This is a genomic window from Actinoplanes regularis (assembly GCF_900188005.1).
In the GTDB taxonomy this organism is placed as follows: Bacteria; Actinomycetota; Actinomycetes; order Mycobacteriales; family Micromonosporaceae; genus Actinoplanes; species Actinoplanes regularis.
The window spans coordinates 226,188-452,020 of record NZ_FZNR01000004.1 but is presented as its reverse complement, the minus strand read 5'-3'; the positions used below and the strand labels follow the sequence as shown (position 1 = coordinate 452,020).

At 70.4% G+C, this 225,833-nt stretch carries 205 protein-coding genes and 1 pseudogene (2 of these 206 cut by a window edge); 96 read left to right on the top strand and 110 right to left on the bottom strand.

The annotated features are described in order from the left end of the window. Both CHC09_RS14475 and CHC09_RS14470 read right to left on the bottom strand, forming a co-directional pair. Positions 1 to 389, bottom strand: partial view of a class I SAM-dependent methyltransferase gene (locus CHC09_RS14475; RefSeq protein WP_089293578.1) — the beginning only. 775 nt of this gene lie to the left of the window's left edge; the window shows 389 of its 1,164 coding nt (coding positions 1-389); the start codon lies at positions 387 to 389; its stop codon lies off the left edge, out of view. A 53-nt stretch (positions 390 to 442) separates the two neighbouring features. Next, positions 443 to 1,684 carry a saccharopine dehydrogenase family protein gene (locus CHC09_RS14470; protein ID WP_089293577.1) on the bottom strand — a complete coding sequence of 414 codons (1,242 nt, stop codon included), beginning with the start codon at positions 1,682 to 1,684 and terminating at the stop codon, positions 443 to 445. Positions 1,685 to 1,799: 115 nt separating this feature from the next. Between CHC09_RS14470 and CHC09_RS14465 the strand changes: the two genes are divergently transcribed. Then, positions 1,800 to 2,534, top strand: a complete 735-nt coding sequence (locus CHC09_RS14465) for a TetR/AcrR family transcriptional regulator (protein WP_089293576.1) — start codon at positions 1,800 to 1,802, stop codon at positions 2,532 to 2,534. Here the strand turns inward: CHC09_RS14465 and CHC09_RS14460 are convergent. The 3 genes from CHC09_RS14460 to CHC09_RS14450 all read right to left on the bottom strand — a co-directional run bounded on the left by CHC09_RS14460 (position 2,511) and on the right by CHC09_RS14450 (position 4,618). After that, positions 2,511 to 3,452, bottom strand: a complete 942-nt coding sequence (locus tag CHC09_RS14460) for an inositol-3-phosphate synthase (protein ID WP_089293711.1) — start codon at positions 3,450 to 3,452, stop codon at positions 2,511 to 2,513. The genes CHC09_RS14465 and CHC09_RS14460 overlap by 24 nt on opposite strands. Positions 3,453 to 3,518: 66 nt before the next feature. After that, positions 3,519 to 4,109 carry a dihydrofolate reductase family protein gene (locus CHC09_RS14455; RefSeq protein ID WP_089293575.1) on the bottom strand — a complete coding sequence of 197 codons (591 nt, stop codon included), beginning with the start codon at positions 4,107 to 4,109 and terminating at the stop codon, positions 3,519 to 3,521. Between the two features lie 2 nt (positions 4,110 to 4,111). Next, positions 4,112 to 4,618, bottom strand: coding sequence for a winged helix-turn-helix transcriptional regulator (locus tag CHC09_RS14450; protein WP_089293574.1), 507 nt, complete (start codon positions 4,616 to 4,618; stop codon positions 4,112 to 4,114). 94 nt (positions 4,619 to 4,712) lie between these two features. Between CHC09_RS14450 and CHC09_RS14445 the strand changes: the two genes are divergently transcribed. The 4 genes from CHC09_RS14445 to CHC09_RS14430 all read left to right on the top strand — a co-directional run bounded on the left by CHC09_RS14445 (position 4,713) and on the right by CHC09_RS14430 (position 9,544). Next, positions 4,713 to 5,297, top strand: coding sequence for a dihydrofolate reductase family protein (locus CHC09_RS14445; protein WP_089293573.1), 585 nt, complete (start codon positions 4,713 to 4,715; stop codon positions 5,295 to 5,297). Positions 5,298 to 5,367: 70 nt separating this feature from the next. Further along, positions 5,368 to 7,272: an acyl-CoA dehydrogenase family protein gene (locus CHC09_RS14440; RefSeq protein WP_089293572.1), complete on the top strand. Its 1,905-nt coding sequence runs from the start codon at positions 5,368 to 5,370 to the stop codon at positions 7,270 to 7,272. Positions 7,273 to 7,379: 107 nt separating this feature from the next. Then, positions 7,380 to 8,234 carry a hypothetical protein gene (locus CHC09_RS14435; RefSeq protein WP_239138289.1) on the top strand — a complete coding sequence of 285 codons (855 nt, stop codon included), beginning with the start codon at positions 7,380 to 7,382 and terminating at the stop codon, positions 8,232 to 8,234. Between the two features lie 140 nt (positions 8,235 to 8,374). Further along, positions 8,375 to 9,544 carry a S8 family peptidase gene (locus CHC09_RS14430; protein WP_089293571.1) on the top strand — a complete coding sequence of 390 codons (1,170 nt, stop codon included), beginning with the start codon at positions 8,375 to 8,377 and terminating at the stop codon, positions 9,542 to 9,544. A gap of 55 nt (positions 9,545 to 9,599) precedes the next feature. On the opposite strand, the gene focA is transcribed toward CHC09_RS14430, so the two are convergent. Continuing rightward, positions 9,600 to 10,502, bottom strand: a complete 903-nt coding sequence (focA, locus tag CHC09_RS14425) for a formate transporter FocA (protein ID WP_203833125.1) — start codon at positions 10,500 to 10,502, stop codon at positions 9,600 to 9,602. Between the two features lie 50 nt (positions 10,503 to 10,552). Further along, positions 10,553 to 11,317, bottom strand: a complete 765-nt coding sequence (locus CHC09_RS14420; protein WP_143232325.1) for a hypothetical protein — start codon at positions 11,315 to 11,317, stop codon at positions 10,553 to 10,555. 99 nt (positions 11,318 to 11,416) lie between these two features. Between CHC09_RS14420 and CHC09_RS14415 the strand changes: the two genes are divergently transcribed. The 6 genes from CHC09_RS14415 to CHC09_RS14390 all read left to right on the top strand — a co-directional run bounded on the left by CHC09_RS14415 (position 11,417) and on the right by CHC09_RS14390 (position 16,450). Continuing rightward, entirely contained in the window at positions 11,417 to 11,992 is a 576-nt protein-coding gene (locus CHC09_RS14415; RefSeq protein WP_089293569.1) for a winged helix-turn-helix domain-containing protein, read from the top strand. Then, complete coding sequence (locus tag CHC09_RS14410; RefSeq protein WP_143232324.1) at positions 11,992 to 13,263, top strand: MFS transporter; 1,272 nt, start codon at positions 11,992 to 11,994, stop codon at positions 13,261 to 13,263. The genes CHC09_RS14415 and CHC09_RS14410 overlap by 1 nt, the downstream gene beginning before the upstream one ends. 230 nt (positions 13,264 to 13,493) lie before the next feature. Then, on the top strand, positions 13,494 to 14,333 hold the full coding sequence (locus tag CHC09_RS14405; protein ID WP_179277089.1) for a maleylpyruvate isomerase N-terminal domain-containing protein: 840 nt from the start codon (positions 13,494 to 13,496) through the stop codon (positions 14,331 to 14,333). Continuing rightward, positions 14,330 to 14,989 (top strand): ThuA domain-containing protein, encoded by a 660-nt coding sequence (locus CHC09_RS14400; RefSeq protein ID WP_089293566.1) that lies wholly within the window; start codon positions 14,330 to 14,332, stop codon positions 14,987 to 14,989. Before CHC09_RS14405 ends, CHC09_RS14400 begins: the two co-directional genes overlap by 4 nt. After that, positions 14,973 to 15,848 (top strand): ABC transporter ATP-binding protein, encoded by an 876-nt coding sequence (locus tag CHC09_RS14395; RefSeq protein WP_089293565.1) that lies wholly within the window; start codon positions 14,973 to 14,975, stop codon positions 15,846 to 15,848. The genes CHC09_RS14400 and CHC09_RS14395 overlap by 17 nt, the downstream gene beginning before the upstream one ends. Continuing rightward, positions 15,848 to 16,450 (top strand): hypothetical protein, encoded by a 603-nt coding sequence (locus tag CHC09_RS14390; protein WP_089293564.1) that lies wholly within the window; start codon positions 15,848 to 15,850, stop codon positions 16,448 to 16,450. Before CHC09_RS14395 ends, CHC09_RS14390 begins: the two co-directional genes overlap by 1 nt. 66 nt (positions 16,451 to 16,516) lie before the next feature. Here CHC09_RS14390 and CHC09_RS14385 read toward each other — a convergent pair whose 3' ends face one another. Further along, on the bottom strand, positions 16,517 to 17,956 hold the full coding sequence (locus CHC09_RS14385) for an FG-GAP repeat domain-containing protein (protein WP_089293563.1): 1,440 nt from the start codon (positions 17,954 to 17,956) through the stop codon (positions 16,517 to 16,519). 208 nt (positions 17,957 to 18,164) lie between these two features. On the opposite strand from CHC09_RS14385, the gene CHC09_RS45100 reads away from it, so the two are divergent. Further along, the gene (locus CHC09_RS45100; RefSeq protein WP_143232323.1) at positions 18,165 to 19,868 is read left to right on the top strand and encodes a polysaccharide deacetylase family protein; all 1,704 of its coding nucleotides are present in this window, start codon (positions 18,165 to 18,167) and stop codon (positions 19,866 to 19,868) included. Further along, on the top strand, positions 19,865 to 21,178 hold the full coding sequence (locus tag CHC09_RS14370; RefSeq protein ID WP_089293561.1) for a right-handed parallel beta-helix repeat-containing protein: 1,314 nt from the start codon (positions 19,865 to 19,867) through the stop codon (positions 21,176 to 21,178). Before CHC09_RS45100 ends, CHC09_RS14370 begins: the two co-directional genes overlap by 4 nt. Before the next feature lie 142 nt (positions 21,179 to 21,320). Here the strand turns inward: CHC09_RS14370 and CHC09_RS14365 are convergent, their stop codons facing one another. Together CHC09_RS14365 and CHC09_RS14360 are read right to left on the bottom strand one after the other, a co-directional pair. Beyond that, positions 21,321 to 22,190 (bottom strand): DUF1345 domain-containing protein, encoded by an 870-nt coding sequence (locus CHC09_RS14365; RefSeq protein WP_239138290.1) that lies wholly within the window; start codon positions 22,188 to 22,190, stop codon positions 21,321 to 21,323. A 47-nt stretch (positions 22,191 to 22,237) separates the two neighbouring features. Continuing rightward, a complete protein-coding gene (locus CHC09_RS14360) occupies positions 22,238 to 24,016 on the bottom strand; it encodes a HEAT repeat domain-containing protein (RefSeq protein WP_089293560.1) in 1,779 nt (592 codons plus the stop codon). A gap of 133 nt (positions 24,017 to 24,149) precedes the next feature. Here CHC09_RS14360 and CHC09_RS14355 point away from each other — a divergent pair, with 133 nt between their 5' ends. The 3 genes from CHC09_RS14355 to CHC09_RS14345 all read left to right on the top strand — a co-directional run bounded on the left by CHC09_RS14355 (position 24,150) and on the right by CHC09_RS14345 (position 25,870). Next, positions 24,150 to 24,344, top strand: a complete 195-nt coding sequence (locus tag CHC09_RS14355; protein WP_089293559.1) for a hypothetical protein — start codon at positions 24,150 to 24,152, stop codon at positions 24,342 to 24,344. Positions 24,345 to 24,395: 51 nt separating this feature from the next. Then, on the top strand, positions 24,396 to 25,127 hold the full coding sequence (locus tag CHC09_RS14350) for a phosphotransferase enzyme family protein (RefSeq protein ID WP_089293558.1): 732 nt from the start codon (positions 24,396 to 24,398) through the stop codon (positions 25,125 to 25,127). Positions 25,128 to 25,276: 149 nt separating this feature from the next. Beyond that, a complete protein-coding gene (locus CHC09_RS14345; RefSeq protein ID WP_143232322.1) occupies positions 25,277 to 25,870 on the top strand; it encodes a hypothetical protein in 594 nt (197 codons plus the stop codon). Between the two features lie 40 nt (positions 25,871 to 25,910). On the opposite strand, the gene CHC09_RS14340 is transcribed toward CHC09_RS14345, so the two are convergent. Continuing rightward, positions 25,911 to 26,471 carry a hypothetical protein gene (locus tag CHC09_RS14340; protein ID WP_143232321.1) on the bottom strand — a complete coding sequence of 187 codons (561 nt, stop codon included), beginning with the start codon at positions 26,469 to 26,471 and terminating at the stop codon, positions 25,911 to 25,913. Between the two features lie 94 nt (positions 26,472 to 26,565). After that, positions 26,566 to 26,949 carry a hypothetical protein gene (locus CHC09_RS14335; RefSeq protein WP_089293555.1) on the bottom strand — a complete coding sequence of 128 codons (384 nt, stop codon included), beginning with the start codon at positions 26,947 to 26,949 and terminating at the stop codon, positions 26,566 to 26,568. A 317-nt stretch (positions 26,950 to 27,266) separates the two neighbouring features. Here CHC09_RS14335 and CHC09_RS14330 point away from each other — a divergent pair, with 317 nt between their 5' ends. From CHC09_RS14330 to CHC09_RS14320, 3 genes are read left to right on the top strand one after another with little or no spacing between them, the layout of a single operon-like run. Continuing rightward, entirely contained in the window at positions 27,267 to 27,857 is a 591-nt protein-coding gene (locus CHC09_RS14330) for a TetR/AcrR family transcriptional regulator (RefSeq protein ID WP_089293554.1), read from the top strand. Between the two features lie 46 nt (positions 27,858 to 27,903). After that, a complete protein-coding gene (locus CHC09_RS14325) occupies positions 27,904 to 29,025 on the top strand; it encodes an alkane 1-monooxygenase (protein WP_373871897.1) in 1,122 nt (373 codons plus the stop codon). A gap of 25 nt (positions 29,026 to 29,050) precedes the next feature. After that, positions 29,051 to 29,692, top strand: coding sequence for a nucleotidyltransferase domain-containing protein (locus CHC09_RS14320; protein ID WP_089293552.1), 642 nt, complete (start codon positions 29,051 to 29,053; stop codon positions 29,690 to 29,692). A 15-nt stretch (positions 29,693 to 29,707) separates the two neighbouring features. On the opposite strand, the gene CHC09_RS14315 is transcribed toward CHC09_RS14320, so the two are convergent. Continuing rightward, positions 29,708 to 30,391: a GNAT family N-acetyltransferase gene (locus CHC09_RS14315; protein WP_239138291.1), complete on the bottom strand. Its 684-nt coding sequence runs from the start codon at positions 30,389 to 30,391 to the stop codon at positions 29,708 to 29,710. Between the two features lie 38 nt (positions 30,392 to 30,429). Between CHC09_RS14315 and CHC09_RS14310 the strand changes: the two genes are divergently transcribed. Both CHC09_RS14310 and CHC09_RS14305 read left to right on the top strand, forming a co-directional pair. After that, entirely contained in the window at positions 30,430 to 30,963 is a 534-nt protein-coding gene (locus CHC09_RS14310; RefSeq protein ID WP_143232320.1) for a hypothetical protein, read from the top strand. 289 nt (positions 30,964 to 31,252) lie between these two features. Beyond that, positions 31,253 to 32,047, top strand: coding sequence for an SCO6745 family protein (locus CHC09_RS14305; RefSeq protein WP_239138292.1), 795 nt, complete (start codon positions 31,253 to 31,255; stop codon positions 32,045 to 32,047). Between the two features lie 141 nt (positions 32,048 to 32,188). On the opposite strand, the gene CHC09_RS14300 is transcribed toward CHC09_RS14305, so the two are convergent. Continuing rightward, positions 32,189 to 32,845: a hypothetical protein gene (locus tag CHC09_RS14300; RefSeq protein WP_089293548.1), complete on the bottom strand. Its 657-nt coding sequence runs from the start codon at positions 32,843 to 32,845 to the stop codon at positions 32,189 to 32,191. A gap of 320 nt (positions 32,846 to 33,165) precedes the next feature. Here CHC09_RS14300 and CHC09_RS14295 point away from each other — a divergent pair, with 320 nt between their 5' ends. The 3 genes from CHC09_RS14295 (at position 33,166) to CHC09_RS14285 (ending at position 36,082) form a co-directional block, all read left to right on the top strand. Further along, positions 33,166 to 33,747 (top strand): hypothetical protein, encoded by a 582-nt coding sequence (locus CHC09_RS14295; RefSeq protein ID WP_089293547.1) that lies wholly within the window; start codon positions 33,166 to 33,168, stop codon positions 33,745 to 33,747. A gap of 213 nt (positions 33,748 to 33,960) precedes the next feature. Continuing rightward, positions 33,961 to 35,172, top strand: coding sequence for a pectate lyase (locus CHC09_RS14290; protein ID WP_089293546.1), 1,212 nt, complete (start codon positions 33,961 to 33,963; stop codon positions 35,170 to 35,172). 181 nt (positions 35,173 to 35,353) lie between these two features. Beyond that, entirely contained in the window at positions 35,354 to 36,082 is a 729-nt protein-coding gene (locus CHC09_RS14285; RefSeq protein WP_089293545.1) for a nucleotidyltransferase, read from the top strand. A 10-nt stretch (positions 36,083 to 36,092) separates the two neighbouring features. Here the strand turns inward: CHC09_RS14285 and CHC09_RS14280 are convergent, their stop codons facing one another. Next, a complete protein-coding gene (locus CHC09_RS14280; RefSeq protein ID WP_239138293.1) occupies positions 36,093 to 36,818 on the bottom strand; it encodes a TetR/AcrR family transcriptional regulator in 726 nt (241 codons plus the stop codon). A gap of 24 nt (positions 36,819 to 36,842) precedes the next feature. Between CHC09_RS14280 and CHC09_RS14275 the strand changes: the two genes are divergently transcribed. Further along, positions 36,843 to 37,973 carry an FAD-dependent oxidoreductase gene (locus CHC09_RS14275; RefSeq protein ID WP_239138294.1) on the top strand — a complete coding sequence of 377 codons (1,131 nt, stop codon included), beginning with the start codon at positions 36,843 to 36,845 and terminating at the stop codon, positions 37,971 to 37,973. A gap of 10 nt (positions 37,974 to 37,983) precedes the next feature. On the opposite strand, the gene CHC09_RS14270 is transcribed toward CHC09_RS14275, so the two are convergent. Next, entirely contained in the window at positions 37,984 to 39,084 is a 1,101-nt protein-coding gene (locus tag CHC09_RS14270; protein ID WP_089293543.1) for a sensor histidine kinase, read from the bottom strand. Position 39,085: 1 nt separating this feature from the next. Further along, entirely contained in the window at positions 39,086 to 39,739 is a 654-nt protein-coding gene (locus CHC09_RS14265) for a response regulator transcription factor (protein WP_089293542.1), read from the bottom strand. 82 nt (positions 39,740 to 39,821) lie between these two features. On the opposite strand from CHC09_RS14265, the gene CHC09_RS14260 reads away from it, so the two are divergent. The 3 genes from CHC09_RS14260 (at position 39,822) to nadE (ending at position 42,544) form a co-directional block, all read left to right on the top strand. Then, complete coding sequence (locus tag CHC09_RS14260; RefSeq protein WP_089293541.1) at positions 39,822 to 40,658, top strand: ABC transporter ATP-binding protein; 837 nt, start codon at positions 39,822 to 39,824, stop codon at positions 40,656 to 40,658. Continuing rightward, positions 40,655 to 41,644, top strand: a complete 990-nt coding sequence (locus CHC09_RS14255) for an ABC transporter permease subunit (protein WP_089293540.1) — start codon at positions 40,655 to 40,657, stop codon at positions 41,642 to 41,644. Before CHC09_RS14260 ends, CHC09_RS14255 begins: the two co-directional genes overlap by 4 nt. A 75-nt stretch (positions 41,645 to 41,719) precedes the next feature. Further along, positions 41,720 to 42,544, top strand: coding sequence for an ammonia-dependent NAD(+) synthetase (gene nadE, locus CHC09_RS14250; RefSeq protein WP_089293539.1), 825 nt, complete (start codon positions 41,720 to 41,722; stop codon positions 42,542 to 42,544). Between the two features lie 10 nt (positions 42,545 to 42,554). Here nadE and CHC09_RS14245 read toward each other — a convergent pair whose 3' ends face one another. After that, positions 42,555 to 43,349 (bottom strand): SAM-dependent methyltransferase, encoded by a 795-nt coding sequence (locus CHC09_RS14245; protein ID WP_089293538.1) that lies wholly within the window; start codon positions 43,347 to 43,349, stop codon positions 42,555 to 42,557. Between the two features lie 129 nt (positions 43,350 to 43,478). On the opposite strand from CHC09_RS14245, the gene CHC09_RS14240 reads away from it, so the two are divergent. Beyond that, a complete protein-coding gene (locus CHC09_RS14240; RefSeq protein ID WP_089293537.1) occupies positions 43,479 to 43,844 on the top strand; it encodes a hypothetical protein in 366 nt (121 codons plus the stop codon). 1 nt (position 43,845) lies between these two features. On the opposite strand, the gene CHC09_RS14235 is transcribed toward CHC09_RS14240, so the two are convergent. The 3 genes from CHC09_RS14235 to CHC09_RS14225 form a co-directional block, all read right to left on the bottom strand. Then, entirely contained in the window at positions 43,846 to 44,358 is a 513-nt protein-coding gene (locus CHC09_RS14235) for a hypothetical protein (protein ID WP_203833126.1), read from the bottom strand. 156 nt (positions 44,359 to 44,514) lie between these two features. After that, on the bottom strand, positions 44,515 to 45,141 hold the full coding sequence (locus tag CHC09_RS45095; protein WP_143232319.1) for a hypothetical protein: 627 nt from the start codon (positions 45,139 to 45,141) through the stop codon (positions 44,515 to 44,517). Between the two features lie 62 nt (positions 45,142 to 45,203). After that, a complete protein-coding gene (locus CHC09_RS14225) occupies positions 45,204 to 45,599 on the bottom strand; it encodes a tautomerase family protein (RefSeq protein ID WP_089293535.1) in 396 nt (131 codons plus the stop codon). A gap of 177 nt (positions 45,600 to 45,776) precedes the next feature. Between CHC09_RS14225 and CHC09_RS14220 the strand changes: the two genes are divergently transcribed. Next, the gene (locus tag CHC09_RS14220; protein ID WP_089293534.1) at positions 45,777 to 46,631 is read left to right on the top strand and encodes an oxidoreductase; all 855 of its coding nucleotides are present in this window, start codon (positions 45,777 to 45,779) and stop codon (positions 46,629 to 46,631) included. Between the two features lie 83 nt (positions 46,632 to 46,714). Beyond that, complete coding sequence (locus CHC09_RS14215; protein ID WP_089293533.1) at positions 46,715 to 47,497, top strand: hypothetical protein; 783 nt, start codon at positions 46,715 to 46,717, stop codon at positions 47,495 to 47,497. Positions 47,498 to 47,574: 77 nt separating this feature from the next. On the opposite strand, the gene CHC09_RS14210 is transcribed toward CHC09_RS14215, so the two are convergent. Further along, the gene (locus CHC09_RS14210; RefSeq protein ID WP_239138295.1) at positions 47,575 to 48,198 is read right to left on the bottom strand and encodes a TetR/AcrR family transcriptional regulator; all 624 of its coding nucleotides are present in this window, start codon (positions 48,196 to 48,198) and stop codon (positions 47,575 to 47,577) included. Positions 48,199 to 48,353: 155 nt separating this feature from the next. On the opposite strand from CHC09_RS14210, the gene CHC09_RS14205 reads away from it, so the two are divergent. Next, positions 48,354 to 49,769 (top strand): NAD(P)/FAD-dependent oxidoreductase, encoded by a 1,416-nt coding sequence (locus CHC09_RS14205; RefSeq protein WP_089293531.1) that lies wholly within the window; start codon positions 48,354 to 48,356, stop codon positions 49,767 to 49,769. A 246-nt stretch (positions 49,770 to 50,015) separates the two neighbouring features. Continuing rightward, positions 50,016 to 50,468, top strand: coding sequence for a nuclear transport factor 2 family protein (locus CHC09_RS14200; protein WP_089293530.1), 453 nt, complete (start codon positions 50,016 to 50,018; stop codon positions 50,466 to 50,468). A 75-nt stretch (positions 50,469 to 50,543) separates the two neighbouring features. Here the strand turns inward: CHC09_RS14200 and CHC09_RS14195 are convergent, their stop codons facing one another. Continuing rightward, complete coding sequence (locus CHC09_RS14195; RefSeq protein ID WP_089293529.1) at positions 50,544 to 51,995, bottom strand: MFS transporter; 1,452 nt, start codon at positions 51,993 to 51,995, stop codon at positions 50,544 to 50,546. Between the two features lie 99 nt (positions 51,996 to 52,094). Between CHC09_RS14195 and CHC09_RS14190 the strand changes: the two genes are divergently transcribed. Beyond that, entirely contained in the window at positions 52,095 to 52,781 is a 687-nt protein-coding gene (locus CHC09_RS14190; RefSeq protein ID WP_089293528.1) for a TetR/AcrR family transcriptional regulator, read from the top strand. A 124-nt stretch (positions 52,782 to 52,905) separates the two neighbouring features. Here the strand turns inward: CHC09_RS14190 and CHC09_RS14185 are convergent, their stop codons facing one another. Genes CHC09_RS14185 through CHC09_RS14170 form a run of 4 tightly spaced genes read right to left on the bottom strand, consistent with a single transcriptional unit; the run spans position 52,906 to position 57,197 of the window. Further along, on the bottom strand, positions 52,906 to 53,289 hold the full coding sequence (locus CHC09_RS14185) for a TIGR03668 family PPOX class F420-dependent oxidoreductase (protein ID WP_089293527.1): 384 nt from the start codon (positions 53,287 to 53,289) through the stop codon (positions 52,906 to 52,908). Further along, positions 53,286 to 54,116, bottom strand: a complete 831-nt coding sequence (locus tag CHC09_RS14180; protein ID WP_089293526.1) for an LLM class F420-dependent oxidoreductase — start codon at positions 54,114 to 54,116, stop codon at positions 53,286 to 53,288. Before CHC09_RS14180 ends, CHC09_RS14185 begins: the two co-directional genes overlap by 4 nt. A 10-nt stretch (positions 54,117 to 54,126) precedes the next feature. Continuing rightward, positions 54,127 to 55,167 carry an aldose epimerase family protein gene (locus CHC09_RS14175; RefSeq protein WP_089293525.1) on the bottom strand — a complete coding sequence of 347 codons (1,041 nt, stop codon included), beginning with the start codon at positions 55,165 to 55,167 and terminating at the stop codon, positions 54,127 to 54,129. Positions 55,168 to 55,193: 26 nt separating this feature from the next. Beyond that, positions 55,194 to 57,197, bottom strand: coding sequence for a HelD family protein (locus tag CHC09_RS14170; RefSeq protein ID WP_089293524.1), 2,004 nt, complete (start codon positions 57,195 to 57,197; stop codon positions 55,194 to 55,196). Between the two features lie 63 nt (positions 57,198 to 57,260). Here CHC09_RS14170 and CHC09_RS14165 point away from each other — a divergent pair, with 63 nt between their 5' ends. Next, positions 57,261 to 57,893, top strand: coding sequence for a TetR/AcrR family transcriptional regulator (locus CHC09_RS14165; protein ID WP_239138296.1), 633 nt, complete (start codon positions 57,261 to 57,263; stop codon positions 57,891 to 57,893). A 10-nt stretch (positions 57,894 to 57,903) separates the two neighbouring features. Here CHC09_RS14165 and CHC09_RS14160 read toward each other — a convergent pair whose 3' ends face one another. Continuing rightward, positions 57,904 to 59,100, bottom strand: a complete 1,197-nt coding sequence (locus CHC09_RS14160) for a cysteine desulfurase-like protein (protein WP_089293523.1) — start codon at positions 59,098 to 59,100, stop codon at positions 57,904 to 57,906. A 145-nt stretch (positions 59,101 to 59,245) separates the two neighbouring features. Here CHC09_RS14160 and CHC09_RS14155 point away from each other — a divergent pair, with 145 nt between their 5' ends. Further along, a complete protein-coding gene (locus CHC09_RS14155) occupies positions 59,246 to 60,346 on the top strand; it encodes a glycoside hydrolase family 19 protein (RefSeq protein WP_089293522.1) in 1,101 nt (366 codons plus the stop codon). Between the two features lie 54 nt (positions 60,347 to 60,400). Here CHC09_RS14155 and CHC09_RS14150 read toward each other — a convergent pair whose 3' ends face one another. Further along, the gene (locus CHC09_RS14150) at positions 60,401 to 62,008 is read right to left on the bottom strand and encodes a methyl-accepting chemotaxis protein (protein WP_239138297.1); all 1,608 of its coding nucleotides are present in this window, start codon (positions 62,006 to 62,008) and stop codon (positions 60,401 to 60,403) included. 307 nt (positions 62,009 to 62,315) lie between these two features. On the opposite strand from CHC09_RS14150, the gene CHC09_RS14145 reads away from it, so the two are divergent. After that, positions 62,316 to 62,810, top strand: coding sequence for a nitroreductase/quinone reductase family protein (locus CHC09_RS14145; RefSeq protein ID WP_143232318.1), 495 nt, complete (start codon positions 62,316 to 62,318; stop codon positions 62,808 to 62,810). 23 nt (positions 62,811 to 62,833) lie between these two features. Here CHC09_RS14145 and CHC09_RS14140 read toward each other — a convergent pair whose 3' ends face one another. From CHC09_RS14140 to CHC09_RS14115, 6 genes are read right to left on the bottom strand one after another with little or no spacing between them, the layout of a single operon-like run. Beyond that, entirely contained in the window at positions 62,834 to 64,150 is a 1,317-nt protein-coding gene (locus CHC09_RS14140; protein WP_089293520.1) for an alpha/beta fold hydrolase, read from the bottom strand. Further along, on the bottom strand, positions 64,147 to 65,076 hold the full coding sequence (locus tag CHC09_RS14135; RefSeq protein WP_089293519.1) for a branched-chain amino acid ABC transporter permease: 930 nt from the start codon (positions 65,074 to 65,076) through the stop codon (positions 64,147 to 64,149). The genes CHC09_RS14140 and CHC09_RS14135 overlap by 4 nt, the downstream gene beginning before the upstream one ends. After that, the gene (locus tag CHC09_RS14130; protein WP_089293518.1) at positions 65,073 to 65,915 is read right to left on the bottom strand and encodes a branched-chain amino acid ABC transporter permease; all 843 of its coding nucleotides are present in this window, start codon (positions 65,913 to 65,915) and stop codon (positions 65,073 to 65,075) included. The genes CHC09_RS14135 and CHC09_RS14130 overlap by 4 nt, the downstream gene beginning before the upstream one ends. Further along, positions 65,915 to 66,562: an ABC transporter ATP-binding protein gene (locus CHC09_RS14125; RefSeq protein ID WP_244911599.1), complete on the bottom strand. Its 648-nt coding sequence runs from the start codon at positions 66,560 to 66,562 to the stop codon at positions 65,915 to 65,917. The genes CHC09_RS14130 and CHC09_RS14125 overlap by 1 nt, the downstream gene beginning before the upstream one ends. 8 nt (positions 66,563 to 66,570) lie before the next feature. After that, positions 66,571 to 67,335, bottom strand: coding sequence for an ABC transporter ATP-binding protein (locus CHC09_RS14120; protein WP_089293516.1), 765 nt, complete (start codon positions 67,333 to 67,335; stop codon positions 66,571 to 66,573). Continuing rightward, positions 67,332 to 68,501: an ABC transporter substrate-binding protein gene (locus CHC09_RS14115; RefSeq protein WP_089293515.1), complete on the bottom strand. Its 1,170-nt coding sequence runs from the start codon at positions 68,499 to 68,501 to the stop codon at positions 67,332 to 67,334. Before CHC09_RS14115 ends, CHC09_RS14120 begins: the two co-directional genes overlap by 4 nt. Positions 68,502 to 68,613: 112 nt before the next feature. Here CHC09_RS14115 and CHC09_RS14110 point away from each other — a divergent pair, with 112 nt between their 5' ends. Further along, complete coding sequence (locus CHC09_RS14110) at positions 68,614 to 69,405, top strand: PaaX family transcriptional regulator (RefSeq protein ID WP_239138298.1); 792 nt, start codon at positions 68,614 to 68,616, stop codon at positions 69,403 to 69,405. Between the two features lie 57 nt (positions 69,406 to 69,462). Here the strand turns inward: CHC09_RS14110 and CHC09_RS14105 are convergent, their stop codons facing one another. Next, on the bottom strand, positions 69,463 to 71,493 hold the full coding sequence (locus CHC09_RS14105) for an amidohydrolase family protein (protein ID WP_239138299.1): 2,031 nt from the start codon (positions 71,491 to 71,493) through the stop codon (positions 69,463 to 69,465). A 149-nt stretch (positions 71,494 to 71,642) separates the two neighbouring features. On the opposite strand from CHC09_RS14105, the gene CHC09_RS14100 reads away from it, so the two are divergent. Then, entirely contained in the window at positions 71,643 to 72,335 is a 693-nt protein-coding gene (locus CHC09_RS14100) for a hypothetical protein (RefSeq protein ID WP_089293513.1), read from the top strand. Positions 72,336 to 72,343: 8 nt separating this feature from the next. Here CHC09_RS14100 and CHC09_RS14095 read toward each other — a convergent pair whose 3' ends face one another. The 4 genes from CHC09_RS14095 to CHC09_RS14080 all read right to left on the bottom strand — a co-directional run bounded on the left by CHC09_RS14095 (position 72,344) and on the right by CHC09_RS14080 (position 77,740). After that, positions 72,344 to 74,287, bottom strand: coding sequence for a hybrid sensor histidine kinase/response regulator (locus CHC09_RS14095; RefSeq protein ID WP_179277088.1), 1,944 nt, complete (start codon positions 74,285 to 74,287; stop codon positions 72,344 to 72,346). Positions 74,288 to 74,543: 256 nt separating this feature from the next. Beyond that, a complete protein-coding gene (locus CHC09_RS14090; RefSeq protein ID WP_089293511.1) occupies positions 74,544 to 75,782 on the bottom strand; it encodes a flavin monoamine oxidase family protein in 1,239 nt (412 codons plus the stop codon). An 85-nt stretch (positions 75,783 to 75,867) separates the two neighbouring features. Continuing rightward, positions 75,868 to 77,085: a hypothetical protein gene (locus CHC09_RS14085; protein WP_089293510.1), complete on the bottom strand. Its 1,218-nt coding sequence runs from the start codon at positions 77,083 to 77,085 to the stop codon at positions 75,868 to 75,870. A gap of 85 nt (positions 77,086 to 77,170) precedes the next feature. Further along, a complete protein-coding gene (locus CHC09_RS14080) occupies positions 77,171 to 77,740 on the bottom strand; it encodes a TetR/AcrR family transcriptional regulator (protein WP_089293509.1) in 570 nt (189 codons plus the stop codon). 130 nt (positions 77,741 to 77,870) lie between these two features. On the opposite strand from CHC09_RS14080, the gene CHC09_RS14075 reads away from it, so the two are divergent. Beyond that, complete coding sequence (locus CHC09_RS14075; protein WP_239138300.1) at positions 77,871 to 79,409, top strand: MDR family MFS transporter; 1,539 nt, start codon at positions 77,871 to 77,873, stop codon at positions 79,407 to 79,409. Between the two features lie 145 nt (positions 79,410 to 79,554). Here the strand turns inward: CHC09_RS14075 and CHC09_RS14070 are convergent, their stop codons facing one another. Next, positions 79,555 to 83,292, bottom strand: a complete 3,738-nt coding sequence (locus CHC09_RS14070; protein ID WP_089293508.1) for a tetratricopeptide repeat protein — start codon at positions 83,290 to 83,292, stop codon at positions 79,555 to 79,557. A 342-nt stretch (positions 83,293 to 83,634) separates the two neighbouring features. After that, positions 83,635 to 87,060 carry a discoidin domain-containing protein gene (locus CHC09_RS14060; RefSeq protein ID WP_089293700.1) on the bottom strand — a complete coding sequence of 1,142 codons (3,426 nt, stop codon included), beginning with the start codon at positions 87,058 to 87,060 and terminating at the stop codon, positions 83,635 to 83,637. Positions 87,061 to 87,247: 187 nt separating this feature from the next. On the opposite strand from CHC09_RS14060, the gene CHC09_RS14055 reads away from it, so the two are divergent. Continuing rightward, positions 87,248 to 87,811 (top strand): DUF305 domain-containing protein, encoded by a 564-nt coding sequence (locus tag CHC09_RS14055; protein WP_143232317.1) that lies wholly within the window; start codon positions 87,248 to 87,250, stop codon positions 87,809 to 87,811. A gap of 153 nt (positions 87,812 to 87,964) precedes the next feature. Here CHC09_RS14055 and CHC09_RS14050 read toward each other — a convergent pair whose 3' ends face one another. After that, the gene (locus CHC09_RS14050) at positions 87,965 to 89,365 is read right to left on the bottom strand and encodes a DUF1996 domain-containing protein (RefSeq protein ID WP_089293505.1); all 1,401 of its coding nucleotides are present in this window, start codon (positions 89,363 to 89,365) and stop codon (positions 87,965 to 87,967) included. 98 nt (positions 89,366 to 89,463) lie between these two features. Here CHC09_RS14050 and CHC09_RS14045 point away from each other — a divergent pair, with 98 nt between their 5' ends. From CHC09_RS14045 to CHC09_RS14030, 4 genes are all read left to right on the top strand, one after another. Further along, complete coding sequence (locus tag CHC09_RS14045; protein WP_307833933.1) at positions 89,464 to 90,570, top strand: LacI family DNA-binding transcriptional regulator; 1,107 nt, start codon at positions 89,464 to 89,466, stop codon at positions 90,568 to 90,570. Between the two features lie 68 nt (positions 90,571 to 90,638). Continuing rightward, on the top strand, positions 90,639 to 91,169 hold the full coding sequence (locus CHC09_RS14040; RefSeq protein ID WP_089293504.1) for a flavin reductase family protein: 531 nt from the start codon (positions 90,639 to 90,641) through the stop codon (positions 91,167 to 91,169). A 113-nt stretch (positions 91,170 to 91,282) separates the two neighbouring features. After that, entirely contained in the window at positions 91,283 to 91,759 is a 477-nt protein-coding gene (locus tag CHC09_RS14035) for an anthrone oxygenase family protein (RefSeq protein WP_089293503.1), read from the top strand. After that, a complete protein-coding gene (locus tag CHC09_RS14030) occupies positions 91,747 to 92,697 on the top strand; it encodes an AraC family transcriptional regulator (RefSeq protein ID WP_089293502.1) in 951 nt (316 codons plus the stop codon). The genes CHC09_RS14035 and CHC09_RS14030 overlap by 13 nt, the downstream gene beginning before the upstream one ends. A 156-nt stretch (positions 92,698 to 92,853) precedes the next feature. Here the strand turns inward: CHC09_RS14030 and CHC09_RS14025 are convergent, their stop codons facing one another. The 6 genes from CHC09_RS14025 to CHC09_RS14000 form a co-directional block, all read right to left on the bottom strand. Beyond that, complete coding sequence (locus tag CHC09_RS14025) at positions 92,854 to 94,119, bottom strand: RNA polymerase sigma factor (protein ID WP_089293501.1); 1,266 nt, start codon at positions 94,117 to 94,119, stop codon at positions 92,854 to 92,856. Beyond that, entirely contained in the window at positions 94,116 to 94,439 is a 324-nt protein-coding gene (locus CHC09_RS14020) for a YciI family protein (protein WP_089293500.1), read from the bottom strand. The genes CHC09_RS14025 and CHC09_RS14020 overlap by 4 nt, the downstream gene beginning before the upstream one ends. Before the next feature lie 140 nt (positions 94,440 to 94,579). Continuing rightward, the gene (locus CHC09_RS14015; RefSeq protein ID WP_089293499.1) at positions 94,580 to 95,152 is read right to left on the bottom strand and encodes a DUF305 domain-containing protein; all 573 of its coding nucleotides are present in this window, start codon (positions 95,150 to 95,152) and stop codon (positions 94,580 to 94,582) included. 64 nt (positions 95,153 to 95,216) lie between these two features. Beyond that, positions 95,217 to 96,506: a copper amine oxidase gene (locus tag CHC09_RS14010; protein ID WP_239138301.1), complete on the bottom strand. Its 1,290-nt coding sequence runs from the start codon at positions 96,504 to 96,506 to the stop codon at positions 95,217 to 95,219. Between the two features lie 17 nt (positions 96,507 to 96,523). Continuing rightward, positions 96,524 to 97,255, bottom strand: coding sequence for a hypothetical protein (locus CHC09_RS14005; protein WP_089293498.1), 732 nt, complete (start codon positions 97,253 to 97,255; stop codon positions 96,524 to 96,526). A 319-nt stretch (positions 97,256 to 97,574) separates the two neighbouring features. Beyond that, complete coding sequence (locus CHC09_RS14000; protein ID WP_089293497.1) at positions 97,575 to 98,510, bottom strand: M20/M25/M40 family metallo-hydrolase; 936 nt, start codon at positions 98,508 to 98,510, stop codon at positions 97,575 to 97,577. 353 nt (positions 98,511 to 98,863) lie between these two features. Between CHC09_RS14000 and CHC09_RS13995 the strand changes: the two genes are divergently transcribed. From CHC09_RS13995 to CHC09_RS13980, 4 genes are all read left to right on the top strand, one after another. Further along, positions 98,864 to 100,450, top strand: coding sequence for a peptide chain release factor 3 (locus tag CHC09_RS13995; RefSeq protein WP_089293496.1), 1,587 nt, complete (start codon positions 98,864 to 98,866; stop codon positions 100,448 to 100,450). Positions 100,451 to 100,782: 332 nt separating this feature from the next. Then, positions 100,783 to 102,249, top strand: a complete 1,467-nt coding sequence (locus CHC09_RS13990; protein WP_089293495.1) for a polysaccharide deacetylase family protein — start codon at positions 100,783 to 100,785, stop codon at positions 102,247 to 102,249. A gap of 170 nt (positions 102,250 to 102,419) precedes the next feature. Next, entirely contained in the window at positions 102,420 to 103,727 is a 1,308-nt protein-coding gene (locus CHC09_RS13985; protein WP_089293494.1) for a radical SAM protein, read from the top strand. Positions 103,728 to 103,969: 242 nt separating this feature from the next. Beyond that, complete coding sequence (locus tag CHC09_RS13980) at positions 103,970 to 105,376, top strand: cellulase family glycosylhydrolase (protein WP_239138302.1); 1,407 nt, start codon at positions 103,970 to 103,972, stop codon at positions 105,374 to 105,376. Here CHC09_RS13980 and CHC09_RS13975 read toward each other — a convergent pair. Beyond that, positions 105,349 to 106,620: a PQQ-dependent sugar dehydrogenase gene (locus CHC09_RS13975; protein ID WP_089293697.1), complete on the bottom strand. Its 1,272-nt coding sequence runs from the start codon at positions 106,618 to 106,620 to the stop codon at positions 105,349 to 105,351. The genes CHC09_RS13980 and CHC09_RS13975 overlap by 28 nt on opposite strands. A 46-nt stretch (positions 106,621 to 106,666) precedes the next feature. Next, positions 106,667 to 106,939 (bottom strand): hypothetical protein, encoded by a 273-nt coding sequence (locus CHC09_RS13970; RefSeq protein ID WP_239138303.1) that lies wholly within the window; start codon positions 106,937 to 106,939, stop codon positions 106,667 to 106,669. A 228-nt stretch (positions 106,940 to 107,167) separates the two neighbouring features. On the opposite strand from CHC09_RS13970, the gene CHC09_RS13965 reads away from it, so the two are divergent. Both CHC09_RS13965 and CHC09_RS13960 read left to right on the top strand, forming a co-directional pair. After that, positions 107,168 to 107,815, top strand: a complete 648-nt coding sequence (locus CHC09_RS13965; protein WP_089293492.1) for a lamin tail domain-containing protein — start codon at positions 107,168 to 107,170, stop codon at positions 107,813 to 107,815. Between the two features lie 257 nt (positions 107,816 to 108,072). Beyond that, on the top strand, positions 108,073 to 108,294 hold the full coding sequence (locus CHC09_RS13960) for a hypothetical protein (RefSeq protein ID WP_089293491.1): 222 nt from the start codon (positions 108,073 to 108,075) through the stop codon (positions 108,292 to 108,294). Positions 108,295 to 108,392: 98 nt separating this feature from the next. Here CHC09_RS13960 and CHC09_RS13955 read toward each other — a convergent pair whose 3' ends face one another. Both CHC09_RS13955 and CHC09_RS13950 read right to left on the bottom strand, forming a co-directional pair. Next, positions 108,393 to 108,998, bottom strand: a complete 606-nt coding sequence (locus CHC09_RS13955; RefSeq protein ID WP_143232316.1) for a hypothetical protein — start codon at positions 108,996 to 108,998, stop codon at positions 108,393 to 108,395. Between the two features lie 86 nt (positions 108,999 to 109,084). After that, a complete protein-coding gene (locus CHC09_RS13950; protein ID WP_179277087.1) occupies positions 109,085 to 109,984 on the bottom strand; it encodes a phosphotransferase family protein in 900 nt (299 codons plus the stop codon). An 81-nt stretch (positions 109,985 to 110,065) separates the two neighbouring features. Between CHC09_RS13950 and CHC09_RS13945 the strand changes: the two genes are divergently transcribed. Continuing rightward, positions 110,066 to 110,491, top strand: coding sequence for an integrase (locus tag CHC09_RS13945; protein ID WP_179277086.1), 426 nt, complete (start codon positions 110,066 to 110,068; stop codon positions 110,489 to 110,491). 40 nt (positions 110,492 to 110,531) lie between these two features. Here the strand turns inward: CHC09_RS13945 and CHC09_RS13940 are convergent, their stop codons facing one another. Further along, the gene (locus CHC09_RS13940) at positions 110,532 to 110,918 is read right to left on the bottom strand and encodes a DMP19 family protein (protein ID WP_089293487.1); all 387 of its coding nucleotides are present in this window, start codon (positions 110,916 to 110,918) and stop codon (positions 110,532 to 110,534) included. Positions 110,919 to 110,984: 66 nt separating this feature from the next. On the opposite strand from CHC09_RS13940, the gene CHC09_RS13935 reads away from it, so the two are divergent. The 3 genes from CHC09_RS13935 to CHC09_RS13925 all read left to right on the top strand — a co-directional run bounded on the left by CHC09_RS13935 (position 110,985) and on the right by CHC09_RS13925 (position 113,820). Further along, positions 110,985 to 111,989: an ABC transporter ATP-binding protein gene (locus CHC09_RS13935; RefSeq protein WP_089293486.1), complete on the top strand. Its 1,005-nt coding sequence runs from the start codon at positions 110,985 to 110,987 to the stop codon at positions 111,987 to 111,989. 228 nt (positions 111,990 to 112,217) lie between these two features. After that, a complete protein-coding gene (locus CHC09_RS13930; RefSeq protein ID WP_179277085.1) occupies positions 112,218 to 113,015 on the top strand; it encodes an ABC transporter permease in 798 nt (265 codons plus the stop codon). Next, the gene (locus tag CHC09_RS13925; protein WP_089293484.1) at positions 113,008 to 113,820 is read left to right on the top strand and encodes an ABC transporter permease; all 813 of its coding nucleotides are present in this window, start codon (positions 113,008 to 113,010) and stop codon (positions 113,818 to 113,820) included. The genes CHC09_RS13930 and CHC09_RS13925 overlap by 8 nt, the downstream gene beginning before the upstream one ends. Here the strand turns inward: CHC09_RS13925 and CHC09_RS13920 are convergent. Continuing rightward, positions 113,799 to 114,716, bottom strand: a complete 918-nt coding sequence (locus tag CHC09_RS13920; RefSeq protein ID WP_089293483.1) for a nucleoside hydrolase — start codon at positions 114,714 to 114,716, stop codon at positions 113,799 to 113,801. The genes CHC09_RS13925 and CHC09_RS13920 overlap by 22 nt on opposite strands. A 268-nt stretch (positions 114,717 to 114,984) precedes the next feature. Here CHC09_RS13920 and CHC09_RS13915 point away from each other — a divergent pair, with 268 nt between their 5' ends. Further along, positions 114,985 to 115,947, top strand: coding sequence for a pectate lyase family protein (locus CHC09_RS13915; protein WP_089293482.1), 963 nt, complete (start codon positions 114,985 to 114,987; stop codon positions 115,945 to 115,947). Positions 115,948 to 116,106: 159 nt separating this feature from the next. On the opposite strand, the gene CHC09_RS13910 is transcribed toward CHC09_RS13915, so the two are convergent. Both CHC09_RS13910 and CHC09_RS13905 read right to left on the bottom strand, forming a co-directional pair. Next, complete coding sequence (locus CHC09_RS13910; RefSeq protein ID WP_179277084.1) at positions 116,107 to 117,498, bottom strand: serine/threonine-protein kinase; 1,392 nt, start codon at positions 117,496 to 117,498, stop codon at positions 116,107 to 116,109. Between the two features lie 55 nt (positions 117,499 to 117,553). Further along, the gene (locus CHC09_RS13905; protein WP_089293480.1) at positions 117,554 to 118,939 is read right to left on the bottom strand and encodes an aminotransferase-like domain-containing protein; all 1,386 of its coding nucleotides are present in this window, start codon (positions 118,937 to 118,939) and stop codon (positions 117,554 to 117,556) included. On the opposite strand from CHC09_RS13905, the gene CHC09_RS13900 reads away from it, so the two are divergent. Next, a complete protein-coding gene (locus CHC09_RS13900) occupies positions 118,938 to 119,915 on the top strand; it encodes a DMT family transporter (RefSeq protein ID WP_089293479.1) in 978 nt (325 codons plus the stop codon). The two genes, CHC09_RS13905 and CHC09_RS13900, sit on opposite strands and share 2 nt — an antisense overlap. Here the strand turns inward: CHC09_RS13900 and CHC09_RS48395 are convergent. Further along, positions 119,828 to 121,555 carry a D-alanyl-D-alanine carboxypeptidase family protein gene (locus tag CHC09_RS48395; RefSeq protein ID WP_239138306.1) on the bottom strand — a complete coding sequence of 576 codons (1,728 nt, stop codon included), beginning with the start codon at positions 121,553 to 121,555 and terminating at the stop codon, positions 119,828 to 119,830. The two genes, CHC09_RS13900 and CHC09_RS48395, sit on opposite strands and share 88 nt — an antisense overlap. 311 nt (positions 121,556 to 121,866) lie before the next feature. Between CHC09_RS48395 and CHC09_RS13890 the strand changes: the two genes are divergently transcribed. Both CHC09_RS13890 and CHC09_RS13885 read left to right on the top strand, forming a co-directional pair. Beyond that, on the top strand, positions 121,867 to 123,102 hold the full coding sequence (locus tag CHC09_RS13890) for a beta-ketoacyl-[acyl-carrier-protein] synthase family protein (protein WP_089293478.1): 1,236 nt from the start codon (positions 121,867 to 121,869) through the stop codon (positions 123,100 to 123,102). A gap of 174 nt (positions 123,103 to 123,276) precedes the next feature. Further along, positions 123,277 to 124,623 (top strand): FAD/NAD(P)-binding protein, encoded by a 1,347-nt coding sequence (locus CHC09_RS13885; protein WP_089293477.1) that lies wholly within the window; start codon positions 123,277 to 123,279, stop codon positions 124,621 to 124,623. Positions 124,624 to 124,660: 37 nt separating this feature from the next. On the opposite strand, the gene murJ is transcribed toward CHC09_RS13885, so the two are convergent. Together murJ and CHC09_RS13875 are read right to left on the bottom strand one after the other, a co-directional pair. After that, positions 124,661 to 126,172 carry a murein biosynthesis integral membrane protein MurJ gene (gene murJ / locus CHC09_RS13880; protein ID WP_089293476.1) on the bottom strand — a complete coding sequence of 504 codons (1,512 nt, stop codon included), beginning with the start codon at positions 126,170 to 126,172 and terminating at the stop codon, positions 124,661 to 124,663. A 293-nt stretch (positions 126,173 to 126,465) separates the two neighbouring features. Further along, complete coding sequence (locus tag CHC09_RS13875) at positions 126,466 to 126,714, bottom strand: hypothetical protein (RefSeq protein WP_089293475.1); 249 nt, start codon at positions 126,712 to 126,714, stop codon at positions 126,466 to 126,468. Positions 126,715 to 127,325: 611 nt separating this feature from the next. Between CHC09_RS13875 and CHC09_RS13870 the strand changes: the two genes are divergently transcribed. The 4 genes from CHC09_RS13870 to CHC09_RS47535 all read left to right on the top strand — a co-directional run bounded on the left by CHC09_RS13870 (position 127,326) and on the right by CHC09_RS47535 (position 130,547). Next, complete coding sequence (locus CHC09_RS13870; RefSeq protein ID WP_089293474.1) at positions 127,326 to 127,844, top strand: isochorismatase family protein; 519 nt, start codon at positions 127,326 to 127,328, stop codon at positions 127,842 to 127,844. 62 nt (positions 127,845 to 127,906) lie between these two features. Next, entirely contained in the window at positions 127,907 to 128,320 is a 414-nt protein-coding gene (locus CHC09_RS13865) for a VOC family protein (protein WP_089293473.1), read from the top strand. Positions 128,321 to 128,543: 223 nt separating this feature from the next. Continuing rightward, positions 128,544 to 129,524, top strand: coding sequence for an intradiol ring-cleavage dioxygenase (locus CHC09_RS13860; protein ID WP_089293472.1), 981 nt, complete (start codon positions 128,544 to 128,546; stop codon positions 129,522 to 129,524). A 123-nt stretch (positions 129,525 to 129,647) separates the two neighbouring features. Next, complete coding sequence (locus CHC09_RS47535; protein ID WP_239138307.1) at positions 129,648 to 130,547, top strand: hypothetical protein; 900 nt, start codon at positions 129,648 to 129,650, stop codon at positions 130,545 to 130,547. Positions 130,548 to 130,650: 103 nt separating this feature from the next. Here the strand turns inward: CHC09_RS47535 and CHC09_RS13850 are convergent, their stop codons facing one another. Then, positions 130,651 to 130,908 (bottom strand): hypothetical protein, encoded by a 258-nt coding sequence (locus CHC09_RS13850; RefSeq protein WP_089293471.1) that lies wholly within the window; start codon positions 130,906 to 130,908, stop codon positions 130,651 to 130,653. A 167-nt stretch (positions 130,909 to 131,075) separates the two neighbouring features. Here CHC09_RS13850 and CHC09_RS13845 point away from each other — a divergent pair, with 167 nt between their 5' ends. Beyond that, positions 131,076 to 131,783 (top strand): HAD family hydrolase, encoded by a 708-nt coding sequence (locus CHC09_RS13845; protein WP_089293470.1) that lies wholly within the window; start codon positions 131,076 to 131,078, stop codon positions 131,781 to 131,783. Between the two features lie 176 nt (positions 131,784 to 131,959). After that, positions 131,960 to 132,304 carry a hypothetical protein gene (locus tag CHC09_RS13840; RefSeq protein WP_143232314.1) on the top strand — a complete coding sequence of 115 codons (345 nt, stop codon included), beginning with the start codon at positions 131,960 to 131,962 and terminating at the stop codon, positions 132,302 to 132,304. A 90-nt stretch (positions 132,305 to 132,394) separates the two neighbouring features. Here CHC09_RS13840 and CHC09_RS13835 read toward each other — a convergent pair whose 3' ends face one another. Genes CHC09_RS13835 through CHC09_RS13825 form a run of 3 tightly spaced genes read right to left on the bottom strand, consistent with a single transcriptional unit; the run spans position 132,395 to position 136,076 of the window. After that, complete coding sequence (locus CHC09_RS13835) at positions 132,395 to 133,642, bottom strand: vWA domain-containing protein (RefSeq protein ID WP_179277083.1); 1,248 nt, start codon at positions 133,640 to 133,642, stop codon at positions 132,395 to 132,397. Positions 133,643 to 133,683: 41 nt separating this feature from the next. Continuing rightward, positions 133,684 to 134,847: an AAA family ATPase gene (locus CHC09_RS13830; RefSeq protein WP_089293467.1), complete on the bottom strand. Its 1,164-nt coding sequence runs from the start codon at positions 134,845 to 134,847 to the stop codon at positions 133,684 to 133,686. Then, complete coding sequence (locus tag CHC09_RS13825; protein WP_089293694.1) at positions 134,844 to 136,076, bottom strand: hypothetical protein; 1,233 nt, start codon at positions 136,074 to 136,076, stop codon at positions 134,844 to 134,846. The genes CHC09_RS13830 and CHC09_RS13825 overlap by 4 nt, the downstream gene beginning before the upstream one ends. Positions 136,077 to 136,254: 178 nt before the next feature. Here CHC09_RS13825 and CHC09_RS13820 point away from each other — a divergent pair, with 178 nt between their 5' ends. Then, positions 136,255 to 136,464: a helix-turn-helix transcriptional regulator gene (locus tag CHC09_RS13820; RefSeq protein WP_373871898.1), complete on the top strand. Its 210-nt coding sequence runs from the start codon at positions 136,255 to 136,257 to the stop codon at positions 136,462 to 136,464. A gap of 75 nt (positions 136,465 to 136,539) precedes the next feature. On the opposite strand, the gene CHC09_RS13815 is transcribed toward CHC09_RS13820, so the two are convergent. Both CHC09_RS13815 and CHC09_RS13810 read right to left on the bottom strand, forming a co-directional pair. Then, a complete protein-coding gene (locus CHC09_RS13815) occupies positions 136,540 to 138,069 on the bottom strand; it encodes an RtcB family protein (protein WP_179277082.1) in 1,530 nt (509 codons plus the stop codon). A gap of 145 nt (positions 138,070 to 138,214) precedes the next feature. Beyond that, positions 138,215 to 138,460 (bottom strand): hypothetical protein, encoded by a 246-nt coding sequence (locus CHC09_RS13810; RefSeq protein WP_089293464.1) that lies wholly within the window; start codon positions 138,458 to 138,460, stop codon positions 138,215 to 138,217. Between CHC09_RS13810 and CHC09_RS13805 the strand changes: the two genes are divergently transcribed. Next, positions 138,459 to 138,830 carry a DUF2203 domain-containing protein gene (locus CHC09_RS13805; protein WP_089293463.1) on the top strand — a complete coding sequence of 124 codons (372 nt, stop codon included), beginning with the start codon at positions 138,459 to 138,461 and terminating at the stop codon, positions 138,828 to 138,830. The genes CHC09_RS13810 and CHC09_RS13805 overlap by 2 nt on opposite strands. Before the next feature lie 42 nt (positions 138,831 to 138,872). Here CHC09_RS13805 and CHC09_RS13800 read toward each other — a convergent pair whose 3' ends face one another. The 9 genes from CHC09_RS13800 to CHC09_RS13760 form a co-directional block, all read right to left on the bottom strand. Further along, the gene (locus CHC09_RS13800; protein ID WP_089293462.1) at positions 138,873 to 140,060 is read right to left on the bottom strand and encodes a sensor histidine kinase; all 1,188 of its coding nucleotides are present in this window, start codon (positions 140,058 to 140,060) and stop codon (positions 138,873 to 138,875) included. A 364-nt stretch (positions 140,061 to 140,424) separates the two neighbouring features. Continuing rightward, positions 140,425 to 142,338: a sensor domain-containing diguanylate cyclase gene (locus tag CHC09_RS13795; RefSeq protein ID WP_239138308.1), complete on the bottom strand. Its 1,914-nt coding sequence runs from the start codon at positions 142,336 to 142,338 to the stop codon at positions 140,425 to 140,427. Between the two features lie 118 nt (positions 142,339 to 142,456). Beyond that, the gene (locus tag CHC09_RS13790; RefSeq protein WP_089293460.1) at positions 142,457 to 145,228 is read right to left on the bottom strand and encodes a DUF5682 family protein; all 2,772 of its coding nucleotides are present in this window, start codon (positions 145,226 to 145,228) and stop codon (positions 142,457 to 142,459) included. Further along, positions 145,225 to 146,337, bottom strand: a complete 1,113-nt coding sequence (locus CHC09_RS13785; RefSeq protein WP_089293459.1) for an ATP-binding protein — start codon at positions 146,335 to 146,337, stop codon at positions 145,225 to 145,227. Before CHC09_RS13785 ends, CHC09_RS13790 begins: the two co-directional genes overlap by 4 nt. Positions 146,338 to 146,357: 20 nt before the next feature. Continuing rightward, positions 146,358 to 147,662, bottom strand: a complete 1,305-nt coding sequence (locus CHC09_RS13780) for a vWA domain-containing protein (protein ID WP_089293458.1) — start codon at positions 147,660 to 147,662, stop codon at positions 146,358 to 146,360. Continuing rightward, entirely contained in the window at positions 147,659 to 149,026 is a 1,368-nt protein-coding gene (locus CHC09_RS13775) for a hypothetical protein (protein WP_089293693.1), read from the bottom strand. The genes CHC09_RS13780 and CHC09_RS13775 overlap by 4 nt, the downstream gene beginning before the upstream one ends. Next, entirely contained in the window at positions 149,026 to 149,526 is a 501-nt protein-coding gene (locus tag CHC09_RS13770) for a hypothetical protein (protein WP_089293457.1), read from the bottom strand. The genes CHC09_RS13775 and CHC09_RS13770 overlap by 1 nt, the downstream gene beginning before the upstream one ends. A 107-nt stretch (positions 149,527 to 149,633) precedes the next feature. Then, positions 149,634 to 150,989, bottom strand: a complete 1,356-nt coding sequence (locus CHC09_RS13765) for a bifunctional 3-(3-hydroxy-phenyl)propionate/3-hydroxycinnamic acid hydroxylase (RefSeq protein ID WP_089293456.1) — start codon at positions 150,987 to 150,989, stop codon at positions 149,634 to 149,636. Then, complete coding sequence (locus CHC09_RS13760; RefSeq protein ID WP_089293455.1) at positions 150,989 to 151,714, bottom strand: hypothetical protein; 726 nt, start codon at positions 151,712 to 151,714, stop codon at positions 150,989 to 150,991. The genes CHC09_RS13765 and CHC09_RS13760 overlap by 1 nt, the downstream gene beginning before the upstream one ends. A 203-nt stretch (positions 151,715 to 151,917) precedes the next feature. On the opposite strand from CHC09_RS13760, the gene CHC09_RS13755 reads away from it, so the two are divergent. Beyond that, a complete protein-coding gene (locus tag CHC09_RS13755; RefSeq protein WP_089293454.1) occupies positions 151,918 to 152,847 on the top strand; it encodes a GNAT family N-acetyltransferase in 930 nt (309 codons plus the stop codon). 337 nt (positions 152,848 to 153,184) lie between these two features. Here the strand turns inward: CHC09_RS13755 and CHC09_RS13750 are convergent, their stop codons facing one another. The 4 genes from CHC09_RS13750 to CHC09_RS13735 form a co-directional block, all read right to left on the bottom strand. After that, positions 153,185 to 153,796 carry a DUF4937 domain-containing protein gene (locus tag CHC09_RS13750; protein ID WP_089293453.1) on the bottom strand — a complete coding sequence of 204 codons (612 nt, stop codon included), beginning with the start codon at positions 153,794 to 153,796 and terminating at the stop codon, positions 153,185 to 153,187. Between the two features lie 69 nt (positions 153,797 to 153,865). Further along, a complete protein-coding gene (locus CHC09_RS13745) occupies positions 153,866 to 155,878 on the bottom strand; it encodes a M6 family metalloprotease domain-containing protein (protein ID WP_089293452.1) in 2,013 nt (670 codons plus the stop codon). A 198-nt stretch (positions 155,879 to 156,076) separates the two neighbouring features. Beyond that, positions 156,077 to 157,681: a tetratricopeptide repeat-containing diguanylate cyclase gene (locus CHC09_RS13740; protein ID WP_089293451.1), complete on the bottom strand. Its 1,605-nt coding sequence runs from the start codon at positions 157,679 to 157,681 to the stop codon at positions 156,077 to 156,079. Positions 157,682 to 158,021: 340 nt separating this feature from the next. Then, complete coding sequence (locus CHC09_RS13735) at positions 158,022 to 158,291, bottom strand: hypothetical protein (RefSeq protein ID WP_089293450.1); 270 nt, start codon at positions 158,289 to 158,291, stop codon at positions 158,022 to 158,024. A gap of 172 nt (positions 158,292 to 158,463) precedes the next feature. On the opposite strand from CHC09_RS13735, the gene CHC09_RS13730 reads away from it, so the two are divergent. Beyond that, positions 158,464 to 159,387 carry a hypothetical protein gene (locus tag CHC09_RS13730; protein WP_089293449.1) on the top strand — a complete coding sequence of 308 codons (924 nt, stop codon included), beginning with the start codon at positions 158,464 to 158,466 and terminating at the stop codon, positions 159,385 to 159,387. A 24-nt stretch (positions 159,388 to 159,411) separates the two neighbouring features. Here the strand turns inward: CHC09_RS13730 and CHC09_RS13725 are convergent, their stop codons facing one another. Continuing rightward, the gene (locus CHC09_RS13725) at positions 159,412 to 160,260 is read right to left on the bottom strand and encodes a CPBP family intramembrane glutamic endopeptidase (protein ID WP_089293448.1); all 849 of its coding nucleotides are present in this window, start codon (positions 160,258 to 160,260) and stop codon (positions 159,412 to 159,414) included. A 116-nt stretch (positions 160,261 to 160,376) separates the two neighbouring features. Between CHC09_RS13725 and CHC09_RS13720 the strand changes: the two genes are divergently transcribed. Then, entirely contained in the window at positions 160,377 to 161,075 is a 699-nt protein-coding gene (locus CHC09_RS13720) for a GNAT family N-acetyltransferase (RefSeq protein ID WP_089293447.1), read from the top strand. 30 nt (positions 161,076 to 161,105) lie between these two features. Here CHC09_RS13720 and CHC09_RS13715 read toward each other — a convergent pair whose 3' ends face one another. Together CHC09_RS13715 and CHC09_RS13710 are read right to left on the bottom strand one after the other, a co-directional pair. Beyond that, positions 161,106 to 161,744, bottom strand: coding sequence for a hypothetical protein (locus CHC09_RS13715; RefSeq protein WP_089293446.1), 639 nt, complete (start codon positions 161,742 to 161,744; stop codon positions 161,106 to 161,108). A 42-nt stretch (positions 161,745 to 161,786) separates the two neighbouring features. Then, a complete protein-coding gene (locus tag CHC09_RS13710; RefSeq protein ID WP_089293445.1) occupies positions 161,787 to 162,536 on the bottom strand; it encodes an arylamine N-acetyltransferase family protein in 750 nt (249 codons plus the stop codon). A 144-nt stretch (positions 162,537 to 162,680) separates the two neighbouring features. On the opposite strand from CHC09_RS13710, the gene CHC09_RS13705 reads away from it, so the two are divergent. The 4 genes from CHC09_RS13705 to CHC09_RS13690 all read left to right on the top strand — a co-directional run bounded on the left by CHC09_RS13705 (position 162,681) and on the right by CHC09_RS13690 (position 166,978). Beyond that, positions 162,681 to 163,634 carry a DUF6282 family protein gene (locus tag CHC09_RS13705; RefSeq protein WP_089293444.1) on the top strand — a complete coding sequence of 318 codons (954 nt, stop codon included), beginning with the start codon at positions 162,681 to 162,683 and terminating at the stop codon, positions 163,632 to 163,634. Positions 163,635 to 163,724: 90 nt separating this feature from the next. Further along, a complete protein-coding gene (locus tag CHC09_RS13700; protein ID WP_179277081.1) occupies positions 163,725 to 164,024 on the top strand; it encodes a hypothetical protein in 300 nt (99 codons plus the stop codon). A gap of 68 nt (positions 164,025 to 164,092) precedes the next feature. Continuing rightward, a complete protein-coding gene (locus tag CHC09_RS13695) occupies positions 164,093 to 164,560 on the top strand; it encodes a hypothetical protein (protein ID WP_089293443.1) in 468 nt (155 codons plus the stop codon). A 114-nt stretch (positions 164,561 to 164,674) separates the two neighbouring features. Further along, positions 164,675 to 166,978, top strand: a complete 2,304-nt coding sequence (locus CHC09_RS13690; RefSeq protein ID WP_179277080.1) for a sensor histidine kinase — start codon at positions 164,675 to 164,677, stop codon at positions 166,976 to 166,978. Here CHC09_RS13690 and ileS read toward each other — a convergent pair. Continuing rightward, positions 166,975 to 170,073, bottom strand: a complete 3,099-nt coding sequence (ileS, locus tag CHC09_RS13685; protein WP_089293441.1) for an isoleucine--tRNA ligase — start codon at positions 170,071 to 170,073, stop codon at positions 166,975 to 166,977. The two genes, CHC09_RS13690 and ileS, sit on opposite strands and share 4 nt — an antisense overlap. A 76-nt stretch (positions 170,074 to 170,149) precedes the next feature. Further along, positions 170,150 to 170,506 (bottom strand): group I truncated hemoglobin, encoded by a 357-nt coding sequence (locus tag CHC09_RS13680; protein WP_089293440.1) that lies wholly within the window; start codon positions 170,504 to 170,506, stop codon positions 170,150 to 170,152. 104 nt (positions 170,507 to 170,610) lie between these two features. On the opposite strand from CHC09_RS13680, the gene CHC09_RS13675 reads away from it, so the two are divergent. The 5 genes from CHC09_RS13675 to CHC09_RS13655 all read left to right on the top strand — a co-directional run bounded on the left by CHC09_RS13675 (position 170,611) and on the right by CHC09_RS13655 (position 177,715). Continuing rightward, on the top strand, positions 170,611 to 173,295 hold the full coding sequence (locus tag CHC09_RS13675) for a hypothetical protein (protein ID WP_089293439.1): 2,685 nt from the start codon (positions 170,611 to 170,613) through the stop codon (positions 173,293 to 173,295). Between the two features lie 244 nt (positions 173,296 to 173,539). Further along, complete coding sequence (locus tag CHC09_RS13670) at positions 173,540 to 174,292, top strand: hypothetical protein (RefSeq protein ID WP_239138309.1); 753 nt, start codon at positions 173,540 to 173,542, stop codon at positions 174,290 to 174,292. Positions 174,293 to 174,393: 101 nt separating this feature from the next. After that, positions 174,394 to 175,176 (top strand): CbtA family protein, encoded by a 783-nt coding sequence (locus CHC09_RS13665; protein WP_143232312.1) that lies wholly within the window; start codon positions 174,394 to 174,396, stop codon positions 175,174 to 175,176. A 41-nt stretch (positions 175,177 to 175,217) separates the two neighbouring features. After that, a complete protein-coding gene (locus CHC09_RS13660; RefSeq protein ID WP_179277078.1) occupies positions 175,218 to 175,922 on the top strand; it encodes a response regulator transcription factor in 705 nt (234 codons plus the stop codon). Beyond that, the gene (locus tag CHC09_RS13655; protein ID WP_089293436.1) at positions 175,919 to 177,715 is read left to right on the top strand and encodes a sensor histidine kinase; all 1,797 of its coding nucleotides are present in this window, start codon (positions 175,919 to 175,921) and stop codon (positions 177,713 to 177,715) included. Before CHC09_RS13660 ends, CHC09_RS13655 begins: the two co-directional genes overlap by 4 nt. Here the strand turns inward: CHC09_RS13655 and CHC09_RS13650 are convergent, their stop codons facing one another. Continuing rightward, the gene (locus CHC09_RS13650; RefSeq protein WP_089293692.1) at positions 177,716 to 178,567 is read right to left on the bottom strand and encodes an aminoglycoside phosphotransferase family protein; all 852 of its coding nucleotides are present in this window, start codon (positions 178,565 to 178,567) and stop codon (positions 177,716 to 177,718) included. A gap of 88 nt (positions 178,568 to 178,655) precedes the next feature. On the opposite strand from CHC09_RS13650, the gene CHC09_RS13645 reads away from it, so the two are divergent. Beyond that, positions 178,656 to 179,195 (top strand): GtrA family protein, encoded by a 540-nt coding sequence (locus CHC09_RS13645; RefSeq protein WP_089293435.1) that lies wholly within the window; start codon positions 178,656 to 178,658, stop codon positions 179,193 to 179,195. A 254-nt stretch (positions 179,196 to 179,449) separates the two neighbouring features. Beyond that, positions 179,450 to 182,287, top strand: coding sequence for a tetratricopeptide repeat protein (locus tag CHC09_RS13640; protein WP_143232311.1), 2,838 nt, complete (start codon positions 179,450 to 179,452; stop codon positions 182,285 to 182,287). 18 nt (positions 182,288 to 182,305) lie between these two features. On the opposite strand, the gene CHC09_RS13635 is transcribed toward CHC09_RS13640, so the two are convergent. Beyond that, positions 182,306 to 184,069 carry a cellulase family glycosylhydrolase gene (locus tag CHC09_RS13635; RefSeq protein ID WP_089293433.1) on the bottom strand — a complete coding sequence of 588 codons (1,764 nt, stop codon included), beginning with the start codon at positions 184,067 to 184,069 and terminating at the stop codon, positions 182,306 to 182,308. 179 nt (positions 184,070 to 184,248) lie between these two features. Between CHC09_RS13635 and CHC09_RS13630 the strand changes: the two genes are divergently transcribed. Further along, complete coding sequence (locus CHC09_RS13630) at positions 184,249 to 184,668, top strand: SHOCT domain-containing protein (RefSeq protein WP_089293432.1); 420 nt, start codon at positions 184,249 to 184,251, stop codon at positions 184,666 to 184,668. 46 nt (positions 184,669 to 184,714) lie between these two features. Here CHC09_RS13630 and CHC09_RS47100 read toward each other — a convergent pair. Together CHC09_RS47100 and CHC09_RS13620 are read right to left on the bottom strand one after the other, a co-directional pair. Further along, a pseudogene (locus CHC09_RS47100) lies at positions 184,715 to 185,440 on the bottom strand (glycosyltransferase family A protein); the annotation flags it as partial. A 187-nt stretch (positions 185,441 to 185,627) separates the two neighbouring features. Then, complete coding sequence (locus CHC09_RS13620; RefSeq protein WP_143232310.1) at positions 185,628 to 186,815, bottom strand: magnesium transporter MgtE N-terminal domain-containing protein; 1,188 nt, start codon at positions 186,813 to 186,815, stop codon at positions 185,628 to 185,630. A gap of 476 nt (positions 186,816 to 187,291) precedes the next feature. Here CHC09_RS13620 and CHC09_RS46250 point away from each other — a divergent pair, with 476 nt between their 5' ends. The 4 genes from CHC09_RS46250 (at position 187,292) to CHC09_RS13605 (ending at position 191,413) form a co-directional block, all read left to right on the top strand. Then, complete coding sequence (locus CHC09_RS46250; protein WP_179277077.1) at positions 187,292 to 187,447, top strand: hypothetical protein; 156 nt, start codon at positions 187,292 to 187,294, stop codon at positions 187,445 to 187,447. A gap of 156 nt (positions 187,448 to 187,603) precedes the next feature. Continuing rightward, positions 187,604 to 189,505 carry an asparagine synthase (glutamine-hydrolyzing) gene (gene asnB, locus CHC09_RS13615; RefSeq protein ID WP_089293429.1) on the top strand — a complete coding sequence of 634 codons (1,902 nt, stop codon included), beginning with the start codon at positions 187,604 to 187,606 and terminating at the stop codon, positions 189,503 to 189,505. Between the two features lie 88 nt (positions 189,506 to 189,593). Further along, positions 189,594 to 190,187: an ArsR/SmtB family transcription factor gene (locus tag CHC09_RS13610; protein ID WP_179277076.1), complete on the top strand. Its 594-nt coding sequence runs from the start codon at positions 189,594 to 189,596 to the stop codon at positions 190,185 to 190,187. Continuing rightward, positions 190,184 to 191,413 carry an MFS transporter gene (locus CHC09_RS13605; RefSeq protein ID WP_089293427.1) on the top strand — a complete coding sequence of 410 codons (1,230 nt, stop codon included), beginning with the start codon at positions 190,184 to 190,186 and terminating at the stop codon, positions 191,411 to 191,413. The genes CHC09_RS13610 and CHC09_RS13605 overlap by 4 nt, the downstream gene beginning before the upstream one ends. On the opposite strand, the gene CHC09_RS13600 is transcribed toward CHC09_RS13605, so the two are convergent. From CHC09_RS13600 to CHC09_RS13550, 11 genes are all read right to left on the bottom strand, one after another. Continuing rightward, entirely contained in the window at positions 191,379 to 193,634 is a 2,256-nt protein-coding gene (locus CHC09_RS13600) for an ATP-binding cassette domain-containing protein (protein ID WP_239138310.1), read from the bottom strand. The two genes, CHC09_RS13605 and CHC09_RS13600, sit on opposite strands and share 35 nt — an antisense overlap. Further along, the gene (locus CHC09_RS13595; RefSeq protein ID WP_089293425.1) at positions 193,624 to 194,172 is read right to left on the bottom strand and encodes a MerR family transcriptional regulator; all 549 of its coding nucleotides are present in this window, start codon (positions 194,170 to 194,172) and stop codon (positions 193,624 to 193,626) included. Before CHC09_RS13595 ends, CHC09_RS13600 begins: the two co-directional genes overlap by 11 nt. Positions 194,173 to 194,337: 165 nt before the next feature. After that, a complete protein-coding gene (locus tag CHC09_RS13590) occupies positions 194,338 to 194,802 on the bottom strand; it encodes a bifunctional nuclease family protein (protein ID WP_014692029.1) in 465 nt (154 codons plus the stop codon). A 124-nt stretch (positions 194,803 to 194,926) separates the two neighbouring features. Next, positions 194,927 to 195,595: a transcriptional regulator FtsR gene (gene ftsR / locus CHC09_RS13585; protein WP_089293690.1), complete on the bottom strand. Its 669-nt coding sequence runs from the start codon at positions 195,593 to 195,595 to the stop codon at positions 194,927 to 194,929. A gap of 68 nt (positions 195,596 to 195,663) precedes the next feature. Beyond that, positions 195,664 to 196,116 carry an oxoglutarate dehydrogenase inhibitor Odhl gene (gene odhI / locus CHC09_RS13580; protein ID WP_089293424.1) on the bottom strand — a complete coding sequence of 151 codons (453 nt, stop codon included), beginning with the start codon at positions 196,114 to 196,116 and terminating at the stop codon, positions 195,664 to 195,666. Positions 196,117 to 196,339: 223 nt separating this feature from the next. Then, positions 196,340 to 196,723 carry a glycine cleavage system protein GcvH gene (gene gcvH / locus CHC09_RS13575; protein ID WP_089293689.1) on the bottom strand — a complete coding sequence of 128 codons (384 nt, stop codon included), beginning with the start codon at positions 196,721 to 196,723 and terminating at the stop codon, positions 196,340 to 196,342. A 14-nt stretch (positions 196,724 to 196,737) separates the two neighbouring features. Continuing rightward, positions 196,738 to 197,862: a DUF881 domain-containing protein gene (locus tag CHC09_RS13570; RefSeq protein ID WP_239138311.1), complete on the bottom strand. Its 1,125-nt coding sequence runs from the start codon at positions 197,860 to 197,862 to the stop codon at positions 196,738 to 196,740. Positions 197,863 to 197,906: 44 nt separating this feature from the next. Continuing rightward, the gene (locus CHC09_RS13565) at positions 197,907 to 198,239 is read right to left on the bottom strand and encodes a small basic family protein (RefSeq protein WP_089293423.1); all 333 of its coding nucleotides are present in this window, start codon (positions 198,237 to 198,239) and stop codon (positions 197,907 to 197,909) included. Further along, positions 198,236 to 199,234, bottom strand: coding sequence for a DUF881 domain-containing protein (locus tag CHC09_RS13560; RefSeq protein WP_239138312.1), 999 nt, complete (start codon positions 199,232 to 199,234; stop codon positions 198,236 to 198,238). The genes CHC09_RS13565 and CHC09_RS13560 overlap by 4 nt, the downstream gene beginning before the upstream one ends. Next, positions 199,231 to 199,854, bottom strand: a complete 624-nt coding sequence (gene clsA / locus CHC09_RS13555) for a cardiolipin synthase ClsA (RefSeq protein WP_089293421.1) — start codon at positions 199,852 to 199,854, stop codon at positions 199,231 to 199,233. The genes CHC09_RS13560 and clsA overlap by 4 nt, the downstream gene beginning before the upstream one ends. Before the next feature lie 181 nt (positions 199,855 to 200,035). After that, complete coding sequence (locus CHC09_RS13550; protein WP_089293420.1) at positions 200,036 to 201,001, bottom strand: RNA polymerase subunit sigma-70; 966 nt, start codon at positions 200,999 to 201,001, stop codon at positions 200,036 to 200,038. A gap of 217 nt (positions 201,002 to 201,218) precedes the next feature. On the opposite strand from CHC09_RS13550, the gene CHC09_RS13545 reads away from it, so the two are divergent. Together CHC09_RS13545 and CHC09_RS13540 are read left to right on the top strand one after the other, a co-directional pair. Further along, positions 201,219 to 201,839 carry a maleylpyruvate isomerase family mycothiol-dependent enzyme gene (locus CHC09_RS13545; RefSeq protein ID WP_089293419.1) on the top strand — a complete coding sequence of 207 codons (621 nt, stop codon included), beginning with the start codon at positions 201,219 to 201,221 and terminating at the stop codon, positions 201,837 to 201,839. Between the two features lie 106 nt (positions 201,840 to 201,945). Next, positions 201,946 to 202,911, top strand: coding sequence for an AraC family transcriptional regulator (locus CHC09_RS13540; RefSeq protein ID WP_239138313.1), 966 nt, complete (start codon positions 201,946 to 201,948; stop codon positions 202,909 to 202,911). 4 nt (positions 202,912 to 202,915) lie between these two features. Here the strand turns inward: CHC09_RS13540 and CHC09_RS13535 are convergent, their stop codons facing one another. Further along, complete coding sequence (locus CHC09_RS13535; protein WP_089293418.1) at positions 202,916 to 204,877, bottom strand: vWA domain-containing protein; 1,962 nt, start codon at positions 204,875 to 204,877, stop codon at positions 202,916 to 202,918. A gap of 2 nt (positions 204,878 to 204,879) precedes the next feature. Continuing rightward, the gene (locus tag CHC09_RS13530; protein WP_089293417.1) at positions 204,880 to 206,304 is read right to left on the bottom strand and encodes a sigma 54-interacting transcriptional regulator; all 1,425 of its coding nucleotides are present in this window, start codon (positions 206,302 to 206,304) and stop codon (positions 204,880 to 204,882) included. Between the two features lie 113 nt (positions 206,305 to 206,417). Between CHC09_RS13530 and CHC09_RS13525 the strand changes: the two genes are divergently transcribed. Continuing rightward, positions 206,418 to 207,227 (top strand): PhzF family phenazine biosynthesis protein, encoded by an 810-nt coding sequence (locus CHC09_RS13525; RefSeq protein WP_089293416.1) that lies wholly within the window; start codon positions 206,418 to 206,420, stop codon positions 207,225 to 207,227. Here the strand turns inward: CHC09_RS13525 and CHC09_RS13520 are convergent. The 3 genes from CHC09_RS13520 to CHC09_RS13510 all read right to left on the bottom strand — a co-directional run bounded on the left by CHC09_RS13520 (position 207,224) and on the right by CHC09_RS13510 (position 212,358). After that, positions 207,224 to 210,115 (bottom strand): caspase, EACC1-associated type, encoded by a 2,892-nt coding sequence (locus tag CHC09_RS13520; RefSeq protein ID WP_089293415.1) that lies wholly within the window; start codon positions 210,113 to 210,115, stop codon positions 207,224 to 207,226. The genes CHC09_RS13525 and CHC09_RS13520 overlap by 4 nt on opposite strands. Next, complete coding sequence (locus tag CHC09_RS13515) at positions 210,099 to 210,443, bottom strand: effector-associated constant component EACC1 (RefSeq protein ID WP_143232309.1); 345 nt, start codon at positions 210,441 to 210,443, stop codon at positions 210,099 to 210,101. The genes CHC09_RS13520 and CHC09_RS13515 overlap by 17 nt, the downstream gene beginning before the upstream one ends. A 241-nt stretch (positions 210,444 to 210,684) precedes the next feature. After that, entirely contained in the window at positions 210,685 to 212,358 is a 1,674-nt protein-coding gene (locus tag CHC09_RS13510; RefSeq protein WP_089293413.1) for an ABC transporter substrate-binding protein, read from the bottom strand. Between the two features lie 203 nt (positions 212,359 to 212,561). On the opposite strand from CHC09_RS13510, the gene CHC09_RS13505 reads away from it, so the two are divergent. Together CHC09_RS13505 and CHC09_RS13500 are read left to right on the top strand one after the other, a co-directional pair. Continuing rightward, the gene (locus CHC09_RS13505) at positions 212,562 to 214,193 is read left to right on the top strand and encodes an ABC-F family ATP-binding cassette domain-containing protein (RefSeq protein WP_089293412.1); all 1,632 of its coding nucleotides are present in this window, start codon (positions 212,562 to 212,564) and stop codon (positions 214,191 to 214,193) included. Between the two features lie 72 nt (positions 214,194 to 214,265). Beyond that, a complete protein-coding gene (locus CHC09_RS13500) occupies positions 214,266 to 214,655 on the top strand; it encodes a hypothetical protein (RefSeq protein ID WP_089293411.1) in 390 nt (129 codons plus the stop codon). Positions 214,656 to 214,724: 69 nt separating this feature from the next. Here CHC09_RS13500 and CHC09_RS13495 read toward each other — a convergent pair whose 3' ends face one another. The 3 genes from CHC09_RS13495 to glgA are packed head-to-tail and all read right to left on the bottom strand — an operon-like array spanning position 214,725 to position 218,617. After that, a complete protein-coding gene (locus CHC09_RS13495; RefSeq protein WP_089293410.1) occupies positions 214,725 to 215,756 on the bottom strand; it encodes a hypothetical protein in 1,032 nt (343 codons plus the stop codon). Positions 215,757 to 215,804: 48 nt separating this feature from the next. Further along, the gene (locus CHC09_RS13490) at positions 215,805 to 217,415 is read right to left on the bottom strand and encodes a glycoside hydrolase family 10-like protein (RefSeq protein WP_089293409.1); all 1,611 of its coding nucleotides are present in this window, start codon (positions 217,413 to 217,415) and stop codon (positions 215,805 to 215,807) included. Continuing rightward, complete coding sequence (gene glgA / locus CHC09_RS13485) at positions 217,412 to 218,617, bottom strand: glycogen synthase (RefSeq protein WP_089293686.1); 1,206 nt, start codon at positions 218,615 to 218,617, stop codon at positions 217,412 to 217,414. The genes CHC09_RS13490 and glgA overlap by 4 nt, the downstream gene beginning before the upstream one ends. A gap of 126 nt (positions 218,618 to 218,743) precedes the next feature. On the opposite strand from glgA, the gene glgC reads away from it, so the two are divergent. The 5 genes from glgC to CHC09_RS13460 all read left to right on the top strand — a co-directional run bounded on the left by glgC (position 218,744) and on the right by CHC09_RS13460 (position 223,920). Then, entirely contained in the window at positions 218,744 to 219,976 is a 1,233-nt protein-coding gene (gene glgC / locus CHC09_RS13480; RefSeq protein WP_089293408.1) for a glucose-1-phosphate adenylyltransferase, read from the top strand. 158 nt (positions 219,977 to 220,134) lie between these two features. Then, positions 220,135 to 221,850, top strand: a complete 1,716-nt coding sequence (locus CHC09_RS13475) for a hypothetical protein (RefSeq protein WP_089293407.1) — start codon at positions 220,135 to 220,137, stop codon at positions 221,848 to 221,850. After that, positions 221,847 to 222,737 carry a 5'-methylthioadenosine/S-adenosylhomocysteine nucleosidase family protein gene (locus CHC09_RS13470; RefSeq protein ID WP_089293406.1) on the top strand — a complete coding sequence of 297 codons (891 nt, stop codon included), beginning with the start codon at positions 221,847 to 221,849 and terminating at the stop codon, positions 222,735 to 222,737. Before CHC09_RS13475 ends, CHC09_RS13470 begins: the two co-directional genes overlap by 4 nt. A 16-nt stretch (positions 222,738 to 222,753) precedes the next feature. Further along, complete coding sequence (locus tag CHC09_RS13465; protein ID WP_089293405.1) at positions 222,754 to 223,440, top strand: NUDIX domain-containing protein; 687 nt, start codon at positions 222,754 to 222,756, stop codon at positions 223,438 to 223,440. 54 nt (positions 223,441 to 223,494) lie between these two features. Beyond that, positions 223,495 to 223,920 carry a YunG family protein gene (locus tag CHC09_RS13460; protein WP_089293685.1) on the top strand — a complete coding sequence of 142 codons (426 nt, stop codon included), beginning with the start codon at positions 223,495 to 223,497 and terminating at the stop codon, positions 223,918 to 223,920. Here CHC09_RS13460 and CHC09_RS13455 read toward each other — a convergent pair. The 3 genes from CHC09_RS13455 to CHC09_RS13445 form a co-directional block, all read right to left on the bottom strand. Further along, a complete protein-coding gene (locus CHC09_RS13455) occupies positions 223,866 to 224,855 on the bottom strand; it encodes an AraC family transcriptional regulator (protein ID WP_089293684.1) in 990 nt (329 codons plus the stop codon). The genes CHC09_RS13460 and CHC09_RS13455 overlap by 55 nt on opposite strands. Before the next feature lie 10 nt (positions 224,856 to 224,865). Then, positions 224,866 to 225,198: a phospholipase gene (locus CHC09_RS13450; RefSeq protein ID WP_239138314.1), complete on the bottom strand. Its 333-nt coding sequence runs from the start codon at positions 225,196 to 225,198 to the stop codon at positions 224,866 to 224,868. 106 nt (positions 225,199 to 225,304) lie between these two features. Continuing rightward, positions 225,305 to 225,833, bottom strand: partial view of a DUF4331 domain-containing protein gene (locus CHC09_RS13445; RefSeq protein WP_089293403.1) — the 3' portion only. The gene runs 866 nt beyond the window's last position; only the last 529 of its 1,395 coding nucleotides appear in the window; the start codon falls outside the window, past its right edge; the stop codon is at positions 225,305 to 225,307.

Genomic DNA, 225,833 nt, shown 5'->3' with positions numbered 1-225,833 from the left:
GAGTCCTCGTCGTAGTGCTGGGAGATGGTCCGCCGGTCGTGGCCGGTGCGGCCGTGCCACAACGACGGGGCCCAGCGGCCGAGGAAGGCGACCGGGTGGAGGTCGGAGAAGAACCTGCGCATGTTCAGCGCCGCGGCGAGATCACCCTCGACGTCGAGGTGACCTCGCAGGTACGCCATCGCGACCTGCAGCTGATCGAGAGAGATCAGTGCGTCGTGGCCCGCGTCGTCGCGGACCACGACGCGGAACCGGGATGGGGTGGACTCGCTGACACCGAACGACAGGGTGGCGCCGTCGCCGGTCAGGATCTCGAAGGGAATCGGGGTGCGGTCACGGAAGAACTCGTCGTAACGCCGGCTGATGACGTCGGCCAGTGTTCGCCGCCTCATGCCGTGATCCTCTCACCTGAATCGATGGGTATCCAGGTGCGAACCGGCACGCGTCAGAGGCTGACCGCCTCTTTGACACCGGTCTGCTCGCGCAGGCCCCACGGGGAGCCGTAGCCGGTGAGCAGGTCCAGGAACGGTTGCGCCGGGAACGCCTCGGGGCCGAGCACCCCGGCGCCGGTCCAGACGCCGGTGGCCAGCAGTTCCAGGGCCACGACCGGGTTGATCGCGGTCTGCCAGACGACGGCCTGACAGCCGTACTCCGCCATCGACCAGTCGTTGTCGACCACGTGGTAGAGGTACACCTCGCGGGGCGCGCCGTCCTTCGAGCCGCGGACCCAGGTGCCGGCGCAGGTCTTGCCGCGCATCCGGGCGCCCAGGGTGGCCGGGTCCGGCAGGCTGGCCGCGACGACGTCCCGCGGGGAGACGGTCACCGGGCCCGCCGGGCCGGGGACGATCACACCGTCGGTGCGGTCGAGACCGATCTGGTGCAGTGTCCGGAGCGTACGGATGAACTCCTCGCCGAGGCCGTACTTGAAGGTGACCCGGCGCGCGCCCACCCACCTCGGGATCAGCAGCACCTCCTCGTGCTCCACGTTGACGCACTGCACCGGCCCGATGCCCTCGGGAAAGTCGAACACCTCGGGCTCGCTGAACGGCGCGGTGGTGAACCAGCCGCGGCCGGCCTCCCACACCACCGGCGGGTTCAGGCACTCCTCGATGGTCGTCCAGATGTTGAACGAGGGCGCGAACTCGTACCCGTCGACGGTCAGGTTCGCGCCGTCGCGTACCCCGATCTCGTCGATCTCGTCGAACAGTTCGTCGGCCGCGTAGCGGGCGAACACGTCCGACAGGCCGGGCTCGACACCCATGCCGACCAGCGCCAGGGCCTGCCTGCCCAGCCACGCCTCGTGCCGCGCGAACTGGGCGTCACCGAGCTTCACCCCCGGCTTCTCGTACGGCGTGTCGGGGTGCGGCTCGGACAGTGACATCGCCATGTCCAGATAGGTCGCCCCGGCGTCGGCCGCCGCCTCGAAGAGCGGCATCACGAAGCGCGGGTCGGTGGCGTTGAGCAGCACGTCACAACCGGTGCGGCCGAGCAGCGCGACGACGGCCGCGGGGTCGGAGGCGTCCACCCGCTCGGCCCGGAACCTCCGATCGCCGACCGAGGCCACCGCGGCTTGCGCCCGTGCCAGGTCGTAGTCGGCCACCACCATCTCGTCGAAGAACGGCCGCCGCGCGGCGATCCGCGCGATCGCCGTGCCGACGCCGCCCGCACCCACCAGCAGGACACGCATGACCTGCTCCTCTCCATCGCCTTTCACGTCAGGTTTCAGGGGCCCCACTACTGATCAAACGTTCTCCCCTCGCGTAAGGTCAACTGTGTTGGCATAAGAGAGGATGGGGTGACCGATGCCGAAGCCAGTGGTCAGCGAGGAGAAACGCCGCCGCCGGCGGTTGACCCGCAGCGGCAAGGTGCTGTCCGAACAGCTCATCATCGATACCGCGATGCGCCTGCTGCGCGAGCACGGCAGCACCGGCCTGAGCGCCCGCCGGCTGGGTCTCGCGCTCGACTGCGACCCGAGCACGCTGTACCGGTACTTCCGGGGCATGGACGACCTCACGCTCGCCATCGGCGACACCCTGATCGGCCAGGCTCTGCACGGCTGGTCACCGACCGGGGCCTGGCGGGCGGACCTGCGCGGGCTCGGGGTCCGCATCCACGCGGCGTACGTCGCCCACCCGCAGGCGGCCGTGCTCACCACCAGCCGCGTCACCGGCCGCGCGAACGAACTGGCCGCCGACGAGGCGGTGCTCGGTGTCCTGCGCGGCGCGGGCCTCCCGGTCGCCGACGCGGTCCCCGTCTACCACGCGTTCATCGACCAGACGCTCGCGTTCGCCGCCCTCGACGCCGCGTCCCTGGCCCTGCCGAACGCGGCCCTGCGCGCCGAGGACGAGGTGTGGCGCTCCACCTACGCCCACCTGCCCGCCAGCAGTCATCCGCACATCGCGGCCGCCGCTCCCCTGCTGGCGACGGAGATGGTCAACAGCGCCTACCCGTCCGCACTGGACCTGCTGCTGGACGCCGTCGCGGCCCGCCTGAAGGCCGCCGCTCAGCAGGGCTCAGACGGCCGTACCCGGGGGTGATTTCAGCAGCGCCGCGGCCTCGGGCAGGTACCCGCCCCGGCCCGAGCGCAGCGCGGCGGCCGCCAGCCGGATCAGGTCGATGTTCACCCCGGCGGCGCCGCTCGGGTCGTGCACCTGGAGCCGGACGTCCAGACTCACCGCGGTCCCGGCCCAGCCCTGAGCCTCGATGTTCAGGTGGGCGATCTTCTGGGAGCCCAGGTGCGGCAGGTATCCCAGCGGCGCGATCTGCACCCGGTCCGAGCCGAGGGCGTTCACCTTGGACTGCTTCTTGGTGTTCGGATTCTCCACGAGATTGCGGAAATCCTCGGTGCCACCGAGATTGACCTGATAGGAGCTGGTCAGCGTCAGTCCGCGCGCTTCGAGGAGCCGCAGCAGGGTGTGGTGCAGCACCGAGGTGCCGAACTGACTGGCGAGGTCGTCACCGATGAGCGGCACGCCGCCCGCCTCGAACCGGCGCACCAGCGCCACATCCCGGGCGACCGGGTCCGAAGTGGTGTTGACGAACGCCGCGCCCGCCGCGAGGGCGGCTTCGGCGTACGCCAGCGCGATCTCGGGCCGCCCGCTGGGCGCCGAGTAGAGCACGACCTCGGCACCCTTCAGCGCCTCGGCCACCCGATCGATCTCGGTCGCGTCCACCAGGCCACGCTGCACCGTCACTCCGGCGGGCGGCAGCCCGGCCTCGATGCGCGGAAAGTTGTTCGGCGCCGCGAAGATCGCCTCGTGCAGGTCCCTGCCCACCTTGCCGTCGGAGCGCGCGAACGCCGCCACCACCCGGACGTCACCGACACCCAACCCGTCGATCCGCGGGCGGCTGACACCCACCGCGCTTCCGGTCGCCCGGTAGAACGAGAGTCCCTGGACCAGCGCCGACGTGTTGTTCCCGACGCCGATCACCGCGACGCGCACCTCATCGATCATGGCCGGCACGGTAACCACAGAGCGCCACCGCCCGGGCAGCGCATCACGGCCCCGAGGCAGGGCCGTCTACCGTGGCCGGTAGCGGTTCACCACGATGCCGCAGTCGTACGCCCGGGAATCGGCCAGGTCCAGCAGCAGGCCGCCGACAGCGCTGTCGAAGATGGTCTCCCCGGCGCCGACGGCGGCGGGGTTGACGTAGAGCTGAAGCTCGTCGACCAGCCGGTTCTCGATGAGAGCGGAGGCGAACCCCGTCCCGCCGAAGCAGAGGATGTCCCCGCCTTCCCGCTGTTTGAGCGCGGCGACCTCGTCGGCCAGCGGCCCGTCCGCGATCCGGGTCCGCGGCCAGCGGGACTCGGCGAGTTTCCCGGTCACCACCACCTTGTCGGCCTCGCCGATGCGGGAGGCGAACGCCCAGTCGGGCTCGTCGCGGTGCCGCTCGGCCGCGCTTGCCCAGTGGTCCAGATAGCCCTCCTCGGCCATCTTGCGGCTGAGCAGGATCGTGTCGGCCCGCTCGATGGTGGTGTTGAAGTCCTCGCGCAGCCGGGCGTCCCAGGGCCAGGCCGGTCCCCAGTCCCAGACCTGCCACTGCTTCTCGGTGCCGTGCCCGGACACGAAGCCGTCCACGGACATCTGCATCTGCAGGATCAGTCGGCGCATGCTCACTCCTCGATGGGTTCGTTGCGGAGGGCGGCCTCGTACGCCCCTCGGATCTCGTCGGCCGCCCGGGGCGCGCACGGGTCGGGGCGCGCGACGCCGAGATGCAGCTCGCGCAGCTCGTCCATGAACCGGCCGACGAGCTCGGGGCCGCCGTCGCGGAGCAGCTCGGCGCGGATCCGCAGCCGCTGGTCGCCGGCTCGGTGCGCCAGCCCCCACGAGCCCAGCGCCACCATGATCGGCAACACCTGGACGCCCGCCTCGGTCAGCGAATAGGCGGCCCGCTGACCGCGCCGGGCGTCCTCACGGGTGAGCAGACCGGTCTCGACGAGCCGTCGCAGGCGGGCGCTGAGGATGTTGCTGGCGATGCCTTCCGCGCTGCCCGTGAGCAGCTCGCGGAAGTGGCGCCGGTCGCCGAACATGATGTCGCGCAGCACGAGCATCGCCCACGGGTCACCGAGCACCTCGACCGCCTGGTTGATCGGGCAGTCCGAGCGCGGTGCGGCGTCCATCGACGACATCCTCCTCAGTGATTGCAAACCACAACCACTCTACCTAGTGTGTCGAGTGTAGGCAGTTGCAGGTTGCAATCACTAGGAGGGTGCAATGCCGGGTCGGTTCGTGTACTGGATGAACGTGTCCGCCGATCTCAGGATCGAGTTCGCCCCGGACGAGAACGGGGCCGAGAAGTGGCTGCGGATCGGGGACAACCTGCACCGGGAGTTCAACGCGCGGGCCCGCGCGTTCACCGGCCTGGTGCAGGGGCGCAGGATCTACGAGACGATGGAGGCGTTCTGGCCCGCCGCCCGCGACGACCAGGCCCTACCCGACTACATGCGGGAGTACGGCGAGATCTGGACGTCGATGCCCAAGGTCCTGGTGTCCCGTACGCGCACGAGCGCCGGGCACAACACCCGGATCGTCGGCGGCGACGGCGACGCGGTGGAGGCGCTCGCGAAGCTGCGCGCCCGGGCCGACGGCGACCTGGGGGTGGGCGGTGCCACGCTGGCCACGCAACTGCTGCGAGCCGGGCTGCTCGACGAGTTGATGCTCTTCACCCATCCGGTCATCCTCGGCGCCGGCCGGCCGCTGTTCGACGAACCCACCGACCTGATCGACCTGGAGCTGATCGAGCACAAGTCCTTCGAAGAGGGTGTCACGCTGCACCGATACACTGTCGATCATCACTGAGGGCTACCGTCCGGTAACAACCCGGCGTAGCCTGACGGCCAGGCACGTCCGACGTCGGAGGGGTGAACCGATGACCACGACGCACGGGAAACCGGCAGACGTCTCGGAGAAGCAGGCCCGGCAGGTCGCCGAGGACGCCCGGGAGACCGGGTGGCGCAAACCCAGCTTCGGGAAAGAGCTGTTCCTCGGCAAATTCCAGCTCGACCTGATCGACCCCTGGCCGACGGCCCCGGAGAATCCGGATGCGGACGAGTTCTTCGCCGCCCTGACGCGGTATGTGCGGGACGACCTCGACGGCGAGCAGATCGAGCGGGACGCCCGCATCCCCGACGAGGCGTTCCATGAGCTGGCGAGGCTCGGCGCCTTCGGCATGAAGATCGACAAGGAGTACGGCGGGCTCGGGCTGTCGAACCTGCACTACTGCAAGGCGCTGACCCTGGTCGGTTCGGTCAGCGCGAGCACCGCCGCCCTGCTCTCCGCACACCAGTCGATCGGCGTGCCACAGCCGCTGAAGCTGTTCGGCTCCGCCGCGCAGAAGCGTTCGTTCCTGCCCCGGCTCGCCGGTGGCGAGGTCTCCGCCTTCCTCCTCACCGAACCGGACGTCGGCTCCGACCCGGCCCGGCTGGGCACCGTCGCCGAGCCGGTCGACGGCGGCTTCCGCCTCAACGGGGTGAAGCTGTGGGCCACCAACGGGACCCTGGCGACGCTGCTCGTGGTGATGGCACGCGTCCCGGAGAAGGGGATCACCGCGTTCGTGGTCGAGGGCGACGCGCCCGGGGTCACGATCGAGCGGCGCAACGCGTTCCTCGGCCTGCGCGGCCTGGAGAACAGCGTGACCCGCTTCCACGACGTGTTCGTACCGGCGGAGAACGTGATCGGCGGGCTCGGCAAGGGCCTGCGGATCGCGCTGACCACGCTGAACACCGGGCGGCTCTCGCTGCCCGCGATGTGTGTCGGCGCCGGCAAACGGGCGCTGGCGATCGCCCGCGAGTGGTCGGCGGACCGGGTCCAGTGGGGGCGCCCGGTCGGCACGCACGAGGCGGTGGCCAAGAAGATCGCCTTCATCGCCGCGACGACGTACGCGATGGAGTCCATGCTCGACCTCAGCTGCCTGATCGCGGACGACGCGCGCAACGACATCCGGATCGAGGCCGCCCTGGTCAAGCTCTTCGCCAGCGAGATGGCGTGGCAGATCGCGGACGAGCTGATCCAGATCCGGGGCGGTCGCGGCTACGAGACGAGCGAGTCGCTGCGGGCCCGGGGCGAACGCACCGCGGAGGCCGAGCAGATGCTGCGCGACCTGCGGATCAATCGGATCTTCGAGGGCTCCACCGAGATCATGCACCTGCTGATCGCCCGCGAGGCGGTCGACGCGCACCTCACGGTCGCCGGCGACATCATCGACCCGGACGCGGACCTGGCCAAGAAGGCCCGCGCCGGGGCGCGGGCCGGGAAGTTCTACGCGCGGTGGCTGCCCACCCTCGCGGTCGGCAAGGGCCAGATCCCTTCGGAGTACGGCCGGTTCGGCCCCCTCGCGACCCACCTGCGGTACGTCGAACGCGCGTCCCGCAAACTGGCCCGCTCGACGTTCTACGCGATGTCCCGCTGGCAGGGAAAGCTCGAGCGCAAGCAGGGTTTCCTGGGCCGGGTCGTGGACATCGGCGCGGAGTTGTTCGCGATGTCGGCGGCGTGCGTGCGGGCCAACGCGGAACGGGAGACGCACCCGGCCGGCCTGGAACTGGCCGACCTGTTCTGCCGGCAGTCCCGGTTGCGGACCGAGGCACTCTTCACCGCCCTCTGGGAAAACACCGACGCCCTGGACGTGAAGGCCGCGCAGCGGGTCCTGGACGGGCACTACCGCTTCCTCGAGGATGGTGTGGTGAATCCCGCGTCCGACGCGGCGTGGGTGGCCTCGTGGCAGCCGGGCGCGGCGACGGTGCAGGACGTCCGGAGGCGCATCCCGTCGGCCGAGTGACGGACCGGCCCTTGACAAAGCTCACAGTGCTCTCGATGCCCGCTCGGTTAAGGTTAACGAAGGGTGAATCGAGGGTTAATCAGCGGAGCAGCGGGGAGTCGTCCAGGGTGCGAGCCAACGATGTCGTACCGCCGTCCGCCCGGCGGCGCGGCCGCCACTCGGACCACGACCCGCACCGCCCGTCCGGTCGCCACCACGCCAGGAACACCGGCAAGTGGGGCTACTGGTCGCCGCCGGTGGACCGCTCCGGACGTACGCTAAAGCTCACCGACCAGGCCGAACGGGTCGAACTCAAGGTCGTCTCCAGCGAGCGGCAGTGCCGCTCCCTGGAGATCGAGCGGGCCGCCGCCCAGACCCGCCGGGTGTTCTTCCTGGACACCCCCGACCTGGCGCTGTACCGGAACGGGCTGGTCGTGCGGATCCGCGACATGGGTCACCGCTCCGACGACGCGGTCGTCAAACTGCGCCCGATGGCCTCGCACACGGTGCCGAAGTGGCTGCGCCGGCAGAACGCCCTCGAGGTCGAGATCGACGCCATGCCCGGGCACCGGGTCTGCTCCGGCTCGCTGAAGGTGCGTCTCGGGCGGGGCGTCGTCGCCCGCGCCGGTTCCGCCGCGCGGCCGCTGACGAAGCTGCTCGCGCAGCCGCAGCGCCGGCTCCTCGCCGCCTGCGGGCCGGACGACCTCGCCCTCGACGACCTGGTCGTCTTCGGACCGGTCGAGGTGCAGAAGTACCGGTTCCGGCCGGAGGGCTTCGACCGCCGGCTGGCCGCGGAGCGCTGGACGTTCCCGGACGGTTCGACCCTCCTGGAGCTGTCCACCCGCTGTCCGGTCGGCGAGGCACCGGAGGTCGCCGCCCGGTTGACCGACAGCCTGAGCGCCCACGGTGTCTCGCCGGCGCGGTCCCAGCTGACCAAGACCGAGATGACGCTGCGCTTCTTCACGGCGGACCGGGCGGCCTGATCCGGCCATCGAGGTTCGTCGTTTGCAATGTGGCATCAGAATGCTGACGAGCCCCTAATGAATCGTTGATCATCAATCATTGATTGGTTCCTAGCCTGATTTCAGACGCCATCACGGGCGTCGATATTCGGGAGGAACCCATGCGTCACCGAGCCGCCGCCGTCCTCACCGGCGTCACCCTCGCCCTCACCGCCACCGCCCCCGCCTTCGCCGCCGAGGCGACCGGCACCGTCCTCAACGCCGCCAGTGCCACCGCGGTGCCGGGCACCTATCTGGTCACCCTCAAGACCGACGTGGACCGGGCGCGGGCCGACCGCCTGGCCGCCCGCTACGGCGGCAGCGTCACCCGCGTCTTCGGCCACGCGGTCGAGGGCTACACCGCCCAGCTGACCGCCCGCCAGGCCGCCCGCCTCGCCGCCGACCCCTCGGTGGCGAGCGTGGAGGCCGACCAGATCGTCCGGATCACGGACACCCAGAGCTCCGCGCCGTGGGGGCTGGACCGGGTCGACCAGCGGGCGCTGCCGCTGAGTGGGACGTACACGTACGGGCCGAGCAGCGGGACCACGGTCTACGTCATCGACACCGGCATCCGGATCAGCCACCAGGACTTCGGCGGGCGGGCCGCCTACGGCTACGACGCGGTGGACGGCGACAACGTCGCGCAGGACGGCAACGGGCACGGGACGTTCGTCTCCGCGGTCGCGGTCGGCAGCACGTACGGCGTCGCGAAGAGCGCCAATGTGGTCGGCGTCCGGGTGCTGGACAACAACGGCTCGGGCACCACGGCCGGCGTGATCGCCGGGATCGACTGGGTCACCGCGAACGCCGTCGCCGGGCGCTCGGTGGCGAACCTCAGCCTCGGCGGCGGCACCAGCAGCACCCTCGACGCCGCGGTCCGACGCTCGATCACGGCCGGGATCCCGTACGCCATCGCGGCCGGCAACTCGGGCGCCAACGCGAGCACCACCTCGCCGGCGCGCGTCACCGAGGCGCTCACGGTCGGCGCGACGAGCAACACCGACGCGAAGGCGTCCTGGTCGAACTACGGTTCCGTGCTGGACCTGTTCGCACCCGGCGTGAACATCACCTCGGCGTGGCGGACCAGCGACTCCGCGACCTACACCGGTAGCGGCACGTCATTCTCGTCCCCGCACGTCGCGGGTGCCGCCGCCCTCTACCTGACCGCCCACCCGGGCGCCTCCGTCGCCACGGTGAACGCGGCCATCGTCGGCGCGGCCACCACCGGCGTCGTCACCAGCCCCGGCTCCGGGTCCCCGAACCGCCTGCTCTACACGGGCAGCCTGAGCTGATCAGGTCGTACGTGAAAAGTGCCCGGCGCCAGGGTGACCTGGCGCCGGGCGGCTGCTACCGGGGACCGCGCCGCTTGGCCGCCTTGAGCTGCTTTCCCGGCCGTTCTATGTAGTAGAAGATCGTCCAGTAGAGGATGCCGATCATGACTCCGCCACCGACGATGTTCCCCAGGGTGACCGGCGCAAGGTTGTGCAGCAGGAAGTCGGCCCAGGTCAGGTCCGCGAAATCCCCCTTGGCGAGCCCGGTGCCGCTCCAGAAGTCGGCGCCGGCGCTGTCCTTGATCAGCAGCCCCAGCGGCAACATGAACATGTTGGCCACCGAGTGCTCGAAACCCGAGGAGACGAAGAGCGCGACCGGCATGGTGACGGCCAGGATCTTGTCGGTGGTGGTGCGGCCGGAGTAACCGGCCCAGACCGCCAGGCACACCATGAGGTTGCAGAGCACGCCGAGCGTGAACGCCTCGAGAAAGTCGTGGTGGAGCTTCGCCAGCGAGGTGTTGAGCACCACCGCGCCCCACGCACCCTTCGCGTTGTGCCAGGTGCCGCCGAGAAAGACCAGGAAGACCATCGTCATCGCGCCGAGGAAGTTCGCGACGTAGACGACGCCCCAGTTGATGAAGAGCTGTCCCCAGGTGATGCGCCCGCTGGCCCGCGCGGTCAGCGTCAGCGTCGAGGAGGTGAACAGCTCCGCACCGGTCAGCACGACCAGCACCAGCCCGGTCGCGAAGACGATGCCGCCCAGCACTCGCGCTCCGCCCCACCAGGCCAGATTCGCCGCCCCGACCTGACTGGTCACGTAGAACACGAAGCCCAGCGCGATGTACCCGCCGGCAGTGAGGCCGAGCAGGAAGGACTTCAGCGGCTTGCCGGTCGCCTTCGCGTAGGCGGCGTCCTCGGCAGCCTGGGCCATCTGCGCCGGGCTGAGCATGAACGGCTCGGGGTTGGTCGCCAAGGGCACGTTCGTAGGCTAGGACTTGCCGGGTGCCCCACGGGCCCGATTCCCCGCGTTCAGCTCGCTGCGGGGACCCGCTCCACAAGCGCGTTGACCTGTGGAATCGCCATGAACCGGGCCAGCTCCGCCGCCGAGCCGATGGCCGGTCGCAGCTCCGGGCGGTGCGCGTACTCATGGATCGCGCGGGCCAGCAGCTCCGCGTTGACGCCCACCGCTGGTAGCAAAGCCGTGCTGCCCATCCGAAGGCCGCGCCTACGGACCAACCCGGGGTGAGCGAGAAAGAGGGTGACCCGCTGCGGGTCGTAGGCGAAAGCCGGATGCGGGAGGGCCAGGGCCTCCCATGGCACGAAGAGCGAGCCGTGCAATTGTCGATCGACGATCCCGTCAGGGCGAAGCCGCACGCCGATCCGGCCCAGGGCCGCCCGCCAGAAGGGGACCAGCAAGCCGATCCAGAGAACCCCGAAAATCATCAGGAACCAGAGGTCGCGGTCCTCCACGAATTCATGGATCAGCCCGCCCATTTGCTGGACGTACATGAAGCTGAAGGCCGCGCCGCAGAGAATCATGCCCGGATCCGCCGGAACATCGAATGCGGGCAGTTCGGGGCGCGCCACCAACTTCGCCGGGCGAAATGAGCGGCCTGCGAAGCCGACCGCCAGGAGCAGCACCATCGGCAAAACGTTGAGCGAGAAGAAGGACCTCGAGTAATAGTGGTCGCCGTTGGTCCGTCGAAACGCCTCGAGGACGACGGCGACCAACAGTGTGACGGCCAGCACCGCCACGCGCCGCCGCGCCACCCATTCGAAGAACCTGATCCTCACCGCGACAGGATAGGTCTGAACAGGCAATTGTCAAGATCATCATCGCACGGAGCGCTCCACCCATTGACCAAGACTTATTGGCCAAGATATCTTGGCTAAGTGACCGCCCGGCAGAGCAAGCAGATCACCGACCCGCAGGCGCTGCGCGCGCTGGCCCATCCGATCCGGCTCAAACTGCTCGAACTGCTGACCGTCGACGGCCCGGCGACCGGCCGGAGGCTGGCTGATCTGACCGGCGAATCGACGGCCTCGGTCAGCTACCACGTCAGCCAGTTGGTGCGATGGGGCCTCGTCGAGCCCGCCCTCGACCTGGCCCGCGGCCGGGAGCGGCCCTGGCAGGCCACCAGCCGGGGAATCACCTGGAGCGCGACCGGCGACGGCTCGCCCGAGTTCGCCGCCGCCTCCCGGGCGCTCCGGGAGCAGTTCATCGCCCGCCGACTCGCCGCCCTCGACGAGTTCCAGCGCCGCGAGGACGAGTTCGACACCGCGTGGCGGGAGGCGGCCTGGATCGGCGAGGACCTGGGCCACCTCGACCCCGCCGAGCTCACCGAGGCGACCCAGCGGATCAAAGCCGTCCTCGCGGAGTACACCGACACCGCCCGGCCCCGCAGGGAAGGCGCCCGCAAGGTCGCGTTCTTCGCCTACGCCGTGCCCGTCCCCGACGACCCGAGCTGATGCTTCGCACGCCGGGCCTGCTCGCGCTCTTCACCGCGAAGCTGCTGTCCACGTTCGGTTCCTGGCTGACTCTGCTGGCCCTGCCCTGGTTCGTGCTGGTCACCACGGGTTCGCCGGTGAAGATGAGCCTCGTGCTGACCGCCGAGTTCGTCGGTGTCGTGACCGTGGGACTGGTCAGCGGCAAACTGGTCGCCCTGCTGGGTGCACGGCGCGTCATGCTGATCGGCGACGCGTCCCGGGCGCCGCTGATGGCATCGATCCCCCTGCTGCACCTGGCCGGCGCACTGAATCTGCCGATCCTGCTCGCGGTCTCGTTCGGGCTGGGCATGTTCACCGCGCCGTACGTCGCGTCCCAGCGGTTGATCCTGCCCGAGTTGCTGGGTCCCGTGCGCGGCGCGGACGAACACCTGCTCGGCCGCGCCAACAGCCTCATCGACGCGGCGACCAGGATGGCCGCGCTCGCCGGCCCCGCCGCCGGCGGCATCCTCATCGCGTCGCTCGGCCCGGCCCAGGTCCTCTGGATCGACGCCGCGACCTACCTCGGCTCCTTCCTGATCGTGCTCACCTTCGTCCGGCCACACCCGACCACCCTCGCAACGGACCCGGGCGAGCGTCCCGCGAGCGGCAACGGCCGTCCCACGAGGAGCAGCGGCTTCCGTCAGGTGCTGAACGATCCCACCCTGCGCCTGTTCGGCGCCGCCCTGACCCTGGTGACCCTCGCGCTCCCGGCCGTCTTCCTCTGCCTGCCGGTCCTGGTCCTGCACGACCTCGGCGGCGATCCGCGCACCCTGGGCCTGCTCACCACGGCGAACGGAGCCGGTCTCGCCCTCGGCAGCCTGATCGCGGTGACCGCACTGAGCCGAATGGGCACCACAGCGCTGACCGCGGCCGCGGCCCTGCTCTGCGTACCGCTGTGGCTGCTGCTCGTCGAGCAGCCGATCATCATCGGAGCCGGTCTGTTCCTGACCGGAGTGGCCACGCCGGTCCTCGCGGCAACCCTCATCACGCATTTCACCCTGCGCACCCCGCCCGACCTGCGACCACACGTCCTGGCCGCGGTGACCACCACCGAGAACCTGGCCGGCTTCATCGGTTCGGTGGCCGCCGGGCCCGCACTCCAGTTCGCCGGCCCACGCACGGTCTTCACCACCATCGCGATCCTGGCCTGCGCGGGCGCCGCGATGTTCGTCAAAGGGTTGCGCGACCGCATCACACGGCCGGCACCCCTGGGCCGGCATCTCCCCGCGCAAAGCACTGCAGAACGGACGTAGCGGTCCGTCACGTACTGCTGCGACAGGCGGTTGATCGGTTCCCCGGCTCGCGCGAGCAGCGATGCCGGACTGTCGCCGGTTTTCGTGGTCAGGAATTCTTCACCCGCTCCGGTGGCCGGGCAGTGGCCCGTAAGACCGCGGGGTGCCGGTACGGCCCGCGCAGCCCCCTTCCCGGGGTTCGGTCCGATAGATTGATGCGCGCCCTCGATCGGTCGTGCAGGATGCCGAGGATGATCGTCGAGCCTGACCGGGACGCCCTCCGCGCGGCCCTGGACCGTGAAAGCCGCCGCCTGGTCGACCAGGTCCGCTCCGCGCGACTGGACACCCCCGTGCCCGGCCTGGACTGGAACATCGGCCAGCTGGTCGCCCACCTCGGCGTGGTCTACCGCGCCTTCGCGCTGGCCGTGCGCGGCGAGGACCTGACCCCGGACATCGTCGCCAACCTCGGCACCGGGGAGACCCTGCCCGAGGTGGTGGCCTCGACGAACGCCCGGGCGCTGGCCGTGGTGACGTTCGCGGAGCCCGGTGAGGCCGCCGGCACGCTGCGCGAATGCGCCGACGAGCTGCTCGCCGCGCTGGACACCGACCCGGATCTCCAGGCCGCCCGGCCCACGCCGTGGTACGGGACCGGCATGACCCGCACCGTCGGCACCCTCGCCGCGCTCAGCGTCAGCGAGAGCGTCGTGCACGGGTACGACCTCGCCAAGGCGTTGCGGACGCGACCGTGGCTCGACGAGCGGTCCGCCGCGGCGGCCGCGCCGGTCGTGATGAGCGAGATGCTGCCGCTGCTCGTCGACCCGGCCGGCGCGCGCGGCTTCGCCGGCAGTTTCGAGGTACGCATCCGGCGGGCACCCCGATTCGTCCTCCGGCTGGATGACGGCCAGGCCCGGGTGGTCGCGGCCGACGGCGGCGAGGTCGACTGTGTCCTGTCCCTGTCGGCGTGCGACGCCCTGCTGGTCGGCTTCCGCCGGCGCAAGCTGTGGCAGGCGATGGCGTCCGGCGGTGCGTTCGCCTTCGGCCGCAAGCCGTGGCTCGGCCTGCGCTTCAACACGTTGTTCCAGCTTCCGTGAGGGCGCTGGTCGTCCGGGGCGGGTGGGCCGGCCATGAGCCGGTCGCCTGCACCGACCTGTTCCGGGACTTCCTCGAAGGTCACGGCTTCGACCTGCGGATCGCGGACAGCCTGGACGTCTACACCGAGCCGGGCGTCTACGATCTGATCGTCCAGTGCTGGACCGGGGCCCGTTTCACCGCCGAGCAGGAGGAGGGCCTGGTCGCGCGGGTCCGGGCGGGCGCCGGTTTCGCCGGGTGGCACGGTGGTGTCGTGGCCACCGGGTTCGAGGCGCCCCGATATCAGTACATGGTGGGTGGGCGGTTCGTGTGTCACCCGGGCGACTTCGTCGACTACACCGTGGACATCACCGGCACACATCCCATCACGGCCGGTCTGAGCAGCTACGACGTACACACCGAGCAGTACTTCATGCACGTCGATCCGACGTTGGAGGTCCTCGCGACGACCACTTTCACCGGTGACCACGGTGCGCCGGAGACCGCCGGCGCCGTAGTTCCGGTCGTCTGGACGCGCCGTTTCGGTGCCGGGCGGGTCTTCGTCTGCACGCTCGGGCACAGTCACGCTGACCTGTTGGTCCCACAGACCCGAATGATCACGGAACGTGGAATGTTGTGGGCGTGTGGCATAGTCCGCGACCATGATCGAGACCATTGATCTGACCAAGGCCTACCGAAAGGTTCGTGCGGTGGACGGCCTCTCCTTCACCGCCGCCCCGGGCCGGGTGACCGGCTTCCTCGGCCTCAACGGCTCGGGCAAGACGACGACGCTGCGCATGCTGCTCGGCCTGACCCGGCCCACGTCCGGCACGGCGCTGATCAACGGGCGGCCGTTCACGGAGCTCCGCGACCCGTTGCGGGAGGTCGGCGCGGTCCTGGAGCAGGGCATCAGCCACCCGGGGCAGAGCGGGCGGGCGCACCTCGCCGGTCAGGCGATGCTGGCCGGCGCCGGCCGGGCCCGGGTCGACGCCCTGCTGGAGATGGTCGGGCTGGCCGGCGCCGCGCACCATCGCACGGGCGACTACTCGCTCGGCATGCGGCAGCGGCTCGCGGTGGCGACCGCCCTGCTGGGCGAGCCGCGGGTGCTGATTCTGGACGAGCCGGCCAACGGCCTCGACCCGGAGGGCATCGCCTGGCTGCGGCGCCTGCTGCGGGACCACGCGAACGCGGGCGGCACCGTGCTGATCTCCAGTCACCTGCTGGCCGAGCTGGCGCAGCTCGTCGACGACGTGGTGATCATCGCGAAGGGGCAGGTCCGGCGGGCGACGCCACTGGCCGAGCTGTCCGGCTCGGACGGTGTGCGGTTGCGGGTGCGCGGCCGCGATCCGGTGCGGTTGTGGCACGCCTTCGAGGCGGCCGGTGCCACGGTCGGCGGCGACGGTCAGGCCCTCGAGGTCGCCGGCCTCTCGGCCGAGCAGGCGGGCGAGATCGCCTTCGGCGTGGGGGTTCCGCTGTACGAGCTGAGCACGGACGCCCCGAGCCTCGAGCAGATCTTCCTGGAACTGGCGGCCGCCTGATGATCACTCTGATTCGCAGTGAGCTCTACCGGATGGCCACGATCCGCTCCAGCTGGGTGTCGCTCGCCCTGTTCGGCGCGGTGACCGCCGCCGCCGGGGTCGCGGACGCCACCTGGTGGGCGTTGTTCGCCGGGATCGGTGCCTTCGGCATCTCGGTGCTCACCGTCACCCAGCACTTTCAGCACCGTACGATCTCGCTGCTCTACGTGGCCCGGCCGAACCGGTTCCAGGTGCTGCTCGCGCAGGTCGGCACCACGGTCGCGGTGGCCTGGTCACTGGCGCTGCTCAGTGGTGTTCCCAACCTGCTCAGGCACGGCGGTCAGGTGTACTTCCGAACGCTCGTCGTCGTACCGATCATGGCGGTCTTCGGTGCCGCCCTGGCGGCGATCGTGCGCCGTTCCGCCTGGCTGATCAGCGGTTTCGGCATCTGGTTCGTGATCGTCGAGGGCATCGCCACCCAGTTCAGGTGGCCGCTGCCGATGACGTCCTACATGGACGCGTCCCGCGGTGACGGCTTCGGCATCGAGGTCTTCTCGGTCTGGGCCGTAGTCGCCCTGGCTGTCGCCGCCGTCGCCCTGCGCCGCGACCTCAGCGGCGACTGACCGCCCCTCGATACGATTCTGGCGACCCGAAGCCTCCTCAGGTCGCCAGGATCCGAACGGGCCGGGTCAGCCGCCGAGGATCGACACCTCGGCGCGGCCGCTCGCGGTTCCGGTCTTCTGCACCACGACGAGGTCCGGGCGCCCGTCGCCGTTCCAGTCGCTGACCAGCGCCTCGTGGCGGTCGTCGGTGGCGACGGTCGCCTGCGTCAGCGGCCGGCTCAGCTGCCCGGCTCCGTCGAGAACGCGCAGCCCGGTCTTGCTGACCAGGACGAGGTCGGGGCGCTTGTCGCCGTTCCAGTCCGTCACGGAGGCGCGAAGACCGTCGGCCGCGGCCTCCTTGGTCGTGACGGTGAGTCCGAGCGGCTGCTGCAGGTTCGCGGCCCCGTCGAGGACCTGGACCTCGACCTTCCCGCTCGCCGTGCCGGCGGTCCGCACCGCGACGAGGTCGAGCCGTCCGTCACCGTTCCAGTCGGCCGGCGCGACCTCGTTCACCCCGGCGAGCCCGACCGTGGTCTCCAGGAGCAGCCGCTGGAAGTTGCTGGCGCCGTCGACGATCCGCAGCTGCGTGCCCGCCTTCTGCAGCACCATCAGGTCGGGCCGGTTGTCGCCGTTCCAGTCACCGACCGAGTAGACGTCAGCGTCCTCGGCCGGGCCGAGCACGGTCGCCGTGTTGAGCAGCAGGGACGAGAGGTTGCCCGCCCCGTTCATGATGCGCACCTCGGTGCCGCCGGTGACGGTGCCCGTGCCCTTCACGACCATCAGGTCGGGCCGCTTGTCGCCGTTCCAGTCGGTCATCGCGAGGGTGTGCCGGCCGTCGAGGGGGCCCAGTTCGGTCGCGGCCGTGGCGATGGCGCGCTGGAACGGGCCCACCGAGGTCGTCGCCGGTTGCGGCTGAACCGTCCCGGGGTGCGCCGCCGGGACGTCGGTCCAGACCTTCGAGAGGATCAGGGCGGCGTCGTGGACCTCGCGGCCGTACGCCGCGGGGAAGGCCGAGGTCTGCACCCGCTGGCAGATCGCCCCGACGTCGCCGCTCAACCAGCTGTCACCCGGGTATTTGCGGATCATCGCGTTGAGGAACGCGTCGGTCGCGTAGACGGGGTCAACCAACTGCTCCGGGCGGCCCCACCCTTGCGAGGGCCGCTGCTGGAACAGCCCGAGGCTGTCGTGGTCGACCTCGGTGAGGTGGTTCTTCAGGGTGCTCTCGGTGATCGCCGTGGTCAGGGCGATCACCGCGGCCCGCCGGGGCAGCCCGCGCAGCTGGACAATCCGGACGATGACCCGGGCGCAGGCGATGCTGCGCCCGCTCACCGCCGCGCCCAGGCGCTGGCCGGTCATCAGCGGCCGCAGCCGGGTCGCGATCGCCCGGTCGGCGGCGGTGTCCGCACCGGGCAGGCATGACGCCGCGGCCGACAGCGGGGTCGCGGCTTGGGCGGCGGTCGGCAGCAGAACCGCTCCGGCAGCCAGCACCGCCGCGAGCAACAGCCTTCTGCCGCGGATAACCCTCACGTAAACGACCTCCCCCGAAAGTCAATGCGCTGCATCAATCTGCCATAGATCCAGGCCGACAAGAAAGGCTTAACCGACAAGATCAAGTTCACATTCCCGCCTTCGTACGCCCACAGCCGCCCGCCCGCGGGTGGCCAGACCAGCCCGTACCGCGTAGATTGCTCATCGATCGAACTAAATATGTCCTGCACAGTCAGGAGTGTTGAGCGTGAACCGTACATCCCCGCACCGGATCGCCGTGCTCGGTGTCGCCGTACTCCTCGGTGGTGGATCGATCGCCGGCCCCGCCTCCGCCGCCACCCCAACTCCCCCGCGCTGCACCGGTTACGTCGCACTGACCTTCGACGACGGCCCCACCCCGGGCAACACCGAGACGCTGCTACAGGTACTGCGGGACGCCGGAGCACGCGCCACCATGTTCAACACCGGCGCGAACGTGGCGGCGAACCCCGAGCTGACCAGGGCCCAGCTCGCGGCCGGCATGTGGATCGGCAACCACAGCTGGGACCACCCGCACATGACCCAGCTGACCCCGGCGGAACAGGCCGCGCAGCTCTCCCGGACCCAGGACGTCATCAAGCAGGTCACCGGCGTGACCGTCACACTGTTCCGGCCGCCGTACCTGGAGACGAACGACGCGTTGCGCACGGTGGAACGGCAGTACCGGCTGCGCGAGATCAACGCGGATGTGGACTCGAGGGACTGGGACAACACGTCCGTGGACCAGATCGTCGAGAACGCCCGCGCGCTCGAGGCCGGGGACTCCGTCCTGATGCACGACTGGCCGCCGAACACCCTGCGAGCGGTCCCGCGGATCGTCACCGAGCTGCGCGCCCGCGGGCTCTGCCCGGGACAGATCTCGCCCGGCACGGGGCGGGCCGTCGCTCCCGGGCCGATCACGCCGGTCCTCGGCCAGGTCCACACCGCCGGGCGGGTGAGCCAGGTCGGCACCGGGGTCGCGTACACCTGGCCCGGGGTCTACTTCGAGGGCCGGTTCCGGGGCACGAGCGTGGGTCTCGCGCTCGACGACGCCGTGAACGACTACGACGTGCGGATCGACGGCGGGGCTCCGACCACCCTGGTCACGCCGGGCACGACCACGCACTGGATCACCGGGCTGTCGCGCGGGATGCACACCGTACGGCTGGCCAAACGAACCGAGAGTCCCTGGAACCTCGCGGGATTCGGCGGTCTCGTCGCCGGTCCCGGCGGTGAGATCCTGGCGGCGCCCGCGGCCCGCCACCGGCAGATCGAATTCATCGGCGACTCCTGGACCGCCGGCTACGGCGACATGTCGACCAGCCGCGACTGCTCCGGCGCCGGGGTGCTGACCCGCAACAGCAACGCCGACCAGGCGTTCGCCGCCCGGACCGCCCGCGCCCTGAACGCCGACTACCAGGTCGACGCGTGGTCGGGCATCGGGATGGTGCGCAACTACAACGGCAGCAGCCCCGGCACCGACTACCGCACCTACTACGACCGGGCCCTGCAGGCCGTCGACGAGTCGGCGTGGCAGCGCCCCGCCTCCTGGCACCCCGAGGTCGTCGTCATCGGACTCGGGATCAACGACTTCTCCACCCCGGTCAACCCGGGCGAGAAGTGGGCCGACGAGGCCGCCCTGGTCACCGACTTCCACGACGCCTACCAGGGGTTCCTCGACAAACTGCGGCAGCGGTACGGCCCGCGGACCTCGTTCGTGCTGACGTATCCCGACCTGAGCTACCGGACCACCGCCCTGGCCGACACCATCCAGCGGATCGTCCGGGAGCGCACCGACCGGACCCAGGCCCTGTACTACGACAACGCGGCCCTGGGCCTGGACCTGCTCGGCTGCGACTGGCACCCGTCCCAGCACGACCACGAGATCCTGGCCGGCACGCTGACCACGTTCCTCCGCGGGAGTCTCCGATGAAACCGCTGCTCAGCTCCGCCCTGACAGTGGGCGTCGTGGCCGCCGTCCTCGCCGTGCCCGGGGTCAGCGCCGCGGCGTCCGTCTACTACGTCTCCCCCAGCGGCAGTGACAGCGCCGCCGGCACCGCGTCGGCGCCGTGGAGGTCGATCGCACGCGCGCAGAGCGCGGTCGCGGCCGGCGACACCGTGTACCTCCGCGCCGGCACCTACGGCTACACCAGCGCGACGAGCAGTTGCTCCAGCCAGACCGCCACCGTCGACGCGATCACGCTGAGCAGGAGCGGCAGCTCGGGCGCCCCGATCAGCTATCTGAACTACCCCGGCGAGAAGGTCCTGTTCGACTTCTCCGGGATCACCGCCAACTGCCGGATCAAGGGCTTCGACGTCACCGGCAGCTACCTCTACCTGCGCGGTATCGAGATCAGCGGGGTACGCCAGAACAACAGCCTGAACCACGAGTCGTGGGGCGTCTGGATCTCCGGGAGCAACAACACGTTCGAGAAGCTCAACACGCACAACAACATGGGCCCGGGCGTGTTCATCGCGAGCGGCGGCAACAACCTGGTGCTCAACTCGGACTCGCACGACAACTACGACCCGTACAGCTCCAACGGGGCCGGGGAGAACGCGGACGGGTTCGGCGCCCACATCGGCGCCGGCCGCTCCGGGAACGTCTTCCGGGGCTGCCGGTCGTGGTGGAACTCGGACGACGGCTTCGACCTGATCAACGCGTACTCCTCGGTGACCATCGAGAACTCGTGGGCGTGGCGCAACGGGTACCTGCCGCAGACGACGACCGCGGCCGGCAACGGCGCGGGCTTCAAGGCCGGCGGATACGGCGGGGTGTACGTCTTCAACGGCGTGAAGCACACGGTCCGTACCTCGGTGGCGTTCCTCAACCGGTCGCAGGGCTTCTACAGCAACCATCACACGGTCGCGAACGACTACTTCAACAACACCGCCTACAGCAACGGCGTCGACTTCGACATGCTCGGCATCAACTCCGGCGGTGCCGGGGTGGGGCTGGGCAATCTGCGCAACAACCTCGCCTACGCCGGCACCCTGACGGCGAACCTGAGCGGCACCAGCGCGTCGTACAACTCCTGGAACCTGGGTGTCACGATGTCGGACTCGCAGTTCCAGAGCGTCGCCACCACCGGCTGGAACGTGTCCCGCCAGTCGGACGGCAGCCTGCCCGTCCTCCCCTACCTGCACCTCGCCTCCGGGAGCACGCTGATCAACAAGGGGGTCAACGTCGGCCTGCCCTACAACGGCTCCGCACCGGACCTGGGCGCCTTCGAAACCTCCTGATTGTCCGAGCGTCCGTTCTCGGTGACCACGCCGGCCAGCACCCGCCGGCCGCTCACCGGCAACCGCTGGAGCCGGCGGAACCGTTGACCTGTTCCGTCGTGGTGGTCGGGCTTCCACCCGGAGGACCGACCACCACGCCCCGTCAAAGGATGTTCACCGCCCGGGCGATCACCAGGGCGACGGTCGCGAGCGACACGCACGACTGGGTCAGCATGAGCAGCTTGGCCCAGGGGGTCATCGGCAGCGTGTCGGTCGGGCTGAAGGCGGCCGCGTTGGTGAACGACAGGTACAGGTAGTCGACGAAGGACGGCTCCCCGTCCCGGTACGTGCCGTCCGCGGCCGCCATCTGGGCGAATTGGAAATCGGGGTTCGGATACGTGGCGTGGGCCCGGGCCGCGGGACCGCCCCGGTCGAACTCCCAGTACCAGAGCGCGAAAACGATGATGTTGGTCAGCCACACCGCACCGCCGATGGTCAGCAGGGCGGCGGCGCTCTCGCCCTCCCTGCCGTGCACCAGGTTGAGGATCAGGTGCCCGGCGGAGTAGGCGTTGGCCAGGGTCGCCACGCCGACCAGAATCAGGCCGAGCCGGCGTACCCACGGATGCCGGGTCGAGATCCGGCCCGGGTTGGCCACGATCAGCAGCGCCAGGATCGCGGCCTCCAGGACCGGCAGCAGCCACTGCGGCCTGATCGCCAACCGGCCCGGCACGCTCAGCTGCAACCCGATGGCCGCCACCACGGCGATCGCGGCCGGCCAGCGCGGCTCACCGGCGGTCGGGCGCAGCCACGCGGGTGTGCAGACCTCCACGGCGCGATCGAGCCCGCGCCGGCCGCTGTCGACCGCGGTCCGGACGGTCCCGGCCATCCGCTGCTCGACCTCGTCGAGGTGCTCGCTGAGGCGGTCGTGCAGCACCCGCTCGATCACCTCGACGAGCTGCTGGTGAGAGGCACCGGCCGGTACATCGGCGGGCGATGACGACGGTTGCGCGGGGACCGGCAGCTGCTTGTTCACGGCCGCATTGTCCTGCTGACCGACAACAGCACGACGGGGAGGCCGGGTCATCCGGCGATCCGCTCACGGGCGGCGATGACCGCGTCGACCAGCGTCTCGTCCGCGCGCATCTCGGAATCGGGGTCGCTCACATAAAATCCCGCCCGATGCCGCGAGGCCACGAACTCGTCCAGCCGATCGAGGATCGGCCGCGCGTGCGCCCCCATCGCGGTGAGGACCCGCAATGCTTTGGACGCGTGATAATCGTCGAACAGGTACTCCCGCAGAACCTCCAACAATTCGGCGGCAACCGCGGGACCTTCATGGAGCCACAGCGCGCCGGCCGTTTCCAACTGCCCGGATCCGGGAGTCCGGAACAGGCTCCGCAGTTGCCTGTGCTGGCGATCGGTGAGCCCGCCGTGCTCGGCCAGACAGGTAAGCAGCATCGACGAGATCCTGCTGCGGCGAAGCTCTTCCGGGCGGCCGGCGAGATACCGTTCGACCGCCGTCCGGTCCGACGTGATTTTGAGAAGGGCGAGCGCGGCGCCGGGTGTCGGGTACTGCCGCAGCAGCTCTGCCGCGGGCGCGGCGGCCGGGCCGATCCCGCCCAGAACGGAGATCGCCCGATCCGGAGTGTCATTCTCGGCCCCTTCGAGCCGGGCGATGAGCTCGGGCACCGCTGCGGCGGCAGCGGGACCGAACGCGGCCAGCACCCACATCGGTAGGTCCGGCGCACACGAATCCGGCAGCGCGGCCAGGATCTGCCGGGCGGCCGCCACCGGCGCCCGCGGGTCAGCGCCCGCTCGGGCAACCGCCCGCAACGCGTCGACCAGGCCAGGATCGTCGCTGCCGGAGAGCATCAACCGTGCCAGGTGCGGCACCGCTCGGTGGTCACCGACCCTGCCCAGCGCGGTAGCGGCCACCGCGCCGAGCTCAGGGTGGTCCAACATCGCCGCGAGATCGTCGGCCGCGAGGCGGGACGCGGTCAGGGACGCGGCCAGTGCCCGCAGCGCCGCCGACCGTACGTCCGAAGGAGGTTCGTTCAGGATGCTGGTCAGCATCGGTGTCAGCCGGCCGGGCGCGGTGCGCCACGCACGCATCGCCGCGATCGCCATTCGTACGCCGTCGTGCCTGACCTCGGACTTCTCGGTCGGGTTCGCCAGCCGTTCCGCCCAGGCGCAGCAGTCCTCCTCCCGGTCGAGGCCGATCAGCGCCTGTGCCCAGCGCTGACCGGCGGTCCACGAGAGACGGGATCCCGGCGCGCCGAGGACGCCGATGGTGGCTTCGAGGTCGGCACGGATCGCGGCGTCCAGGGCCGGCCAGGCCGCCGGGGACGCTCCGCTGAGGAGAGCGACATTGGCCAGCAGCCGGGTGGCCGGGACGGGATCCGACCGCAGGCGTTCCACGATGGTTCGGTGCCGCGGAACCTTCTGCCAGGGCATGGCGTCCACGAGGGCGGTCCGGACGATCGGATCGGTGGAAGCGTTCAGCGCGGCCACTGCTCGATCGAGTTCGGCGGTTCTCACCAGCAACGTCGCCGTGGAGCGCCGCACCTGCGGGTCCTCGTCGGTCAGGGCCGACTCGGCGGCGTCTGCCAGCAGGGGCCAGGAGGGACTTTGGGAGGACAGATCGTTCAGCAACTCGAAGACCGTCCGCCGCACCGGGAGGCGGTGGTCGGTCGTGAAGGTCAGCAGGCGACGGGTCACCAGCCCGTCCCGGTCGGCCCTGACCCAGTAGAAGATGTGGGTCCGCACCTCGCTGCCGGGGGCCAGGACCTCGCCCGAGACGATGCCCGATTCCAGCCATCCCCAGTCGCCCAGCGGCGATACCGGTGCCGGGCCGTTCACTCTGCGAGGCGCGGGGCGCCCTTTCCGTATGTCATGAACCTGATCTTCGTCCGCGGGCACGCCGGCGCGCAATGTGATTACCAACCGGCTTCCCGGGGCCCAGGTCAGCTGACCTTCCCGCTAGGCTGCGCCGATGTCCTTCGAGGTAGCCGTTCGTGACGTGGTGTGCGGCGGTGATGGCGGGAGCGTCGTCTGTGGTGGCGCCGGCAGTTTCCTCTCCTGGCTGACGATCGCCACCGCGTACCGCGACACCGTGTACGGAGACGACGTCGCGAGCGACGACAGCTTCGGCACGATGCGTATCCGTCCGGCGATCCCGTTGACCTGACGCAGCGTCCACGGCGGATCGGTCAGACGGCCGGTGGATAGGGTATGGCCGATGGAGTGGGAAGCGCTCGAGCAGTGGGGTGAAGACGTCGCTCGGATCGAGCCGCTCGCCGGCGGAGTCGCCAACGACGTGTGGAGTGTGCTCGTCGACGGGCGACTCGCGGTCTGTCGTCTCGGCACCAGGAGCGACGCTGATCTCGCCTGGGAGACCGCGCTCCTCCGGCATCTCGACCGCGAGGGTCTGACCGTGCCGGTGCCGATCCCGACGACGGACGGCCGGCTGTTCGTCGACGGTCTGGTGGTGATGACCTACCTGGAGGGCGGCCCACCCGAGACGCAGGCCGACTGGCGGCGCGTGGCCGGCACGCTCCGCGAGCTGCACCGGTTGACGCGGGGCTGGCCGCAACGCCCGGGCTGGCGATCGTCGACCGACCTCCTGCACGCGGAGGCTGGGACGAGGATCGACCTCGGCGCGATGCCGCGGGAGGGCGTGGCTCGATGCCGGGCAGCGTGGGCGCGACTCGCCGGACGTCAGGCGTGCGTCGTGCACGGCGATCCCAATCCTCGCAATGTTCGCATGACCGCGAACCGGGTCGCGCTGATCGACTGGGACGAGGCGCGCGTCGACGTCCCCGACCTCGACCTGGTGCTGCCCGGCAACGCCGCCGACCTCGACGACGGCGCGTACGACATCGCCGCGCAGGCGTCGGCGGCGTGGGAAGCCGCCGTCTGCTGGAAGGACGAGTACTCGGTCAAGCGGCTCGCCGAAGTCCGAGCGCTCTGAGACGAGTCGGCGACAACCGCTGAGGCTTGACCACTGTCGGCACGTCAACCTAATGTGTGCACGTTCACAGAAGATCGACAACTGTTCGCGCAGCGATGTGTGCACGTTCACAGAGGACCCGCAGCGGAGTAAAAAGCAAGGAGACAGCTATGCCCACCACTACAGCACGTCGTCGCCGGTTCCTACCGTGGGCGATCCTGTCGGTAGCGTTCGTTGTGGCGTCCATCGGGCCGTTCGCCAAATTCGCGCAGGCGGCCGCCCTGGAGTGCGGTGCCGCCAAGGGCGCCTACGTCTTCGTCCGGCCCGGCGGCGCGAATGGACTCGGCCACGTCGGCTGGGGTTACCGCACCGCGTGCAGCGGCTCCTACTCCTTCGGCTCGGTGGAGAACCCCAGGGGCCAGGCGCACATCGACCGCGGCGCCGACAACGGCTTCTGGCGACAGAGCGGCACCGAGTCGCAGATGCTCAGCGCGATGAAGTCCCGTGGCTACCAGTCGTACAAGACGGTCACGACGTCGCGCGCGAGCTTCGACCCCGGCCCGGCGAACACGGTGGCCGGCGCCTCGGCCGGACGTGGCTACGACGTCATCGGCAACAACTGCGCCGACAACGTGTGGGACGTGCTGCACGCTTACGGCGTGCCGGATCTGCCCTACCTCCAGGTTCACCCGGCACCCAACAACTGGTACGCGAGTTTGGGCAGTACCTCGAACGTCACCTGGTCAGGATCGACCGGGCTGTAGTTCCGCCGACGCGGCACCGGCCCGCAAGGGCGGAATGCCATCATTGCCGCTCCCCCTGGTGCGCACGGGTTCGCGCAAGGAGGGTCTGGTGCCAGCGGCGACCTTCGGGTCCGCAGTTCGCTCCGATGAAATCGCGCAGCCGGCCGGTCTCCACGATCAGCCGGCTCAGATCCTGCCGGTAGCGGTCACGATAGGTTCGCACCACATCCCGGTCGACGTGCAGAGCCTCCAGGGTCTGCCGCATCGCGGAGACGCCCCGGCCGCCTCCGGCCTGCTCCGTCTCGATCGCACGGTGGGTGGTGCGGATCGCCTCGCCGATCGTCTGCTCGGTCGAACGGGCACCGTCGAGTGACGCCTTCGCCAGCTCGGCGGTCTGCCACGACCGTTCGTGCAGGGCGCGCAATTCGGCGAAGTCGAGTGGTCGGCCCGGGCGCCTCAGCCTTTCGGCAACCCGCTGCTCCTGCTCCAGCACTTGGACATGCAGACGTTCCAACTCGGCCACTCGGACCGCGCCGAACATACGTGCAAGGACCGACCGGGCCAGGGCCTCCGTGAGCCCCGGCCCCGAGAAGGCGAACGTGCGCCGCGTCAGAGCGCCCATGAATTGCTGCCACCGTCCCCCGGCGACTCGCTCCGGTCCCGACACCGAGGTGAAACGACCCAGGGCCAGTAACAGCTGGCGGCCGAAAGAGTCGCTAGCTGACATCGGACGGCTCCGACTTCCACTGAAGCGGCGTGGCTCCCCCGGGCAGGACCGGCACAGCGGATTCAGCGGGCGCGGTGCCGACCTGGCGCAGAAGCTTCTCGACCACCAACGGCGCGGTGATCCCGAGCGCCCCAGCGGCAAAGGGACCCCCGATCTGCCCATCGGCGCCGATCAGGGCAGCCAGCCCGGCACCGGCGAAGAGCCGGAGCACGACCGAGGTCAAATAGGCGGACAGTCTCGGCTCACCCGGCCGCTTCCACGGCGGGGCCTTCGCCCGGCGTAGCGCGGCGGCGAGTTCGAGGGCTTCCACAATGAAGCCACCCAACAGTCCCCAGCAGCCGGCGGCAACGGAGGACAGCGGCTCAATCGGCATGAACCGACCGTAACGACCGAAGTTGACATTCGAACCGCGCCCGGACCACCGGCAGCGCCGTGAGCACTGTTCAGCCGTCCAGGCAAACCTGCAGGTCACGACTGCTGGAACCGGAAGGCGATCAGCTCTCCACGCACCGCGGGGTCACGACCGTGCCGCGCTGGAACCGTGGACAATCCCCCATCGGGGGTCAGACAAACCGATGCTCCGCTGAACGGTTCCCGTTCCTGCGATCTCGTACCGGCCGGCACGAAGCCCAAGCGCGGCATAGCCGCCTGGCGGGTCGCCGTCATCCATGCTGTTTACGATCTGGGGTGATGAGCGCCGAACCGCCCTCGAAGACGAACAGCCGCGCCCGGGTACGCGAGGCGCTCGTGAGCGCCGCTCGCGAGTTGACCGTGAAGCACGGATGGGAACGCGTGCGCATGGCCGACGTGGCGCAAACCGCCGGGGTCAGCCGGCAGACGCTCTACAACGAGTTCGACAGCCGGACCGGCCTGGCCGAGGCGCTGGCCGTACGGGAGATCCAGACGTTCGTGTCCGGTGTGCGCCTCCACCTGTCCGCGCACGGCACCGACCCGCGCGCCGCCGCGTACGCCGCGATCCGCTTCGCGCTGGAGGACGCCGACCGCAACCCGCTGGTACGCGCGATCCTGACCAGCGGGCGCGGGGGAGCCGACGAGCTGCTGCCCTACCTGACCACCCGGTCCGACATCGTGCTCGACGCGGCCGGCGCCGTCATCCGCGAGTGGGCCGCCGAGCATCTGCCCCAGGTCACCGCGCCGGTGGTCGACGTCGCCGCGGACGTCGTCGTCAGGCTCACCGTCAGCCACATCGTGCTACCGCGCCTGCCCGCCGCCGAGACCGCCGACGTGCTGGCCGACGTGTTCGTGCGCCTGCTCACCTGACCTCGGCTTCTTGACACGAAGGCCATCCGTGTAAACCATGAGCGTCATGGATGTCGCCGTACTCCCTTGGCGCGATACCAAGCGCCCACTCTGGCCGCTCGCCCTCGTGGTGCCGGCCCTACCGTTCGCCGCCCTGCTGCTCGCCGCCGCGACCCGGTCCCCGTGGGCCTGGTGGCTCACCCCGGTGGTCATCCTCGGCGTCATCCCCCTCATCGACGTGCTGGTCGGCGACGACCACACGAATCCGCCGGAAGCCGCCGTACCGGCTCTGCAGGCCTCGCCGTACTACCGATGGATCACCTATCTTTTCCTTCCCGCCCAGTTCGCCGCGCTCGTCATGGCCTGCGCGACCTGGACCCGCGGTCCCGGAGCGGCCGGTGCGGTGGGACTGGTGCTGACCATCGGGCTGGTCAACGGCATCGCCATCAACACCGCCCACGAACTGGGCCACAAGCGGGAGAACGTGGAACGCTGGCTGTCCAAGATCGCCCTGGCGCCGACGGGGTACGGCCACTTCTTCGTCGAGCACAACCGCGGCCACCACGTCCGGGTCGCCACCCCGGAGGATCCCGCCAGTTCGCGACTCGGCGAGTCGTACTACCGGTTCTGGCCCCGAACGGTGCTGGGGAGCCTGTCCTCGGCGTGGCGCCTGGAGACGTCGCGGCATCGGCTGCGCGGCCGCAGCCCGTGGACCGTACGCAACGAGATCCTGCACGCCTGGGCCATGACCCTGGCCCTCTTCACCGGGTTGACGATCACCTTCGGCCCCCGCGTGCTGCCGTTCCTGCTGCTGCAGGCGATCGTCGGCTTCTCGGTCCTGGAAGCGGTGAACTACCTGGAGCACTACGGCCTGCTCCGGCAGCGCAACGCCGCCGGCCGCTACGAGAAGGTCGACCCGCGGCACAGCTGGAACAGTGACCGGCTGACCACAAACGTCTTCCTCTTCCAACTCCAGCGGCACAGCGACCACCACGCCAATCCGCTGCGTCGTTACCAGGTCCTGCGCAGTTTCGACGTCTCACCACAACTGCCGGCGGGCTACGCGACGATGCTGCTGCTCGCCTTGATCCCGCCCCTGTGGCGCCGGGTGATGGACCATCGGGTGCTCGCGCACTACGGCGGAGACGCGTCGCTGGCCAACACGACACGCGGATATCGCCGGCGATGAGTAGCTCGCGGATATCGTTCGGTGGATGAGCGAGCAGCTTCCGGGCGGCGGTTTCAAGGTGTCGACCGACGACATCGCGGCACTCGAAGCCCGTTGGGCGCGATGCTGGGAGCCCCACGATGTCGCACGCCGGCTGGCCGGAATCTCCACGCCCTGGTACATCGCGGCGGGCTGGGCCCTGGACCTGTTCCGAGGTGAGCAGACCCGCGAGCACCATGACCTCGAGATCGGCGTGCCGGCGGAGCGCTTTCCGGAGATTCGCGAGCGCTTCGCCGGTCTCGTCTTCGACGCGGTCGGTGACGGCCGGATCTGGGAGGCGGCGACGCCGCAGGTGCTGAGCGCCACCTGGCAGACCTGGCTGCGCGAGCCGGCCACGGGACATTATCTGCTCGATGTCTTTCGCGAACCACACGATGGCACGGTTTGGATCTGCCGGAGAGACCAGAACATCAGGATGCCGTACGCCGAAATCATTCGGTACACCCCGGACCGGATCCCCTACCTGAGCCCCGAATTGGTTCTCCTCTTCAAGGCCAAGCAGGTACGCCCGAAGGACCAGGCCGATTTCGACGGAGCTCTGCCTCTGCTGACTCGCACCCAACGCGAGACGCTGTCCCGGCTCCTGACGCAGGTCCATCCGGGACACGCGTGGCTGGCGTCCCTGTAGCGCCAGGGTGATGGATTATGACGACAGGGTCCGGGAACGCCATTCACGGGCCAGAACGGCGAACACGAGTTGATCCGCCCACTCGCCGTTGAACAGGTAACTTTCGATGTGGCGCGCCTCCTGGCGCATGCCGAGCCGGGCCATCAGCCGGGCGGACGCGTCATTACGCCCGTGGCACCGGGCGTAGATCCGGTGCAATCCGAACTCGTTGAATCCCCAATCGAGAAGTGCGGTAGCGGCTTCGGTCGCCAGCCCGCGGCCCCCATGCTCGGGATTGAAGACATACCCGATTTCAGCCGTACGATCGGACCGGCTGCGCCAGACCAGTTCCACGGTCCCGATGACCCCGGCGTCGACGGTCACCGCCAGAGTCAAGCAGTCCCCCTCCTCGCGAAGCGCGTCCTCACCCGTCATGGCGATCACCGAGGCTTTCGACTGCTCGCGAGTACGCGGCCCGGCGCCGAGCATCCAGCGGACGACGTCGGGCCGGCGCTGGTACGCGTACACATCTTCGAGATCGTCAAGCGTCACCGGACGCAAGGTGAGCCGCGCGGTACGAATCGGATACGTAGGCTGGAACATCGTTCCATCGTAAGTCGAGGTCGGCGAATGCTCAGATTCACGCCGTTTTGCTTCCCGCGGATGGTTCAGGTTCGCCGGAGGCCGGTCGTTGGTGAGGGCGGCATGGCCGTACGTCATCCGAGCGGTTGTCCTGAGATCAGGTAGAGGAGGCGCCGATGTCGGCTTTCAACACCCCGCGGATTCCGGAGCAGGAGCGTTGTGCCAGCTGCGGCGCGGGCGGACACGCCGAGGCTGCACTCGACGTATCCGTCCCGGACTTTCCCTGTCCCATCTGCCTGGAAAGTGCTGCCCCGGTCGCGGCGGAGAGCGTGGCCACGGTCTGGTCCTCGGTTGACGCCCTGCACCAGGCCGTGGACCGGCTGCTCGGCGAACATGACGGCGTCACCGTCCAGGTCCTGCGACCGGAGTCGATGGTCGCGGTCGTCCTTCCGTCGGGCTACCGGTGGCACGTGTACCCGCCGTACGCCGGCGTCATCAAGGTCTCCGCACCTCACGCGGCGCTGTACGGGCCGGACCTGGCACCCGTGCCGGGCGTACCGCTGATCACGCTGATCGCCGTCGAGGACCTGCTCGACCTGCTGATCTCCACCCAGGCGGGACCGGTCGCAGAGTTGATCGACGCTGACCTGATGGCCCGGATGGAAGCCGACCTGTTCGATCCCGACACCCTGCTGGGCGAGGGAATCTGAGGCTCGTACCGGGTCCGGCTGCGTCACAGGTGCTCGCGGAAGACCTTCAGAGCAAGCATCCCGAAGGTATCGGCCGTCTCGGGACCAGTGGTCGGTCCCGGTCGGTCGGCCCATCGGGATGCCCCAGCCGCCGCGATCGAACACTCTGGTGAAGTCGCGAACGTCTCGGGCGTAGTGCTGTCGTATCCGGGCCGCGTCGTTCGTTGCCACCGTGAGCGGCCCACGAGGGTGCCGCCACGACCGCAGGAGATGCCGACCGATGCCGCACCCACGGGTCAAGGTCCACCGCATGTTCGAGCTCGTCGAGCCGATCGCCGCCGTCACCTTCTCCCAGATTCCGAACGAGGCGTTCCTGGCCCTCGGCATGCGCAACTACTGGGACGGATACTTCGCGGGCCGGGCCGCGCCGCTCGGGCCGGCACCCGCCGCGGTGGTGCACGCGGTCTTCTACAACTTCGCCGACGGCGAGGTGGCGCGCCACATCCCGTGGGTCTGGGGGAAGACCACCCCGCAGGAGGCGATCGCCGTACGAGAGCGGGGCAGCGCCGCCGCGCTACGGCAGGTGCTCGGGGAACTCGCCGACTCCCCCGGTCTGGTGCGGGTCGCCGACCTCGCCACCCGAGCAGCGGTCAGCGCGCCGATCGAGGGCCGGGCACTGTACGCCGGGCTCCGGGATCTCGACGTGCCCGAGGAGCCGGTGGCCCGGCTGTGGCATGCGGCGACCCTTCTCCGGGAGCACCGCGGGGACGGCCACAACGCCGCCCTCCTCGCCCATGGCATCGGCGGCACCGAGGCCCATGTCCTGCTCGCGCTCTCCCTCGGAATGCGGCCGGAGGAGTTCGGCCGGGTCCACCACCTGCCCGGGGAACAGCTGGCCGCTGTCGTCGACGGGCTGCGTGGCCGCGGCCTGGTGGACACCGCCGGCGGGTTCACTGACGCCGGCCGGCAGACCAGGGACCGGATCGAGGCCCTCACCGACGAACTGGCGGCACCGGCCTACGAAGTGCTCAGCGCGGACGAACTCGACGAGCTGATCAGCGGCCTCGAGCCGCTCGCCACCGCGGCGCGGACCATCGATGACTGAAGGCAGCGAGCTCCGCACCTCCCGGGATTGCTCAAATCCGGTCCGTTTCGGCGCCTCAGGTCAATAAACCTGGCCATGGCGGTCGGCTTCGTCGTTGCGCTCACCCTGTCGAGTGCTATCCGAGACGCCGGGACAGCGAGCCTAGGCCACCCACCACCACCCGCCGCCCACTTCCCGTCTCGGATTTCCGAGGTCTCCCTCGGCGGTGTTGACCAAGGTCTGCTCGGTGGGCGGGACGGCGAAATACGCGAGACCGGTGCCCGACTCGTGCCGCCAGTTCTGCCACATCTGCACGAACACCGCGGTGCGGCTGACGTAGGCATAACCGGACGGGGACAGGGAGCGTAAATCGGGTGGCAGGGTGAGATCACCCTCCGGCAGGCGGCCGGCGCGGTAGTCCGCGGCCAGCTCGGCGAGCGCGGTGCGGTGTTCGCGGTACTGGTAGTCGATGACGTCGACCTGCGAATTCAGCCGGGTGGTGACGACGACGCCGGCGGCGGCTAGCGCCACGCTCGCAAGGGCGACTCCCCACGACCGTCTCAGGCAGGCGATCAGGATGGCCGTGACCGATACCGCTGTGGCGAGGAGGAAGCTCGCCATCCAGATCGGCAGGACGAGGTACGACCCGAGGAGAGGAGGCACCCGGGTGAGCCGAAGGAGCGGGATCGCCAGCAGCCAGCCGGAACAACTGAGGGCTGTCCGAAGGAGGCCGCGACGGCTCCACACCACCGTCCCGGGCTTGGCGCGCGCCGCGGAAGGCGCTTCCTGCCGATCGGCCAGGTCCCACAAGAACGTCATCTGGTTTCTCCACGATCGACTGCGGATGAGCCCTGCCCCGGCGCGGCGCCGGCATGTTCCACAGACGACGCGAGGCACTCCCGGAGTACCTGGCGAAAATCGTGCGTCCTCGGTCCTCGGCTCCGGAAGGCCCCACACAGAACCTCCACACGATTTCCTGAACGTCTACACCGGAGAGACCGACGTAGCCACCGTCGTCTCCCGCGCCCGGTCGAGCAATTTTCACTATCTGGAGTCGTTTGATCTGATCGTTGGGTTTTGCCGGATTCTCTCAGGGCACCGGTTCGCGCGACGACGTTCATCGATGAGAGGAACCGATCATGCGTCTATCGACCGTCCCGAAGGTACTGCTGGCCGGCGCGCTCGCCCTGACCACCATGGGTGCCGTGGCGGCACCGGCGGCCGCTTCCCCGGCCCGGCAGCCGACGGCATCGGAAGCCGCCGAAGGGACGCTGACCTCCAGCGTCCAGGGCACCTTCACCGATGCCGACGGCGGCCTCGGCCAGGCCACCGGAACCTTCACCCCGACCGAATTCGCCGTTCAGGACGACCGGCTGGTTGCCGTCGGCACCCTGCGCGCGGTGCTGACCGATGCGACGGGAGCCACCGTCGGCACCGCGGAGCAGGCGGTGACGCTGCCCGTGCAGACCCCTGAGACGGGCCAGGTCAGCACGCTGGCGGCGTGCACGATCCTGCACCTGGTGCTCGGCCCGCTGGACCTGAACCTGCTCGGCCTGCTGGTGCATCTCGACCGGGTCGTCCTCGACATCTCCGCGCAGCCCGGGCCGGGCAACCTGCTCGGCAACCTGCTGTGCGCGATCGCCGGCCTCCCCAACGGCGGCGGAGCGCTGTCGCAGATCGCCGCTCTCCTGAACCAGGTTCTGGCGATTCTGGGCCTCTGACGGACCGCAGCCGGAGCGGGAGACGTCTACGGGACGTCTCCCGCTCCGGCGCGTCGTACGGCCGCAGCGTGACGATCTGTCACCTAATCGCCTTCCTTCAGTAAAGCCGACAGCTCCTTGCCTTGACATCGATCGGCCTCTATCCTCCACAGGAAAGCGCTTTCCCCCCGCTCGAAGGCGCTGACCCATCCCCACGACGAAGGCGAGAGACCGATGAAACGTCCAGTCGCCCTGCGGTGGACGGCCGGAGGAGCCACCCTGGTCGCGAGTGCCGCGATCATGCTGGCGCTGCCGTCACCCCAGGCTTTGGCCGCCGACAACCTGAGCCTCAACGCCGGCGCGGACGGCTCCAGCAAGGCCAGCGGCACCAGCTACGGCAACGTCAAGGACGGCGACACCAGCACCTACTGGTCGCCGACCAGCTCGACCGGCTACGTCTCAGTCAAATGGAGCAGCGCCACGACGGTGTCCTCGGCCGTCATCAGGCAGGCCTCCGGCGGCGGCTCGATCAGCTCCTGGCGGGTGCTCAACGCCGACAACGGCGCGGTCCTGACCAGCGGCAGCGGCAGCCCGAGCACGATCTCGTTCACCTCGACCGCGCTGAAGAAGCTCACCTTCGAGATCCTCAGCGCGTCCGCCGCACCACGGATCGCCGAGTTCGAGACGTACAACGGTGGCGGTTCGACGCCGACCACCAGCCCCACCACCAGCCCCACCGCCAGCCCGAGCCCGACCGGCGGCACCGGCACCCCGACCGGCGCGTGGCCGACGTCGGCCGGCTCGGTGTCGATCTCCGGCACGATCAACGTCTCGGGGACGTTCGACGGTGGCATGAAGACCTACTGCTGCATCGGCGACGGCTCGCAGAGCGAGTCCCAGGACCCGATGTTCAGTATCGCCAACGGCGGCACCCTGCAGAACGTCATCATCGGCTCCCCCGCCGGTGACGGCGTGCACTGCGAGGGCACCTGCACCATCAGGAACGTGTGGTGGAACGACATCGGCGAGGACGCCGCGACGTTCAAGGGCACCGGCGGCGGCACCAGCTACGTCATCGGCGGCGGCGCGCGGTCCGGCAGCGACAAGACGTTCCAGCACAACGGCAACGGTACCGTCAGCATCTCGGGCTTCTACCTGAGCGGCTCGGGCAAGCTCTACCGTGCCTGCGGCAACTGCTCCAGTTCGTACCAGCGCAACGTGAAGGTCGACAATGTGCTGCTCAACGACATCGACATGGTCGCCGGCATCAACACCAACTGGGGCGACACCGCCACCATCACCCGGGTCACCCTGACCAACAGCTCCAGCGCCGTGGTCTGCGGCCAGTACAAGGGCGTCCCCAAGGGCAGCGAGCCGACCTACCTCGGCGAGGGCTGGAACAACAGCAACTGCAAGGTCACCCAGAGCGACATCACGCGCAAGTAGGACGGCCTCCGCCGGAAGCACGTACGCCCTGCTCAGCGGTGCACTTCGCCGCTGAGCAGGGCGCAGAACTCGTACCTACCGGCGGGCGACTCTCGGGAGGATGCCGTCTGAGAGTGGAAGCGCGAAGACGCCACGCGTATCGCAAGAACCGACGACGGCGGGCGCCTGACAAGCTGAGCGGATGAATCGCGATCCGCTGTCCGACGCGTGTGACCTCGTCACCGAGCTGTTTCCCCAGCATCGATGGGCAATGCTGGCCGGCAGTGTCACCACAGCGCACCGCACCGCCGGCTCGGATCTCGACATCGTCGTGGTCCTACCCGACGGTGACCAGCAGGCCCCACACCGTGGTTCCCACCGCTACCGCGGCTGGCCGGTGGAGCTGTTCGTCCACGACGAGCAGTCCCTCGTCCACTACCTGGCAAAAGATCTACCGGCCCGGCGGCCCGTCCTGCATCGGATGGTCGCCACCGGCATCCCGGTCTCCGGCGACCCGGAAGGATGGCCGGAACACTGTGCCGCTGTCCTCGCCGCGGGCCCGGCCCCGTTGCCCCTCGCCGAACGCGAGCTCGCCCGCTACCACCTCACCGACCTGCTCGACGATCTCATCCACGCCACCGACCCCGGCGAACGCACGGTGATCGCCACCACGGCATGGACCTCCGTCGCCCAGCAGGCCCTCGGTCTGGCCGACCACTGGACCGGGACGAGCAAGTGGCTCCTTCGTGAACTCCGTGACCTCGACGATGGTCTCGCCGACCGTTGGCTGGCCGCCCACGGCGACGCCACCGCGATCGAAGCGCTCATCCGCGAAGTCCTCGACCGGCACGGCGGCCCGCTCTTCGACGGCTACCAGGTCGCCGGGGAACGCCCCGCGCACAATGCGAACGCCGGCCCGGCGGGTCACTGACCAGGCACCGTCACGCCTGGGAAGCCCTGGTGATGCCGTCCAGAATGGTGCTCAGGTTGTGCCGGAAGGTCTCCTCGGCGCTGAGATGGGCGCCCTCGATGACGAGCCGGGCGACGGTGGGATAGCGGCCCGTTTCGAGCATCCGGGTCAGATAGGGACCGTGCGTGGCCTGCCAGGCGGAGACATCGGTGCCGGTCAGACGGGCGGTGCGCCGCTCGGTGATCTCCCTGCGGAGCGCCCCGACGATGAACCCGTTGAGAGCGCCCAGGGCCCGCTGGAGATCATCGATCCCGCGCACGCCGGGTGCCTGACTGAGCGCCGCCGCGGTCGATTCGCCCACGGCGAGCGCGTGCGGCCCCAGGTGCGGCCTTCCGCCGAGCAGGTCGGCGAACCATTCATGATCAAGAGCGGCTTCGCGGGTACGGTGAACGATCGCCAGCACCGTGGCACGCCACCCGGAGTGCTGGTCGGCCTCGGCGATCCGGGCATACACGGCGTCGACCATCAGATCGAGCAGCTCGGACCGGTTGATCACATAGTCGTAGAGCCGCATCGGGCCGACCCCGAGCTCCTTGGCGATCTTCCGTACCGACAGCCCGTCGAGGCCGTGCTCGTCGGCGATCCGGATCGCCGTGTCGGCGATCTTCGCGCGGCTCAGCGGCACCGGAGCCGCCCGAGGCTGGGGCTCGGGCCGTTCCCAGACGGGCAGCGGTGCGCTACCGTACGGCGTAGTCATGAGGTACATCGTACGGTAAGGGAGATGACGATGCGAATCGCGATCGCCGGCGGTGGGCTCGGCGGCCTGACGCTGGCCCGAGTCCTGCACCGGCACGGCATCGACGCGGTGGTGTACGAGCGCGAGGAGAGCCGATCGGCGCGTTCACAGGGCGGAATGCTCGACCTGCACCCGGAGTCCGGGCAGCAGGCCCTGGCCGACGCGGGCCTCACCGGCCGGTTCCGGTCGGAGGCGCGGCCGGAGGGCGAGGAGCTCCGGATCCTCGACCCGGCCGGACGCACCCTCGTGCACCACAGGCCGCAACCCGGCTCCTTCTCCGGACGCCCCGAGATCGACCGTGGCGTACTGCGTGATCTTCTGCTCGACTCACTTCCCGCGGACACGGTCAGGTGGCAGCACCGGCTCGCCGCGGCGACGCCACGACCCGGCGGCGGCTTCGACCTGACGTTCGAGGGCGGCCCCAGCGCCGGCTGCGACGTCCTCATCGGTGCGGACGGCGCGCGATCGGCCGTACGGTCGCTGCTCACCGACGCGACCAGGTCCGCCGTGGCCACCCTGGTCGAGCTCAGCATCGATGACGCCGACCGGCGCCATCCGGAGCTCGCCGAACTGGTCGGCCCCGGGAACCTCTGGTGCATCGGCGTGAGCCGGATCCTGGCAGCCCAACGCCTCGGCAACGGCGGCATCCGAGTCGGGATCTCCCTGCCCGCGGACGATCGCCCCATCGACGACTACCGCGGCAAACGCGCCCTGCTGGACATCTTCGACGGCTGGAGCCCCACCCTCACTGCACTCATCGAAGCCGGTGACGACGCGCCGACTCCACGCAGGATCGAGGCGATGCCCGCCACCACCCGTTGGGCTCATCAGCCGGGCATCACCCTCATCGGGGACGCCGCGCACCTGATGCCGCCGGTCGGCGAGGGCGCCAACCAGGCCATGCTCGACGGCGCGGAACTCGCCGCCGAACTCGCCGCCGACCCCGCCGACCCCGACTCGGCGATCCGGGCGTACGAGGAGGCGATGTTCGCCAGGATCCACCCGATCGCCGAGATGTCCGCGCGGGTCCAGGCGATGATGCTCGCCCCCACCGCGGCCGACGACATCGTCCGCTTCTTCACACGTCGGCCCGCCGAGCCGGCACCCGTGGATTGACTGGCTCGGATCAGTCCGGCGGAGCCGGGAAGCTGATCTCGACGGTCAGCCCGCCCCGAGGGGAGGCGTGGGCTGTCAGCACGCCGCCGTGGGCGACGGCGATCGCCCGTACGATCGAAAGACCCAGGCCGTGGTGGTTGTCGTCGCTGACCCGCCGCATGCGCTGGAACGGCTCGAAGAGCCGGTCCACCTCCTCGGGCGGTACGACCGGCCCGGTGTTCGTGACGACCAGGAGGGCGCGGTCCGCGTCGCGGTGGGTAGAAACCTCGACGACCCCACCGGGAACGTTGTAGTGCACGGCGTTGTCACACAGGTTGGCCACCAGACGCCCGATCAGCGCGGGATCACCGGTCAGGGTGGCCGGGTGGATCGCCGGGCCGACCCGTAGCCCGTGCCGGTCGGCCTCGGCCTTCCGGTCCCGGACCGCCTGCTCGGCGAGGGCGGCGAGGTCCACCGGCTCGGCCCGGCCCGCGCCGTGCTCGCTGCCGGCGAGGGTCAGCAGCGACTCGAGCAGCCGCCCCCGCGCCCGGTTGAGCGCGATGAGACTCTCGAAGTTCGCCCGGTACCGCTCGATGCCCGCGTTCGTGGCGAGTGGCTCCTCGAGCAGGGCGTGCTCCACGGTCAGTGGCGTACGCAGCTCGTGCGCGGCGTTGGCGACGAACCGCTTGTGCCCGTCCAGCGCGGTCTCCAACCGGCCGAGCAGCTCGTCGATGGTGTCGGCGAGATCGATCACCTCGTCGCGCGGCCCCTTCATCGCGAGCCGCTCGTGCACGTTGCGGTCGGAGATCTGCCGCAGCCGGCCGGTCATCGTGCGTACCGGGCGCAGCAGCCGGCCGGCGATCACCCAGCCCGCCGCCAGCGAGAGCGCGGCCATGATGATCAGCGCGATCCCCGGCAGCAGCAGGATGTCCGACCGGTAGGCCCGCAGCTGGGTCAGCAGGGAGTCGGGCACGTGGCCCGCCGCGACCGGACCGCCCTCCGGCGCCGGCGCGTCCGACGGCGGCAGGCCGAACGACAGCACCACGATGATCAGCAGCAGCACGAAGCCGGAGGCGACCGACGCCGCGCAGTACAGCAGCGCGAGACGCCGACGGAGCCGGTTGACCCGCATGTCAGACGCGGTATCCGGCGCGGGCGACCGTCACGATCAGCGGCGGGTCGCCGAGCTTGGCCCGCAACCGGTTGATCGTCGCCTTGACCGTCGTGGTGAACGGGTCGGCGGCCTCGTCCCACACCCGGTCGAGCAGCTCCTCCGCGGAGACCACCCGGCCCTGCGCGGTGAGCAGATGCTCGAGGACCGCGAACTCCTTCGGACTCAGCGCCAGCACGGCCCCGGCGCGGGTGACGGACCGCCGGGCTGGATCGAGCCGCAGGTCACCGTGCACGAGCACGGGCGGGGTGGCCGGCTGGGCGCGCCGGACGACCGCGCGAATGCGGGCCACCAATTCGGCGTACGCGAACGGCTTGGGAAGGTAGTCGTCGGCGCCCAGGCCGAGCCCCTCGACCCGCTGCGCCACAGTGCTCGAGGCGGTGAGCATCAGCACCCGGCTGGGCGCCCGGCGGGCGACCAGCGTGCGGCACACCTCGTCGCCGTGAACCCCGGGCAGGTCCCGGTCGAGCACGACGACGTCGTAATCGAGCACGGCGGTGCGCTGAAGTGCGGCGGCACCGTCGTACGCCACGTCGACCGCCATGCCCTCGTGGCGCAGCGTCCGGGCCACCGAGTCGGCGAGCGTCACCTGATCCTCGACCACGAGCACCCTCATCCACCGAGGCTATCCGCACCCCGGTCACCGCACGGTCACACCCTGACCGTGCCGTGACCAGCGGCTGGCTAGAAATCGCCGCATGATTACCGAATCAACGCCGGTCCTCGAGACCGAAAGGCTCGGCAAGCGGTACGGACACACGGCCGCCCTGACCGACTGCACCCTGCGAGTACCGGCCGGGCGGATCGTCGGCCTGGTCGGCCCCAACGGCGCGGGCAAGTCCACGCTGCTCGGGTTGACCTGCGGCGTCCTCGGACCCACCACGGGCAGCATCGAGGTCCTCGGCAACCGCCCCGGAGGCGACGCCGCCCAGCTGGCCAGGGTCGGATTCGTCGCGCAGGACGCCCCGGTCTACCGCGGCCTGTCCGTCGCCGACCACCTGCGACTCGGTGCCCGACTCAACCCCCGGTGGGATCGGTCGCTGGCCGAACGCCGGGTCGGATCGCTCGGCCTCGACCCGGCGCAGAAGGCCGGCCGGCTCTCCGGCGGGCAGCGGGCCCAGCTCGCCCTCACCATCGCCGCCGCCAAACGCGCCGAACTGCTCATCCTCGACGAGCCGGTCGCGGCGCTGGACCCGCTGGCCCGCCGCGCGTTCCTGCGCGACCTGCTCGCCTTCGTCGCGGAGCTCGGCGTCAGCGTGGTGCTCTCCTCCCACCTTCTCGGTGACCTGGAACAGGTCTGCGACCACCTCATCGTCCTCGCCGGGGGCCGGGTCCAGCTGGCCGGCGACGTGGACGACCTGCTGGCCGTACACCACCGGGTGTCCGGTGCCCTGCCGGCCGGGGCCGAGCGTGTTCACGAGGAGGTCGTGCGCTGTGCCGCCGCGCCGCCGGGCGCGCGACCGGTCGACCTCGAGGAGCTGGGCCTGGCGTACATGACCCGCGCCGCGGTCGCGTCGATCGGCGGTGCGGCATGATCTGGCTGACCTGGCGTCAGTTCCGCACCCAGGCCCGGGTCGCCGCCGCGGCCCTGGCCGCGATCGCGGTCTACCTGGTGTACCTCGGTTCCCGCATCCGCGACGACTACAAAGGCGTCCTCGGTTGCCGGCCCAGCGACTGCGGCACCACCCGGCACAACTTCGACGAGTCGTACACCGGCCCGTTGATGATCGCCGGCCTGCTGCTCCTCGCCGCCCCCGCCCTCATCGGCATGTTCTGGGGCGCGCCCTTGATCACCCGGGAGGTGGAGGAACGGACCGACCGCCTGGTCTGGAACCAGAGCCTGACCCGCACCCGCTGGCTGGTGACCAAGCTGGTGGTCCTCGCCCTCGTCAGCGCCGCCGTCACCGGTCTGTTCAGCCTCCTGCTCACCTGGAACGCGACCCGCTACGACCAGTTCATCGGGAACCGTTTCGGCGCGTTGAACTTCGCCTCCCGCAACGTCGTCCCGCTCGGTTACGCCGTCTTCGCGTTCGTCCTCGGCACCGTCATCGGCCTCGTCGTCCGCCGCACGCTGGTAGCCATGGCGCTGACCCTGGCCGTGTTCGCCGTCGTCCAGCTTCTCGTGCCCACCCTGGTCCGCGAGCACCTCATGACGCCCGTGACGGCCACCGTGGCCTTCGACGAGGTCACGCCGAGCCGGTCGGACCTCCTCGCCGTCAACGATCGGGGGGCCACGATCATCGGCTACACCATGGCCGGCACCTGGTCCCTGACGGACGAGGCGAAGGTGCTCAACGCCGACGGCACCCCGTACACCAGTCAGCAGGCGACGGCGTGCGACAAGAGCTCGCCGACCGGCGGCGTAGCCTGCATGGCCCGGCAGAACCTGCACTTCAGCTATACATACCAGCCGGCCGACCGTTACTGGCCGTTCCAGTGGATCGAACTCTGCATGTACCTCGCCGTCACGCTGCTCCTGGCCGCCTTCGGCCTCTGGTGGATCCGGCGCCGCTCCGGCTGACGGGACCGTGCCCGCCCTGCACCCGGGGCGGGCACATGGTGAACACGGTGAACTCGGGCCGCATACAGTACGCGGGTGTCGAACCTCCGTGAGCAGATCATCGCTGACCTGGGCGTCAAGGCCTCCATCAACCCTGCGGACGAGATCCGGCAAAGGGTCGACTTCCTGAAGGCGTACCTTCGATCCACACCCGCCACCGGGTACGTCCTCGGGGTCAGCGGTGGCCAGGACAGCACGCTGGCCGGCCGGTTGTGTCAGCTGGCCTGTGCCGAACTGCGCGCTGAGGGGGCGGCGGCGACCTTCGTCGCGGTCCGGCTGCCGTACGGCGTACAGGCCGATGAGGTCGACGCGCAGCTCGCGCTCACCTTCATCCAGCCGGACCGGGCCATCACCATCGACGTGCGGCCCAGCACGGACGCGGTCGCGGCCCAGGCGGCGGCAAGCCTGGACGAGCCGAGCCTGCGGGACTTCGTCCGCGGCAACGTCAAGGCCCGGGAGCGGATGGTGGCGCAGTACGCCGTCGCCGGTCAGCTGAACATGCTGGTCGTGGGCACCGATCACGCGGCCGAGGCGGTGACCGGCTTCTTCACGAAGTACGGCGACGGCGGGGCCGACGTGATGCCGCTGACCGGATTGACGAAGCGGCAGGGGGGCGCGTTACTGCGCGAACTGGGCGCTCCGCAGCGTACCTGGGAGAAGGTCCCCACCGGGGACCTGGAGGACGACCGGCCCGCGCTGCCGGACGAGGTGGCGCTGGGTCTGACGTATGTCGAGATCGACGACTATCTCGAAGGCGCCGTGCTGGCGCCGGAGGTCGCCGCGAAGATCGAGGCGACCTTCCTGGCCACGCGCCACAAGCGGGCCCTCCCGGTGACCCCGCTCGACAGCTGGTGGCGATGAAACGGCCGCGTCAGGGTTTTCGTGCCACCGCCCCGTAGGCGTCCAGCCATTCGGCTTCGCCGTCCGGGCGCCAGCCGGTGATCTGGACCAGGCCCGGCTCCACCATCTCCAGCCCGGCGAAGAGGCCGCCGATCTCGTCCGGGGCGCGCAGGATGTACGGCACGCCGCCGCTCTGGGCCAGCCGCGCGGCGCCTTCGACCACCGCCGGTGTGGTGTTGGTGCCGTCCCACAACACCAGGTAGCTGCCGGAGGGGGTCACCCGCACAATCTGGTCCACGATGGACGACACGACCTTCAGGTCCGGCTCGTAGCCCAGGACGCCCATGAACATCACGGCGACGGGCTGGGAGAAGTCGAGCACTTCGCGCGCCTCGGCGAGGATTCGCTCCGGCTCGTGGTAGTCGGCGTCCACGTGGACGGTGCGGCCGTCGCCGGCCGCCTCGGTCATCAGGGCGCGGGCGTGCACCAGCACGAGCGGGTCGTTGTCCACGTAGACGACGCGGGAGTCCGGTGCGACGGCCTGGGCGACCTGATGAGTGTTCTGCATGGTCGGCAACCCGGTGCCGATGTCGAGGAACTGCCGGATCCCGGCCTCGGCGGCCAGGTGACGCACGACCCGGATGAGGAACTGACGCGACTGCTTCGCCATCAGCACGATCTCGGGGTAGACCTGCGCGACCGCGTCGCCGGCGGCCCGGTCGGCGGCGAAGTTGTCCTTGCCGCCCATCCAGTAATTCCAGATGCGCGCGGCATGCGGCACGTCGGACTGAATCCTGGCGGAGGTGGGATCATCCATGGACGCCATGCCGATGTTTGTACGACAGACCCATCCGATGCACAAGCGTCGATGAGATCGCGGGGCGGCGGGCCGGGTGGTGACGGCCCGATACCGTGAGCACACGGTTGGGTAACGCCGATGAGACGGCGGTGAACCATGCAGCAGGAATCCCCCACGCTGAAATCAAAGATATTCGATGGACTTCTGACCGGGGTCGCTCTTCTCGGCCTCGCCGCCGTCGGCGCTGTCGGGGCCATCATCTTCTGGCAGGCGCTGCGGCCGTACCGCATGCTCGTGGCTGATCTGTGGAACCTGATCCCAGCCGGTGCCCGGGCCGAAGCCGGGATCGGGCTCGCGATCGCGGGCGGGGCCCTGCTGACCTTCTTGATCCTCGTGGGCATCTTCAGCAAGGACGAGCCCGGGCGGTACAGCGGCACGGCCCGGAGTGGATACGCCGGATTCGACGAGGACGGTGCCGGGAACGGTGCCGTCGAGATGGACTTCGACGTCTCCGACATGTAATTCATGACGGGACGAAGTTCCATTCCGCCGGCAGAGCGCCATCGCAAAGAGCACAAACAAAATCATTCTCTCGTACGATGTTGCGCTCGCCGCAGGCCGGACAGCGACGGAAGATGACCCTGTCGGTGAATTCGCCGGGATGCGGTACGCCGAGGCCGTCGAGGGCCCTGCCCATGGCCGGCCAGGAGTCAGGATCGGGGCAGTAGCCGGTGGACTGGTTGGTCACCTCGGCCACCCGCCACCCCGTCCCGGCGGAACCGAACCTCACCTCGCCAGCCGCGAGAACGTCGAGCCCGCCGGCGAGCGCGACGTGTTCACTGCGCCGGGGCGCCAGCCGCAGAACGCCGTCGAGCGCCACGACGAAGGTGAAGGGTTCGGCGAGTTCGCGCTGCTCGCGCCCCGCGAGCCAGTTCGCCAGGACCGCATATGTCCCGGCGACAACAGCGTCCACCACGATCGCCTGTCCGCACAGCTCGGCTGGGCCGACGTAGCGATACTGCCCATGACCCGTCACCGGGCGAACGTATCGGTCGCGAACACAGGGCGTCCACGCGATTCCGGACCGCGATAGGCGACGGCCGATTCACCGGGCAGGTGTCAGAGTTCCGGCAGAACGACGTCCAGCCGGTTCGGAGCATTACCGCTCAACCACCACAGCCATCAGTCGTGATCACGGTTGGGTCTGCGCATCGTCGTCGAGCGTCTTCGGCGGGCGGCCGGAAGGAATCCGAGGATCGATGGCACTGACCACCGCATCTCGTTGCTCGGGGTCGAGACGCTCGAGCCACGGCGGAGGCCATCCGGCGGCGAGCGGCTCTCCAGGAACGCCCAGATCTTTCCTCGCCGCACGATAGAAGGCCGTCCGGCTCTCCTCGAATTCATCGAGGGCCCGGCCCCATCCGGCCTGACCCGTCAATATTCCACGGGCGAAGAACTCCAGTTGCCAGACTGCCTGATGCCAGGCACGTGCCGCGGTGATCGTCTCCGGATCGCCCAGCAGCAGGACGGTCTCCCATGTTGCGGTGCGTTCGCCGGCCGCCTCGACGAGCTCCACCGTGCCGCGTTCCAGTGGCACCGCTTCCGAAGAATGCTGAAGGCCCCTCGCGCGAGCCATTCCAGCGGCGATGTGCACGATTCGCTTCACCGCGATGCAGTATTCCGAGTACGCCGACAACCGGGCCGCGTCCCACCGCACATTCTGGTCTCGTTGCCAGCGCGCCCGCTCTCCTAAACTACCGAGAACAAATGCCATGACCGCGCCGATAACGGCACCGATAAGAGCGGCGAACTGTTGCATGACAACCCCCTGATCGGCGCCCGGACCAGCCTCACCCACGCATGATGGTGCGGCGACGCAAGCTAATCTCCGCCGCCCCCGATGACCTTGCCGCCGAGCCCGGAACGGGTCGTGGGCTGGCCGACCAGTTCGACGAGAACCTCGTCGCGGCAGTCGTCGCCGAAAACGGTGGTGACGGCGTCGGTGAACGCGGAGATCAGTCGTGCGATGACGGTGGCCGCGTCCGCACGCGCGAACACCTCCTCGCGCATACCGAAGGTGACCGAGGGCGCGGCCGTGTCGACCGCCTCTCCGCCACGAGCCCATCGTCCGGCGGGGATGCCGATCAGCCTGACGTCGACCGAACTCCGGGCCCACTCGCCGTACACGGAGACGACGGCGTCGGTCAGCTCCCTGATCAGGCCGGGTTCGCGCCCGGCCAGCTCTGCTTCGAGCGCGTAGAGCGTCACGTGGGGCATCGGCAGCTCCTAAGTGTCGGGGTCAGCGAGCGGTCCAGCAGCATAGGACCGCCGTACGCCCGCCGGAAGCGATTTCCTTCCTACGCCAGACCGCCCTCCTCGGCATGACGAATCCGTTCTGGACGCCGCTACCCTGAACACCTCGCCGGCCCCATCCGACCGCTGGAGGGTGCGTAGATGAACAGGGTCGCGATCGTGACCGGTGCGTCCGCGGGGATCGGCGCGGCCACCAGTCGCCTGCTGCACGAACGTGGTTTCCATGTCTACGCGGTCGCCCGCCGACTGGACAAGATGACTCAGCTCGCGGCGCTCGGTATCCGTACCGTCAGGGCCGATGTCACCGCCGAGGCCGACCTGACGGCCCTGGTTGATCAGGTCGTCACCGAGTCGGGTCGCATCGATGTCCTGGTGAACAACGCCGGTTACGGATCGTTCGGCGCGCTCGAGGATGTGCCGTTGGACGAGGCCAGGAGGCAGTTCGATGTCAACGTCTTCGGCGCGGCTCGGCTGTGTCAGCTCGTGCTGCCCCATCTTCGGGCGCAGAACTCCGGGCGGATCATCAACGTCTCCTCGGTCGGCGCGAGGATGTACCAGCCGCTGGGCGGGTGGTACCACGCGACGAAGTACGCGCTGGAGGGTCTCAGTGACTGCCTCCGGGTCGAGCTGCGACCGCTGGGCATCGACGTCGTCCTGATCCAGCCCGGCGGCATCGACACCGAGTTTCCCCGGGTCGCCGGCGAGCGCCTGCTCGCCGCGTCCGGCGAAGGCCCGTATGCCGGCTACGCCCGCCGGTACGCGGCGTCGCTGACCTCGGAGGCCAGGGGGATCTCCGCCCCCGCCGTCGTCGCCCGGGCGATCGGCCGGGCCGCGACGGTGCGGCGACCGCGCGCTCGCTACGCGGTCGGGCGCGGCGCGAGGGCGGCGCTGCTCGCACGCTGGCTGCTGCCCGACCGCGTTTACGATCGCGTGCTGGTAGGGCTGTTCACGGCGATAGCCGATGCCGCCGCCCGAGGCGCCAAAACCTCCTCGTAAGGAGATCCAGGCACCCAGGGAATTGCGACCCATCCATGACCATCGCTGCTCCGAAGTGGATGCGACGGGAAGGAGCCGCATCCATGAGTGCACTGTTCAACGCGTTGCGCGAACGGACCGAGGTCAACGCGCGGCACGCGGTCGAGACGTTCACCAGCGAGGTCAGCGAGTACCAGGCGATGCCGACCGAGATCGGCAACCCGCTGGGCATGTACGACTTCGCGGTCTTCATCCGGCGCCGGTCGCTCGACCTCGCCGCGGCGGAGCGGCCGCTCACCGAGCGGGACCTGGCCGGCATCGCCGCGGTCGAGTCCGCGAAGAACGACATCATCGCCCACACCGACCGGATCGCCGCGGCCGATGTGCAGGCCTGCGCGCGGCAGCACACCATCGAGTTCACCGACATCGACAGCATGAGCCGGACCGTGCTGCAGCTGTGGGCACAGAGCGCGACCGGCTGCGCCACGCTGGCCACCTCGTACGCCAACGCGGTTCAGACGCCGCAGGCGGTCGACGACATCGGCGCCGTACTGCCGGCTCTGTTCGCGATCGTGATCGCCGCCCGCGGCCGGGCGGGCCTCGTCAACGGCATCAACCTCGTCGTCCAGGACCAGATCCGCGCCTACGAGACGGTCGTCGCGAAGCTCACTCCGACGAACTGTGTGAAGAAGGGCAACAAGGAGCCCGGCACCCCGCGCGAGAAGTGGTGGGAATGCACCGCCTACAACGGCGACTGGGGACAGTCCACCTGGGTCTACGCCCCGGCCGAGCCGGTCCGCGCGCAGGCCGAGAACGCGGCCACCCGCAACACCAGCCGTCCCCCGCTCCTGGACGGACTCCCGCGACTGCGCGCCCTGGGCGCCTGACCATCAAGGATCGACCCGCGCCGAACGGCCCGCCACGTCCGCACCCGCTCGTCGACGAGCCGGCGGACGTGGCGGGCTCAGGGCGCTGACGGGCCGGGAGCCGCCAGGGCCAGAGCGCTGATCAGTTTCTCCAGAACGCCGGGGAAGGGTGAGGCGGTGATCTGCGGCAGGTGGTCACGGACCGCCGCCAGGTTCGGGTAGTCCTCGGGCGAGAGGGTGGCGTACGCCCGGGCCAGCGCCTCCTTGTCCGCCTCCTCCTGCCCCGGGGCCAGCTCGGCCGCGTCCATCGCGGCCAGGGAGAGCACGGCGTCGATGAAGTCACGGAAGTGCCGGACCGCGTCCGGGGCGGAGAACCCGGCGCTGAGCAGCAGACCGATGCCGATGTCGTCGGCCCGCAGCTCGTTCGGACCGGCGGTGAAGCGGATCGCCCGCAGCTGCGCGAGGCGCGGGTGTCGCAGCATCGAGTCGTGCACGCCGCGGCCCATCTCCCGCAGCGCGGCCTTCCAGTCCGGTCCGGGCTCGAAGCCGGCGAGCGTCTCGCTGATCAGCCGGTCGGCGATCGCGATCAGCAGCGCGTCGAGGTCGCGGAAGTAGCGGTAGATCGCCGAGGGGTCGGCGCCCAGCTCGACGCCGAGGCGACGCACAGTGAGCGCGTTGCCTCCGGGCGCCTCGATCAGCCGCAAGGCCGCATCGATGATCATTTCCGGCTCGAGCACCACACCGCTGCGTGTCGGCCGCCTTCGGACCCGCCCGGAACTCGCTCGTGTTGTCGCCATCACCGTGACTCCTTATGTCAACGCATTGACCTAAGCGTACCACGCAGGGTTTCCTAAGGCTCTGACCAGGGAGGATCAGCATGCGGGCGGACACACCTGCCTACGACCTCGAGATCCGGACCGACGAGAAGCGCGTCCGCGCCAGCCTCGCCGACGCGGCCCTGACGCCGTTCTGGTTCGAGGATCCCGGCCGGCCCCTCCCGCGGCCCGCCCTCATCGGTGCCATCGAGACCGACCTGCTGATCGTCGGCGGCGGCTACTGCGGGCTATGGACCGCGCTGCAGGCCAAGGAGCAGAATCCCGGCCGCGACGTCGTCCTGGTCGAGGGCGAGGAGATCGGCTGGGCGGCCAGCGGCCGCAACGGCGGATTCGTCGAGGACAGCCTCACCCACGGCCCGGAGAACGGCCAGCGATACTTCGCCGGCGACCTGGACGTGCTGGCCACGCTCGCCGAGGAGAACTTCGCCGCGTTCGAGCGGTCGCTGATCACACACGGCATCGACGCGGAGTGGGAGGCGGGCGGCGCGCTCGACGTCGCCACCGAACGGCACCAGGTCGAGGAGCTACGGGCCGCGCCGGGCCGCTTCTACGACCGCGACGAACTTGCGGAGCTCGTCAGGTCCCCGCTGTACCGCGCCGGTTCGTTCCGGGCGACCGGCGCCGCGCTGGTGCACCCCGCCAAGCTGGCCTGGGGCCTGAAGGACGCGTGCCAGCGGCTCGGCGTCCGGATCTTCGAACACACCCCGGTGACCCGCCTCACCGACCGCGGCGGCACGGTCCGCGCCACCACCGGGATGGGCACCATCCGGGCCCGCAACGTGGTGCTCGCCACCAACGGCTTCCCGTCCCTGCTGCGCCGCAACCGGATGCTCACCATCCCGATCTACGACTACGTCCTGATGAGCGAGCCGCTCACGCCCGCCCAGCTCGACGAGATCGGCTGGTACGGCCGGTTCGGCATCGGCGACTGCTCGCGGCAGTTCCACTACTACCGCAAGACCGCCGACAACCGCATCCTCTGGGGCGGCTACGACGCCGTCTATCACCGCGGTGGTGGCATCCGGCCCGAGTTCGACCAGCGGCCGGAGACGTTCGCCCGGCTGGCCGACCACTTCCTGCGCACCTTCCCCCAGCTCGGCGACATCAGATTCACCCACGCCTGGGGCGGCATGATCGACATGTCCACGCAGCTGGCCGCCTTCCAGGGGCTGGCGATGGGCGGCAAGGTCGCCTACAGCAGCGGCTTCACCGGCCTCGGGGTCGCGGCCACCCGCTTCGCGGGTTCGGTCATGCTCGACCTGCTCGCGGGCGCGGACACCCCGCTGACCCGGCTGCGGATGGCCACCCGGCGGCCGCTGCCCATCCCGCCCGAACCCATCGCCTGGCCCGCCGTACAGGTGATCCGCCGGGCGATCGCGCGTGCCGACCGCAACGGTGGCCGGGACGGCTTCATCCTGCGTACCGCCAATCTCTTGGGCTTTTCCTTCGATTCCTGAGCCCGCGCGGTCCGGCGGCCCGCCGCCGGACCGTCTCATTTTTTCCTTGTACGACCTACGCCCCGCGTCCCCACATTCCCATCCCGCCCCCACGGCGGGCCGACGGTTTGGGCCGGCCGTCGTGGTGGTATCGAGTCCACTGACACCACGATCAGGACCAGCCGGGGCCGTGACCTCCACGCCCGCTCTGCCGTCACATTCCGGGCGGCCGCCGCGTCGTAACGGCAGACGGAATGGAGGAAGTCGATGAGCGACTTTCAGGCGATCGCCGACCGCGTCGAGATCGACGCGCTTCGCGGTGAGTTCACCGACGCGGTGATGATGCGGGACCGCGCCCGCCTCGCATCCCTGTTCACCCCGGACGGCGTCATGCGGATACCCGAGGCCGGCGTCAAACTGACCGGCCGGGAGGAGATCCGCACCGGCGGCGAGCGGCTCCAGGCGCAGTGGGACTTCTTCGTGCAGAACACCCACCCGGGCATCATCCGGATCGACGGCGACACCGCCAGCGGCCGCGCCTACATGCAGGAGATCGTCAGCCTGCGCAACGGCCAGCAGGGCGTCAACTACGCCGTCTATCACGATCGTTATCGCCGTACCCCGGACGGTTGGCGATTCGCCGAGCGGGCCTACGAGATCAGGTACCTCGACACCACTCCCCTGGCGGGCCACGCGCCGCCTCCGCCACCCGGGGAATGAGCGAGCTCTCAGCTCATGCTGACGCCTCCGCCGCGACGGCGGAGGCGTCAGCACGTCGGCTCGCCGACCGGCTCGTCAAGCGGCGGTCTCGGTGGACTTGGCGCTGCGGCGGGCGGCCCACACGATCAGCCCGGCGCAGAGGGCCGTGAGTACCAGGGTCGCCGTGGTGACCGCGTTCTCGAAGGTGTGGATGCCGGCCGGGCTGACGCCCACGGTGATCAGCGAGCCGCCGAGGGCCGCGGCGACGATCGTGCCGGTGACGGCCATGCCGACGCTGCCAGCGACCTCCTGACTGGTGTCGCTCATGGCCGCGCCGATCGAGGTCTGGTCCTCCGGCAGCCCGCGCATCACGGTGACACCGGCGATGGTCGCGACGACGCGCATTCCGGCGGCGGTGAGCGCCAGGGCGATCGCGATCCACATGTACCCCTGCCGGCCGAGGACACCGTAGATGAGCAGGCCGAGCAGGAACGACGAGGCGCCGAGGACCCCGGCCCGGTGCGTACCGAGCTTGTCGACGAACTTCTCCACGAACGGGCCCATCGCGAGCATCACGACGACCTGCGGCAGGTTGCCGAGCGCTGCCTGGGCCGGCGACCAGCCCCAGACCAACTGCAGTTGCAGGGTGACGGTGAAGCCGATGACGGCCATGCCGAGGCCGAGCGCCGCCTCGTAGGCGAGGCTGGCCGAGACGGCCGGGCGCTTGAGCAGCTTGAAGTCGAACATCGGGTGGGCCGTGCGGCGCTCCCGGACGACGAACGCGACGGCGGCGAGCACGGCGCCGGCACCGGCCAGCCACGGTGCGGCCTCGCTCCAGCCCTCCTCGACAGCGAGGGTCGCGGTCCACAGGGCGAGGATGATCGTGACGGTGCCGAGCAGGGCGCCGGGCAGGTCCAGCGGTGAGCGGTTGCGGTGCGCCGGGTCGTCGGCGGGGATGCCGAAGCGGATGCACCCGATGGCGAGCACGGCGATCGGCACGTTCATCACGAGCAACGTCTGCCACGGCAGGACCTGCAGGATCAGGCCACCCACGGTCGGGCCGACCGCCATGCCGACCAGGCCGACCGTGACGATCAGCGACGTCGCCCGCATCAGCAGGTTCTCCTGGTCGAACAGGCGGAAACAGAGCGCCATGGTGCCGGGCGCGGTCATCGCGGCGGTGACCCCGATCGCGGCGCGGACCGCGATCAGCTGGCCCGGCGTGCTCACGAAGAGCACGGCGAGGTTGGCCAGGGCGAAGAGGGTCAGGCCGATCAGCATCATCTTGCGGGTGCCGTACCGGTCGGCGATCGCGCCGAACGCGATCATCAGGCCGCCGAACAGCAGCGAGTAACCCGAGGTGATCCACTGCAGGGCCGTCGTGGAGGCGTTCAGCTCCCGCGCGATGGTCGGCAGGGCCACGTTGAGCACGGAGTTGTCGAGCATCTCCACCAGGAAGACGACCGCCAGCCCGAGGATCGCCGGCCAGACGGCCCGCAGGGAGGCGGCTCGCGCCGGCTCACGCACTTCCACAACATCGACGCTCATCGGAATCCCCCTCGAACACGACTTAACTGGCAAAACTCTGGAACGCCGTTCCAGGATTCCTAGTTTGGAACGGCGTTCCAGGCATGTCAAGATGGGGGCATGGCAACGGGTGCACGTCACACAGACCGGCGCGAGGACGCTCTGTCCCGGGAGCGCATCGTCGACGCCGCCGTCGAACTGCTCGACATCGCGGGCGAGAGCGGGCTCACCTTCCGCGCCCTGAGCGCGCAGCTGAAGACCGGCCCCGGCGCGATCTACTGGCACGTCGCGAACAAGAGCGAACTGCTCGACGCCGCCACCGACGCCGTCCTCTCCGCCGCCACCACCGGCGACCACGCAGGCTCACCGGCGGAGCGGATCCGCGCCGTCGCCCTCGGCCTGTTCGACGCGATCGACCAGCACCCGTGGCTCGCCCCGCAGCTCGCCAACAACCCCTGGAAGTCGGTGACGCTCCAGCTCTTCGACCGCGTCGGGCAGCAGGTGCAGGCGCTCGGCGTCCCCTCCCCCGCCCAGTTCACGTCGGCGTCCGCACTGATGATCTACATCCTCGGCGCCGCCGGCCAGAACGCGGCGAACGCCGCGAACGCCCGCACCCAGCAGCCGGACGGCGACCGCGCCGCCCTCCTCGAGACCGAGTCGGCCGCCTGGGAGCGCCTCGACCGGGCCGGTTACCCGTTCCTCCACGACATCGCGGCCCAGTTCCGTGAACACGACGACCGCGCCCAGTTCCTCGCCGGCGTCGACCTCATCCTCGCCGGCATCACCGCCCTGCGCCCACAGGGCTGATCGACCACGGCCTGGTGGATCAGACCCCGGCCCACGCAGCGGCTCCCGCTGGATCCACGCGGCGCACGCCGGGCCGGCGACACATCCGGTTCGCACCGTGGCCCATGGCGATCGCGAACGGATGTCAGGGGCGCCAGGCTGTCCAGGACGTGACCTGGATGCGCAGGAACGGTCCTGGCGGCGGCTGCGACGAGTACTGCGGATACCGGGCGATCAGGGCGGGCTGGACCTGATCGGTGACCGTCGCGAGGCCGTCGGCGCGGATCCACCACAGCTGTGACCAGTCGTCATCGTCGTAGTGGTCGGCGAGCACGCTGACCCGTGGCTCGTGGGCGATGTTGGCGAGCCGCTGCAGCCGCCGGTGCCGTTTGGGTTTGGCGTCCACCGCGGTGACGATCACGTCGTCGACCAGGGCGAACACTATCGGGACCAGGTGGGGCGCGCCGGCCGGGGTGACCGTGGCGAGGCGCGCCACCCGTGCGCTCGCGAAGCGCTCGGCGGGGGTCATCGGCGGCCGTACTCGCCGATCGCGTGCTCCCACTTCGCCAGTTTCTCCTCGACGACGCTCCACGGGCCGGACGGCAGCCACGCCGTCGCCCGGTGGACCCCGGCCGCCTCCAGTCGTTCCAGGACCTTCGGGTCGGCCGGGACGCCCATCGCCTGGATCTGCGTCGGCCGCTCGGCGCGGGCGCGCAGTTCGGCGATCCTTGCCAGCAGGTCGTCGTCGTTGTAGCTGGGGAACCAGCCGTCGCCCCAGGCCAGCACCCGGTCGAGAACGGTCGGGCCGTACCCGCCGACGAGCACGGGCGGCCACGGTTTCTGGGCCGGTTTGGGCCACGACCAGATCCGTTCGAAGTTCACGAACCGCCCGGCGAACGACGCCTCCTCCTGGGTCCAGATCGCCTGCATGGCCCGGACCCGCTCGCCGAGCAGCCGCATCCGGGTACGCGGATCGGTCCCGTGGTTCGCCATCTCCTCCCGGTTCCACCCGGCGCCGACGCCGAACTCGAACCGGCCGCCGGAGAGGTGGTCGATCGAGGCCACCTCCTTGGCCGTGGTGATCGGGTCCCGCTCGACGACCAGGCACACCCCGCTGCCGATCCGCAGCCGCTTCGTTGCGGCGGCGGCGTCGGTCAGCGCGACGAACAGGTCGTACGTGTGCCAGTACTTCCGTGGCAGCAGCGGCCCGCCCTCCCAGGGGCTCTCCCGGCTCGCCGGGATGTGGGTGTGCTCGGCGAAGAAGAGCGCGTCCTGGCCGCGCTCTTCGACCCGCCGCGCCACCTCCCCGGGCCGTACCGCGTCATGCGTAGGGAAATATCCGACACCGAACTCCATGCCCGTAACGCTATTCGAAGATCGAGAAAGCGTGGACGGTAGTGGACGTATAGGTCTCGCCGGGGCGCAGCATCGTGGACGGGAAGGACGGCTGGTTGGGGCTGTCCGGGAAGTGCTGGGTCTCCAGGGCGAAGGCGTCGCCCTGGCGGTACTGGCGGCCGGACGTGCCGCGGAGCTTTCCGTCGAGGAAGTTGCCGGCGTAGAACTGCAGGCCGGGTTCGGTGGTCTCGATGGTGAGCTGCCGGCCGTTCCCCGGGTCACGCACCACCGCCGCCACGGTGCCGATGAGGACATAGTTGTGGTCGTAGCCGCGGCCGGCGGCCAGCTGCGGGTGGTCGTCGCGCAGCCGTTCACCGATCGGGTGGAAGGCGCGGAAGTCGAACGGGGTGCCGGCCACCGGCGCCAGCTCACCGGTCGGGATCAGCGTGCTGTCGACCGGGGTGTAGTGCGCGGCGTTGACCCGCAGCAGGTGGTCGTCGACCGTGCCGCTGCCCTCCCCCGCGAGGTTCCAGTAAGTGTGGTTGGTCAGGTTGACGATCGTGGTCTGGTCGGTCGTCGCGCGGTATTCGATGTGCAGGCGGTTGCGGTCGTCGAGGGTGAAGGTCACGGTCGTCTCGACGGTGCCGGGGAAGCCCTCCTCACCGTCCGGGGAGGTGTAGCTCATCCGTACGCCGGAATCGGCCGCCGAGGCGGACCAGACGCGCTTGTCGAAACCTTGCGCCCCGCCGTGCAGGGTGTTCTGCCCCTCGTTCTGAGTGACCTTGAAGGTCTGACCCTCCAGAGTGAACGCGCCGCCGGCGATCCGGTTCGCGTAGCGACCGACGGTGGCGCCGAAGTACGGGTTGGCCGGGTCGGTGTAGCCGGCGAGGTCCGCGAAGCCGAGCGCGACGTTGCCCAGGCGGCCGTCACGGTCCGGGACCAGGACGGACTGGATCGTCGCGCCCCACGTGAGGATCGACACCGACGCTCCGCCCGCCCCGGCCAGCGTCCACTTCTCGATCTTGGTCCCGTCGGGGAGTTCACCGAACGGAGTGCTGTCGATACTCGTCATGATCTGGTTTTACGCCGCCGCGCCGGTCATGACAACGGAGGCTCCGGGACTATCCGGACATCCGACGCCGAATCGCCGGTATGCAGGACATCCAGCCGGGAGACCGCGCGGGTGAGTACGACATAGAGTCGGTGCAGGCCACGGGGCTCGGCGGCGACGATCTCGGCCGGCTCGACGACCACCACGTGGTCGAACTCGAGCCCCTTCGCCAGCGTGGCCGGCAGCAGCGTCACCCGGCCGTCGGGGTCGTCGATCCCGGGCAGCGCGGCGATCCGCCCGGCTGTCGCGATCACCGCGATCGAGCCCTCCTGGTCGAGCGCCGCCCGGACGTGGCCGAGGACGGCCACGCCGAGATCCGGGACCGCCCGCACGTTCAGCTCGCCGTCGGCGCGCACCGATCGCGCCGCCGGAACGGCGACCTTCAACCGCGGCAGGAGCCGATTGGCGTACGACAGCACGACCGCCGGAACGCGGAAACCGAGCGTGAGGGCCGTGACCGGGGCGTCCGGCTTCCCCAGGTGGGTGAGCTGAGCGCCCCACTCCGCGGCGGCCCACGCGCTGGTGCCCTGGGCCAGATCGCCCAGCACGGTCAGTGACCCGTGCCGGCTGCGCCGCGCGAGCGCCCGGCACTGCATCGGCGACAGGTCCTGTGCCTCGTCGACCACGATGTGCCCGAATCCCTCCGGATGCTGGATCGCCCCGGCGATCTCGTCGAGCAGCACCAGGTCGGCCGCCGACCACTTGGCGCTCTTGAAGCTGCGCGGTGGCCGCGCCCAGAGCAGCGCCGCCTGCTCGGTTCCGGTCAGGATGCCGTCGGCGGCGGCTTTCAGGGCGGAGGCGTCACCGAGCAGGGTGGCGAGCAGTTCCTCGGGACGGACTCTCGGCCAGCACCGGTCGAGCACCCCGGTCACCGGACGCGACCGGCCGGTCCGGTCCAGCCACTTCCGGTTGGGTGACTCGCCGTGATATTCCAGCTGTCGCTGCAGCAGGGCGACGATGCGGGTGCGGAAACGTTCGCGGCCCACGCCGTACGGCAGGTCCTCGGACCGGACCAGCGCCAACTCGCGGGCCAGCGCGGAAACTGCGACCCGCAGCCGGTACGACCCGTCGGGCAGGACGATCCCCTCGGCCGGCTGCCCGATCAGCCCGGCCAGCGCCCGCCGCACCACCTCGGCCATCCGGGCGTCGTGCTTGACCAGCGCGGCCTCATCCGTGTCGGTCCCGCGCACCGGAGTCGACGCGAGCAGGTCCTCCAGGGTGCACTGCCGCACGTCCACCTCCCCGAGCGCCGGCAGCACCGCGGAGATGTAGTCCAGAAAGGCCGGGTTCGGCCCGACCACCAGCACGCCGGTGCGCTTGAGCTGCCGCCGGTGCGCGTAGAGCAGGTACGCGGCCCGGTGCAGGCCGACCGCGGTCTTCCCGGTTCCCGGCCCGCCCTGCACGCACAGTGACTGATCGAGATCGGCCCGGACCAGTTCGTCCTGCTCCGGCTGGATGGTCGCCACGATGTCCCGCATCGGCCCGACCCGGGGCCGCTCGATCTCCTCGGCGAGCAGCCGGCTGGTCGTGCCGAGCTCCTCGCCGTGGTCGAGACGCTCGTCCTCGAAACCGGTGAGGCGGATCGGGGGCCGGCTCGTCCACCCGTACCGCCGCCGCACCGAGACGCCGCGCCGATCGCCCACGCCGGCCTGGTAGAACAGCGACGACACGGGCGCCCGCCAGTCGATCACCAGCGGCGGGCCATGTTCTCCGGCGATCCGCCGGCGCCCGATGTGGTACCGCTGGTTCCGGTGATCGCCGGCGGCGGGCGTGTCCTCGAAGCCCAGCCGCCCGAAGTAGGGCGCGCCGTCCGGCTCCTCGGCCAGCTCCTTCACGTAGCTCTTCAGCATCCGGCCGAGCGTCTCCGCCGTGTACCGGTCTCCCGCGACCTGCTCGCCGGTCGTGACCCGCATCCGGGCGTGGTCGAGCATCCAGGCCTGCGCGGCGTGGACGCGGTCGAGGAACTCCAGCTCATCTTCAAGACCTGCCATGAGACACAACCTAGTTAAAAACGTAACCGGGTTACAAGTTTAACCGAGTGATATTGTCGGGCGGTGAGCGAGAAAGGGCTGCGCGAGCTGAAGAAGCAGCGCACGTTCGACGCGGTGTCCGAGACCGCGATCGGGATGTTCCTCAAGGACGGCTTCGACCGGGTCTCCGTCAACGACATCGCGGCCGCCGCGGAGATCTCCAAGCCGACCCTGTTCCGCTACTTCCCGTCGAAGGAGGACCTGGTCCTGCACCGGTTCGCCGACCACGCCGGCGAGCCCGCCCGCGTCGTCACGGCCCGCGCCGACGGCCAGTCCGCCGTCGACGCCCTGCACCTGCACTTCGTGGACGGGCTCGCCGCACGCGATCCGGTGACCGGGCTGAACGACGTACCGGAGGTGCTCGCCTTTCATGATCTTGTCTTCTCGACGCCGAGCCTCGCCACGCGGGTGCACGACTACCAGCTCCGGGACGAGGAGGGCCTCGCCGAGGCGCTGGTGCCGCTCACACCCGACCGGCTCACCGCGCGCCTGGCCGCGGCTCAGATCCTGGCCGTCCAGCGGGTCCTGGCCCGTGACAACTGGCACCGCCTGACGACCGGCGAGTCCGCCGCATCCCACCACCCCGCCGCGGTGGCGGCCGCCGACGGCGCCTTCGAACAGCTCAGGACCGGCCTACGGCTGTCCCGCGAAGGTTGAGCCGAACTCGCTATCGGAGAAAGTCGGCGAGGCCGGTGAGGAAGCGGTCGATCTCGTCGCTGGTGTTGTACGGGGCCAGGCCGACCCGGAGCGCGGGGTCGGTCAACTTCAGGGCAGTGAAGGGTTCGTACGCGTAGAACGATCCGGCCGGGGCGAGAATGTCGCGCGCCGCGAGATGAACCTTCGCCTCACCCGCGTCGCGGCCCTCCAAGGTCATCAAAACCGTGGGCGTACGGCCCGCCGCCGTCGAATGCACCGTCACCGCGTCGCCCAGAGCGCCCAGCCCCTCCTCCAGCCGATTTCGCAGCCCCAGCTCGTGCTCGTGCACCGCCGCCAGCGAGCACGCCAGCCGCTCACGACGCGTCCGCCCCGAGCCGGGCGCGATACCGGCAAGGAAGTCCACAGCCGCCGTGGCGCCGGCCAGCATCTCGTACGGCAGCGCTCCGAACTCGAACCGCTCCGGAACCGCGTCCGACGACGGCAGCAGCTTGTCCGGCCTGATCGTCTCCAGCAGCGCGGGATCCCCGGCGAGGACCCCGCAGTGCGGGCCGAAGAACTTGTACGGCGAGCAGACGAAGAGGTCCGCGCCCAGCCCCGGCACATCCACCAGCTCATGTGGCGTGTAGTGCACCCCGTCCACGAACACCAGCGCGCCGGCCTCGTGCGCCAGGTCGGCGATCCGGCGCACCGGCGGGATGGTGCCGAGCACGTTCGACGCGGCCGTCACCGCGACCAGCCGGGTGCGCGACGACAGCGCCCGCCGGTAGGAGTCCAGGTCGAGGTTCGGTCCGTCCAGTTCGATCCAGCGGGTCGTCACCCCGGCGTGCTCGGCCGCCTGGATCCATGGGCGGACATTGCTGTCATGCTCGAGGCGGCTCAGGACGATCTCGTCGCCGGGCCGCCAGGTCTTGGCCAGGTGCCGCGAGAAGTCGTAGGTGAGCTGGGTGGCGCTGCGGCCGTGGACGACGCCGGCCGCGGGCACGTTGAGCAGGTCGCCGTAGGCGGCGCGGAAATCCGTGACGGACCGTTCGGCGTTCCGCTCGGACGGCCCGGCCGTTCCGCGGATGGAGATCGGCTGGGTCATCGTCGCGACGATCGCCTCGGCGACCTGGCGCGGCGTCTGAGTACCGCCCGGCCCGTCGAAGAAGGCGATGCCGTGGTCGAGGGAGGGGAAGTGCGCCCGGAGCGCGGCCACGTCGAAGATCATGTGGACAGTATCCCGGAGCCGCCCCGTAACAAATGATGAAGTTTCTTTACAGAAATCTTGACTTCGTGGCACGGCATCTAGTTGAGTCCATATACCTCTTATCCCCCTCGCTCCAATGCGTCCCCCGACGCATGGAAGGTGAACTATGCCCAGAAGACGGCTTCTGTCGATTGTGGCCGCGGTGAGCGTCGCCGTGGCCGGCGCCGCCGCGGCGATCCTCCCGATGACCGCGTCGAACGCCGCCGAGGCCTGCGTCGCCGCATACAGCAGCTCGGCGGTCTACACCGGCAACATGCGCGCCTCGTACAACAGCCACAACTGGACCGCCAAGTGGTGGACCCAGGGCGAGGCGCCCAGCACCGGCGGCTCCGGCGTGTGGAGCGACAACGGCGCCTGCGGCGGCGGCGGAACAACGCCTCCGACCGGCGGCACGAGCTGTAACTACCCGAACTGGGTCGCCGGGCAGTACTACGCGGCCGGCTCGATCGTGCGCTACACCAACGGGCTGTACTACCAGGCGTCGCACGAGAACCCGGGCTACGACCCGGTCATCAGCACCTGGTACTGGTCGCCGTACACCTGCACCGGCGGTGGCACCACCACCCCGCCGCCCACCGGCGGAACCGGTGGCTTCCCGGTCAGCGAGGCGCAGTTCAACCAGATGTTCCCGAACCGGATCGGGTTCTACTCGTACGCCGGCCTGATCGACGCGATCAAGAAGTTCCCGGCGTTCACCACCACCGGCAGCGACACCGTCAAGAAGCAGGAGGCCGCGGCGTTCCTGGCGAACGTCAACCACGAGTCCGGTGGCCTGGTCTACGTCGAGGAGATCAACCAGGCGAACTGGCCGCTCTACTGTGACCGGAGCCAGTCGTACGGGTGCCCGGCCGGGCAGAGCGCGTACCACGGTCGCGGGCCGATCCAGCTGAGCTGGAACTTCAACTACAAGGCGGCCGGCGACGCGCTCGGCATCGACCTGCTCAACAACCCTGACCGCGTCAAGAACGAGGCGTCGGTCGCGTACCAGACCGCGGTCTGGTACTGGATGACCCAGCGGGGCCCGGGCACGATGACCCCGCACGAGGCCATGGCCAACAGCCGCGGTTTCGGTGAGACCATCCGCAGCATCAACGGCTCGCTCGAGTGCAACGGCGGCAATCCCGCCCAGGTGCAGAGCCGAGTGGACGCTTACAACCGGTTCACCAGCATCCTGGGCGTGAGCCCCGGCGGCAACCTCTCCTGCTGATCCGGCTGGCGAGATGATCGGGGGTACGGCCGGTGGCCGTACCCCCGTTGCGTTTCAGCTGCGGAACCTGCTGACGATGCTGGCCAGCTCGTTGGAGAGCCGGGTCAGGTCGACCGCGGCCTGCTGGGTCGAGCTGGCGCCGTCGGCGGTGGCGGTGGCGACCTGGGCGACATGGGCGACGGTGCCGGCCAGGCTCCCGCTGTTCGCGGCGACGTCGGCCACGGAGCGGCTCATCTCCGAGGTGGTGGCGGTCTGCTCCTCCACGGCCGAGGCGATCGTCGTGGTGTAGTCGCTGATCTGCTGGATGACCTGGGTGATCTCGCTGATCGCCTCGGTGGCGGTGCCGCTGGAGGCCTGGATCGCCGCGATCCGGCTGGTGATCTCGTCGGTGGCCTTGGCGGTCTGCTGCGCCAGGTCCTTGACCTCGCCGGCCACGACCGCGAAACCCTTGCCGAGTTCGCCCGCGCGGGCGGCCTCGATCGTGGCGTTCAGGGCCAGCAGGTTGGTCTGCTCGGCGATCACGGTGATCAGCTTGACCACGTCGCCGATCTCGGCGCTGGCCGTGCCCAGCTCAGCGACCTGCGCGGTGGTGCGTTCGGCGACGCTCATGGCCTGATTCGCGACCTGCGCGGCCTGCCCGGCGCTGCTGGCGATCTCGGCGATCGACGCGCTCATCTGCTCCGCGCCCGCCGCGATCGTCTGCACCCCGGAGTTGACGTCCTCGGTGCCCTGCGATGCCGCGCTGGCCTGTGTCGCGGCGTCGGCGGCACCGGTCTGCAGCTGTGCGCTGATCACGGACAGTTCCTCCGACGCGCCGGCGAGCGTGACCGCGGACCCGCCGAGGTCGGTGACGGTCCGTCGCAGGTTGTCCACCGCGGTGTCGAGCGCGCGACCCATCCGTCCCGGCTCGTCGAGAGAGTTCAGCCCGGCGGTATGCGTCAGGTCACCGTCGGCGAGGCTGTCGCACACGGCGTGAACCTCACGCAGCGAGCGGACGATCTGGCGCGCGACGAAGACGCCCAGCCCGACCGCGACTATCAGCCCGACCACGAGAATGACGATCAAAATGGTGCGGCTGGACTCGTACGACGACCGGGCCGCGTCGGCGTTCTTCTTGGCGTCGGCGGTCTCGGTGGCGCCCATCTGAGCGAGGAGTTGGGTCGCTGTCTTCGCCAGCGGGGTCACTTCGTCGTTTCGGACCTGCCGCCAGGTGGCGAGGTCGTTGCGCTCGCTCGCCGGGATGAGCTTCTGCGTACCGAGCTTCACGTAGTCGCTGTAGCCGGCCTCCAGCTTCTCGATGGTCGCCATGCTGTTGGCCGGGTGGCTGGCGCGGTAGGCGGCGAAGGCCGCCTGCGTCAACTTCTGATCGGCGGCGAACGCCTCTTGATACTCGGTCTTGGCCGCCTGGTCCGGGAAGACCACGTGCGAGGTCAGATCGAGGCGGGTCTTCGCAAAAGCCGTCTTGATGTCCGACAACGCGTTGATGCTGGCGACGTTGCTGGAGTACAGCCACTCGGCGCGCTCGTTGGTGTCGCTCAGCTCTTTCAAACCCAGGATGCTGATGATCAATGCGACGAGCGACGACACCGCCACCGCGCTGAGAATTTTGATGCTGACGCTGAGGTCGTTGAACGAGCGCCGTCGCGCGGGTGTCGCGGACATTTTCATCGTGCTGTCTGACGCACTCATGGAGGCTTCGCTTCCTCTCTCCATGTCCAGGCCGCTTTGGGCATATTCAGCCGATATTCGTGCCCACCGTCAGCTCTCCCAGCCAGCACCCGTGGAATCGGGTGTGGGAGCCTGGGCGCTCAGCGGAAAATGGTTGAAGGCGCCACACCCCTGAGGCTAGACCCAGCCCGGGCCAGCGGTGACCAAAACCGGCATTCGAGGGCGCGGCCGCCGTCAAGGCGACTCGAGGGCCACCGGGGCGATGCTTGCCGAGGTCCCCGCGATACGGGAGAGTCGCCCTATGGCGGACGAACGTTCCGAGGACCGGCCAGACGCCGGTTCCTCCGGCAGGGCCCAAACTCTCGCACTGCAAGGCGTCGCGAACTCGATCGTCCGGACCCTCCTGCGGATCCCACTGGTGTCGCGCGGGATCGGAAAACGTCTGATCACTTTGTACGTGGTGGGGCGCAAGTCCGGGAAGCTCTACGCCGTCCCGGTCGCCTACACCCGGCACGAGGGCACTCTGCTGATCGGGACCCCGTTCGGCTGGGGCCGGAACCTGCGTGCCGACGTTCCGCTGGAGGTCCGTTACAAGGGCGAACGGCGCCTGGCGGACGTCGTCGTCCACACCGACGAGGACGCCGTGGTCGAGGACTACGCGGTGATCGCGCGCGACAACCGCAACTTCGCCAGCTTCAACAAGATCGGTTTCGACCGGAACGGCGATCCTGACCCGGCCGACCTGCACCTCGCGTGGGCCGCGGGCGCCAGATCCTTCCGGCTGACCCTGCGCTGACACCACGATCAGGACCAGCTACTTCAGAGGTGGCGGTGACTGACGAGGGGGCCGGGGCGGAAGTCGGTGAAGGCCGGAGCGTCGCCGAGGTTCAGACGAATTGCGGCCTCCTGCAAGCCACTAGTGGTCGCCACCGCATCCCAGCGCCCGGTGACGGCACGGTGCTCGGCGGCCTGGATCGCCGCGACGAACTCGGACGGCGTGAAGGCGCAGTGCCCGCGCCGAGCCACATAGGACTGCCGCAGCAACGGCCCGCGCGCCTGACCCGCATACCGGTTCTCGAACTCCACGGGAGCAAGCTGGTCGTACACCGTGTGCATGGTCAGCATCGGCACGTCGAGGCGGCCACTCACCGTTGAGGTACGCCTCAGATCGGCAACGGCCGCACGGTCGGCCCGCACCGCGGCGTGCCGGGTCAGGTCGGCGAGGTCCGCGCGCAGGTCGAGGCCGGCGGCGCGGTACAGGGAGCGGACGACGTCCCGGTACGGCGAGCGGGCCAGCACCGCCGCATAGTCGACCCCGGTGTTCCAGGAGGCGTTCCCACCCGCACTCAGTTCGATGAAGTACCGCGCGGGCATGATGAACGGCAGCGCCGCGGTGAACCACTCGTACTGAGCCTGGGCGATCCCTTCGGCGTCCCGGGGCGGCGCGGGCTGCGAGGCGGACCAGGTGGGCATGTTCAGCAGCGCGGTACCGAGCGCCACCCGCGCCCGGCCGGCCGCCGTTTCCCGGGCCGCGGCCGCGACCGCCAGCAGCCGGCTCGCCGCCGCCGCACCGTCGGCCGGGCCGGCGTATCCGGTCAGCGGGAGGTCCTGCCCCGGCGCGAGCAGCCGGGCGAGCGCGTACTCCCCGTCGAGCTGGTAGTTGTTCAGGTCGATACCACCGCCGAGCAGCCCGCAGGTGGAGACGACCGCGTCCAGCCCGCCGCGCGCGTGCTCCGCCTCCTGGGTGCTGACCAGGCCGCCCATCGAGACACCGAGCGCGATGGTGGTCCGGGCCGGCCCGATGACCTTCTCGACGGCGGCCAGGGCGGCGAACTGGTCCCGGGCCGCGCTCTCCAGCGCCCACAGTGACCCGTTCGGGTCGTAGGAGGAGCCGACCAGCGCGTATCCACGGGCGAGCAGCGCCTGCCTGGTCGCCTCGTTCGGGGCGTCCGCGGCGGTCAGCGTGCCGAAGCCGTGGCTGTAGAGGATCAGGGTGCCGTGCCAGTCGGCGGGGACGTCCGCGATCCAGATCGCCCCGTCGGCGAGCGTCCCGGTGTGGTGGGTGGCTCCGGCGTACGCGGGGATCGGGACGAAGAGTGTGAGCAGGAGCGGCAGGACGGCCAGGAGACGCTTCACGGGGACCTCCGGCGAAGGGTGGGGACGATGCCCCTCGGGACGAAGAGGACGATCACGATCAGCAGCACGGCGTAGACCGCGTAGGACAGCACGCTCGGGGCGTAACTCGGCATGCCGGGCCGCGTCGCCAGCGTGGTGAGGAGCTGGACGACCAGGGTGATGAGGGCGGCGCCGAACAGGGCGCCGGAGATGCTGCCGAGGCCGCCGACGACGGCCATCACGACGTACTCGATGGAGAGCAGCACCGGGAACGAACCCGGCGCGAGATAGCCGACGTAGAAGGCGTAGACGCCGCCGGCGAAGCCGGCGAAGGCCGCCGAGACCGCGAAGACCAGCAGCCGGTACGCCCCGACCGGCACCCCGCTGGCCGCCGCCGCGACCGGGGCCGTGGCCAGCGCCCGCAGTCCACGGCCGACCCGCGAGCGGACCAGCAGGGCCGTGATCAGCGTGGTGAGCACGACGCCGGCCAGCACGAGGTAGGCGTATTCCAGATCCTCGTTCAGCTCGAACCCGAAGATCGACAGGTAGGGCAGTCCCTGCAGGCCGATCGCGCCTCCGGCCCAGTCGGCGCCGCCGAGCACCGAGAGCAGGATGAGCTGCAGGGCGAGGGTGGCGAAGGCGAGCTGGTGGCCGCGCAGGCGCAGGATGGGCACGCCGACGACGACTGCGGCCAGGGCCGCCCCGAGGGGCGCCGCGAGCAGGCCGAGCAGGGGCGGGATCCCGTGCACGGCGAGCAGCCCGGCGGTGTACGCCCCGATCGCGGTGAACGACGCCTGCCCCAGCGAGACCTGCCCGGCATAGCCCATCAGCAGCGACAACCCGACCACCGCCATCGCCGCGAGCCCGAGCAGCACGTAGACCGTGAGCTGCCCCGGGGTCAGCAGGACCGGCACGACTCCGGCGGCCACCAGGATGATCCACTTCATGCCGTCTCCACCGAGGACAGGCGACCGGCGCGGACGACGAGCACGACCAGCATGAAGATCAAAGCCACCTCCGTCTGGTACGACGTGTTCCAGTAACCGCCGGCCAGGGCCTGCACGACGCCGAGCAGCAGGCCCCCGGCGAGGGTGAGTCCGGGGCGGGTCAGGTTGCCGAGGATCGCCGCGGAGAAGCCGTTGACCACGAGCGCCACGTCACTGTCGAAGGTGACCTGCTGCACCGGCGTGATCAGCACCCCGGCCAGGCCGCCGAGCGCACCGCCGACGGTGAACGCGAGCAGGCCCATCCGCGCGACGTCGATGCCGACGATCCGGGCCGCGTACGGGTCCTCCGCGGTCGCGGTGAGCGCCCGGCCCAGGTCGGTGCGGGCGAACAGGACCGCGGTCGCGGCCAGGACCAGCGCGGTCACCGAGGCGATCAGGAGATAATGCGTCTGTACGCCGGCGGTGGCGCCGGGCAGCCCGGGGAACGATCGGGGCTGGTCGCCCCAGAACAGGATCTCCACCGCGTACGCGAGAACGCCCAGCCCGAGCGTGACGATCAGCGCCGCCTGCGGCGTGGTTCCCGGCTTGCCGGTCGCCACCAGGCCGGTGAGCAGCCCGGCGGCACCGGCCAGCAGCACGCCCAGCCCTTCCGCGAGGCCGTGCGGGAGGCCGGCCGCGAGCAGCGTGGTGACCGTGAGGGCGGCCAGCACCGCGACGGCGCCCTGCGCGAAGTTGACCACCCGGGTGACCCGGTAGATCACCACGAGACCACTGCCGAGCAGGGCGTACGCGCAGCCGACGCCGACGCCGGTGATCAGGTACTGGACGAGCTCGGCCATCACGCCTCCAGGCCCAGGTAGGCGGCGGCGATCTCGGGGCTGCCGGCGAGCGCCGCGGCCGGACCCTCGGCGACGACCCGGCCGGCCTCGAGGACGTAGGCACGGGTGCACAGCTCGAGGGCGAGCCGGGCGTTCTGCTCGATCAGCAGCACCGCGAGGCCATCCTCCGCGTTGCGTTGCCGCAGGTGGGCGACGAGGCTACCGACGATCTTCGGGGCCAGGCCGAGGGACATCTCGTCGATCACCAGGAGATCCGGACGGCTCATCAGGGCCCGTCCGAGGGCGACCATCTGCTGCTCGCCGCCGGAGAGCCGCCCGGCCGGCCGGTCCCGCAGCGGAGTCAGCTCCGGCAGCAGGGCATAGATGTGCGCCGTGTCCCGCTCCCGTCGGCGCCAGGCGCCGAGCCGCAGGTTGTCGTCGACGCTCAGGGAGGGGAAGAGGTGCCGGCCCTCCGGAACGAGAGCGAGCCTCCCCCGTACGTCGATCCGGCCGCTCGCCGGGCGCCGGATTCCGCAGAGCGCGTTGACCAGCGTGGACTTGCCGGCACCGTTCGGCCCGATCAGCGCGACCAGCTCGCCCGCCGCCACGCTCAGGGTCACGCCGTCGAGCGCGGTCGCCGCGCCGTAGCGGACGGTCAGGTCCCGCACCTCGACGATCATTCGGCGCCGCCCAGGTAGGCCGCGATCACCGCGGGATCCACGCGGATCCGCGCGAACGTACCGTGTGCGATGACCCGCCCCAGATCGAGAACGGTCACCCGGTCGGCGAGCCGGGCCACGAAGCCGACGTCGTGCTCGACCAGCAGGATCGACAGGCCCGAACCCCGCAGGTCCTCGATCAGCTCGGCGAGCGCGGACCGCTCCGGACCGCGCAGCCCGGACGCCGGCTCGTCCAGCAGCAACAGCCGCGGGCGCCCGCACAGCGCCCGGGCCAGTTGCAGCGCCCGCTGCTGGCCGAGCGGCAGGTCCTCGGCCGGCCGGTCCGCCCACCCGGCCAGCCCGACCCGCTTCAGGGCCTCCGCGGCGGCCGCGCGGATCTCGAGCTCCTCACGGCGGTGGCGGGGCGACCGCAGGATCGCGGCGAGCGGCCCGGCCCGGGTGACCGCGTGCGCGCCGACCATCGCGTTCTCGGCGACCGTCATCCCCCGGAACACCGGCGCGTCCTGGAACGCGATCGCTATCCCGCGCCGGGCCCGCTGGTGCGGCGGCAGCCGGTCGACGCGGGCGCCGTCGTAGCCGATCGTGCCCGCGGTGGCGGCCAGCTGCCCGCCGATCAGTTTGAACAGGGTGGACTTGCCGGCGCCGTTCGGGCCGATCACGGCGTGCGTCTCGCCCTCGCACACGTCCAGGGCGACGTCGCGCAGCGCGTGGACGCCGCCGAACCGCCGGGTGACGTTCTCGACCGTGAGCAGGGCGGTCACTTGGCCAGCTTCGACTTGGCCCAGTCCGTGGCGACGAACGTGCCGTCCTTCACCACGTTGATCGAGATGAAGTCGGCGGTCAGGCCGGCGTGGTCGGTGGCGGTGTACGCGTACGTACCGTTCGGGGTGGTGAGCGTCAGCCCCTCGAAAGCGGCCCGGATCTTGTCGCGGTCGGCGCTGTTCGCCTTGGTGACGGCGGCCGCGAGCAGCTTCACACCGGTGTAGCCGTCGGCGGCGAACTGTGGCGGCGGGTAGCCGTACTGGCTGGTGAAGGGTTTGGAGAGTTCCTCGATCGCGGATTTTTGCGGGCCGGCGGGCAGGGCGTCGCCGACGACGGCGATCGAGCTGGCCACGAAGACGCCCTCGGCGGCGGCGCCGACCGGTTTGAGCCAGAGCGTGCTGGCCTGCGCGCCGGTGAACATCAGTGGCAGGCCGAGGCCGGCGGTGGCGTACTGCTTGGCGAAGGCGACCGCGGGCGCGCCGGTCGACCAGACGGTCAGCGCCTGGGCGCCGGCGGCCTTGACGTGGTTGAGGACGGCGCTGAACTCAGTGGTGGTGGTCTGGAACTCCTCGTCGGCGACGAGGGTGATGCCGTACCGCGCGGCCTTGCTCTTCATTCCGGCGGTCCCGGCGTTCGCGTACGAGCTGCGGCTGTCGTGCGCGACGGCGATCCTGGTGTACCCCTGCGCCTGGTAGTACTGCAGGATCCGGTCGGCGTAGGTCGCGGAGGTGGCCGGGACCACGAAGACGTCCGGATGGATGGGGTTGACCTGCTCGTCCGCGGGGGTCAGCGAGACGTAGGGAATCTTCTCGCGGTCCACCTGCGGGATCGTCGCCAGCGCGGAGTTGGAGAACGGTGAGCCGATCACCGCGATGACGTCGCTGCCCTTGAGCTCGTTGAAGCTGAGCACGGACTGGTCGGGCTGGCTCTTGTCGTCGCGGACCAGCAGCTCGATCTGCCGCCCGAGCAGGCCGCCGGCGCTGTTGATCTGCTGGACGGCGAGGTCGACGGCTTTCTTGTCCTCGCTGCCCAGCGGCGCGTAGTTGCCGGTCAGCGAGAGGATCGCGCCGACCTTCAAAGGTCCGTCGCCGCCGGTTTCGTCGCCGCCGCACGCGGTTGGTGTCAGGAGCAGGAGCGCGGCGAGGGATGACAGAAGACGTTTCATGTCGCCCGCTTTCGTCGATGGGTGCCGCAAAGTTAGGCGTGCTTTTGACGGTGGTCAATAAATTGCCCGACATCGCTGCACATGCTGCCAACATCGGCGGTACGGTGCGCCCGTGCGCTCTACATCGGTCATGCTCACGTTCCTCGGCGACCACCTGCTCGATCGGGGCGTGTGCGTCTACTCCGGCAGCGTCATCGAGGTCCTCGGCCGGGCCGGCGTCTCCGAGGAGGCGACCCGCTCCACGCTGACCCGCCTCTGTGCCCGCGGGCTGCTGCGCCGGCAGCGGCACGGCCGCCGCATGTACTTCGACCTGACCGACCGCTCGACCCGCATCCTGCGCGACGGCTCGGTGCGACTCTGGGAGACCGGCGCGGTCAACCACGACTGGGACGGAACCTGGACGCTGCTGGCCTTCTCACTGCCGGCCGAGCGCCGCCGGGAGCGCCACGACCTGCGGGCGCAGCTCGCGTGGGCGGGCTTCGGGCCGATCCAGGGCGGCCTGTGGATCGCACCGGGCCGCCGGGACGTCACCCCGGTCCTGACGGACCTCGGCCTCGGCTCACACATAAGGATCTTCCGAGCCGAGGCCGACCCGGCGACCGACATCGCCGAGATGATCTCCCATGCCTACGATCTTCCGGCGCTCGCGGCCCGCTACATCGACTTCCGTACGCGGTGGGAGTCCCCGGCCGTCACGACCGACCCCCTGGCGGCGAAGCTACGGCTCGTCACCGACTGGCTCTCGATCATCCGCCGGGATCCCCGGCTGCCGATCCCCCACCTGCCGCTGGACTGGCCCGCCGCGTCCGCCCAGGAGTTGTTCTTCGCCCTCAACGACCGGCTGGCCACGCCGGCCGCCGAGATCGCCGCCGCCCTCCTCGACACTATCCCGTCCGCCGAGTGATCCCACGCGGCGGACGGTTCAGGAATGAGCGAGCAGGGCGGACCGGCGGGAGGGAGGTCAGGCCCGTGCGCGCTCCCACATCGCGGTGTACGCCTCCGCTCCGTTCATCAGGTGCTGACGCAGCAGCGGCGCGTCGGATCCGGCCTGCTGGATCAGGTCGGTGACCCAGTCGGCGTAGAGGCCGTACTGCGCGACGCCGTCGGTGTTGAGGTCGAAGGTCCGGCCGCCCATGACGTGCCGGTCGACGGTGGTGCCGTTGGGGGCGGTGAACGGGTACCGCAGCGGGTCGACGCCGGCGTTGTCGCGCGGTCGCGCCTGCGCGCCGAGACCGTTGACGTCGGAGCCGACGCCGTAGCCGTCGATGCGGTCACCGTTGGCGAGCGCCCGGTTGGCCCGCCACTCGCCGAGGAAACCCAGGACCGGGTCGGCGTACCCGGCGACGAAACCGCCGAGGCCCAGGATCCGGTTCACGATCGTCCGGTCGGACCAGCTGTGCACCGAGACCACGCCCGGGTACCCGGCGCGTTCCGCGAGGTCCAGGACCGCGTTCGCGGTCCGGATGCCCATGTGGTCGACATGGATGACCATGCCGAGGGCCATCATCCGGTTGATCAGGTACGTCCCCAGCGGTGTCAGGCTCCGGGTGTTGCAGACCGGCCCGCTCGGATAGACGGGCGCGATCGTGCCCGGTGGAAGGTTCAGCGGGCCGAGCGACAACAGTTTCACGATGTCATCGCTGACCAGGGGCTGGGTGTTGTCGGCGGGCCCGGTGCACGAGTCGGCGGTCCACCAGTGGCCGGTGGAGGCCAGGTTGCCGATGTTGACGGCCGCGGCGTTGAGCCCGGAGTCGAACCGGGTGCCGCCGAAGGCGTTGTCGAACTTGTGCACGGGGTAGAGCCCGCTCACCCCCATCGCCCGCAGTTCATCGAGGCCCGCGTCGACGTCCGCGGTGGTGCACTGCGGCACGCCCCGGATCTCCCGGCAGCCGAAGAGCTCCGAGCTCTCCACGCCGATCGTCACCGCTAGCTTTCCCTGTGCCGCGATCTGCCGCACCTCGGCCGGGGTGGCCGCCAGCCGGAACCAGCCCCGGCCCGGACCGCCGCTCTGTGCGTCCACGTAGTCCTGGATCGACCGGAGGTACCCGGCCTGTACCCGGATCTGCGTGGTCTCGTCGCACGGCGTGCTGCGTGACGGGTAGATCTCGCAGATGATCCGGTTGGCCACCAGCAGCGCGTTGAGCACCCGTTCGCCGGAGCGCCAGGCCCGCTCGATGCTGCGGAAGTACGCCTGCTCGTGCAGCAGCGTGTCACGTTGCGGCCAGCCGCCGAAGGTCGGCCAGCCGTCCGTGGGGGCGTTGAACACGTCGGTCCCGCCGACGATCGCCTCGAAGAGCGCGCCGACGCCGAGGGTGCCGTGCGAGGGGCAGCCGGCGAGCGCGACCTCGACCCCGCCGGGCGCGAAGACCTCGCCGCAGCGCATGTTGCTGCCGAACCCGGCTGCGGCGGTGGGGTGCGCGTGCGCGTCGATCCAGCCGACGAGCCGCCCGTCGGCGTCGACGCCCGGCGCGGCCGCGCCGGTGACCTGGGTGCCGATGTCCGGCACCGCCGAGCAGCCGGCGGCCGGGCTCGCGGCGAGGGTGGCGGAGCCGGCGCCGACACTGCCCAGGAAGGAGCCGACCTGTTGCCCGGTCGCGGTGGACACCAGCCGGTAGCGGCCGTCCGCGGAGCTGACCGTCCAATCCGCCCGGTCGCCATAGCCACGGCCGGCCATGACGAACCCGATGACGCTCTGATAGGCGTAGGCGCCGGTGGAGTCGCGCACGGTGTACCGGCCCAGTGCGGCGGCATCGAAGCGGAAGGGCTCGGCCGCGGAGGCGGTGCCGGTGAAGCCGTAGCCGAGCGCCACGCGTTTGAGGTAGCCGAGTGGCCGGGCGCCGTTGAACGCCTGCAGGGTCACACAGGCGTCGTCGAGTTCGTAGGCCGGGGCCCAGGCGGTGGCGCCCGGAGCGGGGGCCGGGAACGCGGTGACCAGGAGGAGCGCGAGGCAGGCGGTGCGGAGAGCCGGCCGGGCGAGGGAGCGCAGGGGCATGCGACACCTTCCTTGGATCGATCTGCACTGATCTACCAGGTGGGCAGAGCATAGGGACGCGGCGAGCATCGGCAGGCGCCGCCGAGAACAAGATGGCAAAACATGAATACTTTTCGTTCATTGACTTGCATGGATCTAAGGGTCTCCAGATGCTTGCGCGCAGCGGGCTCTCCCCCGAGCCCTACAGCAAGGAGGTCGCCATGATCCACCCGTTTCGCAACCCTCTCGCAGCCGGTGCGCTCGGCCTGGTCACGGCCCTGAGCGTCAGCCTCCCCGCGGTCGCCGCCCCGGCCCCCGTGACGTGGGACTGCCAGGCGCGCCCGCCGATCGGCGGAGCACAGCAGCTCAGTCTGGACACCCCGATCACCGGGTCCGCGCCGGAGAGCGTCGCGACCGGATCCGACTTCGAGATCACGGCCGAGCCCGCTCCCCTGACGATTCCGGCGTCAGCCAACGGGAACACCATCAGATATCTCAAGAACCTGCAGGTCAGAACGCCGGTACCGGCAGGGACCAGCTTCCGTGGTGTCACACTCACCGGCGGATCCAACCTCGGCACGGGCATCCCGACGGCCACCCAGAGCGGCGGCCTGATCACTGTCACCGTGCCGGGCCAGCTCACCGGCGGATCCACAGTCCAGCTTCCGACGATCCATCTCGCCGTGACGGCGACCGCCGCGGCCGGCAGCACCATCGTGTCCACCCTGGCCGGCACCTCGTACACCGATCCGGGTCTGTCCTTCACCGCCAACGTCAAGTTCCTGTTCACCGGGATCGATGTCCCAGCGAGCTGCTTCACCAGCCCCAACCCGGTACTGACCAGCACCGCCGTCACCGGCTGACGGCACGCCTATTCGCCCGGTGGGCCCGTCGTCTTCGGCGGGCTCGCCCCGCTGCCGTGGGCGGACACCGCCACGTGATCGCGCATCTCGCCGGTGCCGGCGCCCAGGGCCTGACGCACCGCGTCCAGCACCTCCTTCGCGGTGAAGGGTTTGTGGATCATCGGAATGCCATCGATCACCAGATGCCGCACCCGCGCGGTCTCCTCGTTGTATCCGGAGATCAGCAGGATCCGGATGCCGGGGTGATGCAGGCGCACCGTCTCGGCGAGCCGTGATCCCGACATCTCCGGCATGAGGATGTCGGTCATGAGCAGGTCGAAGGTTTGCCGGTGGATACGATCCAGGGCCGCGCGACCGTTCTCGGCCTCGGTCACCCGGTAGCCCGCGCCCTCCAGGATGCGCACGGTGATCCCCCGGACCTCGGCATCGTCCTCGGCGACGAGGATGTGCGATCGGCTGCCGCCCCGCGCCGTGCCGGCAGCTCCGGCCTCCGATGCCGCGACGGCGGTGACCTCCGGCAGCAGGATCCGGAAAGTGGTGCCGACCTGAGGCGTGGAGGACACCGTGATGTCACCGCCCGCCTCGGTCACGATGGAATACACGGTCGCCAGACCGAGGCCGGTGCCCTGCTGCTTGGCCTTGGTGGTGAAGAACGGCTCGAAGATGCGGGCGGCAACGCTCGGGGGCATGCCCTCGCCCGTGTCGCTGACCTTCAGCTGCGCGTACGGGCCGGCGGGCAGGGGCGGCAGCCGGTCGGGATCTTCGTCGAGTTGGACCGGACCGGCCTCGATCACGACCGTGCCACCGTCGGGCATTGCGTCGCGGGCATTGATCACCAGGTTGAGCAGCACCTGCTCGATACGGCCCCGGTCGGCGCAGACGGCGAGCGGTTGCGGCGATGGTCGGGCGATCAGCTCGACGTGGTCGCCGATGGTGCGGCGTAGCAGGGCGCAGGATTCCTCGATCACCGAATCGAGGTCGATGACTTTGGCGACGCTCGGCTCCTGGCGGGCGAACAGCAGCAGTTGCCGGGTGAGTTCCTGGGCGCGTTCGGCACTGCTCCGGGCGCGGGTGAGGTCGCTGCGTTCCTCGGCGTCGACGGTCCGCTCGAGGACGAAGTCGAGATAGTTGATGTTGATCGCGAGCAGGTTGTTGAAGTCGTGGGCGACCCCGCCGGCGAGCTGGCCGAGGCACTCCAAGCGTTCAGCGAGGGCCGTGCGTTCGATGATCCGCCGGCGTTGCTCCTCGGCCTCCTTGACCACGGTGAGGTCCCGCTCGATACGGGCGACGGAGAACACTCGGCCATGATCGTCGCGTACGGGCCACATGCTGGCCAGCACGACGACGTTCGAACCGTCCTTGCGGACCCGGCGGGCCTCGATCGGCCCCCTGCGCGCGCCCGCCCTCAACCCCGCCAGCGTGTCGGGCATCACGGAGATCTCGTCGCGTGTGTACACCAGGGCGATGTAGCGTCCGATCGCCTCGTCGGGCCGCCAGCCGTACTGGCGCGTGGCACCGTCGTTCCAGGTTGTGATGACGCCGGCGAGATCCGTCGTGATGACCGCGTCCTCGGAGGAGCGCACGATCGCGGCGAGGGTCGCCTCCTGCTCGGCACCCCGCTGCGCCCGGCGCTCGAGGACCCCGAGCCGGTGGGCGAAGCCCGTGCTGAGAAGCGTGATCCCGAGGATCGCCCCCAGCCGCACCGCCTGGTTCGTGGTGCCGGACGGACCGTTGCGCTCCGCCATGACCCAGACCATCAGCGCGGCGACCAGTCCGACCACGCCCACCGTCCACGGGCGCAGCAGAGTCGCCGCGAACATCGGCACCAACAGGATCAGCCAGAAGAACGCTGTTTCGGGCGGCGTGACGAAGTCCGCCGCGATGACCACGACCACGAGCAGCATCACGACCGTGAGCAGTCCGGCTCCCGCACCGCTGCGAAGTGCCGCCATGCGGTCCCGCGTTGCCGAAAAGCCCATGCGCAGCCCCAACCGATCGTCAGACCCGGGACGGGGTACGCCGGCACGGTTGGGCGAACCGGCATCGACCAGCAGTGGCATCCTCGCCGGGCTCGAGCGGGTGATCCTCCACGACCGCCAGTATGCTCCTTTTGTGTAGCTACATGTGCTGTATCGGCGCCTGGCCACCGACCAGCGGGTGTGCACCGCCCGCCCATGGGCAGTGCGGAGATCACACAGTTCGGCGACGTCAGCCGGCGATTTCCGGGACCACCGACCGGACGATCCGCGCCGCGCGGGCGGCGATCTCGTCGTCGGTGCCGGTCCAGATCTCGTCCAGCCAGGCCCCGGCGAACAGGCCCACCAGCGTCGGGGTGCCGTCCGCCCGCGTGGCGTCGAGCCACTCGCTGACGCCGGTGTCCGTGGGGCCGTGGATCCGGTAGTAGCCGTGTTCCGGCCAGAAACGCCGGTCGAAGCGGAGGATCACCTTCTCCACCCGGCCGGCGCCGAGGCGGGACAGCGCCGTTCGGTGCGTCTCAGGCAGCGGTGGGTCGAACGTGATCCCGCCGGCGGCCAGGACCGGCAGCGGGGCGGTGACGATGGCGGCGTCGACCTGGAGAGTCGTGCCGGCACCGGTCAGTACGACCCCGTCGGCGGCGACCCGGACGTGACTGACCGGGTGGTTCAGGTGGATCTTCAGGCCCTCGGCGAGGTGCCGGGTGAGCAGGCGGTAGCCGCCGACGATCCAGCGGTCGCCCTCGCCGACGCCGGGTTCGAAACCCTCGCGGGCGCTGAGCCAGTCCAGCGGGGCCCCGGCGTCCATGACGATCTCGGCGTCGATCAACCGGCGGATCTGGGTTCGCGTCCAGGGCGCCGGTTCGCTCAGCCATTCCCGGCGTACGTCGGCGACACTCGTCCCCGGGGCGGCCGCCGCGAGCCGTTTCCGCAGGTCGTCCTCGATCCCGTCCGGGTTCGGCTCCCCGTTGAACACCAGCGGGTCGTTGAAGTCGGTGGGCACCACGGTCAGGCCGAGTCGCTCGGCGAGGCGGGCCAGAGTGTTCTCCTCGTACTGCTGCAGCCAGTTGGCGCCCAGGTCGAAGGTGCCCCCGGTGACCTCGACGCCGGCGGTGCGGCCACCGATCCGGTCACGGGCCTCCCAGATCAGGATGTCGCGACCGAGGTCGTGGAGGGTGCGGGCGGCGCCCAGCCCGGCCATCCCGGCACCGACGACGGCGACGCGCCGGTGGCCCAGGTCGGCGGCCCAGGCCGCGGCCGCGAGGCCCTGCTCGTAGGCGCCGTGGGTCATGCCGGCGCGGGTCGGGTGGGTGGCCTCCCCCACGATCCGCAGCCGGTCATCGATCGGTGCGCCGAGCGCGATCCGGTCCGCGCGTGAACCGTGCCGGCCGATCAGGCTCCACGAGCCGCGTGCCCAGGGGTCGTCACCCCAGTGGGACACCGCGGACCCGAGGAGCCTGACCTTGGTCGACATGGCCGCAGGCTACCAACCCCTGCCAGGCGCTACCCGGCGCGCCCGCCGACACCGATCGATGCGATCTCGGCAGATCCGAACCAGGTCAGCCGGCGCGCTGGGCGGGGCGGCCGCCGCAGCCGTAGGCGCAGGCGCTGAACTGGGCGAAGCGCGGACGGCTGTGGTCGCCGAAGGCGGTGAACTCGCCGCCGAGAGTGACCACCTTGAGACTGGTGTTGGCGGCCATGGTGAGCACCCCCCACCTGCCGTTGCTGTGCGGGTTCCAGTCGAGCAGCTTGCCGCTGGCCGCGTCCCAGACCGCCACCTTCGGCTGCGGGCGCAGCTTGGCGGGGCACCAGGAGGTCGCCGTGCGAGACCGTTCCGGGCAGGCGACGGTGAAGTGCCCACCGGCGTAGACGGCGCCGTTCAGGTAGGCGATCGCCTGTATATCACCGTCGGTGACGCTGCTCCACTCCATGGCTCCGTCGGGCCGGTAGGAGACCACCCGGCCGCCCACACCGGCCAGTCCGGCGTAGACCCGGTCCGCGGTGATCGAGAGCGCCAGGACGGAGTACGGGGTGGCCGGGCGGAAGCTCGGGTCCAACTGCCCGTCGCTCATGCGCAGCGCGCCCAGCCGAGGAGTGCCCGCGCTGTTGAGGCGCTTGAACTTGCCGCCGACGTACAGCCGGGAGCCGGCCGCGGCCAGCGACTGCACCATCCCGTCGGCCGTGCCGCGGAACCCGGTGTCCAGGGTGGCGTCGGAGAGCTTGAACGCCGCCAGGTTGCGCTCCGGTTTCCCGTCCACGCTGGTGAACTCGCCGCCCAGGTAGAGCCGCCCGCCACCGGCCGCCAGCACCTTACCGCTGCCGCCGATGGTGTGCCGGAGCGGGCCGACCGCGCCGGTGGTCAGGTTGATGCCGGCCAGTCCGGGGCGGGACTGCCCGCCCACAGTGGTGAACTTGCCGGTGGCGTAGACCGACGACCCGGCGGCGGCCAGCGCGAAGACGGTGCCGTCGGTGGCCGGTGCCCAGGGCAGCAGGTCGCCGGTGCGGGTGTCGACCGCGGCGAGCCGCTTGCGGGCCACCTGCTTGCCGTTGACGATCGCGTTCCGGAAGCTGCCGCCCACGTAGACCGTGTCGCCCACCTGGGCGCTGGTGTAGACCAGGCCGTCGAAGCCAACGGTGTGCCGCGGCGCGGTGGAGGTCCGCGGGACGGCCGCGGTCGCGGTGGTGGCCGACCCCGCGGTGAGGAACGCGGCGACGAGCAGTACTCGCAGACACCGTCGCCAGAGGAGATTCGAGCGTTCGATCTGTACTTGATCCATTTAACTGAGAGTAAAAAGGAGGATGACCGCGTGATCCAATGATCACCCGGCTTACCTCCAAAGTGCGCATCTCGGTCCGCGGGACCTACTTCATCAGCGAGTGCGCGATGTCCCGGGCGACCGAGGTGATCTCCGCCTCGGAGGCGTCCAGGCCACGCGAGGCCATCAGCACGATGTTGACGCTGAGCAGCGCGGAGCGCACGCGCAACGCCTCCTCGACCGGGGCGTCGGGGCCGGCCACGATGTCGAACAGCTCGGTCATCTTGCCGAATGCGTTCTCCCGGCCCTTGTCGTGGTGCAGCTCGCGGACGATGTGCTGGTTGGCCATGGCGAACTTCATCGCGGCCATCCCGCTGCCGACGCCGAGCTCGACCATCCGGTCGACGGCGCGTGCGCGCAGCTCCGGGCCGGGCGGCTGCTCGCGGGCCCACTCGACGAGCTCGTCCAGCGCGTCCAGGTGGGCTTGGAAGATCGACAGGACGATGCTCTCCTTGCTGCTGAAGTGGTAGTAGAGCGCCGCCTTGGTGATCCCCAGCCGCTCGGCGATCTCCCGCAGTGAGGTCGCCTCATATCCCCGCTCGGTGAACAGCTCGATGGCCACCTTGCGGATCTCCGACTTCGTGTCCGCGCCTCGCCGCTGCCCTGCCGTAGCCATCGCTGCTCTGCCCCCTCGTGTGCTGGTGTCCGGCTCGATCCTGATCGGGACCGCCCACGTTTGCCAACTTACCGTGCGGCAAGTAATCTACTAACCGGCCGGTAAGCAAGACTACCGAAGGAAGTCCGCCGTGACCCAACCAACCCGCTTCACCCATCGCGAGATCATGGTGACCATGAGCGGCCTCGTGATCGCGATGCTGCTCGCCATGCTGGACAACATGATCGTGGCGCCCGCGCTGCCCACCATCGTCGGCGACCTCCACGGCCTGAACCACCTGGCCTGGGTGACCACCGGCTACGTGCTCGCCTCCACCGTCGCCACCCCGATCTGGGGCAAGCTCGGCGACCTGCTCGGCCGGCGGATCACCTTCCTCAGCTCGATCGCGATCTTCCTGGTCGGCTCCGCGCTCTGCGGCATGTCGCAGAACATGGGTGAGCTGGTCGCCTTCCGCGCACTCCAGGGTCTCGGCGCCGGCGGCCTGATGGTCGGTGTCATGGCCGTCCTGGCCGACATCGTGCCGCCCCGCGAGCGTGGCCGCTACCAGGGCGTGATGATGGCCGTCATGCCGCTCGCGATGATCGGCGGTCCGCTCGTCGGCGGCTTCATCACCGACAACCTGAACTGGCGCTGGGCGTTCTACGTCAACCTGCCGCTGGGCGTCGTCGCGCTCGCGGTCTGCTGGTTCGTGCTGGCCAAGCTGCCGCGCGGCGCCGGCAAGGTGCGCATCGACTGGCTCGGCGCGGCCCTGCTCAGCGTCTGGATCACCACGCTCGTGCTGATCACCACGTGGGGCGGCAGCGAGTACGACTGGGCCTCCCCGCAGATCCTCGGCCTGGCCGCGCTGACCGCCGCCGGTCTCGCCGCGTTCATCGTGGTCGAGCGCCGCGCCGCCGAGCCGATCATGCCGCTGTCGGTCTTCGCCAACCGCAACTTCGTCCTGGCCGGCGCGCTCAGCCTGATCGTCGGCTTCGCGATGTTCGGCGGCATCACCCTGCTGCCCCAGTTCCAGCAGTACGTGCAGGGCGCCTCGGCCACCAACAGCGGTCTGCTGCTCATGCCGATGATGATCGCCGCGATGGTGGTCTCGCTGGTGGGCGGCCAGTTCATCACCCGTACCGGCCACTACCGCATCCTGCCGATCATCGGCACCGTGCTGATGACCGGCGGCCTGGTCCTGTTCGCCACCATGGACATCGGCACCTCACGCTTCATGACCGGCCTGTTCATGGTCGTGCTCGGCGCCGGCATGGGCTGCCTGATGCAGACCACCATGCTGATCGCGCAGAACAGCTCCCCGGTCAACGCGGTCGGCGCCGCGACCGGTGCCGCCACCTTCCTGCGGAACATGGGCGGCTCGCTCGGCGTCTCGCTGCTGAGCACGCTCTACATCAACACCCTGCTCGACTCGTTCACCAGCACCACCGGCACCGCGGTGACCGGCGCGAACTCGGCGGCGGCGATGACACCGGCCACGCTGCGGGCCCTGCCGGAGCCGATCCAGCACGCCTTCGCGCTGGGCGTCAGCGACGGCATCCAGGCCGCCTTCACCTGGGGCGCGATCGCGGCGGCGGTGGGGATCGTGGTCGCGCTCTTCATCAAGCACGTGCCACTGCGCGGCTTCGCCGACGCCCCGAAGACCGAGGCCCCCGAACTGCAGAGCGCGTAACGGAACCGGTAGCCGACCTCTCGACCCACGGTCAGGAAGTCGTCGACCGGGGCGACGCGGAGGTCCGGATCCCGGCATCCGACAGAGCGGCCCGCCCAAGTAGATGGGCGGGTCGCTCTGTCGTCGAGCAGGCGTGCCGACCGCGTCAATCACCGGGATCGCTGTTGCTGTCGAGTGCGGTGCGGAAACTGTGTTGCAGGTCGGCCGGGATGATCTTGCTTATGGCGTTCTGGAACTGAGTCGGTGGCAGCGACGGCCGCATCAGTCGAAGCAGGTCGAAGGGTTCCGGAGGCCATGCCTCGGTGGTGCTGTGCCAGGCGAACGAAGCATGGAGCAAATTGTCAACGGCGTCGGCCCGGCGGTCCAGCTCGGAGTAGAGCTGCCCGAGCTGGTAGTAGGTGCTGGCGGCGCTGCGCCGGTCGTCGAACTCCAGCTTGATGTCGAGGGCCTGACGGTAGTGCTGCTCGGCTCGCTCGAAGGACCGCTGCTCCAGCGCGACCATACCGAGCTGGTGGTAGGTGCTGGCAGCGCTGTACCGGTCGTTGAATTCCAGGAGGATGTCGAGAGCCTGACGATAGTGCCGCTCGGCTTGCTCGAAGCGCCGCTGCTCCAGCGCGACCATACCGAGCTGGTGGTAGGTACCGGCGGTCTCGTACCGGTCGTTGAACTCCAGGTAGATGTCGAGAGCCTGACGATAGTGCTGCTCGGCTCGCTCGAAGCGCTGCTGCTCCTGCGCGACCAAGCCGAGCTGGTGATAGGTGCTGGCGGTCTCGTACCGGTCGTTGAACTCCAGCTTGATGTCGAGAGCCTGACGGTAGTGCTGCTCGGCTCGCTCGAAATGCCGCTGCTCCTGCGCAACCCTGCCGAGCTGGTGATAGGTGCTGGCAGCGCTGTGCCGATCGTCGAACTCCAGGTAGATGTCGAGAGCCTGACGATAGTGCTGCTCGGCTTGCTCGAAGCGCCGCTGCTCCTGCGCAACCATACCGAGCTGATGGTAGGTACCGGCGGTGTAGTGCCGATCGTCGAACTCCAGGTAGATGTCGAGAGCCTGACGATAGTGCTGCTCGGCTTGCTCGAAGCGCCGCTGCTCCTGCGCGAGCATGCCGAGCTGGTGGTAGGTGGGTCCTTGCTGTCGCCGCAAGCCGATGGCCTGCTTGATGGCGAGTTCGGTTTGGTGATGGCGGTAGGCGTCATCGAGGCGGTGTTGATCCAGTGCGGTGTTGCCGGCGAGATTGTGCAGGCTGGCCAGTTCGGCTTGCTGGTCGGGATCGTTGCTGCTGGGGTGCCGGTCGATCGCATTGTCGAGCAGTTGTCGTCGGGCGTGGTGCTGCTGCGTCTGATCGAGGAATTCCTCCAGCGCAAAAATGAGAGGCTTCACCGGTTGGGTGGTGCGTTGGGCATGGCTGAGTGCGGCGGTGAGGTTGGCGTATTCCGCTGCCACGCCGGCCTGACCGGCCGCGCGCTGTTGCCTGTCGGTGCCGCGCAGCATCTGGTGCAGAGCCAGGCCGAGATCGATATAGAGCTGGTAGTGCGCCTGCTCGGTGGCGGAGGCGAGGTCCGGTCGGTCTCGCATCCGGTTGCGCAGGAAGAACGGCAGGACTGGGACGACCTGTACAAAAGCGGGGAACAGCGGGTGGTCGGCGGCGAGCCCGACCCGCCGCAACTCCGCCACCGCAGCCGCCAGGTCAACGCCGTCGAGGTTGCTGTTTCCCAACTCGGCGCGAAGGGCGGCCATGTAGTTGATCAGCATGGGTACGGGGATGGTGGCGGTGAACGGGGCCAGTAGGAGCAGGGACTGCTGCAGGGCGGGGTCGAGCTTGCCGTGGCTGTACTCGATCGCCTTTCGCGCGACCATCGTCGAGTCGGCGCTGGTGTCGCCGCTGTGCAGTTCGGTCAGGACCTGGCTCGGCGGGGTGGTCGCCAGGTTGGGCAGGACGACGGTCATCGGCAGGGGGTAACCGTCCAAAACCCGGATCAGCTCCTGTAGCGCCTGCCGCTCCTGGCTGTCGGCGGTGTCCGACATCCACTGGCTGCCGCCGTTCCGCTTCAGGATCCGGTCGAGCAGGTCGGAGGCGGCCTGCGGATCCAGGCCGGGCAGTTCGTACACACGGTCGGTGAACGTGGCACCGGCCAGCCAGGCTTCGGCCTCCCGGGATCCGACCAGCAGCAGCGTCCGGCCACCACGCAGGCCGCCCAGCCAGCGGGCGAGCCGGTCGCGGTCGGCCTCGGGCAGGGCGTGCGGGATCGCTGCCGGGCTGGCGGTGATCGATTCGGCGTTGTCCAGCACGATCAGATGCCGCGACGCCCGCAGCATCGTGGTGATCCGGCCGGCTTTCGCGGCGTCGCCGAGCGCGTCCCACTGCGCGAACTCCACCGGCGTCAGCAGGTGCTGGGCGATGTGCCGGATGATCTGATCGACGTTCCACGCCCGCTGTTCGTAGGAGAACGCGAACACCTGGTCGATCAGGCCGGTGCGCTGCCACCACCAGCCGGCGTGGGCCAGCAGGGTCGATTTGCCCGCCCCGGCCATCCCCCGCACCAGCACCTGGGTCCGCTGTCCGTCGGTCAGCAGCAGCCGTTCCAGAGCGTGCAGGTCCAGGTCACGGCCGACGAACCCGTACTCCACCACCGGCGCCACCGCGACCTGGTCCCGCCGCCGATAGAACGCCTCCTGCTCGACCGGGGTCATCGGCCGGACCGTCAGCCGGGAGTCGCGCTGGGCGTACACCACCGGCAGGATCCAGTCCTCCAGCTCCAGCTCGTGCTCGAAGTACGCCTTCCGGGTCTTCACGTCGTGCAGCGCCCGTCGTGCCTCGAACGCCGCCCGCACCGGATCGTCCCCGGCGGCCAGCCGTCCATACAGCACCGGCATGGCCCGCGAGGCGGCGCTGACCGTCACCGAATACGCCATCCCCACCGCGACCGGTGCCCCCGCGGCGACCAGATCGTGCGCCAGGCTGGCCTCATCACCGGTCTGCATCGCCGACTGGCAGGCGTTCAACACCGCCACCGCCACCCGATGCTCCGCCAGCAACGCGGCGACCTGCGCCGACGGCACCGGCTGCGCCGTACCCGCCGTGCCCGTCTCGAAGAACAGGAACCCCTGCTTGACATCGGCCGCCGGGGTGTGGGCCGGGTCGAACAGATACCGGCCCCCGGCACCGCCGCTACCGGTGGTCATGCTGCTCGGGGTGCCGAAGCCGCCGTGCACGTCGAAGTGCACCACCTGATACCAGCCCTGGCCGTGCTTCCGTTCGGCCGCGCGCAACGCCTCCCGCAACGCCGTCCAGGTCCCCGGACGGACCAGATCCACTGTCACCGGTACGTCGGTCTGCCCGATCGCGTCCAGCAGCGGCTGCGAGATCGTCCGATATCCCACGTCCCGGCGCCCGAACGGCCGCGCCGTCAGCACCAGGATGTTCACCGTCGGTGCGGGCGCCGGCAGGTCGTACGGCAGCGGGTTCCGGGCGCTCTGGCGCACGACCGGCATCCGCAACGCGAGCCGATCACCGCTGTCCGGATCGCGCAGCGCCTCCCAGTGCAACCGCTGGAACTGCGCCGACCCGCGGACCACCAGCCGGTAGCCCTCGAACCCCACCCGGCGGGCATCCCGATAGCCGTAGGCGGCCTCCCCGATGAACACCTGCCGGAACAGCGACTGCCCGTACTCGCCGACCAACTCGACGGCTTTACGTTCCAGGTCTCCGTCCAGGAACGGATACCGCAAATGCTCCTCGAAATACCAGGCCATCAGCTTTTCGCCGGCATCGTCGGCCGGCATCGACACGCTGACGTCCGCACCACCGCGGTCCCCGAAGTCCACCCGGGCCGTGAACGAGCCGTCCGCGGCGGGCGCTGTTTCCCGCACCACGATGTCGATCACGACAATTCCCGCTTCGCCCGGACAACGACCACCCGGTCCGCGAACGCCCTCGTACTCACTCCGACCGACGCGTCGACCGCCACCAACGTCCGATTCATCGATCCACTGTGGCAGTCCCCGTAATCAACACCAACCCGCTCATTCATGATCCAGAAAAAGCGCCCGGTTCGGCGATCGATGGTCACCCAAAGAGACGATCCGAGACTGGGTGGAAATGAATCAATTTCACTTGTGGACAGTTCGATCGACCCTCGAATTGGACGCTGGTCAACAGGCAGCCCTTGACCTGAATCCTCTTCCCCGGTCAGGAAGAAGGATCGGTCAAGGGCTGCCTTCGTGATGCTATGAGCGGTACACGCCGAACTCGTAGAGCGAGTAGCCGTACGTCGTGGCCCGGGCCGTGTTGTTGACCCGGACGTAGCGGCCGGAGCCGTTGATCGCGAGGTTGTCGAAGCCGCCGTCACCCGCCGTCGTCGAGTGGACGGTGGTCCAGTTGATGCCGTCGTTCGACGTCTGGACCTGGTACGCCGTGGCGTACGCCGCCTCCCACGCGAGCTGCACGTGGTCGAAGGACTGCACCGAGCCCAGATCCACCTGCAGCCACGCGGTGTCCACCCACTCACTGGCCCACCGGGTGCCGTAGTCCCCGTCGACCGCGTACGACGGCAGCTGCGGCCCGTTCGTGCCGGTCGGCTGGTAGGTCGACGCCGTCACGGTCTTGCCGCGGGCCAGGTTGGTCCCGGCGACGACCGGTGGGACCACCTTGAACGAGCGCTGTTCGATGCCCACGTTGCCCTGACCGTCGAACGCGTAGACGTAGATCTTCCAGACGCCGAGGGTCTCCGGCGCCCGGACCGTGAACTGGCCGTTCCCGGTCTGGGTGAAATTCAGGTACCGCAGGCCCTTGTTGCCGTTGATGTGCTTGTCGCTGGCCATCAGGTTGTACCGGATGGCGTCGCCCTGGGGGTCGGAGGCGGTGGCGGTCACGGTGAACGTCCCGCCCGCCGGCACCGACGCGGGGGTCGAGACCGTCATCGCGGTGATCTCCGGCGGCGTGTTCGGCGCCGCCTGTCCGGTGTACGCCTCCCGCAGCGCGTGGTAGCCGAGCCGCCGCCAGCCGCCGGTCGTGGTGTTCAGCCAGACGCCGCCGAAGTCGTTCTCCAGGCCGTAGTGGAACTCGGTCGCCCCGAGCGCGACGCCCGGATGCCCCTTGATCGCGTTCCAGCTGTACGTGTACCCGGCCTTCTTGGCCAGGTCGGAGGGCTCGGTCGGCACCCCGTTGGCGTCGTTGGGCACCTCCCACTCGCCGGCCGGTCCACCCTCGGTGAGGATGTACGGCTTCGTGTAGCCGCCCGCGATCCAGTCCCGCTTCACGGTGTCGATCGCCCCGTACGAGTTGACCGCGAGCAGATCCAGCGCCGGCGAGTACTGCTTGTAGTACGTCCACGCGTACGTGTAGGCGTCCGTCGAGGTCACCGGGTGGTTCGGGTCGGCACCGTGGATCGCCTCGGCGAGCTCGTTGACGAACTTCGCGTACCCGACCCGTCGCGCCTCGACCTCGGCCGCGGAGAGCCCGTAGTTCTGCATCTCCAGGATGACCTCGTTGCCGACGTCCCAGAGCAGCACACCCTGCCGCCCCTTGAGCTGGTTGACCCAGTTGAGCACGTCGGCCTTGGCCGAGGTCTTGTACGCGGTGTCGTTCACGTAGTCCGCGCCGTGGTTGAGCCACAGCCCGACAACCACCTTGATCCCGAACCGTGCGGCTGTGTCCAGCAGGACCGGTGTGTTCGCGTCCGGTCCCCAGATCCGGATCGTGTTGACGCCCATGTTCTTCAGGTCCCGCATGTACCCGTCCGCGGCGGCCTGCGGCGGCCCGTACGTCATGCCCTTGACCTGCCACGGCGTGCCGTTGACGGTCAGCGTCCAGTTCCCCTGCGTGCCGGTGACCTTGACGACGCTCGGCCCGGCCGGCACGGCCGGATCCGTCATGGCCGCCGGTGTCGTGCCGGTCGCCTTGGACACCGTGACCGAGTCGACGCTGAGCACCCCGCCGGAGGTGGTGTCCGCGGCCGGTGTGGTGCTCCCGGCGATCGCGTTCGGCAGCGAGCCGCCGATCGCCAGGTCGAGGCGCAGGTAGAAGCCGTGGTGGACGGCCGCGTTCCAGGCGGCGACGCCGACCTGGGACTCGCGCACCACCCAGCTCTGCCTGCCGTCGAGGTAGAAGCGGATCTCCTCGTCGGTCTTGGTCCGGTCGATGACCTGCGAGTACTCGTGGTAGCCGGCCTGGCAGCCGACGCAGGACGCGAACCCCGAGGATCGTCCGGTGTACTCGGCGCACGGGCCGTCGGGCGCGGTGCCGCAGTGCAGGGTCTGTGCGAGCTGATCGCGGCCGTTGACGCCGGTCATGATGTCGGTCTCGCCGACGGACGGCCAGTTGTTGAAGTTTCCGCGGTACGCGGCGCCGGTCGCCCGGAAACCCGGCCAGTAGCCGAGGCCGTTGGCGACATTGGGCTGCTTGAGCACGGCACTGAACTTGAGCATCTCGCCGGGCTGCGGGGTGAAGTCGGTGCGCTGCGTCTCGATCCGGCCGGACGTCCACTTGCCGGCGCCGTCGCGGATCGCCTTGATGCTGAGCTTGCCGGTGCCGTCGAGCGAGACGTTGGCGGTGGAGTCGCTCGCGGTCTCGACCGAGCCGGTGCCCCAGTTCGCGGCGCCGCCCGGGTACTGCGTGCCGGTCCGCGTCAGCCAGTTCGCGCCGGACGGTGCGGTCCCGGTCGTACCGTCGAAGTTCTCCTGCCAGACCGTGGTGAAGTTGCCGGGATCCTGGGTGGGCGGTGTGGTCGGTGTGGTGGTTCCGCCGCTGGTCAGGACCTTGAACTCCCACAGCGAGTAGCCGTAGCCGGAGGCGCGCACGGTCCCGTAGAGCCGGACGTACCGGCCGCTGCCGGTCACGTTCAGGGTCTCGGTGCCGCCGGCGCCGTTCGTCGTGGAGTAGACGTTGGTCCAGGTGGCCCCGTCACTCGAGGTCTGGATCTGGTACGACTTGCCGTACGCACCCTCCCACTGCAGCACGACACCGCAGACCGAGGTGGTGGCACCCAGGTCGACGCTGATCCACTGCGGATCGGCGAACTGGCTGGACCAGCGCGTGCCGGTGTTCCCGTCGAACGCCTTGTCCGCGCTGACGTCCGCGCCCTCGGCCGACGAGGCGGTGGCGGGGCGTCCCTGGGCGGCGTTGGTCGTGCACTCACCGGCCGGTGTGGTCGAGCCGTAGACCTTGAACTCGTAGAGCGAGTAGCCGTAGCCGCTGCTCCGGGTCGTGCCGTAGAGCCGCACGTAACGCCCGGTGCCGCTCACGGTCAGCGTCTCGGTGCCACCGGTGCCGGCCGTCGTGGAGTGGATGGTGGTCCAGGTGGTCCCGTCGGCCGAGGTCTGGATCTGGTATGCCTTGCCGTACGCACCCTCCCATTGCAGGACCACGCCGGTGATCGTCGCGGTGGCGCCCAGGTCGACGCGGATCCACTGCGGATCGGCGAAGACGCTGGACCAGCGGGTGCCGTCGTTGCCGTCGAAGGCGTTGGCCGGGCCGACGTCGGCACCCTCCTGAGAGGAGGCGGTGGCCGGTTTGCCCTGCGAGAGCAGGGTGTCCGCCGCGTTCGCGGCGGTGGTGACGGCGACGGTCGTGAGGCCGAGGAGCAGGGCGAGGACCGCCGCGAGGACGTACGGTCTGCGGCGACGACGCCGATCCGGCCCGGTTGTCTGACTCATGATCACACCCCAACGGGGACTGTTGCGGACGGGGGCCTGTTTCCGGACGGGTCTGAATGAAGGCAGGCCGGTCTGAATCAAGGCATAGGGAAAGCGCTCTCCAAGCGAGAGCGATTGTTTCGCCCATGTTGCCCGAGGTCAATACTTGCCATTGACATCCCTGGTTCCGGAACTAGAAACTCCGGCCGTGAATGTGAACTCCCGGATCCTTCTCGCCGCCGCCCTGACGGCCGGGCTGCTGGGCGCGAGCGGCTGCGGAGCGGCCGGCGACACCGCCCCCACGGTGACCTCCCCCGCCGCCACGGCCTCTTTCGGCGGCACCGACCTCGCCTGGGTCGAGATCAACATCGCGATGGACGAGGAGCTGCTGCCGCTGCTCGAACTGACCCCGGCGAACAGCTCGAATCCTGCCCTGAAGGAGCTGTCCGCGCAGGTAGCGACGTTCACCGGCGAGGAGCTCGGCACGCTGCGGCAGCTGCACGACGAGGCCGGACTGCCGTCGGCGAACCCGCACAAGGGCATGCCGATGCCCGGGATGGTGACACCCGCGCTGGTCGCCTCGGCCGCCGCCCAGCGAGGTGCGGGCTTCGACAAGGTGCTGACCACGGCCCTCCGGGAGCACCTGGAGCAGGGGCAGCGGCTGGCGACCAGCGAGCGGTCGGCCGGTGCGGAAACGCGAACGAAGGAGCTGGCCGCCCGCATTCTGGAAAGCCGCGCGGAGGCGCTGGAGAAGCTCGAAAAAGAGTTCTGAAATCGTACGGGGAAAAGGTGTTATCGACGGCCTCGACGACCGTCGGCCGCAAGCTTGCGCGGCGGGTGTGGCGCCTCCGGCCGGGGGCTGGGGGGCACCCCGGCCGGAGGCGGTCGATCGGGGTCCGGGCGTGGAAGGCCCGGACCCCCGGCGTCACGGCAGTTCGTAGTTCTCGTTGAGGGCGGCACCGCGGTCCGGCTTGTACTGGTCGAAGCCGCGCGGGTTGCACTGGAGGCCACCGTTGATGCAGTGCGTCGTGAGCGCGGCCAGCACCGCCGGGTCCCAGGCGTTGAAGACGTCGTAGTGGAACGAGTAGCCGCGCCCGCTGGCGAAGTGGACGTTGGCCATGTTGCCACTGACCGGCCACGCCATCTTGAACTCGATCATCGGCACGGCGACCGGGTGGGATGTCGGGCAGACCCCGACGATCGGGTACGCCATGTGGCTCTTGTGGTCCGGGGTGTCCAGGTGCAGGCCGTCCCAGCAGCTCGGGGCCTGGAACCGGACGTTGAGCTGGGAGCCGGCGACGCAGTTTGCCGGGATGTCCCAGTTGCGGGTGCTGTCGCCGCACTCGAAGCCCTCGACCGCACCCGGGTGGTTGCGGAACTCGTCGAGCGTCGAGGTGGGGCTGCCGACCACGTAACGCAGGCCCGGCGGGAACGGCCGCACGCTGCGGTAGTCGATCACGCCGCTCTTGTAGTAGATGACCTGCGGACCGTCCGGCTGCACCGCGGTCGTGCCGTTGAGCAGGGTCGGCATCCAGTAGCCGGTGCGGTCACCGGGGGCGATGCAGGATGTGGTGCCGGCCTGCAGCGACGCCAGCGTGGTGGTGGCGTTGGTGGTGCGGTTGCCCATGAAGGTGTGCGAGTGCGAGGCGCCCGGCAGGCCCGGGAAGACGATCGGGTCGTCGTTCAGGTTGGTCCGGCTCACCGAGCAGTTCGCCTGGAATTCACGGTGGGTCACCGGCGGGTTCTGCGCGGGCGGGATGGCCGTGGACGGGACGACGCCGGTGACCGGCGGGTTCGCCATCACGTAGCCGGGGCCGTCGGCGGGCGGCGGGGTGACCGACGACGTTCCGTAGACCTGGAACTCGTACAGCGAGTAGCCGTAGCCGGTGCCCCGCTGGGTGCCGTACATCCGGACGTAGCGGCCGGAGCCGCTGACCGCGAGCGTCTGGTTGCCGCCCGTCGCGGTGGTGGTGCTGTAGACGGTGGTCCAGGCGTTGCCGTCGGGCGAGGTCTGGATCTGGAAGGCTTTCGCGTACGCCGCCTCCCACTGCAGCTTGACTTGCGTGATCGTGGCGGTGGCGCCGAGGTCGACGCGCAGCCACTGCGGGTCGGACCACTGGCTGCCCCAGCGGGTGTCGGAGCGGCCGTCGACCGCGGCGATGGCAGGGGACTCGCCGTTCTCGACCGAGGAGGCGAGTGCGGGTTTGCCCTGCGAGAGCAGGGTGTCGGCGGCGTAGGCGGACTGGTCGGCGGTGACCAGCAGGGCGCCGGCCAGGGCGATCGCGCTCAACGGCGCGAGGAGCCGTCGTAACGGTGTTCTGTTCACGGGGGGATCTCCCAAGGTTCGAGGACAGTACGCTTGGAGAGCGCTTTCCAGTTTTCGGACTTGTTACGACCTCCGTCAATGCTTTGGGGTTCCGGAACGTGGCGGACCGGATTTTCCGCCGCTCCGCCGGGCACGAGCGGAAAGCGCTCTCCACCTCGTGCTATAACTTCGGCATGCAGAGCCAGCGGCTACCGACGCTCGAGGACGTAGCCCGGGTCGCCGGCGTCTCCAGGGCCACCGTGTCCCGGGTCGTCAACGGGATCCGCAACGTCGACCCGCAACTGCACGAGCTGGTCTGGAGCGCCGTCGAGCAGACCGGCTACGTGCCCAACCGGCTGGCCCGCTCCCTGGTCACCCGGCGCACCGGCACCGTCGCCCTGGTGGTCTCCGACTCCGAGACACACGACGACGACCCGTTCATGAGTCGATTCTTCGCCGACCCCTACTTCGGCCGGGTCGTCGGTGGGCTGATGAGCGTGCTGCGCCCCGCCGGGGTCCAGCTGGCCCTGCAGATGGTCGGCGCCGACGGCCACAAGCGGCTGGTCGGCGACCTGCGCAACGGCCAGGCCGACGGCGCGGTCGTGCTGTCGCTGCCCGCCCGCGACCCGCTGCCCGGCCTGCTCGCCGACGCGCGCATCCCGGCCGTCCTGATCGGCCGGCCGGCCGACCCGGTGCCGATCAGCTACGTCGACCTGGCCAACGAGACCGGCGCCGCGCTCGCCGCCGACCGCCTGGCCGCTCGCGGCTGCCAGCGGCTCGGCATGATCTCCGGACCCGCCGACGTGCCGGCCAGCCAGGACCGGATCACCGGCTTCCGGCGGGCGACCGCTCGGCACGGGCACGCCTGGGTGCCCCTGGTGAACGGCAATTTCACCAGGGAGAGCGGGGAACAGGCGATGCGTCTCCTGCTGGCCGAGCAGCCGCGGCTCGACGGCGTGTTCGTGGCGAACGACCTGATGGCGCTCGGCGCGCTGCTGGTGTTGCGCGACGCCGGCAAGCGGGTGCCGGAGGATGTCGCGGTGGTCGGCTTCGATGACAGCAGCGCGGCGCTGGCGGCACGACCGGCCCTGACCACGGTGCGGCACCCGCTCGAGGACATGGCGGCCGAGGCCGCGAAGCTTCTCCTCGCCCGCATCGACGACCCGGCGGCCCGGATCAGCTCGGTCATCTATGAGCCGACCCTCATCGCCCGGCAATCCGCCTGACCTCCCGCAGCGGAGTGTGACGTCTCCTATACTTCCGAAAACCTATAGGGTCGATATAGATTGACGGCATGACCACCTTGCAGACCCCCGCGGCCTTCGCCACCAACCAGGACCTCGACGCGATCCGTCTGCGCAGGGCGTTCGGCGTCTTCCCCAGCGGGGTCGTCGCCGTCGCGGCCGCCGTCGACGGCCGGCTCGTCGGGCTCGCGGCCAGCTCGTTCACCTCGGTCAGCCTGGACCCACCCCTGGTGTCGTTCTCCATCGCCAACACCTCCAAGACCTGGCCGGACCTGCGGCGCGCGGACCACCTCGGCGTGACCGTCCTCGCCGCCCACCACGGCGCGATCTGCCGGCAGCTCGCCGGGCCGGTCGCCCACCGCTTCGACGGCGTGCCGGCGTCGGTGAGCGAGGACGGCGCGGTGACCATCGACGACGGCCTGGCCCGCTTCGACTGCACGATCTACCGCGAGGTGGAGGCCGGGGACCACACCATCATCCTGCTGGAACTGCACGCGGTGGACCACCCGGTGGACCAGGGAGATCCGCTGTCGCCGCTGGTCTTCCACCGCTCCTCGTTCGGCCGCCTCACCGCCGAGTAGTCCCCGGCCCGTGGACGCTCGCGTATGCACCGGGGGTTCCTGACCATGGTTCGTCCACGCTCCAGCGGATGAACTCGAGGAATGACGGTCACATCCGAGCTCCGGGACCCCCGATGAAAGCGCTCACCTCGATCCTGCTCACGGCATCGCTCGTCAGCACCGGCCTGATGGCCGGCATCTTCCTCGCGTTCACCACCGCGGTCATGCCGGGACTGCGCGCCACCGACGACCGCACCTTCGTCGCCGCGATGCAGCAGTTCAACGCGGCCATCCAGAACGGACTGTTCTTCCTGGTCTTCCTCGGGGCCCTGGTGTTCCCGATAGCCGCGGCGGTGCTGCGGGCGCGGGCCGGTGAGCCGTACCTCTGGATCGCGATCGCGGCCGGGCTCTACCTGGTGGTGCTGATCCTGACGATGGGCATCTCGGTGCCGCTCAACAACGCGCTCGCCGGGGCCTCGCTGGCCGACGCGGCGCGGGCGCGGGCGGACTTCGAGGGCGTGTGGGTGCCGGTCAACAACGTACGCACGATCCTGAGCACACTCGCGCTGCTCTGCCTCGGACATGTCATGGTTGCGGGGTGGACACGCTGACCGGACTGCTCGACGGGGCACGCGCACGTGAGGCGTTCCTGCTGCGCACCGTCCTGGAGCCGCCGTTCGCGCTGCGCATCCAGGACGAGGCACCGCTGTCCCTGGTCACGATGCTCAAAGGGTCGGCCCAGGTGATCCGGGATTCGCGGATCACGCTGAACCCCGGGGACGTGGCGGTGATCTGCGGCCCGCAGCCGTACACGGTCGCGGACGACCCGGCGACGCCCTGGCAGACCATCATCCACCCCGGCCAGGTGTGCACCACCGTGGACGGAACACCCCGGGAACACCTGGGGGTCCGCAGCTGGGGCGACCCGTCGGGCGGCGGGACCGAACTGATCACCGGGACGTACCAGTTGCGCAGCGAGGTCAGCCGGCGCCTGCTCCGGACGCTGCCGTCGATGCTGGTGCAGCCGGCCGCCGGCACCGATCGAACGCTGGTCGGGCTCCTCTCGGCCGAGATGGGCCGCACCGCCCCGGGCCAGGAGCTGGTCCTGGACCGGCTGCTCGACCTGTTGCTGATCTCGGTGCTGCGGTCCTGGCTGGCCGGCACACCCACCTGGCACGACCCGATCGCCGGCACGGCCCTGCGGCTGCTGCACGCCGAGCCCGCGGCGCCGTGGACGGTCGCCGAACTGGCCCGCCGGGCCGGGGTGTCCCGGTCGCTGCTGGCCCGGCGGTTCACCGAACTGGTCGGCGAGCCGCCGATGGCGTACCTGACCGGGTGGCGGCTCGCCCTCGCCGCCGACCTGCTGCGGGACCCGTCCCTGACGCTCGGCGCGGTGGCGCGGCAGGTGGGCTACGGCAGCGCTTTCGCGCTGAGCGCGGCGTTCAAACGCGAGCGCGGGCTGAGCCCCCAGGACTTCCGGCGGCACTCCCCCGACATGCACTTCACCGCGTACGACCCCGGCCCCTCCCCGGTGGTCGTCCTCGCGTAGCTTCGCCCGACCCTGGAGGCCCTGCCCCCGGCCAGCTCGCCGGCGCCGTTCAGTGGTGCTTGGTAAGACTGTCTGCCAGCGGAATCGACATTTCCTCCGTCGCGGGCCACGGCGGATTCTCCGGTCCCTGACGCCAGGTGAGATGGACCTCGCCGTTCAGCTGCCTTCGATCGGCATGCTACGGGATCGATCTCCCAGCTGGTCGCGGCGGCGGGTCAGGTAGGCGATCTCGGCGGTGTTGCCCGCCAGTTCGATGGCTTTGTCGTAGGCCGCGCGCGCCTGCCCGCCGAGGCCCAGCCGACGCAGCAGGTGGGCGCGGGTCGCGTGGTAGGCGTGATAGCCGACCAGCTGGTCCGCGAGGCGGTCGACGGCCGCCAGCGCCACCTCCGGGCCGTCGATCTCGGCGACCGCGACGGCCCGGTTGAGGGCGACGATCGGTGAGGGATCGAGGCGAACGAGCTGGTCGTAGAGGGCGACGACCTGTGACCAGTCGGTGTCGCGGACGTCGCGCGCGGAGGTGTGCACGGCATTGATCGCGGCGAGGATCTGGTAGCGGCCCGGGGCGACGCCGGCGGCCAGGCGCTCGCGTACCAGCCGGTGGCCCTCGGCGATCAGCGCGGTGTCCCACGCCCCACGGTCCTGTTCCTCGAGGGTGACCAGTTCGCCGGTCGCCGAGACCCGGGCGGGGCGGCGGGCGTCGGTGAGGAGCATCAGCGCGAGCAGCCCGGCCACCTCACCGTCCGCCGGGAGCAGGGCGCGGATCAGGCGGGTGAGCCGGATGGCCTCGGCGCTCAAGTCGTGCCGGATGGGGTCGGTGCCGGGGCCGGTCGCCAGGTAGCCCTCGTTGAAGACGAGGAAGAGGACGGCGAGCACGCCGGAGACGCGATCCGGGAGATCCTCGGCGGACGGCACCCGGTAGGGGATCCGGGCCGTCTTGATCTTGGCTTTCGCGCGGGTGATCCGCTGCCCCATCGTGGTCTCCTGGACCAGGAAGGCGCGGGCGATCTCGGACACGGTCAGCCCGCCGACCATGCGCAGGGTCAACGCCACCCGGGTCTCCGGCGCGAGCGCCGGGTGACAGCAGGTGAAGATCAACCGGAGCCGCTCGTCCTCGATGGCGCCGGGCGGCTCGGGCGGGTCGTCGTGGTACACCGTCCGAGCCTCCCTCTGCTTGTCGTCCCGCTTGCTCTCGCGCCGGATCCGGTCGATGGCCTTGCGGTTGGCGGTGGTGGTCAGCCAGGCGCCGGGATTGGGGGGTACGCCGTCGGCCGGCCACCGCTCGACAGCGACCGCGAACGCCTCGGCCGCCGCCTCCTCGGCGATGTCGAGGTCGCCGAATCGCCGGGTCAGGGCGGCGACCACCCGCGCCCACTCGCCGCGGTGCGCCTGGGTGATCGCCTCCCGGACGTCGGCCCCGCTCACAGGAACGGCCGCACCTCGACCTTGCGGTTGCACGCCCTCGACCCCTCGGCGGCGAGCTTGAGGGCCACGTCGAGGTCGGCGGCCTCGATGATCCAGAAGCCGGCGAGGAACTCCTTCGTCTCCACGAAGGGCCCGTCGGTGACCAGTGCCCCGCCACCGCGGTTGTCGATGACGGTGGCCGTGTCGGGTCCACCGAGGCCACCGGCGAAGACCCAGTGACCCTCCTCCTGGAGCCGCTCGTTGAACCCGGCGATGGCGGCCATCTCGTCCGGGGTGGCGAGGCCGGGCCGATCGAAGATCACGGAAACCAGGTACCGCATCTGAAGATCATCTCCTGTGGTTCGGGGCGCCCCTCGATGGTGGCCGCTCACCTCTGCGACGATCACCTTCACCCGGATCCGACAGCGCCGCCCGGATTTCCCTCGAGATTTTTCCGGTACGCCGTGACGAGTGCTCCGCGTCAGGGTTTCAGCAGCGCCGTCATCGCGTCGTTCTCCGCAGTCTGCTCGTTGACGACGTGCTTGGCCAGGCTGTGGATGTAGGCGTTGCCGCCGGGGCCGTCCAGCAGCGACCGGGACATGGTGATCGCACCCCGGTGATGTTCGATCATGAGCCGGAGGAACACCGGCGCCGCGGTGCGAGCGTCGGCGCGGTCGAGCTCATCCAGCTGCGCCTGGGTCAGCATGCCGTGCGCCGAGCCACCCTCCGGGGTGCCCGCCGGCTGGTTCCAGGCGGTCAGCCAGTCGTTGGTCTGGTCGATCTCGCGTTGCTGGTCGTGGACGATGAACTCGGCGATCAGGCGGATCCGCTCCGGGACGTCGCCCTTGGCGATCAGCGTGCGGCTCATCCGGACGGCCTGTTCGTGGTGCGCCACCATCATCTGCGCGTAGTGCACGTCGGTCCCGGAGGGTGCTGCCACGGACTCGGACGCGACCTGCTGCTTCTCGACGTCGCGGTCGCCGGTGCGCAGCAGGACGACGGTCACGGCGGCGAGTGCGAGGACGAGCGCGGCGGCGAGACGGCGGACGGTCAAGAAAGGTCCCTTCTCCTCGGGAGAGCGGGGCCGGCCCGGTCGCGCTGACCGGGCCGGCCGGGGTTCAGCCCTGCGAGCCTTCGCCGCTCTGGTTCCCGTTCGCGCCCTCACGGCCGGCCGGGGTCAGCGGGTTCATCTCGGTGAAGTCGCGCGGCACCAGGTCGAAACCCTGCCAGTGCATCGGCATCGGGCTCTGGTCCTCGTCGCGCGGCACGTGGTGGAAGCCCACCCGGACCCACATCACCGGGTCGGCCAGCTTCTCCTTGTTCTTGACGAAGTCGATGACGGTGACGCTGTCCAGCGGGCACTCGGGGTCCGCGGCGTTGTCACTGGCCCACTTCTCGCACGCGTTCTTCTGGCTGAAGGTCACGTCCGGCTTGGTCTCCGGGTGCCCCTCGTACCTGTCGCTCGCTCCGCGCGCCAGCTCGTAGGAACGCTGGTGTCCGTCGGCGTTCTTGCTGGTCGGGCTGACGATGCGCCAGAAGCGCTGGTTGGCGGCGGAGAACGTACCCTCGTTGGCGATCGTCTTGTGCGTGGTCTTGAGCGCCGCGGTCATGCTGCCGCGGCCCGACGTCGTGGTGTCGAACTGCTCGACCTTCTCCCCGCCCTTGCCGGCGATGTTGAAGTCCACCCGCCAGAACGCGTTGTGGTAGTGCATGGTCGAGTAGTCCTTGGCGGCCTTGCCGATCGGCCAGCCGTTGTCGGCGGTGGAGTACTCGCTCGGCGCCAGGTCTCCGGTGGCGCCGAGACGCGCCGAGATCTGCCCGTCGTCGTGCAGCCGGTACTCGGTCACGTATTCGTACCAGCCGAGCTTGCTGACCGTTCGCAGCACCAGGTCGTGACCCTGCTGCGAGTAGACCTTCTCCTCCGACCCCTCGTAGTCGTGCAGCCGGTAGGCGAGGCCACGCGGCTCCGCGCTGACGCAGAGCACCTTGCGCTGCTGCGGGTCGCTGCCGCCGTCGGAGCCGAGGCGGATCGAGCCGCCCTTGCAGTCGTCGCCGGTGAGGGTCTCCAGGCCGTAGCTGCCCAGGCCGATGGCCGTGAGGTCGTTGTACTCGGTGTCACCCGTGTCGTACGGCACGTTGAGCTGTGCCAGCCGGATCGAGTCCAGCACCTGCACCGGCTCGGGATAGCGCTTCGTGGCGACGAAGACGTGGTCGAGGACGAGCCCGGCCTTGTCGTTGATCCGCCAGCAGAGCTGCCAGGTGGTCCCGTTGGGCAGGGTCTCCTTGACCATCGCCGACGCGCCGCAGGGCGTCGCCGCCGGGGCCGCCTGGGCGGCGGCGGGCGCGGTCAGGCTGAGCACGGCCGACGTCAGGAGCGCGACGGCCGCGGCGATCTTTCGGTACGTCATGCTGCCGGAATCCCCGCTCACTTGAGGCGGGCGACCTGGCGCCCGGAGAGGTCGACGATGAGGTCGGTGACATTGATGAAGTGACCGTCTCCGGTCTTCACGATGAGCTGCACGCAGCGGCTCTTGCCGCACTGGGACGCGCCCTTGTCCGCGGGTTTCGCCGTGTAGATGTGCGCGGTGGGGACGAGCCCCGCCGTGCCGTTCAGCTGCTCACCGGTAGCCTTGCGGTAGGCCTCCTTGAACTCCGCACTGAGCGGATCGTTGACCAGCAGGTCGAGCGCGGCCTTTGCCTCCTGCTCGGACGCCGGCGGCTGCATCCCGGTGGCGGAGTAGGACTTGAGGAGTTTGCCGGCCTTGAGGTCGACGACCTGCTTGAACAGCTTGCCGGTGCGGTAGTCGTAGTAGTACAGCTCCGCCTGCCGGCCGGTGCCGTCGACATCCAGCTCGGCCGCCAGGTACTCCGGACCGGCCTTACCGGTCACGTCCGTGGCGTTCGCCGCCAGTTGCGGGGTGAGCGCGAGCGCGCGGGCCTTGTCGACCTCGGTGCCGGTCAGCGGATCGCTGCCGGTCCCGGAGGCGGCCTCGGGCACGGGACTCGGGTTGGAGACGCGCGGCTGCTCGGCTGTCGCACCGGGCGTCGACGGCGTACTGGGTGCGGCGTTCGCCTGCCACGAGGCGAGCCCGAAGGCAGTCACCGCGGTGATTGTCGCGATGCCGAGGCCCCAGCCCCACTTTCGATGACGATCCACTGCTGATAATCCTCCCCGTTGTTCGACAGTGCGCCGTGAACAATCGCGGAAGGTGAGTGAAATTCGTGTGAGGCGGGCGGGATCCGCGGCCGTCAGCACCCTTTTGAGCGATCCAAAGTGCCTGGTCGTCGCGGTAATAGGCCACATTGGATGTGATGAAATCCGCTCCGAGACATTCTTCGAAATAGCCTACGCGGAAATGTCTGACTGACCGGAATTCGACAAATATTGCGCCCTGATTAAACAATCCGAGGGGCGGAACCGTGCACCGTTCCGCCCCCTCGTTCGCCGGCCGGCCTTGCCGCGGACCGGCCCCCGGTCAGGCGCCGGCGAGCGACCAGACCGCGGCGGCGATGGCGTTCGAGGCCAGGCCCATGCTGGTCGAACTGACGTCGGTCAGGTCGTCGCACGCCCTGTGGTAGCAGGCTCCGAGCGCACTGAGGCTGCGCACCGAACTGACACCGGTGACCTTGACGCCGGCGTTCTTGAACGCGGCGTGGTCGGAACGGTCGTCGGTGTCCAGGGACGGGTTGACGGTGATGCCCTGTGCGGTGAAGTAGGTCTTGAACGGCGCGTTGAGGCCGTTCGACTGACCCTCGACGTAGAGGCTCCAACCGACGGCGCGGCCGTTCTCCGGCTTGTTGCCGACCATGTCGAAGTTCAGGTACGCGTCGATCTTCTTCGACTCGCCGCTGGCCAGGTGCGACACGTAGTAGCTGGAGCCGATGTCGCCCTGCTCCTCCGCACCCCAGAAAGCGAATCGGATCCGCTTCTGCGGCACCAGCTTGGCCTGCGCGATCGCGGCGGCGTTGGCCAGCAGCGCGGCCACGCCGGAGCCGTTGTCGTTGATGCCCGGGCCGGCCGAGACCGAGTCGGAGTGGGCGCCCGCCATGACCACGTGGGTGGCGTCGCCGTACGGCCACTCGGCGACGACGTTGGACGCGGCCTTGCCGCCGGTGGTGAAGTTCTGCACCGTGGTCTTCCAGCCGAGCGCGTCGAGCTGCTGCTTGATGTAGGTGACCGTGGACGTGAAGCCGGGGGTGCCGATCACCCGGGTGTTGTTGCTGGCCGAGGCGAAGCTCATCAGCTTCTGCAGGTGTGCCATCGAGACGTCCGCACTGATCACCGGCGGGGCGACGGCGACCGGGGCGGCGGTGACCGCTGGGGCGGCGCCGGCGTAGGCCGTACCGGTGACCGCGAGGGTGGCGGTGAGCGCGGCGGCGACGCCGGCGTAGGCGAACTTGCGGACCCGCATTGTGTTCCTCCATGGGGGTGGTCGAAACCTGGGGACACGACGAAGCGCGCCGATCACGGCCGGTGTCGGGGTGGACGGCGGCGATCGGCGAAGTGCCCCGGAGTCGTACTGTACGTACAAATCCAGGAATGGACCTATATCAGTATGGTCCTACTGTCGGGCCGCCAGTGAAACGTGCCAAACAGGCCCGGACGACTGTGCGAAGGCACACATCGGAGTGCCTTCGTGAGGCGACCGGTGACGCGCGGGTGAGGGCGATCACGACCCGACATGACTCAAAGTCGCCGCCGACGGGATAACGTGCGGCAGGTCGCACGCGTGAGGCGTCGACGACGTGGCCCTGGGAGCGGATCTTGAGTCAGAACGTGCTGGCATCGGCGTCGGGTGTCGCCGTTCAGGCGAGCCGCAGGCGGACGTTCGCGGTGATCTCGCATCCGGACGCTGGCAAGTCGACGATGACCGAGGCGCTCGCCCTGCACGCGCGGGTGATCGGGCAGGCCGGCGCGGTCCACGGGAAGGGCGACCGCCGTGGCGTGGTGTCCGACTGGATGGCGATGGAGCAGCAGCGTGGCATCTCGGTCACCTCGGCGGCGCTGCAGTTCTCGTACCGCGACACCGTGATCAACCTGCTGGACACCCCCGGGCACGCCGACTTCTCCGAGGACACCTACCGGGTGCTGACGGCGGTGGACAGCGCGGTCATGCTGCTGGACGCCGCGAAGGGCCTGGAGCCGCAGACGCTCAAGCTGTTCGAGGTGTGCCGCCAGCGCGGCATCCCGGTGATGACGTTCATCAACAAGTGGGACCGGCCCGGCCACGACGCGCTCGCGCTGATGGACGAGATCGAGCAGCGCATCGGGCTGAAGCCGACCCCGCTGACCTGGCCGGTCGGCATCGCCGGGCAGTTCCAGGGCGTGATCGACCGTCGCACCGGCACGTTCGTCCGGATGGAGCGCTCCCCGGGCGGCGCCGACCTGGCCATCGAGGAGGAGATGGACCCGGCCGAGGCGGCGAAGCGGTACGGCGCCGACTGGGACACCGCGACCGAGGAGCTCGACCTGCTCGCGATGACCGGCGCCGACCACGACCAGGAGACGTTCCTGGCGGCGACGAGCACGCCGGTGCTGTTCGGCGCGGCGGTCGCCAACCTCGGTGTGCGCCAGCTGCTGAACATTCTGGTCGAGCTGGCTCCGCCGCCGGCCGCCCGGCCCACCGCCGCGGGCACGGACCAGCCGGTCGACGCCGCGTTCTCCGGGTTCGTGTTCAAGATGCAGGCGAACATGAACCGCGCCCACCGCGACCAGGTCGCGTTCATGCGGATCTGCTCCGGCCGGTTCGAGCGCGGCATGATCGTCACGCACGCCGGCACCGGGAAGCCGTTCGCCACCAAGTACGCCCAGCAGATCTTCGGACAGGGCCGCGACACGATCGACGAGGCGTACCCGGGTGACGTGGTCGGCCTGGTCAACGCGACCGCGCTCGGCATCGGCGACACCCTGCACGTCGGCGAGCGGGTGCAGTTCCCGCCGCTGCCGTCGTTCCCGCCGGAGCACTTCGCCGTCGCACGCACCTCCGACACCTCGACCTTCAAGCGGTTCCGGCGCGGCATCGAGCAGCTCGACGGCGAGGGCGTGGTCCAGGTGCTGCGCTCCGAGCAGCGCGGCGACCAGGCGCCGGTGTTCGCCGCCGTCGGGCCGATGCAGTTCGAGGTGGCCGCCTTCCGGCTCGAGACCGAGTTCGGGGTCAAGGTGCAGCTCGACCACCTCCCGTACGAGGTGGCGGCCCGCACCGACGAGGCCGGCCGCGAGATCCTGCGCACCGAGTCGAACGTCGAGGTGATGACCCGGGTCCGCGACGGCGCGCTGCTGGCGGTCTTCCCGCACCGCTGGCGGATGCGCACGGTGGCCGGCCGCCACCCCGAGCTGCGACTCGACACGTGACGCGGGGGCGCTGAGCCGCACGTCCGTGCTGGCTGGGCACTCCGAGACGGGCACCAGCGTCGCGCCCGGCATGAGTTCTTCCAGCTGGCCCGCGACCAGCTACCCGAATGGCAGTGGCGGGCCCGCGGCTTCCTCGACGACGTCTCCCGAGAGTCCACGCTGGACAGCCGATCGGGTTTCAAGACGCGGCCTTCCCGGAGATCGACAGCTATGATCCTCTTTTGTCGAGTTTGGCGGTGAGTGCTAGCCTCGCGCGCTGGTGAGCCGAACGGTTCATTGACAAAGCGCTGCGGACCTGTCGGCAGGGCGCATGGTGGAAGCGGAGGTCCCTGATGCCCGACGAGCCCAGTGCGACGACACCTGGTGACACCACACCGGACCAACCGGTCGCACCGACCACGGGCACAGCTCCCGAAGAGCCGACCGTCGCGCTGACCCCGGCCACAGCACCGGAAGAACCGACCGTCACGCTGACGGCGGCCACGGCTCCCGAGGATTCGACCGTGGCACTGACCCCGGCCGCAGCACCCGAAGAGCCGACCGTCGCGCTGACCCCGGCCACAGCACCCGAAGAATCGACCGTCGCGCTGACCCCGGCCACGACGCCCGAGGAACCGACCGTCGCGCTGACCCCGGCCACAGCACCCGACGAGCCGACCGTCGCGCTGACCCCGGCCACGACGCCCGAGGAACCGACCGTCGCACTGACGACGCCCCCGACAGCGGACGAGGTCACCGAGCCGGCGCACGTCAGCACCCCGCCGGACGAGGCGACGATCGCGTTGCCCGCGCACACGGACCGGGATGAGCTGACCGTCGCACTGCCCGCGGGCGCACTCCGGCTCCAGGACGACGCGACCGTCGCGCTGTCGGCAGGTGAGCCGCCGACCGGGCAGGCCACCGCACCGGTGCCGCCCGCTCCCGGCGTCACCGTCGCAGCACCCGCCGAGCCCACCGGACCCCGGCTCGGCGGCGTCGTCCTGACCCGGCGACGGCTGCTTCTCGGCCTCACCGGCGTGGCGGGCGTCGCGGGTGTGGCGGCGACGGCGACCGCTGTCGCCGGACGTTCCGCGACGCCCGAATCAGCCGGTGCCACCGCCGGGCCGGCGTCGGCCTCCCCCGCGACCACCAGGCCGAGGGTTCCGGAGAGCACCACCGTCCCCGCGTCCCCGGCTCCGGTCCTGCACCGCCCGATCGCCACGCTCGCGGAGTACACGAAGGCCACCGGAGCACCGGCGTTCCCCACCGACGCGATCGCACTGACCATCGACGACGGCCCGCACCCGGTCTGGACGCCGAAGATCCTGCAGCTGCTGGACCGCTACCACGTCCCGGCCCTGTTCTGCATGATCGGCAATCAGGTGCTCGGTCACGAGGACGTCGCCCAGATGGTCACGAACGCCGGGCACCAGCTCGCCAACCACACCTGGAGCCACCCCCTCAAGCTCGGCAGCAAGCCGAAGCGGGCCGCGGCGAAGGAGATCGAGAAGGCGCAAGCCAAGATCAGCAAGACCACCGGGCAGACTCCGAAGCTGTTCCGTTCACCCGGCGGTGACTGGTCCCCGCAGCTGCTGCAGGGCGTGGCACAGGCCGGGCTGCTGCCCCTGGACTGGAGCAACGACCCCCGGGACTGGGCCCAGCCCGGCGTCGCCTCGATCCAGCACCGCATGCTGTCCGCCCGCCCGGGGCAGATCCTGCTCTGCCACGACGGTGGCGGCGACCGGTCGCAGACCTACAAGGCCCTCAGTACGGTCCTTCCGGCCCTCAAAGCGCGCGGTCTCCAGTTCGTGGCCCTCTGATTCAGCTACTCCTCCGCCGTACCGGAAAGAAAGGGTTTTGCGCCTTTTGCGGCACCGGGCGATCGTGACCGGGCGCGGGACCTGTCCTACGGATCACCTCGGATACAGGGGCGTTCGTCAGTCGATCAGGCGCGGCCTAGCCTGGAGGGGAACCGAGCGCAGGAGGAGACATGGAGTCACGCACCGACCTCATCGAGGACTTGATGAGCCGCTTCCCGCACGTCCCGCGGGAAGCGGTGATCAAGGAGGATCTGCTGCGTGGCGGCCTGGCGTTCGATGACGCGGCGCTGACCGACAACGAGTCCGGCGACGTCAAGCCGAAGTCGTACTTCATCTTCTCGTTCGACCACCGGACCCTGCCCGAGCTGGGCGAGGCGGCGCTGCGCCGCCCGCCGGAGGAGATCGTTCTCACCGGTGGGCCGTATGAGCTGCGCCGCACGGTCGTCTCGGTCCGGACGAACCCCGACTCGCCGTACCGGGTGAAGCCCGACGCCGACGGCCGGTTGATGCTCTTCCTGGACGGGCGGGCGATCGCCGAGGTCGGCCTGCCGCCGATGCCGGACTACTACCGGCACACGCTCGCCAACGGCAAGCAGGTGATGGAGGTCGCCCCGACGATCCAGTGGGGCTACCTCGTCTACCTGACGGTCTTCCGCGTCTGTCAGTACTTCGGCGCCAAGGAGGAGTGCCAGTACTGCGACATCAACCACAACTGGCGCCAGCACAAGGCGGCCGGTCGGCCGTACACCGGGGTCAAGCCGATCGACGAGGTCCTCGAGGCGCTCGCGATCATCGACAAGCACGACACGCTCAAGACGTCGACGGCGTACACCCTGACCGGTGGCAGCGTGACCTCCCAGGTCGGCGGCAAGACCGAGGCGGACTTCTACGGGCAGTACGCGCAGGCGATCGAGGAGCGCTTCCCCGGCCGCTGGATCGGCAAGGTCGTCGCCCAGGCGCTGCCCCGGGCCGACGTGCAGCGCTTCAAGGACTACGGCATCCAGATCTACCACCCGAACTACGAGGTCTGGGACAAGCGACTGTTCGAGCTCTACTGCCCGGGCAAGGAGCGTTACGTGGGCCGGGAGGAGTGGCACCGCCGGATCCTGGAGTCCGCCGAGGTGTTCGGGCCGCGCAACGTCATCCCGAACTTCGTGGCCGGCATCGAGATGGCCGAGCCGTTCGGCTTCACCAGCGTGAGCGAGGCGATCGACTCCACCGCGGAGGGTCTGCAGTACTTCATGTCCCGGGGGATCACCCCGCGCTTCACCACGTGGTGCCCGGAGCCGACCACGCCGCTCGGCAGGACGAACCCGAACGGCGCGCCGCTGGAGTACCACATCCGGCTGCTCGAGGTCTACCGCGCGACCATGGAGGCGAACGGCCTGAGCAGCCCGCCCGGCTACGGCCCGGCCGGCGCCGGCAACGCTGTCTTCTCCGTCAGCTCGTTCATGGACAGCCTGCCCGCCGAGGACTGACAGCACCACTTTCCGGTGAAGCGTCACCGGGGTCCCGGCCGGCCGCTGGGATCCCGGTGACGCACCCCACGCCGCCCGCTCCCGATCCGCAACCTGATTGCCCTTAACTGATCATGCAATCCGAAGTGTGACCCGCCGAACGGAGGAGTGACCCGAAAAGCAACTGCGGCAAGAAAGTCTTCATGAACTCATCGCGCTTCCGTGTCCGCGCCGCCGTCCTGGCGGCATCGATCCTGACGAGCATGGTTCTTCCCGTCTTGCCGGCGCACGCCGCGTCCACCTCGCCCACCCTCAACAGCCGGATGGCCGGGGTGAAGGTGGCAAAGACGATCAACTACTACCCGTCGAACGCCGGCTGGTCGGCGATGTGGACCAGCTTCGACCCGGTCGCGATCGACGCCAGCCTGGCCGTGGCCGCGAGCCTGGGCGCGGACAACGTGCGGGTGATCCTCTTCCCGGACGCGTTCGGCTTCCCGACGCCGAAGGCCGAGTACCTCGAGCGGCTGCGCAAGTTCATCAGCATCGCCGACTCGCGCGGCATGACCGTCAAGCTGACCCTCTTCGACTGGTGGGCGGGTTACAGCGAGGTGTCCCGCAGCGTCACCTGGGCCCAGACGATCCTGGACCCGTACAAGGACGACCCGCGGGTGCTCACCGTGGAGCTCAAGAACGAGTTCCAGCCGGACGACGCGGCCGCGGTCGCGTGGGCCAAGCAGATCATCCCGGCGATCCGGGCCGTCGCCCCGGCCATGCCGCTCACCCTGTCGGTCGACGGCGGCACCGGGGCCACCGGGATGGCGAAGATCAAGTCGGCGCTGGCCACCACCCCGCTGGACTACTACGACTTCCACTTCTACGGAAACTCGGAGCGTTCGCTCGCCGAGATCCGTAAAGCGCAGGCCGCGGTCTCGCCGTCCCCGATCGTGATCGGCGAGACCGGCCTCAGCAGCGGTGCCACCAGCGAGGGCGAGCAGGCCGCCTACCTGGCCCGGGTGTACCGGGCGGCGGCCGAGGCCGGGGTCGGCTCGGTGTCGCCGTGGACGCTCAACGACTTCTCCGAGGGCGCGATCCCGGGCCAGTCGGCTGTCTCGGCGATCCCCGGGCAGTACACGTTCGGCCTGTACCGGGCCGACGGCACCGCCAAGCTCGCCGCGTCGGTGGTGCGCAGCGCCTGGACGACCGGCACCGTGCCGAACAGCTTCCTGAACCTGGGCTTCGAGGCGCCGGCGAACGAGCTGACGTGGAAGGCGAACCAGCCCACGGCGGGCATGGGTGTGGTTACCACCGAGATGCCACGCCTCGGTTCGTACTCGTTGAAGTTCACCGGCACCACCCGGACCAGCGCCGGCCTGCCGTCGATGCGTACCTCGCCGATCACCCCGGTGCAGGCCGGCTACAAGTGGCGGGCCGAGGCGTTCGCCCGCGGCTTCAGCGCCACCGGCATCACCGAGATCTCACTGAGCTGGTTCGACGCCACCGGCAAGTGGCTCAGCGAGAGCACCTCGAACCGGCTGCCGGTCGGCAACACCACCTGGACGAAGCTGGTCGTCGAGACGGCGGCGCCGGCCGGCGCCGCCGCCGTCCAGCTGCACCTGAAGTCGGCCGACAACACCGGCACGGTCTACTTCGACGACGTCGCGATCTCCTGAGGTCCGGTTACCCGGTAGATGGCCCCGGCCAGGTCGTCGCTCACATAGAGCGCCTGGTCGGGGCCCTGTACTGCCATGACCGGCCGCCCCCAGCGCCTGCCGTCGGCATCCTGGAAGCCACCGAGCAGGGTCTGCTGCGGGCCGAGGGCCCCGGCCCGCCAGGCGAAGAACGACACCTCGGGCGCCTGGGGCGGGTTCCGGTTCCATGAACCGTGGACCCCGACCAGGGCGCCTTCGCCGTACGACCCGGGAAGTTTCGCGAAGCTCAAGCCCAGCGGCGCGGAGTGCGCACCCAGCCCCTGCTCGATCGGCGGCAGTTTCGAGCAGTCGAGCTCGGTGCCGTTCCGGTTCATCTGGTAGTCGCGATCCCAGCCGCGATCGAGGTTCGGATTACAGTACGGCCAGCCCAGATCCCGCCCTTGGGTCAGCTTGGCGAGCGGCTCGAGGGGGTGGGTGTTGACGTACCCCCGTTTGACCTTGCCGTCGGCGGGATCGGCGATGTTGTCCCGGTTGTTGACCGCCGTCCAGACCGCGCCGTCCGGGGCGATCGCCAGCCCGGTGCCGTTGCGGACGCCGCGCGCGAAGACGGTGGGTGTGCCGCCGCCCGCTGGCGCCTTCAGGATGGTGGCCCGCTCGGGGCTGGCGTCCCGATCGGCGGCCGACACATTGCCGGTCGAGCCGACCGAGACGTAGATGGTGCCGTCGGGACCGATCGCGACGCTCTTCAGCGCGTGCGCGTAGGCGCCGCCCAGCTCCGGGCTCTTCTCGTCGGGCAGCCCGTCGATCACGACCTTCCGCTCGGAGAGCGCTCCGCCTTCGTACCGGAAGCTATCCACCTGATCGCTTTCGGCCACGTAGAGCGTGTTGCCGTGGAATGCCAGGCCGTGTGGCTGGTTCAGGCCGCCGACCAGAGTTCGCTGCCGCGGTACGGCGTCGCCCGCCCCCGGGGTCAGCTCGACGACGTCGCCGATCTTCGGGCGGGAGACGAGCAACCGCCGGTCCGGAGTCCACGCCAGCAGACGGGCATTGGGCACCCGCGCCCAGACGCCGGCCGACCAGCCGGCCGGCACCCGCATCTCCCGAGCCTGGTCGAAGGGGGCGGTGTCCGTGCCGGCCGGGACGCGCACCGGAACGTCGGCCTGCCCCGACGGCGGCGCGGCATCCGACTTCTCACCCAGGACCGAACACCCCACCAGGGTCAGCCCGAGTCCGCCGGCCAGCAGCGCGCGCACAACCGTGTTCACCCGACGACCGTACCGTTCCGGGTGCACCACGAGGACATCACGTTCCTCACCCGCGCAGCGCCGGAGCCGGATCCGCGGTTCCGCTCGGGCGTTGCGGGTCGCCGGCGAAGCCCGCCGCGGCCAGGGCCAACCCGACCGCGACGAGTGCCACTCCGACCCACGCCGAAGCCAGGTAGCCGAGGCCGCGGGCGATCACCAACCCGCCGAGGGCGGCACCGAGGCTGTTGGCCAGATTCAGCGCCGACTGGCTGACCGCCGCGCCCATCAGTTGGGCGCTGGGCGCGACGGTGATGAGCCGGGCCTGCAGCGCCGGGCCCACGAAGAGGCTGGTCCCAGACCTGCGGGGTACGCAAGGCCCGCAGTTCGCCCGCGGGCGAGCCGCCCGGCGTCGCGGCGACCTCGGGCACCAGGATCCGGACCGCGGCCAGAGGATTCCCTCTTCAGCGGAGTCCGGAACTCCCCAACCGGGCAAGCTAACCGGACAGGCAGGTCATGACCACACGTTCGTGGCACTGCCCTCAGCAGATCCAACTGGAACGATGGCCGGATGTCTTCACCGTCCGACGTCGCATCCGCATCCCGCAGAACCTGGCGGTGGATCGCCGTCGCCGCCACCGCCACCGCGGTCACTGCCGCCGGAATCACCTACGCCTCCGCGGCGACCACTGCTGCAGTTCCGAACGTTCGCTTCACCAAGGTCTACTACAACTCGCCTGGCGCTGACACTCGCACCAACGCGAGCCTGAACGCCGAATACGTGCAGGTCACCAACAAGAGCAGCAAAGCCGTGTCGGTCACCGGCTGGACGATCAAAGACGTCGCCGGGCACACCTTCAAACTCTCCGGAAGCCTCGCCGCAGGGAAAACCGTCACCATCCACACCGGCAAAGGCAAGAACGGAACACCTGCCGGGCACTCCTACTGGCAGTCCGGCAACTACATCTGGAACAACACCGGCGACACCGCCACCCTCCGCAACAAGACTGGGGCGACCGTCCATACCTGCAAGTGGGGAGCGACCGGATCGGTGACGACGTGCGCGCCGACACCGACACCCACGAAGCCAACGGCCGCGCCGACCATGCCGGCCACAACCAGGCCGACAACCGCAGCCCCGACCCCGACCACAACGGAGCGGAACGGAACGTTGACCCCCACGCCGACCGTCGAACACCCCGACCCGGTAGATCCCTGACCTGCCGACTCAAAGGGCCCGCCCTCCACGCGAGATGCGGGCCTTCGTCGTCCTACAGACACACATCGTTCCTGCGGGTGACGGCATCACCATTGGCCTGGCAGCGTCCCCGGGATGATCCGACGACTCGCACCTGCCGCGCTCACCCTTGCTCTTGCCCTGGCCGACTGCCGTGGCGAGCACGTCGTCATGATCGGCTAAGCTTCGCGGCCGAAGATCCACTTCGGAGTGGATCGGCTGACCTATGCGGAGGAAAAGTGGCAGTCACCGCCGACCTGAGCAAGATCGTCGACAAGGCCTGGCAGGACAAGTCCCTGGAAGAGATCCTCGACGCACCGGTCGAGGCGCTGGCCGGCGTCAGCGAGAACGGCGGCAAGCTGATCCGCGAGGCGCTCGGCGTCAAGACGATCGGCGAGCTTGGTCGTAACAAGTACTTCCGGGCGGCTCAGGCCCTCGCCGCCCTGGCCGACGCCAGCTGAACCCCGCCGTGGGGCATCCTCCGGGTGCCCCACCACGCCGGTCGGCACGCAGCGAGCGCTTCGTCGCCCGGGTGGATCCGCACCTCCCGGCGTCGGGTTCAGGACGGATAGGTCAAGGCGGTGGAGCGCTCCTCGGCGACGCCCGCGAGCCGGACCAGGTCGGCCAGGCCGACGGCCGGGTCGGCGCTGGACATCCAGACCATTGACCGCGGCGTCAGGTAGACGATCTCGGTGACCCCGTCCCGGCCGCGTTCCAACGTGGCCGGTGCTCCGTCCACCACGGTCAGGGCCTCGAACCCGCAGTCCTCGGCGGCCTGCTCGAACGATTTCGCGAAGGAACTCTCCGGCTCGTAGAGGACGACCTGTTCCCGTACGGACTCACCGAGGGTGACCGTGAGCCAGCCGCGACCGCCCAGCGCGTAGAGGTTCCGCTCGGTCGCCCAGGGGAACCGGTCGCACTGATCCGGCCGCCGGGCCACACCGGAGCATCGAGCCTCCGGCAGAACCACATACCGGCTGGACGCATCGCCGCCGGCCACCGGGACATCCTCGGCGCGCAGGGTCGCACCGTCCGGAACCGTCGCTTCGACACCGCAGGCTCCGACCGCCTGAGCGGACGCGGCGGCGGGCTCCGTCTCCTGATCGACGCAGGCCGTGAGCAGCAGCGCGGCGATCAACACCAGGGGCAGACCATTGATTGACATCTATTTACCTGACCACTGAGCCACTGGACGGGCCGAGCATACCGGTCGATGTCAGGATTGCCGAAGACATGGCCAGAAGTCGACTTTCAGGCCAGCAGTCGCCGGATCCGGGCCACGGACCGGGCGAAGTAACGGTGCTCCGGTGGGCGGGTGAGGAAGTCGGCGAGGGCGTACAGATCAAGCGCCTGGCTCAGGCTCCGCCAATCCGGCGGCAGATCGCCGCCGGCCTCCTCGAAGCCGGCGAGGAACGCCTCGGCGAAGCCGGGTGGGCGCGGATCACGCAGCATGTTGCCGACGTCGGTCAGCTGCGGGCCGCTGAAGGCGAATTCCCAATCCAGTACGGCCGAGACCCGCCATCGCCCGGCCTCCCGGACGACGAGCAGGTTCTTCGGGTTGAAGTCGCTGTGCACGAGTTGCCGCGATCCGTGCAGCGCCGTGAGAGCCGGCGTCGCCCGTGCCGCGTACTCCCGGAGCGCGCGCCGCTCGGAGCCGGTGAGGTGGCCGTCGACGTCACCTTCGGCCAGGCAACGATCCACCCAGGCGTCCAGGCCGCTCGCCGGCTCGACACCCGGCGGCCCGGGCGTGAGACTCCCGTCGGAGAAGAAGCCCGGCGCGCCGAACGACACCGTCCCGAGGCCGGCCAGCGCCCGCCCCACCACCGAACCCAGCTCCCCGGCGGTGCCCGGGTCCGCGGACATCAGCACCTCGCTCAGCATCCGGCCCGGCACGAACCGGGACAACAGGACCGGCTCGCCCGCGAAGCCGACGGCGATCACCTCGGGCACCGGAACCACTCCGGCCAGCCGCCGGGCCAGCGCCGCCTCGATCGCGGATTTGTCCGCCCTCAGGTAGCGGCGCAGCACGTACGCGCTCCCGTCGTCCATCGTGACCACGACGTTGTGGTTGCTGTACCCACCGGTCAGCTCGCGCATCCCGGAGATCCGCCGCCCGGGAAGCGCCTTCTTCTCGATCCAGTCCGAAATCATCGATCTCCACCTTTCCAGTGACGCTCCCGGGGCAGCTCGCCGGGGACGGGCTGTGGCAGGATCGAATAAGAGGTGAGGCATATGCGGACTCGGCTGCGGCATCTGCGACACGGCTCGCGGATGTTCACCTGGCGCGCGGAGATCCACCATGTTCGGGGCGACGCGGACTGTCACCGCTGCATCCGGGTCCGCGTCTGGGGCTCGGGGAAGACCGGCCAAGCGCTCCAGGCGGACCTGTTGTCGCTCGCCTGGCCGGCGCCGTGGGGCGCCTGCGCCACCGACGGCTCCTATCCGACCTCAGCCGACGTCCGCGCCCTGATCATGTTCGCGCTGCGCGCCGGCTGGCAGCCGGAACGGCGCGGCGGGACGTTCGCACTCACCGAGATGCAGCACGCCGAGGCGTGCACGCTGACGGGCTTCCTGCTGACTGATCGCTTGCGGACACCACACGGCGCCGACCCGACCCAGCGGGTGATCGCCGCCCACAACCTGCGCCAGCGCAGCTGACCCCGATCCCGGGTTCGGTGATCGAGCCTCCACGGCGTCGTCACCGCTCTCCTCTGCCGAATCGCCGCTTGGCGACCGGGTCGAAGTCCTCCGGGGTGGCGGCGTAGCGGTCCTCGAAAGCGGCCGGGACCATCAACCCGTCCGGGTCCATGTCCTGGAACGCGGCGTTCAGCCGCTCCTCGTCGTCCGCGGAAGCGGCCGCCGCCGGGATCTCCCGGAACAGGCTCGCCAGCCCGTTGAGGCCGAAGTACTCACAAGCCTCCACCGCGGCCCGCAGCTCGGCGGGGTCGAAGCCGACCACGGCCGTCCCCGCGCCACCGTTCAGCATCGCGCCGTGCACCAGCAGCAACGCGCTCAGGTGCCGGTCACCCACCCCGCCGCCCTGATGCCCGCAGGCCCGCTTCCACACCGCGTCGATCACGTTCATGCCCCGATCATCGCCGAGAAGGAAATCCTGTTGACCCTGATTCGCACGGATCGGTAGACCGGTCACATGTCCCTCATCACCGTGCGCGAACTGACCAAGGAGTACGTACGGACCAAGCCGGTGCAGGGCCGGTTCGGCACGGTGCGAACCCTGTTCACCCGGGAGAAGGAGCGCACCCTCGCGGTCGACCGCATCGACTTCACCATCGACGAGGGTGAGATCGTCGGCTATCTCGGGCCGAACGGCGCCGGCAAGTCGACCACGATCAAGCTGCTCACCGGAGTGCTCTGGCCGACCGGCGGGACCGTCGAGGTGGCCGGTCCGGACGGCCCGGTGGTGCCGTGGCGCGACCGGCGACGGCTCGCCCACCGGATCGGGGTGGTGTTCGGGCAGCGCAGCCAGCTCTGGTGGGACCTGCCGCTGATCGAGTCGTTCGACCTCGTCGCCGCCCTGTACGACGTGCCGGCCGACCGCTACCGGAGCAACCTCGCCCGCCTGCGCAAGCTCCTCGACCTCGAGCCGTTCCTGCGCACCCCGGTCCGGCAGCTCAGCCTGGGCCAGCGGATGCGCGGTGACCTCGCCGCCGCGCTGCTCTACGACCCGCCGGTGCTCTACCTCGACGAGCCCACGGTCGGGCTGGACGTGCTCGCCAAGGAGACCGTCCGTGGCTTCGTCGACGAGTCGAACCGCAGCGGCCGCACCACGGTGCTGCTGACCACCCACGACCTGGCCGACGTGGAGCGGTTGTGCCGGCGGATCCTGCTGATCGATCACGGCCGGGTGCTCTACGACGGGCCGGTCGACGGGCTGGTCGCGCGATATGCGCCGTACCAGGAAGTGCTGGTCCGCCTGGACGGCGAGCAGCCCGACGGCGGCCGCCTCGACCTGGGCGGATTCATCGGCGAACGGGAGCACGACGGCCGGTGGCGGTTCCGGGTGGGCCGTGACGAACCGGTGCACCGGCTGCTCGCCGCGGCCGGTGACGGGCGGCAGATCCGGGAGCTCGCGGTGGTCGAGTCGAACCTGGAGAGCGTCGTCCGGGAGCTGTACCGGGAACGGCGCAACACATGAGCGAGCTTGCGAGCGAATCGGCTAGCTCAGTTTTGGGCTCATGTCGACGCCGGAGCGCAGCGGAGGTGGCGGCATGAGCGAGCTTGCGAGCGAATCGGCTAGCTCAGTTGTTGGCTCATGCCGACGCCGGAGCGCAGCGGAGGTAGCGGGCATGAGCGAGCTTGCGAGCGAATCGGCTAGCTCAGTTGTTGGCTCATGCCGGCGCCGGAGCGCAGCGGAGGTGGCGGCATGAGCGTGCTGCGCGGTTATACGGCGTACGTCCGGACCGCGGTCGCCATCCGCCTGCAGTACCGGAGCACGATCCTCGCGTCGGTGGTGGTCACCCTGGTCTGGATCCTGCTGGTCACCCGGGTGTGGTCGGCCGCCTTCCAGGGCCGGGAGGTGGTCGCCGGGCTGACCCTGGAGAGCACGGTGGTCTACCTGACCCTCGCGAGCCTGCAGGCCGCCGTGATCAACACGCCGGTCACCTGGATCATGTCGAGCCGGGTCCGCTCCGGTGAGGTGCTCTTCGACGTGAGCCGGCCGCTCGGCTACCCGGGCCAGATGCTCGCCCTGCAGGCCGGCCAGTCGATGATCCAGGTCGCGGTGATGGTGCTGGTCACGCCGGTGGCCGGACTGCTGGGTGGGCTGTCCGGGCCGGCCGGGCTCACCGCCGGCCTGCTCTACCCGGTGGCGTTGGTGCTCGGCTGGGTGCTCAACGCGCTGCTGACGCTGCTGATCGGACTCTCGGCGTTCTGGACGGTCGACAACGTGGGCATCACCGTGCTGTACCGGTTCGTGGCGGCGTTCCTGGCCGGTGCCACCGTGCCGCTGATCTTCTTTCCCGGGCCGCTGCGGACGCTCGCCGAGGCGCTGCCGTTCCGGTTCGTCGTCTACCAGCCGGCCGCGATCTACATCGGTCAGGTCGACGGGGCCGAGGCGCTCGGCGGGTTCGCCCTCTCGCTGGCCTGGATCGTGATCCTCGCCGGGGTCGTCGGCCTGACCTGGCGTCGCGCCTACCGCAGGATCGTGGTGCACGGTGGCTGAGATCAGGCGGGAGATCCGGCTCTACCTGAAACTCCGCCGCGCCGCGCTGCGCGGCGCGATGCAGTATCGCGGAAACATCCTGATGATGGTGCTGGCCGGCGCCGCCTATCAGGGCAGCGGCTTCGCCTTCGTGTGGGCGCTGTTGCACACTTTCGGCACGGTCGCCGGGTGGGGCCTGGGACAGATCGCCTTCCTGTACGGCATGAGGCTGCTCTCGCACGCGCTGTGGCTGGTCACGCTCGACGGCGTCATGCAGGTCGACTACGCGATCCGCGAGGGCCACCTCGACCGGATGCTGCTGCGACCGGTGAACGTCCTGTCCCAGCTGGCCACCACCACCCGCTCACTGCTGCCGTTCGGCGACCTGTCGATGGCGATCGTCGTCTTCGGTGTCGCGGTGAGCGTCGCGGACCTCGACTGGTCGCCCGGCTCGGTGGCGTTCCTGGTCCTCGCCGTGATCGGTGGCGCCATGATCGAGGGGTCGGTGGCGGTCACGATCGCCGGGTTCTCGGTCCGGGTCCTGGACACCTGGGCGTACCGGCTGATGATGTTCGACGCGATGGACACGCTGGGGTCGTATCCATTGAGCATCTTCGGGAGCGGGATGCAGCGGACGCTGACGTACGTACTGCCGGTCGCGTTCGTCGCCTTCCTGCCGGCCAGCGTGATCCTGGGCAGAACCGGCCAGCTCGCGGTTCCGGCGTGGCTCGGATACGCGACGCCCGTGGTCGGCGCGACCCTGTTCACCGTCGCCTACCGATTCTGGCGCCGCCAGCTCCGCGGCTACCAGGGTGTCGGCCACTGACCCCCAGCCGGCCCACATGGCTGGCCGAGGAGGCGGTGCAGGAGGGTGGGTGCCGCCGGCTCCGTGAGGGAGAGGATCACCCGGACCGAGCCGGGGCCGGCCTCGATCGTCCGGCCGTCCGGGGTGACGGTGATCGACAGCAGCGGAGCGTCGGCCGGGGTGACCTCGCCGGCCATGATCGCGGCGGCCAGCGGGTCGTGCAGCGGGATCTCCTGCCCGCCGAGGCGCTGCCGATACCCCTCGAAGTAGGTCGGCAGCATGTCGGCGAGCGCGGCGTGCAGCGGTGTTCCGTCCGCTTTCAGCGCGGCGGCGTCGGCGACGGTCCAGCGGTGCCGCATGGTGACATCGAGCGGGACCAGGGTCACCGGCCAGGGCGCCGCCAGGACGGCGGCCGCGGCGGCCGGGTCGTGGACGATGTTGGCCTCGGCGTGCGGGGTGCGGTTGCCGGGGACCCGGACCGCCCCGCCCATCACGGTCACCGAGGCGACCAGGGTGGGCAGGCGCGGTTCGGCCTGGAGGGCGGCGGCCAGGTTGCCGCACGGCCCGGTGGCGAGCAGGTGCAGCTCACCCGCGTGCCGGCGGGCCAGCTCGACGAGCAGCTCGACCGCCGTACGGGAATCGGGGTCTTTGCCCGCGGGGAGGCGGACCTCGCCGATGCCGTTGCCACCGTGCACCGAGGCCACCGAGTGCGGATGTTCCCCGGAGCCGACCGCGACCGGGACGTCGTCGTGGCCCGCGAGGGACAGCAGCCCGAGGGTGTTCGCCGCCGCCCGCGGTGCGGTGGTGTTGCCGTTGACCGTGCCGATGCCGGCGAGCGTCACGCCGGGGTGGGCCAGCAGGTAGGCGATGGCGATCGCGTCGTCGATGCCGGTGTCGCAGTCCAGATAGGTCAGCATGCTCCTATTTCTACCGAAGTCAGACCCGATCGTCGGCTTCGGGAGCGCTCCCAAGAGATTCTACAGATGCTGCACGACGGCGATGAGCCTCGGCGGAGGCTGAAGTCGCAGGTCAGCGTGAACCAATTCGGGACAGGCCGGAAACATCCTGGAATCAATCATTGACAGAGCTGGATGCCGAGCCTAGTTTCGGCCCAGGAAAGCGCTTACCTGCACGTTGGGGCCCCACCCAACTCTCCCCGACCCGTTCCCCGACGGAGGAATCCCCATGTCTCCATCGCGTCGCACCGTCCTCGCCGCGGCCACGGCCGGCGTCCTCGCCGCCGGCACCGGCCTGGTCGTCGCCCAGAGCGGTCCCGCCTTTGCGGCGGAGTCCAGTCCGGTCGGTTTCGCCAGCCTGAACGGCGGCACCACCGGCGGCTCGTCCAGCACCGTCGTCACCGTCACCTCCGCGTCGGCGCTCAAGTCGGCACTCAGCTCGAGCACGTCGCAGACCGTACGGATCTCCGGATTGATCACGATCTCCGGCATGTACAGCGTCGCCTCGAACAAGACGGTCATCGGCGTCGGCTCCGGCTCCGGCATCACCGGCGGCGGCTTCAACCTCTCCGGTGTCAAGAACGTGATCATCCGGAACCTGGTGTTCAAGAACGCCGGTGACGACTCGATCAACGTGCAGGAGAGCACCACGAACGTCTGGATCGACCACAACGACCTGTCCAACGGGTACGACGGTCTGATCGACATCAAGCGCGGCTCGGACTACATCACGGTCTCGTGGAACCACCTGCACAACCACGACAAGTCCATGCTGCTCGGGCACAGTGACGACAACAGCTCCCAGGACCTCGGGCACCTGCGCGTCACCTACGTCCACAACTGGTTCGACGGCACCAACCAGCGGCACCCCCGGGTCCGTTTCGCGAACCCGGTCCACGTGCTCAACAACTACTACAGCAACATCGGCTCGTACGGCGTCGCCTCCACCGAGAACGCGGGCGTCTACGTCGAGCGCAACTACTTCGAGAACGTCGCGAACCCGACGGTCACCCAGACCGGCGACTCGGACTCCGGCAACCTCAAGGTCCTGAACAACTACAAGGTGAACTCGGGCACCGAGCAGGTCCGCAACGGCGCCAGCGTCGCGGCGATCCCCTACTCGTACACGCCCGAGGCGAACAGCTCGGTCAAGGCCACCGTCACGGCCGGAGCCGGCACCGGCAAGATCTGACGTTCCCGCACCCGACGGCGCCCGCCCCAATCCCCAGGCGGGCGCCGTCCCCTTTTCGCGAACTCCCCCGTGGTAGCCGCAGCGACCGGCAAGTGAGCATGTCCTCCGGCAAGGCGGAACGCCGGCCGCTCGGGCGGCCGGCGTTCGTAAGCTGCCCTACTACGGCTTGAACGCCGACCCGGTGGACGAACCTGACGTCGGCTGGGCGACGCAGTGCAGCAGCCACCCGTGGCCCGAGTCCACCGGCCAGACATCCCGCCGCCACCCCTTGGTCGCCGCCGGATCCTTGCTGTGCTGGGCCATCGCCTCGGCCGAGCAGGTCTTCGCCACATCCGGCTGCTTCATCAGCGGCGCGGCCGAGTCGAGCACCGGCGGCCCGGCGGGCAGCGTGATCGCCACGAACGTCTCCCACACGTGCGCGCCCGGGCAGAACCGCGACACCGGCGGCATCGCCTGCGTCCCGACCTGAACGAACCCGTTCCAGCACATCGGCGTCTCCGGGCAGAACACGTCACCGCAGGCGACGAATCCGCCCGGGACGCCACCGGCGGTGGCCGTGGCCTTGGGTTTGTTACCGGCGGCCGAGGCGCCGTCCGAGTCACCACCGCGGCCGCGGACCACGATTCCGGCGATGATGGCGCCGACGATCAGGACCCCGGCGACGGCCGCGAGGACCGCGCGGCGCGGCGACTTCCCCTCCCCGGTACGACCGGCGGCCACCGGCGTGAGCTCGACCCGCCGGGCCGCCTCGGCCAGCGACAGCGCGGACGGCAGGCGCTTCTCCGGATCGGCCTGCAATGCTCGCTCGACCAGGAGGAGGACGGCCGGCGGCAGGTCCGTCCCGAGGGTCTTCGGCTCCTCCTGGATCCGTTGCAGCGCCACCGCGTACGGGTTGTCGCCGACGAACGGCTTCTCTCCCGCGAGGCATTCGTAGGCGACCAGGCCGAGCGAGTACACGTCGCTGCGCCGGTCCACGGGCTGCCCGAGCACCTGCTCCGGGGAGAGATAGGTGGGCGTGCCGAGGACCGCGCCGGTGGCGGTGAGCCCGGGCGAGCCCGGGTGCCGGGCGATCCCGAAGTCGGTGATCAGCACCCCGCCGTCGGCACGCAGCATGATGTTGGCCGGCTTGATGTCACGGTGCAGGATGCCCTGGTCGTGCACGGCCTGCAGGCCCTCGGCCGCGGCCGCGATGATCCGCATCGTCTCGGCCGGGGCGAGCCGGCGCTCCCGGGTCAGCCGCTGGGCGAGGGACTCGCCGTCGATGAACTCCATCACCAGGTAGGTGATGCCGTCGGACTCGCCGACGTCGTGGATCGCGACGACCGCGGGGTGGTTGACCCTGGCCATCGCGGTCGCCTCGTCGGCGAACCGTCGTACGAAATCAGGGTCCTGGGCTGCCGTGGGCAGCATCGTCTTGACCGCGACGGTCCGGTTCAGAGCCTCGTCGAAGGCCCGCCACACCTCGCCCATCCCGCCGGCGCCGAGCCGGTCCTCGAGGCGGTAACGGCCGCCCAGCCGCATGCCGGCCCGCAGGCCGAAATCTGGTTGCACGCGCGCATCGTAGGGTCTATGTGTCATCAATCTGTAGAGCGTCCGGCGTGTTTTCTCAAATGGCCCGGGCCAGGCGCCGGACGGCCTCGTCCATCAGGTCCGCCGGGGCCGCCGCATAGGTCAGCCGCAGGTGCGGAGCGGGCGGTTCGGCGGCGTACCAGGGCCGCCCGGGAAACACGATCACGCCCTCGGCCGCGGCCGCGGCGGAGACCGCCGTGTCGTCGGCACCGTCCGGCAGGCGAACCCAGAGGTGCAGGCCGCCCCGCGGGACCGCGGGCGGGATCAGCGCGGGCAGCCGCCGGTGCAGGGCGGCGAGCAGCGCTTCGCGCCGATTCTTCAATTCCTTGCGGAGGGTACGCAGGTGGCGCGCCCACGCCGGCCCGGTGACGAACTCCAGCGCGACCTGTTGCAGCGGCCCGGCCACGAAGAAATCGTCGAGCAGCCGGGCCGAACGCAGCCGGGCGCCGGCCGGACCGCGCGCCCCGATCGCGGCGATCCGCAGCCCGGGCGCCGCCGACTTGGTCAGCGACCGCAGGTAGACGACGTGCCCATCGGGATCGTCAGCGGCCAGCGGCGGAGCGGCGGCACCGTCGATGACCAGGTCACGGGCGTAGTCGTCCTCGATCAGGAAGGCGCCGCTGTCGCGGACGGCGGCCAGCACCGCGTCGCGGCGGTGCGCGGCCAGACTCGCGCCGGTCGGGTTCGCATAAAGCGGCTGGCAGTAGAAGTGCCGCGCGCCGGTGCGAGCGAACGCCGCCGCCAACTGCTCCGGCAGCACCCCGTCACGGTCGGCCGGGACCGGCACCACGCGCAGGCCGGCAGCCCGGGCCGCGGCGAGCGCGCCCAGGTAGGTCGGTGACTCGACGAGCAGGGTGTCGCCGGGCGCGGCCAGCGCGCGGAACGCGGACGAGAGCGCGGCCTGCCCGCCCGGACAGATCACCAGGTCGCGGGCGCGCAGACCGGCGCCGGCCTGCCGGGCGAACCAGTCGCGCAGGTCCTCCCGGCCCTCGGCGGGGCCGCGCTGCCAGGCCGCCGGCTGGCGGGCGATCCGGGCCAGCGCCGTCCCGAGCGCGGCGGCCGGCTGCAGGTCGGCGTCGAGGTATCCACTGGAGAGCGGGATCGCGCCCGCCGGCGGTAACGCCAGTAACGCCTGCATCTCGTCCTCACCGGGTCGGCGGGCACCGAGCGCGACGGTCTGCCAGGACAGGTCGGCGGTGCGCGGCGGCTCCGGTCGCGCCGCCACGAACGTCCCTTTGCCGGGCCGGGCCTCCACCAGCCCCTGCGCGACCAGGACGCGGATCGCCTCGGCGACCGTGACCGGTGAGGCGCGGTGCCGGGCGGTCAGTTCCCGCACCGAGGGCAGCCGGGTACCCGGCGAGGCGGCGGTCACCCGATCACGGAGATCTTGGATAACGCGGGCCGCTGCGTTACCGTCATTCATGAGAGAAGAGAGTAGCGCTACTGCCCGCAGCACGGTAACGGCCGGCCTGGTCCTCGGAGCGGCGGGCGTGCTGGCGTTCAGCATGTCGCTGCCGGCCACCCGGATCGCCGTGCACGATCTCGATCCGTGGTTCGTGGCGTTCGGCCGGGCGGTCGGCGCCGCCGCGCTTGCCCTCTGCTACCTGCGCCTGGTGCGTGCGCCGCGGCCGACCCGGGACCAGTGGCGCCGCCTTCCGGTGGTCGCGCTCGGCGTCGTCGTGGGTTTCCCGCTCTTCACGTCCCTCGCGCTGACCAGCCAGACCTCGGCACACGGCGCCGTGGTGATCGCCGTGCTGCCGGCGATGACGGCCGTGTTCGCCGCGCTGCGGGCCCACGAGCGCCCGCCGCTGGTGTTCTGGCTGGCCAGCGGTGGCGGGCTGATCGCCGTGCTGGGCTTCCTGGTCACGACCGGGGTGGTGCACGGTGCGCTGACATCCGCCGATCTGTTCCTGCTCGCCGCCGTGGTGCTGTGCGGGCTGGGCTACGCCGAGGGCGGGGCGCTCGCCCGGGAGCTCGGCGGGGCGCGGACGATCTGCTGGGCGTTACTGCTCGCGCTGCCCGCGACGCTGCCGATCACGCTGGTCGCCGTGCTCCGCGAGGTGCCGCGCGCTTCAGCGACCGGCTGGGCCGGGTTCGGCTACCTGACCGTGGTCTCCATGTTCCTCGGGTTCTTCGCCTGGTACGCCGGCCTGGCCAAGGGCGGCATCGCCAGGGTCGGGCAGATTCAGCTCGCCCAGCCCGTGCTGACCCTCAGCTGGTCGGCGCTGCTGCTGGGCGAGCCGGTCACGGCCGCCTCGATCGGGGCGGCCGTGGTCGTGCTCGGCTGCGTGGTGCTGACCCAGCGGACCCGTCAGGGCTTGCGGGTCAGCTTCCACCAGAGGGAGGGTTCGCTGGTCGCGGCGTCGGCGCGCAGCGGCACCCGTACCCCCGAAGCCTGAACCTCGCCGACGGTCTCCCCGGCGGTGACCCGCGGGCCGGGTGTGGTGGTCGTGGTCTTGACCTTGACCGCCAGGCCCGGCCAGCCGACCACCTTGAGCGCGCTCGCCGGCGTCACCGTGGTCGACGCGCCCCAGGCGGTCTCGACCTGGCCGACCGGTTTCGCGGCCAGCAGCTCGTACTCCTTCACCGTCGAGCGGACCGAGGCGAGCAGTTTGCGGACGACCTTGTTGACCGCGGCCAGTTGCTCCGGCGTGTTCGCGCCGGGCTGGTTGAAGACCGCGCCGACGATCACCAGGTCGCGCGAGCCGGCCTTGAGCCGGGCCGCGAAGACCAGGTTGCCGCCGGCCTGGTCGGTCGAGCCGGTCTTGATCCCGAAGACCCCGTCGACGCCGAGCAGCGCGTTGTAGTTGAGGATCTTCCCGGCCACCGGGATCTGCGCCTCCCGCAGCTCGACGATCTCCGCGAACACGTCGAACTTCAACACCGCTCGAGCCAGTTTCACCTGGTCGGAGGCGGTGCTGATGGTCGTGGGCAGGAAGCCGCTCGGGTCCGTGTACTCGGTGTCGGTCATGCCGAGCTCGTCGGCGGCGGCGTTCATCTTCGTCAGGAAGCCGTCGACGTCGCCGCCGCCCCAGACCGCGAGCTGGTGGGCGATGTTGTTCGCGGACGGGAGCATCAGCGCCTCGAGGGCGTCGCGCTCGGAGAGCTGCTCGCCCTCCTGCACCGCGACCAGGGACTGCCCGCTGGGAATCCGGGACTGGTAGTCCGCGACGTCCGCGGCGGTGACCGTGAGGGTCGGACCCTCGTCGTCGCCCTCGAGGGGATGGTCCTTCAGGATGACGTAGGCGGTCATGACCTTGGCGACGCTGCCGATCGGCTGCGCCGACTTGCCTCCGGAGCCGCCGATCCGGCCCAGACCCTCGATCATCAGCTCCGCGGAGCCCTGTGCCGGCCAAGGGATCTTGGGCAGCGCGCCGGGGATCTTGATCGTGGTGGCGATGCCGGTGGTCAGGGTCGCGTTCGGCAGATCGCGGGTGAGCTGCACCGCGGCGCCCGAGCCGAGCAGAGCGACGAGAAGGAGGACCGCGACCAGGACGACGGCGAGGCGGCGCCCCTTGCGGCCTTTCTTCGGTACGTCGTTCTGGCCGCTCTGATACGTGGTGGGAGCACTCGCGGGCACCGAGGCGCGGCCCGGTGCCGAGGGTTGATGCGGTAGCGCCGTCACAGGGGCGTTGAAGGCCGCCGGCACCGGCGGCGGAACAGCCGCCCGGCCGGGAGCGCTCGCGGGCGGCACGACCGGCGCCTGCGGCGCGGGAACGGTCGCCCGGCCGGGGACGATGGCGGACTGCGGCGCCGGAACAGCCGCCCGGCCCGGAACGGGCACCGAGGCGCGTCCCGGCTGGACCGGCACGACCGGCTGGACCGGCACGACCGGCACGACCGGCTGGACCGGCTGGACCGGCACGACCGGCACGACCGGCTGGACCGGCAGGACCGGCTGCACGGACGGGCTCGGTTGTGCGCTGTCGGCCGGCCGCGGGATCGGGACCCGCGCCGAACCGGCTGCCGGGCGACCGTCGCCCTCCGGCGGCACCGGCGTCTCGCCGGCACCGTCGTTCGGCTCCGCCGCCTGCGTCATCAGCCTGCCCCCTCCACGGCCCCGGCCCGCCCGGACGCCCGGTCAAGTATCACCGGACCGCACAAATCCCCGCTGTCAGCACGTTGACCAGCGCAGGAGTGGACTTTCGCGCGGTTTCCCCGGATCGGGTCAACCCACGTACGCCCCGTCCCTGAGATTCGTCAGGCCCCGCGCCCATCTGACGGAAACGACACGGCCGGGTGTCCTGACCGACCTCCCCCGTGATCCGGCCGCCTCCCCGGTGGACACATCGAAGCGCATGGGTTCCACTACGGGTGGCAGGCTCGCCGCAACCGTCAGGGGGGAACCGGATGAGTGCCACCGACGTCGTGATCACCGGGATGGGTGCCACCACTCCGCTCGGCGGGGACGTGCCGACCCTCTGGCAGAACATGCTGGACGGCCGGTCGGGAGTCCGCCGCATCGATGAACGGCTCGAGACCTACCCGCACTGGGAGCAACTGCCGACGCTGATCGGCGCGCCGATGGCGATCGAGCCGGACTCCGTGCTCCCCCGGGTGCAGGCCCGCCGCCTGGACCGCTGCGAGCAGGCCGCGCTGGTCGCGGCGAAGGAGGCCTGGGCGGACGCGGGCACCCCGCAGGTCGAGGGGGAACGCCTCGCCGCGGTGATCGGCTCCGGCGTCGGCGGCATCTCCACCATCCTGAACCAGGACGACCTGATCGAGGAGAAGGGTCCGCAGAAGGTCTCCCCGCTGGTCGTGCCGATGATGATGCCGAACGGGCCGGCCGGCTGGGTCAGCATCGAATTCGGGGCGAAAGCCGGCGCCTACGCGACGGTGTCCGCGTGCGCGTCCGGTGCCGAGGCGCTCGCTCTCGGCGCGCGGCTGATCCGCTCCGGCGAGGTCGACGTGGTGATCGCGGGCGGCGCGGAGGCGTGCATCGCGCCGCTCACCATCGCCGGGTTCGCCCAGGCGCGTACGCTCTCCCGCCGCAACGACGCCCCGGAGCGGGCCTCGCGCCCGTTCGACACCGACCGGGACGGTTTCGTGCTGGGCGAGGGTGCCGGAGTGGTCATCCTGGAACGGGCCGACTTCGCCACCGCCCGTGGCGCACGGGTGCTGGGGCGGCTGGCCGGGTTCGGGGTCACCTCCGACGCCCACCACATCACCGGCCCGGACCCGAACGGCGACGGCCAGATCCGGGCGATCCGGACCGCGCTGCGCGTCGCCGGCCTGGGCCCGGACGACGTCGACCACGTGAACTGCCACGCCACGTCGACGGTGGTCGGCGACATCGGCGAGGCCGCGGCGATCCAGGCGGCGCTCGGCGACGAGGTCGTGCTAACCGCGCCGAAGTCCGCTTTCGGTCATCTGGTCGGGGCGGCCGGTGTGGTCGAGGGCATCATCACGCTGCTGTCGGTCCGCGAGGGGGTCATCCCGGCCACGCTGAACCTGGAGAACAAGACCCCCGAGGTGAGGCTGGACGTGGTCGCCGGCAAGCCACGCCATCAGCGGGTCCGTGCGGCGATCTGCAACTCGTTCGGCTTCGGCGGCCAGAACGTCTCCCTGCTCTTCACCCCCGCCTGACCGGTCACCCCACCCCCTCGAGGACGCCCGCGAATGGTCATCGGCATGTTCTCTCGCCCCGTCACCCATCGACCCTTGCACAGCGCCGCATGACGCGGCCGACAGCGAGTTAACCTATAAAACCGGTGGGTTTTGTGGTTTGCTTGGCAAAGCGTCGACCTGCGGGAGAGTTGAATGTCGAGCCTCGTCGAAGTCGTGGTGCCCGCCAGTCGGGAAGCCACGAGGGACCGGACCGTGGCGATCATCGGCGGGGGTGCCACCGGGGCACTGCTCGCCCGGGCCCTGATCCTCCGGACGGACCTGGACGTCGTCCTGATCGCACCGGATCGCTTCCCCGGCCGCGGCGTCGCCTACGGCGCGGCACAGCCCTGGCACATCCTCAACGCGCGGGCCGGCGCGATGAGCATCTGCCCGGACGACCCGATGCACCTGGTCCGCTGGGCCCGCCTGCACGGGCACGCGATCGAGGGCACCGACTTCCTGCCCCGCGCCCTCTACGGCGACTACCTGGCCGATCAGCTCGCCGAGATCGTCGCCACCTCCGGCGGCCGGCTGCGGCACCACGTCGCCACGGCGACCGCGCTGCGCCGGGATCCGGACGGCTACGTGGTGCTGACCGACGCCGGGCCGGTCCGCGCGGAGCAGGTGATCCTCGCCGTCGGCAACCCGGAGCAGCAGAGACTTCCGGGGGTGCGGGCCACGGGGCCGCACTTCGTGGCCGACCCCTGGTCGGCGTATCCGAAACCGCACCCCGACGAGCCGGTCCTGCTGATCGGCACCGGCCTGACCGCGGTCGACGTCGCCCTGAGCCTGACCGAGAACGGCCACCGCGGCCCGATCGAGGCGATCTCCCGGCACGGCCTGCTCCCGCTGGCCCACCCGCAACTGCCCCCGTCGTCGGCGCACCCCGACCTGATCCTGGACGGCGCCCTTACCCTGCGACGGCTGATCCGGCGGGTCCGCGCCGCGATCGCCGGCGGCGCCGACTGGGTCGCGGTGGTCGACACGCTGCGCCACCACGCCGACCGGCTCTGGGCCGAGTTCGACGACTGCGACCGGCAGCGGTTCCTGCGACACGTGGCCCGCTTCTGGGACGTGCACCGGCACCGGATGGCGCCGCCGGTCGCCGCGCGAATCGCGGAACTTCAGGAGCGAGGCGCGCTGAGCTTCACCAGTGGACGCCTGCGCTCGGTCGAGCCGGACCCGCGCGGTGGCCTGCTGGTCGAGATCGAGGGACGGGCGGCACGCCGGTTCGGCGCGGTGATCTCCTGTACCGGGCCGGGTTCGCTGCCCGGCTCCGCGAGCCCGTTCCTGGCCACGCTGTTCCGCGACGGCGTCCTCCGGCCCGGACCGTACGGCCTCGGCGTCGACACGGATCCGGACGGCCGCATCCGGCGGGGACTGTGGCTGGCCGGTCCGCTGCGCCGCGGCCACACCTGGGAGACCACCGCGGTCCCGGAGATCCGCGCCCAGGTCGACCGGCTGGTGTCCGCCCTGCACACCGCGACGGTCGTGCGTTGAGCCGGCGGCCTCCCCGCGCCGCGGTGCCGCGCACGGCTCAGGACAGGCGCAGGCCGCCCAGGGTCGTCACCACGACCAGGCGCAACTCCCCGATGTGCAGCAGTTTCGCGACCGCCAGATAGCCGAGCGCGCCGACACCGGCCGCCGCGGAGATCGCCAGGACCGGTATCGACGTACCGACCAGGAAGAGCGCGCCGACGGCGCAGGCCGCGCCGGCGGAAACCGCGATCAAAACCCTGACGTGCGTACGCATCAAGCGTCTTCCGTCGATCCAGCCGAGCCGCCGCCGCAACACCACGACCGTCGTGAGCAGGCCGATCGTGTAGGCGATCGTGTAGGCGATCGGCACCCCGACCACGATGGACCCGGCCGGCAGCACGAAGCCGGCCACCGCGCACCCGGCGATCCCGATCACCGCCACCCCGGCGGTGATCAACGCCGGCGTCCGGGTGTCCTGCAGGGCGTAGAAGCCGCGCTGCAGGATCGAGTACGCGCTGAACGGCACCAGGGCCAGCCCGAACGCCGCCAGCACCGTCCCGAGCAGCCGCACCGTCGGCGCCGCGCTGTTCCCGTGCTCGAAGAGCAGCGTCGCGACCGGCCGCCCGAGCAGCACCATCGCCACCGCGATCGGCGCCATCACCACCACGGCGACCCGCACCGCGAGCGAGAGATCACGGACCATCCGGTCGTGGTCACGCCGCGCCGCGTTCCGGCTCAGCCGGGGCAGCATCGTGGTCATCACGGAGAGCGCGATCACCGCGAACGGGACCTGAAAGACAGCGAGAGCGTTCTGGTACGCGGTGACCCCGCCCGGCCCGCTCAGCGACGCCACCCTGGTCGCCGCGATCAGGAACGCCTGCGCGCCCAGCACCGACAGCAGCACCCAGCCGGCCAGCCCGCCGATCCGCCGGATCGCGATGCCCCGCGGGTCCAGATGCAGCCGGATCGGGAAACCGGACCGGCCGAGCGCCCACACGACCAGAGCCATCTGCGCGAACACGCCGAGGCTGGTGCCGGCCGCCAGCAGCGTGAAACTGCCCGACAGCACGTAGAGCAACCCGACCACGATCACCACCAGGCTGTTGCAGAGCGGCGCCCAGGCCGGCGCCGCGAACCGGCCGCGGATGTTGAGCACCGCGCCCGCGGTCGCGCTCACCCCGTAGAACAGGATCTGCGGCAGGAAGTACCGGCTGAAGACGACGGCCATCTCGTGCTGCTCGGCGGTGAAGCCGGGTGCGACGAGTTCGACCAGCCACGGGGCCAGGACCACGGCGAGCAGCGTGACCGCGCTCAGGCCGTAGACCATCAGCGACAGCAGCCGCTGGGTGTAGAGCACCCCGTGATCCGGATCGGTCAGCGCCGCCCGGGTCAGCAGCGGCACGATGACACTCGCCATCGCACCGCCGATGAGCAACTCGTACACCGCGTTGGGGAGCGTGTTCGCCACGTTGTAGGCGTCCAGCAGCCGGGTGCCGAGTCCGAGCGCCGCGGTCAGCACCAGGACCCGCAGGAACCCGGCCACCCGCGAGGCGAGCGTGGCGAACGCCATCCTCCGCCCGGCCTGAGAAATCGTCGCCACCAGCGCCCCCGTCCGCCGCCCAAGACCCTCATGGTGCACCATCGGCGCACCGCACGCCCGGGCCGCGGGTCCCGGCCGGTCACGAACCACCCGGGCGATCGTCGGACACGTCGGCGTCGACCGGCCGCGGCGCCGGGACGCACTGGCGGGGGCGCCAGGCAGGCGTCGGGCCGGTCGATCCGCACCTCCGTTCGGAAAATCATTTGCGGTCGGCCCGCAGGACTTCATCGCGCCCGGCGGCGTCCGCTACGGGTTGACCGACCTCACCAGGCCCAGGGACCTGCGCCATACCAGCCGCCCACCGGGCAGCAGCCGAGTCCGGCGCCGTACAGGCCGTTGCCCCACAGGCCAGGCAGGCCCGCGTCGATACCTGCCACGCCGACGAAGCCGACGCCCGGGTACCACGAGTGAACAGCCGCCACCTCGGTGCCGCCGGGAGCCGCGCTGGCTGCCGTGGCCAGCACGGGTCCGGACCCGAGGGCCGCACCGGCCACCAGGCCTACACCGATCATCAGTATTCGTGCCGATGTTTTCATCTCACCATTCCTCTCCAACGCCGAATCCGTTTCGATGACAGTTGGCGGCTCGGCATCGGTGCCCGAGCCTCTCGCAGGCCGCAGCGCGCGGTCGGCCGACCGCGCGGGCCTGCGTGTTATTCGACTGCGGTCGTTTCGCCGGTGCTACCACGGGATCCGACCGCAACAACGCCAGCAGAGACCGGCGCCGGATATTGGCTCCAACGACCCTTTTTCAGACCCATGCCTGTAATGGCTGTTCGCAGACGTGCGTCAGCCGGTCACCGCAGGGGTGACATTGAGCGTGTCAGCGACCGGAAAAGCGGTGCCCGGAAACGGCGACCGTTGCGGTCGGCGTGCGCGTCAACTCCGCAACAACAAAGAATCTTCCTCATCACAATACCTCTGATCGACCGACGAGGGCAGTAGACGATATGCATTTTTAAACTGTTTCAGCGGCTTTCTCATGCGCCCACAGTCAACGCCTGTTATCGGTTCAGGTCCGACACGTGAGGAGTCAGCTCACCGGGCAATACCCGAACCCGCGTGCGGATGTGGTCGCGGTGGGGCCATCGGCCGGAATTTTGTCATGTGACAAGCTCGCACTCATGACCATCGTTGCCGCGCGGACCGCGCTCATCGTGATCGACCTGATGCCGCGGATCGTGTCGCAGGACCTGGGACCGCATCGCGGCGCTGACGTGGTGGCCCGGTCGGCCTCGCTGGCCTCGGCGTTCCGGGCCGCCGGCGGCGTGGTCGTGCCGGTGCGGGTCGAACGGCCCAACGTCGCCGAGCAGCCGCCGGGCAGCGACTTCGTGCCGGAGATGGCGCCGCGGCCGGGGGACGTCGAGATCGTGAAGCGGACGATCGGGGCGTTCTACGGAACAGGGCTCGCCGAGGCGCTGCGGGATCGCGGCGTGGACACCGTCGTGCTGGCCGGGATCGCGACCACGATGGGGGTGGAGTCGACCGCCCGGGCGGCGGCCGACCTCGGGTTCGAGGTGGTGTTCGCGTCGGACGCGATGAGCGGGATGACCGCCGCGGAACACGAGCACGCGCTGTCGGTCGTGCTGCCCCGCTTCGGTGCGGTGCTGACCACTGCGGATCTCCTGGCCGAGCTGCGATAACCCGGTTCTTGTCGGACCCCGGGTGCAGGATGACGGGGTCGGTGGGAGCAAGGGAGTGTGCGGTGGCGCTGCGGGTGGACCTGACGTTCGACTGTGTGCGGGCGGAGCCGTTGGCGGAGTTCTGGAAGGTCGCGCTGGGGTATGTGGACGAGCCACCACCGGCCCCGTTCAAGACCCGCGACGAGTGGGTGGCGTCGTTCGGGGAGCCGGCGGAGGACGAGGGCGGTGGCGCCTGGCTGCACGATCCGGACGGGGTCGGGCCACGGTTGAGCTTCCTCGAGGTGCCGGAGCCGAAAGTGGCGAAGAACCGCCTGCACATCGATGTCCGGGTGGGCAGGCACGGGGACCCGTGGCCACGGATCCAGGCGAAGGCCGAGGAGTTGCGGGCGATCGGCGGCCGGGTGCTGGCGACGTTCGAGGGGCATCACGTGCTGATGGCCGATCCGGAGGGAAACGAGTTCTGCATCGCCGCCTGAATGCATTTCCCGTGCCGGAACCCCGGCCGTGGAACTGTTGACAATCGCAGGCACAGGTCTTTCATAGCCTCTGATGCTCTTATTGCCGTACGCACGTTCGGATCCTCGTCGGATTCCGTTCGTGATGCCGGCGGAGCAGGGACGATGCCACCCGCGACCGCCGGAACCGGCACGCGAACCGGCTCGGCGGCAGTTGTCGCCGGCCGTCAGGAGGATCAGTTCAATGAGTCAATCGTCTTATCAGGGGCGGCCCCTTCCGAAACCCGACGAGGAGGTGTTCGATCAGGGCCTGGGATTCGACCTCGGAACCCTGATGGGGCGTCGGCAACTGCTGCGTGGTTTCGGCATCGGCGCTGCGGTCCTCGGGCTGGCCGCGTGCGGCGACACCAAGTCCTCCACGTCGACCTCATCGACGACTGCCGCCTCGACCTCCTCGGGGGAGATCCCGGACGAGACCGCCGGCCCGTACCCCGGTGACGGGTCGAACGGGCCGGACGTCCTGGAGGAGAGCGGCATCGTCCGCAGCGACCTCCGGTCCAGCTTCGGCAAGTCGACCACGACCGCCGAGGGCGTACCGATGACCCTGGAACTGACCGTCAAGGACCTGGCCAACGGCGGGAAGCCGTTCGCCGGGGTGGCGGTCTACGTCTGGCACTGCGACCGGGCCGGCGGCTACTCGATGTACTCCGACGGGCTGACCGGGGAGAACTACCTGCGTGGCGTGCAGGTCGCGGACGACACCGGCAAGGTGAGGTTCACCAGCATCTTCCCGGCCTGCTACACCGGGCGGTGGCCACACATCCATTTCGAGGTGTACCCCGGGCAGGCCGACATCACGGACTCCACCAAGGCGATCGCGACCTCGCAGGTGGCGCTCCCCAAGGACGTCTGCGACACGGTCTACCAGGAGAAGGGCTATGAGGCCTCGGTCACCAACCTCGCCCAGGTGACCCTGCAGAACGACAACGTCTTCGGCGACGACGGCGGCGCGAGCCAGCTGGGCACCGTGACCGGCGATGTGACCAGCGGATACACGGTCTCCCTGTCGGTCGGCGTGGACACCGGCACCAAGCCGACGGGCGGCGCGGCCCCCGGGGGCGGCGGCCGGCCCGGCGGCGCCCCGCCGTCGGGCGGTCCCGGTGGAGCGCCGCCGAGTGGCGCCCCGGGCGGTCCGGGTGGCCCGCCGCCCAGCGCCGCGTCATGATCGATGGTGGGGAAACAGCCCAGCCCTTCGGCCGTTTCCCCACCCGCACGGGTCAGCGGAAATTCAGTACCTCCGGCCTCGCGCCACCGGCATCCTTACGCGATGAGCTCCCGGGAAGAACGCATGGCGACATCACGAGTCGTGGCGGACAGCCTGCCGTTCCGATGGGACCTGGTTACGCCGGATCAGCTGGGCTCGCTGCTCGATGATTCCGTAGCGCCGGATCTGTCGTTCCTCGATGATCTCGTGGCGTGTACCGGAAAGGTGCTGGCGCGAAGCGGCGACGGTGATCTGATCTTCGTCGGCAGGTCGCTGGACTCGATGTTCGACCTGCTGGGTGGGGTGCTCGCCGGGTCCGCCCGCGCACAACGGCTGCACCGGCTGCCGTTGTCGTTCCAACGACCGGCGATCGGGTGCGACCCGCGATACAGGCGGTTCCGGCGGCGTCCGTTGACCTCCGAGGAAGTGGCCCAGGGACGCCGGTTCCTGGCGGCGGTCGGCTTGGCGCCGCATGCGCTGGCCCGCCGGGACCGGCCGGCGGTCCTGGTCGACGTGGTCGACGGTGGCGGGACGTTCACCGAACTGTTCACCCTGGTACGCGACTGGATCGACGAGGAGCGCGAACCATGGCCGGTGATCCGGCGCAAGCTTCGCTTCGTCGGCGTCACCAGCCGGTGCAAGACCAGTCCGAACACCTACCGGTGGCAGCAGCACGCCGCCTGGACACAAACCCTGCCCGCGGCGGCGGTCGCCAACGTGTCACTGGAACGGTGGGTCTGGTCGTATTTCGGCGATCACCAGGTGAAGCTGACCCGCTCGTTTCGCCCGGACCGGTGGACGGCCGAGGCCGAGGGCCCCGACCGGGACGAGCGCACTCGGCAGGCCCTCACCGAGGCGGCCGCGCTGGTGGCCTACGGCCGCAGCCGCGCGGGCCGACAGGCCGTCGCCCGGGCCGTGGGGCGCGATCCCGCGCTCAGCCACCCCTGGCTACGCACCCTCGTCACCAACCTCGCCACGGGCTGAGAACGAGCCCCGCGGTCAGCAACATCAAGGTAGACCGGACGACAACCTCGAACACGCGCTCGAGAGGATCGCTTCGGCGTTGCAGGCAGCTTCGCCGAACTTGTCAATCTCGGCGACGGCGATGCAACAGCGACGCCAGCTCCAGCTCGAACGGAAAAGGCTCCTTGGAGACAAGCGCCTGACCAGGGCTCGCGACCGCAGCCGGAAGGTAGTGGCCGCCGACAAGCCTCTGGCGTTTGCTCGGCGCCGGACTGATCCACAGGCTCTCATCGATCAGCTCGATACGGTTCGGGGTCTCGCCGAGCGCGAAGAATTCGTCCTCGCTCCACGGCTCCGGATGTTCCAGCACTGTCACGCTCATCGGATCGCCTCACCTCTCGGCGGATGCTGTGGTGAGCGTGCCCCGTCAGGCCCCACCCGAACGACAGGAACCGTCGCGGCCACATATTGTCGTCAGACGACCTGTCATGAGACTAGTAACGCCGTCAAATCTCGGTCCCCGGACGGGTGCGACGGTTACGCTGCGGCATGCGTATCGACAAAGGACCAGAACCGATCAAAGGGGTCATCTTCGACTTCCACGGCACGCTGGTCGAGGGCGGCGACGCCGGTCGTTGGATCGATGCCGCTCTTCGCCGTCTGGACGAGGACGGCAGCCCGAAGCCGGACCTGAGCGCCGACCAGATCGCGGGCCTGCGGGCGTATCTCGACCAGATCTGGCAGCATGCCCACGCGATCGATCCCCGAAGCGAACGGGATCTCAGCCGGGACCGTCATTGGGACGTCTTCAACCGGACGGTCGCCCTGTGTCCCGGGGTCAAGCCCGATCTGATCGCCGCGCTGTACGCGGTCATGCCGGATCAGTGGTTGCTCTTCGACGACGCCCTGCCCGTCCTCCGGGAGTTGAAGTCGCGCGGCGTCAGGACCGTGGTGCTGTCCAATATCGGGCTGGACATCCGCCCCCTCCTCGATCGGTTCGGGGTCAGTGGTCTGCTCGACGGCGTACTGCTGTCCTATGAGGTCGGTCTGGTCAAGCCCGACCCGGCGATCTACGCTCGCGCGCTGGAGGTGCTCGGTGTTCCCGGCGTCCAAGCCCTGATGGTCGGCGACAGCCCGCGGGACGACGTCGGCGGAGTGCCGTTGAAGATTCGGACTTTTATTCTGCCTCGAACGGAAGGCCCGGTGCACGGCCTGGGCACAATTCTGCAGATGATCGGAGACGGCGAAATCCTGTGATACAGGACGGCCCTCGAATCATTGGCAATTACGCAATCTGCGGACGGCAAGGATGCCTGACGTGCATCCTTATTCGAGGCGCAACGGGCTTTATTCGACAGACTATTTCTGGCCGGGATTGCGCCCGCCGTGAGGGCCGACGTGGCCACCTCACGCACACCAGAGGGAGACAATTGATGAAGACTCGGAGTTGGGGCGCCGCGCTCAGCGGGGCGCTGTTCCTCGGATCGTTCGGACTGGCTCAGGGGCTGAGCGCAACATCGGCGACAGCCTCTCCTCGGAACTCTGTGGCGGTCTCCGGCCATCTCACGCCTGCCGACCCGAAGGACTACCGTCAGGGCTACCGCGACGGCGTCAAGGACGGCAGGCTGGCCGGGCAGCAGGATTGCAAGCAGACGAATGTCGGCGCCGGACTCGGGCTCGATGCGGGCCCGACCAAGGCGGAGTCGGACTATCAGCGCGGCTATGACGCCGGATACCAGAAGGCTTACGACAAGGCTTTCGAGGAATTCTGTTCCTGACGTGATCAGGTCATAGTCCCGCGCCTACGGGAATCCGGGAGTGCCTTTCGATCGGACGATTCGGAAGGCACTCCCTCGCGTTTGGAAAGGTCAGCCGATTCTGATGGTTCGCGCCCATTCCGGTGGCGCACAGTACGATTCCGCGTCATCACCGGGACTGAACCTGCGGCGGAAAAGGCCGACCACCGTCCGGCACGGCGGCTGCGTGCCCGGCCACGGCGTCCAGCCGTCGGTCAGCGCCACGATCACATCCGGTCGGCTCCGCAGCGCCTGCGCGAACCCGGCCCGCAGGTCGGTACCCCCGCCGCCGATCAGCGGAATCCCCTCGGCCCGGCACAGCGGATGGGCGACCCCGGCCGCGGCGTCGCAGGAGACGACGCTGACCCGCCCCCGACCGCCCACGGCCCGACCGATCGCGGTCACCTCCAGCAGCGCGACGCCCAGCTCGGCATCGCTCACCGAACCCGACGTGTCGATCACCACGCAGACCCGGGGCGGGTTGCGGCGCAGGGCCGGCAGGATCACTCGCGGCAGGGCGGTGGCTTTCCGAGCCGGTCTGCCGTACGAATAATCGCCTCCTCCCCCGGACGATCCCGCCGCCGCCCGGACCGCCGCGCCCAGCAGCTCACGCCAGGGCTGCGGCTGGTGGAACGCCTCCTCGGCCCAGCGCCGCCAGCCCGCCGGCACGTCTCCCCGGTGCCCGTTGATCGCTTCCGTCACCCGGAACCGGACCGCGTCGCGTTCCTGATCGGTCAGACCGTGCCCGCCGTCCGGCCCGAGGTCCCACACCCGGTCGGCACCGTCGGCGCCGCTGCCGCAGTCCAGCCATGCGAAGGTGTCGGTGAACGGGCCGAGCCGGAACAACGCCAGGTAGTCCTCCATCAGCTGACCGGCCGCCATCCGCAGGTTGACGGGGTACACCGCGCTGCGCGGGAAGGGCAGGCCGTCGCCGAAGATGTCGTCGTTGATCTCGCAGTCCGCGGCGATGTTCATCCGCAGCCGCTCGCCCGGGCCGCTCAGGTCGTGCTTGCGGGCATACCGGTCGCCGCGCCCGTGATGGTCGCGCAGCAGGTGGGAGACCTCATGCACCCACACCGCGGCCAGCTCCTTCATCGGCGTCAGAGCCACGAACGCCGGGTTGACGTAGCAGCGCCAGTAGCGGTCGACCGCCATCGTTGGGGTTCTCGGCGACTCGACCACGTGCAGCGCGAACAGCGCCGACGCCAGATAGGGCCGGACCCGGGTCGCGTGCAGCCTGGCCGCGTACAGCTTCTCGAGGTCCAGACTCGTGGCGCCGCCTCCGGTCCGCCCCGGCGCCGACGTGGGCTGCCCGCTCATGCCGCCTCCGATCCGCCCCGGCGCCGGGGCAAGCCGCCCGCTCATGCCGCCTGCCGGGAGATGCTCACGGCCCCGGCCAGGCGTTCGATCCCGGCCGGCAGCGGCCAGTCGTCGCGGCGCAGCTCGGCCAGGTTGCCGGCGGGCACCACCACCAGGTCCGGCGCACCACCGTCCAGGGCCTTCACCAGGACGCTCCAGGCCGCCTCCCACCGGTCCCGGTCGGCTTTCCGCCGGACCGCTTCGACGACCGCCTCCAGTACGGCCTGACGAAGGTCACCTCGTTCCGGAAGCTCCGCGGCGCCCGGGTCGGCGAGCAGCACCTCCGGGTCGGGCAGGTCCATCCGGTCCAGGGCGGCCAGCAGTTCGAGCCCGGGACCGTCCCCGACCACACCACGGACCAGCATGGACAGCACCTCGCGGGAGGTCCCCGCCGCGGTCGCGAAGGCGATCAGCCGTACCGCCATGTCCCAGGTCCGCGGGGACGGCCAGGCCCCGCCCCGCTTGGTCTCCGTCTTCGGTAGCTGGTGCACCAGCTTCGGCCGGGCGGCCAGCAGCTCGCACACGCCGCGCCGGGCATAGGTCACCGCGTCACCGAGCCGTCCCGGATCGAGCCGGGGCAGCGCGGCGCGCGGCCACGTCCCGCCGAGTCCGCGCACCACGACCTCGTGGTCGTGGATCCACTGCAGATGGACGAACCGGTTCGCGAGGGGCGCGCTCAGCTCCCAGCCGTCGGCGGCCGAGCCGCGCGGGTTGGCCGCCGCGACGATCCGGACGCCCGGCGGCAGGGTGAGCGCGCCGACCCGGCGCTCCAGGACGAGGCGGAGCAGGGCGGCCTGGACCGCGGGCGGCGCTGTGGAGAGCTCGTCGAGGAAGAGCAGACCGCGTCCGGAATTGGCCAGGCGTACGGCCCAGTCCGGCGGGGCCATCGGCACGCCGTGCACGGCCGGGTCGGCGCCGATCACCGGCAGCCCGGAGAAGTCGGTCGGTTCGTGGACGCTGGCGATGACGGTGGTCAGCGGCAGGTCGAGGGTCTCGGCGAGCTGGGTGAGGGCGGCCGTCTTGCCGATGCCGGGCTCGCCCCAGAGCAGCACCGGCAGGTCGGCGGCGACGGCCAGGGTGAGCGCTTCCAGCTGGGTGTCCGGTCGGGGTTCGGTGGTGGTGTCGGCGAGCAGGCGGAGCAGGTCAGCAGCGATGTCCAGGGTCATTTAGTCACCTTTGGGCGGCGTCGGGGCAGGGGAACGTTCTTGGGCGGGCAGTGGCCGGTCAGTCCGGCGCGGTACAGCCCGTACGTGAGGTGTCGTTGCTCGGTCCGGGCAAGCTCGTCGCGGAGCGGGCCGTCGCGGAGCACGGCGTCCGGTCCGAGCAGGTGCTCGACGGCGGCGAGGGCGCCGGGGAGGTCGCCGTGGTCGAGGCGGGCGCGGATGTCGGCGAGCGACTCCGGCCGGCGCAGGGCCCTGTCGATCATCTGGAGGCAGGGCAGCGGGGTGCCGCCGAAGGCCACCAGAATCTCTTCGCGGCGCAGTTCGCCGGGGTCGTGGTCCAGCGGGGAGAGAACGCCGTCGACCAGGCCGATGCGGTGCTGTTCGCCACGGCAGTCGACGACGCGGGGTACCGCAGCCGACGGGCCGCGCGTGACGGACGGGTGTCCGGGCGCGAGGGCGTCGGCGACCAGGGGATGCAGCTGACCGGGTTCGATCAGTCCGGCCCGGAGCAGTTCGAGGTCGGGCGGCACCCGGGTCGCCGCGTCCGGCAGCACCAGTGACTCCCGATCGCGGACCCCCTCGGTACGCAGCGGGCGGTATTCGCGGGAGCTCACCCGTACGAAAACCGGCTCCTCGGCCCGGCCCTCGGCGTGCCGCAGGAGGTCCGCCTCCGCCCGCCACCGATGGACGGCGAAGCCGTCCGGGTCAACCGGCCAGGTCTCCGCACCCGCGCGTTCGCGCAGTTCAGCCGCGTGGCGGGCGTCCCAGAGGTGGCGGTGCAGGTCGAGGCGGAAGCGGCGGTTCGGGCGCGGGTGCGGGTGCACCCCGCCCAGGCCGCCGTCCCACAGTGCGAGGGTGATCCGCTGGTCGGCGTCGGCCCAGTCCGGGGCGGTTCGGGCGACGAGGTGCAGGCGTGGCGTGTACCGGGCCAGCGAGACCGTCAGGCCCGGCCGCAACCGGCCGGTCGCCACCCGGGGCAGGTGCCAGCGCAGCAGGTCCGGGGCGAGATGGTGCAGGTCGGCACGGATCTCGGCGGCCTGCTCCCGGCCGTGGCGGCGGCCGATGGCGCGCGGGTTCAGCTCGGGATCCACCCGGGCCGCCACGCAGGCGCCGGCCCAGTCGCCGGCGAGCCGCCGGGCGGTCGCGGCTTCGATCATCGAGGGCGGCACGGCGAACTCGCGCACGTGTCGCCAGGTGACAAGACGGGGGTCGCCGTCCACCAGGGAGCGCATCAGCACTCACTTCGGGTGGACATTGCCCCCTTTCCGAGGTTCGAGGTCATCATCGGGAGGCAGCCTAGCGGTTCCGCGCCGACCCGGCATCCCCGATTTTCGTACCCGCGGTTCGCATCGGGTATCTAACGGACGACTGTGTTCACACGACAAGATGACGCATGACTATAGTTGGGGCGTGCCGCGATATCTCATGGGAGCAGGCGAAATCGCCAAACGGCTCGGGCTCAGCCGCCAGCGCGTCCAGCAACTCGCCGAGCGCGACGACTGGCCCGAGCCCTACGACGAGCTCGCCATGGGCCGGGTCTGGCTGATCGCCGACATCGAGGGCTGGATCCAGCGGCAACGCACCGGCCAGCAGCCCGGCGAGCCGCCGCCCGATGACTGAGGCGACGTCCAGGTGCACCCGGGCGGAAACCGCCGGCGCGTCGCCCGGGCAACGCGCACGGCACAGCCCGGTCGGTCAGCCTTTCACGGTCAGGATCGGTCGCAGTTCCGCGACCGGTCGGGCGACGTCGGCCCCGCGCAGGCTATCGACGACCGGGCCGACCTCCTTGTACGCCCACGGGGCCTCCTGCTTGAGGTCGCGGCGCCACGCCTCGATGATCTCTCGCCGGCCGGCCACCGCCGGGTCGCGGTGGTTGAGCGGCGTGACGACCCGGAACTCCCGCAGAAACGCGTCCAACTCCGCGTCGCCGCCGCGGGACGCGGCACCCCGTGGGATGCTGCGACCCGCGCCGTGGCAGGCGCTGCCGAGCGCTCGGGTGTTGCCGAGGCCGCGCAGCAGGTAGCTCGGCGCGCCCATGGAGCCCGGCACGATGACCGGTTCCCCGTACAGGTCCGGGGTCCGATGCTCGTGGTCGGTGACGCCGCCGGCCGGGGTGGCGCCCTTGCGGTGCACCACCGTGCCGTCCGCGCCCGGCCACAGCAGGTTGTGCGGGGCGTCGTAGATCAGCCGGGAGTCGAGGTCACCGGCGACGCCGGCGAGGCCGGCCCGCATCATCATCGCGAGGAAGAACCGGTTGCCGATGGCGAAGTTCGCCGCGTTCGCGAAGGCGGTCAGATAGCGTTCCCGGCCCGCCGCGGTGCGCTCGTCGAGCAGCATCGGCAGGATCCGGTTGGCCGGCAGCGGGACCGTGCGCGGCCAGGCGGCGCGAGCCTGATCGCGGCCCGTGGCGTTGGCCTGGTGGCCCAGCGAGAGCGAGCCACTGTGCACCATCAGCACCACGCGGCCGGGGGCGAGGCCCCACGCGTACGCGGCGGGACCGTCGTGAATGGCCGAGACGTACTGCAGTTCGGCGAAGTGATTACCGCCACCGACGCTGCCGATGATGCTGTCGTAGCTCGTCCCGCCACCGCTGGTGACCCAGTCCTGGAACGCGTCCGCGGAGGCGACCGGGTATCCGGCGGCGTGCAGCCGCGCACGGAGGTCGGTGGTGTCGTCCGGGCCGATCTGGCGCCACACGCCGTCGGCGTCGGCCGGCGGTCCTTCGGCGAGCAACCCGGGCAGCCCGTACCGGAGCAGGCCCTCCCGGTGTGCCGGGGTGAGGCCGATGCGGCGGCCGCCCTCGAAGAACAGGTGCCGCAGGCGCCGCTCCACGGCGTCCAGGTGCGGGCGCAGCCGGTCCACGCTCAGCGAGGTGACCTCCACCCGCATGCCGCAGTTGATGTCGTTGCCGACCGCTTGCGGGACCAGCGCGCCGACCGTCTGCAGCACCGTGCCGATCGGGATGCCCGCGCCCTTGTGGAAATCCGGGGTGCACACCACTCGCTCGAGGCGCGGCTCGAACTCCAGGCCCGGCGTCGCCGCAGCCAGGTCGCTGAGCGTACGGGCCGTCTCCAGCACGGTGAGCAGCTCGTCGATCGCCGCCGACTCGATCGGGACCTCGGGGCCGGCGCAGATCTCCACCGGCACGTCCACCGGGTTGGGCAGCGTGAGCCACGAGTCGTCGGTACGGACCAAACGCCGGTCTGCTCGCTTGGAGACGGGCAAGGAGAACACCTTTCGGGAGTCCTGGGAGGGAGTCGCCACGGGTGGATCGCCCTCGCGGCGAAGGTCACTCTAGGGACGCGGACCCCGACCGGCCATCGATTTCCGGGCCACCGGCCAGCCCAGGGCCGACGACGCCGCGCGCCCCTCAGATCGGTTTCCGGCCGCCGGCCAGCTCGGGGCCGACGACGCCGCGCGCCCGCCAGATCGGCTTCCGGCCGCCGGTCAGCCCGGGGCCGACGACGCCGCGCGCCCGCCAGATCGGTTTCCGGCCGCCGGTCAGCCCGGTCGGCGGCGCCGTGCGCCCGTCGCGCGGGGACGAGCCGGACCCGGGAGGGCGATGGCGGTGAAGCCGCCTGAAGCCGAGATCGACCGGGTGATTAACTGGCGCCATGGGGCTGTTCACGCTAGGGGAGGCACGGGCGGAGCTGGAGCGGCTGCGGCCCGTCCTCGAGGAGATCGTCCAGGTGCGGGCGGACATGGTGGAGCTGTCCGCGGCGCTGGTCCCGGGTGGTGAGCCGACCTCGCTGGGCGGTCTGCCGGAGCGGAAGGCGGCGGAGGCGCGCCTCAACGAGCTGATGACGTTCGTGCAGGAGTCCGGGGCGGAGCTGAAGGGCGTCGCGCCGCTGCTGGTCGACTTCCCGGCCGATCTCGACAACATGCCGGTGCTGTTGTGCTGGCTGGAAGGCGAGACCGAGCTGGGCTGGTATCACCGTCCGGACCTGGGGATCGCCGGGCGGCGCCGGCTTCCGCCGACGGTCTGACGATCGCTTCCGCTCTCCGCCGGCAGGTCGGTCCAGACTTGCTCATCTTGCGGCGAGGTCATCGGCTATGGAACCTCGGGCCGATGGCAGCGTCACCCCCATGACCGTCCCCGGGTCTGCGGGACGGAAGTGGGCCTGGCCACCATGTGCTCGGGCAAGCTGGTCGACGATCCACAAACCCAGGCCGACCGATTCGGCTACCCCATCGTCGCTCTGGAATCTTTGGAACAATCTGGTCCGGCGGTCCGATGGCACGCCTTTGCCGTGGTCGCGTACTTCGATGCGCACCCCTTCTTCGATCTCGTACGCATGCACGACAATCGGCGGACGGCCGTGGCGGACGGCGTTCGCGATCAGGTTGACCAGGATTTGCTGGAGCCGGTCGACATCTGCCAGTACGGTCAGACCAGGCGCCACCTGCACGGTCACCGGAGTGCCTACGAAGGCCGCCGCCTCCGTTGCGGCCTCCGCGAGTGGCACGGTTGCCAGGTCGAGCCGAAGTTCACCCTGAGCGTCGATTCGCGCCATGTCCATGAGCCCGGCGACCAGTCGGCTGATCCGCCCGACCTGTCGCAGCGTCCGACCGAGCAGATCGTCCAGGTCCGGCGGTAAGTCGGTCTCGGCCTTCACCGTCTCCACGGACAGCTGAATTATCGACAGGGGCGACCGTAGGTCATGGGCGAGCGTCGCGGCCAGGGCTGCTCGCCATCGCTCAGCCGCAGCGATTTGTTGGCGCGCGATCAGTTCGCGACTTACGTTTTTCGCCAGCGCGACGCCAACGAATATCGCGATTACCGCTGTGGTGAGAGCCTTCCACAACCCCGCGACAGGTTCGTTTATCAAGGCCAGCGATATCCCGTAGGAAGCCACGACCAAGGGGCTCGCGATGTAGACGAGCTTCACTGGAAAGTTCATGCCCAGCCAGGCCATTATCACCACGTAGTAGCCGCCTCCGGCAGAGGCGATCCCGTGGTAGGTGCCGTAGCTTTGAATGGCCAAGTGGGGAACCACCAGTAGAGCTGGTGTCAACGGATGCCAGCGATGCCAGGGCAGCCACAAGGCGAGCGCACTCATGACAAGACCGGCGATTATGATCGTAAAGTCTGCGCTTTTCCGAGGGCTGGCGAATATGACCACCAGGTTCATCAGGCATCCCGCGAGTGTCAGCGCGGCGGCCTGCCTGGTAGCCCGCTTCACATTGACCGTCGCGTAGCCCTGCCCGGCATCCATTGCACTTCGAGCTTACGCCGACGCTGGCCTGACACTGGGCTTAGCAGGCTGTATACCGGCGTCGTTGCCAGCGCTTCCCACTGGAAACATCTTGGCTGATACAGACGAAGAGCGGCCGGTGGGCGCCGCATATCCGGTAGTGTATAGCGGCTATTACGTGGGCGTAGGTTCGGACGGGTTACGGCCGGGCGTTTCAGAGCCCTACGATATCGCACGACCGATCTGGCCCATGAAGACCAGTAAGAGGATCATTTGCGGGCCGGTCTCAGCTGATGCTCAGAAAGCCGAATGCTGATCATGGCAAGCGTCGGCCGTGACAGCACGATCATTCTTCCCGTTGCGGCCGGTCGGATTCCGTTCCCCGTCAGGAAGCCAGAGCGACGCCCGCGGCGGCGTGGACCCTGTCGCGCCCGGCCGACTTCGCGGCGTAGAGCGCACCGTCGGCCCGCTCCAGCATCCGCTCATAGGACTCGACGCCGTCCCAGACCGCGTAGCCGATGCTGCACGTCTCCGTCCCGACCGTCGCCGTCCGCAGCCGATCCAGGATCTCCGCCGCCTCCGCGTCACCGCAGTCGGGCAGCGCGACGACGAACTCCTCACCACCCCAGCGGGCGATCAGGTCGCCGGTCCGGAGCTGTCCCCGGAACGCCGTGGCGACCGCCGTCAGCAGATCGTCCCCGGCGACATGACCGTGCGTGTCGTTGTACCGCTTGAAGTGGTCGAGGTCGGCGATCGCCACCGTCAGCGGCCGTCCGCTCGCCCGCGACGCGGCGAGCAGCTCCGCGACACCGGCCTGCCAGGCCCGGCGGTTGGAGAGACCGGTCAGCGTGTCCGTGTAGGCCATCTGCTCCAGGCGGCCGAGCAGCCGCTCGTGCTCGAGGGCGAGCGCCGTCTCGTCGGCGAGCAGCGCCACCGCGCGGGCCCGCAGGTCACTGACCGAGGTGATCCGCGTCTTCCAGCTGACCACCAGCAACGCGACCGACCCGCCGTCGGCGACCACCGGCTGCCACATCATCGACCTGCCGTCGACCAGCTTCAGCAGCGCCGTCGACACCCGTGGATCCTGGCCCGGATCGGCGAGGAAGACCGGCTGGCCGTCCAGGTAAACGTTCGCGATCATCGAGGTGCCGTTCAGGGGCACCCGGGTGCCCAGCACGTCGGCGCCCACCACACCGATGGCGACCAGATCGGTGCCGTCGGGTTCGAGCATGATGACGGTGTCCGCCTCGGCCAGCTCCCGGACCGCCTCGATGATGGTGCCTCGGGCGTCCTCGCCGGTGCGGATCCGCCGGGCGGCGGCCGAGACCGCGGCCAACAGCCGGTCCGACTCACGGACGGTACGTTCGGCGAGGTGCCGGTCGGTGACGTCGCTCAGGTGGATGAGGGTCCAGCGCCGGGTCTTGGCGCGGTCCAGGACACCCGCGCGCCCGACTGTCAGCCAGAACCAGCGGGTCGAGCCGTCCGGACGAACGTAGCGGATCTGGCGGCCGACCGTGTCGTCAGCGGCGGCCAGATCGACGTAGTCGTTGCTTTTCGCGCCGATCAGCTCCTCCGCGGGCCGCCCCGCCAGCTCGCAGAACGCCGGGTTGACCGCGACCAGCACGCCGTTCTCGTCGGCGATGCCGACACCGGCCGGCGACGCGTGGAAGAGGTTCTCGAAGCGGTCCATCCCCGCGGTGAGCTGGTCGCGGGCCATTTTCAGCTCGCGTTGGCGGCGCCGCAGCGCCTCGTGGAGGATGCAACCGAGCAGCCCGGCCATGACCAGCTGCCCGGCGTAGTGACTGAGCTCCGGCGTCCGCAGCCCGTCCTGCGCGATGACCGCCGCCGCCCAGCCGGCGCAGCCGAGCAGGTTGGCCCACATCGCGGTCTTGCGCGTGGTGACCGCCGCGCCGACGCCGACCAGGGTCAGCAGCAGTGCGGTGGTCTGGTTCAGCTGTCCGGTGATCGCGACCTGGGCAACGGCCTCCAGGATCGCCACGTAGCCCAGCTTCTCCCAGCGGGCGCTTCCGGTGCCGCCGCTGTTGCCCGTGCCCACGCTGCCCGAGCCGCCACGCCACAGGGCGCCCACGAACAGCAGGAATCCGGCCAGGCCGGCGAAAGCGGTCAGGATCACCCGCGCGGCACCGGTCAGCAAGGCCAGGTTCGCGATCATCAGCGCGATGTAGTACATGGCGAGGGCGCCACGACGCCATCGCGCGGCGGACGCGTCGTCCGGCCGCTCGGCGAACATGCCAGCCGGGCCACGGGCGCCGCTCGGGTCGTCCCGGTCAGTGCTCAACATTCCTCCCTCGCTGCCCAGGCTTGTCGGCTGCGGGCTGACCGAGTTGAGGAACGTGAACTGTAAGACCGTTACGGCCGGCCGCCCGGAACGCCCCCTCGCGCTCCGGGCGGCCGCCTCAGGCGCTCACCAGTGCGGCGACCGCGTCTGCGGTGGCCGGAAAGGCGGTGAGCAGGGCCGACCGACCGCTCGCCGGTACGGCCACGGCCGGCGCCCACTCCCCCGGACAGCCCAGCAGCTCGGCCACCGCGTCCGTGCTCGCGGGATGCGCGGCCAGCAGCGTGCCGGCCGGGCCGCCCGAGGGCTGACGCGCGCCGGTGGCGGTCGCCGTCGCCGGACGGCGGGCCAGCCACGGTGGCGTCCACGAGTCGATCGCGGCGAGGGTGCCGGGAAAGGTCCGCCCCGCTTCCCGGGTCAGCACCGGCACCAGCTCCGCCGCCTGCTGCCGCAGGGTGGTGATCAGCGTCGGCAGCCACGGGAGCAGCACCGGGTCCGGCAGCCGCCCGAAGGCCTTGGAGATCGTCTCCACCACGAACGGCGCCAGCCGCGGGACCGGTTCCAGAGCCTGCACGAATCCGCTCACGTACTGCGGGACCGCCGGCACCACCAGCGGGTTGCCGAGCAGCTCGTCCACCCGCAGCCGCAGGTCCGCCAGGGGCAGGTCCCCCAGCTGGTGCCGGGCCGCCCAAAGCAGCGCGACCTTGGCGGGCGACTCCGGGTGTGACTGGCGGACCGCGATCTCCAGCTGGGTCCGGTCGCAGCCGAGCGAGAGCGCCAGGCTCTCCATGCCGAACAGGAAGCCGAGCATCGCCCCGACCTGCCGGACCCCGGTCTCCTCGTCGACGAACGTGGTGGGCAGCAGGGTGCAGTAGTGCGCGTATCCCCCGGTCACGAACCGCTCGCACCAGGACGGCAGCACCGGCGTGGTGGCCCGGTAGTGCCCGAGCAGCCGCCGGATCCGCCGCAGCACCGCCGGTGCGTCGTCGACCGTGCGCTCGGCGGAGAGCAGCTCGACGGCCCGGGCGCCCAGCTCCTCGGTGAGCCGCGGGCTCTCCAGGAACAGCATCGAGTGCTCCACCGCCTTGAGGGCGCTGGCCGCGGTCGCCTTCGGGTCCCAGGCGTCGCGGCGCAGCCGCTGCTCCAGGACCTGCTCGACGGTGACCCCCTCGTAGCCCAGCTCGATGATGGTCCGCTGGTGGCGGCCCAGATCGAGGTCCCAGCTCTCCTGGATGTGCTTCTCGCCGAGCTTGCGGCTACCCATGATCGGGCGGACCGCCTGGTCGGGCAGCAGGTAGCGCAGCATCCACAGCAGCTGGGAGCAGGGCGCCAGCTCGGGGCGGGCGGCCAGGTCGAGCAGCGCGCGCTGGATGCTGCGCTGTTCGAGGTTGAGCCCGAGCGGGGCGAGCCGGTCGTACACGTCGCGGGCCAGGGGTGGCAACGCGTCGTAGCCGACCTGGCCGATGCGGTCGCCGCCGAGCAGGATCTCGCAGAGCCGCTTCACATCACGGCGCCCGGGCACCGTGTCCTTCTCGATGCAGGTGACCGCGGCGTCCTGGAAGTCGTACGGCGTCGGCCGGGTCCGCCCGCGCATCCCGGCGAGCAGTACGGAGGTCTCGAAGACCGCGATCGCGTCGGCGGTGCTGGCGAGGTATCCGTTGCGGCGGGCGAGCCGGACGATGTCGACGCACCAGCCCCGCAGCTCCTCCTCGTCCAGTCCGTCGAGCGTGGGTGGCCCGGCGAGGTATCCGGTGAGGTGGTCGGTGACCGGCCCGGTCGTGACGGACGGCGGCGGCAGTGCCCGCTTCGCCTTCTTCTTGCCGCCCTTCTGCCCGTCCAGCTGGAACGGCGTGAGCCGGAGCCGGCCGAGCTGCTTCTGCCAGGTGGCGGCCGCGATCGACACCGAACCCGGCGCGAGCCCGAACTGGGCCTCGATCGCCGAGTGGCTGGACGGGATCAGGCCGTAGAGCCAGGTCGTGCCGGTCCGCGGGGTGATCTCGAAGTCCGGGGTCCCCGGGGCGGAGCCCACCTCCGCGAGCCGGCTGGCCGCGTGGAAGGCACCGCAGATGTACAGGCAGTCGGCCGGGTCGGCGCCGGTGGCGGCGAGGTGCTCACGGATCCGGGTCCACATGTAGCGTTCGCGGTCCTCGTCACTGGCGTACCGCTTGCTGTCGTGCGGTGCCAGTCGCCGGAACAGACTGCCGATCATGGTCATGACCTGCCGGTACGTCTCATGATCGGCACCGGCCAGCGGCTGCTCGACGTACTGGTCCCACCACTCGGACCAATGCCGCACCTGCCCATGGTGCAGCAGGTGCTCCTCCAGCTCGGCGAAGCGGGGCCGCAGGTCGCCGATCTCCACCCCGACCGCGTCGCCGTGCAGGTCCTCCTCCGGCTCCGGCGTCTCGGCCGGTGACGACGGGTCGGGCTGCCACTGGAAGACGTGGTCGGTGGACCGGTCCACCAGGACGAGGGAGACCCCGGGCGTGTCCAGCGCGTACGAGATCGCCTGGTACTCCGCGGACGCCTCGGTGATCGGCGCGATCACCGAGAGCGGCGCCGACTCCTTCGGGAAGTCCATCAGCTCGGAGGCGAAGGCCTGCAGCGCCACCGGCAGCCGGCAGTTGTGTAGCTCGCTCAGCAGCGGTTGCAGGTCCTCGCAGAGCTCCAGGTAGATGACCTTGGGCTGCTTCTCCCGCAACCGCCGCAGCATGGCGAGCGCCGAGGCCGGCGAGTGGTGACAGACCGGGAAGATCTCCAGTGGTTCGCGCAGGGCGTGGTCGACGTCGTCGACGATCCCGGCGAGGATCTCCGGCAGCGCGGCCGGCCCGTCCGCGAGGGCCTCGGCGGCGCTCAGCAACTGCCCGCGGAGCGGGGCGAACGGGCTGGTCAAGACAGCGTCGCAATCGCCTGGCGGCCGCCCTCGAGGAACCCGGACCACGCGCCGCTCTGCTCCTTGCTGCGCGGCTCGACCACCCCGTGCCAGTACTTGTTGAGGATGGCCAGATCCTCCGGGCTGCGCCGGGCCAGCGAGCCGACCAGCGAACCGGCCAGGGCCTCCGCGGTCAGCTGGCTGGCGCCGAAGAAGTTGCTGTGCAGGATGGCGTCCTCCAGCACGCCGATCTGCTCGGCGGTGGAGAGCGCCGACTCGAGGCGCTCGTCGTCGCTGGTCGCCGACGCGGAGGCGGCGCGCAGGTCGGCGAAGCTCTGCAGGAGCACGTCGAGCAGGGTGGGCGGCACCTCAAGCTCGATGTTGTGCCGGCGCAGCAGCTCCTCGGTGCGGAACCGGACGATCTCCGCCTCGCTCTTCTTGTTCGTCACCACCGGGATGCGGACGAAGTTGAAGCGCCGCTTGAGCGCGGAGGAGAGGTCGTTGACGCCCCGGTCGCGGCTGTTGGCGGTGGCGATGATGCTGAAGCCGGGCTTGGCGAAGACGATGTTGTCGTCCTCCAGCTCGGGGATCGACACGTACTTCTCGGAGAGGATCGAGATCAGCGCGTCCTGCACGTCGCTGGTGGACCGGGTCAGCTCCTCGAAGCGGCCGATCACGCCGTTCTCCATCGCGGTCATGATCGGCGACGGGATCATCGAGGCGCGGGACTGGCCCTTGGCGATGACCATCGAGACGTTCCACGAGTACTTGATGTGGTCCTCGGTGGTGCCGGCGGTGCCCTGCACCACCAGGGTGGAGTTGCGGCTGATCGCGGCGGAGAGCAGCTCGGCGAGCCAGCTCTTGCCGGTGCCCGGGTCGCCGATCAGCAGCAGGCCGCGGTCGGAGGCGAGGGTGACGATGGCCCGCTCGACGAAGCTGCGGTCACCGAACCACTTCTGCGAGATCTCCCGGTCCAGGCCGTCGGCGCGCTCGGAGCCGAGGATGAACAGGCGCACCATCTTCGGGCTCAGCCGCCAGGAGAACGGCTTCGGGCTGTCGTCGACCGACTCCAGCCAGTCCAGCTCCTCGGCGAACTTGACCTCGGCGGGGGCGCGCAGCATGTCACTCATCAGGGGGTCTCCTAAAGAAATCAGACGAGGAAGTTCTTGAGCTCGGTGACGAGCTTCTTGATGTGGCCGGAGAGGACCGGGGTGCCCTGGTCCTTGAAGCGCTGCCGGAACCACGGGTTGACGCTCTGGTGGCCGCCGCTGCTGACCGAGCCGACCGGGATGAACTTGACCCCGGCGCGGTGGATGGCCTGCATGCCGTCCCAGACGGCCTGCTCCTGCCACTCGTAGAAGTCGGAGATCCAGACGACCACGGTGTTCCGCGGGTCGGCGATCTTGGGGCGGGCCAGGTCGAGCGCGACCGTGCCGTCGGTGCCGCCGCCGAGGTGGGTGTGCAGCAGCACCTCGAACGGATCGTGCACCCACGGGGTCAGGTCGAGCGCGCGGGTGTCGTACGCCACCAGGTGCACGTCGACCTTGGGCAGGCCGGCGAAGATCGAGGCGAGGATGGTGCAGTTGACCATCGCGTCGACCATCGACCCGGACTGGTCGACCACCACGATCAGCCGGGCCGGCTCGATCCGCTTCGCGGTCTGCTTGTAGTAGAGCCGGTCGACGTAGAGCCGCTCGTCCTCCGGGCTCCAGTTCGGCAGGTTCTTCCAGATCGTGCGGTCCAGGTCCAGGTTGCGGAAGATCCGTTTCGGGGGCACGGACCGGTCGATGGTGCCGGTGCTGGCCTGGGCGACCTGGGTGCGCAGCACCTCGGCCACCTCGTCGACGAACCTGCGGATCAGGGCCTTGGCGTTGGCCAGGGCGACACCGTCCAGGTTGTCCTTGTCCCGCAGCAGCTGCTCGATCAGGGACATGCTCGGGGTGAGCTGGCTGGCGAGGCGGTTGTCGGCGAGCACCTCGCGCAACCGCATCCGGCTGATCAGGTCGCCCTCGATCCCGGCCAGGGTCTGTCCGAGCCCGGGCGAGTTGCCGGCTGCGCGGCCGCGCAGCTGGCCGGGCTGGCAACCCATCGCGCGCTCGAACCAGCCGGCGTCGCTCTGCCAGCGCTGCAACTGCTCGGCGGTCACGCTGCCGGAGCCGGTCGCGAACACGTTGAGCAGCAGCTTGGAGGCGAGCGCGGCGCGGCGCACCTCGCCGTCACGGTCATCGCCCGGGTCGCTCATCAGGCCGTCGAACTCGGCTTCCAGCTGCGGGAACCGCTGCACCAGCGTGTCCACCGAGACGGCCGGGTCGAGCAGCGCGGCGGGCAGGCCGAGGTCGCCGACGATGGCCATGCTCCCCGACTCGAGGGTGGCCTGCTCCTCCGGGTCGAAGAGACGCGCGAGCAGCCGCCAGTAGAGGATCTGGCGCTGGGTCTCCGAGGATGAGGTGCTCATTTCCGCAGCAGCCTTCCCGCGCGCTCGCGCAGCACGTCGACCGCCGTGCCCGCGGCCGCCTCCGCCTTCGCGGCCTTGGCCTCGGTCGGGCCCAGCGCCCAGTCCCCGGTGTGCGCCGCGACCGGCTTCTTCCGCACCACCGCCTGCACGGCGAGCGGCTGCAGCAGCCATCGCCCGTCCCACCGGAGCAGCCCCAGGCAGGCCGTCGAGCTTCCGACCAGCGCGGGCGTGAGCGGGCCGGCGGCGGGCAGCCGGTCCAGGTCGAGCGCCACGCTCACCCCGCCGCCGAGGTCGAACGCGTTCTCGGCGTGCCCGTAGCCCTCCAGCAGCACCGGCTCGGCGAGAGCGCCGGGGTGCCGGTCGAGCGGCGCGGCCGGCAGCGCCGTGGCGGAACCGAGCCGCACCCGGGCCGCCGCGAACGGATCGGCCGGCTCGCCGGCCGCGGCCCGCGACTCGTCCCAGATCAGGTCGCCGGCGGGGGTGAGCCCCATCCCGGACACCTCGACCGTGCGGTGCTCGGCCACGACGCCCCGGAAGATCGGGAACGCGCTGAGCATCCGCCACGCCGACGGCCCGCTGATCGTGTCCACTTTGGCGGCGGCGACGCTGGTGCGGACCAGCCGGACGGTCCCGTCGGGCGTCTCCAGCAGCCCGTGCGCCTGCGCCTGGAACACCGTCGGGTGCTCGTGCAGGTCGACACCGAGAAGGACCAGCCGCCCGTCGATCGGCGTGGCCTCGAAGTGCGGGTAGCCGTCCTGGGACAGCAGCAGGGCCCGGGTCCACAGGTCGGCCCAGCGGCGCACCGGGATCCGCGGCAGCGTGGCGACCGGCGCCGTGGCCTTCAGTTCGGCGGCGAACCCGTCGAGCAGCACCGCGAGGCGGCGTGTGCCCGGTGCGGCCAGCAGCGACTGGACCGCCTGCGCGGCGCCGCCGGCGAGCTCGTGGTCGACGCCCCGCCAGCCGGCGATCGCCAGCTCCCGCAGCCAGGAGCGACCACCCGCGAGCAGATGACCATTGTCGGACACGACGGGTGAGTCGGACCAGGCCGCACGGGACCGGCCGAGCGCCGCGTCGAGGCTCACCCGCAGGGCGTCGTGGGCGGCGCCGAGCAGAGCGGCCCGGGCCCCGGCGAGGACGACCAGGTGTTCGTCGGTCACGGTCCCCGCGATGATCTTTCCGATCGTGTCGGCGATCCGGTCGGCCAGCGGCGACCCGCCGAAGGCCGCGGCGAACGACTCGAGGACGGTGGCCCGGTCCTCGTCGATCCGGGCCAGGCCCTGCACGAGCGCGTCGTCCAGACCGTCGACCAGGGTGAGCGCCTCGGCGAAGCCGTCCGGCGTGGAGTTGAGGGCGTCGGCGAGCATCAGCGCACCGCCCCGGCGGCCGGGAACCACTGCAGCTCGGGCAGCGGGTCGGTGGCCGGCGCGACCTCCAGGTAGGAGAGGTGGCGCAGGAAGCTGGCGAACACCTCGGCCGCCCGGTTGGGCGCGGTGGTGGTGTGCAGGCCGGACCAGAGGTCGTCACCCCCGTCGGCGAGATCGGCCTTCAGGTAACGCGCGACCCGGGCCAGACCGTACTGCGCGACGGCGGCGTCGGCGAGCGCGCGCAGGTGGTTGCAGGCCCAGGAGCCGCCGGAGAGGCCACCGCACGGGCGGTTGTTGTTGGTGTTGCAGCTCAGCCCGTGATCACCCGCCGTGATCGACGAGACGTAGACCCGCTCGATGTCGGAACCGCTGGACACCACCCCCTGAAGGCGCCCGTCGGCCAGCTCCACGAACGGCACCTTGGCCAGTTTTCGCGGCCCCACCGGCGCGATGACGGGTGCTGAGCCGCGCCGTTCGAAGTCGGCGCCATCCGTTGTCACAACCAGTCCCTCCCTCAGGATCAAGTGGAGGTATTTGTATCGGAGCGGTATGACAAAAACTTGCCCGGGTCCGCCGACGCGGCCGGCGAAAACGGCGTAGACAGTGGTCAGAGGCCTGAAAATCGGATTCCGGCGGCGGTCAGCCGCTCCGGGACGGCATGCCGGCCGGCCGCTGCCACGATCCGGTCCGGGCGGATCAGGAGGGCCTCGGGCGTACCGGAGCCGACCAGTGCGAACCCGTCGCCGAGCCGCGGGTCCAGCGCGGGCGGGCAGAGCCGGCCGCCGCCGGGACCGACCAGCGGGCCGCGGCGCAGGGCCGGCCAGGCGACGGTCGTCGCCCGGCGCTCCACTCCCGGCAGTCTGGTGACGGTCCGTAGCAGCGATCGGCGCAGCGGCGCGGTGCGCCGGCTGCCGCCGGTCATCACCCAGCCGATCAGCATCGCCATCCGGATCATGGCTTTCGCGTACGGCCTCCGCTCCGTCTCGTACGTCGTCAGCAGCCGATCCTCCGCCCGCCCGTCCAGCACCATCGCGAGTTTCCACGTCAGATTGGCCGCGTCCCGGATCCCCGCGCACATCCCCTGCCCGATGAAGGGCGGGGTCAGATGTGCCGCGTCGCCGAGCAGGAACACCCTGCGGTCGCGCCACCGGTCGGCGACGGCTCCACGGAACGTGTACGGTGCCTGCCGCAGGATCGTCAGCGCACCGGGATCGGTCCCGCCGAGCCACGGCCGGATCCGCGCCCGGACATCGAGCGGGTCACCGCCGTGCAGGCGGAACTCCCACCGGTACCGCCCCGGCGTGACCATCATGAACGTCGCCGCCCGGGTGTGGTCGCAGACCTGCTGCACGCCGTCATAGGCCGCCAGTGGCTCCGGTGAGACCGCGTCCACGACCAGCCACCGCTGCTCGGACCCCAGCTCCTCCCACCCGGCGCCCAGCGCGGCCCGGACCACGCTGTTCGCCCCGTCGCAGCCGAGCACCGCGTCCGCCCGCACCTCCCCCTCGGCACCCGACACCACTGATCGATAGCGGACACTCACCGGTCCCGACGGCGGCTGCGCGACGTCGTACACCTCAATCCCGCCGCGGATCGTGGCCCGCGGCAGTCTTCCCAGCCTGTCGCGAAGCAGGCGTTCCAGATCGGGTTGGTCGAACATGTTGGCCTGCGGGAATCCGTGCGGCCCCAGCGGATCACGGGTGAACTCGGCGAGCACCCGCAGCCGCCGGTCGACCAGCCGCATCCCCGGCGCGGGCCGGGAGATCTCCCGCAGCCCGCCGGCCAGCCCGAGACCGGCGAGGATCCGGAACACCTCGTCGTCGAAGTGGACCGCGCGCGGCAGCGGGTACGGCTCCACGAACCGCTCCAGGACCAGGCACTCGACGCCGCGCCGGGCCAGCATGATCGCGGCCGTGAGGCCGGTCGGACCGGCCCCGACGATCACCACCGGCACATGTTCCACTACGACAGAATGCGCAGAAGGAGCAGCGATCCGCCGGCCAGAAGCACTCCGAACAGGCCGAACCCCACGATCAGGCGGCGGCCCAGCCCGAGGTCGTCGATCCGCGCGGCGATCGCCTCGGCCCGGGTACGCGTGGTGAAGTAGCTCGGGACCAGCCCGTCGGCGGTGGCCCGGCCCAGCGCGAACACCTCGACCCCGCGCGGCAGGCGCACCTCGGTCAGTTCCAGAGTCTCGCTTCTGCGCAGTCCCTCGACGATGTCCGGCGGAACCACGGCGGGCAGCGGCACCGGATCCGACCGGCGATAGACGATCCGGGTCGACTCGGTGGCGGCCGGATCGCTGTGCAGCGGCTGTTCCAGCCGCCCCGGATCGACCGGCACCCGGCCGCTGGAGTCCGTGATCGCCGGACGGCCCGGTGCGGTGATGTCGAGCAGGACGTCGTGGCTGTCATCGGACGAGCGCCGGCTGGGCTCACGCAGCAGACGGACGTGGTACCAGGCGCAGTCGGCACCGCTGACCGGACCGGTCTGCCGGCCGGCGGGTCCGAACTCGGTGCGGGCCTCGACGGCCACCCGGCCCCGGCCCCACGAGGCGATCGGCACCGGCCGGACCCGGCGCAGGGTGCGCAGCTCGCGGTGGTTGCCGAGATGCAGCAGGACGAAGATGGCGGCGCCGCCGACGAGCAGCGCACTGAGACAGAGACCGATCGTTGCGACCGTGACCACCCGGTCAACATAGAGCGACGGGGCAACCGGCGGATCCATCGATCGAACCCGAAATCACAACCGGCCGGCGTTAAATCGGTTGCGGCCGATCGGGACGGCCGATAGAACGGTGCGACCCGACGAGAAGGGAGGACGAGCAGATGTACGCCATGCACAGCCGCCCGTGTCCTCCAGGACACGGCGCCTCCTGAAAAGGGAACGCTTTGACCCAGCACCACCCCGGCCTCACCGTCCGCCCGATCAGCGGACCGGCTGAGGCAGACCTGTTCAACACCCTTTCCAACCCGCTCAACGACGAGGTCGCCGCCGACCTCGAGCAACTGCGCCGCCGCCCGGAGTGGCTGTGGATCGCGCTGCGCGACGAACGCGTGGTGGCCCGCGCCGGCTGGTGGTCGCGACCCGGCGACGCGGACCCGCTGCTCCTGGACATCTTCGACACGACCTCGCCCGCGGACGGTCGCCTGTTGCTGGAGACGGCCCTGGCGGCGGTCGTACCGGAAGGATCGTCGCCGCCGGACTACATCCGCTTCCTGCCGCCGGACTGGCGGGAACGCGAGGACGTCCGCCGGGACGCCGAGGCGCGCTTCGCCCTCGTCGAACAGGCCGGAGCCAAGCTGTTCGTGGAACGGTTGCGGCTCGAATGGCTTCCCGGTACGCCGGTGGGCGAGGTGCCCGCACGGCTGGAGTTCCGCCCGCCCCACGACGCCGACGAGCTGATCGGTCTCATGGCTCTAGTGCTCGACGGGACGCTCGACGCGTACAGCCGGGACGAACTGACCCGGATGACCCCGCGCGCGGCCGCCGAGTACCAGTACCGCGAGGAGTTGGAGAGCTACCGCAGCCCGCACGACTGGTGGCGGATCGCGACACTGCCCGGCGGCGAGCCGGTCGGCTTCGTCATCCCGGCGCACAACGGCTACAACCCGATCATCGCGTACATCGGGGTGCTCCCGGCCCACCGCGGCCACGGCCACATCGACGGGATCCTGGCCGCCGGCACAGCGGTCCTCGCCGCTCAGGACGTGCCCCGGATCCGGGCCTCGACCGACGTCGGCAACGCGCCGATGGCCGCCGCCTTCGCCCGGGCCGGTTATCGCGTCTTCGAACGCCAGGTCAACTTCACCTGGTCCTGACCGATCCTGATCATCGACGGCGCCACCGCGGTGGCGCCGTCGGGCCCTTTCGGGTGGCTGGAGGCGGCTGTCGCGAGCAGAGTTCGTCGCGTCCTCGTCCTGGGCGTGGTGCCGATCCCGGACCTGACGGACTACTGGGCACCCCTGCTCTCGGGCCCCGCCATGGCAGCTGCGGCATCTGTCGCGCGTGAGGCTCTTCGGCAGAGAGGCGAGACGAAACGCGAAGAACTCCGGCAGAACGGCGAAACAGCACGAACGGCCTTGACCGGCGAACTGCCGAAGACAAAAGCGATCGAGCCGCCCAGCGATGAAGAGAAAAGCTAGGGATCCCCGGTACTCAACCGATGACGGTCCAGGTCGGATCGAGGTCGACCAGGTCACCGGTGACATCGTCGAGATCGGCTGCGAGCCCCGCCTTCTCGTACCGCTGACCGAAGCGTTCGTCCAGGTAGAGCTGGTGATCGTCAGCCGTTCGCCAGCCTGACAGGACCAGGCACTCCGACTCGCCGTTCTGCGCGAAGACACCGCCGCACATGCCGGGTGCTCCCGCCATCCCAGGGTTCCAGAGCTCTGCCTGGGTCTGGATGAAATGGGCCGCGCGACCCTGCCGCACGTGGCAGTGCGCGAGCCGCAGCAGCGAAACCGCGGGCAGGCCGGCAAGTAGGCCGGAACCGATGACAAGTCTCTGATCCAGGACGCGTACCCGAACCTCCTCGAAGGTTCCGGCCTGAGCGGCGGCGAGGCGGTCGTGCGTGCCGTTCAGGAACTCCTCATGGCTGGAGCGGCTGCTCCAGAACCCGAAGATCTGCGCGACACCGGCTGTCCTCCTGCTCCAGCCACCGCACTGGCCGAGGAATCCAGGAACGCCACGAAGGCCGGCCCACGCTTGCTGACCGAGGTCGAAGGCCGCGCGGTCCGTCGCCCAGCACGTGATCCACTTGACTGTCACGGAAGGACGGTAGTCGAGACAGTCACCACGATCGCCGCCGCTGCGGGCCGCGCCCTGATCCGAGGCTGATCATCGCCGTACCGTGCAGGAGGTGGTGGTTCTGGCGGCCGGATCGCTCTCCGACCCGATCGTGATCGCCACCTTCGAGGCGCGGTCGACATAGACCTCCACCGAGGAGGTCCGGCCGCCGGGCACGGCGACGACCGTACGCGGCAAGGTCGCACCCGGCGCCGAGACGCGCAGGACATCGTCCCCACGGCCCGTGTTGCGCACCGGGATCGTGCATCGCGCCCAGCCGGACCGGTCGAGGCGGGCGGACGCCGGGTGCGCCTTGACCCCGCGGGCGGACGGCCCGGCCCCGTCGAGGGAGCGCACCGCCACCTGGTAGGACAACACCCCGTCCCGGTCCCGCTGCCGGTCGAGCACGTAGAAGTGCAGCCGGTTGGCCGTGTCCACGTACTCGAACTCGCTGCCCGACCCGGTCCCGGCGTGGAACAGCGCGTCGGACAGTTGCCGGTAGTCGCCGATGGTCATCTTCTGCGGGGTGCCGTCCGGCAGCACGAAGTCGACCTTGTCGATATCCTGTGGATTGGCGTCGACGGTCCAGATGAACGGCGCGTTGTCCGCGTTCTTGGTCTTGGCCAGCAGCACCCCGGAGTCGGGTGTGAACGAGTCGAAGCCCATCCGGTCGACCACCTCGAGGGTGTAGTTGTCGTACCCGCCACCGTCGCAGTACGGATCCGTCGCGGGATCGCAGGCGGCCGTGCGGTCGCCGCCGTCCAGGGTCACGTTGATCCCGGCCAGCCGCCGCCCGCCGGGATCCACCTCGCGCGCCGTCACCCGGGTCACCACGACTCCGGAGCCGGCCAGCGCGTCACGGGACAGCTTCAGCACCGCGGCGTCGTCGACGATGCCGAGCTTCAGCTTGTTGCGCAGCATGTGTTGCGCGCCCATGGACGATCCCCCGGTGCCCGGAATGAGCCACCGGCTGTGCGGGCCACCGGGCCCGTTGAACGTGCCCCGGCTCAGCATCTCCCACGGCCCGCTGTAGTCGCGGCGGGCCGGGATGCCATACGGATTGTTGTAGTTGTCGCCGACGCCGAGAATGTGGCTGAACTCGTGCGCGTACGTCGACATGCCCGAACTCTCCGCCTGCAGCGAACTGCCCCGGGCGGCGTTCGGCCAGATGTTCGACGAGGCTTGCCAGGAGGTCCAATCGACGTAGCGGGTCGCGTTCCAATTCGGCAGTGCCACGTCCGGCGGCCCGAACTCGTCGGAGACGTCGTCCTTGGAGGCGAACTTCATCTGCCCGAACTCCTGCCAGGTCGACGATTCGTCCTGCCCCGCGGAGAGGAAGAAGACGAAATCGTAGGAGGCCGCCTCTTCGGCACCGACCGCTGCGATCCAGGAGGCTTGCGCGTCGGTACGAAGGTCGCGCCCGCACCGGTCGCCGGCGGGGCAGCCCATCCCGCGCTGCATCGAGTTCTCGATCCCGTACTCGTGACTCTCGGCGGGCATCTGGTAGACACCGAACGCGCTCAACTCGATGCCGAACCGGCCGTTCGAATCCTCCATCCAGTACTCGTGAATGGTGTGACCGCGGTTGAGCGCCCCAGGCTTGTTGAGAAAGTCCCGATAGAACGCCGGAACATCATCACGAGCCAGATTCTGTACGCCGGACGGGTTGCCGTAGATGGTGGAGTTCGCCGGCTGGGTGACCACGAACGGCTGGTTCGGAAAGTCGACCAGCACGAGCGCGCCGTTGAAGTTCCGCTCCGTCCCGCGCACCGCCGGGTCCGCCCAGTTCGTCCCGGGTACCTTGGTGTAGTCCGACCAGGTCATCGTGTCCGGCAATTCGTACCGTTGCGGATCGATCGGCTGCGGCCCGCCGCCCGGCCGGGCCAGCGCGGCCGCCTCGTTCACCTGCCACGGCTGGGTTTGCGGCCAGTGCCGGGCCCGCCACGGCGTCTCCGGATCGACCTCCCCGGGTGGCGCGGCGCCGGCCGGCGTCACGGCGAGCCCACCGGCCACCATCAACAACACAGTGGACATGACCGAGCCCAGACCCCGCGCCGTCAACATCCCGCCATCCTGACAGCAGAATTGACACTTATCAATCAGTGGACGGCTCGCTGAGCCGGTTGCTTCGGTCCTTCGCTTCCAGCCACCTGCTGCCCGGCGCAGGGCAAGATGGCATATGCGGAACCGCGCCGCCCGGTGGCGTGCTCAGGCCGGCGTTCGAGCCTTCGCTCCATCCGGTTTCATCAGCCGAGCCATCGGCTATTCGGAGACATCGCGGTCGCGATAAACGCGGGGAAGGCGTTCGCGTGGCGTCCCTGCGATGACACGGTTGCGTCCTTCGCGTTTGGCGGCGTAGAGGTTGCGGTCGGCGGTGGCCAGCACGGCGGACTGGCTGGGGGGCGAGGTTTCGCTGATTCCGGCTACGCCGACGCTGATGGTGACGGGCAGGTCGCCGATGATGTCGTGCCAGTGGTGGGCGCTGATGTCCTGCCGCAGGCGGTCGAGTGCGCCGGTCGCGACAGGAACCGGGGTGGCGGGTAGCACCAGGAGGAACTCTTCACCGCCGAGGCGGGCGACGAATCCGTGCGGTACGGCTGCCGCCAGACCCGTTTCCAGTAGTTTCGCGATTCTCACGAGGACCTGGTCGCCGGTGTCGTGCGACAGCATGTCGTTGATTCGCTTGAAGTGGTCGATGTCGGCGACCGCCACGCTGAGGCGAGGGTCTCTTGCGATCAAGACGGGCAGTTCCTCGTCGACGAAGCGGCGGTTCCGTAGCCCGGTGAGCGGGTCGCGGCGGGCCTGTTCGCGGAACCGTTCGGCCTGTTCGCGGGCTTCCGTGGTCTCGAGCATCGCCTGGCGGGCCTGCGCCTGCGCCTCGCGTTCCTGCGAGCGCAGGCTTTCGCGAGCCGCGATGAACGTCTTCAGTTCGGTGAACGCCGAGGCGTGGTCGCCGCGGGCCGCGTACAGGTTGGCCTGTTCCTCGTGCACCTGGACCAGAATGGCGGGTAGTTCGAGTTCGATGCACAGCTCACGGCAGGCGTCCAAGCTCTCCTGGGCCCCGACGACGTCGCCGAGACCCCGCTGGGCACGGGCCAAGGTGAGCCGATAGCTGGCCAGGTCGGCGACGTGCTCGACGAATCCGGCCGCGTACCGGGCGATACAGGTCAGCATCGTCTGCTCGGCCGCGGCGAACTCGCCGCCGGCGACTTGGACCTCCCCCACCGTGTGCAGGGTCGGGGGATCAAGCTCGAGGCCGTGTGTTTCAGCGTGCCCGATCATCCGATCGATGACCTCGCGGGCCTGGGCTACGTCGCCGCTCTCGAACTCGTAGTAGGCCCAGTTGTTGAGCAGGATCCGCAGCAGTTCCCATTGCTGCCTCCGCTTGGCCAGATCCTCGGCCTGCCGGTAACGCAGCCGCGCCGAGTCCATCTCGCCTGTCTCGGCCAGCGCGTCGGCCAGCCTGGCGCGATGCCAGATCTGCATGAAGTGGGTGGCGGTCTCGTCCAGCAATTCGACCGCGCTCAGCGAGTGCTCCAGACGCTTGGCCGCGTCACCGGAGTATTGATGTACGGACGCGGCCGCCGCGTGGGTGCGAGATTCCAGCAGGCGGTCGCCGTGCTCGGCGGCCCATTGCTGGATGGCGTAGATTTCCCGGGCGGCGGCCGTGATCTCTCCGGTCCGCACGTTCATGCGCGCCCGGCAGAGGCGGGCGCGCATGACAAGACCCTCGTCGCCCGACAGCGTGGCCTGTCGTTCCAGGTCGACCGCGGCAGCGAGGGCGGCCGTGGCGTCGGAGACGAACTGCTCCTCCATCGCCAGCAGGGCTGCCGACAACTCTTCTGCACCCAGCACGCTACCGTCCATCAGCCCACTCCCGCCCGTACCTACCGCCTTCCATCGGCCCCGGGCGCCGCCCCCTTAGCATCTCGATGGCTGCACCGCCATCGACATGCGGCTCTGTTCAACCGGCGTGCTGCGGCGGCGCGTCGGGGACGGCCGCCGCGCCGAGGCCGGGTCGCTTCCGTCGTCGGCGAAGGCCGCACCGTCCGTCAGCCTGTTCCGGCAGGTTCATCGCGAGATCAATTGATCTTCAACCCGACCCCAGGTGGATCAACACCAAAGTCACGGACCGCCCCATCGCGACAGTGGGGACCGTCCGCGCTGAGCTACGCGAGGAAGGCGCCGCCGATCGAGGCGCTCGATCTCAGCGGCTACCGGCGCGCTTGACCGCGAGCAGGATGCCGATGCCGAGGACGGCCGGAACTCCGATGAACGCCAGATCTTCCAGCCGGCTGTTCAGGTCGTGTTCGAGGAACGGCTCGTCGAGAACCAGGGTGTAGAGCGCGAAGCCACCGAGCGCCACCAGGGCGGCGGCCAGGCCGATCAACGTCCTGCGCCGCGATACCAGCAAACCCCACACGACCAGGGCGGTAAGGACGACGGCAACCAAGAGGTGCCAGTACTGGAACACCATGGAACTTCCACCTCGATATCGATCGTCCTGACGGCAGGCACCGTAGCACCGACGCACTCGTCACAACGGTATGGTCGCCGCCGCTGGGCACCCCGGGCCCGCGGCGGGCCTGCGCTGTCGCAGCACCGCCGGCGATGATGTCACCATGCCGCCGGACCAAGATTCCTCCCGCATGACACCTGGACCGACCGATCGACGGAGCCCGGTCAGACTCCTCGGATCCGGGGTCGACGAGGTCGACGACCGCACGGTTGCCGGCCTCCTCGCCTATCACGCGTTGATCGAGATCCGAGCCGCCGCCAGGAAGCCTGGCCGCCAGCCTGAGACGTCGACCAAGGAGATCCTCGAGTCGATCTCGTTCCTGTCCGATCTAGCGCACAACCTGCCGTTGATCGCCCAGCCCCAAGGCCGCCGGCGACCTTCCCACCCCGGAAAGATCAGCCGTCGCGAACGAGCGATGCGAGCCCGGCCGATGAGCTGGACCTGGAATACGACCGGAGAGCCGGGAAGACGGTGGATGCTGCGCCACATCGCCGCCGCGGGTCACCGGTGGACGCCACCGCCCCCGTTGCCGACCCCGCGCAAGGACTTCGCCGACTGGAACCTGCGGCGACGGCTCCAGGTGCTGGCCGGCTGGCCGGTTCGAACGCCGCCTGGGCGGCAGCCCTTACCCCGGCCAGCCCGGGTCCTGAAGGCACTGGGACGCGATCAGATGCATTCCCTGTACGAGGAGGCCGGCCGCCGTCGGCTCGGGCTGGGATCGGGCAGCCCCGCGTTCCGCGCTCATCTCAGTCCCGAGGCCACGCACTACCTGTTCCCCGACCCTGCGGACTATTACTGGCCGGGCGAAGACCGGCCATGGTGGGAGTGCCGGGTGCTCCTGCAGATGGTCGACGGGGAGCGGATCACCGGCTCGCTGGCGGTGCTCCCGGAGATGTTCACCGCGCTGCCGTCGAACGTCCCCAGGATGCGGCAACGCCGCCTCGTGTTGTCGGCTCGAATGTTGGAGCGCGATTCCTACCTCTGGTTCCGGGACCACGAGGACGCCTGCACACCGCGGCGATGCGGCTACCCCGAGGAGCCGACCGGGCAATGATCTGCCGCCCGGCGTCGGCAAGGGCTACCCGGCGGGAATGGGTGACCTGATCGCGGGAATGGTCGAAGGCGCGTCCGTACGCCCCTCCTCGCTCGGCGGTGGAGTGTCGACCAGTGGCGCGACTCGCTCGCCGGTGTCGGCGGGTACCACTTCGGCGGGGCGCGGAGTGGGTTCGGCCGGTACGACGAGAAAGGCCCACAGGTCGAACACGATGTGCAGGACGATCGCGGGAAGGATGCTTCCGGCCAGCAGGGTCAGACCGGTGAACCAGAGGCCGAGGACACCGGCGTTCAACACCCCGGCGCGTCCCTGGTAGGCATGGAAGGCGGCGAAAAGCACCAGGCTCAGCGCGGCGATCACCGGCACGGGCAGGTGGAAAACCTCGATGCCGAGCGCGATCAGCGCGCCGCGGAAGACGATCTCCTCGGTGATGCCGGCGGTGACCGACAGCGCCGCGGCGTACCGGCGTTCGCCGGTCGTCCGCGGGATCAGCGGCGCGATCCTGGCCCGTTTGGGAAAGACCCGCCCGGCACGCATGGCGCGGCGGATCCGGACAGCGCCGACTCCCGTGGACACACCGATGAGGATGGCGGCCGACCAGGCGAGGAGCCAACCGTTGGGCGCCCCACCGGTGGGGCCACCACCCGGCCCGGACATCCCGATCTCGGTGAGCGAGAGACCGGCGATCAACGCCACCAGCGTCGCCATGGCAGCCCGGACCCAGCCGACGGCGAGGGCGCGCCGGTAGAACCGAACCCGGTTCGCGGGCGCGGCCGCCAAGGCTGCCAGCACGCTCCTGGCGCGGACGGCGCCCAGGATCGCATCCGCCAGGAGCATCAGGATCAGGACGACCGAGAGAATCAACGGGGTCACGGTCGAAGATCATGATTAGTTCCCGGCCGGACGGCAACCCCGCATCCGCTCAGCGCGGACGGGGCAGCAGGGGACGGTCACCTCGTTGGTCATGGCTCCCTGCCCAGGCGCCGCACATGGAATGGCCGATCCTCGCCCCGAGCGAACCGGTCGGCCGAGAGCAGCCCGAAATCGGGGTTGCTGCCGGCGAAGGCGTGCGGGAGGGTCGTGGCGTGCTGCCGGTTCTCGCCGCTCTCGCCATCGATCCGAGCCCACTGGCTCGGCGGTTGTCGGTGGCCGGCGCACCATTCATCTTCCGCGCCCTGCGCAGCGGGGACGCGGCCGCGCTGACGTCGTTCCTCGCCGAACTGTCCGACACCAGTCGCCGGTTCTGGCACGGCGACACCGACCCCGCCGTCGAGGCCGCGGGATGGATCGAGGCCATCGGTCGTTACGACAAGCTGCGGCTGGTCGCCCATCGGCCGGACCGGGCCGGCCACCTCGACGCCGTGGTCGACCTGAGCTTCTCGTTCCCGGCCGACTTCGAACTCGCCCGGTACGCGAGCTACGGCATCGACCTGGATCCCGTACGAGCTGTCCGTTTCGGACCATGTGTCGCCGACGCCTGGCACGGCTCCGGCCTCGCCGCCGCGCTGCTGCCGCCGACCTGGGCCGCGGTTCGACTCCTCGACCGCGACCGCGTCGTCCTGTTCGGCGGGGTGCACGCGGACAATCACCGCGCCCGCCGTTTCTACCGTCGCTGCGGTTTCCTCGAGGCGGGTGCGTTCACCGACGCCGGCGAGGAGAACATCGACATGTTTCTCGACCTGTGTTGACGCTACGCCGGTCGAGGAAGAGCGTGCCCGTTAGCCGATGGTCACGAGATCCCGCATGTCGTCTCGGCCGCCCGAGAGGTCGATGATCACCTGATGGTCCCGCACCGCCAGCTCGACGCATTCGGTGGTCCGGTCCAACAGCCAACCGGCGGGGCGGCATCCCGTGCCCCATCCGCGCTCCTTGACGTGTCGTCGCACCTCGGCATATAGATCATCATCAGCTTGCCCGGGACGGCCGGTGACCGAAATCAATTGCATGCACCATCCTGAGCCGCAGGCCCCGTCGCCGGTGGGATGGACGGTGGCATGCAGGCCCTCCGGCAACGGCAGCACTTTGTCGGTCGCCGGGAAGAACGGCGCCGGCTTGAAGAGAAGCACTCCGCCGAGCAGCAGCATCAACGACCAACCGGCAACAAGAAACGTCGCTACCGCGACCCTGGTCTGCTTCGGCGGACCGAGCCTGCCCCGTTCGATCAGACGGCCGGTAAAAACCGTGGCCAGGCCCAGAACCAGGGCGGCCAGGGCGATCTCGGCGGCACCGCGCGGAAAGACGTGAAGAAGCAGGGCTGCGATGGCCGCTTGACCGGCAAGGCCCGCGGCGATGGTCCACCGCGTCCGGGACTCCCGGGACATCACGAGCCAGAGAAACACGATCGGCACCAACACCATCCGATGATCATGCCGAGCGTGCGCAACCGGTATTCGCCGCCCTCAGGTGATCGGGATCCGGTCGAGATCGATCCCGAAGTGGTCGCGGTAGGCGCGGAGCAGCTCCGCATCCGATTCGAGCAACGTCTCGGTGCGCTCGCCGGCCACGCGGCGGATCAGCGTCCGCCCACTAAGCGTGATCCGGTCGTCGCCGTCCAACCGGCTGCAGACCAGGCTCTTGCGGAAGCGTGACTCCGGCCAGGTCTGCTGCCACCAGCAGGCCGGCTCGAAGTCGGTGAGCGGGCGGGCCCGGCGTTCGATCCGGTACTGCGGCTCGCCGTCACGCAGGACGTCGAGGTCGCCTCCAGCCGCCTCGGCCAGCCGGAAGCTGCCGCCCGGATCCGTCTGCTCAGCACGGTCGTCAAGGCGTAGCGGGTACGACGAGTGCCGCCCGAATCCGACGTCGACCAGCCACCGCCCGTCCACGATCAGCGCCAGGTGATCGAGGATCGGCCCGAAGCGCGCCCCTCCGCGATGCACCCGGCAGGCGACCCTGTCCACGGTGTAGCCGAGGCCCTCGAGCAGCAGCGCGAACAGCCCGTTGAGTTCGTAGCAGAACCCGCCCCGGCGACGCCGCACGATCTTGTCGAAGAGAGCACCGGGGTCGATCGAGATCGTCTCGCCGAGGTGGATGCTGAGGTTCTCGAACGGCACGGCGGCCTGATGCCGCCAGGTCAGCTCGCGCAGCGCGGCGTCGTCGGCGACGGCCGGGCGGGGCTGGCCGATCCGGTCCAGGTATGCGGTCACGTCCATCCGGCAAGCTTCCGACATGAAGCCGGCTCGAAGTCCACCGGAACCACGACAAACAGATGCCCGTGAATGCTCTTCGATTTGTTGCCAATGCTGTCAACCAATGCCAGGGTCGGACCAAAGCCCCGCCACCACGGGAGATGGCGCATGAGCGTTGATCATCCAACCCCCACCGACCACGCCCGCGAACTGGTGATCGGCGGATACGACACCCACGTGCACGTCGCGCCGGACGTGATGGAACGCCGGATCGACGACGTGACCCTGGCCCGGCGATTCGCCGAGGTGGGGCTGGCCGGCTTCGTGCTCAAGTCGCACTATGTCCCGACCGCCGAGCGCGCCGAAGTCGTCCGCGGCGTGGTGCCCGGCGTCGAGGCGTTCGGCGCGCTCACCCTGAACGGCTCGGTCGGCGGCCTCAATCCGGTGGCCGTGGAGATCGCCGGACGGCAGGGCGCGCGGGTCGTCTGGCTGCCGACCGTGGACTGTGCGAACGAGCGGGCCGGCCTCTCCTCGATGCCACCGGGCGCGACCCGGCCGATGTGGGCCGCGCTCCAGGACGAGCTCGCCGAGCAGGGCATCGTCGCGCCGCCGATCGAGGTGGTCGACGAGGCCGGGAAGGTCGTGCCGGCGCTGCACGAGGTGTTCGCGGTGATCGCCAAGCACGACATGGTGCTGGCGACCGGGCACCTGAGCGGGCCGGAGATCGTCGCGGCGGTGGACGCGGCCGCCGGCGCCGGGGTGCGGCGGATCATCGTGACCCACCCCGAGTTCACGTCGCAGCAGCTGGACGTCGACACCCAGCGTCATCTCGCCGGACGGGGCGCGCTGCTGGAACGGTGCTTCACCACGGCGTACACCGGAAAGGTCTCCTGGGAACTGCTCTTCGAACACATCCGCGAGGTGGGGCCGGAGCATTCGCTGCTCTCCAGCGACCTCGGGCAACCGTTCAATCCGCCGGTCGAGGACGGCCTGGCGCTGCTCGCGGATCGGCTGCTCGGCGCGGGCTTCAGCGACGACGAGGTACGGACGATGGCGGTCACCAACACCCGCCGGGTTCTCGGGCGACAGCGCGACAACGCCTGTCCCGGAAGTACGCGGTAATCACCTCGCGCGGACCGGCGGGATCGGGAAGGCTCCCGGAACGCGGCCCGCCACCTCGCCCCCGGCGGTCACTTCGTCGTCGAGCTCTGGGTGCCGGACCTCCGCCGGCTCCCGCCGGGACAGACCGCCGTCCCGTTCGCGGTGAGCGAGCGGCACACCGGCTTCGACACCCTCGACGTGGTCACCCAGCAGGGCACCTCGCATCACTACTCGCGCTCGCCGGACGGGAGGGTCCGCTACAACTACAGCAACTTCCGCTTCCTCTGGCCGTCCGAGTGTGACCTGATGGGCCGCCTGGCCGGACTGATCCTGCGACAGCGCACCGCCGACTGGAAGGGCTCGCCGTTCACCGCGGAGAGCACGGACCACGTGTCGATCTGGCGGAAATAGCGCAGGGCTTGTGCAGGTCCTGTGTGCGAGAGGGCCTCGGCACATCCGGGTGCCCTACGTTGCCGATCATGAAAGCGATCCGCGCCTGGCTGCTGCTCTTCACCATCGGACTGGTGCTCAGCGGGGTGACCGCGTTCCCACTGGTCACCGAGATGCGATTGCTCTCCGAACTGATACACGGAGTGCCGGCACCGGAGGCGGTGATCGTCTGGGTCGACCGGGTCCGGGACGGCCTGGTCGCCACCGACGCGAACTACCCCTTCGTCGCGTACGGCACGGATTGGCTGGCCTTCGCCCACCTGGTCATCGCGATGGCCTTCTGGGGGCCGTGGCGTGACCCGGTACGCAACCTCTGGGTGATCGAGTGGGGAATGATCTGCTGCGTTGCGATCATCCCGCTGGCCCTGATCGCCGGGCCGGCTCGGCACCTCCCGTGGGGGTGGACCGTGATCGACATGTCCTTCGGAGTGCTCGGCGTCGTTCCGCTGATCATGGCGCGGCGTCTCGTCAAGCGCCTGCCGACGGCCCACCCGTAACACCGGAAAGACGGGTTCACAGGCGAGTCAATGCGCCGTCGAGGATCCGGACAGGCTCATATAATTCAGGTGATAAGACGCGGCACGCGGAACGGGGGTGCAGCGGTGGCAGGCATGCCCAGGATCGACATGGCAGTGCTCGATGCCCCGGCCCGGCTGCATGCCGTCGCCCAAGCCCGCGGCGCCTTCGCCGGCAAGCCCGCCGGATTCGATGCCGTAGCCCGGATGTCCGCCCGTCTCGCGAACGCCCCGATCGGGATGATCTCGCTGCTCGGCGCCGCTGAGGAAGAGCTCATCGGGCGGTACGGGGTTCCCGAGTGGTTCGTGCCGGGCCGGCGCGGTGCACGCCGGCACGCGCTCTGCGCCTACGTCGTCTGCGTCAACGAGGTGCTCGCGATCGAGGACCTGTTCGCGGACGAGGCCACGGCCGACGATCTGCTCCAGAACAACCCACTCCTGGTCGACGGTGGGATCCGCTCCTTCGCCGGCGCCCCGCTCCGCGATGAGGCCGGCCGGCCGCTGGGTGCGGTCGCGGTCGCCGACACCGTGACGCGCGCGTGGCACCCGAGCGACCTCGCCGTGCTCACCGAGTTCGCCGAGCTGCTCCGATTCGAGCCGGACGGGGAGGCCATGGGCGCCACGCTCGCCATGCTCGCCAACCGGCCGCCCCCCTCTGTCCCGGCCGACCAGGTCTGGCCGCCGAGCATTCGGGCCAGCCTGCAGCGGCAACGCCAGGTCTTCGCCGCGCTCCTGGACAGCCTGCAGGTCGGCGTGGTGGTGGCCGACAGCGCCGGCCAGCCGCTATTGGTCAACCGCATGGCGCGCGAGCTGAACAAACTTCCCGCCGGCCTCTCCCCCGAGGAAGCCATCCAAACGGTGCTTGGCCGGCTTCGCCACCCCGACGGCACTCCGTTCCAGCGACACGAACTGGTGCACGTACGCGCGCTCCACGACGAATTCGTGCACCGAGCCGAGTCGATCATGCACGATCGCGGGGTCCTCGACCAGCACGTGGTCGCCTACGGCAAGGCGATCCGTACCGACGACGGCAACCTGCTCGGCGCCGTCACGACGCTCCTCAACGTCACCGAACGGTGGCGCGCCGACCGGTTCCGCGAGTGCAATCTGCGGGTCGCCACCATGCTCAACCACGCCGGCACCGTCGAAGAGGCTGGTCCGGAGCTGGTCAACGCGCTGGGCGAGGCCCTGGGCTGGCCGTGCGTTGCGCTCTGGCTGGCCAACCCCGCCGAGCAGCTGCTCAACCTCGTCGCGCACCGCATCGCCCCGGGCATCGTGCTCGCCGCACCGATTCCGGCGCGGATGGGCCGCGGCACGAGCGTGACGAGTGAGTGCTGGCAGAACGGCACGCTCCTGTGGGTGCCGCACTATGCCGAGTCCCGATATGCTCGCGAGCCCGGAGCCCAGGAGTTCAGCCCGGCCGATGCCGGATCGCATCCGTGCACGGTTGTGGCGGTGCCGATCCGCGATGGAGATGTCGTCGTCGGTGTGCTGACCTGCTTCGCCGACACGGTCGAGTACGACAGGCCATTGCTCACCGACCTGCTCGAGTACCTCGCGGAACAGGTCGGCTACTTCCTCGCCCGTCGCCACAGCCTGGAGCTGGCGATGCAGCTGGTTCGCGCGAAGGACGACTTCATCGCCCTGGTCGGACATGAGCTGCGCACGCCCCTGACCTCGATCACCACCTGCAGCGACCTGCTGCTGGAGGACGAGCAGCTGCCCGACGACGCGCGTGACCTGGTCGAAATCGTCAGTCGCAACGTCCGATCCGTGCACACGATCATCGACGACCTGCTCGACCTCGCCGCGCTGGAGTCGGGCCACCTGGGCCTGCAGCTGCGGCCGGTGAACCTCGTCGCCGTCATCTCCGCCGCGATCGCGGAGCTCGGCAACCCGGTAGGCATATCGCTACGTGCCATCATGCCGAGCACGGTCACGCTGGTCGGCGACGCCGGGCGGTTGCGCCAGATGGTGGACAACCTGCTTTCCAACGCCGTCAAATACAGCCCGGACGGCGGTGAGATCCAGGTCGAGATCGTCGCCGGGGAGGACTGCACGGAACTCGCCGTCACCGACCACGGCATCGGCATCCCCCCGGACGACCGGGACCAGCTGTTCGACCGCTTCTATCGAGGTAGCAACGCCCGCCACAACATCCCCGGAACAGGGCTCGGCCTGACCCTGGTGCGAACCATCGTCCAGGCGCACGGCGGCACCGTGGCCCTGGACTCCGGCAACGAGGACGGGACCCGCATCCTCGTATGCCTCCCGCTGCACGCCACGCAGACGACCTCGGCCGAAGGACAGCCCGGCATCACGCCGCGTTACCCCCTGCGGAGCCTGTTCCGGCCGCTGGCACCCAGCGCCCGCGAGTCCGTCCGGCGCGAACCGGGTTAGCGATTGCGGGTGAGCCAGAAGGTCAGGCCGATCGACTCGTCCGTGAACGCGCGCGGCTGCGCCCACTCCGGGTCGCCGGCGGCGAGATCGGTGGCCAGGACCTCGTCGGCGACGAGCGCGCCGTGCTCGGTCAGGGCGAGAACGATGTCCCCGCCGGCTCGGTAACGCAGCCGGATCCGGTCGGAGACCTCCAGGCCACTGGCCTTGCGGGCCTCCTGGATCCGCCGGATCGCGTCGCGGGCCAGGCCGGCGCGGCGTAGCTCCGGCGTCAGGTGCAGGTCGAGCGCCAGGGTCGCGCCCGCGTCCGACGCGACCGCCCACCCCTCGCGGGGCGTCTCGGTGATCACGACCTCGTCCGGGGCGAGGACGATCTCCTCGTCGCCGACCGTCACGGTCGCGGCTCCGGCCGTACGCAGAGCAAGCTTGATCTCCGCGGCGTCAGCCGCCTGGATCGCGGCCGCGACCTGCTGCACCGCCTTGCCGAACCGCTTGCCGAGGGCGCGGAAGTTCGCCTTGGCGGTGGTGTCCACCAGGGAACCGGCCAACGGCTCGACCGCGTTGACGTTGAGTTCCGCGGCGATCTCGCCGAGCAGCTCCGCGGGCAGGTCCGCGGCGCCGGACACCAGCGCCCGGGCGAGCGGCTGACGGATCTTGAGACCGGACTCGGCGCGGGCGGTGCGACCCAGCTCGACCAGGCGGCGGGTGGCGGCCATCCGCGCGGCGAGTTCGTGGTCGATCAGCGCGGCGTCCGGCTCGGGGAACACGGCGAGGTGCACCGAGGCCGGCGCCCCCTGATCGACCGGGACGATCAGGTCCCGCCAGACGCGCTCGGTGACGAACGGCGTGATCGGCGCCATCAGTAGCGTGACGGTGCGTAGCGCCTCGTGCAGGGTTGCGAGGGCGGCCGGGTCGCCGCGCCAGAACCGGCGACGGCTGCGGCGTACGTACCAGTTGGAAAGATCGTCGATGAAGGCGGCGATCAGCCGCCCGGTCTCCTGCAGGTCGAACGCGGTCATGGCCGCGTCCACCTCGGTGATGAGCCGCTGCGACTCGGAGAGGATCCAGCGGTCCAGCGCGGGCCGCCGCGCCGGTGCGGGATCGCCGCCGCTCGGCGTCCAACCGGCGGTACGGCCGTAGAGCGCCTGGAACGCGACGGTGTTCCAGTACGTCAGCAGGATCTTGCGAACCACCTCCTGCAACGCTGTGTGACCGACCCGGCGGGCCGACCACGGCGAACCGACGGCGGCCATGTACCAGCGGACGGCGTCCGCGCCGTGCTGGTCCATCAGCGGGATCGGCTCGAGGATGTTGCCGAAGTGCTTGGACATCTTGCGGCCGTCCTCGGCCAGGATGAGACCGAGGCAGACCACGTTCTGGTACGGCGAGCGGTCGAAGACCAGCGTGCCGACGGCCATCAGGGTGTAGAACCAGCCACGGGTCTGGTCGATCCCCTCCGAGATGAACTGGGCGGGGAAGCGCTGTTCGAACAGCTCCCGGTTCCGGTACGGGTAGCCGAACTGGGCGAACGGCATCGACCCCGAGTCGTACCAGCCGTCGATGACCTCCGGCACCCGGGTCGAGGTCTCCCCGCACTCGGGGCACGCGAACGTCACCGCGTCGATGAACGGCCGGTGCGGATCCAGATCGGACAGATCCCGATCCGCCCGGCCGCCGAGCTCCTCACGGGAGCCCACGCAGGTCAGATGGCCGGCCGCACAGCGCCAGATCGGCAGGGGTGTCCCCCAGTACCGGTTGCGGGACAGCGCCCAGTCGACGTTGTTGTTCAGCCAGTCGCCGTAGCGGCCGTGCTTGACGTTCCCCGGCTGCCAGTTCGTCTGCTCGTTCTCCCGCAGCAGCGCGTCGCGCACCGCGGTGGTCCGCACGTACCAGGACGGCTGGGCGTAGTAGATCAGCGCGGTGTGGCAGCGCCAGCAGTGCGGATACTTGTGCTGGTACGGCTCGTGCCGGAACAGCAGGTTCCTCCGCGTCAGCTCGGCGACCAGCGGTTCGTTCGCGTCCCGGAAGAACAGGCCGCCGACCAGGTCGAGTTCCGGCTCGAACGTGCCGTCCCGGCGTACCGGGTTGACCATGGGCAGCCCGTACGCCCGGCAGCTGGCCAGGTCGTCCGCACCGAACGCGGGCGCCTGGTGCACCAGCCCGGTGCCGCTGTCGGTGGTCACATAGTTCGCCAGGATCACGATGTGCGCGTCCGGCACCTCGACCAGGTCGAGGGGGCGCCGGTACGTCCACCGCTCCAGCTCTTTGCCCGCGAACGACTCCCCGGTCGGCGTGAAACCCTCCAGGATCAGCTGCTCCGCGACCACCAGACGCTCGACGCCGTCCGTGACGACCACGTAGGTGACCGCCGGATGCACCGCCACCGCCGTGTTCGACACCAGGGTCCACGGCGTGGTCGTCCAGACCAGCAGCGAGGTGGTGCCGGCGAGCGGCCCGGAGGTCAGCGGGAACCGGACGTGGACCGACGGATCGACGTCGATCTCGTAGCCCTGATCCAGCTCGTGATCCGAGAGCGTGGTCTGGTCACGCGGGCACCACGGGGCCACCCGGAAGTCCTCGACCAGCAGCCCCTTGTCGAAGATCTGCTTCAGCGACCACCACACCGAGTCGATGTAGCCGGGATCCATCGTCCGGTACGCGTCGTCGAGGTCGACCCAGTAGCCCATCCGCTCGGTCAGCTCGGCGAACGCGTCGGTGTGCCGGGTCACCGACGCCCGGCATCTGGCATTGAACTCGGCGACGCCGTACGCCTCGATGTCCTGCTTGCCGGTGAACCCGAGCTCCTTCTCCACGGCCAGTTCGACCGGCAGCCCGTGGCAGTCCCACCCGGCCTTGCGGGCCACGTGGTAGCCCTTCATCGTCCGGTAGCGGGGGAACACGTCCTTGAAGACGCGCGCCTCGATGTGGTGTGCGCCCGGCATGCCGTTCGCGGTCGGCGGGCCCTCGTAGAAGACCCACTCCGGACGGCCCGCGGACTGCCGCAGGCTCTGCCCGAAGACGTCGTGCTCCCGCCAGAAGCGCAGGATGTCGTGGTCGAGCGCGGGCAGGTCGACCTGAGCCGGGACCGGACGGTACATGCCGCAGGACTCTACTCACCCGGTCCGGGGACTCATGAACGGTTTTCGGCGCGTTTCGGGGCTGTCCGCGCCCCGATCACTCCACCACGTCGGCCGCCGACGCGGCCAGCACGCCGCGCACCGCCGTCAGCACCTCGTCGTCGACGCCGAGACCGGCCAGCACACCGATCAGGTAGGCGCCGACCAGGTCGTAGTGCTCGGGCACGATGCCGAGGCCGAAGTGGGCGCCGCGCAGATCGCGGCCGGAGTACTCGGCGGGGCCGCCGAGCACCTGGCTGAGCAGGGCGACCATGTGAGACTTGAGGTGGTCCAGGTCCGAGCCGTCGAAGTAGTCGACAAGGCGGTCGTCGGCGAGAACGACCCGGTAGAGCGCGTCGACCGCGGCGGTCACCGCGGGTTGCCCGCCGATGCGGGCGTAGAACGAGGCATCCACGGAATAGAAGATAGAGGTCCGGCGATTCGTTGTCTCGCGACGATTTCCCTCGTACGCCGGAGGGGCCGAATTTTGTGTCGGGGGGTCCCGCTAGGTTGCCAGGCATGACCGCCGATCTGACGTTCGAGCAGCTCGCCACCGCGATCCAGCGGGGCGAGGTGGAGGCGATCGCCGACGCGCTGCTCGCCATGGACGAGCCGGCCCGCCGTGCCCTGGGCAAGTCGCTGCCGGCGTTCGCCGCCGCCCGGATGCCCCGCATCGACCTGGCCCCACCGGAGTCGTGGCAGCTCATGCGGCGGCGCAACGACGCCATGCGGGTGGCCGGCGCGGGCTGCCTGACCGGCGCCGCCAAGGTGGTCAGCTGGCTGCGCAACTTCGGCAACGGTGACGATTCGACGCTGGCCAGTACGTTGATCCGGGTGCTGCGGGCACCGGGGCGGCCGTCGCTCGCCGTGGTCGCCCGGGGCATGGCGACCAGGCTGCGGTCCAACCAGATCCACCAGCAGTGGCGTCTGATCAGCCGGTTGCTCGACGCCGCCGGCGAGCCGGTCCCGCCGACCGAGGCGACGTTGCGCGGCTGGTTGCGGGAGACCGGCTGCAGCTCCGCCGCGCTGCGGGACGATCCGCGCACCCCGTACCTGCTCCCGCACGTCTTCACGATCCCCGGGCTGGGCACCGAGGTGAGCGCGGGCGGCCTGGCGAACCTCGCCGAGCAGCGGGACGTGGTGTTCTCCGGGTGCTTGTTCCGGCTCGCCGAGGGTGACCGGGCCAATGCCGTCCGGTCGTTCGTGGAGCTGCACCGGATGCTCGCGCCCGGCCTCGACGAGTGTGCCGAGCACCGGCAGTCCTATCTGGTGATGGTGAACAGCCCGCACAGCACCGTGGTCACGGTGGCGCAGGAGTCGCTGCGCGCGGTCGACGACGCCGGACTGCTCGACACCGAGGCGGTGGCGGACGCGGCGCTGTCGGTGCTCGCCCGCCGGGAGAAGAAGGTGGTCCGTGCGCAGCTCGCCTGGCTGGATCAGGCGCTGGCCCGCAAGGCCGATCCGGTGCTGTTCGAGGCCCTCTTGACCGGTCTGGCCAATGAGTCGACCGACCTGGCCGAGCGCACCCTGCGCCTGGCCGGGAAGCATCTGCCCGCTTTCGGGCCGACCGGCCGGGAGCGGCTGGCGAGCGCCGCGGAGACCCTGACCGGAGACCTCCACCGCCAGGTCACCGAACTGCTGCCGGAGATCGCTCCCGCTCCCCCGCTGACTGACGGTCGCGTCCCGGCGGCCGCTGCCGTTGCGGCGGCCGCGGCGCTGGAGCCGGTCCGGTCCATTCCCGAGCTGGTGCCGGTGGTCGTTGAGCTGCTGCGGCTCAACCAGGAGCCGCTCTTGACGGAGCAGGTTCTCGACGCGCTGGTCCGGTTCGCGAACACCGATCGGGAGGCGCTGGCCGCCGCGTTGAAGCCGAAGGTTCCAGATTGGTCGGGTGCGCTGACCAACCTGCTGCGGGCGGTGATTCAGCGGAGCTGGACGGTCTGGCAGCCGAGTTACTGGGAGATCAACGCCGGCCCGCTGTTCTGGATGCTCGCGGAACGCCTCCGGGAACTGGGCGGGCAGATGGCCGGCACCCTGCCACCGGCGTTGCTCGCCACGCCCGCCACCCTGGACGGGCACGTCGATCCGGAGCGAGTGTTGTCCCTGCTCGCCGCCGGGGAGCGTGACGGCTGGCAGCCGGGGCCCTACGACCTGTCGCAGGCGATGCTGCGGCTGCCGCGCACGGTCGATCCGGCGGTCCTGGCCGGCGCCGAGCGGCTGACCGGCCCGGCCGGACGGCTCTTCGCGGCCTGGTTGCGCGGCGGTGGCCTGCCGGATCCGGTGGTGGTGACGCTCACGACGATCTGGCACCGTTGCCCCGACCCGGACCGCTGCACCTGCGAGCAGCCACCCATTACACGCCGGACCAGCGCATTCGACGCGATCCCGCTACCCGTGCCGACCTGGCACGCCGGGCCGGGCAGCGTGGATCCGCTCGCTGATGCGGACGGCCCGGATCCGCAAGCCGGGACGAATGGGCGGTTGGGGCTTCCGGCGGCCTCGGCGGCGCGCCCAGCCGGGCACGCCCCAGAGTTCACGCTCGCCGTGCCACCCGGTCTGTTCGAGATGCCGGCTGATCCGGATCGGACCCGGGGGAACCGGAGCAATCATGCGGTGATCAGCTGGCCGATGGTGCTTCCGGGACATCCCGAGATCGTGGCCGCGCAGGCGCTACCGCAGATCACCATGGCGGCCGACGGTAACTTCCCCCCACAGCTCGACATCCTGCCGGCCCTGGCCGCCTCGACCGGCCCGTTCGGTCCGGCGCTGGCGCTCTGCCTCGCGCGCGGGCTCAGCGCCGATCACCGCAGCGGCCGGACGTCCGCCACCGACGCGTTCGTCGAGCTGGCGGCGCGCGGCAAGCTGGACGGGGCTCTGATCGGCCGAGAGATGGCGCACCTGCAACGCGGGGGCTGGCTGAACGTCAAACGGGTGGCCGGTTGTCTCACCGACGCGCTGCGCGCCGAGGTCACCACCGAAGTCTGGACCACGGTCCGTGAGCTGCTCCCGGCCGCGCTGGCCGCTCCCGACGCGGGCACGCCCGCGCTTCTCACGCTGGCCGAGGCCGCCGCGTCGGCCGTCCACGCGACCGAGGACCTGCCGGAGGTCGCAGAGGTGGCCGGGCGTTCCGGCCGCACGCGCCTGATCACCGAGGCGGCGCGGCTCGCCCGGACCCTGACCGCCAACCGGACCCCTGGAGGTGCCTGACGCGCCGGCAGCTGGCGGGCCATCTCCGCCTCCGGCCCGGACATGCTGCTGGTCACGGCTCGAAGCGGACCGGGCACGCTGCTGGCCGGCGGCCCGGGGCGGCTCGGGCGCCGGGCGATCACGCCGGAGGCGGCGGGGCCGGTCGGGCGTAAGATTGCAGGTCAGGTGGCAATGGCTGAGGGGTGTGGGTTTGGAACGGTCGTTCCTTCTTCTCAAACCCGATTGCCTGCGTACGGGCCGGACCGTGGCCGTCGAGGCAGCGGTGGCCGAGGCCGGTCTGCGGATCGTCTGTCGTCATCCGGTCTCGCTGACCCCGTCGGAGGTCCGTTTCCTCTGGTCGGAGTACACGGACGGGGCGCACGTGCTGATGCTGGCGTTCCTGGAGCGCTACCTGGGCGACGGGCCCTCCGAGGTGCTACTGCTCGCCGGCCCCGACGCGTTCGAGGCGGCTCGGCGGGTCAAACGGGCGATCCGGTCCCGCTACGCGAACGGCCCGTTCGCCAATCTGATCCACACCGCCGAGCGCCGTGGCGAGTTGGCCCGCCAGGCGAATCATCTCTTCGGACGCTGCGCGGCCTGCGCCGACCCGTTCGTCTCGGACGAGCCCCTGGTGAACGCGCCTCGCCCGGCCGGGCGGGACTTCCGCCGGGAGGTCGACGTGCCCGGCCTGGTGGAGTCGCTGTGGCCGGCCCTGCAGTCCGCCGATCCCCCGGCACCCGCCCCTCACCGCCTCGGCGGGCGGGCCCCGGAGTCCGCCCTCTATCTCGGCGCGGACCCCGCCCACTCGCTCGACTCGACGGTGACCGCGGTGTGGTCCGCGCTGCCCGGCATCGCCCTGGCCCACGCCGTGACGCTGATGCTGTACGCGGGCCGGGTCGGCGGCTATCCGATCGCGGTCGGCGGGCAGCGCGCGGTGAGCCGTGGCCACCGCACGCTCATCGCCCACGGCATCACCGCCTGCGGCATCGGCCCAGCCCCCGTGCGGCACGGTGCTTGAGGCGTCGCTGCCGCGGCGGAGAGGAACACCCCCCGGATGGTGAACCTGGGAATGGCACCGGGGTGACGGAACGGTTCGCCGGTCGGTGCGTCCAAACCGGCGTGAAGAACGAGTGGAGCGGCCGGGGCCGCCTGTTGTTCCTGCTGGCCGCGCTCGCGGCGACGATTCCCGCCTGGCCGTACGTGCAGCCGCACAGTCCGATCCTCGACGAGATGCTGCGGCCGGCCGAGGTCGCCGTGCTGGTCCCGGTGGTCCTGCTCTTCCCGGTCGCCTGGGCGCTTGTGGGCCGCACCTGGAAGGCCGGCGTGCCGCTGGTCCTGCTGGTGGCGGGCTGGTCGGTGGGCACGGTGCGGTTCGCGTCGTACGCGACGCCGCCGACCGTCGACGACTTCCTGCGCTGGTATCTCGTGGCCGCGGGGCTGACCGTGCTGGTGGCCATGATCGTGACGCGTACCGGCGTACGGCGGATCGGGTTTCTGGTGTTCCTGGCCGGCTGCGCGGCGGCCGTCGCCGTGCCGTTCGTGGGCGAACCGCCCACCCCGCCCGGCGCCTCCCTGCCGCCCGGCGTCGTCACGGACGAGAACCGCCTCGACTGCAACAACGTGGCCTGCACCCGCGTGATCACGGTCCGGGCGAGCGACACCGCAGACGCCCGCGCGCTGACCCGGCGGATCGGCGAGCATCTGGAGCGGACCGAGGGCTGGCGGATGCGGTGGTATCCGTTCACCGCGGAACCCGACATCGAGTGCAAGTCGTCACGTCGCCCGACCGATCCCTATGCCCTGTGCCTGCAGCTGCGGTCCATCGGCGACCCCGATGCCAGCGTGCAGGTGCGGCTCTCCTACAGCAACCGGCACGATCCGGTCTACCGACCGGCTTCTTGAATTCGCACATTCGAATGTACGGGTGGACTTGCTGAGTCAGAATGCCAGCCGTGACCGCCCGTATCCTCGTCGCCGACGATGACCCCAAGCACGCCCAGCTGATCCGGCTCTACCTGGAGCGGGACGGCCACCAGGTACTCACCGTCGGCGATGGCCGGGCCGCCCTGGAGCAGGCCCGCGCGCGCCGCCCCGACCTGCTGGTCCTGGACGTGATGATGCCGCTGGTCGACGGCCTGGACGTGTGCCGGATCCTGCGCGCCGACCCCGACCGGGAGCTGGCCGGGGTGGCGATCCTGCTGGTCACCGCCCGTGCGGCGGAGAGCGACATGCTGCTCGGCCTGGACATCGGCGCCGACGACTATCTGAGCAAGCCGGTCAGCCCGCGCGAGCTGACCGCCCGGATCCGGGCTCTGCTGCGCCGGGTGCGCGGCGGCGAGAACCCCGAGGTGCTGCGGGTCGGTGACCTGGAGGTAGACGCGGCCCGCTTCGAGGTGCGAATCGACGGGAACACGGTGCGGCTGACCGCCAAGGAGTTCGCGATCCTGGAGCTGCTGGCCCGGGAGCCGGGCCGGGTCTTCACCCGCGGTCAGATCATCGACAAGACGTTCGGGTTCGAGAACGACGTCTCGGAGCGCACCGTCGACGCGCACGTGGTCAACCTGCGCCGCAAGATCGAACGGAATCCGGCCGAGCCCCGCTACGTGCAGACGGTTTACGGCAGGGGTTACCGGATGGGCGAGCGATGACCTTCCGTCTGCGGATCTTCCTGCTGGTGCTGATCGTGGCCGGCACCGCGATCGGCGCGACGGCGTGGCTCACCCTCAGTCTCACCTCCCGCGAGGTCTACCGGCTGGACGCCGCCCGCGACAAGCACGAGGCGGAGATCACCGACACGATCCGGCGGTTCGGGGTCACCAACGGCCGGTGGAACGGGATCGACACGGTCGTCGGCGACCTGGCGCGGCGCACCGGGCTGCACATCCGGGTGGAGGCCGACAGTGAGACGCTGACCGACTCGGACGTGCTGGCCAACCGGGCCGTCGGGCCGATGCAGCGGCGGTACACGCCGGTTCACCCGTACCCGGATCTGGACGGCGAGACCCAGCGGCAGGCCGGCCTGCTGACCGCGGACGCGGCACGGAACCCCGCCGAGATCAAAGCGCTGGAGCACTGGCGTACGAACCCCAAGAGCCGCCCGGCCGCGCCGAAGCCGGCGCCGAAGCGGCCCGTTCTGCCCGCCGGCCTGTTCGTGGCCACGCCCGGCGGCTCCGGGTTGTCCACTCCGGAGGGACAGGCGCTGTTCCAGGTCGCGCAGTACCGGGCCGCCCTGGTCGTGGTGCGCTGCGCGGCCGATCGGCGCACGATCGGCGCGCCCGCGCTCGGCCTGGAGGTTTCGCCGTACCTCACCGCCGGGCAGCTGACGGCCGCCGGCGACTGTGTGCGCGAGGGTACGGCCAAGGTTCTCGGCGACTCCGGGTGGCTCGACCGGTGGTGGGCGCGGCTCGCCGAGTGCCGCGACGAGCCGATGCTCTACTTCGACCAGTGTGTCCCCTCCGGCTTCACCGAGGCGGTCGCGAGCACCTCGGCCGTACCTGTGCGGATCTTCTTCGGTACCGGCCGGCTGGAGCTGAGCGGTCTGAGCCGGTCGGCCGTGTTCGGTGTGGCGGGGCTGCTGGTCGTCGCGGCGCTCGGCACCGCCTGGATCGCCCGGCGGGTCAGCCGCCCGGTGCGGGCCCTGACCGGGGCGTCGCTGCGGCTCGCCGCCGGGCAACTGGACGTCCGGGTCAAGACCCCCGGCAGGGACGAGTTCGCGCTCCTGTCGTCGTCGTTCAACGCGATGGCCGAGGCGGTGCAACGCAGCGAGGAGCGCCAGCGGCGGCTGGTGGCCGACGTCGCCCACGAGCTGCGTACGCCCCTGTCGAACCTGCGCGGATACCTCGAGGGGCTGGCCGACGGGGTGATCGAACCGTCCCCGGAGCTGTTCGCCTCCCTGCACGAGGAGACGCTGCTGCAACGCCGGATCATCGACGACCTGCAGTACCTCGCCCTCGCCGAGGCCGGTGATCTGGCCTACCATCCGGAGCCCCTCGACCTGGCCGAACTGGCCGCGACCGCGGTCACCGCGCACCGGGCGGTCGCCGCCAACGCCGGGCTGGAGCTGATCGTCGAGGCGCCCGGGCCGGTCCAGGTGCACGCCGACCCGGGCCGGATCCGGCAGGTCCTCGGCAACCTGCTCAGCAACGCGATCCGCTACACCGACGCCGGCGGGCGGGTGGAGGTCGGGGTGACGCGTGACCCGCTGATCGCGATTCTGACCGTGCGCGACTCCGGGGTGGGCATGACCGAGGCGGAGGTGTCGCGGGTCTTCGACCGGTTCTGGCGGGCCGACCCGGCACGCCAGCGGGCCACCGGCGGGTCCGGCCTCGGGCTCACGATCGCCCGGCGCATCGTCGACGACCACGGCGGCAGCATCGTCGCGACCAGCGAACCCGGTCTCGGGACGACGTTCACCGTCCGTCTCCCGGCCCAGGTGCGCTGATCAGCTCTCCGTCATGATGCGGTGCAGGGTGCTGCGGCCCAGCCGGGCCATCGGCGGGTTGCTCTCGACGTAGTGCCAGACCAGGCCCATCGCCTGCTCGAACGCCCAGGCCCGGCCGCGTTCCCACTCCAGGTCGCCGCAGCCGAGCGCCGCGCGCAACACTCCACGGGTCCGGTGATCGAGCAGGTGCCAGGCGCAGACCAGGTCGAGGGCCGGGTCGGCTGGGCCGAGGCCACCGACGTCCAGCACACCGGCCAGGCGGTCGCCGTCGGCGAGCAGGTTGCCCGGGATCAGGTCACTGTGGGTCATCACGTCCGGGGAGTCGCGGGGCAGTTCGCGCAGTTCGGCCCAGAGCCGGCGCAGGGGCGGAACGTCGAGCAGGCCCTCGCTCTCCCGCAGGCAGGTCTCCATCCACTCGTCGTGCGCCGGCAGGTGACCGCCGCGGCCCTCGCCACGGAACGTGCGGCCCCGGGTGTCGAGAGCGCGGACGCCGTGGATGAACTCGGCCAGGTCGTACGCGAAAGCATCCCCTCCGGCGTGCGAGTCCTCGCTGGTCACCGCGCCGGGCAGCCAGGTCTGGACGGCCCACGGGCGCGGGAAGCCGGGGCCGGGCTCGCCCATCGCGACCGGTTCCGGGGTGGCGAACCGGGTGGCGCCGAGCAGCTCCCGGGCGGCCGCGGCCTCGGTCGGCAGGTCCTGCTCCACCAGGGGGAACCGGGCGGTGAGCCGGTCACCGAGCCGGAACACCGCGTTGACCGTGCCGTGCACGCCGACCCGTTCGACCGGCAGGCCGGCCCAGTGCGGGAACTGGGCCGCGATCAGGGTGCGGGCGGTCTCCGGGGTGATCGTCATCGGCGCAGCCTTCCAGCCCGGCATGATCCCGGCCACCTGATTAGCTCGTGGGTTGCGAGCGTCGGGCACGCCTGACAAACTCCCCCGGATGCGTCTGAAACGGTTGTGGGACAGGTACCACGAGGCTGCCAAGTTCCTCGTCGTCGGCGGGATCTGCTTCGTGGTCACCACCGCCGTGAACTACCTGCTGAAGCTGACCGTGCTGCACGAGAAGCCGGTCACCGCCCTGGCGTTCGCGACGGTCATCGCCACGATCCTGTCCTACGTGCTCAACCGGGAGTGGTCGTTCCGTACCCGCGGTGGGCGTGAGCAGCATCATGAGGCGGCGCTGTTCTTCGCCGTGAGCGCGATCGGTATCGGTCTCAACCTGATCCCGCTGGCCGTCTCACGGTATGTGCTGGAGCTGCGTGTGCCGGACGTCAGCCGTCCGGTGCAGGAGATCGCCGACTTCGTCAGCGGCATCGTCCTGGGGACGCTGGTCGCGATGGTGTTCCGGTTGTGGGCGTTCAAGCGGTTCGTCTTCCCGCACGCGGATGTACGGCCGGCCCGGTCGCGTCCTGGGCCGCGCAGCAAGCTGCTCCGGCACGAGCCGCGGCGCCCCATGACGCGGAACCGCCCCAAACGGTAGGTCCGTCGGCTCCGCGGCTCGTCCGGGCGGTGCCATCAACGCCTGGGATACGGACATCGGGCCCAGCTGGGGAACCGGGGGCGCGGCCGGGCCGGGGGCGCGCGGACGTCGCGCGGGATTGTCACTAGGCTCGGCCCGAAAGGCCCGGTCACGGGGCTCCATGTTCGTACCGCGAAAGGCTCTGCCGAGGACCACGGCGGACCGGAAGCGAACCGGGGGTTCGTCGTCGGGGACGGGCATGGCAAGGTGTGCGGGTGGAGATCGAGTTGGCTGATGACGTCGCAGGTCACGAGCCGGTCGCGGCGCCGCGGGGCGCCGGGTACGCCGACGCCGTGCAGGTCGGCCGTGTGGTCGGCGTGGAAGCGCCGGGGCGGCGCGGGTCCGGATATCTGATCGCCGGGCGGCTGGTGCTGACCTCGGCCCACACGACCCCGGAGGTCGGGGCGGCGGTGCGGATCCATCCGATCGCCTCCGGCCGGAGCTTCGCCGGGGTGGTGACCTGGCGTGGGACGCCGGGTGGACGGCAGGACGCCGCGCTGGTCCAGGTGGATGATCCGGCCTGGATCGAGCCGGACGGCCGGGATCCGGCATTCGGACGGCTGGCGACGGGACGACCGCACCTGCCGGCCGAGGCGTGGGGGTTTCCGCGCTGGACCGAGCGGCCGGAGTGGCCCACCGACACCTGGCGGGTGACCGGTTCGGTGAGTCCGGGCAGTCGCTTCGAGGGTGACCGGTTCGTGCTCGACCTCACCCATCAGCCGCCGGCCGGGGAGGCACCGTGGGCCGGGCTGCCGGGCGGCGCCGTGTTCTGCGGCGGCCTGCTGATCGGCGTCGTCGCCGGTGACCTCGACGTCGGTCCCGGGCGGCTCGAGGTTGTGCCGGTCAGCACCCTGTGCCGGGAGCCGGGCTTCGCCGACGCGGCCGGGCGGGCGGTGCCGAGGCTGTCGCCGGTCGAGCTGACCGAGGCCCAGCTGACCGAATCGGATCAGCTGCTTTCGCCCGCGGCGCTGCTGCGGGCCGGCGCCGAGATCGTCGGTTTCCGCGGCCGGCATCGGCTGATGGACGACATGGACGACTGGTGCGCCGGGAACGGCTTCGCGGCGCTGCTGCTGCACGGGCCGGGGGGCCAGGGCAAGTCCCGGGTCGGCTACGAGCTGACCGCCGAGCGGACCGCCGACGGCTGGGCGACCCTGTGGCTCGACGCGGGCACCTCCGACGAGGCGATCGCCGCGGTCAGCGGCGTCGTGGTGCCGCTGCTGATCGTGGTGGACCGTGCGGACAGCCGCCCCGAGCAGGTCAGGACATTGCTGCGGGCGTGCGCCCGGCACGACGGCGCACAGCCGCTGCGGGTGCTGCTGATCGCCCGGACGGCCGGCGACTGGTGGCGGCTGCTGCGGACCGACCGGGTCGCCGAGCAGCTGCTCGCCCACGCCTCCGTGGTGGCGCTGCCGCTCCTGGACGACGACGCGTCCGGCCAGCTCGACGCCTATCAGCAGGCGGTCCACGAGCTGGCCGCCGCGCTCCCGCGGGTGCCCGGATACGCCGGACATGACTGGCCGGCCATCGCGGCCCGGCTGATCGCCGTGTCCCACGAGCCCGGCGGCCCGGTCCTGGCGGTGCAGATCGAGGCTCTCGCGGATCTGCTCGACGCGGTCTGGCCCGGCTCGGCGGCGAGCGCGCGGCAGAGCGCCGAGGACCGGGTGCTGGCCCACGAGCGGCGCTACTGGGCGTTCACGGCGGCCTGGCACGGCCTGCCCTTCGACGAGGCGGTGTTGCAGGATCTGCTGGCCGTCGCGATGCTGTTCAGCCCCGCCGACGACGACCAGGCCGACCGGTTGCTGAGCGGGATCGCCGCGCTGGACGGGCAGCCGCGGGAGTGCCGGGACGCGGTCCGGGGCTGGCTGGCCGACCTCTATCCGGGCACGGACGGCGAACCGTGGGGCAGCCTGCAGCCGGACCGGCTCGCCGAACGCTTCGTCGGCCTGCGCCTGACCGAATCGCCCGAGCTGCCCGAGCCGCTCATCCCGGTCGTCACCGAGGGCCAGCGTCGACGCATGCTGACGGTCTACGCACGCGCCGCGCGGCAGCCGGGCCTCGCCGACCAGCTGACCGACCTCTGTGTCCGGCACGCCGATCGGCTCACCCAGGCCACGATCGACGCGGCCGGCCTGGTGGAGACGCCGCAGCCGCTGGTCGCCGCCCTGCGGCGGATCAGCGCCGACCCGGGCGCCGAGGTCGAACGGCTGGCCCCGATCGGCGAATGGCTCCCCCGCCACGGTCACGACCACACCGTGTGGGCGGTCGAGATCACTCAGCGCATCGCCGAGCTGCACCGGCGCGCGGGCCGGGAGGCGGAGCTGGCCACCGCCCTGAACAACCTCTCGGTGCGCCTCGGCGACCTCGGCAGCAACGGGCCGGCGCTCGCGGCGATCGAGGAAGCCGTCCTGATCCACCGCCGGCTCGCCGGACAGCAGCCGGAGACGTTCGAGGCTGATCTCGCCAGGTCGCTGAGCAATCTCTGCGTCCGGCTCGGCGAGCTGGGTCAGCTCGAACCGGGCCTGACCGCCGGCGAGGAGGCCACCGAGCTCTACCGGCGGCTCGACGACCGGGAACCCGGCACGTTCCTGCCCGATCTGGCCATGGCACTGCGGAACCTCGCACTCTGCCTCGGTGCGCTCGAACGGTTCCCGCAGGCGCTGGCCGCGATCGAGGAGTCCGTCCTGCTCTACCAGCGGCTCGCGGAAGAACGACCGGACGAGTTCCTGCCCGATCTGGCCGTGTCGCTGAGCATCCTCGGCATCAACCTGGGCAGCCTCGACCGGGACGAGGAGAGCCTGCACGTGGCCGAGCAGGCCGTGCTGATCCGCCGGCGGCTCACCGCGCGGCGACCCGACGCGTCGCTGCCCGGCCTGGCCACCGCGCTGACCGACCTGGCCGTCCGGCACGTGGTGCTCAACCAGCGGCCGGAGGCGCTCGCCGCCGTCGAGGAGGCGCTCGCCATCCGGCACCGGCTCGTGGAGAAGTGGCCGGAGACGTTCGGTGAAGACCTGGAGTGGTCACTTCACGTACAGAAGGTGATCCTGGAAGCCTGAGGTCGCCTACCAGTCCGCCTACCAGGAGATGCTGGAGGCCCAGCTCGACAGTTCGGTGCGGGCGGTCGTGAGCGTCGCGGCCGGGATGCCGGCCGCATCGGAGGTGTTGACGATCAGGGCGACGTGCACGGTGCCGGACGCGGAGCCCGAAGCGGTCAGCAGGAGGCGCTGGGCGGTCGAGGCCCCCGTCTCGGTCGTGGCGGCGATGGCACCGGCGGAGGGGATGCCGGAGACGGCTCCGAGATCGCTGACCACGGTGGTGCGGGCCGGGACGAAGGAACCGGGGAGGTGCAGTTCGGTCGGGGCGGCGACGGCGGTGTCGCGCCAGACCAGGACGCCGTACTGGCGGGAGGCGACCAGCGAGGCGATGGTTCCGAACCGGGAGGGAACGGTCAGCCAGGCCTTCTGGGTGCCGGAGCCGGCGAAGCCGTCGCGGGCCAGATCCTCGTAGGCGAAGGCCAGGGTGTGGCCGGCCACCGCGGACGGGTAGAGGCGGTCGAGGACGCGGCGGTCGAGGCGCAGGGCGCCGTTGGCGATCACCGAGTGGTCCTCGCCGTTCCAGGCGTCCCCGCTGGTCTGCACCTTGTTGGGATTGCCGTTCATCAGCTCGGAGTGGCGGCCGCTGTAGACGTCCCAGTGCCACTGGGTGGCGGAGAGGACCGTGCCGGAGGTCGCCGCGCTGTTCCAGAAGCTCGCGCCGGACAGGCGGGAGTCCAGGCCCTGGTACATGGCGCGGACCATCCACGGGGTGCGGGAGTTGCTCATGGCGTTTCCGAATTCGGAGACGAAGCCCGTGGTGCCGAGGCCGGCGGCGCGGTCACGGATGCGGTTCATGGCCGCGGAGTAGGTGCCGTCACCGGCGGCGGTCGGGTCGATGGTGATGCGGGCGCCGTCGTAGTAGTGGCTGTTGAAGACGTAGCGACCACCCAGCGCGGGGATCGTGCTGAGACCGCCGGCCTCGCTGAACGTGGTGTTCCAGAAGACCAGCGGCTCGGCGTAGAGCGGGAGGGCGGACCAGCCCGCGCTGTCCATCACGGCGCGGAACCGCTGGTAGAAGGGCAGTAGGTAGTTCTGCTCCCAGGTGGTGCCGGACGCGCCGTCGAGGCCGCCGTCGAACGGTTCGTTGAACGGGTCGACGCCGAGCATCAGGTCCTTGGGCAGCGTGTTGCCGAGGTGGGTCAGCGCGGCGGCCGCCTGGGTGAGGTACGCGTCCTGTACGCCGTAGTTGTTGTGCCAGAAGTCGTACGCGGCCTTCCGGACGGCGTTGCTGGTCAGCATGTTCTGACCCCAGAGCACGCAGATCCCGCACGACTCGGTCGGGTAGGCCCCTTTGTCGATCACCCACTTCGGCGCGCCGTCGCCGGTGTACCAACTGCCGGTGTTGAAGAGGTACGACGAGTAGAGATCCTGGTGGTAGTCGAGCAGCACGTGGATGCCACGGTCGGTGAACTGTTTGATCTGAGCGGCCGCCCGGTCGAGATAGGCCGTGTCGATCGTGTTCGGGGCCGGCTGGACGCCCTCCCAGCTGATCAGGAAGCGGATCGCGTTGGCGCCGGTCTGCTCGCGCATCACCGCGGCCGAGGCGGCCGCGTCGGCGGTGCTGCGGAACGGCAGCAGTCCGGTCTCGTGGAGCTTGGCGCTGCCGGAGACGTTGAAACCACGGAAGGTGAGTTCGCGGCCGTACGGGTCGGTGAACCCGCTGGCGGCGGCGAACGCGGGCTGCGGCACGGCGACCGCGAACCCCAGGAGCAGCAGCACAAGTAACAATCGCGCTCGCACCATGTATCGAAGTTAATAACTTTTCAATGTTCCGCAAAGGACCCGAATACGCATCACCTGGCGCGACCCGAAGTCCTCCGTACGGGATGAGGGCAGGCGGCCCGGCAGGCGCTCCACTGGACGAACGAGAAGTCGATCCTGACGCCGACGAGGTCGGCGCCCACCTCGGAAGGGAAACCGTCGTGTTCGACGACAACGGCTCGTTCCTGCTGGCGATGTTCGAGTTCTTCATCTTCTTCGCCTGGTTCATGTGCCTGTTCTGGGTCTTCGGCGACCTGTTCCGCAGCAAGGACCTCGGCGGCGTGGCCAAGACGTTCTGGACCCTGTTCCTGATCTTCCTGCCGATCCTCGGCATGCTGGTCTACCTCATCGCCCGCGGCGGCGGCATGACCGAGCGCGCACTCGCCGCCCAGGCGGAAGCGGTGCGCCGGCAGGACGCCTACATCAGGTCGGTCGCGGCGCCGGGCGGCGGCAGCGTCACCGATGAGATCGCGTCCGCCAAAGAGCTTCTCGACTCCGGCGCCATCAGCGCGACCGAGTTCGAGTCGCTGAAGGCGAGCGCCCTGACCAAGGCCAAGAACACCACAACCCCGGTCGCCTAGGCGGTCCATGAGGCGGCACCCGGTCGCACCCGGGTGCCGCCTCAGGTCAGATGCAGGGCGCCGGTTCGCTCAGGACGCGTACGCCGAGTCCGCGCAGTGCCGCGATGCGCTGGTGAATCACCGCCATCGACTCGTCCTGCAGCCGGGACCAGCCGGCCTGGCCGGTGATCTGGCCGGAGTGCCGCCGGTACAGCCAGGTGACGTCCGGCGGCAGGAAGCCCGGAGTCGTCTCGGCCAGCGCCACCAGCAACGCCAGATCCCCGCCGCGCGGCGTGGCCACCCAGCCGCCGAACGCGCGAACGGTCCCGGTGCGCGCGGTGAGCCCGGCGCACGGCGCCGCGGGCCTGCCGCTGTCGAGGATCAGCTGGGTCAGCACGCCCTGCTCGATCAGTCCGGGTTCCAGCGGTGCGGGGAACGACAGGCGGGAGGAGTCAGGCAGCAGGTCGTGAGCCTGTCCGGTGACCCAGTGGATGCGCGGGTGAGCGTCGAACGCTTCGATCGCCGTTCGCAGCGCGTTCGGGAGCAGCAGGTCATCGGAGTCGAGCACGTGCACCAGCGAGCCACTCGCGCGGGCGAGGGCGACATTCCGTGCGATGTTGACGCCCAGGGACTCACCGTTGGCCTGGTAGCGGGAGAACGGGAAGCGCTGCGCCACGACGGCCGGCGTCGAGGCCGAACCGTCCTCCTGGATGAGCCACTCCAGCTCCCAGCCGGCCGGCAGGTCCTGCGCGGCGAGGCTCTCGCCCGCCTCGGCGAGGAACTCCGCCCGTTCCGCATGAACGGGGGGTGAGGACGGAGATCAACGGCATGGGGCACCTTTCCTGGGTGGTTCACCGGAGGGCACGGAAGCCTCGGTCGGCCGGTGCGGCGCGGACGACGGTACCGCAGCCGCGGTCGCGGCCGATCCCACTCATTCGGCGTGATCGCATCCTCGGTTCGGCCCGGTCTTCGAGCGAGGGTCACCCGCTGGGTGGTCCTTGCCTGATCGAGGCCGGCACGAGCGCGATCGCCGCCTCCGTACGCTGTGGTTCCGTCATGGCACCCAGGAGCGCGGTGCGGGGGCCGGGACCCAGCCCGATCAGGATGTCGGCCGCCGCGGCAGGCGGTAGTTCGGCCAGCAACGCCGCGCCGTCGGTGGCGGAGATGGCTGACAGCAGGGTCACCGCTTTCGCGTGCGGAAGGCTCCTGATTATCTGCGATGCCCTGGCATCGGGGATCGCTGCCATGGTTTCTCTCAGCTGGGAGTCCGAGAGACTGCCGAGCAGCCCGGCGGCCGGGTCGGCGTTCATGAACGCCATCAGGTTCGCCCTGCGGGAGATCGGCAGTGAGTCGATGAGTCGCAGACTGGCGCTGTGGTCGAGCGTGAACAGTAGATCGGCGGCCAGCGCGACCGGTACGGCGGCATCGGCGATCAGCGAGCCGGTCCAGTCCGCGGGCATCTTCGCCACCAGGATTTCCGCTTCGTGGCGTGGCATCAGCACGAGCCGCTGCGACAGGACGGGCACCGGCATGCGGGGAAGCAGTTGCCGAACGGTGTAGGTGCCGAGCAACTGGAGGTGCTCGGCCGCCATGGAAGGGTCCTCGGCCTGCAGCAGCGTGGCGGCCACGGTCGTATCCAGTTGTTCGATACACCCGGCGGCCGGTTGCGGGGACATGGCATGCAAGCATTCGACGGCCGCTTCGGTCGGCATGTCGGCGAGGTATCGGGTGCATCGGTCGGATGGGAGTGCGTCCAGGACCTTGCCGAGGTTGCCTCCGGTGACGTCGAGTGATTCGGCGCTGAGGAAATCGAAGACCGCCTGCAGCGAAGCTCGCTCGGAGTGATGGGCGAGGCGCTCGACGACAATCTGTGCGGCTTTGAATTGATTTTCGCGACGCCGATATCGGGCGGCGTGGGCGATCCGGTTTCTCGCCTGAGTCCATAGTGGAATCTGATCCGGTGGGATGCCGCATCCTTCGGCGAACCGGTAGACGACGCTGGCGCGAGGCAGCACCCGCCCCGACTCGGCGTTACCAAGGGTGCTGCGTGGGATACCTGTGCTCTGTGCCAGCTCCCGCAAGGTGAGCGGCTCGTGCGCGGGAGTCGGGCGGGGTGCCGTCAGCCGAAGCAGTGCCAGTTGCCGCCCTAGATCGGCGATCGTCCTCACCGACGCGGGGTCCGGTTCCTCGGCTGCTGATGCAGGGTCAGGCGGTCCTGTCGTCTCTGCGGTCAACACCGTCCCATGATGGCCACGGGAGGCCGGCCCTGTCCCATCTGTAGCCCGAATAGGTGAATCCCGATAGGACGGTGTTTCGTCGAACAGAAGCCTGTTCGGGGTGCCGCTCCGGCCGTCTCCCCCGGCCGCCACGTGCACCTGGACGGCGGTTTCGACGTCGCTCACCGGATCGGACAGCAGGTACGTCGCAGCTGAAGGCGGCTATTCCAGGGTGAGCGTCACGTCTACATTGGCGAAAAGCTCGTCTCGTGACTACAGACGTGCGCAAGAAGGGTGGCAGCCGCTGGAACGGCCGCCACCCGGACTCCCGTACCCGTGCTGCGAGTTAGGAGTTGTCATGGACTTTAGCCGTTACTGCGGCTCCGTGGCACCGTTGTCGCCCCCTCAGGGTGAGAAGGACGATGACCGTGCCACAACCCGATGACGACAGTGTCGACAGTGATTCCGTAGTCGGCCGCAAGCGTCGATGGCGAAGGCCGAGCCGGGGCACCGTCCTGTTGGTCGTCGAGGCCGCCGGAGTGGTGGTTGCGGTGATCACGCTCGTCAAGAGCTGGATCTCGTGATGTGCGTCCGGCCGGCCCGCGGCCGAGGGATTGTGAGGATCCGGTGAAGAAGTTCTGGGTGAAACGGTGGGAGGGAAGAAGCGTGCAGGAACCGCACAGGTTCTTCACAGAGTGAACCTACGGTCGCCCCCTCGAACGGAAAACGAGGGGGCCGTCATGTGTGGTCTGAGTGCGTACTTCAGCAGCCGGTCCGACGCTGGGCCGGTCGACGAGGCGACGACCGCGGCGTTCGCGGCCGCGTTACAGAGCATGCGGCACCGGGGTCCGGACGACACGCAACTCGAGTACGGGGACGGGTACGCGCTGGGCTTCAACCGGCTCGCGATCATCGATCGGGAGCACTCGGTGCAGCCGCTGCGCTACGCCGATCGGTGGTCGGTCGTCTTCAACGGCGAGATCTACAACTACCGGGAGTTGCGGGCCGACCTGATCCGCGAGCACAACGCGACCTTCGCCACCGAGGGGGACACCGAGGTCCTGGCGGCCGCGTTCCACTACTGGGGTGAGGCGGCGCTGCCCCGGCTGCGCGGCATGTTCGCGTTCGTCGCCTACGACCACCGGACCGGCACCGTGCACGCCGCCCGGGACGCGTTCGGGATCAAGCCGCTCTATCTGCTCGAGACCGCGGACGGGCTGTGGCTGGCGAGCGAGCGCAAGGCGCTGGACCGGTTCGCCGCGCCGGCCGGCGGGGCGCTCGATCTCGACTCGGTCAGCCACTATCTGACGTACCAGTATGTTCCGGATCCGCGGACCCTGCACCGGCACATCCGCCGCCTGCCGCCGGGGCACCGTCTGGTCTGGACGCCCGGTGGCGGGGTCCGCGAGCACCGCTGGTTCCGGCCGTCGCTGCGGCCGCTGCGGCTGCAGCCGGAGGTCGCCCACCAGGCGATCCAGGACGCGCTGCGGGCGAGTGTCCGCAAGCACCTGCACGCCGAGGTCCCGGTCGGTACGTTCCTGTCCAGCGGGGTCGACTCGTCCGCGATCACCGCGCTCGCGGCCGAGGCGCGGCCGGGGATCCACGCGTTCACGGCCGGGTTCGCGGCCGACGGGTACTCGGAGATCGAGATCGCCGAGGACACCGCCCGGCAGCTGGGGGTTCCGCTGACCCCGACGGTCGTCACCGACGAGCAGGTTCTCGCCGAGCTGCCACGGATCGTCGAACTGCTGGACGATCCGGTGGCCGACCCGTCGCTGATCCCGCTCTACTTCCTGGCCCGCACCGCGTCCCGGTACGTCACCGTGGTCCTGTCCGGCGAGGGCTCGGACGAGCTGTTCGGCGGGTACACGATCTACCGCGAGCCGCTGTCGCTGGCCGGGGTGGACCGGCTGCCGCAGGGTGTCAAACGGGGGCTGAAGCAGCTCGCGCACGTACTGCCCGAGGGGGTGAAGGGCCGCTCGTTCCTGGAGCGCGGGACCACCCCGATCGAGCAGCGCTACTACGGCAACGCCCGGATCTTCGATCCGGCGGAGAAGGCGCGGATCATGCGGTTCACCGCCGAGCCGCACACGGCGATCACCTCCCGGTTGTACGCCGAGACCGCCGACGTGGACGAGGTCGCGTCCATGCAGTACGTGGACCTGCACACCTGGCTGCCCGGCGACATCCTGGTCAAGGCGGACCGGATGTCGATGGCGCACAGCCTGGAGCTGCGCGTGCCGTTCCTGGATCAGCAGGTCTACGCCGCCGCGGCGGGCCTGTCGACCGAGCTGAAGCTGCCGGCCGGGTCCCGCACCACCAAGGCCGCGCTGCGTGAGGCGATGCGCGGCGTCGTACCGGAGTCCGTGCGCGACCGCGCCAAGCTGGGCTTCCCCACGCCGACCCGGTTGTGGCTGCGCGGGGTGATCGGCGACTGGGTGGATCACCTGCTGGCCACCTCGCAGACCGGTCACCTGCTCGACCTCGACTATGCCCGCGGTCTGCTCGCCGAGCACCGGGCCGGGACGGCGGACCGGTCGCGCAAGGTGTGGACGGTCGCGATGTTCTGTCTGTGGCACGCGATCAATGTGGAGCGCAGCATCACGGTTGCCCGGCCGGAGCAGCACCTCACGGCTCATTGAGCCTCCCGTACCGCGGCGCCGCCCACCCTCTCCCCGGGCGGCGCCGCATCTATTGCGAAGAATTCTTTGCATAGATATCTTCTCATACATGACCCGGAATGAGCCGCGCGTCCTCGATGTGGACGCGCTCAAGGCCCTCGCCCACTCGCTGCGCCAGCGGATGCTGACCAGGCTGCAGCGGGAGGGCCCCGCGACCTCGGCCGAGCTGGCCGCCGAGTTCCGCACCGATCGCGGCGCGACCAGCTACCACCTGCGCCAACTCGCCCGGTTCGGGTTCATCGAGGAGGACGCGGGACGGTCGGCGGGGCGCCGCAGGTACTGGCGTGCCGTCCCTCAGGACCTGCGGCTGCCCCGCCGCTCCGACGACCCCGAGGTGGCCGCGGCCGCCGAGGAGGTCAGCCGGCAGTGGTTCGACCGCGGCAAGCAGGAACTCGAGGACTACCTGCGCGACCGGGAGACCTACAGCGAATGGGCCGAGGCCGTCATGCACTCCTACGGCGGCACCCGGCTCACCCCGGAGGAGCTCAAACAGTTCGGCGAGGAGTACATCGCCTTCCTCAAACGCTGGCATCGAGGGCCCGGCGAGGACACACCCGGCGCCCGGCACATCACCGTCCTCTTCAACGCGTTCCCCTCCACGGTGGAGACGCCCGAGGAGAAGCCGGCCGGGAGCCCGTCATGACCGCTCTCTGGCGCAACCGGGACTTCACCGCCCTCTGGGCCGGCCAGATGGTCTCCGCCCTCGGCGCCTCGATCACCAGCACGGCCACTCCCCTGCTGGTCCTGGCGACCACCGGCTCCGCGAAGGACGCCGGCCTGGTCGGCGCGGCCGGCACCCTGCCGTTCCTGATCGGCAACCTGCCCGCCGGAGCCCTCGTCGACCGCTGGAACCGGCATCGCATCCTGCTCGTCAGCGAGCTGCTGGCGGCGCTGTCGATCATCACGGTGCCGCTCGCGATCTGGTCCGGCCGGTTGACCGTCGCCCAGCTGTGCGTGGTCGCGTTCGTACAGGGAATGTGCTTCGCGTTCTTCGATCTCGCCGAGCGTGCCGCCCTCCCGCGGGTCGTCGAGCCCGAGCAGCTGGCCACCGCGATAGCGAACAACGAGGCCCGCAGCCGGGGCGCGACCCTGGCCGGGCCGCCGATCGGCGGAGCGCTGTTCGCCGCCGGGCGCGCGTGGCCGTTCCTGGTGGACGCCGTCACCTATCTGCTCGCGGCCATCGCCCTGCTCTGGGTGCGCCGGGATCTCAACAGCGAGAACCCGCCCCGGGAGCCGGTGTTGCGATCGGCGATGGAGGGCCTGCGCTGGGTCTGGCGCCATCCGCTGATCCGCACCGGGATCCTGCTCGTCGCCGCCAGCAACCTGACCTTCCGGGCGCTGGTCCTGGTCCTGGTGGTGCTCGCCGGCAAGCAGGGCGCGAGCCCGGCCACGATCGGGGTGATGCTCGGGATCTACAGCACCGGCGGGCTGCTCGGCGCGATCGCCGCCGGACGCCTGCACAAGCATTTCCAGCCCCGCACCGTGATCATCGGGGTGAACTGGGTGTGGGCGGCGTTGCTGCCACTGTTCGCGTTCGCCGTCGTGCCCTGGCAGCTGGGCCTGATCGGCGCCGTCACGGCGTTCGTCGGCCCGCTGTGGAACGTGGTGATCGGCGCCTACGCGGTCACCCTGGTCCCCAACGAGCTGCTCGGCCGGGTCAACAGCGCGGGCATGGCGCTGACCTGGGGTGTGATGCCGATCGGTTCGCTCGCCGCCGGCTACCTGCTCGACGGGGTCGGCCCGACCGGGGCGATCTGGACGCTGTCGGCGTTCATGCTGCTCACCGCGGTGGCGGGTACGGTCAGCCGGGCCGTACGGAAGGCGCCGCCGCTGGTCAGCTCACATACTCCCGAAGGTGCTGAGCGGTGAGAGTCTCCGACTTGGCGACCAACTCGTGCGGCGTACCGGTGAAGACGACCTGGCCACCGTCCTGCCCGGCGCCCGGCCCGAGATCGATGATCCAGTCGGCGTGGGCCATCACCGCCAGGTGATGCTCGATGACCACCACCGTGTTGCCGGTGTCGACCAGCCGGTCCAGCAGGGACAGCAACTGATCGACATCGGCCAGGTGCAGGCCGCTGGTCGGCTCGTCCAGCAGGTACGTCGCCGGCGACCCGCCCATGTGCACGGCCAGCTTGAGCCGCTGCCGCTCACCGCCGGAGAGCGTGTTGAGCGGCTGGCCGAGCGTGACGTAGCCGAGGCCGACCGCGGACAGTCGCTCGAGGACGGCCCGCGCGGCCTTCTCGGTGAAGAACTCGAGGGCCTCGCTGACCGGCATGGCCAGGACCTCGCTGATGTCCCGGCCGCGCAGCTTGTACTCCAGCACACGCGCGGTGAAGCGGCGGCCCTCGCACTCCTCGCAGACGCCGGCGACCCCGGCCATCATCGCCAGGTCCTGATAGACCAGGCCGATGCCCTTGCAGTTCGGGCAGGCACCCTCGGAGTTCGCGCTGAACAGGGCGGCCTTGACCTTGTTGGCCTTGGCGAAGGCGGTGCGGACGGCGTCGAGCAGGCCGGTGTACGTAGCGGGATTGCTGCGCCGGGAGCCACGGATCGCCGACTGGTCGACGACGATCACCCCGTCACGCCTGGGCAGCGACCCGTAGAGCAGCGAGCTCTTGCCCGAGCCGGCCACGCCGGTCACCACGGTCAGGACGCCCAGCGGGATGTCCACATCGACGTCGCGCAGGTTGTTGGCGCTCGCTCCGCGGATCGGGATGCTGGTCGACCGCTCGCGGCAGAGCTCCTTGAGCCCGACCTTGTGCCCGAGGTAGCGGCCGGTCAGGGAGCTGGAGGACCGCAGACCCTCGACGGAACCCTCGTACTGGATCCGGCCGCCGTCCGGGCCCGCACCGGGTCCGAGATCGATCACATGGTCGGCGATCGCGATCGTCTCCGGCTTGTGCTCCACGACCAGGACCGTGTTGCCCTTGTCCCGCAGCCGCGCCAGCAACCCGTTCATCCGCTGGATGTCGTGCGGGTGCAGCCCGACCGTCGGCTCGTCGAAGACGTACGTGATATCCGTCAACGACGACCCGAGGTGCCGGACCATCTTGACCCGCTGCGCCTCCCCGCCCGACAGCGTCGCCGACTCCCGGTCCAGCGACAGGTAGCCGAGTCCGATCTCGACCAGCGACTCCAGGGTGTGCCGCAGGTTGCGCACCACCGGCGCCACCGACGGCTGGGTGATCTCGGCGAGAAGTTCGGCCAGGTCGCTGACCTGCATCGCCGAGCACTCGGCGATGTTCCTGCCGGCGATCCGGGACTCCAGGACGGCCGGTTTGAGGCGCGCGCCGGCGCAGTCCGGGCAGGTGGTGAACGTGGCGATCCGGTCGATGAAGGCCCGGATGTGCGGCTGCGCCGACTCCCGCTCCTTCGACAGGTACATCCGCTGGACCTTGAGGACCAGCCCCTCGTACGTCGTGTTCACCCCGGCGATCCGCAGCTTGACCGCCGGCTTGTGGAGGAAGTCCGCCCACTCCTGCTCGGTGAAGTCACGCAGCGGCTTGTCCGGATCGAACAGTCCGGACTCGGCGAAACCCCGCACGTACCAGCCGCCGGGGCTGAAGTTCGGCACGGTGATCGCGCCCTGGTTGATCGATTTGTCGCGGTCGACCAGCCCGTCGACGTCGATGCTGGACACCCGGCCCAGCCCCTCGCAGGCCGGGCACATGCCCTCGGCGTTGAACGAGTACGCCAGGGCGCTGCCGGCGCTCGGCTCGCCCAGCCGGGAGAAGAGGATCCGCAGCATCGTGTACGCGTCGGTGACGGTGCCGAGCGTGGAGCGGGCGTTGGCGCCCATCCGCTCCTGGTCCACCACGATCGCGGCGCTGAGGTTGTGCAGCGCGTCCACGTCCGGCCGGGCCGGACTGCCCATGAACGACTGCAGGAAGGCGGAGTACGTCTCGTTGATCAGCCGCTGCGACTCGGCCGCGATGGTGCCGAAGACCAGCGAGGACTTGCCCGAGCCGGAGACGCCGGTGAAGACGGTGAGCTGGTGTTTCGGGATGTCCAGCGAGATGTCGCGAAGGTTGTTCTCCCGCGCGCCCCGGACCTGGATCAACTCGTGTTGGTCAGGATCAGCCAGCACGCCGGCGAGCCCTCCTGGCCGCGAGTTCGTCACCCGCGGCGGGTTCCTCGGGCAGTTGACCCACCGGCTGCGGCGCGGCCGGCTCGGCGGGCAGATGCGACAGCGAACCCTGGATCTCCTTGAACGCACCGCCGATCGCGATGCCGAACACGCCCTGGCCACCCTGCAGCAGGTCGACGACCTCCTCCGGGGAGCGGCACTCGTAGACCGTGGTGCCGTCCGAGATCAGCGTGATCCCGGCCAGATCCTCGACCCCGTGTGAACGGAGCGTGTCGATCGCCCGGCGGATGTTCTGCAGCGAGACCCCGGCGTCCAGCAGGCGCTTGACGACCTTCAGAACGACCAGGTCACGGAACGAGTAGAGGCGCGACGTGCCGGAGCCGGAGGCGTCCCGCACGCTCGGCACCACCAGGGTGGTGCGCGCCCAGTAGTCGAGTTGCCGGTAGCTGATACCCACCGCCTGGCAGGCCGTCACCCCGCGATAGCCGACCGAGCCGTCCTCGCCGACGAGTGGGCCCTCAAGAGGCTGCTCGTGCACGCGACTACCTCCCCGCTGCCCATGATCAAACAATCTGGGCGGTGCCGGTTCACCTGGACTTCACGAGCGTATATCTCACTCGCTGGCGAAACATGGAGGTAACGGCACGACACGCCGCGTTCGGACGAGCGACACGCCGACACGCCGTAACTCTCAGCACCGCCGCTAGCCGGCGAAGTCCTCCGGCCGCACCTGGTCGAGGAACTCGCGGAACTTCTCGACCTCGTCCTCCTGCTCGTCCGGTATGACGATGCCGGCCTCGGTCAGCACCTGGTCGGCACAGCGGATCGGCGCACCCACCCGCAACGCCAGCGCGATCGAGTCACTCGGCCGCGCGGAGACCCGCAGGTTCTCCCCGATCAGCAGGTCGGCGTAGAAGACGTTGTCCTTCAGCTCGGTGATCTCGACAGCCTTCAGCGGCTGCTGCAACGCCGCCAGGATGTCCCGCAGCAGATCGTGGGTGAGCGGCCGGGCCGGTTTCACACCCTGCTGCTCGTACGCGATCGCGGTCGCCTCCACCGCGCCGATCCAGATCGGCAGGTACCGGTCACCATCGACCTCTCGCAGCAACACGATCGGCTGGTTGCTGGGCAGCTCCACCCGAACCCCGACCACGCTCAGCTCGCGCACCGCCGCCTCCGTGTTCGTTGTTGTCGCCGCCCCCAGACGGCCCGCCCCTTACCCTGCACGGTACACGCACGCCGAGCCGATCTGCCCCGCGCGGGATACCCCGCACAGGGTAGGCCGAACCGGGTCAGCGCCCCAGTTCGCCGCGCAGGCCGGTGCGAACCAGCGCCGCGTGCAGCCGCTGCGACAGGGCCTGCAGCTCACGGGCGGTGTCACTGGCCCGGGCGCGGGCCGCGGGGTCCTGCTGACGGGCCAGCGGCGCCAGCAACTGCGTGAACAGGCCGACCTCCCGGTCCGCCGAGTTCTTGAAGGCACGCAGGTGACGCACCTCCAGACCGAACCGGGTCAACCCGGCCACGGCCTCCACGATGATCACCGCGTCGGCGTCGTACCAGCCCGGCGGGCGCGCCACGACCAGACCGATCTGCTCCAGCTCGGCCAGCAGCGCCTCGTCGATCCCGGTCCGTTCGACCAGGTCGTCCTTCGGGATCCGGGAATCCGCCGGATCGGTGGCCCGCTGCGCGCCGACCGCCACCAGCGTCGGGCGCTGCGGAACCACCGGTTCCTGCTCCATCCGGTCCAACTGCTCCCGGATCACCCGCAGCGGCAGGTACTGGTCCCGCTGGGCGGTCAGTACGAAACGCAGCCGGGCCACGTCGTTCCAGGAGTACTTGCGGTACCCGGAGGCGGTACGTTGCGGGTCGACCAGACCCTCCGCCTCCAGGAACCGCAACTTCGAGATCGTGGTGTCGGGGAACTCCGTGCGCAGGTGAGCCAGCACCTCCCCGATGCTCATCAACGCACCCTCGCGCTCGCCCTGGGAGCGCGAGGCCCCCGGGTCGCGTGCGGCGGCCCCCGACGGGTTCACGCCCGGCCGCCCTCGCCCTCCGGCCGCGGGCCGGCGATGAACACCAGACGGAACTTGCCGACCTGGACCTCGTCGCCGTTGCTCAGCGTCGCCGCCTCGACCCGCTCACGGTTCACATACGTCCCGTTGAGCGAGCCGACGTCGCGGACGGTGAACACGCCCCCGTCACGGTGGAACTCGGCGTGGCGGCGGGAAACCGTCACGTCGTCCAGGAAGATGTCACTGTCCGGGTGCCGCCCACTGGTCGTCACATCGTGGTCCAGCAGGAAGCGGGCACCGGCGTTCGGCCCACGCCGAACCACCAGCAGCGCCATCCCGGGCGGCAGTGAGCCGGACATGCGACTGGGCACCACGTCAGTGTCGGGACCTTCGAGCACCTCGTCGAGGGCGCCAAGGTTCAGCGTGGACGTGACGTCGAGTGGGGGAAACTCGTCGTCTGGGCGCGTCATCGGACCACCTCACGGATCAGTTGGTCGTCGCCTCGACCGGCAAGGTCATGATGTTGCGACCTCGCCGAGGCCATCAAGGCCCGACGCACGACTATCGGGTTTGGGTAGGACAGTTTCAAAGACATAACAGTTCTGCTTGCGTCCCGCGAGCCTAGTCAGCGCCAATATCGCAGAGCAACCGGACGCGCGGGCGAGCTCGAGATCCGGGTCGATGCCCGAATGCTCAGTGGCCCTCGGTCAACGCCTGGTACGCCGCGGCGTCCAGAAGCTCGTCGAGCGCCGTGGGGTCGGCCGGGGTGATCTCGACCAGCCAGCCGGCCGCGTACGGCTCAGCGTTGATCAGCTCCGGCTCGTCACCCAGCGTGTCGTTACGGGCCACCACGGTGCCGGAGATCGGCGCGTAGATCTCCGAGACGCTCTTGGTCGACTCCACCTCGCCGAGCGAGTCGCCGGCCTGCACGACCGTGCCCTCGTCGGGCAGCTGCACGAAGACGATGTCGCCGAGCGCGTCCTGCGCGAAGTGGGTGATCCCCACCCGCACGGGGCCACTGCCGTCACCGGCGATCCATTCGTGCTCCGCGGTGTACCGCAGATCCTCAGGAATCAACACTTCCTCCGTAGTCACGAAACCGGACGTGCGTACTGTAGGGCAGTCGCCTTACGCACCGCGGTCACCTCGACCATGGCGCGCGAGTCCATGGTCACGCTACCGCCGTCACTCTTCACCGACGCCACCACCCCGCCCGGGATCTGCAGCGCCGTTCTCATGGTCTCCGGAGAACCGATCACCAGGAGCCGGAACGGGCCGGCCAGCTGCTCACCGTCCGCGATGATGCCACCACCGGACGCATCGACGAAGTACGTGGACGCGACGATCCGCACGGACGTCCCGTTCGCCCCGCTGATCTGCATCACCTCGCCGCCCGAACCGCGCAGCTCCTGCACCGTGTTCAGCACGTCGGACGACTTCACACCATCGAGCACGATCTCCAGGCCCGGGCCCTGACCTGCGACCGTACCGGCCAGCAGGCCCAGCTCGACGGTGCGCTTGCTCGCCTCCTCCAGCGCCGCCTCACGACCGGCGACACCCGAGGTGAGCTGCTGCTTGCTCTGCTCCAGCGCCGCGATGTCGGTGTTCAGCCGACTGTCGCGGGCCTCCAGGTCGCTCAGGATCTGCACCAGATCCTCCTGACGGACGGTGGCCAGACCGCTGTCGGCGTCGTTGCTGCGCAACTGCACCACCAGGGTGAAGCCGAGCAGCGCGAGGAGCACCCAGATCAGCGTCCCGGCCGGCGACGGCCGCTTCAGGCCGGAACTCTTCTCCTTCGTCGCGCTGCGTTCAAGATCACTTTCCGCGGCGGCGGTCTCGGGCGTGTCGGACATCGACGGAACGGGTGACGTGGCCGATATCTCCTCCGGAACCGACTCACCCTCCCGGGTGTCCTCCGGCTCCGGCACCGCCAGCTCCGGCACCGCCAGCTCCGGCACCGCCGACTCCGGCACCGCCAGCTCCGGCACCGCCGACTCCGGCACCGCCAGCTCCGGCACCGCCGGCTCGCTCGCGCCGGAAGAGACCGAGGGCCCGGTCTCGTCGGAGGAGACCGGCGAATCCAGACGCGGGCGGTCCGCCGCCGGCTCATCCCGCTCCGATCGCGGTACGTCGGCAGCGGGCGGCTTACGCCCCGCCGTGGGCAGGCCGAAGCCCGCCGGCGCCTGCTCGCGGCCGTTGTCCTCGCGGTCGGTCATCGATTCCCCACGTTGTCTCACCCGGCCTACGCCGAACCGTGCGCCTACGCCCGGAAGAGGTGCCGGCGGATCGCCGCGACGTTACCGAAGATCCGCACGCCGAGCACCACCACGACACCGGTGGAGAGCTGCGTACCCACCCCGAGTTGGTCGCCCACGTACACGATCAGGCCGGACACCAGCACGTTCGAGATGAACGAGACGACGAACTGCTTGTCGTCGAAGATGCCGTCCAGCTTGGCACGCACCCCACCGAACACCGCGTCCAGCGCCGCCACCACCGCGATCGGCAGGTACGGCACCAGCTCCGCCGGCACCGAGGGGTGGAACACGATGCCCAGCAGGACACCGACGAGCAGGGCTAGTACGGCGATCATCGGCCGCCTTCCGACGGTGAGCCGGCCGGCGACGGCGAGCCCGAGGGCGCACCGGAACCGGCCACGAACGGGACACCCGGCGGAGCGGGCGAAGGGGTGCTCTGCGACGCGGACCGCAACTTCAGCTCCGGCGCCGCGTCCAGGGTCACGTTACGGATCTTGGTCGCCTCGAACGTCATGCCGTACTGCTGCGCCAGCGTCTGGAAGAACTTCCCGGCATACCCGTTCCGGAAGTCGTCGGCGAGCTTCGGCGGGCCCAGCGCGACCACCTCGTACGGCATGCCCACCGGCCGGGTGTCGACCAGGATCGCCTCACCCGCCTGCCGGATCGTCGACGTCGCGGTCAGCCGCTGCCCGTTGATCGCGATCGCCTCGGCCCCGGCCGCCCACAACGCGTTCGCCGCCAGCTGCAGATCGGTGTCCTTGACCTGGGCCACCGTGCTGCGCTCGCCGGTCACCGCGTCCACCGACGTCGGCCCGTCCGCCAGCGCGATCCGCGCCCCCGAACCGCGCACCGGGGCCTGCCCGGTCGCCGCCTCCAGGTTGTCGATCCCGGCCACCGCCGCGCCACCCAGCTGCCGCTCCCGCAGGTCGGCGACCTGGTCGGCGAGCAGGTCCGCCCGGGCCTGCAGGTCCTCGGTCTGCGCGCGCCGGCTCTCCACCTGCTTGATCAGCGCGTCCCGGGCCTGCGTCCGGCCCGGCTCGTCCGCCACCGTCGTCTGGTAGCCGATCACCAGCAGGAACCCGATCGCGCCAAGGGTCAGCGCCGCGAACCCACCGGTGAGCCGCTTGCGGACGCCGGTGCGCCCGTGGCCGGCGGCACGGCGCGCGGCCGCGTCGGCGTAGCCCGGGTCGAGGGGGTTCTGGAACAACGCGGTGAGGAAATCCGGCCCGTACGTCCGGCGCCCGGCCGCGGTGCCGTCCGGATCCGGGGTCGCGGCCTCGCCGCCCACCGCCCTCCCGGCGTGCTGCCCGGGAGACTGCGGCGTGGTCACGGCGTGACCGTCCGCGGCGCCCCCGGCTCGTCCCGGTCGGCGCGCAGCAGCCGCGCGATCTGCGTCAGGTAGAGCGCGGCGGCCGCCCAGTACAGCCCGAGGGCCCACCAGGCCAGGCCCCAGCCCACCGGCGCGGCCCAACCGTCGATCGACGGCACCGCCTTCGCCAGCAGGATCACCGGGAACGCCGCGAGCAGCACGAACGTGCCGGTCTTGCCGACGTAGTGGACCGGCGGCGGGCCGTAGCCGCGGCGGCGCAGGACCAGCAGCGCCACGCCCATCACCGCTTCCCGCAGCAGCAGCGCGCCGGTCAGCCACCAGGGCACCACGTCGCGGATGGTGAAGCCGATCAGGGTGGCGAGGATGTAGAGCCGGTCCGCGAACGGGTCGAGCAGCTCGCCGAGGCGGGACACCGAGTTCATCCGGCGGGCGACGTAGCCGTCCACCCAGTCGGTGGTGCCGCCGATCGCCAGGACGATCACCGCGGCGATGTCCTGCTCCCGCACGAGCAGCAGGTAGAGGAAGAGCGGGACCCCGAGCAGCCGGATGAAGCTGATCACGTTCGGAATCGTGAAGATCCGGTTGGAGGTCTCGATGGACGGCGCAGGCTGCTGCGACATCGCCACGACTTCCTCTCCTGTTGTCCGATTCCTCGGGCGCTGATGCCCGGGTCGCTCGCCGAGCACTATAACCACCTGTCTACCGCCCGCCGTCGCGCAGTCACACTCGCCACACCCGGTAAGTCGTCCTAGGAGGCTAGGTATCTCACCTTCGACAGCGGACGCGGTGCCCGGCCGGGGGTCAGGAGAGGTCGAAGAGGCTCCAGAGCGAGGGCTGGACCGGCGCGGGCAGGCCCCAGCCGGTGGTCTCCAGCCAGGTCGTGGTGTTGATCACCCTGCCGCCGTCGATGTCGAGGATCACCAGCGCGAACGGGGCGTGACCCGCGCCGTCCGGCCGTAGCTGCCAGAACGCGGGCTGGCCGGAGGCCGCGACCGGAACGAGCCGGTGCCCGACGCACGCCGCCTCCGGAGCCGCCATCGCCAGGCCGATCTGGTCCCGGCCGCGCAGGCCCCACGCGAACGGCGGCATCGACGTCGTCGCGTCCTCGTGCAGCAGCGCCACCAGTCCGGCCACGTCATGGCTCTCGAACGCCGCGCAGTACCGCGTCAGCAGCTCCCGCTGCGCCGGATCCGCCGGATCCAGCACGTCACCCGGGCGCGGTCGCACCGAGCGCAGCGTCGCCCGCGCCCGCTGCAGCGCGCTCGTCACCGACGCCGGCGTCGTCTCCAGCAACTGCGCGACGTCCGCCGCCGACCAGCAGAGCACGTCCCGCAGGATCAGTACGGAGCGCTGGCGGGCCGGCAGGTGCTGCAGCGCCGCCACGAACGCCAGCCGCACGCTCTCCCGCCGCACGACCAGCGTCGCCGGGTCCTGCGCGAGGTCGAGCACGAGCCGATCCGGGACCGGGCGCACCTCGGCCCCGGCGGGCAGCAGCCGGCCGAACGGCTCCCCCGCCCGCCCGGCGGTGCTCAGGTCGAGGGGCAGCGCCCGCCGGGAGGCCCCGCGCAGCAGGTCGAGGCAGACGTTGGTGGCGATCCGGTAGACCCAGGTCCGGAGCGAGGCGCGCGCGGCGTCGTAGCGGTCGGCGGCCTTCAGGACCCGCTCGAAGGTCTCCTGCACCGCGTCCTCGGCCTCGTGACCGGAGCCGAGCATCCGGTAGCAGTACCCGGTCAGCTCGGTCCGCAGCCCCGCGAGCACCTCTTCCACACCCCGACCTTAGACAGCGGCTGGGCCCGGTCGCCGCGACAGAGGCTCTTTGGCGACCGGAGAGCCGGGCGGATCGCCGTCCGGCTCGGGGCGTGGCCGAGGCCCTCGGCGGGGCGCGTAGGTCGTACCGCGGAAAATCGGACCGATTAATCCGCGGACCCGCAGCCGTATCTCCTTCCGGGAAGCGCGCCGCAGGCGCCCCCCGGAGGGAGAGAAGATGCAGACCGAGGTACGCACCGAGATCGCCGCGCAGCGGACCGAGCTGGCCGGGCTGCTCGCCGGGCTGACACCGGAGCAGTGGGACGCGCCCACGCTCTGTGCCGGCTGGCGGGTCCGGGAGGTCGTCGCGCACATCACGCAGCCGTTCCGCACGTCGCTGCCGAGGTTCCTGGCCGACTTCGCGCGGGCCGGCGGTAGCTTCGACCGGATGGCGGACCGGGTCGCCCGCCGCGACGCCGCCGCGCTGAGCTCCGCGCGACTGCTCGACGCCGTCCGCGACAACGTGGACCATCCGTGGTCGCCGCCGGGCGGCGGACCGGTCGGGGCGCTCTCCCACGACGTGATCCACGGCCTGGACGTCACCCTCGCGCTCCTCCCGGAGCTGACCGTCCCCGCCGGCCGGATGTCGGTGGTGCTCAGCGGCCTGAGCCCGAGATCCATCGGATATTTCGGCACGGACCTGTCCGGCGTCCGGCTGGTCGCCACCGACCTCGACTGGACCTTCGGTGACGGCGAGTCCCTGCACGGGCGCGCCCAGGACCTGCTGATGGTGATCTGCGGACGCCGGCTGCCGCCCGGTCTGCTGACCGGCGCCCCGGCCGGGCGTTTCACCGCTTGACCGAGCGTTTCACCGATCGACCGAGGGCAAACCGCCCGAACAGGCCCAGGGTGGCGGATTCAACACCGCTTGGCAGCGCCCCGATCGGGGGGCGAAGCTGTTTGGCGTGCGAGCGACGACTCATCAGATCAGCAACGTGGACGAGGCACTGGACATCCTGCGGCGGAACTTCTACGCCCTCGATGCCGACGTGCTGCGACCCGCGAGGAACTGGACCGCCCGGTTCGCGGTCGGCGGCAGCGCGGGGATCACCCTGGGTGATCTTGAGTTCGGGCTGGACGTCCGGGTCGTCGCCGGCGAGCTCGGCGCCTACCACGTGAACCTGCCGCTGACCGGTGGCCTGAGCTGGCACCAGGGACGGGACGAGCCACGCCGGGCGCTGGCCGGGCAGACCGCGGCGGTGTTCGAGCCGGTCGGCGACACGGTGGTCGACCAATGGGACAGCGACTGCCGGATCCTGGCCGTGAAGATCACCCGTGCTGAGCTGGAAACCCAGCTGGAGCGGATGCTCGACCGGCCGGTCCGCGGCCCGGTCGGCCTCACCCCGCTGCTGGACATCAGCCGCGGGCCCGGGGCCAGCTGGGCCCGGCTGGCTCGGATGATCGCCACCGACGTCAACAACCCCGACGGACTCACCGAGCACCCGGTGATCGGCGCCCGGATGCGGGAGACACTGGTCACCGGGTTGCTGCTGGCCACCGATCACCGGTATCGCGGTCCGCTGGACCGGCAGACGCCGGCGCTCGCCGCGCCGGGCGCGATCCGGCGGGTGGTCGACGCGATGCGCACGCAGCCGGGCCGCCCGTTCACGGTGGCTGATCTCGCCGAGATCGCCGGGGTGGGTTCGCGGGCACTGCAGCAGAGTTTCGCGCGGTACGTCGGGATACCGCCGATGACCTATCTCAAACAGCTCCGGCTGGCCCTGGTCCACGACAGCCTGCGCGCCGCCGACCCGGCGGCGACGACCGTGGCCCAGGTGGCGTACCGCTACGGGTTCACCCACCCGGGCCGCTTCGCCGCCGCCTACCGCGAGCGGTACGACACCTCGCCGTCGGAGACGCTGCGCGGATGACGGCTCAGCGCCGGCCCCGGCGGGCCCGCACGTAGTCGTCGATCACGTAACGGCCCAGCTCGGCGGCGTCCGGGCTGAACACGCGGCCGCCGTTGCGCTGGGCCACCTCGCCCATGAACCGGCGCAGGCCCGGGTCCTCGCCGAGCATGAACACGTTCATCGTGGCGCCGTACCGGGTGAGCAGGTCGACCTCCCGGACGGTGGCCCGGACGGTCTCCGGCAGCGGCGGCCACCAGAACATCGCCTCGCCGCCGTCCTCCAGATGGGCCGTCGGCTCGCCGTCGGTGACGACGAGGACCACCGGCTCGGCCCCGGGGTGCCGCCGCAGGTGTCGGGCGGCCAGTTTCAGGGCGTGCTGCAGATTCGTGCCCTTCTCCATGGTCGGCTCGATGGCGGCCAGCTCACCCTGCGACAGCGACATCGCGTACCGGCCGAAGCCGATGATCTGCAGGGCGTCCTGCGGGTACTTCGTGGCGACCAGGTGGGACAGGGCCAGCGCGGTCTGTTTCATCGGCCCCCATCGGCCGTCCGCGAACATCGAGTAGGACAGGTCGACGCAGAGCGCGACCACCGCGGACGCGCGACGCTCGGTCTCGGCGACCTCGAAGTCCTCCGGCTCGAGACGGACCGGCAGGGTGGCCGCGCCGCGCGAGCCGGCCCGGCGCCGGATCGCGTTGCCGAGCGTGCGCACCACGTCGAGCGGCTGGTCGTCACCGAACTCCCAGCGCCGCGACGAGCCGATCAGGTCACCGGCCGCGCCCGCGTCGCGCATGTCGTGCTCGCCGCGCTTGCCCGCGAGGTCGTGGAAGATCTTCGACAGCGCGGTCCGGCCGAGCCGCCGCAGCGCTTTCGGCGAGAGGGTGAGCCCGTCGGCGTCGCGCTCCACCCAGCCCTGGCGGCGCAGCTCCCGCTCCAGCTCACGCAGCCGGCGCAGGTCGTCGGCGGCGGAGCGGCCGAGCTGGCGCTCCACCGCCTGCACGTCGACGTCGTCCAGGGTCGCGCCCGGGTGCTCCTGGCCGAGCTGGTCGATCAGCTCGTCCAGGTCGGCGATCTCACCGAGGGCGGCGGCCGCGTCGCCGTACCCGAGCTCCTCGCCGCCCCGCATCCGCTCGCCGCGGCCCCAGTTGAGGCCGGGCCGCAGCGCCTTCAGATTGTCGGTGAGTTCGGACAGCCGGCCCCGCAGCGGGCCGTCGCCGAGCGCCTGCTCCATCAGCTGCCGCAGCTCCTCGCGCTGCTGCGGGCTGAGCGAGCGCATCAGCCGCTCGGCCGCGGCCGCCTGGCGGGCCAGGGAGTCGATCAACTCGTCGATGTTGCGCGGATCGTCCGGGAAGAACCGGCCGTGCTTGGCCATGAAGTCCCGGAACGCGTCGTCGGTGTCCTCGCCCCGGGCGTGTCTGGCCAGCAGGTCGTTGAGGTCGGCGACCATCGCGGACACGGCCGAGAGGTCGCCGTCACGCAGGCCGTCGCGCAGGCCGGCGAAGCGCTGCTCGACGACCTCCCGCCGCAACCCGTCGAGGATCTGCTGGTAGAGGGCCCGGGCCTCGGCCGAGGCCCACTCGTACCCCGACAGCTCAGCGATGGCCTGGGAGGTCGAGCGGGGCAGGTTGTCCAGCACGGCCTCGTTGAACCGGGCTGCCGGGTCGTCGCGGGCGCGAAGCGCGTCGCGCTCGGCGGCCAGGGCCTGATCGAGCTGCTGACGGGCCCGGGTGACCGCGCCGTCCAGGTTGCCCCGGCGCAGCGCGTCCCGCCGCAGCCGGCGGGCCCGGTCACGCAGGGTGTCCAGGCCCCGGCCGTCGCCCGGCCCGCGCCGGATCAGGTCCCGCAGGGCGTCGCGCAGGCTGTCGCCCCGCAGGACCCGGTCGCCCATCTCGTCGACGGCGGCGCGCACGTCGTACGGCGGGGCGAGCGGGTCGGGACCGTCGCGCCACGCGCCGTACCGGAAGACGTTGCCGCTCGAAGGCGCCATGATCAGCTCCCGTAGAGGGTGCGGCCGTCGCCGGTCAGCTCCTTGGCCAGCCGCCGGGTCAGGTGCAGCCCCTCCAGGGCGAACTCGATCCCGGACGCCGCCTGCCCCGGGCTCGGCGCGTCCCCGAGCCCCAGCCGCTCGAGGACCTTGGCCAGCCCCGGCACCGTCCCGATCTGGTCGAGCAGCTCCTCCGCGCTGACCAGGTCACCGGTCTCGATGATCGCCCCCTCGGCGACCAGGCCGGTGAACCCGGAGAGGTCGAGACCGGCGAGCCGGGCCCGGAACGTCTCCGCGGTCGCGACCCGCAGCAGGTGGGCGAGGATCTCGGTCTCCCGCCCCTCCTCGCCGCTCTCGAACTCGACCTTGCCCCGCAGCGTGGAGGTGATCGACACGGTGTCGCAGATCCGGGCCACCGCCTCCCGCTCCCCGCGCAGCCCGCTGCGGCGCAGTGCGGACGCCGCGACGGTCTCGGCCGCGGCGATCGAGAACCGGGCGGAGACACCCGAGCGGGAGTCCACCGACGACGACTCGCGGACCGCGCGCGTGTACCGGGCGAGCACGTCGAGCAGGTACTCCGGGACGGCCGCGACCAGGGTCGCCTCCTGCCGGATCAGCGCGGTCTCCAGCTCCAGGTCGACCGGGTAGTGGGTGCGGATCTCCGCCCCGAAACGGTCCTTGAGCGGGGTGATGATCCGGCCCCGGTTGGTGTAGTCCTCCGGGTTGGCCGAGGCGACCAGCAGCAGGTCGAGCGGCAGCCGCAGCTGGTAGCCGCGGACCTGGATGTCGCGCTCCTCGAGCACGTTGAGCAGCGACACCTGGATGCGCTCGGCGAGGTCGGGCAGCTCGTTGACGGCGAAGATGCCCCGGTTGGTGCGCGGCACCAGACCGAAGTGGATGGTCTCCGGGTCACCCAGGGCACGCCCCTCGGCGACCTTGATCGGGTCGACGTCGCCGATCAGGTCACCGACGCTGGTGTCCGGGGTGGCGAGCTTCTCGCCGTACCGCTCGGAGCGGTGCAGCCAGGAGATCGGCAGCAGGTCGCCGGCCTCGGCGGCCAGCCGCCGGATGGCCGGGGTGAGCGGATGGTACGGATGTTCGTGCAGCTCGGAGCTGGTGATGTAGGGCGTCCACTCGTCCAGCAGCCCGACCAGGGCACGGATCAGGCGAGTCTTGCCCTGGCCCCGCTCACCGAGCAGGACCATGTCGTGGCCGGCGAGCAGCGCCCGCTCGACCTCGGGAAGCACGGTGTCGTCGTAGCCGACGATGCCGGGGAAGCGCTGCTCGCCGGAGGCCAGCCGGGCGAGCAGGTTGTCGCGCAGCTCCTCCTTGACCGTGCGGAACACGTGCCCGGAGGCGCGCAGCTCGGCCAGGGTGCGCGGGAGGTGGGTGGGAGGTTCGGAGATGATCGCGGTAGGACCCTCTGTCACCGCAGGAACGGTACTCCGCGGAGGTGACGAGCGGCGACCTTGATCGCGGAACGTGGCCAGGGCCGTGGGATTGGCTGTCGCCCGGGTTGCCGGCGTGCGACAGGCTGGTTCCCATGATCGAGAGATACGCCGCGTTCACCGACGACCCGGCCGGCGGCAACCCGGCCGGAGTGATCCGGGACGCTTCCGCGCTGGACGACGCCGAGATGCTGAAGATCGCCGCCGACCTGGGCTATTCCGAATCCGCCTTCGTCACCGGGCGGGACGGCGACGGTTACCGGGTACGGTATTTCAGCCCGCTCGCCGAGGTACCGTTCTGCGGGCACGCGACGGTCGCGACCGCGGTCGCGCTCGGCCCCGGCGACCATCTGTTCGTGACCAACGCGGGTGCGGTGCCGGTGACGGTCGACAGCACCGGGACCGCCACGCTGACCAGCGTCCCGCCGACCGTCGCCCCGCTGGCCGACGCGGACCTCGCCGCCCTGCTCCACATTCTCGACTGGCCGGCCGCCGACCTCGACGCCGCGCTGCCGCCACGGGTCGCGTACGCCGGCGCGCACCACCCGGTCCTGGCCGTGACCACCCGTGAGCGCCTCGCCGACCTGAACTACGACATGCCGGCGCTGAAGGCGCTCATGCTCGAACGCGGCTGGACCACGATCCAGCTGGTCTTCCGGGACGGTCCGTCCACCTTCGACGTCCGGAACCCGTTCCCGGTCGGCGGCGTCTACGAGGACCCGGCCACCGGCGCGGCGGCCGCGGCCCTCGGCGGCTACCTGCGGGAACTCGGCCTGGTCGGCGACGACGCGACCCTGCACCTGCGCCAGGGCGACGACCTGGGCCGTCCGAGCCGGATCACGGTCCGGCTGGTCCCCGGCGAGCCCGGCGTGCGGGTCAGCGGCAGGGCGGTCCCGATCACCTAGACCAGGTCGTCGACGGTGCGGCGGAAGGTGTGCAGGTTCTCGTGGATCCGCACGACCAGCCTGGCGAACTCGTCCGCCCGTACCCGGAGATCATGGTTTTCGCCGTCGGCGGTGAGCCGGGCCGTGGTCCGGCTCACCGCCCGCACGGTGACCGTCGCGAGCCGCCGGTAGGGGACGCGGACGCGGGTGCCGTCACGGGACACATGGATCAGCTCGGTGTCGGTGAAGACGGCGAACGCGGCGCGGATCGCGATGGCGGGCCGGGCGACGTGCAGGGCCGTCGCGCGCGGTGGCAGGCCCGCGCGGATCAGGTGGCGCGCGCTCGGCGGTTGCGGCGGCAGGTCCGACAGGACGCCGGCGACGATCTGGGCCTCCGGCCGCCAAGCCGCGTCGACCCGCCGCCCGAGCAGCGTCGCGGCGTGCCGGTGCAGGCCGGCCTGGTGCAGGGTCGTCACTAGCGCGCAGCAGCGCGGTTCGGCGAGCGTGGCGCGGAGCCGTTTCAGATAGCCGGCGGCGGCCGGATCATCCTCGTCGAGGTGGCGCAGGATCTCCAGCTGGGTTCTCGGGTCGGCGCCGCCGGCGACCGCGTCGAGGATCCGCCGGCCGGCCGGGATCAGGGCGACGATGTCGGCGACCGGGCGGCGGATCACCGACTCGACGAGCATCCGCTCGGAGCTTGCTTCGGCGAGGGCGAGAACGTCCGCGAGGCGGGCGCCCGGATGGCCGAACCGGCCGGAGAGCGCGTCCTCGATCACCGTGAGCGGCCATCGGATGCCCGGGGGCAGCGCCATCAGCCGTTCGCGCCGGGCGCCGCCGAGGCCCAGCACCCCCAGGGCGACCCGCGGGTCGTGCAGGAGAGCGGCGTCGACATCGTCCGGCAGGGTCGCCAGCAGCCACATCCCGGCCTCGGGAGGCAGCGCGGCGGCCAGCTCGACCCGTTCCGGCACGGCCTTCTCGCCGAGCGCCGGTTCGGCGTACCGGCGCAGCTCGGCCGGCAACTCGGTCAGCAGCTCGGCGGTGAACGCCTCGCGCACCAGGCGTTCGGCGTACTCGGGTTTCCCGGCCGCGACGAAACCGGCGACCACGGCGACGATCCGGTGCGTGGGGTCGCCGCGGAGCTGCTCGACCAGGCCCTGCGACTCGACCGGATAGCCCGCCCGTTGCAGCGCCAGCGCGAACCGCACCGTGGCCTGCGGATCCCGATCGGCGAGCGCGGCCACCATCAGCTGCCGGCCGCGCCGGTACCGGCCCAGCGGATACAACGCCAGCACTGTGGCGAGCAGTGTGTCCTCGTCGAAGTGGGTCAGGTCCTCGGCCGGGCCGGCCGGCACCTGCGCGCCCCACAGCACGTCGAGCAGCTGGGCCCGCTGTTGCGGCTCCTGGTGGCGGCCGGCGAGGCGGACGAGCAGGTCATGTGCGTCCTGGTCCCGGCCGGTGCGGTGCATGCCGGCGATCAGACGCACGGTGGCGGTCACCGGGCGGTCCGCGACGAGATCGGCGATGCTGCCGTACAGGCGGTAGGCGACGGTCTCGTGACCGGCGGCGCGGAGGGCGTCGGCGAGACCCTCCACTCGCGACCCCGGCAGTCCGGCCTGGATCCGCCAGAGCGTCTCCTCGACCCGCTTGCCCAGGTCGCGGCCGAGCAGCGTCACCGTCATCGCGTGCAGGTCGCCGGCGTCACCGGCCCGGGACAGCAACGCCTCCTCGATGAGGCCTTCCAGGCTCCGGTGCGCCTCGGCGTCACCCTCGACGTGCAGGCGCTGGGCCAGGGCGCCCACCCAGAACGGTTCGCGGTTGCGGGCGTAGGTGGACACGAGGTGGTCGGCCCACCGCAGCTGGTCGGTCTTCTGCAGGGCGGAGAGCAGGATCACCACCGAGTCGGGTGGGCGCTGGATCGCGGCCAGCAGCACCGCCCTGGCGTACTCGACCATGCGCGCGCCGGTCAGTTGCTCGACGACGGCGGCCACCCCCTGCTCGGCCCGGGTCAGCCCGATCGCCTGCCGGATCCGGTCGGCGGCCGCCTCGTCGTGCGGCTCACGCAGCGCGGCGCAGACCTGCGTCGGCGGCGCGACGACGACCTCCCGCTCCCTCGGGGTCAGCCCGATCTCCCGCCGGATCAGGTCGGCGGCGTGCACATCACGGTCGTTGAAGTAGTACGCGTTGTGCAGCAGCGCCACCTCGCCGCCCTGTCCGGTCATGCGCTGCTGGGGGATCGGCCGGTTCAGTCTCGCCAACTTGTCGCGGACCTGGTTGTGCAGCAGCGGGAGGCCGACGAGCGACGGGCCGTCCGGGATGCCGGAACGCGCGGCCTCGATGAAGGCGCCGGTGAAGTCGGTGAGGTCCGCCTCCGGCCGGAAGGTGGCCCGGATGGTGCCCGACGTCGCGGTCATCACGTAGGTGCCGTGGATGGCGACCTGGTCACCGATCTCGCTCTCCCCGGCCATCTTGTTGATGGCTGCGCCGGAGTAGCAGCAGTCCAGCAGGACGATCTTCGTGGCCGGCCTGGTGACCTCCGAGAGGATGCGGCGGATGTCCTGGTACGGCAGGGCGTGCCACCACCGGTGGCGACCGGACTTGGGCAGCGCGAGGAAGAGATCGTCCGAGTCGGGCTGGACCCATCCGTGCCCGGCGAAGTAGAAGACCACCGCGTCGGTGGCCTCCTCGACAGCGGTGATCAGAGCGTCCAGGACCTTGCCCGGATGCCGTGGGTTGTTCAGCACCGTGCAGTGCTTCTCGCTGAGCCCCCACATCCGCGGATCGGTCAGCAGCGCAGCCATTTGCTCGGTGTTGTTCGCGACCGTCGGCAGCGGCGTCATCGTCGGTGTGTCGTAGCTCGACACACCGACGAGGACAGCTCGCGACGCCTCCGGGTCAGGCTGCCGGGCCATGCTCCTCGCCGGGGAAGAGCTCGCGCAGCTTCCGGACGACCTCCGGATCGGACAGGTCGACGGTCACGTCACCGATCGTCACGGTGGTCGCCGGCGGCCGGGTGCGGTTCCCGTGCCACGCCTGACAGGCCCCGAGGACGTCGGTGAGCGCCGAGACACCGCTGACGACCAGGGCGATCACCGCGATCGTGTCGTCCATCGTGTCGGTCCGGGCGCCGGCGATCTCCCGGAGGTCACCGTGCCGGGTCACCTCGGGAGTACGTGACAACCAGCGGTGCAGGGAGGCCAGCGCGAGCGGGTCGTCGTCGGCGATCAGCAGAGTGCTCATGCCGTCACCTCCGCTTCGCTCCGGCGCCGACATGAGCAATCGACTGAGCTGGCCGATTCGCTCACAAGCTCGCTTATTGCCGTCACCTCCGCTTCGCTCCGGCGCCGACATAAGCAATCGACGGAGCTGGCCGATTCGCTCACAAGCTCGCTTATTGCCGTCACCTCCGCTTCGCTCCGGCGCCGACATAAGCAATCGACGGAGCTGGCCGATTCGCTCACAAGCTCGCTCATAGGTTTCCTCAGAAGGCGGATGGCAGCAGGGCGGGGGCGGGCAGGGCCGTGGCGGCCTTCCCGAAACGGATCACCGGGACCGGGCGGCCCAGCGGCCACAGGTCGTTGCCCGGTTTCTCCCGGAAGTAGAACCGGCCCGACGCCGCCGGAACGGTGTCGTTGGCCGAGCTGAACAGCGCGTTGCGGACATCCGCGCCGTTGGTCGTCTCGGTGAGCCGGTCGGCGTCGGCGCGGCCGCCGTTCGCGGCGGTCTTGGCCGCGATGTCCCGGCGGGTCGCCCAGATCGCGGCGACCACGGCGTCCCGTTGCATGATCGCGTAGCCGCTGTCCAGGGACTTGTCGGGGAAGCCGAGGCCGGCGAACTGCTTCGCGAACGCCGCGTACTCGGCTGGTGTGCCCGCCACGTTGCGGCGCCAGCCGGCCAGGTCGGTGCTGGCCGCGTCCAGGATCCCCACCTGGGCCGCGTCGATCTGCCGCTCGGTGATGGTCAGGCCGGTCGCGCCGGTCGCCAGCAGGATCGGGCGGACCTTGCGCTGGCACTGGCCGCGATGCCCGAGGGCCTCGACGAAGGCGCGCAGGTCACGGTCCCGGCCACTGTAGAAGATGATGTCCGGGTCGACGGCGCAGATGTCGCGGACGATCGGGGTGAACAGCTGCGGTGTGCCGTCGTGCGGCGGCTTGCTGCCGTTGAACCCCTGATTGTGCTGGTCGAGGTTGTAGTCGACGCCGAACTCGCCGATCAGGGCGGTCCGCAGGGTGGCGACGTAGTTGTCGGGGTTGCGGTCCCAGACCAGGAAGCCGGTGACCGGTTTCCGCGTGTCCAGGCTGTCCAGGTAGCCGTCGAGGGCCGCCGCGTACTGCCGGTTCGACGGGCTGACCTTGAACATCCAGTCGCCGGCCGTCATGTCGTCGGCGGTGACGACCGAGCCGATGCTCGGAATTCGCAGCTCACCGAGGCGTTTCCCGGCCTCCGCGGTGGCCGGGATGCTGATCCCCAGGCCGGTCACCGCGACCAGCGGATGCGCGCCGCCGGTCAGCGGGACGAGCGCATCCACCGCCGTACGCCATCCGCTCTGGTCGGTCGCCTCGTTGATCAGCACCAGCTGGAACCAGGGTCGCGCGTCGCCGAGCGCGGTCGGGCCGTCGGTGTTCGCCTGCACCTGCGCGGCGTAGGCCCCCTGCAGCGAGTTGCGGATCTCGGCCGCCGCCAGCGCGCTCCCCTGGGTGGCCGTCATCGGCATGAGAAGACCGATCCGGACGTACGGACGAGCGGCCGGATCGTCACGGACCCGGATGTTCTCCTGGACGATCCGGCCCAGCACGTCGTTGACCTCCGTGTCGGTCGAGCCGAACCGGTAGTCGTCGTCGATGAGCCAGCCGACACACTCGGGCCCGTTCACCGTGCCGTGCGGGGTCAGCGCGAAACCGTCGCCGTGCGTGGTGGTCAGGCCGGGGCACAACGCCTGTGGCGGATCGGGATCCCGCCGCAGGACGCGGTAGACGATCCCGGCGAGCACGACCAGCACGACGGTGGCGGCGAGCGCGGTGACGAGGCGGCGACGGCCACCCCGGCCACCGTTGAGCTCGACCTTGATCGGCGGAGTCTCCTCCGCGACCGGCGGAGCCTTCTCCCCGGCCGCCGGAGCCTTCTCCTCGATCGGCGGCGCCTTCTCCTCGCTCACGACTGGCCCTCCCCGACCCCCGCTGTGCTCCGGCCTGGAAGTGAACCAACAGCTCAAAGCCCCTTCAATCACCGTCAGGTTGACCGCACCCGGAAGGATTAGGCCGCAACGGCGGCGCGTCCGGCGGATTCGGCCGGTTGCGGAGGACGGGTGACCACCGTCATGACGGGTTCGGCACACGCGCTGCATAGGATGGCTGCCTGATGAGCGCCACACTGATCGCCCGGGACCTCGCCGCTGGGCACGGCGACCGCGCCCTCTTCACCGGGCTCGACCTGGTGGTCGCGCCGGGTGACGTGATCGGCCTGGTCGGGGTCAACGGGGCGGGCAAGACCACGCTGCTTCGTACGCTGGCCGGAATTCTGCCCGCGGAGAGCGGCAGCGTCGGGCTCAACCCGCCCACCGCCAACGTCGGCTACCTCCCGCAGGAGCGGGAGCGGCGCGCCGGGGAGAGCGTGCGCGACTTCCTGGCCCGGCGCACCGGTGTCGCCGCCGCGCAGGCCGCGATGGACGCCGCCGCCGAGGAGCTCGCGACGGGCGCCGACGGCGCCGACGACCGCTACTCCGTGGCCCTGGAGCGCTGGCTCGACCTGGGCGGTGCGGATCTGGACGACCGGGCGGCCGCGCTCTCCGCGGGCGACCTGAGGATCGACCTGGACCTGCCGATGACCGCCCTCTCCGGTGGCCAGGCGGCCCGGGCCGGCATGGCGTCGCTGCTGCTCAGCCGCTACGACACGTACCTGCTGGACGAGCCGACGAACGACCTGGACCTGGACGGGCTGGCACACCTGGAGCAGTTCGTGGCCGGGCTGCGGGCCGGCGTCGTGGTGGTCAGCCACGATCGTGAGTTCCTCACCCGTACCGTCAACAAGGTCCTTGAACTGGATCTTCATCAACAACAGATCCGGCTGTACGGCGGTGGCTACGCGTCCTACCTCGAGGAGCGGGAGCGGGCGCGCTCACACGCGCGCGAGCAGTACGAGGAGTTCTCGGACAAGAAGGATGATCTGCTCGAACGCGCCCGGATGCAGCGCGGCTGGATGGACAAGGGGGTCCGGAACGCGCGGCGCAAGGCCCCCGACAACGACAAGATCGGCAAGAACCTCCGCGGCGAGACCAGCGAGAAGCAGGCCGCGAAAGCGCGCCAGACGGAGAAGATGATCGAGCGCCTCGAGGTCGTCGAGGAGCCCCGCAAGGAGTGGGAACTCCGGATGGAGATCGCCGCGGCGCCCCGGGCCGGCGCGGTGGTGGCGACGCTGCGGGACGCTCACGTGCGACGCGGGTCGTTCGACCTCGGCCCGGTCACCCTGCAGATCGACTGGGCCGACCGGGTCGCGATCACCGGCGCCAACGGGGCCGGCAAGTCAACCCTGCTGGCCGCGCTGCTGGGACGGCTCCCGCTCAGCTCCGGCTCCGCCTCTCTGGGGTCGGGCGTCGTGGTGGGCGAGGTCGACCAGGCGCGCGGCCTGTTCCTCGGTGACGAGCCGCTGGCCCGGGCCTTCGGCGACGCCGTACCCACGTTCAGCGACGCCGACGTCCGGACGCTGCTCGCCAAGTTCGGGCTCAAGTCGGGCCATGTGACGCGCCCGGCGCAGTCGCTCTCGCCGGGTGAACGGACCCGGGCGGCGCTGGCCCTGCTGCAGGCGCGCGGGGTGAACCTGCTGGTGCTCGACGAGCCGACCAACCATCTGGACCTGGCCGCGATCGAGCAGCTTGAGTCCGCGCTGGCGTCGTACACGGGGACGCTGCTGCTGGTCACCCACGATCGCCGGATGCTCGCCGCGGTCTCGACCAACCGCCACCTCGAGGTCGCCGACGGCAAGGTCACCGGCTGACCCGGTCCGATCCCGGACGTCGAGGGCCGACTGGACGGTCGGCGGCCGAGAGCGCTCCGCTAGATTGGTGCGGTGAGCACCATCATCACCTTCTACACCGCGGCCAACGACGACGCCGCGGAGCGCGGCCCCGGCAAGGACTCGGTCGGCTTCGGCAACTTCGATGTCTTCGCGTCGCTCGAGGAGTGGGAGAGCTTCCTGCTGGACCGTCCCCTCGACGACGTGGACGGGCCGGAGCAGGTCAACGACGAGGAGTCGCCGCTGATCCTCGGGTTCCTGCCGAAACTCACCACTGCCCTGGCCAGGGCCGACGCCGCGACCCTGGCCGGTGTCGCCACCAAGTGGGTGGCGGCCCGTGCCGCGGACGGGGAGAAGGTCGATCCCGCGCAGGCCCGCCGGATCCTCACGGACCTGGCCGCTCTGGCCCGCTCCCGCCGCCCCCTCTACTGCCACGTCGCCTGACCTCAGGTCCGCGACGCCCCACCGGTTCCCGGCCGGTTCCGGTCCTGGCAGTCTGCGGGGGTGACGGGCTCAGCCGGCTGTTTTGATCTTTGATTGCAGGGTGGCCGCGTCGGCCGGGGAGAGTTCGGCGGTGAGCTGGACCGAGGGGATCATGAGCGGGTAGGCGCGCCCGGCGTTCCAGGTGCGGGTGTACGGCGGCGGGTCTACCACCGCGACTCGGACACCGTCGAGGTGCGGGATGTCCGCGGGCCGGCCCTCGTTCCAGATCCACTTGCCGTTCGCGTCGGCGAGGTTGAAGTTTCCGCGGATTCCGCCGGGCGGTTCCAGGTCTCCGGTCGAGGCGGCCGCGACCTCGGCCGCGCTCGGCGGCGAGCCGGGCAGCACCTCGGCGGGCAGGGCGGCGGCCAGCAGGGTGTGCAGCTGGAAGTTGTCGCCGATGCCGGAGATCGTCACGCGGAACGCGCGACCGGAAGCACGGTCGAGGACCAGGAGCGTCTCCTCGTCGAGGACCTGGAGCAGGCCGTTCAGCCACCCGGCGGCGCCGACGAGCTCGGTGGTGGCGGTGACCGCCGCGGTCAGTTCGGCGCGGCGCGGCAGGGCGGCGCGGACGTCCTTGCGCTGGCACAGGAAGAGCACCGGCTGCACCCACTCGTTCGCGGTGAACCAGGCCTCACCGAGGGCGTGGCCCTCGTCCGAGCCCGTCTCCGGGTGGGCGACCCGCTCCAGGGTGGGAAGGACCGCCGCCTCGTCCTCGGCGTCCGGCGGTTCCTCGCCGAATTTCTCCTGGTAGAAGGCGTGGAAGCGGACCGCGGCCGTCAGCACGGCGATCGCCCGGTCGACGAGCACCGGCAGGACCGGGCGGAAGTCACCCTCGAGGCCGACGATGCCGCCGGCCAGACCCGCCACGGGGTTGCCGATGCCGAACGGGATGCTCTCCAGCACCGGTGCCAGCCGGGTCAGGGCCGTGTGGGCCTGCTCCGGTGTGGCCTTGCCCGCGGAGCGGGCCACGTTCTGCACGGCCTCGTGAAAGCGGTCGCCGTCGCGGGCGGCGTTCGCGGCCACGAGATCATCGACGTATTTAACGATATTCTTCCGGAACATTCGATCAAGCTACCGGCACGGTCAACCCGAGGCCGATCGGGCTTCCGATCAAGCCGCCGGCACGGTCAACCCCGGGCTGAGCGGGCTTTCGTTGCCGGAGCGGTCGACGGCGCTCAGGCAGTACGTCGCGTTCGCGGCCGGCTTCGGGTCGGCGATCTCGGCCCCGGCGCGACCGGTGGCGACCAGCGTGGCCGGCCCGCCCCCGGTGGTCCGGTAGAGGGCCCAGTTCGTCGCGCTCAGCCCGTCCGCGGCAAGGACCAGCCGGCCGGAGGCGTCCGGGTTCGCGGCGGTGAGCCGCGGGTTCGCCGGGACTGCCGCGCCGGTGAGGCGGGCCGGCCGGGGCGGCAGCGCCGGGGACGCGTAGTGCGTCTTGCGATAGCGGGTGACCGCGCCGAGCTTGTCGTCGCGCACCTGCTCGGCACTGAAGTGGATCTCTCCCTGCACGCCGTACCGGTTGTTGAGGGTCATCTCCCGGTCGAGCATGGCGGGATCGCTCCAGTCGCCCTTCTCCCCGACCCGGTAGTCGGCCATCCCGATGTAGAGCTGGACCTTGGTGCCCTTGGTCAGGGCCGTCCACCACTTCAGCATCCTGGTGTAATCGGCCTTGTCGAACCCGATGGTCCAGTACAGCTGCGGCGCGATGTAGTCCAGCCACCCCGCCCGGACCCATTTCCGGGTGTCCGCGTAGATCGCGTCGTAGCTCTCCAGGCCGTTCGAGTCCGAACCCTGCGGATCGGTGTCCCGGTTGCGCCAGATCCCGAACGGGCTGATGCCGAAGCTGACCCACGGCTTGATCTGCTGGATCCGCTCGTGCATCTCCCGCACCAGCGTGTTCACGTTCTCCCGGCGCCAGTCCGCCTTCGACTTCCCGCCGCCGTACTTCGCGAACGAGGCGGCGTCCGGGAAGTCCTGACCCTCCTCCGGGTACGGATAGAAGAAGTCGTCGAAGTGCACGCCGTCGACGTCGTACTTCTCCACCGCCTCCAGCATCGAGTCCTCGACGAACTTGCGCGCCGCGGGGATCCCCGGGTCGAAGTAGAAGCGCCCGGTCTCGCCCTTCGGGTACGCGAGCCGCCACTCCGGGTGCTGCCGGAGCGGATGGTTCGGGGCAAGCTTGGTGGCATCGGTTCCGACCCCGCTGGGGGCCGGCTGGGTCCCGCGGTACGGGTTGAACCAGGCGTGGAACTCCAGCCCCCGGGCGTGCGCCTCGGCGACCATGAACTCCATCGGGTCCCAGCCGGGCGACTTCCCGTCGAACCGGCCGGTCAGCCAGTTCGACCAGGGCGCGTAGGCGGACGGCCAGAACGCGTCCCCGCTCGGCCGGACGTGCACGAAGATCGCGTTGTGGTTCTGCTTGACCGCGAGGTCGAGCCACCCCTTGTACTCCGCCTCGATCCGGTCCTGGCCGAGCCCCGGCCGGCTCGGGAAGTCGAGGTTGTAGACCGTGGTCAGCCACATGCCGCGCAGCTCCCGCGCGGCCTGGACCGGCTGCCCGGCGCACTGCCCGGCCACCCCGGCCGGCGTGCCCGCGGCGGGGATGGGTGCGGCGGCCGAGGCCTGGTAGAACGCGGCCCGGACCAGGCCGGCGCCGATCGCCAGGGCGGCGATCAGCACCGCCGCCAGCAGCATCCCGAGGCGCAGCCGTTGACCCCGGCTCACAGCACCGACCGGTAGACGGAGAGGGTGTCCTCGGCGATCCGCGCCCAGCTGAAGTGCTCGACCGCGCGCCGCCGGCCGGCTCGGCCGAGCTCCTCGGCGAGGCCCGGGTCCTCGAGGACCCGGGTGAGGGTGGCGGCCAGGTCGGCGACGAACCGCTCCGGGTGCACCGGGGTGCCCGTGCCGTCGTCGGCCTGCTCGATCGGGACCAGCAGGCCGGTCTCGCCGTCCGCGACCACCTCGGGGATGCCGCCGGTGGCGGTGGCCACCACGGCGGTCTCGCAGGCCATCGCCTCCAGGTTGACGATGCCCATCGGCTCGTAGATCGACGGGCAGACGAAGACGGTGGCGTGCGTGAGGACCTGGATGACCTCGTGCTTCGGCAGCATCTCCTGAACCCAGACGACGCCGTCCGGGTCACGGGCCGCACGCAGCTCGTCCGCCAGGGCGGAGACCTCCGCGGCGATCTCCGGGGTGTCCGGCGCGCCGGCGAGCAGGATGATCTGGGTGTCGGCGGGCAGGTCGTGGCAGGCCCGGATCAGGTACGGCAGGCCCTTCTGCCTGGTGATGCGGCCGACGAAGACGACGCTCGGGCGGTCGCGGTCGATCCCGAGCCGGTCGACGACGTCCGTCCCCCGGTCCGGTGCGTACAGGTCGGTGTCGATGCCGTTGTAGACCACGTGGATCCGGTCGGGGTTGACCGTCGGGTACGCCTTCAGCACGTCCCGCCGCATCCCCCCGGAGACCGCGATGATCGCGTCGGCGTTCTCGATCGCGGTCCGCTCGCAGAACGACGACAGCGCGTAGCCGCCGCCGAGCTGCTCGGCCTTCCACGGGCGCAGCGGCTCCAGGCTGTGCGTGGTCATCACGTGCGGGACGCCGTGCAGCAGTTTCGCGGTGTGACCGGCGAAGTTCGCGTACCACGTGTGGCTGTGCACGACGCTCGCGCCCGCGCAGCCGGCGGCCATCGCGAGGTTCACACCCATGGTCCGCAGCGCCGCGTTGGAGGCGGCCAGCCCGGCCGGTTCCGGGTACGCCGTGACGCCCGCCTCGGAGCGGGGCGCGCCGAAGCAGTGCACCCGCACGTCGGCGTGCGACCGCAGGTCCCGGGCCAGGTATTCGAGGTGCACGCCGGCGCCCCCGTACACCTCCGGCGGGTACTCGCGGGTCAGCAGGTCCACACGGAGAGCTGGAACATCGGCCACGATGCGCACAATAGCCCACCGGTGTCCAGCACCCCGGGTCTGTGATCATCGAGTCACCGGACCGTCGGCCAAACTTCGTCACACTTTGGGTGGCGAACGGCAGGCCGGGATATTAGCGTCCTTCCCATGGCTGTCAAGGTGCTTGCGATCGTTCTGGCCGGTGGAGAAGGCAAGCGCCTGATGCCCCTTACTGCGGACCGGGCCAAACCCGGGGTCCCGTTCGGCGGCATCTACCGGATGATCGATTTCGTCCTCTCCAACCTCGCCAACGCGGGCTACCTCAAAGTCGTCGTGCTGACCCAGTACAAGTCGCACTCGCTGGACCGGCACATCTCCAAGACCTGGCGGATGTCCACACTGCTCGGCAACTACGTCACCCCGGTGCCGGCCCAGCAGCGGCTCGGCCCGCGCTGGTTCGCCGGCTCGGCCGACGCGATCTACCAGAGCCTCAACCTGATCAACGACGAGTCCCCGGACTACGTGATCGTCTTCGGCGCCGACCACATCTACCGCATGGACCCGAAGCAGATGGTCAACGACCACATCGCCTCGGGCGCGGCGGTCACCGTCGCCGGCATCCGGCAGCCGATCAGCCTGGCCGACCAGTTCGGCGTCATCGAGGTCGGCCCCGACGGCAAGAAGATCCAGGCGTTCCGGGAGAAGCCCCGCGACGCGGTCGGGCTGGCCGACTCCCCCGACGAGATCTACGCCTCGATGGGTAACTACGTCTTCACCGCCCGCGCGCTCTGCGAAGCGGTCACCGCCGACGCGCAGGACCCGGACAGCAAGCACGACATGGGCGGCAACATCATCCCGATGCTGGTCGCCCGCGGCGAGGCGAACGTCTACGACTTCCGCGACAACGACGTGCCCGGCGCCACCGACCGCGACCGCGGCTACTGGCGGGACGTCGGCACGCTCGACTCGTTCTACGAGGCCCACATGGACCTGATCGCCACCCTGCCGGTCTTCAACCTGTACAACCACGAGTGGCCGATCTTCACGAACTACGGCTCGTGGCCGCCCGCCAAGTTCGTGCACGGCTACGACGACCGGCAGGGCCGGGCCATCGACTCGATGATCTCGCCCGGCGTGGTCGTCTCCGGCGCCCTGGTCGAGCGCTCGGTCATCTCGCCGAACGTGCGGGTCAACTCCTGGGCGCACGTCGACGGCGCGGTCCTGATGGAGGGCGTCTCGGTCGGGCGCCGCGCGGTGATCCGCAACGCCATCATCGACAAGAACGTGAACGTCCCGGAGGGCGCCCAGATCGGCGTGGACCTGGACCGGGACCGCAAGCTCTACACGGTCAGCGACAACGGCGTGGTCGTCGTCGGTAAGGGCCAGAAGATCGAGCTGTGACGGCTGCGCACGGCACGCCGTCCGTCCAGTGGATCGGGCCGGACGGCGAGTCGGACATAACCGACGATCATCGACTAGAAGTCATCTAATCGTCTAATTGTCGATAACAGGGCACGATCGTACGCTCCCTTATCGTCAGCTCGACGATAAGGATATGCATGCACGCGCCGTACCAACGCACCGGCGAGCAAGCACCCGCCACCGCGCCCTTTCCGGAAGATCCGACCGCCGCGACCCGGCACCTCTGCGCCGCCGCCTACCTCGACGAGGATTTCCGCGCCGCCGCCCTTCGCGAGGTCTACCTGCAGCCGCACCGCGCCATCGCCCCGTCGTACGGGTTCCACCTCGTGTCCGTGCTGTCGCACTGCCTGCGCGCGCGGTCCGTCGCCATCTGGCGCGACGCCGCCATTCTGGCCACGTTCCTGATCATGCTCTGCGCCGCGACCGACGCGGTACTCACCGTGGTCTTCCTACTCACCGGGTTCCACGCGCTGGTCGCCACCATCCGCCTGGCCCGCGACCTGATGGGCGGCGTGCGCGCCGGCACGTCCGTCGACCTGAACACCCTGGCCACCCAGAGCGTCCTGCTGGCGATGCTCTGGGGCGCCGCCGGGACGGCTCTCACCCTCGGCTACGCCATCAGCGCGTACCAAAACCTCGACTCGATAAACGCGGCGACCGCCTCGGGCGACCTGAGCTCGCTCGAGAACCTGGACATGGGACCCGGCTGGTTCGCGGTACTGGCCACCGCCCTGCTGCTGTTCGGTTTCTCGATCGCCTGGGGCCTGTGGGTCCAGTACGAGCTGGACGGCCTCGGCCCGGGCCGGACACCCTCGATACCCAGGATCACGGCCCGGTTGCAGGAGATCGACGGCCAGGGCCGGGGGAACACGGTCGTCTACAGCGGCTTCCGGCCGTACGTCGGGGCCGGCGACCTCGTCAGCACGTGGGGTTTCGCTCAGCGGCTGGTGCGGCCACAGCCCGACGAGATGGCCGAGGCGCTCGTGGGTTCGTACCGGGCGCCGGAGGAACTCCACCGCAGACAGACCGAGGGCGAGCGCGAGTTCGAGCACGCGCCGTTCAGCGCGGCGGAGCTGATCGCCCAGCTCCGCGCCCACCTGACCGCCCTGACGTTCTACGGAAACCGGAACGCCGCCGGCCCGGAGGACCTGCTCGCCACGATGACCGTGACCGATCAGGTCTCCCTGGCCGGCACCGAGGTCGCCCGCCCCACCTCGACGCTGCCGCCGGAGGTGGTGGCCGGCGTGATCCGGTTCCCGACCACCCCGGCCCGCCACCACCTCGCCTGCCAGGTGGTGTCCTGGGGCGGTGAGCTGGTCACCACCGTCAACGTGCACGTCGCGGTGCAGGGCCGCTCGCTCTACCTGGAGGTCACGACCACCGCGCTGTGGCCCACCGCGGACCCCTACCGGGTGGTCTCCTCGATCGACGGCACCGGGCCGGTGGCCTGGTGGCGGGCGCTGCGCTCGGCGGTGGCGAACACCCCGGCCACCGTCGGCCGCGCGCCGGGCAACCTGTTCCGCGCCGCGGTCGACGCGGTCTTCGGCGCCGGCCGTGGACCACTGCGGCGCGGCCTGGACTACGGCGCCCGGGTCGGGGTCCGTGAACTCGGCACCCGGGCCGACGGCGGCCGCAACCTCACGCAGTACCAGGACGTCGGCAAGTACCAGCGGCTGATCGAGCGGCGCGTGCTCGCCGCGGTGCTCGACTTCCTGGACAGCCGGGGCGTCGACACCACCGAGTACAGCAACCGCGTCACCAATCTGAACGTCGGCGGCAGCGTCTACGGCGGCTCGCAGAACAACTACCACAACACGGTCGGCCGCGATGCCAACAACAGGAGCAGGTCATGAGTGGCACCAACAACATCGGCGGCAGCGTCTACCAGGGCGAAGGCAACACGTACCACAACCCGGTGGGCCGTGATCAGATTCGCGAGCGGCCCGTGGTGAGCGGATCCGGGACCGCCGGCGCCTCCACGCGGGCCGACATCGGCGTGCTGACCGTGCTGGAGCAGGAGACCCGGGCGGTGGTGGCGGCTCTCCAGGGGCTGTCCGGTTACCGCACCGTGCTCCTGCCCTCCGGCGCCACCGCGTACGAGGCGGAACTCACCACACCCGACGGCCGGGTGCTCCGGATCGCCGCCATGCAGATCCTCTCGCCCGGGCTGACCGCCGCCGCGCTCGACCACCGCACCCTGGTCGAGCGGTACTCCCCCGAAGTGATCCTGCTGGTCGGGATCGCCGGGGGCGTGTCCGACCGGCTGCGGATCGGGGACGTGGTCATCGCGGACGAGATCATCTCGTACGACGCCCGGAAGGAGACGCCGGACGGGACACGGCGCCGCGGCCGGGCCCAGACCGTCGCGGCGCCGCTCGGCCGGCGGCTCAACACGTTCCGCACCGCGGCCGGATCCGACTTCACCGGACCGGACGGTGTGCCGTTCCGGCTGCACGTCGGCCCGATCGGATCCGGCAACGCGGTGGTCGCCGACGCCCAGTCGGAGATTCGCACGTGGCTGCACACCTTCCACGACAAGGTGCTGGCGGTGGAGACCGAGGCGGCGGGCGTCGCGGAGGCCTTCCACGATCAGCGGGGACCGTACGGGTGGCTCACCATCCGCGGCATCTCCGACCTGGCCGACACGCGCAAACCCCGGGACGACGCGTTCCACGACCTGGCCTCACGCCACGCGGCCACGGTGATGATCGAACTGGCCGCCTACCTCGGCTCGAGGTGATCTAACCTCGACACCTGTGATCGAGCGGCCGCACCTCAGCTTCGAGCTCGCCGTGGACCTGGTGGTCTGCACCGTCCGGGGCGCCGCGTTCGAGGTGCTCCTGGTGGAGCGCGGGGTGGAGCCGTACCTGGGCCGGCTCGCCCTCCCCGGCGGATTCCTGCGCGCCGGGGAGGACCTGATCGACGCCGCGGTGCGGGAACTGGCCGAGGAGACCGGACTCAGCGGGCTCGACCCGTACCTCGAGCAGGTGCGCACCTATGCGGCGCCGGACCGTGATCCGCGCGGGCGGGTCGCCACCGTCGCCTACCTGGCGATCCTCCCGGACCTGCCGATGCCGACCGCCGGCACCGACGCGGCCGGCGCCCGCTGGGAGCCGGTCCGTCGCGGCGGTCTCGGCCTCGCCTTCGACCACGACCGGATCCTGGCCGACGCGGTGGAGCAGGCCCGCCGGCTGCTGGAGAACACCCCGCTGGCGACCGCGTTCTGCCGGACCGAGTTCACGATCGCCGAGCTGCGCGCGGTGTACGAGGCGGTGTGGGGCGTGCCGCTCGACCCGCGCAACTTCCACCGCAAGGCCACCGGCCTGCCGGGCTTCGTGGTGCCCACCGGGGAGATGCGCAGCCCGCCGACCGGGCGCCCGGCCGCGCTGTTCCGCCGGGGCCCCGCCACCGCGCTGTATCCGCCGCTGCAACGCCCGGCTTGACCCTCCACCTGCTCGAGGGTGAATCCTCCGTGGGAGGAAACGGGAGGACACATGATGACTGTGACGTTGCTGGAATCGGTTCTGCGGACGGCGTGGGGGCGCGACACCTGCGACCCGCACGATCTGGCCGACTGGACGCCGGAGAACCCGGCCCGTGGGCAGTGCGGGGTGACGGCGCTGGTCGTGCAGGAGTTGCTGGGCGGCGAGCTGGTGGTCGGCGAGCACCTCGTGGACGGGACCCGGTACGGGGACCACTACTGGAACCGGCTGCCCGGCGGACGCGACGTCGACTTCACCTTCGAGCAGTTCGGGCCGGGCGAGACGGTCGTCGGCGGGGCTGTCCAGCAGCGCCCCGCCGGTCCGCCCCAGCGCTGCCGGGAACAGTACGAGCTGCTCCGGACCCGGGTGACGGCCGCGCTCGGGGATCAGGAAGGGTCACGGAGCGTAGCGGACGGGGAGACGCCGAAGCGCGACCGGTAGGCACCGGCGAAGCGGCCCAGGTGGGTGAAGCCCCACCGGTACGCGATCTCGCTGACGCTGGCCGTGCCCGGGTCGGAGCGGGACAGCTCGGCGTGCACGCCGTCCAGCCGGAGGCGGCGCAGATAGGCCATCGGGGACATGCCGACGTGCTGACGGAACGCGTCCTGCAGGACCCGGACGCCGACGCCGGCGATCGCGGCCAGCTCAGCGGCGGTGTACTGACGCCAGGGCTCGGTGTGCAGGACGTCCAGCACGCGCTTGACCGTGCGGGGGCGCATCGGGCCCTGCAGCCCGGCCGGTTCCTCACCGTACGGATGCTCGACCGTCAAGGCGAGGCCGCTGACCACCATGTCGCGCCAGCGAGCGGCCATCCGGGGCTGGCTGGCCAGGCCGTCCGTGCCGCGCAACTCGGAGAGCAGCAGCCGGACCAGGGCGAGCCAGGTCCGGCCCGGGCCGTCGACCAGGTCGAAGCTGGCGCCCAGCGGCATCGGGGAGACGACCCGCTGGTCCAGTGCGGCGTCCAGTTCCCGCTCCAGGGCACCGCGCTCGATCTTGACGCTGAGCAGCCGGCAGTTGCCCGGCCAGTCCAGCTCGATGTCGCCGGTGGGGCGGTAGACCACCGCCCGGGTCGGGTCGGCGAACACCACGGTGCCCCGGTGCCGGGATCGCAACATCCCGGTCAGCGGGGCCAGCACGTGGTATGACGTCTCCAGCCCGTCGCAGAGAACCCGGATGTCGGTGCCGTACCCCACCTCGCCGACCGTGATCGGACCGAGCTCGACCACGTCGGCGCTGAAATCGAACCGGCCGGGGTCACCGACCGGTTCGATGCGCAGCGGGGCGTAGTAGAGCTTGCGGCAGAAGGCGCGGGCCTCCTCCACGTCCGTCGTTCGCAGCCCGGCGCGGACCGGGACCTCGGCACCCGGGTAGACCATGCGGTCCACCTTAGACCGAGAGGAGCTTCCTTCCGGGTACGGCGTTCTCCGGCCAGGTGAACTCGGCGACCGCGCCACCCCGGACCTCGACCTCGGTCAGCGGCTCCGGGCCGTCGGCCCAGATCGCGTACCGGCCCTCGGCCAGGTTGTCGATGACCACGCAGTAGGTGACGCCACCCCGGACGTAACGGGCCCGGACCGCGGCGTGTTGCCGCTGCGAGGGCGCGTCGACCGGGCTGACCTCGATCTCGTGGCCGTGCAGCCGGGCCGGCGTGCCGATGATCAGCGCGCCGACGTTCCCGCCGATGTTCAGCATGACCGTGCCCTGCCCGGACGGGGCCATCGTGTGATGGTGATGCGGATGTCCGTGGTCATGCGAGTGGCTCATGCCGCCGCCTCCGCTTCGCTCCGGCGTCGGCGGGAGCTGACTGATTCGCTCTCAAGCTCGCTCATGACGGCACCGAGAATCCGTCGAACGGGGTACCCAGGTACGGGAAGCTCTTCAGCAGCCCCGAGCTGACGTTCTTGATGCTCAGCCCCTGCTCGACCAGAGCGGCCGCGGCGTCCGGCTTGAACGCCTTGTCGACCAGGGGCACGGTCACGCCCGCGATCGCCCGCAGCGAGATGGAGACCACGTCGTCGGCGATCCGGCGTCCGTTCGGGAAGCCGGCCACGTCGCCGCCGACCACACCGAACGCGTTCGGCTTCGCGGCCGGCGGAATCGCGGTGTTCAGCCGCAGCATGTCGGCCTGCACCGCGCCGGTGTTGTTCTGGAAGCCGTCGATCAGCCCGCTCGGGATACCGGTGAGCAGGATCGCCAGCAGGTCGGCGCGGTCCTTCTTGGCCTTGTTCAGCGCGGCCAGGTTGTCGAACAGCCCCGGGTAGAGCACCGGCAGCAGGGCACCGAGCTCCGGGGTCGCGACGAACTCGGCGAACTTCTTGTCCTCGCTCGGCGGCAGGCTGTTCCACTTGTCCTTC

What these genes read in the sequence shown, in the direction of transcription:
- CHC09_RS14355 (WP_089293559.1), top strand. Translation starts at nt 24,150, where the DNA reads ATGTCCTTCGAGGTAGCCGTTCGTGACGTGGTGTGCGGCGGTGATGGC.
- ftsR (WP_089293690.1), bottom strand. Translation starts at nt 195,595, where the DNA reads ATGAGCATCGGGGAGGTGCTGGCTCACCTGCGCACGGAGTTCCCCGAC.
- CHC09_RS14155 (WP_089293522.1), top strand. Translation starts at nt 59,246, where the DNA reads ATGCCCAGAAGACGGCTTCTGTCGATTGTGGCCGCGGTGAGCGTCGCC.
- CHC09_RS13645 (WP_089293435.1), top strand. Translation starts at nt 178,656, where the DNA reads ATGCGTCTGAAACGGTTGTGGGACAGGTACCACGAGGCTGCCAAGTTC.
- CHC09_RS13565 (WP_089293423.1), bottom strand. Translation starts at nt 198,239, where the DNA reads ATGATCGCCGTACTAGCCCTGCTCGTCGGTGTCCTGCTGGGCATCGTG.
- CHC09_RS13840 (WP_143232314.1), top strand. Translation starts at nt 131,960, where the DNA reads ATGAAGACTCGGAGTTGGGGCGCCGCGCTCAGCGGGGCGCTGTTCCTC.
- CHC09_RS14150 (WP_239138297.1), bottom strand. Translation starts at nt 62,008, where the DNA reads ATGTCCGCGACACCCGCGCGACGGCGCTCGTTCAACGACCTCAGCGTC.
- CHC09_RS14225 (WP_089293535.1), bottom strand. Translation starts at nt 45,599, where the DNA reads ATGCCCCACGTGACGCTCTACGCGCTCGAAGCAGAGCTGGCCGGGCGC.
- CHC09_RS14455 (WP_089293575.1), bottom strand. Translation starts at nt 4,109, where the DNA reads ATGCGCCGACTGATCCTGCAGATGCAGATGTCCGTGGACGGCTTCGTG.
- CHC09_RS14265 (WP_089293542.1), bottom strand. Translation starts at nt 39,739, where the DNA reads ATGAGGGTGCTCGTGGTCGAGGATCAGGTGACGCTCGCCGACTCGGTG.
- CHC09_RS14395 (WP_089293565.1), top strand. Translation starts at nt 14,973, where the DNA reads ATGATCGAGACCATTGATCTGACCAAGGCCTACCGAAAGGTTCGTGCG.
- CHC09_RS13920 (WP_089293483.1), bottom strand. Translation starts at nt 114,716, where the DNA reads ATGCTGACCTATCTGGACTGCGACACCGGCATCGACGACGCGATCGCC.
- CHC09_RS14350 (WP_089293558.1), top strand. Translation starts at nt 24,396, where the DNA reads ATGGAGTGGGAAGCGCTCGAGCAGTGGGGTGAAGACGTCGCTCGGATC.
- CHC09_RS14095 (WP_179277088.1), bottom strand. Translation starts at nt 74,287, where the DNA reads ATGGCGGCACTTCGCAGCGGTGCGGGAGCCGGACTGCTCACGGTCGTG.
- asnB (WP_089293429.1), top strand. Translation starts at nt 187,604, where the DNA reads ATGTGTGGTCTGAGTGCGTACTTCAGCAGCCGGTCCGACGCTGGGCCG.
- CHC09_RS14280 (WP_239138293.1), bottom strand. Translation starts at nt 36,818, where the DNA reads ATGACTACGCCGTACGGTAGCGCACCGCTGCCCGTCTGGGAACGGCCC.
- CHC09_RS14305 (WP_239138292.1), top strand. Translation starts at nt 31,253, where the DNA reads ATGTTCGAGCTCGTCGAGCCGATCGCCGCCGTCACCTTCTCCCAGATT.
- clsA (WP_089293421.1), bottom strand. Translation starts at nt 199,854, where the DNA reads ATGTCGCAGCAGCCTGCGCCGTCCATCGAGACCTCCAACCGGATCTTC.
- CHC09_RS13470 (WP_089293406.1), top strand. Translation starts at nt 221,847, where the DNA reads ATGAGTGGCACCAACAACATCGGCGGCAGCGTCTACCAGGGCGAAGGC.
- CHC09_RS13940 (WP_089293487.1), bottom strand. Translation starts at nt 110,918, where the DNA reads ATGAACGTGATCGACGCGGTGTGGAAGCGGGCCTGCGGGCATCAGGGC.
- CHC09_RS47535 (WP_239138307.1), top strand. Translation starts at nt 129,648, where the DNA reads ATGGCGACATCACGAGTCGTGGCGGACAGCCTGCCGTTCCGATGGGAC.
- CHC09_RS13845 (WP_089293470.1), top strand. Translation starts at nt 131,076, where the DNA reads ATGCGTATCGACAAAGGACCAGAACCGATCAAAGGGGTCATCTTCGAC.
- CHC09_RS14195 (WP_089293529.1), bottom strand. Translation starts at nt 51,995, where the DNA reads ATGAGCGTCGATGTTGTGGAAGTGCGTGAGCCGGCGCGAGCCGCCTCC.
- CHC09_RS14105 (WP_239138299.1), bottom strand. Translation starts at nt 71,493, where the DNA reads ATGCCCCTGCGCTCCCTCGCCCGGCCGGCTCTCCGCACCGCCTGCCTC.
- CHC09_RS13945 (WP_179277086.1), top strand. Translation starts at nt 110,066, where the DNA reads ATGCGGACTCGGCTGCGGCATCTGCGACACGGCTCGCGGATGTTCACC.
- CHC09_RS13650 (WP_089293692.1), bottom strand. Translation starts at nt 178,567, where the DNA reads ATGACGATCACCCCGGAGACCGCCCGCACCCTGATCGCGGCCCAGTTC.
- CHC09_RS14270 (WP_089293543.1), bottom strand. Translation starts at nt 39,084, where the DNA reads ATGCGGGTCAACCGGCTCCGTCGGCGTCTCGCGCTGCTGTACTGCGCG.
- CHC09_RS13475 (WP_089293407.1), top strand. Translation starts at nt 220,135, where the DNA reads ATGCACGCGCCGTACCAACGCACCGGCGAGCAAGCACCCGCCACCGCG.
- CHC09_RS13610 (WP_179277076.1), top strand. Translation starts at nt 189,594, where the DNA reads ATGACCCGGAATGAGCCGCGCGTCCTCGATGTGGACGCGCTCAAGGCC.
- CHC09_RS13570 (WP_239138311.1), bottom strand. Translation starts at nt 197,862, where the DNA reads ATGACCGACCGCGAGGACAACGGCCGCGAGCAGGCGCCGGCGGGCTTC.
- CHC09_RS13825 (WP_089293694.1), bottom strand. Translation starts at nt 136,076, where the DNA reads ATGCGCTCCCTGGTGGACGGCGACCCCCGTCTTGTCACCTGGCGACAC.
- ileS (WP_089293441.1), bottom strand. Translation starts at nt 170,073, where the DNA reads ATGTACCGTCCGGTCCCGGCTCAGGTCGACCTGCCCGCGCTCGACCAC.
- CHC09_RS13775 (WP_089293693.1), bottom strand. Translation starts at nt 149,026, where the DNA reads ATGCTCGCCGACGCCCTCAACTCCACGCCGGACGGCTTCGCCGAGGCG.
- CHC09_RS13935 (WP_089293486.1), top strand. Translation starts at nt 110,985, where the DNA reads ATGTCCCTCATCACCGTGCGCGAACTGACCAAGGAGTACGTACGGACC.
- CHC09_RS13720 (WP_089293447.1), top strand. Translation starts at nt 160,377, where the DNA reads ATGGAATGGCCGATCCTCGCCCCGAGCGAACCGGTCGGCCGAGAGCAG.
- CHC09_RS13740 (WP_089293451.1), bottom strand. Translation starts at nt 157,681, where the DNA reads ATGGACGGTAGCGTGCTGGGTGCAGAAGAGTTGTCGGCAGCCCTGCTG.
- CHC09_RS13735 (WP_089293450.1), bottom strand. Translation starts at nt 158,291, where the DNA reads ATGGTGTTCCAGTACTGGCACCTCTTGGTTGCCGTCGTCCTTACCGCC.
- CHC09_RS14450 (WP_089293574.1), bottom strand. Translation starts at nt 4,618, where the DNA reads ATGGACGCCGCACCGCGCTCGGACTGCCCGATCAACCAGGCGGTCGAG.
- CHC09_RS14325 (WP_373871897.1), top strand. Translation starts at nt 27,904, where the DNA reads ATGGATGTCGCCGTACTCCCTTGGCGCGATACCAAGCGCCCACTCTGG.
- CHC09_RS14260 (WP_089293541.1), top strand. Translation starts at nt 39,822, where the DNA reads ATGATTACCGAATCAACGCCGGTCCTCGAGACCGAAAGGCTCGGCAAG.
- CHC09_RS14345 (WP_143232322.1), top strand. Translation starts at nt 25,277, where the DNA reads ATGCCCACCACTACAGCACGTCGTCGCCGGTTCCTACCGTGGGCGATC.
- CHC09_RS14085 (WP_089293510.1), bottom strand. Translation starts at nt 77,085, where the DNA reads ATGGATCAAGTACAGATCGAACGCTCGAATCTCCTCTGGCGACGGTGT.
- CHC09_RS14200 (WP_089293530.1), top strand. Translation starts at nt 50,016, where the DNA reads ATGAGCGACTTTCAGGCGATCGCCGACCGCGTCGAGATCGACGCGCTT.
- CHC09_RS14315 (WP_239138291.1), bottom strand. Translation starts at nt 30,391, where the DNA reads ATGACGTACGGCCATGCCGCCCTCACCAACGACCGGCCTCCGGCGAAC.
- CHC09_RS13745 (WP_089293452.1), bottom strand. Translation starts at nt 155,878, where the DNA reads ATGTTGACGGCGCGGGGTCTGGGCTCGGTCATGTCCACTGTGTTGTTG.
- CHC09_RS13695 (WP_089293443.1), top strand. Translation starts at nt 164,093, where the DNA reads ATGAAAGCGATCCGCGCCTGGCTGCTGCTCTTCACCATCGGACTGGTG.
- CHC09_RS13730 (WP_089293449.1), top strand. Translation starts at nt 158,464, where the DNA reads ATGACACCTGGACCGACCGATCGACGGAGCCCGGTCAGACTCCTCGGA.
- CHC09_RS48395 (WP_239138306.1), bottom strand. Translation starts at nt 121,555, where the DNA reads ATGACGCAGGCGGCGGAGCCGAACGACGGTGCCGGCGAGACGCCGGTG.
- CHC09_RS14310 (WP_143232320.1), top strand. Translation starts at nt 30,430, where the DNA reads ATGTCGGCTTTCAACACCCCGCGGATTCCGGAGCAGGAGCGTTGTGCC.
- CHC09_RS14285 (WP_089293545.1), top strand. Translation starts at nt 35,354, where the DNA reads ATGAATCGCGATCCGCTGTCCGACGCGTGTGACCTCGTCACCGAGCTG.
- CHC09_RS14180 (WP_089293526.1), bottom strand. Translation starts at nt 54,116, where the DNA reads ATGGAGTTCGGTGTCGGATATTTCCCTACGCATGACGCGGTACGGCCC.
- CHC09_RS14100 (WP_089293513.1), top strand. Translation starts at nt 71,643, where the DNA reads ATGCTTGCGCGCAGCGGGCTCTCCCCCGAGCCCTACAGCAAGGAGGTC.
- CHC09_RS14135 (WP_089293519.1), bottom strand. Translation starts at nt 65,076, where the DNA reads ATGAAGTGGATCATCCTGGTGGCCGCCGGAGTCGTGCCGGTCCTGCTG.
- CHC09_RS13955 (WP_143232316.1), bottom strand. Translation starts at nt 108,998, where the DNA reads ATGTCAATCAATGGTCTGCCCCTGGTGTTGATCGCCGCGCTGCTGCTC.
- CHC09_RS13785 (WP_089293459.1), bottom strand. Translation starts at nt 146,337, where the DNA reads ATGAGTGACATGCTGCGCGCCCCCGCCGAGGTCAAGTTCGCCGAGGAG.
- CHC09_RS13990 (WP_089293495.1), top strand. Translation starts at nt 100,783, where the DNA reads ATGCCCGACGAGCCCAGTGCGACGACACCTGGTGACACCACACCGGAC.
- CHC09_RS13535 (WP_089293418.1), bottom strand. Translation starts at nt 204,877, where the DNA reads ATGGCGCCTTCGAGCGGCAACGTCTTCCGGTACGGCGCGTGGCGCGAC.
- CHC09_RS14215 (WP_089293533.1), top strand. Translation starts at nt 46,715, where the DNA reads ATGAGTGCACTGTTCAACGCGTTGCGCGAACGGACCGAGGTCAACGCG.
- CHC09_RS13460 (WP_089293685.1), top strand. Translation starts at nt 223,495, where the DNA reads ATGACTGTGACGTTGCTGGAATCGGTTCTGCGGACGGCGTGGGGGCGC.
- CHC09_RS14300 (WP_089293548.1), bottom strand. Translation starts at nt 32,845, where the DNA reads ATGACGTTCTTGTGGGACCTGGCCGATCGGCAGGAAGCGCCTTCCGCG.
- CHC09_RS13710 (WP_089293445.1), bottom strand. Translation starts at nt 162,536, where the DNA reads ATGGACGTGACCGCATACCTGGACCGGATCGGCCAGCCCCGCCCGGCC.
- CHC09_RS13930 (WP_179277085.1), top strand. Translation starts at nt 112,218, where the DNA reads ATGAGCGTGCTGCGCGGTTATACGGCGTACGTCCGGACCGCGGTCGCC.
- CHC09_RS14020 (WP_089293500.1), bottom strand. Translation starts at nt 94,439, where the DNA reads ATGCGGTACCTGGTTTCCGTGATCTTCGATCGGCCCGGCCTCGCCACC.
- CHC09_RS13450 (WP_239138314.1), bottom strand. Translation starts at nt 225,198, where the DNA reads ATGGCCCCGTCCGGGCAGGGCACGGTCATGCTGAACATCGGCGGGAAC.
- CHC09_RS14335 (WP_089293555.1), bottom strand. Translation starts at nt 26,949, where the DNA reads ATGCCGATTGAGCCGCTGTCCTCCGTTGCCGCCGGCTGCTGGGGACTG.
- CHC09_RS14090 (WP_089293511.1), bottom strand. Translation starts at nt 75,782, where the DNA reads ATGTCGACCAAGGTCAGGCTCCTCGGGTCCGCGGTGTCCCACTGGGGT.
- CHC09_RS13780 (WP_089293458.1), bottom strand. Translation starts at nt 147,662, where the DNA reads ATGAGCACCTCATCCTCGGAGACCCAGCGCCAGATCCTCTACTGGCGG.
- CHC09_RS13850 (WP_089293471.1), bottom strand. Translation starts at nt 130,908, where the DNA reads ATGAGCGTGACAGTGCTGGAACATCCGGAGCCGTGGAGCGAGGACGAA.
- CHC09_RS14320 (WP_089293552.1), top strand. Translation starts at nt 29,051, where the DNA reads ATGAGCGAGCAGCTTCCGGGCGGCGGTTTCAAGGTGTCGACCGACGAC.
- CHC09_RS14440 (WP_089293572.1), top strand. Translation starts at nt 5,368, where the DNA reads ATGACCACGACGCACGGGAAACCGGCAGACGTCTCGGAGAAGCAGGCC.
- CHC09_RS13545 (WP_089293419.1), top strand. Translation starts at nt 201,219, where the DNA reads ATGCAGACCGAGGTACGCACCGAGATCGCCGCGCAGCGGACCGAGCTG.
- CHC09_RS13655 (WP_089293436.1), top strand. Translation starts at nt 175,919, where the DNA reads ATGACCTTCCGTCTGCGGATCTTCCTGCTGGTGCTGATCGTGGCCGGC.
- CHC09_RS13705 (WP_089293444.1), top strand. Translation starts at nt 162,681, where the DNA reads ATGAGCGTTGATCATCCAACCCCCACCGACCACGCCCGCGAACTGGTG.
- CHC09_RS14240 (WP_089293537.1), top strand. Translation starts at nt 43,479, where the DNA reads ATGCAGCAGGAATCCCCCACGCTGAAATCAAAGATATTCGATGGACTT.
- CHC09_RS13660 (WP_179277078.1), top strand. Translation starts at nt 175,218, where the DNA reads ATGCCAGCCGTGACCGCCCGTATCCTCGTCGCCGACGATGACCCCAAG.
- CHC09_RS14460 (WP_089293711.1), bottom strand. Translation starts at nt 3,452, where the DNA reads ATGATCGATGAGGTGCGCGTCGCGGTGATCGGCGTCGGGAACAACACG.
- CHC09_RS14040 (WP_089293504.1), top strand. Translation starts at nt 90,639, where the DNA reads ATGACCACCTTGCAGACCCCCGCGGCCTTCGCCACCAACCAGGACCTC.
- CHC09_RS13635 (WP_089293433.1), bottom strand. Translation starts at nt 184,069, where the DNA reads ATGGTGCGAGCGCGATTGTTACTTGTGCTGCTGCTCCTGGGGTTCGCG.
- CHC09_RS13885 (WP_089293477.1), top strand. Translation starts at nt 123,277, where the DNA reads ATGTCGAGCCTCGTCGAAGTCGTGGTGCCCGCCAGTCGGGAAGCCACG.
- CHC09_RS14405 (WP_179277089.1), top strand. Translation starts at nt 13,494, where the DNA reads ATGATCGTCGAGCCTGACCGGGACGCCCTCCGCGCGGCCCTGGACCGT.
- CHC09_RS13455 (WP_089293684.1), bottom strand. Translation starts at nt 224,855, where the DNA reads ATGGTCTACCCGGGTGCCGAGGTCCCGGTCCGCGCCGGGCTGCGAACG.
- CHC09_RS14330 (WP_089293554.1), top strand. Translation starts at nt 27,267, where the DNA reads ATGAGCGCCGAACCGCCCTCGAAGACGAACAGCCGCGCCCGGGTACGC.
- CHC09_RS13905 (WP_089293480.1), bottom strand. Translation starts at nt 118,939, where the DNA reads ATGAATGACGGTAACGCAGCGGCCCGCGTTATCCAAGATCTCCGTGAT.
- CHC09_RS13495 (WP_089293410.1), bottom strand. Translation starts at nt 215,756, where the DNA reads ATGTTCCGGAAGAATATCGTTAAATACGTCGATGATCTCGTGGCCGCG.
- CHC09_RS14190 (WP_089293528.1), top strand. Translation starts at nt 52,095, where the DNA reads ATGGCAACGGGTGCACGTCACACAGACCGGCGCGAGGACGCTCTGTCC.
- CHC09_RS13915 (WP_089293482.1), top strand. Translation starts at nt 114,985, where the DNA reads ATGTCTCCATCGCGTCGCACCGTCCTCGCCGCGGCCACGGCCGGCGTC.
- glgC (WP_089293408.1), top strand. Translation starts at nt 218,744, where the DNA reads ATGGCTGTCAAGGTGCTTGCGATCGTTCTGGCCGGTGGAGAAGGCAAG.
- CHC09_RS14175 (WP_089293525.1), bottom strand. Translation starts at nt 55,167, where the DNA reads ATGACGAGTATCGACAGCACTCCGTTCGGTGAACTCCCCGACGGGACC.
- CHC09_RS14035 (WP_089293503.1), top strand. Translation starts at nt 91,283, where the DNA reads ATGAAAGCGCTCACCTCGATCCTGCTCACGGCATCGCTCGTCAGCACC.
- CHC09_RS13715 (WP_089293446.1), bottom strand. Translation starts at nt 161,744, where the DNA reads ATGGTGTTGGTGCCGATCGTGTTTCTCTGGCTCGTGATGTCCCGGGAG.
- CHC09_RS14010 (WP_239138301.1), bottom strand. Translation starts at nt 96,506, where the DNA reads ATGACGTACCGAAAGATCGCCGCGGCCGTCGCGCTCCTGACGTCGGCC.
- CHC09_RS14290 (WP_089293546.1), top strand. Translation starts at nt 33,961, where the DNA reads ATGAAACGTCCAGTCGCCCTGCGGTGGACGGCCGGAGGAGCCACCCTG.
- CHC09_RS13950 (WP_179277087.1), bottom strand. Translation starts at nt 109,984, where the DNA reads ATGATTTCGGACTGGATCGAGAAGAAGGCGCTTCCCGGGCGGCGGATC.
- CHC09_RS13890 (WP_089293478.1), top strand. Translation starts at nt 121,867, where the DNA reads ATGAGTGCCACCGACGTCGTGATCACCGGGATGGGTGCCACCACTCCG.
- CHC09_RS13505 (WP_089293412.1), top strand. Translation starts at nt 212,562, where the DNA reads ATGAGCGCCACACTGATCGCCCGGGACCTCGCCGCTGGGCACGGCGAC.
- CHC09_RS14430 (WP_089293571.1), top strand. Translation starts at nt 8,375, where the DNA reads ATGCGTCACCGAGCCGCCGCCGTCCTCACCGGCGTCACCCTCGCCCTC.
- CHC09_RS13525 (WP_089293416.1), top strand. Translation starts at nt 206,418, where the DNA reads ATGATCGAGAGATACGCCGCGTTCACCGACGACCCGGCCGGCGGCAAC.
- CHC09_RS14275 (WP_239138294.1), top strand. Translation starts at nt 36,843, where the DNA reads ATGACGATGCGAATCGCGATCGCCGGCGGTGGGCTCGGCGGCCTGACG.
- CHC09_RS14340 (WP_143232321.1), bottom strand. Translation starts at nt 26,471, where the DNA reads ATGGGCGCTCTGACGCGGCGCACGTTCGCCTTCTCGGGGCCGGGGCTC.
- CHC09_RS14255 (WP_089293540.1), top strand. Translation starts at nt 40,655, where the DNA reads ATGATCTGGCTGACCTGGCGTCAGTTCCGCACCCAGGCCCGGGTCGCC.
- CHC09_RS14390 (WP_089293564.1), top strand. Translation starts at nt 15,848, where the DNA reads ATGATCACTCTGATTCGCAGTGAGCTCTACCGGATGGCCACGATCCGC.
- CHC09_RS13835 (WP_179277083.1), bottom strand. Translation starts at nt 133,642, where the DNA reads ATGAGCGGGCAGCCCACGTCGGCGCCGGGGCGGACCGGAGGCGGCGCC.
- CHC09_RS13675 (WP_089293439.1), top strand. Translation starts at nt 170,611, where the DNA reads ATGACCGCCGATCTGACGTTCGAGCAGCTCGCCACCGCGATCCAGCGG.
- CHC09_RS14370 (WP_089293561.1), top strand. Translation starts at nt 19,865, where the DNA reads ATGAAACCGCTGCTCAGCTCCGCCCTGACAGTGGGCGTCGTGGCCGCC.
- CHC09_RS14000 (WP_089293497.1), bottom strand. Translation starts at nt 98,510, where the DNA reads ATGCGGGTCCGCAAGTTCGCCTACGCCGGCGTCGCCGCCGCGCTCACC.
- CHC09_RS13805 (WP_089293463.1), top strand. Translation starts at nt 138,459, where the DNA reads ATGGGGCTGTTCACGCTAGGGGAGGCACGGGCGGAGCTGGAGCGGCTG.
- CHC09_RS14220 (WP_089293534.1), top strand. Translation starts at nt 45,777, where the DNA reads ATGAACAGGGTCGCGATCGTGACCGGTGCGTCCGCGGGGATCGGCGCG.
- CHC09_RS14410 (WP_143232324.1), top strand. Translation starts at nt 11,992, where the DNA reads ATGCTTCGCACGCCGGGCCTGCTCGCGCTCTTCACCGCGAAGCTGCTG.
- CHC09_RS14080 (WP_089293509.1), bottom strand. Translation starts at nt 77,740, where the DNA reads ATGGCTACGGCAGGGCAGCGGCGAGGCGCGGACACGAAGTCGGAGATC.
- CHC09_RS14115 (WP_089293515.1), bottom strand. Translation starts at nt 68,501, where the DNA reads ATGAAACGTCTTCTGTCATCCCTCGCCGCGCTCCTGCTCCTGACACCA.
- CHC09_RS14185 (WP_089293527.1), bottom strand. Translation starts at nt 53,289, where the DNA reads ATGACCCCCGCCGAGCGCTTCGCGAGCGCACGGGTGGCGCGCCTCGCC.
- CHC09_RS14205 (WP_089293531.1), top strand. Translation starts at nt 48,354, where the DNA reads ATGCGGGCGGACACACCTGCCTACGACCTCGAGATCCGGACCGACGAG.
- CHC09_RS45095 (WP_143232319.1), bottom strand. Translation starts at nt 45,141, where the DNA reads ATGCAACAGTTCGCCGCTCTTATCGGTGCCGTTATCGGCGCGGTCATG.
- CHC09_RS14060 (WP_089293700.1), bottom strand. Translation starts at nt 87,060, where the DNA reads ATGAGTCAGACAACCGGGCCGGATCGGCGTCGTCGCCGCAGACCGTAC.
- CHC09_RS14170 (WP_089293524.1), bottom strand. Translation starts at nt 57,197, where the DNA reads ATGGCAGGTCTTGAAGATGAGCTGGAGTTCCTCGACCGCGTCCACGCC.
- CHC09_RS13980 (WP_239138302.1), top strand. Translation starts at nt 103,970, where the DNA reads ATGGTTCTTCCCGTCTTGCCGGCGCACGCCGCGTCCACCTCGCCCACC.
- CHC09_RS13870 (WP_089293474.1), top strand. Translation starts at nt 127,326, where the DNA reads ATGACCATCGTTGCCGCGCGGACCGCGCTCATCGTGATCGACCTGATG.
- CHC09_RS13965 (WP_089293492.1), top strand. Translation starts at nt 107,168, where the DNA reads ATGTCTTCACCGTCCGACGTCGCATCCGCATCCCGCAGAACCTGGCGG.
- CHC09_RS14210 (WP_239138295.1), bottom strand. Translation starts at nt 48,198, where the DNA reads ATGATCATCGATGCGGCCTTGCGGCTGATCGAGGCGCCCGGAGGCAAC.
- CHC09_RS13860 (WP_089293472.1), top strand. Translation starts at nt 128,544, where the DNA reads ATGAGTCAATCGTCTTATCAGGGGCGGCCCCTTCCGAAACCCGACGAG.
- CHC09_RS14465 (WP_089293576.1), top strand. Translation starts at nt 1,800, where the DNA reads ATGCCGAAGCCAGTGGTCAGCGAGGAGAAACGCCGCCGCCGGCGGTTG.
- CHC09_RS13520 (WP_089293415.1), bottom strand. Translation starts at nt 210,115, where the DNA reads ATGGCCCGGCAGCCTGACCCGGAGGCGTCGCGAGCTGTCCTCGTCGGT.
- odhI (WP_089293424.1), bottom strand. Translation starts at nt 196,116, where the DNA reads ATGACGCGCCCAGACGACGAGTTTCCCCCACTCGACGTCACGTCCACG.
- CHC09_RS14445 (WP_089293573.1), top strand. Translation starts at nt 4,713, where the DNA reads ATGCCGGGTCGGTTCGTGTACTGGATGAACGTGTCCGCCGATCTCAGG.
- CHC09_RS13985 (WP_089293494.1), top strand. Translation starts at nt 102,420, where the DNA reads ATGGAGTCACGCACCGACCTCATCGAGGACTTGATGAGCCGCTTCCCG.
- CHC09_RS13690 (WP_179277080.1), top strand. Translation starts at nt 164,675, where the DNA reads ATGCCCAGGATCGACATGGCAGTGCTCGATGCCCCGGCCCGGCTGCAT.
- CHC09_RS13515 (WP_143232309.1), bottom strand. Translation starts at nt 210,443, where the DNA reads ATGAGCACTCTGCTGATCGCCGACGACGACCCGCTCGCGCTGGCCTCC.
- CHC09_RS13605 (WP_089293427.1), top strand. Translation starts at nt 190,184, where the DNA reads ATGACCGCTCTCTGGCGCAACCGGGACTTCACCGCCCTCTGGGCCGGC.
- CHC09_RS14130 (WP_089293518.1), bottom strand. Translation starts at nt 65,915, where the DNA reads ATGGCCGAGCTCGTCCAGTACCTGATCACCGGCGTCGGCGTCGGCTGC.
- CHC09_RS13810 (WP_089293464.1), bottom strand. Translation starts at nt 138,460, where the DNA reads ATGGCGCCAGTTAATCACCCGGTCGATCTCGGCTTCAGGCGGCTTCAC.
- murJ (WP_089293476.1), bottom strand. Translation starts at nt 126,172, where the DNA reads ATGGCGTTCGCCACGCTCGCCTCGCGGGTGGCCGGGTTCCTGCGGGTC.
- CHC09_RS13875 (WP_089293475.1), bottom strand. Translation starts at nt 126,714, where the DNA reads ATGATCGGTGTAGGCCTGGTGGCCGGTGCGGCCCTCGGGTCCGGACCC.
- CHC09_RS13800 (WP_089293462.1), bottom strand. Translation starts at nt 140,060, where the DNA reads ATGGATGCCGGGCAGGGCTACGCGACGGTCAATGTGAAGCGGGCTACC.
- CHC09_RS14145 (WP_143232318.1), top strand. Translation starts at nt 62,316, where the DNA reads ATGGCGGACGAACGTTCCGAGGACCGGCCAGACGCCGGTTCCTCCGGC.
- CHC09_RS14470 (WP_089293577.1), bottom strand. Translation starts at nt 1,684, where the DNA reads ATGCGTGTCCTGCTGGTGGGTGCGGGCGGCGTCGGCACGGCGATCGCG.
- CHC09_RS13900 (WP_089293479.1), top strand. Translation starts at nt 118,938, where the DNA reads ATGAGAGAAGAGAGTAGCGCTACTGCCCGCAGCACGGTAACGGCCGGC.
- CHC09_RS14295 (WP_089293547.1), top strand. Translation starts at nt 33,166, where the DNA reads ATGCGTCTATCGACCGTCCCGAAGGTACTGCTGGCCGGCGCGCTCGCC.
- CHC09_RS14160 (WP_089293523.1), bottom strand. Translation starts at nt 59,100, where the DNA reads ATGATCTTCGACGTGGCCGCGCTCCGGGCGCACTTCCCCTCCCTCGAC.
- CHC09_RS14245 (WP_089293538.1), bottom strand. Translation starts at nt 43,349, where the DNA reads ATGGCGTCCATGGATGATCCCACCTCCGCCAGGATTCAGTCCGACGTG.
- CHC09_RS13830 (WP_089293467.1), bottom strand. Translation starts at nt 134,847, where the DNA reads ATGACCCTGGACATCGCTGCTGACCTGCTCCGCCTGCTCGCCGACACC.